The sequence below is a fragment of the Mesorhizobium sp. WSM1343 genome (assembly GCF_055901535.1).
Map to the genome: position 1 here is coordinate 5351697 of NZ_CM148370.1, position 230686 is coordinate 5582382.

General features: G+C 63.0%; 207 protein-coding genes and 1 riboswitch (2 of these 208 only partly in view). Of the genes, 92 read left to right on the top strand and 115 right to left on the bottom strand.

The window, feature by feature from the left end; genetic code table 11:
- The 4 genes from AC0NIL_RS26225 to AC0NIL_RS26240 all read right to left on the bottom strand — a co-directional run.
- On the bottom strand, positions 1-2279 hold the 5' portion of the coding sequence (locus AC0NIL_RS26225; protein ID WP_473572736.1) for a hypothetical protein. Its footprint begins 106 nt before the window's first position; the window shows 2279 of its 2385 coding nt (coding positions 1-2279); it begins with the start codon at positions 2277-2279; the stop codon falls past the left edge of the window.
- Between the two features lie 195 nt (positions 2280-2474).
- The gene (locus tag AC0NIL_RS26230; RefSeq protein WP_023808755.1) at positions 2475-3527 is read right to left on the bottom strand and encodes a substrate-binding domain-containing protein; all 1053 of its coding nucleotides are present in this window, start codon (positions 3525-3527) and stop codon (positions 2475-2477) included.
- 51 nt (positions 3528-3578) lie between these two features.
- On the bottom strand, positions 3579-4574 hold the full coding sequence (locus AC0NIL_RS26235; RefSeq protein ID WP_027163850.1) for an ABC transporter permease: 996 nt from the start codon (positions 4572-4574) through the stop codon (positions 3579-3581).
- A gap of 79 nt (positions 4575-4653) precedes the next feature.
- Positions 4654-6165 carry a sugar ABC transporter ATP-binding protein gene (locus AC0NIL_RS26240; RefSeq protein WP_013532922.1) on the bottom strand — a complete coding sequence of 504 codons (1512 nt, stop codon included), beginning with the start codon at positions 6163-6165 and terminating at the stop codon, positions 4654-4656.
- Between the two features lie 135 nt (positions 6166-6300).
- On the opposite strand from AC0NIL_RS26240, the gene mtnK reads away from it, so the two are divergent.
- Together mtnK and mtnA are read left to right on the top strand one after the other, a co-directional pair.
- Entirely contained in the window at positions 6301-7575 is a 1275-nt protein-coding gene (mtnK, locus tag AC0NIL_RS26245; protein WP_275953802.1) for an S-methyl-5-thioribose kinase, read from the top strand.
- Positions 7572-8666 carry an S-methyl-5-thioribose-1-phosphate isomerase gene (gene mtnA / locus AC0NIL_RS26250; RefSeq protein WP_063171610.1) on the top strand — a complete coding sequence of 365 codons (1095 nt, stop codon included), beginning with the start codon at positions 7572-7574 and terminating at the stop codon, positions 8664-8666. Before mtnK ends, mtnA begins: the two co-directional genes overlap by 4 nt.
- 10 nt (positions 8667-8676) lie before the next feature.
- On the opposite strand, the gene AC0NIL_RS26255 is transcribed toward mtnA, so the two are convergent.
- On the bottom strand, positions 8677-9216 hold the full coding sequence (locus tag AC0NIL_RS26255) for an Lrp/AsnC family transcriptional regulator (protein WP_275953803.1): 540 nt from the start codon (positions 9214-9216) through the stop codon (positions 8677-8679).
- Between the two features lie 49 nt (positions 9217-9265).
- On the opposite strand from AC0NIL_RS26255, the gene AC0NIL_RS26260 reads away from it, so the two are divergent.
- The 3 genes from AC0NIL_RS26260 (at position 9266) to fba (ending at position 12496) form a co-directional block, all read left to right on the top strand.
- Positions 9266-10435 carry an MFS transporter gene (locus AC0NIL_RS26260; protein ID WP_275953804.1) on the top strand — a complete coding sequence of 390 codons (1170 nt, stop codon included), beginning with the start codon at positions 9266-9268 and terminating at the stop codon, positions 10433-10435.
- A gap of 66 nt (positions 10436-10501) precedes the next feature.
- A riboswitch (FMN riboswitch) is annotated at positions 10502-10716 on the top strand.
- 77 nt (positions 10717-10793) lie between these two features.
- Positions 10794-11267 carry a 6,7-dimethyl-8-ribityllumazine synthase gene (locus tag AC0NIL_RS26265; RefSeq protein WP_275953805.1) on the top strand — a complete coding sequence of 158 codons (474 nt, stop codon included), beginning with the start codon at positions 10794-10796 and terminating at the stop codon, positions 11265-11267.
- Positions 11268-11431: 164 nt separating this feature from the next.
- A complete protein-coding gene (fba, locus tag AC0NIL_RS26270) occupies positions 11432-12496 on the top strand; it encodes a class II fructose-bisphosphate aldolase (RefSeq protein ID WP_224674009.1) in 1065 nt (354 codons plus the stop codon).
- A gap of 57 nt (positions 12497-12553) precedes the next feature.
- On the opposite strand, the gene ftsZ is transcribed toward fba, so the two are convergent.
- Complete coding sequence (gene ftsZ / locus AC0NIL_RS26275) at positions 12554-13588, bottom strand: cell division protein FtsZ (protein WP_013532929.1); 1035 nt, start codon at positions 13586-13588, stop codon at positions 12554-12556.
- A 483-nt stretch (positions 13589-14071) separates the two neighbouring features.
- Here ftsZ and AC0NIL_RS26280 point away from each other — a divergent pair, with 483 nt between their 5' ends.
- The gene (locus AC0NIL_RS26280) at positions 14072-15427 is read left to right on the top strand and encodes a glutamine synthetase family protein (RefSeq protein WP_013532930.1); all 1356 of its coding nucleotides are present in this window, start codon (positions 14072-14074) and stop codon (positions 15425-15427) included.
- Between the two features lie 6 nt (positions 15428-15433).
- Here AC0NIL_RS26280 and cuyB read toward each other — a convergent pair whose 3' ends face one another.
- The 4 genes from cuyB to AC0NIL_RS26300 form a co-directional block, all read right to left on the bottom strand.
- Positions 15434-16231, bottom strand: a complete 798-nt coding sequence (gene cuyB, locus AC0NIL_RS26285; RefSeq protein WP_275953806.1) for a cysteate racemase — start codon at positions 16229-16231, stop codon at positions 15434-15436.
- Complete coding sequence (locus AC0NIL_RS26290; RefSeq protein WP_275953807.1) at positions 16228-17499, bottom strand: dicarboxylate/amino acid:cation symporter; 1272 nt, start codon at positions 17497-17499, stop codon at positions 16228-16230. The genes cuyB and AC0NIL_RS26290 overlap by 4 nt, the downstream gene beginning before the upstream one ends.
- A 92-nt stretch (positions 17500-17591) precedes the next feature.
- Complete coding sequence (locus AC0NIL_RS26295; protein WP_275953808.1) at positions 17592-18431, bottom strand: substrate-binding periplasmic protein; 840 nt, start codon at positions 18429-18431, stop codon at positions 17592-17594.
- 205 nt (positions 18432-18636) lie between these two features.
- Positions 18637-19326: an SDR family NAD(P)-dependent oxidoreductase gene (locus AC0NIL_RS26300; RefSeq protein WP_127366292.1), complete on the bottom strand. Its 690-nt coding sequence runs from the start codon at positions 19324-19326 to the stop codon at positions 18637-18639.
- A 370-nt stretch (positions 19327-19696) separates the two neighbouring features.
- Here AC0NIL_RS26300 and AC0NIL_RS26305 point away from each other — a divergent pair, with 370 nt between their 5' ends.
- Complete coding sequence (locus AC0NIL_RS26305; protein ID WP_275953809.1) at positions 19697-20812, top strand: anhydro-N-acetylmuramic acid kinase; 1116 nt, start codon at positions 19697-19699, stop codon at positions 20810-20812.
- Here the strand turns inward: AC0NIL_RS26305 and AC0NIL_RS26310 are convergent.
- Genes AC0NIL_RS26310 through AC0NIL_RS26320 form a run of 3 tightly spaced genes read right to left on the bottom strand, consistent with a single transcriptional unit; the run spans position 20809 to position 24574 of the window.
- Positions 20809-21231, bottom strand: a complete 423-nt coding sequence (locus AC0NIL_RS26310) for a GNAT family N-acetyltransferase (protein WP_473572737.1) — start codon at positions 21229-21231, stop codon at positions 20809-20811. The two genes, AC0NIL_RS26305 and AC0NIL_RS26310, sit on opposite strands and share 4 nt — an antisense overlap.
- On the bottom strand, positions 21228-22619 hold the full coding sequence (locus AC0NIL_RS26315) for a sigma-54-dependent transcriptional regulator (RefSeq protein ID WP_275953811.1): 1392 nt from the start codon (positions 22617-22619) through the stop codon (positions 21228-21230). Before AC0NIL_RS26315 ends, AC0NIL_RS26310 begins: the two co-directional genes overlap by 4 nt.
- Positions 22616-24574, bottom strand: a complete 1959-nt coding sequence (locus tag AC0NIL_RS26320; protein WP_275953812.1) for a sensor histidine kinase — start codon at positions 24572-24574, stop codon at positions 22616-22618. The genes AC0NIL_RS26315 and AC0NIL_RS26320 overlap by 4 nt, the downstream gene beginning before the upstream one ends.
- Positions 24575-24743: 169 nt before the next feature.
- Between AC0NIL_RS26320 and AC0NIL_RS26325 the strand changes: the two genes are divergently transcribed.
- Positions 24744-26072 (top strand): dicarboxylate/amino acid:cation symporter, encoded by a 1329-nt coding sequence (locus AC0NIL_RS26325; protein ID WP_275953813.1) that lies wholly within the window; start codon positions 24744-24746, stop codon positions 26070-26072.
- Between the two features lie 67 nt (positions 26073-26139).
- On the opposite strand, the gene AC0NIL_RS26330 is transcribed toward AC0NIL_RS26325, so the two are convergent.
- The 12 genes from AC0NIL_RS26330 to AC0NIL_RS26385 form a co-directional block, all read right to left on the bottom strand.
- Positions 26140-27168 carry an ROK family protein gene (locus tag AC0NIL_RS26330; protein WP_024502565.1) on the bottom strand — a complete coding sequence of 343 codons (1029 nt, stop codon included), beginning with the start codon at positions 27166-27168 and terminating at the stop codon, positions 26140-26142.
- Positions 27165-27887, bottom strand: coding sequence for a ribulose-phosphate 3-epimerase (locus tag AC0NIL_RS26335; protein WP_127367811.1), 723 nt, complete (start codon positions 27885-27887; stop codon positions 27165-27167). The genes AC0NIL_RS26330 and AC0NIL_RS26335 overlap by 4 nt, the downstream gene beginning before the upstream one ends.
- Positions 27884-28717, bottom strand: a complete 834-nt coding sequence (locus AC0NIL_RS26340; RefSeq protein ID WP_473572738.1) for an alpha/beta fold hydrolase — start codon at positions 28715-28717, stop codon at positions 27884-27886. Before AC0NIL_RS26340 ends, AC0NIL_RS26335 begins: the two co-directional genes overlap by 4 nt.
- Positions 28717-29535 carry a sugar phosphate isomerase/epimerase family protein gene (locus AC0NIL_RS26345; RefSeq protein ID WP_024502562.1) on the bottom strand — a complete coding sequence of 273 codons (819 nt, stop codon included), beginning with the start codon at positions 29533-29535 and terminating at the stop codon, positions 28717-28719. The genes AC0NIL_RS26340 and AC0NIL_RS26345 overlap by 1 nt, the downstream gene beginning before the upstream one ends.
- Positions 29535-30611 carry a Gfo/Idh/MocA family protein gene (locus AC0NIL_RS26350; protein WP_473572739.1) on the bottom strand — a complete coding sequence of 359 codons (1077 nt, stop codon included), beginning with the start codon at positions 30609-30611 and terminating at the stop codon, positions 29535-29537. The genes AC0NIL_RS26345 and AC0NIL_RS26350 overlap by 1 nt, the downstream gene beginning before the upstream one ends.
- Positions 30612-30622: 11 nt before the next feature.
- Complete coding sequence (locus AC0NIL_RS26355) at positions 30623-31444, bottom strand: sugar phosphate isomerase/epimerase family protein (RefSeq protein WP_473572740.1); 822 nt, start codon at positions 31442-31444, stop codon at positions 30623-30625.
- A gap of 63 nt (positions 31445-31507) precedes the next feature.
- Positions 31508-32350, bottom strand: coding sequence for a carbohydrate ABC transporter permease (locus AC0NIL_RS26360; protein WP_473572741.1), 843 nt, complete (start codon positions 32348-32350; stop codon positions 31508-31510).
- A gap of 5 nt (positions 32351-32355) precedes the next feature.
- Positions 32356-33252, bottom strand: coding sequence for a carbohydrate ABC transporter permease (locus tag AC0NIL_RS26365; RefSeq protein ID WP_013532947.1), 897 nt, complete (start codon positions 33250-33252; stop codon positions 32356-32358).
- A gap of 138 nt (positions 33253-33390) precedes the next feature.
- Positions 33391-34638 (bottom strand): ABC transporter substrate-binding protein, encoded by a 1248-nt coding sequence (locus tag AC0NIL_RS26370; RefSeq protein ID WP_473572742.1) that lies wholly within the window; start codon positions 34636-34638, stop codon positions 33391-33393.
- 110 nt (positions 34639-34748) lie between these two features.
- Positions 34749-35894 (bottom strand): ABC transporter ATP-binding protein, encoded by a 1146-nt coding sequence (locus tag AC0NIL_RS26375; protein WP_063167588.1) that lies wholly within the window; start codon positions 35892-35894, stop codon positions 34749-34751.
- 89 nt (positions 35895-35983) lie between these two features.
- On the bottom strand, positions 35984-36934 hold the full coding sequence (locus tag AC0NIL_RS26380; protein ID WP_024502558.1) for a PfkB family carbohydrate kinase: 951 nt from the start codon (positions 36932-36934) through the stop codon (positions 35984-35986).
- Positions 36935-36937: 3 nt separating this feature from the next.
- Entirely contained in the window at positions 36938-37738 is an 801-nt protein-coding gene (locus AC0NIL_RS26385; RefSeq protein WP_063171597.1) for a beta/alpha barrel domain-containing protein, read from the bottom strand.
- Between the two features lie 162 nt (positions 37739-37900).
- On the opposite strand from AC0NIL_RS26385, the gene AC0NIL_RS26390 reads away from it, so the two are divergent.
- The 3 genes from AC0NIL_RS26390 (at position 37901) to AC0NIL_RS26400 (ending at position 41042) form a co-directional block, all read left to right on the top strand.
- The gene (locus tag AC0NIL_RS26390; protein ID WP_013532952.1) at positions 37901-38662 is read left to right on the top strand and encodes a DeoR/GlpR family DNA-binding transcription regulator; all 762 of its coding nucleotides are present in this window, start codon (positions 37901-37903) and stop codon (positions 38660-38662) included.
- A gap of 267 nt (positions 38663-38929) precedes the next feature.
- The gene (locus AC0NIL_RS26395) at positions 38930-40078 is read left to right on the top strand and encodes a Gfo/Idh/MocA family protein (protein ID WP_013532953.1); all 1149 of its coding nucleotides are present in this window, start codon (positions 38930-38932) and stop codon (positions 40076-40078) included.
- A gap of 10 nt (positions 40079-40088) precedes the next feature.
- A complete protein-coding gene (locus AC0NIL_RS26400) occupies positions 40089-41042 on the top strand; it encodes an alpha/beta hydrolase (RefSeq protein ID WP_473572743.1) in 954 nt (317 codons plus the stop codon).
- Here the strand turns inward: AC0NIL_RS26400 and AC0NIL_RS26405 are convergent.
- On the bottom strand, positions 41039-42073 hold the full coding sequence (locus AC0NIL_RS26405) for a LacI family DNA-binding transcriptional regulator (RefSeq protein WP_063173610.1): 1035 nt from the start codon (positions 42071-42073) through the stop codon (positions 41039-41041). The two genes, AC0NIL_RS26400 and AC0NIL_RS26405, sit on opposite strands and share 4 nt — an antisense overlap.
- A gap of 339 nt (positions 42074-42412) precedes the next feature.
- On the opposite strand from AC0NIL_RS26405, the gene rsgA reads away from it, so the two are divergent.
- The gene (gene rsgA, locus AC0NIL_RS26410; protein ID WP_473572744.1) at positions 42413-43453 is read left to right on the top strand and encodes a ribosome small subunit-dependent GTPase A; all 1041 of its coding nucleotides are present in this window, start codon (positions 42413-42415) and stop codon (positions 43451-43453) included.
- A 19-nt stretch (positions 43454-43472) separates the two neighbouring features.
- On the opposite strand, the gene AC0NIL_RS26415 is transcribed toward rsgA, so the two are convergent.
- Positions 43473-44006, bottom strand: a complete 534-nt coding sequence (locus tag AC0NIL_RS26415) for a sterol desaturase family protein (protein WP_027163878.1) — start codon at positions 44004-44006, stop codon at positions 43473-43475.
- Positions 44007-44179: 173 nt separating this feature from the next.
- On the opposite strand from AC0NIL_RS26415, the gene AC0NIL_RS26420 reads away from it, so the two are divergent.
- Entirely contained in the window at positions 44180-44650 is a 471-nt protein-coding gene (locus AC0NIL_RS26420) for an NUDIX hydrolase (RefSeq protein ID WP_224673993.1), read from the top strand.
- A 10-nt stretch (positions 44651-44660) separates the two neighbouring features.
- On the opposite strand, the gene pobA is transcribed toward AC0NIL_RS26420, so the two are convergent.
- The 6 genes from pobA to pcaD are packed head-to-tail and all read right to left on the bottom strand — an operon-like array spanning position 44661 to position 49473.
- The gene (gene pobA / locus AC0NIL_RS26425; RefSeq protein WP_275953822.1) at positions 44661-45833 is read right to left on the bottom strand and encodes a 4-hydroxybenzoate 3-monooxygenase; all 1173 of its coding nucleotides are present in this window, start codon (positions 45831-45833) and stop codon (positions 44661-44663) included.
- Positions 45833-46885: a 3-carboxy-cis,cis-muconate cycloisomerase gene (locus AC0NIL_RS26430; protein ID WP_275953823.1), complete on the bottom strand. Its 1053-nt coding sequence runs from the start codon at positions 46883-46885 to the stop codon at positions 45833-45835. The genes pobA and AC0NIL_RS26430 overlap by 1 nt, the downstream gene beginning before the upstream one ends.
- A gap of 19 nt (positions 46886-46904) precedes the next feature.
- A complete protein-coding gene (gene pcaG, locus AC0NIL_RS26435) occupies positions 46905-47519 on the bottom strand; it encodes a protocatechuate 3,4-dioxygenase subunit alpha (protein ID WP_275953824.1) in 615 nt (204 codons plus the stop codon).
- Positions 47519-48274 carry a protocatechuate 3,4-dioxygenase subunit beta gene (pcaH, locus tag AC0NIL_RS26440; protein WP_027163882.1) on the bottom strand — a complete coding sequence of 252 codons (756 nt, stop codon included), beginning with the start codon at positions 48272-48274 and terminating at the stop codon, positions 47519-47521. The genes pcaG and pcaH overlap by 1 nt, the downstream gene beginning before the upstream one ends.
- A complete protein-coding gene (gene pcaC / locus AC0NIL_RS26445; protein WP_027163883.1) occupies positions 48264-48671 on the bottom strand; it encodes a 4-carboxymuconolactone decarboxylase in 408 nt (135 codons plus the stop codon). The genes pcaH and pcaC overlap by 11 nt, the downstream gene beginning before the upstream one ends.
- Positions 48664-49473 carry a 3-oxoadipate enol-lactonase gene (gene pcaD / locus AC0NIL_RS26450; RefSeq protein WP_027163884.1) on the bottom strand — a complete coding sequence of 270 codons (810 nt, stop codon included), beginning with the start codon at positions 49471-49473 and terminating at the stop codon, positions 48664-48666. Before pcaD ends, pcaC begins: the two co-directional genes overlap by 8 nt.
- 93 nt (positions 49474-49566) lie before the next feature.
- Here pcaD and pcaQ point away from each other — a divergent pair, with 93 nt between their 5' ends.
- Positions 49567-50484, top strand: a complete 918-nt coding sequence (gene pcaQ / locus AC0NIL_RS26455) for a pca operon transcription factor PcaQ (RefSeq protein ID WP_473572745.1) — start codon at positions 49567-49569, stop codon at positions 50482-50484.
- A gap of 18 nt (positions 50485-50502) precedes the next feature.
- Here pcaQ and AC0NIL_RS26460 read toward each other — a convergent pair whose 3' ends face one another.
- A complete protein-coding gene (locus AC0NIL_RS26460; RefSeq protein ID WP_027163886.1) occupies positions 50503-51432 on the bottom strand; it encodes an aldose 1-epimerase in 930 nt (309 codons plus the stop codon).
- A gap of 109 nt (positions 51433-51541) precedes the next feature.
- Here AC0NIL_RS26460 and AC0NIL_RS26465 point away from each other — a divergent pair, with 109 nt between their 5' ends.
- From AC0NIL_RS26465 to AC0NIL_RS26500, 8 genes are all read left to right on the top strand, one after another.
- On the top strand, positions 51542-52285 hold the full coding sequence (locus tag AC0NIL_RS26465) for a FadR/GntR family transcriptional regulator (RefSeq protein ID WP_081714243.1): 744 nt from the start codon (positions 51542-51544) through the stop codon (positions 52283-52285).
- Positions 52282-54009 (top strand): IlvD/Edd family dehydratase, encoded by a 1728-nt coding sequence (locus AC0NIL_RS26470; RefSeq protein ID WP_027163887.1) that lies wholly within the window; start codon positions 52282-52284, stop codon positions 54007-54009. The genes AC0NIL_RS26465 and AC0NIL_RS26470 overlap by 4 nt, the downstream gene beginning before the upstream one ends.
- An 11-nt stretch (positions 54010-54020) precedes the next feature.
- Entirely contained in the window at positions 54021-54797 is a 777-nt protein-coding gene (locus AC0NIL_RS26475) for an SDR family NAD(P)-dependent oxidoreductase (protein ID WP_127369526.1), read from the top strand.
- A gap of 32 nt (positions 54798-54829) precedes the next feature.
- Positions 54830-55828, top strand: a complete 999-nt coding sequence (araD1, locus tag AC0NIL_RS26480) for an AraD1 family protein (RefSeq protein ID WP_275953825.1) — start codon at positions 54830-54832, stop codon at positions 55826-55828.
- 51 nt (positions 55829-55879) lie between these two features.
- Positions 55880-56905: an ABC transporter substrate-binding protein gene (locus AC0NIL_RS26485; protein WP_064995063.1), complete on the top strand. Its 1026-nt coding sequence runs from the start codon at positions 55880-55882 to the stop codon at positions 56903-56905.
- A gap of 75 nt (positions 56906-56980) precedes the next feature.
- On the top strand, positions 56981-58084 hold the full coding sequence (locus AC0NIL_RS26490; protein ID WP_063167573.1) for an ABC transporter ATP-binding protein: 1104 nt from the start codon (positions 56981-56983) through the stop codon (positions 58082-58084).
- Positions 58081-58953 (top strand): ABC transporter permease, encoded by an 873-nt coding sequence (locus AC0NIL_RS26495; protein ID WP_063167572.1) that lies wholly within the window; start codon positions 58081-58083, stop codon positions 58951-58953. The genes AC0NIL_RS26490 and AC0NIL_RS26495 overlap by 4 nt, the downstream gene beginning before the upstream one ends.
- The gene (locus AC0NIL_RS26500; protein ID WP_275953826.1) at positions 58950-59750 is read left to right on the top strand and encodes an ABC transporter permease; all 801 of its coding nucleotides are present in this window, start codon (positions 58950-58952) and stop codon (positions 59748-59750) included. Before AC0NIL_RS26495 ends, AC0NIL_RS26500 begins: the two co-directional genes overlap by 4 nt.
- 91 nt (positions 59751-59841) lie before the next feature.
- Here AC0NIL_RS26500 and AC0NIL_RS26505 read toward each other — a convergent pair whose 3' ends face one another.
- From AC0NIL_RS26505 to AC0NIL_RS26530, 6 genes are read right to left on the bottom strand one after another with little or no spacing between them, the layout of a single operon-like run.
- On the bottom strand, positions 59842-61101 hold the full coding sequence (locus AC0NIL_RS26505; protein WP_013532975.1) for an ABC transporter substrate-binding protein: 1260 nt from the start codon (positions 61099-61101) through the stop codon (positions 59842-59844).
- A 48-nt stretch (positions 61102-61149) separates the two neighbouring features.
- Positions 61150-61578, bottom strand: a complete 429-nt coding sequence (locus AC0NIL_RS26510) for a hypothetical protein (protein ID WP_275953827.1) — start codon at positions 61576-61578, stop codon at positions 61150-61152.
- Positions 61575-62630, bottom strand: coding sequence for an aldo/keto reductase (locus AC0NIL_RS26515; protein WP_275953828.1), 1056 nt, complete (start codon positions 62628-62630; stop codon positions 61575-61577). Before AC0NIL_RS26515 ends, AC0NIL_RS26510 begins: the two co-directional genes overlap by 4 nt.
- Positions 62627-62980: a TIGR04076 family protein gene (locus AC0NIL_RS26520; RefSeq protein WP_275953829.1), complete on the bottom strand. Its 354-nt coding sequence runs from the start codon at positions 62978-62980 to the stop codon at positions 62627-62629. The genes AC0NIL_RS26515 and AC0NIL_RS26520 overlap by 4 nt, the downstream gene beginning before the upstream one ends.
- 1 nt (position 62981) lies before the next feature.
- On the bottom strand, positions 62982-63464 hold the full coding sequence (locus AC0NIL_RS26525; protein WP_275953830.1) for a DUF3830 family protein: 483 nt from the start codon (positions 63462-63464) through the stop codon (positions 62982-62984).
- Positions 63461-64195: a GntR family transcriptional regulator gene (locus AC0NIL_RS26530; RefSeq protein ID WP_013532980.1), complete on the bottom strand. Its 735-nt coding sequence runs from the start codon at positions 64193-64195 to the stop codon at positions 63461-63463. The genes AC0NIL_RS26525 and AC0NIL_RS26530 overlap by 4 nt, the downstream gene beginning before the upstream one ends.
- A gap of 126 nt (positions 64196-64321) precedes the next feature.
- Here AC0NIL_RS26530 and AC0NIL_RS26535 point away from each other — a divergent pair, with 126 nt between their 5' ends.
- The 5 genes from AC0NIL_RS26535 to AC0NIL_RS26555 are packed head-to-tail and all read left to right on the top strand — an operon-like array spanning position 64322 to position 69051.
- Entirely contained in the window at positions 64322-65119 is a 798-nt protein-coding gene (locus tag AC0NIL_RS26535; protein WP_473572746.1) for an ABC transporter ATP-binding protein, read from the top strand.
- Positions 65116-65865 carry an ABC transporter ATP-binding protein gene (locus tag AC0NIL_RS26540; RefSeq protein WP_473572747.1) on the top strand — a complete coding sequence of 250 codons (750 nt, stop codon included), beginning with the start codon at positions 65116-65118 and terminating at the stop codon, positions 65863-65865. Before AC0NIL_RS26535 ends, AC0NIL_RS26540 begins: the two co-directional genes overlap by 4 nt.
- Entirely contained in the window at positions 65862-66770 is a 909-nt protein-coding gene (locus AC0NIL_RS26545; protein WP_473572748.1) for a branched-chain amino acid ABC transporter permease, read from the top strand. The genes AC0NIL_RS26540 and AC0NIL_RS26545 overlap by 4 nt, the downstream gene beginning before the upstream one ends.
- Positions 66767-67750, top strand: coding sequence for a branched-chain amino acid ABC transporter permease (locus AC0NIL_RS26550; protein ID WP_473572786.1), 984 nt, complete (start codon positions 66767-66769; stop codon positions 67748-67750). Before AC0NIL_RS26545 ends, AC0NIL_RS26550 begins: the two co-directional genes overlap by 4 nt.
- On the top strand, positions 67747-69051 hold the full coding sequence (locus tag AC0NIL_RS26555) for an NAD(P)/FAD-dependent oxidoreductase (protein ID WP_473572749.1): 1305 nt from the start codon (positions 67747-67749) through the stop codon (positions 69049-69051). Before AC0NIL_RS26550 ends, AC0NIL_RS26555 begins: the two co-directional genes overlap by 4 nt.
- Positions 69052-69059: 8 nt before the next feature.
- Here the strand turns inward: AC0NIL_RS26555 and AC0NIL_RS26560 are convergent, their stop codons facing one another.
- From AC0NIL_RS26560 to AC0NIL_RS26575, 4 genes are read right to left on the bottom strand one after another with little or no spacing between them, the layout of a single operon-like run.
- On the bottom strand, positions 69060-69716 hold the full coding sequence (locus tag AC0NIL_RS26560; RefSeq protein WP_473572750.1) for a GntR family transcriptional regulator: 657 nt from the start codon (positions 69714-69716) through the stop codon (positions 69060-69062).
- Between the two features lie 13 nt (positions 69717-69729).
- Positions 69730-71040 (bottom strand): aspartate aminotransferase family protein, encoded by a 1311-nt coding sequence (locus AC0NIL_RS26565; protein ID WP_473572751.1) that lies wholly within the window; start codon positions 71038-71040, stop codon positions 69730-69732.
- The gene (locus AC0NIL_RS26570; RefSeq protein WP_473572752.1) at positions 71041-72099 is read right to left on the bottom strand and encodes a phosphotransferase; all 1059 of its coding nucleotides are present in this window, start codon (positions 72097-72099) and stop codon (positions 71041-71043) included.
- Complete coding sequence (locus tag AC0NIL_RS26575; protein WP_473572753.1) at positions 72096-73391, bottom strand: ArgE/DapE family deacylase; 1296 nt, start codon at positions 73389-73391, stop codon at positions 72096-72098. Before AC0NIL_RS26575 ends, AC0NIL_RS26570 begins: the two co-directional genes overlap by 4 nt.
- 169 nt (positions 73392-73560) lie before the next feature.
- Here AC0NIL_RS26575 and AC0NIL_RS26580 point away from each other — a divergent pair, with 169 nt between their 5' ends.
- The 8 genes from AC0NIL_RS26580 to AC0NIL_RS26615 all read left to right on the top strand — a co-directional run bounded on the left by AC0NIL_RS26580 (position 73561) and on the right by AC0NIL_RS26615 (position 82693).
- The gene (locus AC0NIL_RS26580) at positions 73561-74259 is read left to right on the top strand and encodes a GNAT family N-acetyltransferase (protein WP_473572754.1); all 699 of its coding nucleotides are present in this window, start codon (positions 73561-73563) and stop codon (positions 74257-74259) included.
- Positions 74260-76986, top strand: coding sequence for a winged helix-turn-helix domain-containing protein (locus AC0NIL_RS26585; RefSeq protein WP_473572755.1), 2727 nt, complete (start codon positions 74260-74262; stop codon positions 76984-76986).
- A gap of 83 nt (positions 76987-77069) precedes the next feature.
- Positions 77070-78191: a class II histone deacetylase gene (locus AC0NIL_RS26590; protein WP_473572756.1), complete on the top strand. Its 1122-nt coding sequence runs from the start codon at positions 77070-77072 to the stop codon at positions 78189-78191.
- Positions 78192-78195: 4 nt separating this feature from the next.
- A complete protein-coding gene (urtB, locus tag AC0NIL_RS26595; RefSeq protein WP_027036158.1) occupies positions 78196-79053 on the top strand; it encodes an urea ABC transporter permease subunit UrtB in 858 nt (285 codons plus the stop codon).
- The gene (locus tag AC0NIL_RS26600) at positions 79050-80036 is read left to right on the top strand and encodes a branched-chain amino acid ABC transporter permease (protein WP_473572757.1); all 987 of its coding nucleotides are present in this window, start codon (positions 79050-79052) and stop codon (positions 80034-80036) included. Before urtB ends, AC0NIL_RS26600 begins: the two co-directional genes overlap by 4 nt.
- On the top strand, positions 80033-80737 hold the full coding sequence (locus AC0NIL_RS26605) for an ATP-binding cassette domain-containing protein (RefSeq protein WP_027036160.1): 705 nt from the start codon (positions 80033-80035) through the stop codon (positions 80735-80737). The genes AC0NIL_RS26600 and AC0NIL_RS26605 overlap by 4 nt, the downstream gene beginning before the upstream one ends.
- 2 nt (positions 80738-80739) lie before the next feature.
- Complete coding sequence (locus AC0NIL_RS26610; RefSeq protein WP_473572758.1) at positions 80740-81441, top strand: ABC transporter ATP-binding protein; 702 nt, start codon at positions 80740-80742, stop codon at positions 81439-81441.
- Between the two features lie 103 nt (positions 81442-81544).
- Positions 81545-82693, top strand: coding sequence for a substrate-binding protein (locus tag AC0NIL_RS26615; protein WP_411909240.1), 1149 nt, complete (start codon positions 81545-81547; stop codon positions 82691-82693).
- A 48-nt stretch (positions 82694-82741) separates the two neighbouring features.
- Here AC0NIL_RS26615 and AC0NIL_RS26620 read toward each other — a convergent pair whose 3' ends face one another.
- Together AC0NIL_RS26620 and AC0NIL_RS26625 are read right to left on the bottom strand one after the other, a co-directional pair.
- The gene (locus tag AC0NIL_RS26620; protein WP_224619847.1) at positions 82742-84388 is read right to left on the bottom strand and encodes an acetolactate synthase large subunit; all 1647 of its coding nucleotides are present in this window, start codon (positions 84386-84388) and stop codon (positions 82742-82744) included.
- A gap of 84 nt (positions 84389-84472) precedes the next feature.
- Complete coding sequence (locus AC0NIL_RS26625; protein WP_473572759.1) at positions 84473-85810, bottom strand: aromatic ring-hydroxylating oxygenase subunit alpha; 1338 nt, start codon at positions 85808-85810, stop codon at positions 84473-84475.
- A 128-nt stretch (positions 85811-85938) separates the two neighbouring features.
- On the opposite strand from AC0NIL_RS26625, the gene AC0NIL_RS26630 reads away from it, so the two are divergent.
- Positions 85939-86856, top strand: a complete 918-nt coding sequence (locus AC0NIL_RS26630; protein WP_024502515.1) for a LysR family transcriptional regulator — start codon at positions 85939-85941, stop codon at positions 86854-86856.
- Positions 86857-86859: 3 nt separating this feature from the next.
- On the opposite strand, the gene AC0NIL_RS26635 is transcribed toward AC0NIL_RS26630, so the two are convergent.
- A complete protein-coding gene (locus AC0NIL_RS26635) occupies positions 86860-88131 on the bottom strand; it encodes an NAD(P)/FAD-dependent oxidoreductase (RefSeq protein ID WP_127368422.1) in 1272 nt (423 codons plus the stop codon).
- Positions 88132-88326: 195 nt separating this feature from the next.
- On the opposite strand from AC0NIL_RS26635, the gene AC0NIL_RS26640 reads away from it, so the two are divergent.
- The 7 genes from AC0NIL_RS26640 to AC0NIL_RS26670 all read left to right on the top strand — a co-directional run bounded on the left by AC0NIL_RS26640 (position 88327) and on the right by AC0NIL_RS26670 (position 97086).
- A complete protein-coding gene (locus tag AC0NIL_RS26640; protein ID WP_082826414.1) occupies positions 88327-89319 on the top strand; it encodes a dipeptidase in 993 nt (330 codons plus the stop codon).
- Between the two features lie 312 nt (positions 89320-89631).
- The gene (locus AC0NIL_RS26645; RefSeq protein ID WP_024502512.1) at positions 89632-91191 is read left to right on the top strand and encodes an ABC transporter substrate-binding protein; all 1560 of its coding nucleotides are present in this window, start codon (positions 89632-89634) and stop codon (positions 91189-91191) included.
- A gap of 52 nt (positions 91192-91243) precedes the next feature.
- Complete coding sequence (locus tag AC0NIL_RS26650) at positions 91244-92191, top strand: ABC transporter permease (RefSeq protein WP_063171563.1); 948 nt, start codon at positions 91244-91246, stop codon at positions 92189-92191.
- A 22-nt stretch (positions 92192-92213) separates the two neighbouring features.
- On the top strand, positions 92214-93059 hold the full coding sequence (locus AC0NIL_RS26655; RefSeq protein WP_082826413.1) for an ABC transporter permease: 846 nt from the start codon (positions 92214-92216) through the stop codon (positions 93057-93059).
- Positions 93056-94039: an ABC transporter ATP-binding protein gene (locus tag AC0NIL_RS26660; RefSeq protein WP_275953843.1), complete on the top strand. Its 984-nt coding sequence runs from the start codon at positions 93056-93058 to the stop codon at positions 94037-94039. The genes AC0NIL_RS26655 and AC0NIL_RS26660 overlap by 4 nt, the downstream gene beginning before the upstream one ends.
- Positions 94036-95010, top strand: coding sequence for an ABC transporter ATP-binding protein (locus tag AC0NIL_RS26665; RefSeq protein ID WP_013533007.1), 975 nt, complete (start codon positions 94036-94038; stop codon positions 95008-95010). Before AC0NIL_RS26660 ends, AC0NIL_RS26665 begins: the two co-directional genes overlap by 4 nt.
- A 48-nt stretch (positions 95011-95058) precedes the next feature.
- Positions 95059-97086, top strand: a complete 2028-nt coding sequence (locus tag AC0NIL_RS26670; protein ID WP_275953844.1) for a CocE/NonD family hydrolase — start codon at positions 95059-95061, stop codon at positions 97084-97086.
- A 17-nt stretch (positions 97087-97103) separates the two neighbouring features.
- Here AC0NIL_RS26670 and AC0NIL_RS26675 read toward each other — a convergent pair whose 3' ends face one another.
- On the bottom strand, positions 97104-98006 hold the full coding sequence (locus AC0NIL_RS26675) for a LysR family transcriptional regulator (RefSeq protein ID WP_275953846.1): 903 nt from the start codon (positions 98004-98006) through the stop codon (positions 97104-97106).
- A gap of 102 nt (positions 98007-98108) precedes the next feature.
- Here AC0NIL_RS26675 and AC0NIL_RS26680 point away from each other — a divergent pair, with 102 nt between their 5' ends.
- The 3 genes from AC0NIL_RS26680 to AC0NIL_RS26690 all read left to right on the top strand — a co-directional run bounded on the left by AC0NIL_RS26680 (position 98109) and on the right by AC0NIL_RS26690 (position 100711).
- Positions 98109-99098, top strand: coding sequence for a zinc-dependent alcohol dehydrogenase family protein (locus AC0NIL_RS26680; RefSeq protein WP_473572760.1), 990 nt, complete (start codon positions 98109-98111; stop codon positions 99096-99098).
- 250 nt (positions 99099-99348) lie between these two features.
- Positions 99349-99651, top strand: coding sequence for a TFIIB-type zinc ribbon-containing protein (locus AC0NIL_RS26685; RefSeq protein WP_024502504.1), 303 nt, complete (start codon positions 99349-99351; stop codon positions 99649-99651).
- A gap of 73 nt (positions 99652-99724) precedes the next feature.
- A complete protein-coding gene (locus tag AC0NIL_RS26690; protein WP_275953847.1) occupies positions 99725-100711 on the top strand; it encodes a Tim44 domain-containing protein in 987 nt (328 codons plus the stop codon).
- Between the two features lie 40 nt (positions 100712-100751).
- Here AC0NIL_RS26690 and AC0NIL_RS26695 read toward each other — a convergent pair whose 3' ends face one another.
- Positions 100752-101849: a lactonase family protein gene (locus AC0NIL_RS26695; RefSeq protein WP_275953848.1), complete on the bottom strand. Its 1098-nt coding sequence runs from the start codon at positions 101847-101849 to the stop codon at positions 100752-100754.
- Positions 101850-102048: 199 nt separating this feature from the next.
- Here AC0NIL_RS26695 and AC0NIL_RS26700 point away from each other — a divergent pair, with 199 nt between their 5' ends.
- From AC0NIL_RS26700 to AC0NIL_RS26735, 8 genes are all read left to right on the top strand, one after another.
- Positions 102049-102600: a MaoC family dehydratase gene (locus tag AC0NIL_RS26700; RefSeq protein WP_473572761.1), complete on the top strand. Its 552-nt coding sequence runs from the start codon at positions 102049-102051 to the stop codon at positions 102598-102600.
- Position 102601: 1 nt separating this feature from the next.
- Complete coding sequence (locus AC0NIL_RS26705; RefSeq protein WP_024502501.1) at positions 102602-103762, top strand: CaiB/BaiF CoA transferase family protein; 1161 nt, start codon at positions 102602-102604, stop codon at positions 103760-103762.
- A complete protein-coding gene (locus AC0NIL_RS26710; RefSeq protein WP_224675839.1) occupies positions 103759-104928 on the top strand; it encodes an extracellular solute-binding protein in 1170 nt (389 codons plus the stop codon). The genes AC0NIL_RS26705 and AC0NIL_RS26710 overlap by 4 nt, the downstream gene beginning before the upstream one ends.
- Positions 104929-104953: 25 nt before the next feature.
- Positions 104954-106141: an ABC transporter substrate-binding protein gene (locus tag AC0NIL_RS26715; RefSeq protein ID WP_024502499.1), complete on the top strand. Its 1188-nt coding sequence runs from the start codon at positions 104954-104956 to the stop codon at positions 106139-106141.
- Positions 106142-106207: 66 nt separating this feature from the next.
- Positions 106208-106945 carry an ATP-binding cassette domain-containing protein gene (locus tag AC0NIL_RS26720; protein ID WP_013533018.1) on the top strand — a complete coding sequence of 246 codons (738 nt, stop codon included), beginning with the start codon at positions 106208-106210 and terminating at the stop codon, positions 106943-106945.
- Positions 106938-107696, top strand: coding sequence for an ATP-binding cassette domain-containing protein (locus tag AC0NIL_RS26725; RefSeq protein ID WP_063171555.1), 759 nt, complete (start codon positions 106938-106940; stop codon positions 107694-107696). The genes AC0NIL_RS26720 and AC0NIL_RS26725 overlap by 8 nt, the downstream gene beginning before the upstream one ends.
- Positions 107693-108643: an ABC transporter permease gene (locus AC0NIL_RS26730; protein ID WP_473541502.1), complete on the top strand. Its 951-nt coding sequence runs from the start codon at positions 107693-107695 to the stop codon at positions 108641-108643. The genes AC0NIL_RS26725 and AC0NIL_RS26730 overlap by 4 nt, the downstream gene beginning before the upstream one ends.
- 1 nt (position 108644) lies before the next feature.
- Complete coding sequence (locus tag AC0NIL_RS26735) at positions 108645-109616, top strand: ABC transporter permease (protein WP_013533021.1); 972 nt, start codon at positions 108645-108647, stop codon at positions 109614-109616.
- Positions 109617-109625: 9 nt separating this feature from the next.
- Here the strand turns inward: AC0NIL_RS26735 and AC0NIL_RS26740 are convergent, their stop codons facing one another.
- Positions 109626-110465, bottom strand: a complete 840-nt coding sequence (locus AC0NIL_RS26740; RefSeq protein WP_063167544.1) for an amidohydrolase family protein — start codon at positions 110463-110465, stop codon at positions 109626-109628.
- 65 nt (positions 110466-110530) lie between these two features.
- Positions 110531-111316: an IclR family transcriptional regulator gene (locus AC0NIL_RS26745; protein WP_013533023.1), complete on the bottom strand. Its 786-nt coding sequence runs from the start codon at positions 111314-111316 to the stop codon at positions 110531-110533.
- A 169-nt stretch (positions 111317-111485) separates the two neighbouring features.
- Here AC0NIL_RS26745 and AC0NIL_RS26750 point away from each other — a divergent pair, with 169 nt between their 5' ends.
- The 8 genes from AC0NIL_RS26750 to AC0NIL_RS26785 all read left to right on the top strand — a co-directional run bounded on the left by AC0NIL_RS26750 (position 111486) and on the right by AC0NIL_RS26785 (position 118787).
- Positions 111486-112805: an ABC transporter substrate-binding protein gene (locus AC0NIL_RS26750; RefSeq protein ID WP_063171552.1), complete on the top strand. Its 1320-nt coding sequence runs from the start codon at positions 111486-111488 to the stop codon at positions 112803-112805.
- A 135-nt stretch (positions 112806-112940) separates the two neighbouring features.
- On the top strand, positions 112941-113837 hold the full coding sequence (locus AC0NIL_RS26755) for a carbohydrate ABC transporter permease (RefSeq protein ID WP_013533025.1): 897 nt from the start codon (positions 112941-112943) through the stop codon (positions 113835-113837).
- 2 nt (positions 113838-113839) lie between these two features.
- The gene (locus AC0NIL_RS26760) at positions 113840-114706 is read left to right on the top strand and encodes a carbohydrate ABC transporter permease (protein ID WP_013533026.1); all 867 of its coding nucleotides are present in this window, start codon (positions 113840-113842) and stop codon (positions 114704-114706) included.
- Between the two features lie 4 nt (positions 114707-114710).
- Positions 114711-115808 carry an ABC transporter ATP-binding protein gene (locus AC0NIL_RS26765; RefSeq protein WP_473572762.1) on the top strand — a complete coding sequence of 366 codons (1098 nt, stop codon included), beginning with the start codon at positions 114711-114713 and terminating at the stop codon, positions 115806-115808.
- 5 nt (positions 115809-115813) lie between these two features.
- On the top strand, positions 115814-116926 hold the full coding sequence (locus AC0NIL_RS26770) for a mandelate racemase/muconate lactonizing enzyme family protein (protein WP_473572763.1): 1113 nt from the start codon (positions 115814-115816) through the stop codon (positions 116924-116926).
- Between the two features lie 10 nt (positions 116927-116936).
- Positions 116937-117266, top strand: coding sequence for an L-rhamnose mutarotase (locus tag AC0NIL_RS26775; RefSeq protein ID WP_473541505.1), 330 nt, complete (start codon positions 116937-116939; stop codon positions 117264-117266).
- Positions 117259-118335 carry a Gfo/Idh/MocA family protein gene (locus AC0NIL_RS26780; RefSeq protein ID WP_473572764.1) on the top strand — a complete coding sequence of 359 codons (1077 nt, stop codon included), beginning with the start codon at positions 117259-117261 and terminating at the stop codon, positions 118333-118335. The genes AC0NIL_RS26775 and AC0NIL_RS26780 overlap by 8 nt, the downstream gene beginning before the upstream one ends.
- The gene (locus tag AC0NIL_RS26785; RefSeq protein ID WP_027163926.1) at positions 118332-118787 is read left to right on the top strand and encodes a MaoC/PaaZ C-terminal domain-containing protein; all 456 of its coding nucleotides are present in this window, start codon (positions 118332-118334) and stop codon (positions 118785-118787) included. The genes AC0NIL_RS26780 and AC0NIL_RS26785 overlap by 4 nt, the downstream gene beginning before the upstream one ends.
- 14 nt (positions 118788-118801) lie before the next feature.
- Here the strand turns inward: AC0NIL_RS26785 and AC0NIL_RS26790 are convergent, their stop codons facing one another.
- The 10 genes from AC0NIL_RS26790 to AC0NIL_RS26835 all read right to left on the bottom strand — a co-directional run bounded on the left by AC0NIL_RS26790 (position 118802) and on the right by AC0NIL_RS26835 (position 131350).
- Positions 118802-119599 (bottom strand): ABC transporter permease subunit, encoded by a 798-nt coding sequence (locus AC0NIL_RS26790; RefSeq protein WP_013533032.1) that lies wholly within the window; start codon positions 119597-119599, stop codon positions 118802-118804.
- Between the two features lie 3 nt (positions 119600-119602).
- Complete coding sequence (locus tag AC0NIL_RS26795; protein WP_063167537.1) at positions 119603-120460, bottom strand: 2-aminoethylphosphonate ABC transporter permease subunit; 858 nt, start codon at positions 120458-120460, stop codon at positions 119603-119605.
- Entirely contained in the window at positions 120453-121598 is a 1146-nt protein-coding gene (locus tag AC0NIL_RS26800) for an ABC transporter ATP-binding protein (RefSeq protein WP_013533034.1), read from the bottom strand. The genes AC0NIL_RS26795 and AC0NIL_RS26800 overlap by 8 nt, the downstream gene beginning before the upstream one ends.
- Before the next feature lie 29 nt (positions 121599-121627).
- Positions 121628-122659, bottom strand: a complete 1032-nt coding sequence (locus AC0NIL_RS26805; protein ID WP_013533035.1) for a 2-aminoethylphosphonate ABC transporter substrate-binding protein — start codon at positions 122657-122659, stop codon at positions 121628-121630.
- A 255-nt stretch (positions 122660-122914) separates the two neighbouring features.
- A complete protein-coding gene (locus tag AC0NIL_RS26810) occupies positions 122915-123925 on the bottom strand; it encodes a C-terminal binding protein (RefSeq protein WP_473572765.1) in 1011 nt (336 codons plus the stop codon).
- A 2-nt stretch (positions 123926-123927) separates the two neighbouring features.
- Complete coding sequence (gene pbfA, locus AC0NIL_RS26815; RefSeq protein WP_473572766.1) at positions 123928-125286, bottom strand: (R)-1-hydroxy-2-aminoethylphosphonate ammonia-lyase; 1359 nt, start codon at positions 125284-125286, stop codon at positions 123928-123930.
- A gap of 72 nt (positions 125287-125358) precedes the next feature.
- Entirely contained in the window at positions 125359-126816 is a 1458-nt protein-coding gene (gene phnY, locus AC0NIL_RS26820; RefSeq protein WP_473572767.1) for a phosphonoacetaldehyde dehydrogenase, read from the bottom strand.
- 227 nt (positions 126817-127043) lie between these two features.
- On the bottom strand, positions 127044-128300 hold the full coding sequence (gene phnA / locus AC0NIL_RS26825; RefSeq protein WP_473572768.1) for a phosphonoacetate hydrolase: 1257 nt from the start codon (positions 128298-128300) through the stop codon (positions 127044-127046).
- Positions 128301-128324: 24 nt separating this feature from the next.
- Positions 128325-129524: a 2-aminoethylphosphonate--pyruvate transaminase gene (locus tag AC0NIL_RS26830; protein WP_027163932.1), complete on the bottom strand. Its 1200-nt coding sequence runs from the start codon at positions 129522-129524 to the stop codon at positions 128325-128327.
- A 125-nt stretch (positions 129525-129649) separates the two neighbouring features.
- Entirely contained in the window at positions 129650-131350 is a 1701-nt protein-coding gene (locus AC0NIL_RS26835; RefSeq protein WP_473572769.1) for a Na/Pi cotransporter family protein, read from the bottom strand.
- A 155-nt stretch (positions 131351-131505) separates the two neighbouring features.
- Between AC0NIL_RS26835 and AC0NIL_RS26840 the strand changes: the two genes are divergently transcribed.
- A complete protein-coding gene (locus AC0NIL_RS26840; protein ID WP_013533042.1) occupies positions 131506-132375 on the top strand; it encodes a LysR substrate-binding domain-containing protein in 870 nt (289 codons plus the stop codon).
- On the opposite strand, the gene AC0NIL_RS26845 is transcribed toward AC0NIL_RS26840, so the two are convergent.
- The 10 genes from AC0NIL_RS26845 to AC0NIL_RS26890 form a co-directional block, all read right to left on the bottom strand.
- A complete protein-coding gene (locus tag AC0NIL_RS26845; protein WP_473572770.1) occupies positions 132372-134849 on the bottom strand; it encodes a GcvT family protein in 2478 nt (825 codons plus the stop codon). The genes AC0NIL_RS26840 and AC0NIL_RS26845 overlap by 4 nt on opposite strands.
- 77 nt (positions 134850-134926) lie before the next feature.
- Positions 134927-135721: a DeoR/GlpR family DNA-binding transcription regulator gene (locus AC0NIL_RS26850; protein WP_024502478.1), complete on the bottom strand. Its 795-nt coding sequence runs from the start codon at positions 135719-135721 to the stop codon at positions 134927-134929.
- Between the two features lie 75 nt (positions 135722-135796).
- Complete coding sequence (locus AC0NIL_RS26855; protein ID WP_063167528.1) at positions 135797-136453, bottom strand: GntR family transcriptional regulator; 657 nt, start codon at positions 136451-136453, stop codon at positions 135797-135799.
- Positions 136454-136642: 189 nt separating this feature from the next.
- Positions 136643-137521 carry an SMP-30/gluconolactonase/LRE family protein gene (locus tag AC0NIL_RS26860; protein ID WP_013533046.1) on the bottom strand — a complete coding sequence of 293 codons (879 nt, stop codon included), beginning with the start codon at positions 137519-137521 and terminating at the stop codon, positions 136643-136645.
- A 46-nt stretch (positions 137522-137567) separates the two neighbouring features.
- Positions 137568-138530, bottom strand: coding sequence for a 3,5-dioxohexanoate:acetyl-CoA acetone transferase (gene kce, locus AC0NIL_RS26865; RefSeq protein ID WP_013533047.1), 963 nt, complete (start codon positions 138528-138530; stop codon positions 137568-137570).
- Positions 138527-139474, bottom strand: a complete 948-nt coding sequence (locus AC0NIL_RS26870; RefSeq protein WP_275953863.1) for a 3-hydroxyacyl-CoA dehydrogenase — start codon at positions 139472-139474, stop codon at positions 138527-138529. Before AC0NIL_RS26870 ends, kce begins: the two co-directional genes overlap by 4 nt.
- Before the next feature lie 10 nt (positions 139475-139484).
- On the bottom strand, positions 139485-140291 hold the full coding sequence (locus tag AC0NIL_RS26875; protein ID WP_024502463.1) for an SDR family oxidoreductase: 807 nt from the start codon (positions 140289-140291) through the stop codon (positions 139485-139487).
- 13 nt (positions 140292-140304) lie between these two features.
- Positions 140305-142392 (bottom strand): ABC transporter permease subunit, encoded by a 2088-nt coding sequence (locus AC0NIL_RS26880; protein ID WP_473572771.1) that lies wholly within the window; start codon positions 142390-142392, stop codon positions 140305-140307.
- On the bottom strand, positions 142389-143921 hold the full coding sequence (locus tag AC0NIL_RS26885; protein ID WP_275953865.1) for a sugar ABC transporter ATP-binding protein: 1533 nt from the start codon (positions 143919-143921) through the stop codon (positions 142389-142391). The genes AC0NIL_RS26880 and AC0NIL_RS26885 overlap by 4 nt, the downstream gene beginning before the upstream one ends.
- Positions 143922-144000: 79 nt before the next feature.
- Complete coding sequence (locus AC0NIL_RS26890) at positions 144001-145128, bottom strand: sugar ABC transporter substrate-binding protein (RefSeq protein WP_013533052.1); 1128 nt, start codon at positions 145126-145128, stop codon at positions 144001-144003.
- 226 nt (positions 145129-145354) lie between these two features.
- Here AC0NIL_RS26890 and AC0NIL_RS26895 point away from each other — a divergent pair, with 226 nt between their 5' ends.
- The 8 genes from AC0NIL_RS26895 to apnL all read left to right on the top strand — a co-directional run bounded on the left by AC0NIL_RS26895 (position 145355) and on the right by apnL (position 154648).
- Complete coding sequence (locus tag AC0NIL_RS26895; RefSeq protein WP_013533053.1) at positions 145355-146029, top strand: GntR family transcriptional regulator; 675 nt, start codon at positions 145355-145357, stop codon at positions 146027-146029.
- Positions 146030-146333: 304 nt separating this feature from the next.
- Positions 146334-147161, top strand: a complete 828-nt coding sequence (locus AC0NIL_RS26900; protein ID WP_063167523.1) for a phosphogluconate dehydrogenase C-terminal domain-containing protein — start codon at positions 146334-146336, stop codon at positions 147159-147161.
- Between the two features lie 325 nt (positions 147162-147486).
- A complete protein-coding gene (locus AC0NIL_RS26905; protein ID WP_064995023.1) occupies positions 147487-148428 on the top strand; it encodes a D-ribose ABC transporter substrate-binding protein in 942 nt (313 codons plus the stop codon).
- 93 nt (positions 148429-148521) lie between these two features.
- Positions 148522-149166 carry a DUF2291 family protein gene (locus AC0NIL_RS26910; RefSeq protein WP_027163941.1) on the top strand — a complete coding sequence of 215 codons (645 nt, stop codon included), beginning with the start codon at positions 148522-148524 and terminating at the stop codon, positions 149164-149166.
- Positions 149163-150719: a sugar ABC transporter ATP-binding protein gene (locus AC0NIL_RS26915; RefSeq protein ID WP_027163942.1), complete on the top strand. Its 1557-nt coding sequence runs from the start codon at positions 149163-149165 to the stop codon at positions 150717-150719. Before AC0NIL_RS26910 ends, AC0NIL_RS26915 begins: the two co-directional genes overlap by 4 nt.
- A complete protein-coding gene (locus AC0NIL_RS26920; protein ID WP_032809713.1) occupies positions 150712-151776 on the top strand; it encodes an ABC transporter permease in 1065 nt (354 codons plus the stop codon). Before AC0NIL_RS26915 ends, AC0NIL_RS26920 begins: the two co-directional genes overlap by 8 nt.
- A 2-nt stretch (positions 151777-151778) precedes the next feature.
- Positions 151779-152813 carry a Gfo/Idh/MocA family protein gene (locus tag AC0NIL_RS26925; RefSeq protein ID WP_063167522.1) on the top strand — a complete coding sequence of 345 codons (1035 nt, stop codon included), beginning with the start codon at positions 151779-151781 and terminating at the stop codon, positions 152811-152813.
- On the top strand, positions 152810-154648 hold the full coding sequence (gene apnL / locus AC0NIL_RS26930) for a D-apionate lactonase (protein ID WP_063167521.1): 1839 nt from the start codon (positions 152810-152812) through the stop codon (positions 154646-154648). The genes AC0NIL_RS26925 and apnL overlap by 4 nt, the downstream gene beginning before the upstream one ends.
- A 2-nt stretch (positions 154649-154650) precedes the next feature.
- Here the strand turns inward: apnL and AC0NIL_RS26935 are convergent, their stop codons facing one another.
- Entirely contained in the window at positions 154651-155364 is a 714-nt protein-coding gene (locus AC0NIL_RS26935; RefSeq protein WP_063167520.1) for a transcriptional regulator NanR, read from the bottom strand.
- Positions 155365-155538: 174 nt separating this feature from the next.
- Between AC0NIL_RS26935 and oiaX the strand changes: the two genes are divergently transcribed.
- The 4 genes from oiaX (at position 155539) to dhaL (ending at position 159933) form a co-directional block, all read left to right on the top strand.
- Positions 155539-156789, top strand: coding sequence for a 3-oxo-isoapionate-4-phosphate decarboxylase OiaX (oiaX, locus tag AC0NIL_RS26940; protein ID WP_063167519.1), 1251 nt, complete (start codon positions 155539-155541; stop codon positions 156787-156789).
- A 4-nt stretch (positions 156790-156793) separates the two neighbouring features.
- The gene (locus AC0NIL_RS26945) at positions 156794-158128 is read left to right on the top strand and encodes a four-carbon acid sugar kinase family protein (RefSeq protein WP_027163946.1); all 1335 of its coding nucleotides are present in this window, start codon (positions 156794-156796) and stop codon (positions 158126-158128) included.
- 129 nt (positions 158129-158257) lie between these two features.
- Positions 158258-159265 carry a dihydroxyacetone kinase subunit DhaK gene (locus AC0NIL_RS26950; protein ID WP_063167518.1) on the top strand — a complete coding sequence of 336 codons (1008 nt, stop codon included), beginning with the start codon at positions 158258-158260 and terminating at the stop codon, positions 159263-159265.
- Between the two features lie 26 nt (positions 159266-159291).
- Positions 159292-159933, top strand: a complete 642-nt coding sequence (gene dhaL, locus AC0NIL_RS26955) for a dihydroxyacetone kinase subunit DhaL (protein ID WP_027163948.1) — start codon at positions 159292-159294, stop codon at positions 159931-159933.
- Positions 159934-159957: 24 nt separating this feature from the next.
- Here the strand turns inward: dhaL and derI are convergent, their stop codons facing one another.
- From derI to AC0NIL_RS27125, 34 genes are all read right to left on the bottom strand, one after another.
- Positions 159958-160395 carry a D-erythrulose-4-phosphate isomerase gene (derI, locus tag AC0NIL_RS26960; RefSeq protein ID WP_024502451.1) on the bottom strand — a complete coding sequence of 146 codons (438 nt, stop codon included), beginning with the start codon at positions 160393-160395 and terminating at the stop codon, positions 159958-159960.
- Positions 160396-160490: 95 nt separating this feature from the next.
- Complete coding sequence (locus tag AC0NIL_RS26965) at positions 160491-161258, bottom strand: triose-phosphate isomerase (RefSeq protein WP_063167517.1); 768 nt, start codon at positions 161256-161258, stop codon at positions 160491-160493.
- Positions 161259-161315: 57 nt separating this feature from the next.
- On the bottom strand, positions 161316-162254 hold the full coding sequence (locus AC0NIL_RS26970; protein ID WP_013533069.1) for a sugar phosphate isomerase/epimerase family protein: 939 nt from the start codon (positions 162252-162254) through the stop codon (positions 161316-161318).
- Positions 162254-163771, bottom strand: a complete 1518-nt coding sequence (locus tag AC0NIL_RS26975; protein ID WP_063167516.1) for a glycerol-3-phosphate dehydrogenase — start codon at positions 163769-163771, stop codon at positions 162254-162256. Before AC0NIL_RS26975 ends, AC0NIL_RS26970 begins: the two co-directional genes overlap by 1 nt.
- A complete protein-coding gene (locus AC0NIL_RS26980; RefSeq protein ID WP_063167515.1) occupies positions 163768-165327 on the bottom strand; it encodes an FGGY-family carbohydrate kinase in 1560 nt (519 codons plus the stop codon). Before AC0NIL_RS26980 ends, AC0NIL_RS26975 begins: the two co-directional genes overlap by 4 nt.
- A gap of 96 nt (positions 165328-165423) precedes the next feature.
- On the bottom strand, positions 165424-166365 hold the full coding sequence (locus AC0NIL_RS26985; RefSeq protein ID WP_013533072.1) for a D-ribose ABC transporter substrate-binding protein: 942 nt from the start codon (positions 166363-166365) through the stop codon (positions 165424-165426).
- Between the two features lie 38 nt (positions 166366-166403).
- A complete protein-coding gene (locus AC0NIL_RS26990; RefSeq protein WP_013533073.1) occupies positions 166404-167534 on the bottom strand; it encodes an ABC transporter permease in 1131 nt (376 codons plus the stop codon).
- A 26-nt stretch (positions 167535-167560) separates the two neighbouring features.
- The gene (locus AC0NIL_RS26995) at positions 167561-169102 is read right to left on the bottom strand and encodes a sugar ABC transporter ATP-binding protein (protein ID WP_063167514.1); all 1542 of its coding nucleotides are present in this window, start codon (positions 169100-169102) and stop codon (positions 167561-167563) included.
- Positions 169099-169755 (bottom strand): DUF2291 domain-containing protein, encoded by a 657-nt coding sequence (locus tag AC0NIL_RS27000; protein ID WP_063167513.1) that lies wholly within the window; start codon positions 169753-169755, stop codon positions 169099-169101. Before AC0NIL_RS27000 ends, AC0NIL_RS26995 begins: the two co-directional genes overlap by 4 nt.
- 33 nt (positions 169756-169788) lie before the next feature.
- A complete protein-coding gene (locus AC0NIL_RS27005) occupies positions 169789-170799 on the bottom strand; it encodes a sugar-binding transcriptional regulator (RefSeq protein WP_027163951.1) in 1011 nt (336 codons plus the stop codon).
- A 423-nt stretch (positions 170800-171222) separates the two neighbouring features.
- Positions 171223-172935: a glycerol-3-phosphate dehydrogenase/oxidase gene (locus tag AC0NIL_RS27010; protein WP_063167512.1), complete on the bottom strand. Its 1713-nt coding sequence runs from the start codon at positions 172933-172935 to the stop codon at positions 171223-171225.
- Positions 172932-173708 carry a DeoR/GlpR family DNA-binding transcription regulator gene (locus AC0NIL_RS27015; protein ID WP_063167511.1) on the bottom strand — a complete coding sequence of 259 codons (777 nt, stop codon included), beginning with the start codon at positions 173706-173708 and terminating at the stop codon, positions 172932-172934. Before AC0NIL_RS27015 ends, AC0NIL_RS27010 begins: the two co-directional genes overlap by 4 nt.
- Entirely contained in the window at positions 173705-175240 is a 1536-nt protein-coding gene (locus AC0NIL_RS27020) for an FGGY-family carbohydrate kinase (protein ID WP_063167510.1), read from the bottom strand. The genes AC0NIL_RS27015 and AC0NIL_RS27020 overlap by 4 nt, the downstream gene beginning before the upstream one ends.
- 360 nt (positions 175241-175600) lie before the next feature.
- Positions 175601-176149 carry a flavin reductase family protein gene (locus AC0NIL_RS27025; RefSeq protein ID WP_013533080.1) on the bottom strand — a complete coding sequence of 183 codons (549 nt, stop codon included), beginning with the start codon at positions 176147-176149 and terminating at the stop codon, positions 175601-175603.
- A 61-nt stretch (positions 176150-176210) separates the two neighbouring features.
- Entirely contained in the window at positions 176211-177431 is a 1221-nt protein-coding gene (locus AC0NIL_RS27030) for an acyl-CoA dehydrogenase family protein (RefSeq protein ID WP_063167509.1), read from the bottom strand.
- A gap of 29 nt (positions 177432-177460) precedes the next feature.
- The gene (locus tag AC0NIL_RS27035; RefSeq protein WP_063167508.1) at positions 177461-178249 is read right to left on the bottom strand and encodes an alpha/beta fold hydrolase; all 789 of its coding nucleotides are present in this window, start codon (positions 178247-178249) and stop codon (positions 177461-177463) included.
- A 12-nt stretch (positions 178250-178261) separates the two neighbouring features.
- On the bottom strand, positions 178262-179278 hold the full coding sequence (locus tag AC0NIL_RS27040; protein WP_063167507.1) for a zinc-dependent alcohol dehydrogenase: 1017 nt from the start codon (positions 179276-179278) through the stop codon (positions 178262-178264).
- Complete coding sequence (locus AC0NIL_RS27045; RefSeq protein ID WP_063167506.1) at positions 179275-180321, bottom strand: branched-chain amino acid ABC transporter permease; 1047 nt, start codon at positions 180319-180321, stop codon at positions 179275-179277. Before AC0NIL_RS27045 ends, AC0NIL_RS27040 begins: the two co-directional genes overlap by 4 nt.
- Positions 180318-181181: a branched-chain amino acid ABC transporter permease gene (locus AC0NIL_RS27050; protein WP_013533085.1), complete on the bottom strand. Its 864-nt coding sequence runs from the start codon at positions 181179-181181 to the stop codon at positions 180318-180320. The genes AC0NIL_RS27045 and AC0NIL_RS27050 overlap by 4 nt, the downstream gene beginning before the upstream one ends.
- Positions 181168-181896: an ABC transporter ATP-binding protein gene (locus AC0NIL_RS27055; protein WP_473572772.1), complete on the bottom strand. Its 729-nt coding sequence runs from the start codon at positions 181894-181896 to the stop codon at positions 181168-181170. The genes AC0NIL_RS27050 and AC0NIL_RS27055 overlap by 14 nt, the downstream gene beginning before the upstream one ends.
- Positions 181893-182621 carry an ABC transporter ATP-binding protein gene (locus AC0NIL_RS27060; RefSeq protein WP_063167505.1) on the bottom strand — a complete coding sequence of 243 codons (729 nt, stop codon included), beginning with the start codon at positions 182619-182621 and terminating at the stop codon, positions 181893-181895. The genes AC0NIL_RS27055 and AC0NIL_RS27060 overlap by 4 nt, the downstream gene beginning before the upstream one ends.
- A 25-nt stretch (positions 182622-182646) precedes the next feature.
- Positions 182647-183954 carry an ABC transporter substrate-binding protein gene (locus tag AC0NIL_RS27065; RefSeq protein WP_063167504.1) on the bottom strand — a complete coding sequence of 436 codons (1308 nt, stop codon included), beginning with the start codon at positions 183952-183954 and terminating at the stop codon, positions 182647-182649.
- Between the two features lie 63 nt (positions 183955-184017).
- Positions 184018-184836, bottom strand: a complete 819-nt coding sequence (locus tag AC0NIL_RS27070) for an SDR family NAD(P)-dependent oxidoreductase (RefSeq protein WP_013533089.1) — start codon at positions 184834-184836, stop codon at positions 184018-184020.
- Complete coding sequence (locus tag AC0NIL_RS27075; RefSeq protein ID WP_473572773.1) at positions 184836-185726, bottom strand: intradiol ring-cleavage dioxygenase; 891 nt, start codon at positions 185724-185726, stop codon at positions 184836-184838. Before AC0NIL_RS27075 ends, AC0NIL_RS27070 begins: the two co-directional genes overlap by 1 nt.
- Before the next feature lie 10 nt (positions 185727-185736).
- Positions 185737-187491 carry an FAD-dependent oxidoreductase gene (locus AC0NIL_RS27080; RefSeq protein ID WP_063167502.1) on the bottom strand — a complete coding sequence of 585 codons (1755 nt, stop codon included), beginning with the start codon at positions 187489-187491 and terminating at the stop codon, positions 185737-185739.
- Positions 187491-188540 carry a branched-chain amino acid ABC transporter permease gene (locus AC0NIL_RS27085; RefSeq protein WP_063167501.1) on the bottom strand — a complete coding sequence of 350 codons (1050 nt, stop codon included), beginning with the start codon at positions 188538-188540 and terminating at the stop codon, positions 187491-187493. Before AC0NIL_RS27085 ends, AC0NIL_RS27080 begins: the two co-directional genes overlap by 1 nt.
- Positions 188541-188548: 8 nt before the next feature.
- Positions 188549-189412, bottom strand: coding sequence for a branched-chain amino acid ABC transporter permease (locus tag AC0NIL_RS27090; protein WP_013533093.1), 864 nt, complete (start codon positions 189410-189412; stop codon positions 188549-188551).
- A gap of 67 nt (positions 189413-189479) precedes the next feature.
- Positions 189480-190181, bottom strand: a complete 702-nt coding sequence (locus AC0NIL_RS27095) for an ABC transporter ATP-binding protein (protein WP_063171519.1) — start codon at positions 190179-190181, stop codon at positions 189480-189482.
- Positions 190181-190897 carry an ABC transporter ATP-binding protein gene (locus AC0NIL_RS27100; protein WP_473572774.1) on the bottom strand — a complete coding sequence of 239 codons (717 nt, stop codon included), beginning with the start codon at positions 190895-190897 and terminating at the stop codon, positions 190181-190183. Before AC0NIL_RS27100 ends, AC0NIL_RS27095 begins: the two co-directional genes overlap by 1 nt.
- A 55-nt stretch (positions 190898-190952) precedes the next feature.
- A complete protein-coding gene (locus tag AC0NIL_RS27105; protein WP_063171517.1) occupies positions 190953-192227 on the bottom strand; it encodes an ABC transporter substrate-binding protein in 1275 nt (424 codons plus the stop codon).
- 27 nt (positions 192228-192254) lie between these two features.
- Positions 192255-193319, bottom strand: a complete 1065-nt coding sequence (locus AC0NIL_RS27110; protein ID WP_013533097.1) for a maleylacetate reductase — start codon at positions 193317-193319, stop codon at positions 192255-192257.
- Complete coding sequence (locus AC0NIL_RS27115; RefSeq protein ID WP_244514269.1) at positions 193316-193876, bottom strand: dienelactone hydrolase family protein; 561 nt, start codon at positions 193874-193876, stop codon at positions 193316-193318. Before AC0NIL_RS27115 ends, AC0NIL_RS27110 begins: the two co-directional genes overlap by 4 nt.
- Positions 193877-193971: 95 nt before the next feature.
- A complete protein-coding gene (locus AC0NIL_RS27120; protein WP_013533099.1) occupies positions 193972-194931 on the bottom strand; it encodes a VOC family protein in 960 nt (319 codons plus the stop codon).
- 3 nt (positions 194932-194934) lie between these two features.
- Complete coding sequence (locus tag AC0NIL_RS27125) at positions 194935-195840, bottom strand: dioxygenase family protein (protein WP_275953871.1); 906 nt, start codon at positions 195838-195840, stop codon at positions 194935-194937.
- A gap of 93 nt (positions 195841-195933) precedes the next feature.
- On the opposite strand from AC0NIL_RS27125, the gene AC0NIL_RS27130 reads away from it, so the two are divergent.
- The gene (locus AC0NIL_RS27130) at positions 195934-196884 is read left to right on the top strand and encodes a LysR family transcriptional regulator (protein WP_013533101.1); all 951 of its coding nucleotides are present in this window, start codon (positions 195934-195936) and stop codon (positions 196882-196884) included.
- Positions 196885-197059: 175 nt separating this feature from the next.
- Here AC0NIL_RS27130 and AC0NIL_RS27135 read toward each other — a convergent pair whose 3' ends face one another.
- Together AC0NIL_RS27135 and AC0NIL_RS27140 are read right to left on the bottom strand one after the other, a co-directional pair.
- A complete protein-coding gene (locus AC0NIL_RS27135; protein ID WP_127367990.1) occupies positions 197060-198436 on the bottom strand; it encodes an HlyD family type I secretion periplasmic adaptor subunit in 1377 nt (458 codons plus the stop codon).
- Complete coding sequence (locus AC0NIL_RS27140) at positions 198429-200180, bottom strand: type I secretion system permease/ATPase (RefSeq protein ID WP_275953872.1); 1752 nt, start codon at positions 200178-200180, stop codon at positions 198429-198431. The genes AC0NIL_RS27135 and AC0NIL_RS27140 overlap by 8 nt, the downstream gene beginning before the upstream one ends.
- 714 nt (positions 200181-200894) lie before the next feature.
- Between AC0NIL_RS27140 and AC0NIL_RS27145 the strand changes: the two genes are divergently transcribed.
- From AC0NIL_RS27145 to AC0NIL_RS27180, 8 genes are all read left to right on the top strand, one after another.
- The gene (locus AC0NIL_RS27145) at positions 200895-201878 is read left to right on the top strand and encodes an ATP-grasp fold amidoligase family protein (RefSeq protein WP_275953873.1); all 984 of its coding nucleotides are present in this window, start codon (positions 200895-200897) and stop codon (positions 201876-201878) included.
- A gap of 326 nt (positions 201879-202204) precedes the next feature.
- Positions 202205-203974: a calcium-binding protein gene (locus AC0NIL_RS27150; RefSeq protein WP_275953874.1), complete on the top strand. Its 1770-nt coding sequence runs from the start codon at positions 202205-202207 to the stop codon at positions 203972-203974.
- Positions 203975-204391: 417 nt separating this feature from the next.
- Positions 204392-205600 (top strand): glycosyltransferase family 4 protein, encoded by a 1209-nt coding sequence (locus AC0NIL_RS27155; RefSeq protein ID WP_024502435.1) that lies wholly within the window; start codon positions 204392-204394, stop codon positions 205598-205600.
- Positions 205597-206856, top strand: a complete 1260-nt coding sequence (locus AC0NIL_RS27160) for an O-antigen ligase family protein (protein ID WP_024502434.1) — start codon at positions 205597-205599, stop codon at positions 206854-206856. Before AC0NIL_RS27155 ends, AC0NIL_RS27160 begins: the two co-directional genes overlap by 4 nt.
- Positions 206857-208854 carry an asparagine synthase (glutamine-hydrolyzing) gene (asnB, locus tag AC0NIL_RS27165; RefSeq protein WP_275953875.1) on the top strand — a complete coding sequence of 666 codons (1998 nt, stop codon included), beginning with the start codon at positions 206857-206859 and terminating at the stop codon, positions 208852-208854.
- Position 208855: 1 nt separating this feature from the next.
- On the top strand, positions 208856-211087 hold the full coding sequence (locus AC0NIL_RS27170; protein WP_024502432.1) for a GumC family protein: 2232 nt from the start codon (positions 208856-208858) through the stop codon (positions 211085-211087).
- A 184-nt stretch (positions 211088-211271) separates the two neighbouring features.
- Positions 211272-212639, top strand: coding sequence for an oligosaccharide flippase family protein (locus tag AC0NIL_RS27175; RefSeq protein WP_013533110.1), 1368 nt, complete (start codon positions 211272-211274; stop codon positions 212637-212639).
- The gene (locus AC0NIL_RS27180) at positions 212636-213676 is read left to right on the top strand and encodes a glycosyltransferase family 2 protein (protein ID WP_473572775.1); all 1041 of its coding nucleotides are present in this window, start codon (positions 212636-212638) and stop codon (positions 213674-213676) included. Before AC0NIL_RS27175 ends, AC0NIL_RS27180 begins: the two co-directional genes overlap by 4 nt.
- Before the next feature lie 81 nt (positions 213677-213757).
- Here AC0NIL_RS27180 and AC0NIL_RS27185 read toward each other — a convergent pair whose 3' ends face one another.
- Entirely contained in the window at positions 213758-214465 is a 708-nt protein-coding gene (locus tag AC0NIL_RS27185) for a helix-turn-helix transcriptional regulator (protein WP_024502429.1), read from the bottom strand.
- Positions 214466-214678: 213 nt separating this feature from the next.
- Here AC0NIL_RS27185 and AC0NIL_RS27190 point away from each other — a divergent pair, with 213 nt between their 5' ends.
- Positions 214679-216421, top strand: coding sequence for a PAS domain-containing protein (locus AC0NIL_RS27190; RefSeq protein ID WP_275953877.1), 1743 nt, complete (start codon positions 214679-214681; stop codon positions 216419-216421).
- Here AC0NIL_RS27190 and AC0NIL_RS27195 read toward each other — a convergent pair.
- Positions 216414-217088 (bottom strand): LuxR C-terminal-related transcriptional regulator, encoded by a 675-nt coding sequence (locus AC0NIL_RS27195; protein WP_013533114.1) that lies wholly within the window; start codon positions 217086-217088, stop codon positions 216414-216416. The genes AC0NIL_RS27190 and AC0NIL_RS27195 overlap by 8 nt on opposite strands.
- A 480-nt stretch (positions 217089-217568) precedes the next feature.
- Between AC0NIL_RS27195 and AC0NIL_RS27200 the strand changes: the two genes are divergently transcribed.
- From AC0NIL_RS27200 to AC0NIL_RS27230, 7 genes are all read left to right on the top strand, one after another.
- Positions 217569-218291 carry a nucleotidyltransferase family protein gene (locus tag AC0NIL_RS27200; RefSeq protein ID WP_013533115.1) on the top strand — a complete coding sequence of 241 codons (723 nt, stop codon included), beginning with the start codon at positions 217569-217571 and terminating at the stop codon, positions 218289-218291.
- Positions 218292-218330: 39 nt separating this feature from the next.
- Positions 218331-219467, top strand: coding sequence for a DegT/DnrJ/EryC1/StrS family aminotransferase (locus AC0NIL_RS27205; RefSeq protein WP_013533116.1), 1137 nt, complete (start codon positions 218331-218333; stop codon positions 219465-219467).
- Complete coding sequence (locus AC0NIL_RS27210) at positions 219464-220138, top strand: sugar transferase (RefSeq protein ID WP_027163966.1); 675 nt, start codon at positions 219464-219466, stop codon at positions 220136-220138. The genes AC0NIL_RS27205 and AC0NIL_RS27210 overlap by 4 nt, the downstream gene beginning before the upstream one ends.
- An 87-nt stretch (positions 220139-220225) precedes the next feature.
- Positions 220226-221230 (top strand): SDR family NAD(P)-dependent oxidoreductase, encoded by a 1005-nt coding sequence (locus AC0NIL_RS27215; protein ID WP_275953878.1) that lies wholly within the window; start codon positions 220226-220228, stop codon positions 221228-221230.
- Positions 221227-222456, top strand: a complete 1230-nt coding sequence (locus AC0NIL_RS27220) for a hypothetical protein (protein ID WP_027163967.1) — start codon at positions 221227-221229, stop codon at positions 222454-222456. The genes AC0NIL_RS27215 and AC0NIL_RS27220 overlap by 4 nt, the downstream gene beginning before the upstream one ends.
- Positions 222457-222472: 16 nt before the next feature.
- Positions 222473-223735 carry a polysaccharide biosynthesis/export family protein gene (locus tag AC0NIL_RS27225; protein WP_275953879.1) on the top strand — a complete coding sequence of 421 codons (1263 nt, stop codon included), beginning with the start codon at positions 222473-222475 and terminating at the stop codon, positions 223733-223735.
- A 109-nt stretch (positions 223736-223844) separates the two neighbouring features.
- Positions 223845-224537 carry a N5-glutamine methyltransferase family protein gene (locus AC0NIL_RS27230; RefSeq protein ID WP_032898951.1) on the top strand — a complete coding sequence of 231 codons (693 nt, stop codon included), beginning with the start codon at positions 223845-223847 and terminating at the stop codon, positions 224535-224537.
- A 59-nt stretch (positions 224538-224596) separates the two neighbouring features.
- Here the strand turns inward: AC0NIL_RS27230 and AC0NIL_RS27235 are convergent, their stop codons facing one another.
- The 5 genes in view from AC0NIL_RS27235 to AC0NIL_RS27255 are tightly spaced (at most 39 nt apart) and all read right to left on the bottom strand, a layout consistent with a single transcriptional unit that may run on beyond the window.
- Positions 224597-224863: an acyl carrier protein gene (locus tag AC0NIL_RS27235; protein ID WP_013533122.1), complete on the bottom strand. Its 267-nt coding sequence runs from the start codon at positions 224861-224863 to the stop codon at positions 224597-224599.
- Positions 224864-224902: 39 nt separating this feature from the next.
- Positions 224903-226456, bottom strand: a complete 1554-nt coding sequence (locus AC0NIL_RS27240; protein ID WP_164767669.1) for a class I adenylate-forming enzyme family protein — start codon at positions 226454-226456, stop codon at positions 224903-224905.
- The gene (gene asnB, locus AC0NIL_RS27245; protein ID WP_224620001.1) at positions 226453-228474 is read right to left on the bottom strand and encodes an asparagine synthase (glutamine-hydrolyzing); all 2022 of its coding nucleotides are present in this window, start codon (positions 228472-228474) and stop codon (positions 226453-226455) included. The genes AC0NIL_RS27240 and asnB (AC0NIL_RS27245) overlap by 4 nt, the downstream gene beginning before the upstream one ends.
- Positions 228475-228477: 3 nt before the next feature.
- Complete coding sequence (nadE, locus tag AC0NIL_RS27250; protein ID WP_474048257.1) at positions 228478-229437, bottom strand: NAD(+) synthase; 960 nt, start codon at positions 229435-229437, stop codon at positions 228478-228480.
- 20 nt (positions 229438-229457) lie between these two features.
- Positions 229458-230686 carry the 3' portion of a non-ribosomal peptide synthetase gene (locus AC0NIL_RS27255; RefSeq protein ID WP_275953880.1) on the bottom strand. The gene runs 1366 nt beyond the window's last position, so only the last 1229 of its 2595 coding nucleotides appear in the window; the start codon falls outside the window, past its right edge — the gene reads right to left on this strand; the stop codon is at positions 229458-229460.

The following is a 230686-nucleotide window of genomic DNA, read 5'->3' on the forward strand; positions in this document are numbered from 1 at the left end:
CCAGACAGCTGTTGTTGTACGGACCAGGGATGGACGCTCGCTTCCGTCATCGACTGAAGACACATACGCGCGCGTTCCGGCTGCTCCTGCTGGGCGATCTCGTTTTCAAGTTCGTAAATGTGCTCGGCCAGCGCGACAACATCATCAGCAACACGAGCGAGAAACCATGCTTCCTGTTCATGACCCTGAACGGCAATCTGGCTGCGTTTCTCAATCAGAAGTCTGATTTTAGCCTGAATCTCGTCAACTAGGGCACGGTGTAGCCGGTTGGTCGTTTCATCGAGAGATTTGAGCCAATTGCCTGAAACCAGACGGGTCACCTGCTGACGGGTCCAACGGGATCCCAGAATTGCTCCAGCTCCTCCGACGCCTCCAAAGACAAGCGCACCGGCGGGACCAAACAGCAACAAGCCGAGGATATTGCCGGAGAACCCGCCGGCCGCCGCAAGCCCACCTTTTACAGCGCCATCCAGCACAACTGAAAAAGGCAGATCGGCAAGAGGAACCCTTCCCTGCCACCAACCGAACAGATTTTTAGCGGCGGAGACTGCAATAGCGAAATAGGGAACATCCATCTCGCCAAGAGATGCACCTGCGTCCAGCGCTGCCTGCATGATGAAGTCGGTTATTTCTCGATCGAAGCCTTCGACGTAAAAAACCTTCCTGGCCCATTTTTCAGCGGTAGCGGCAACCGCCTCGGCAAGCTCGCTATTGGCGAATACTGGCATGTCCGGATATTTATCGAAGTGTTCCCGAAGACCCGAAATGCCCGCCAGGCATTTTACCTGAAAGGCATGCCCGTCGACCAATAGGTCGAAGCCGGGATTGTTAGATGTGTTCGGAAACGTGACGATGTGGCCTTGCTCGACAAGACGGGTTGCAACAATCTGCTCGGCCACATAGCCCCGCAAATTGTTCCCCGCACCGGCCCCGGATTCCTCTGCCATGGACCCGATGCGGTCCGCGAAGATGCCGAAATCAAAAATATTCGAGATATCTTCCGATCGCGAAAAATCAGCCGCGGCGAGCACCGTGGGATCGATCGCGGCAGCATCGTAGAGAATGTCGCCAGCGGTGAGACCACCCAGGATCAAAGCCTCGCCAGAGTTTCCTCCGTTTCTGGAGAACAGGATTTGGTGCAATGCACTGCCGGTATCGTCTTTCAGAGGCTTGGCTAGTATCCCCTCCGGCGGCCATGGCGTTGGCGGTAGGGGAGAGCCTACTCTTTTCCGGACATCGGAAAGTTTGGTGAGAATCCTGCTCCGGCGCTTTTCGGGCCATGTGTCAAAATCAGAGACCCACAGGTTCTTGAAATCATCAAGGGTTGTCCGCAGCCCGGCACGGCCGACAGCGACGCCTTTGAGGGCGAGCTGCACAGCTATGTTTGATGAGAGCCGCTTTGCATGTACGCCTTTGACGTGCCTACCTGCAATGTAGGCCCCTCCCAAAACAACTGGTCCGATAAAAAGCGGATTTGCGAGAACAAACAGCATGGAGACGGTGGTCGAGCCGCCGATAAACGGAATAATTGCTGCTGCCTGTGCCGCGAAGATATAAGCGCTGAAGCCAGCAAGCTTCACTGCGATCCCAACACTAACAAGGGACGTTCCTGATGCAAGCAGGCCGATAATTGCTGTGTCGCCCGATTTCAGGGCTCGTTCCATCGCCTCGCTACGGAGTTCGGGAGGCAACTCTTCAATCTGCTCCCGTACCCGCTTGACCAGTTCCGCTTTGTCGTTAGCAGCTAGGGTGCCGTTCTGTGCAGCCTCTGCAACGGCGCGCGCTATGATTTCAGCCTGCGCAACTACTATAGCGCTGAAATCTGGTTCTCCCTTGGAGAAGATGGCCATCAGACGCTTCCATACCTTCCCAGGCGATGAAAGGCTTTCGGCTTCCTTTTCAGACTTCAATTGGTCTGAGAGCGTCAGTGCTGCATGATGAGCCAGATCGGCGGATTTTACATTCGCAACGCGCGTTGAAAGCGGGAGGGACGCCTCGATCTCGAACGCGGACAGTAAGTGATCCCATAACCTGACGCGTAGGGCGCCGTCAGTTGCATTCGAGACCATAATCCGTTCGGAGGATTCTATTAGCCGCTGCTTGAAGGCGGCTTCAGTTTGAGCATCTGGAGCCCTGTCGAACTTAGCCCCAAGATCTCGGAATTTATCAGCCGCAATGTTCAGAAGGTTGGTCTCTTCAAAATGCGGAAGAAGCTGGCACAGCTCCTGGCGGGTGAGGGTTCCCAGTCCTGCGAGGATGGTCCATGGCGGTATGTACAAATTAGATCCTCGATACTGAAAAGCTATACCGATATATTGTCGCGAATATCCATTAAACCGACACTTTCGCGCCTGTTTCCTGCAACGCGCAAACTGTGTTTCTGCGACAATTGAAATCCGGCAAACCTGTAAAAATATATTCAGCAAAAAGGCCGCCTGCAGCAAGCGGCTGCAGGCGGCCTTCGATAGCGAAAGTTACTTGGCGTTCGGGTTCGGCATCCAGGCCGGCATCGCGACATCGGCGTGGGCGAACTGCGGCAGCTTGGCCGACAGGTCCTCCATGTTCTTGATGTCCTTGTCGATGAGGTCCTTCTGGGTGATCAGTGTCGGCGGCACGACGACGTTGTGGCCGGGGTCTTCACCGGCCAGCAGCTGTGCCAGCGCACGCACCGAGACCTGGCCGACGACGGCCGGGTTGGTCGCGGCGGTCGCGGCCCAGGCGCTGTCGGGCTCGCGCATCGCAGCGATGTCCGAGGTCGAAATGTCGGCCGAATAGATCTTGATGCCCTTGTTCAAGCCCGCTTCGTCGACAGCGATCTTCACGCCCTTGGCGAATTCGTCATAGGGAGCGAACATCACCTTGATGTCGGGATGCGCCGTCAGCACCGAACGCGCCTGGTTGGCGACGGAGTTGGCGATCGGATTGTCGAGCGTGCCGAACATCGCGACTTCCTTGATGCCGGCATATTTCTTCTTGACGTCAACCCAGGTCTCGTTGCGGCGGTCGAGCGGCGCGATGCCGGCGACATAGACATAGCCGGCATTCCAGCTTTCGCCATTGTCCTTGACCGCCTGCTCGAGCGCGAGGCGGGCCAGGTCGCGATCGGACTGTTCGATCTGCGGGATCTTGGGGTTTTCGACATTGACGTCGAAGGCCACAACCTTGATGCCGGCGTCGACCGCACGCTGCGCGGCGTCCTTCATCGATTCGGTCAGGCCGTGCTGGATGATGATACCCTGCACGCCGAGCGCGATGGCCTGATCGACCATGTCGGACTGAAGAGCCGCATCCTGGCGGCTGTCGAGGACGCGCAGGTCGATGCCGAGCGCCTTCGACTGCGCCTCGACGCCCGAGAGATAGGCCTGGAAGAAGTCGCCGGTCGAGAGATAGCGCACCAGCGCGATCTTGACGCCGGGCTTGTCGAAGGGCGCCGGCTTGTCCGCGGCAAAAGCCGGGACCTGCATCAGCATGGTTGCGCCGGCCAATCCGAGCGCCACCTTCCCCAGAAGTCTTCTTGTAATGCTCACTTTGTTTTCCTCCACTCTTGTTGAACTCGAAAATCCTGTTCCGGTCGAAAGCTATCTCCTGCCCCTGCCCGAAAGCGCAAAGGTGAAGACAAGGGCGACGACCAGAACCACGCCCTTGATGAAATCCTGCGTGTAGTAAGGCGCGTTCATCATCGTCAGGCCTTGCAGCAAGATGCCGACGAACAGCGCGCCGATGGCTGTGCCGAACGCATTCGGCTTGGCGGCACCCAGCACCGCGTAGCCGATCAGCGCCGCGGCAACCGCATCGAGCAGCAGATTATTACCCGAGGCGATGTCGCCGCGTCCAAGCCGGGCAGCGAGCAAAATGCCGCCGATCGAGGCAAAAACACCTGAAATGACGTAAGCCCAGATCTTGTATGCCTTGACAGGCGCACCGGCGAGTTCGGCGGCGCGCTCATTGCTGCCGACGGCATACATCATGCGGCCGAAACGTGTGTATTCGAGGAAGAACCAGATCAGCACGGCGAGCACGAGCAGCACCACCACCGACACTGGAATGAGGTTCGGGATGAAGAAGTCGAAGCGGTGGCGGCCGAGCGCCAGGAAGGCATCGGAGAATTTGCCGTTGGCGACCGAACCGTCCGGCATGGTCATGCCGGTGGCGATCGAGCGGCCTTCGGTTGGAATGCGCTGCAGGCCGACGAGCAGGAACATCATGCCGAGCGTCGCCAGCAGATCGGGCACACGCATGTAGACGATCAGCCAGCCATTGATCAGGCCGACGATGGCGCCAATGAGCAGGCAGACGACGACCGCGACAAGGGCGTTCTGCTCCAGCACCACCATGACATAGGCGGCCGCCATCATGGCTGAGGTGGCGACCGAGCCGATCGACAGATCAAAACCTCCGACGACCAGCGTGGCGGTGACGCCGAGCGCCAGCACGCCGGTGATGGCGACCGACTGGAAGATGAAAACCGCACTTTGCGGCGAAACGAAACCGTCGGCGGCGGTCGAGAAATAGGCGACGAGCCCGAACAAGAGCACGATGAATCCGTAGCGGATGGCGTGGTCGCGTAATGTCATTCGGCGCTCCCGCGCGCTGCTGCCGTTTTTAGCCAATCCGAACCCATGCTCTTTCCATTCCCATTCCTAACGCCCGTGCTCAGGCGGCACTGTGCAGCGGCCCGCCGGCGACCTCGGCCAACAGGCGGTCGAGATCGACATCGGCATTGCGGTGCTCGCCGACGATGGTCTGTTCCGACATGACCAGGATGCGATCGGCGGTCTCCAGCGCCTCGTCGAGTTCGGTGACGAACAGCAGCGTGGCGCGTCCGTTTGCACTGGCCCTGAGCTTGGCGGCGATGTCGCGCCGGGCGGAAATATCGACGCCCTGAAACGGCTCGTCCAGAATGAACAGTCTCGCATGCTGGGCCATCCAGCGGGCGACCATCACCTTCTGCTGGTTGCCGCCGGAGAGCTCCGACATCTCGTCCTTCTCGGAGCGGCAGACGATGCCCAGCTCCTCGATCTGTCGGCGCGCCGTGGCGCGTTCCAGACGGCGCTTGAGAACAGCGAAACGTGACATGCGCTTGTGAAACGGCAGGCTGATATTTTCCTGGATGTTGAAGCCGCCGACGATGCCGTTCTCGCCGCGGTCCTTGGCAACGAGGAACACGCCGGCGGCGATCGCCTCGCCGGCTGTTTCAGGCGCATAAGGCCTGCCGTTCAGCGTCATTGTGCCGGCCAGCGGCTGGCGCACGCCAAACAGCGTCTCGGCAAGCGCCGTCTTGCCGACGCCGACGAGGCCGGTGATGGCAACGACCTCACCGTCGCCGAGCGTCAGCGAGATCGGCCGTGCGCCTTGTGCGATGCGCAGACCGTCTATCTTGAAGACGGCATTGGCCGAATCCCTGACAACAATCCGGTCGAGATGGATCTTGCGGCCGAGCATGGCGTTGACCGCGCCTTCATAGTCGAGCGGTTTCTTGTCGAAAATGCCTGAGATGATCCCGTCCCGCATGGATACGATGCGGTCGGCCAGCCGCCTTATGTCCGACATACGGTGCGAGATGTAGAGGATGGCCACGCCTTGCTCGCGCAGCCTGTCGATCAGGGCAAACAGCCGATCAGCCTCGGCGCTGGAGAGCGATGAGGTCGGCTCGTCGAGGATCAGCACTTTCGGCTTGTGCGCCAGCGCGCGGGCAATCGCCACCATCTGACGATCGGCCAGCGAAAGATCACTCACCCGCGCCTTCAAATCGATGGCCAGCCCCATGCGGTCGGCAACCGCCTTGGCCTCTCGCCGCACGCGCATTGGATTGAACAGGGTCGGCGCACCGCTGCCGCTCAGCCGGTCCAGCGTCAGGTTGGTGGCGACGTCGAGATCGGCGACGACACCGTCGTTGATGTTCTGATGCACGGTGACGACGCCGGCGCGGATCGCCTCGGCCGGGGTTTTCGGCGCGAAATCCTGGTCGGCGAGCACCATCGTCCCCCCGCCGCGTTCGTAGACACCAGAGATGATCTTGACGAGAGTGGATTTGCCGGCGCCGTTGGCGCCCATCAGCACGGTCACTTCACCGGCATGCAGTTCCAGCGAGACGCCGCCAAGCACCTCGTTATGGCCAAAGGATTTCCTCAGTCCCTCTACGCGGAACACGGCATTGCCGACCATGCGTTCCTCCCTGACATGACGCTATGGGCTGCATCGGCAATTGTCAACACGATTGACAATTGCCAGATCGCTTCCTAGCTTGGCCCGGCCGCCACGCCTCCGTTATGTTGGAAGCGCATATGCGGGAGGATAACGATGACTGAAGAATTGCCGTTCGAAGCCCTGTCGGTCGAAACCCTGGCTGCACGCCTTGGCGGCAACGAGGCGCTGTGCGCGAAGATCGGCAAGGACACCGGCGCCTGGAAGGTCCGCGAGGTCGGCGACGGCAATCTCAACCTGGTGTTCATCGTCGAGGGCGCCAGCGGTGCGGCCGTGGTCAAGCAGGCCCTGCCCTATGTCCGCCTGGTCGGCGACAGCTGGCCGCTGCCGTTGAAGCGCTCCTTCTTCGAATATTACGCGCTGACCAGGCAAGAGGCGCGCGCGCCGGGCTCGGTGCCGGCGATCCATTATTTCGATGAAGGTCAGGCGCTGATCATCATGGAATATCTTGCGCCGCCGCATATCATCCTGCGCCGTGCCCTGATCGACGGCCGCCAACTGCCGAACATCGCCCGGGATATCGGCCTGTTCATGGCCCGCACGCTGTTTCGCGGCTCGGACCTGCATATGACCGCCAAGGACCGCAAGGCCGATCTGGCGCTGTTCGCCGACAATGCCGAGCTTTGCGACATCACCGAAAACCTGGTGTTCTCCGATCCCTATTTCGATGCCAAGATGAACCGGCACACCTCGCCGCAGCTCGACGGCCTGGTCGCCGAACTGCGCGCCGACCGCGACCTCAAGGTCGAGGCGCAGCGGCTGAAGCACATCTTCGCCGCCAATGCCGAAACGCTGCTGCATGGCGACCTGCATTCCGGTTCGATCATGGTCACCGACACGGAGACCCGGATGATCGATCCGGAGTTCGCCTTCTACGGCCCGATGGCTTTCGACGTCGGCATGCTGCTTGCCAATTTCTGGATGTCCTTCTTCTCGCAACGCGGCCACGAACAGAAGGGCAAGCGCGACGCCATGCGCGCCTATCTGCTCGGTGTGACGGTCGAGACCTGGTCGGTGTTCCGCGCCGAGTTTTCGCATCTATGGCGCAGCGAGCGCACCGGCATGCTCTACCAAAAGAGCCTGTTCGAGGACCAGGGCGACATCCTTGCCTCAGAGCAGGCGCTCGACCATGTGCTGCACCAGATCTGGACCGACCTGCTAGGCTTTGCCGGCGTCGAAGTGCACCGGCGCATCCTCGGTCTCGCTCACAATGCCGATTTCGAGACCATTGCCGACGAGGATCTGCGCGCCAGTTGTGAAGCAAAGGCGCTGAAATTCGGCCGCCACCTCGCCGTCAACCGGCGCCAGATCCATAGCATCGACGAGGTCAACCAACTGGCCGCGTTGATCGAACAGGAGAGCAGCATTTGAACGTCGGCGACCGCCACTATCGCACCATCTGGCTGAGCGACGACGGGCGTTCGGTCGATATCATCGACCAGCGCTGGCTGCCGCATGATTTCCGCATCGAGAGGATCGGCACGGTTGCCGGCATCGCCACCGCCATCCGCGACATGTGGGTGCGCGGCGCGCCGCTGATCGGCGTCACCGCTGCCTATGGCGTCGCCATGCAGATGGCCGACGATGCGTCGGATGCAGCGCTCGACGCCGTGTGGGAGACCCTGCACGAGACGCGGCCGACCGCGATCAATCTGCGCTGGGCGCTCGATGAGATGCGGCGCTTCCTGCGGCCGCTGCCAACGGAACAGCGCGCCGCAGCCGCCTATCGGCGGGCCAGTGAGATCGCCGACGAGGATGTCGGCCTCAATCGCGCCATCGGCGAGAACGGTCTCGCCATCATCAAGGCGATCGCGGCACGCAAGCAGAAGGGCGAGCCGGTCAACATCCTGACCCATTGCAATGCCGGCTGGCTGGCGACGGTCGATTACGGCACGGCGACCGCGCCGATCTACCTGGCCACAGAAGCCGGCATTCCGGTCCATGTCTATGTCGACGAGACGCGGCCGCGCAACCAGGGCGCCCAGCTGACCGCCTGGGAGATGGCCGGGCACGGCGTGCCGCACACGCTGATCGTCGACAATGCCGGCGGCCATCTGATGCAGCGCGGCGCAATCGACATGGTCATCGTCGGTACCGACCGCACCACCGCCGACGGCGACGTCTGCAACAAGATCGGCACCTATCTCAAGGCGCTCGCCGCCGCCGACAACGACGTGCCGTTCTATGTCGCGCTGCCGTCGCCGACCATCGACTGGACGGTGCATGACGGACTGGCCGAAATCCCGATCGAGCAACGCTCGGCCGACGAGGTCTCGCTGGTCTGGGGCAAGACCGCCGCCGGCGAGATTGCCCAGGTGCGCATTTCGCCTGAGACGACGCCGGCGGCCAACCCGGCCTTCGACGTGACGCCGGCGCGGCTGGTGACCGGCCTGATCACCGAGCGCGGTGTCGCCAAGGCCTCGCGCGAGGGCCTGAAGCAGATGTTTCCCGAGCGGGCGTAGCCGCTCGCTTCTAGTACAGAGGCTCGGCCATGTGCTTGGGTGTCGGCCAAGTCTCGGTGATACCCGGCTGCACCGGCCGCTCCAGATAGGTCGAGAGCACCACATAGCTGCGCGTCGAGGTGACGCCCGGCGTTTCGTAGAGGCGCGCCAAAAGGCCTTCGAGGGCCCTGGTGTCTTCGGTGCGGACCTTCAGCAGCATGCAGGTGTCGCCGGCGACGGTATGGATTTCCTCCACTTCGGGATATTGCGAGACCGCCATCAGTTCCGGCGTCTTTCCCCAGCCCCTGGTGTCGATATGGACAAAGGCAAGCAAAGGCTTTTTCACCGCCCGGGGATCGATGATGGTGACCGTGTTGCGGATGGCGCCGCTGCGCCGGAGCCGTTTGACCCGCTCATGCGCTGCCGGTGGCGACAAGCCGACGCGATCGCCGAGTTCGGCGTAGCTGATCGTGGCATCATCGACCAGGACACCTAATATTCTTCGGTCTATCGCGTCGAGATCGCGGGCCGCCAGCCTGTTCTGCAGAATGCCATCTGTTTCTTCATCCATGGCGAAATTCCTGGTTCTCCGCTGAATAGAATACGGCCATTATGCCGATATGTCGAACATTGATCAACTTGCACCATTGACTGCCCGAGCCCCGATCCCGGCGCTTGCCTATCTGTTGACGGGCTGCATCGCGGTCATCGGCTCGAACTCGCTTGTGCTGGGTCCGATTGCACCGGCTGTCGCCTCGTCGTTCGGGACCAGCGTGCCGGCCGTGATGATTGCGGCGGCCGCGTTCGGCCTCGGCACCTCTGCCAGCGCGCTGTTCCTGGCGCGCTACATCGACCGGCTCGGTGCTCGCAGAATGCTGCAGGGCGCACTGCTGCTGTTGGCACTGGCGCTGGTCGCCAGCGCCGCGGCACCCACGGTGATCATGCTGGTCGCCGCACAGCTGCTGGCCGGCATCGCCGCCGGCGTCGCCATGCCGGCGATCTATGCCAGCGCGGCGGCCATCGCCCCACCGGGCAGGGAGAGCGGCACGATCGGCGTCGTGCTGACCGGATGGACGCTCAGCATGGTCGCCGGCGTCTCGCTGTCGGCCGTGCTTGCCGATCTTGTGCATTGGCGCGCCGTTTTCGTGGCGGTCGCGGTGCTTGCGGCCCTTGCATGGATGGGACTGACAGTGACGTCGCTCAGCGACACCAGGAAGGCCGGACCGGCGCCCGCCCCGCTGGAAGCGCTCGGCATTCCCGGAATCTTGCCGCTGCTGGTCGCGTGCGCGGCCTTCATGACTTCGTTCTACGGCGTCTATGGCTATCTCGGCGACCATCTTCATGTCGGGCTTGGACAGCCGGTGAGTGCCAATGGCCTGGCGGCGCTTGCCTACGGCATAGGCTTCGGGACGGCTGCTCTGCTCGACGGCATCATCGACAGACTGGGTGCGCGGCGCGTCATGCCGTTTGCCTATCTTCTTGTCGCCGTCGTCTACGTCGCGATGGCGGCGACGAGCGACAGTTTCGGGCTGACCTTGACCATGGTGGCAATCTGGGGACTGGCCAATCATTTCGGCCTGAACGTCCTGGTGATGCGCCTGTCGGCGCTCGATCCGTCGCGGCGCGGCACGATCATGGGGCTGAACAGTGCGGTGACTTACCTCGCGGTCTTTGTCGGCACCACCAGCTTCGGGCCGCTCTACTCCAGCTTTGGTTTTGCCACCTGCGCAATGGTCGCAGCATTGCTGATGCTGATCGCCGCATCGGCGGCGGCGTGGCGCACGCGGTAGTCGAACGTGCTTGGCCCAACCTTCTCACGGTTGACAGCAGCGTCCTGCCCTTTCATACAAAGCCGTTAATGTTCTCAGGGCGGGGTGAAAGTCCCCACCGGCGGTAAGGGTTTCTACCCAAGCCCGCGAGCGCTTTCCGGTCCACGCATCAATGCGTGGATTCTTAAGTGCTAGAGCGTCCTTTACGCGTCCAAGGGACGCGTGGCGCTCTAGTGGAAAGGTCAGCAGATCCGGTGTGATTCCGGAGCCGACGGTTACAGTCCGGATGGAAGAGGACGAAACGGAAGCCGGCCCGCTTTTCGCGGGCTTAATCCGTATCGTGCGTCCTGATTCTGGTTCGAAACGGAAGGATGGACCCATGAATCAGCATTCCCATAAAGACTATGAAACGACCCGCATCGCCGTTATCCGCGCGCGCTGGCATGCCGACATCGTCGACCAGTGCGTACAGGCCTTCGAAGCTGAACTGGCCTCTCTGGGAGGCGAACGCTTCACCGTCGACATTTTCGACGTGCCGGGCGCCTATGAGATCCCCCTGCATGCCAAGACCCTGGCCGGGACCGGCCGTTATGCCGCGATCCTCGGCACAGCCTTTGTGGTCAATGGCGGCATCTACCGGCATGAGTTCGTCGCAAGTGCCGTCATCGACGGCATGATGAACGTGCAGCTGTCGACCGGCGTGCCGGTGCTGTCGGCGGTGCTCACCCCGCACAACTACCACGACAGCGCCGAGCACCACCGCTTCTTCTTCGAGCACTTCACCGCTAAGGGCAAGGAAGCGGCGAACGCCTGCGTGCAACTCCTGGCGGCGCGGGACCTGATCGCGGCCTGAGGTCGTCAAACTGGCCGGATTTCAACCCTGCAACAAGAATTGCGATCGAGAAGCGCTCCGAAGGTTGCGGTTCCCTTGAAATCCCGCCAGAAGCATCAAGGGCCGACCGGCAAACCGGCCGGCCCGCGACGTTGCGCTTGAAACCAGATACGGGAGACTATTGGGTGGCTCGCATAACACTGAGACAATTGCTCGACCACGCCGCCGAATACGGCTACGGCGTGCCCGCTTTCAACATGAACAACATGGAACAGGGCCTCGCCATCATGGAGGCCGCCGAGGAGACCAATTCGCCGGTCATCCTGCAGGCTAGCCGCGGCGCGCGCGCCTATGCCAATGACGTGGTGCTGGCCAAGCTGATCGACGCGCTGGTCGAAATCCATCCCGACATTCCGGTCTGCATGCATCTCGACCATGGCAACAACGAAGCCACCTGCGTCACCGCGATCCAGTACGGCTTCACCTCCGTCATGATGGACGGATCGCTGAAGGAAGACGGCAAGACGCCGGCCGACTACGCCTACAATTCCGGCATCACCAAGCGCGTCGTCGACATGGCGCATTGGGGCGGCGTGTCGGTCGAAGGCGAGATCGGCGTGCTCGGCTCGCTGGAAAGCGGCGGCGGCGAGCAGGAAGACGGCCACGGCGTCGAAGGCGCGATCAGCCACGACCAGCTTTTGACTGATCCCGAACAGGCGGTGGAATTCGTCAAGGACACCCATGTCGATGCGCTGGCGGTTGCCATGGGCACCAGCCATGGCGCCTACAAATTCTCGCGCAAGCCGGACGGCGCGGTGCTGGCCATGAACGTCATCGAAGAGATCCATCGCCGGCTGCCGAACATGCACCTGGTCATGCACGGCTCGTCCTCGGTGCCCGAGGACCTGCAGGAGATCATCAACAAATATGGCGGCCAGATGAAGCCGACCTGGGGCGTGCCGGTCGAGGAAATCCAGCGCGGCATCAAGCACGGCGTGCGCAAGATCAACATCGACACCGACAACCGCATGGCGCTGACCGGCGCCATCCGCAAGGTGCTGACCGAGAACCCGAGCGAGTTCGACCCGCGCAAGTATCTGACACCGGCCATGGCCGCCATGCGCAAGCTCTGCAAGGAGCGCTTCGAACAGTTCGGCACCGCCGGCAACGCGCAGAAGATCAAGCCGCTGCCGGTCGCCGAAATGGCCAAGCGCTACAAGTCGGGCAGTCTGGACCCGAAGTTCGGCTGAGCTGAACGCTGGTATCGAGGGCAGGAGCGCGGCAGCGCCCTGCCCGTTTACCGAACACTATTGAAGCGTCCGCGCCGGCTGACCGGCGTGGTCGCGCGCGATGCCGGCGTCGGCATCCTCGGCGCCAAAAGCACGGTCGAGGCCCGTCGCCACGACCGAGACCCTGAAGCGGCCTTCCATGCCCTTGTCGAAGATGGCGCCAACGATGATGTCGGCATCCTCGTAGACCTCTTCGCGAATGCGGGTGGCGGCCTCGTCGACTTCAAACAGGGTCATGTCCCTGCCGCCCGATATCGAGACCAGCACGCCCTTGGCGCCTTTCATCGACACTTCGTCGAGCAGCGGGTTGGCGATCGCGGCTTCGGCCGCCTTCATCGCGCGGCCTTCACCGGAAGCCTCACCGGTGCCCATCATGGCGCGGCCCATGTCGCGCATCACGGATTTGACATCGGCGAAGTCGAGATTGATCAGGCCTTCCTTGACGATGAGGTCGGTGATGCAGCTGACGCCGGCATAGAGCACCCGGTCGGCAATGACGAACGCATCGGCGAAGGTGGTCTTGGCATCGGCGATCCTGAACAGGTTCTGGTTCGGGATGACGATCACCGTGTCGGCGCTCTCGCGCAGCCGCTCGATGCCTTCTTCGGCCATCTGCATGCGGCGCCGGCCTTCAAAGGTGAACGGCTTCGTGACGACGCCAACCGTCAGGATGCCGGCTTTGCGCGCCGCCTGGGCGATGATTGGAGCCGCACCGGTTCCCGTGCCGCCGCCCATTCCGGCGGTGACGAAACACATATGCGTGCCGGCCAGATGATCCATGATCTCGTCGAGCGATTCCTCGGCCGCGGCGCGACCGATCTCGGGAAGCGATCCGGCGCCCAGCCCTTCGGTGACATGAGCGCCAAGCTGGATCAGCCGCGTCGCCTTGGACATGGTCAGCGCCTGCGCGTCGGTGTTGGCGGCGATGAATTCGGTACCCTGAAGCTGCTCGGCGATCATGTTGTTGACGGCATTGCCGCCGCCGCCGCCGACGCCGATAACGGTGATCTTGGGTCTCATCTCGGAGATTTCGGGCTTCTTGAACTCGGCCATGCCTGTTTCTCCTTCGTCAATTGCGCGCGCTTCACGACCCACCCGCAGACTGCCTTGGGCATATTGCAATCGAGCGGCATGACGCGAATCAGTCCGTTGCGATGGGTACCCCAAAAAGCCAGACAGCGGCCAGAGGTGCAAGTGCATGCGAGGTCAAGATTTGTGATGACCGTTTTGCACAGCGTGGCTCGGGCGCTGCGTGCGCCAGATCTTACCGCAGCGAGCTCGCCGCTCCCGCCGATAGCGGCTGCGCGCTGGTTTACCGGCTCGTGCTTGGCATTCCGCCCTCCAACCTCTATGTTGCGATCGCAGATCGCGCAATTGGTTTTGAAATGCCTCCCGACATACCAGCTAGTGACTTGAAAAAATAAGGAAAAGCGCTTGGCGACAGCCACGTCTGTTTTCCTAAAACTCACCAGCTATTTTTACCAGGGACGTGCGGCCGGTCAGGCTGCGGCACCTTCGAAAACCAGAGGTTTTAAATTGAGCGATGCAATTGCGGACGTTTTGAACTGGCTTGAAAGCAGAACCGACATCCAGAGCCTGAGGGCGGCGGTGTGCGACCTCAACGGCATCATGCGCGGCAAGCGCATTCCCGTCGAGCAGGCAAGAAAGGCGCTGGAAGGCAAGCTGCGCATGCCTTTTTCGCTGATCGGACTGGATGTCTGGGGCGAAGACATCGAAGGCAACAGCCTGGTTTTCTCGACCGGCGATGCCGATGGACTGTGCCAATGGACCGGGCGCGGCATTCTGCCGGTGGCCTGGACGGCGCATCCGACGGCACTTGTCCCGCTGTGGCTTGCCGACGAAAGCGGCGCGCCCTATCTCGGCGACCCGCGACGGGCGCTGGCCCGCATCCTCGATCGCTACAAGGCCCTGGGCCTGACCCCGGTCGCGGCAACGGAACTCGAATTCTACCTCGTCGATCCGCAATCGCAGCGGCCGGTCGGCCCTGTCTCGCCGGTGACCGGACGCCGGCTCGATTCCGACGCGGCGCTGTCGATCGACGAAATCGACGATTTCGAATCCTTCATCCATGACGTCTACGAGGCTTGCCGGACGCAAGGCATTCCCGTCGACACGGCCATCGCCGAAAACGGCGTCGGTCAGTTCGAGATCAATCTGAACCATGTCGCGGACGCGTTGCGGGCGGCTGACGATGCGGTGCTGTTCAAGCGCACGGTGAAGGGCATTGCCCGCAAGCACGGCTTTGCCGCCTGCTTCATGGCCAAGCCCTATGGCGACCGGGCGGGCAACGGCTTTCACGTTCATTTCAGCCTGGTCGACGGTGAAGGGCGCAACGTCTTCGACGACGGCACCGACCAGGGCTCGGAGACCATGCGCCATGCAGTCGGTGGCCTGCTTGCGGCAATGGCCGAGAGCACGCTGGTATTCGCGCCGCACTTCAATTCGTACCGCAGGCTGCGCCCAAGATCCTATGCGCCAACCGCGGTCGCCTGGGGCTATGAGAACCGCATGGTCGCGATCCGCATTCCGGGCGGACCGACCGCTGCTCGCCGTATCGAGCACCGCGTATCGGGAGCCGACGCCAACCCCTATCTGGTGCTCGCGGCCATATTGGGCGCCGCACTGACCGGCATCGAAAGACAGTTGTCGCCCGGTGATCCGATCGGCACAGACGGCCAGGGACTTCCGCCGGCAAAGCTTCCGCCGGACTGGGCATCCGCCATCGCCGCCTTCGAGAGCGGGACGCATGTGGCGGAGATTTTTCCAGCCATCCTGCGCGACTCCTTTGTGGCCTGCAAACGCCAGGAGCTGAACACATTCGCGCTCAATGTCAGCGACTTCGAGATCGAGACATACCTCGAGAGCGTCTAGATCGGGTTACGCCAGTACGGCCAAGCTGGCGCGCATCGGCCAATCATGTCCTGGCGGCCGCGATACGGTCGGCAGGCCTCGGGCTTCCTGCGTACCGAACCCTAATCGCGTCAGGCAGGCTCGCGCCAGGGCCGCATTGCTGTCGATGACGAGCAATCCATTCACGTCGTTGAGGCTGGCAGCCACCACCGACAGTTCGGTGCAGCCGAGCAGGGCGGCATCGGCGCCGGCCGCTTGCGCGATGTCGAGCGCGCGCTCGGTTTCAACCGCCGCATCCACGATCGAACCCGCCTTGACGAGGCTGATCGCGCTGTCGACGCACGCCTGAAATTCGGTGTTCGAGGGAAGGCAGAGCTCAAATCCCGCCGCCGACATCCTGTCCTGATAGAAGCCGGAGGCCAGCGTGCCTTGGGTGGCGAGAACAGCAACCCGGCCCCGCTCCAGGCTACGACGCGTCTCCGCCACCACGGCGTCGCCGATATGGATGATTTCCGCGCGCGAATTCGCCGCCAGTTGGTCGTACCAATGATGGGCGGTGTTGCACGGCATCGCGACGCAGGCGACGCCGAGCGCATTGAGCGTCGCGACCGCGGCTTTCAAAGGCGCCAGCGGGCCGTCATGGCCGGCAAGGATGGCTTCGGTCCTGTCGGGCAGCTGCGGTACGCTGAGGATCACGGCAGGCACATGTTCGTTGTCTCTGAACGCCTGGGTCATCCGGGTCAATTTGAAGTAGAAGTCAGCCGATGCAAGCGGCCCCAGGCCGCCGATAATGCCGAGCTGGGGACGGATGGTGTCGTCGATCATCTGGCAGGCTCGGCTTCGAGCTGTTCCGAGACGGTTTCAGGCTGTGTCGCCTCCCTGTGGCTGGGAGCGATCATTGCCGTACTCGCTGCGACGGTGCAGACGCTGGCCAGCGTCATGAACGTGTCCACGGCCGCATCCACCGCGACGAACAGGGCGAACGCCGCCTCGAAGGGAAGCTTTAGGTAGCCGCAGACGATGGACATCTGCGACAGGATGAGCAGGCTGCCCATGCCGCCGGTGGTGAGCGCGAGAAGCGCCGAGATGATGCCGACGAGCACGAGGTCGGGGACTGCAAGCGGATGGCCGTAGAGCTGGGCGATGAACAGCGCACCCGAAGTGTAGAGCAGCGCCGGGCCTGTACGCAGCAAAGCCGCCTGCAGCGGCACCAGCAGTTCCACGACCACCAGGCTGAACCGCAGGCGCTCGCTCAAAAGGTTGATGACCCATGGCAGCGAGGCGACCGTAGAGCGTGTGGTGATGGCCACCATGAGAAGGGGCTGGCAGGTCTTGATCGTCGTCCAGTAGCTTCGTCGCGACCGGATGGCGATAATGGCAAAGGCCCCGGCAACGAATATGAGGCAGGAAAGACCCATCACCAGCAGGTAACCGCCCATCAGCGTGAGCGGCTTGGTTCCGGTCGACGCGGTCTGGTCCGCGATCAGGATGAAGGTTGCAAAGGGCAACCCCCAGATGAACCAGTTGGTCAGCACCGTACAGGCCCTGTAGACCGCGTTGAGCGCCTGCGTCAGGCTCATGGACGAGGGCTGGGGAATCTTCCCCATCGCGAGCCCGAAAAGCAGGCAGAACAGCAGAACCTGGATGGTCTGTCCCGAGGCCAGCGCATTGAAGACGTTGTTCGGCACCAGGTCGAGCAGGATCGAATGCCCGCCGCTGGGATCCCCATTGGAGGGCGGCGGCTGGAACGGGAAGGCGAGATCGGTGGACACGCTGCCTTGCGAATTGATGAACTCGCCAAGCTCGATGCGCGACTGGGGATTCTCGATCTGGCCCGGCTGCAGGATCAGCGACAAGGTGCCGCTCACCAGCACGGCCAGGAACGACACGACCAGCACGGCCATACCCACCTTACCGAGGTAGCGGACCGATTTCGGGTCCTGGACCATCGCCGTGATGGAGAAGATGACCGACGAGACCAAATAGGGCAGGACGACCATCTTGAGGAAATTCAGGTAAAGTTGTGCGACAGGGCTGATCGCATGGGCAAAGTCTGGATAGTAGAGGCCGCACAGGATTCCTGCAGCAATCATCGCAATCGTCGTCACCGGCGATCGCAAGATACGCCTTGCCGCGAGACGCCAATCGAAAGGCAGGGGTCCGGCTACGTCGGAGATGGCCATTGTCAGGCTTTGCTCCCCAGGCGATAGCGGGCGATGATCTCGTCCGTGTTGAGAATCTGCTGACCCCGCGCGAGGTCGAGATACAGATCGACAAAGGCCGCGAGATGCGGATTGTCCGGCCGCACGCCGACTGCGATCGTATCGACCTTGTCGGTCAGCGTGATGGAGCGCGCTACGACTGTCATCGACGGATCGTCGACCATCAGCTTCTTGATCTCGAAATCATCGCGATAGGCCATGTCGATCGTCCCGTTTCGGATCGCATCGATGATCAGATCCCAGCTTGCCAAGCGATGGATTTGCGCATGTGGGAAAGTCGTGGCCGCATAAGTGGCGAAGGAAGAGCCCTCGATCACGCCGAGATCGCCTGAGAAATCACGGACAATCTGTTCTGGCGGCTTGCCTTGCGCGATACGCGCCAGGTTGAGGCGGTTGGCGATCAGCCCTTGCCGCAGCATGGCGTAGGGGCGGGAATAGATGATCGACCGGCCGCGCTGAAGCGTCCTGCTGAGCTTGCCAATCGCCATGTCGGCCTGTCCGGAACTGACCTGTCTGACGATATCGTCGAACGTTGCGGCGGATCGGTCGAACACCGGCTCGACCCCAAGCGCCGCGGCGATGCCGTGGGCCAGTTCCATGTCTATGCCATTGTCCCCCGATCCGTCGGCCGGGAAGAACGGATTGGAAGCGAAGACCGGCATTGCGATGCGCAAGGCATCGCCGCTCGCGATCGGCGTTGGGGCGTTCTCCGCCTGCTGTCCTGGAGTGTTGGCCGCCTGGGCTTGCGAGATCAGCAACCCGCCGCTCCCGGCCGCAAGCAGTGTACGACGTGTAACCGGCATACGCGTTCTCAATTAGACCGGGAAAGCCAGCAAGATGCACAACCGACGTTAAACAAACGTATATATTACACTGGGCTTTTTTATGTATCGGATAAGCAGCTCAGAGCCACAAAATATTAGTATCGCCTAATGTAAAAGGAATGGCGGAAGGACCGCGTTACTTCCCGCCAGGCGATCAGTTGGCCCTAGGCGATCAGCTGCACTGTCAAAACGTCTCTGCCCAGGGCCGCAGCTCAAGCTCCGAGCTCCAGGCGCTGCGATGCTGGCGATGGGTTGTAAGATAGGCCTCGGCGATGGCGTCCGGCGATAGACGGCGGTCCGGCCGGTCGGGATCGGCCACCTGTCCGGCCGGCTCGATCTGGCCGTCGATGATGAAGTGGGCGACGTGGATGTTCTGCGGAGCGAGTTCACGGGCCATGGATTGCGCCAGGCCGCGCAGGCCGAATTTCGGCATGGCGAAGCCGGCTGAGCCGGGAAATCCCTTCACACTGGCGGTGGCGCCGGTGAACAGGATCGATCCGGAACCCCGCGCCAGCAGCCGGCGCGCCGCCTGCTGGCCGACCAGGAAGCCGCCATAGGCGCCGACAAGCAATGCCTGTTTGACCGCTTCGGCATCGAGCTCGGCGATCGGTCCGCGGGTGCGCGCGCTGGCGTTGAACACTGCAAGCGCCAGCGGGCCGGCCTTGTCTGCGGTGTCGAACAGGCTGGCGACGGACGCAACGTCGGCAACATCCGTCTCGACGGCCAGCGCCCCGGTTTCGTCGGTCAGAGCGCTGAGCTTCTCGACATTGCGGGCGGCCAGAACCACGCGAAAGCCTTCCCGGGTGAGAAGGCGCGCAAGCGAGGCGCTCAGACCAGCGCCGGCGCCTGCAATGACGGCCACATCGGATGCCATGATTTTTCACTCCTTGCGGATTTCGGCGGAAGCGTTCGCCAGATCAGGCAAGGTCGCGCCTTCGGGGCTGACAGGCAAGAGGTGGCATCTCGGCGGTTGTTGAGCCAGACGGCTGCAGAACCAACGTTGCGCGGTCCAGCATCGCCTGTGGCGCTACGAAGGCCGCTCGGCCTTCAGCACCGAGACCGCCGCTTCGACAGTGGCAAGGCTTGGACCTTGCCCGCCAACCGGATTCATCTGACCAACGTTTTGTCGGTCGAACCGTTAGGCCTCGCAAAGCTGTCGGCGATCTCATCAATGGGACTGGAGCACGGTCCCGAAAAGTGGGAAACGGTTTTCGGAAGAGATCATGCTCAACAAGGAAACGACTATGGAACCAATCTGGGCCGTCGGCCTGATGACCGGCACGGTGCTGGACGGCAACATCGACGTCGCGCTGATCAAGACCGATGGCGAACGCATCGAGGATTTCGGCACCTACCGGCTGATGCCCTATCCTTCGTCGATCCGCTCCCTGCTGGAAGAGACGCTGACGCAGGCGCGGGCGTGGAATTTTGTCGGGCCGGAGCCGGCGATCTTCCGCACCGCGGAAGAAGCCCTGACGCGCGCGCAGTCGGCGGCGGTCAAGGAATTGGTCGAGAGCTATGGCATGACGATGGCCGACATCGGCGTCGTCGGTTTTCACGGCCAGACCGTGCTGCATCGTGCGCCGCAGGTCGGACGGCTTGGCCAGACAAGGCAGCTCGGCGACGGTGAACTGATGCACGCGTTATTGGGCACCAAGGTCGCTTACGATTTCCGTTCGGCCGACATGCGCGCCGGCGGACAAGGCGCGCCCTTGGCCGCGGCCTACCACACCGCGCTGATGCGCAGCGCCGGCGCCAGCGGCGAGGTGGCGGTGCTCAATCTCGGCGGCGTCGCCAACATCACCTGGTGGGACGGTGCCGACAATGTCGTTGCCTTCGATACCGGCCCCGCCAACGCACCGCTGAACGATTTCATCAAGTCGAAAGGGCTCGGCGAAATGGACCGCGACGGCGCGCTTGGCGGGGCGGGCAAGGTGGACGAGGAGCGCTTGGCAAAGCTGCTGCAGCACCCTTATCTCAGCAAAGCCTACCCAAAATCGCTGGACCGTTTCGACTTCGGCGCGGCGATGGCGGACGGCCTAAGCGCCGAGGATGGCGCGGCGCTGCTCACCGCCTTCACCGCTGCGGCCGTCGGAAAGGCGCTCGACCTCTTGCCGCACCGGCCGAAGAAACTCGTGGTCAGCGGCGGAGGTCGCCATAATCCGACCATGATGGCGATGCTGGCCAGCCGCGCCGGCGTCGAGGTGGTGCAGGCCGAGAGCCTGGGCTGGAGCGGCGACGCGGTGGAGGCGGAATGCTTTGCCTTCCTCGCGGTTCGCGTGCTGCGCGGGCTGCCGATCAGTTTTCCGAGCACGACCGGCGCACCGCGGCCGATGCAGGGCGGAAAACTCGCCGGTTAAGCCAGTTTCTTCTGCAGGAAGATGCGGCTGCGGCCGACGGGGAAGTCGGCAAGTGTTCCAAAGGGCTGATAACCCTGGCGCTGATAGGCCTTGGCGGCATTCGGATTGAAGGTGTCGATCCAGGCGTTTCGACAGCCGCGCGCCACCGCTTCATGTTCGGCTGCGTCCAGCATCTTGCCGGCCGTGTGCTGGCCGCGCAGCCGCTCATCCACCCAGAGCCATTGCACATAAAGCCAGCCCCAGGCGGTGTAACCGGAAATGCCGGCTACGACCGCGCCGGCGTCGTCGCGCACGAACACCGCAAGCGCTTGCCTTTCGGACGCGCCGACATCGCCGTCGTTGAACGCCGTCAGCCTTTCGCTGAGAAAAGTGAGGTCTTGCGGCGAGGGATTTGCCGTCGTTTCCAGTGTCGTGCTCATCGCTTTTCCGAGATGGGTTGCGTATCGGCATCGCCGCCATTGCGAAATTCGGACGCGGCAATGCCGTAGCGCTTGAGCTTGTCGTAAAAAGTCTTGCGCGGCACGCCGAGCGCGTCGATGGCGGCGCGCACGTCGCCGCCATGGTCGCGCAGCGCATCGCGGATCAGTTGCGCCTCATAGTGGCCGACCCGTTCGGGCAATGCTGCCGCAGGCTCCGGCGAATGCGCGCGAACCGTTTTCATCTCCTCGTCCGGGCCGAGACCGAGCGCGACGCGATCGGCGAAATGGGCGAGCTCGCGCACATTGCCCGGCCAGTCATGCGACTGGAGATGATCGCTGACGGCTGCATTCACCTTGGCGACAGGCCGGCCAAACCGTTCGGCCGCCTTGCCGAGGAAATGCCCGAACAGCATCGGGATATCGCCGCGGCGTTCACGTAGCGGCGGAATGCGCAGCGTCACCACGTTGAGGCGAAAATACAGATCCTCGCGAAAATCGCCGCGCTGGTCCGGCCGCCCGAGATCGACCTTGGTCGCCGCGACGACCCTGAGATCGATGCGCCGGATCTCGTTCGAGCCAAGCGGCGTGAGGCTGCGCGTTTCGAGCACCCGCAGCAGCTTGACCTGGAGCGCAGGCGGCATGGATTCGATCTCGTCGAGAAACAGCGTGCCGCCGCTGGAATGCTCGATGCTGCCAATCCGCCGCCGCTGCGCGCCGGTGAACGCGCCAGCCTCGTGGCCGAACAACTCGCTTTCGATGACCGTCTCCGGCAGGGCGCCGCAATTCAGCGCCACGAAGGGTTTTGCGCGCCGCCGCCCCCATCGGTGCAGGAGGTCCGCCACCACTTCCTTGCCGGTTCCCGTTTCTCCCTCGACCAGCACATCGACATCCATGTCGGCGATCTGGCGCAAGGTCTCGCGCAACCGCTTGATGGCAGGCGCCTCGCCGATCAGCGGCAGGCCGTCGGCGGCCAATGCCGCGGCTTCGCGCAGCCGCCGGTTTTCCATCACCAGCCGCCGCTTTTCCGATGCCCGTTTCAGCGCCTCGACAAGGCGTTCTCCGGCATAGGGTTTCGGGATGAAATCGTAAACGCCGTCCTTGAGCGCGGCCACAGCGAGATCGACATCGCCATGCCCGGTAACCAGGATCACCGGTATATCCGCGTCGATCGCTTTGATGCGATCGAACAGCTGCAGCCCGTTCATGCCCGGCATGCGGATATCGCTGACGACGACGCCCTCGAAATTCCTGTCGACGACGGCAAGTGCTGCCTCGGCGGCGTCGAGTGCGACCACCGTGAAGCCGGCAAGCTCGAGCAATTGCGTGGTGGCGTGAAGGAGGTCCGCATCGTCGTCGACGAGCGCGACCAGCCCTGATCCGTCTGTCATTCAATTCGCCTCAAATCGATGGTGAAGGATGCGCCGCTGCCATTGCCGGGATCGAGCCGCAGCGTGCCGCCCAATTCCTGGGCGATCTCCTGCGAGATCACCAGCCCCAGGCCAAGCCCCTTCTCCTTGGTGGTCTGGAACGGCATGAACAGATTGCCAGCCGCCTCCGGACCAAGGCCGGGTCCATTGTCGCGCACCGAAATCAGCACCCTGTCGTCGCGCTCGGCAAGTTCGATCTCGATGCGGGGATCGGGCTGGTCCTTCATCGCGTCCAATGCATTTTGCAAAAGATTGACCAGGATCTGCTCCAGCCGGATGCGGCTCGCCATGACCACCGGCGAGGCATTGCCGCGCGGCCTGACGATGGTGACGCCGGAATCGCGTATGCGGCCTGACAGCAGCGACAGCGCGCCGTCGATCGCCTCGCGCACCGGCAGCGGCGAAGCGGCGACGCCCGGCCGGCGGGCGAAAGTGCGCAAGGTGCCGGTGATCGCGCCGATGCGTTCGGTCATCGAAACGATCGATGTCAGATTGCCGCTGGCCGATCCGGTCTTGCCGCTGTCCAGAAAACGACCTGCATTCTCGGCATAGGTGCGGATGGCGGCGACCGGCTGGTTGATCTCATGCGCCACGCCGGCGGCGATCTGGCCGAGGATGGAAAGCCGGTTGGCCTGGGCGAGATCGTCGCGCAGTCGGCGGACCTTGGCTTCGGCATTCTCGCGCTCGGCGATTTCGCCGGCAAGTGCGGTGTTGGAGCGCGTCAGCTCGGCCGTTCGCGTGCTGACCCGGCTTTCGAGCTCGGCATTCATGCGCGCCAGCGCTTCCTGCCGCAGCCTGCGCGTTCGCCGGCGCCGGGTCAGCACGTAGGCAATCAAGCCTAGAAGCAGCAAGCCCAGGAGCGTGGTCAGGCGCGCCGTATTGGCGGCCGAGGAGAGAGCAGCGTCGGCGGGCGTCAGCAGCCACAGACGCCAGCCTGGGACTGCACCGGGCAAATCCTGCACCACCTCGACGAACTGGCGTGGTTTTCCGGCGTTGTCGATCGTCGCCAGGCCATCGCCGGCGCCGCGTCTGAACGGCAGCGGCTCGAAGGCAGCATCGGCCAATTGCAGTTGCTCATGGGCGGCGGCCACGTCCTCGGCCGACAGTGGTGCCAGCGCACGAAACCGCCAGTCGGGCTGGCTGGTGGCCAGCACGACGCCTCGTTCATCGGTGACAAAGACAAGGAAACCGCTGGAACGCCAATTTGCCTCGACGCCGTCGAGCTCGACCTTCAACACCGCAACGCCAAGCGGCTTGCCGTTATCGTCGACGCGGCTCGAAAGGTAGAGTCCCGGCCGTCCGCTGATCGTGCCGAGGCCATATTGGCTGGCAGCACCTTTCGCCATCGCCTCCTGAAAATAGTGCCGGAAATTATAGTCGATGCCGACAAAGCTGGTCGGTTCGCCGGCATTGCTGGCTGATATGGCGATGCCTGCCGTATCGATGACATAGATGGCGGAGGCCGAGGCATCGCCGGCAATCGCCTTGAGCTTGTCGTTGAGGGCCGCTTCTTGCATCTTCCCGGCCCGGCGCAGCGCGCCCCGCACAGCATCGTCGCGGGCCAGCACCAAGGGAACCAGGCGCTGCTTTTCGATTTCGCCGGTCAGCGTTCCCGCCGCCAGCGGCAGAGCGGCAAGTGCTGTGTCGCGCAGATTGTCGGCCGCCTGGCCGGAGGCGATGCGCCCGGCGATGGCGATCGCGCCGGCCAGGAAAGCCAGGGCTGCGACCACGACAAGCCAGCGGCCATCGCGCAGCCGGGCCACCGCCTCGCGCAGCAACTCACGGCCGGCAAACCCTTGGGATTCGCTATCGGTGCCTGCCTGCGGCGTCTGCCCTCTCCCTTTTCTTCGCGGCTTTCCGGTCAGTGTAATGCGAAAATCCGCCCAGGCAAACGCCACTTGTGCGGAAATCCGCACAAGTATTGTCCGCGCGACCTCTGACAAAGGCGGAAATCCGCGATTCCGGCCTTTCCCCGATCTGGCACGACGCTTGCAAAACTGCTTTCAGCGGCGTGCGACCGGAGCGCCGCGATGGGAGAAGTCACGCAGGCGATCCGTTTTCGCCCATCCGGCCAGGGAGAGTTCGATGCACATCGCAGACCAATCAGGCGCGCTTGCCGCGCAGCGCAAACCTTTCTATGCCCAACTATACGTGCAGGTGCTCGTCGCGATCACCGTCGGCATCCTGCTCGGCCATTTCTATCCGTCGGTCGGCGAGAGCATGAAGCCGCTCGGCGACGCCTTCATCAAGCTGGTCAAGATGATCATCGCCCCGGTCATCTTCCTGACCGTGACAACGGGCATTGCCGGCATGAGCGACCTGCAGAAGGTCGGGCGTGTTGCCGGCAAGGCGATGCTCTATTTCCTCACCTTTTCGACGTTGGCGCTGATCATCGGCCTTGTCGTCGCCAATGTCGTGCAGCCGGGCGCCGGCTTCAACATCGACCCGGCGACGCTCGACGCCTCGACCGTCAACACCTACGCCGCCAAGGCGCACGATCAGTCGGTCACCGGGTTCCTGATGAACATCATCCCGTCGACCATCGTCGGCGCCTTCGCCGACGGCGACATCCTGCAGGTGCTGTTCTTCTCGGTGCTGTTCGGCATCGCGCTGGCGCTGGTCGGCGACAAGGGCATGCCCGTGCTCAACTTCCTGCAGGCACTGACGACGCCGATCTTCAAGCTGGTCAGCGTGCTGATGAAGGCCGCCCCCATCGGTGCCTTCGGCGCCATGGCCTTCACCATCGGCAAATACGGCATCGGCGCGGTCATCAATCTCGCCATGCTGGTCGGCACCTTCTACGTGACGTCGTTCCTGTTCGTGTTCATCGTGCTGGGTGCGGTCTGCCGCTACAACGGATTCTCCATCCTGTCGCTGATCCGCTACATCAAGGAAGAGCTGCTTTTGGTGCTGGGCACCTCCTCGTCGGAGGCCGCCCTGCCCTCGCTGATGGAAAAGATGGAGAAGGCCGGCGCCAAGCGCTCGGTGGTCGGTCTGGTCATACCGACCGGCTATTCCTTCAACCTCGACGGCACCAACATCTACATGACCTTGGCGGCGCTGTTCATCGCACAGGCGACCAACATCCACCTGTCGATGGGTGACCAGATCCTGCTGCTGCTGGTGGCCATGCTCTCGTCCAAGGGTGCCGCCGGCATCACCGGAGCAGGCTTCATCACCCTTGCCGCCACGCTGTCGGTGGTTCCGGCGGTGCCGGTCGCCGGTATGGCGCTGATCCTCGGCGTCGACCGCTTCATGTCGGAATGCCGGGCGCTGACCAACTTCGTTGGCAATGCCGTCGCCACGCTGGTGGTGGCGCGCTGGGAAGGCGAACTCGACGAGGCCAAGCTGGCGAGGGCGCTGGCGGACACGGCTGATGACAGCCTGCCGGCGGATGTCGTCCCCGCCGAGTAACCACGCGTGGCTTATGCGTAAAAGGCCGGAGGCATGCTGCCTGCGGCCTTTGTCATGCAGTCGCACGTCAGACGGTGCCGATCTTGCTCAGTGGTGTGTCCGGATATGTGCTTGGGCCGACAGGCATGCGGGCTGCCAAAGTGCCCTCGTCGTCGAACAGCACAAGGCTGGCGGCGCCGACGAGCCCGGCATGGCGGCCGAGCTGTGCTGGAACGACCGGTACGTCGCGATAGGCGCGCATGGCCCGCTGCCTGATGGTTGCCTCGATGGTCGGCGCCATCAGGTCGAGCCCGTTGGCGATGCCGCCGCCGACGACCAGCACATCGGGCGAATAGAGATGTAACAGGTTGGTGAAGCCGACGCCCAGCCAGCGGGCTTCCTCGTCCAGCAAGGCCGAGGCAAGATCGTCGCGCAGCCGTGCCGCCTCGACGACATGGCGGCCGGTCACCTCCGCATCCGCTGACAGGCGCCGCAAGGCAGAGCCGTCGCCGGCGGCCGTGGCGGCGGTGGCGCGGCGGCCGAGCGCGGTTCCCGAAGCGATGGCCTCGAAGCAGCCGATGACGCCGCACACGCAACGCTCGCCCTCATTGGTGATGGTCATGTGACCGATCTCGGCGGCAAGGCCACGGCGGCCATGCAGGATGCGCCCATCGACGACGACACCGCCGCCGATGCCGGTCGACACCGTGACAAAGACCAGCGAGCGAGCGCCATGGCCGGCGCCGAAGCGCCATTCGCCGAGCGCCGCGGCATTGGCGTCGTTCTCCAGACGGACCGGCAGGCCGAGCCGCCGCTCGAGGATGTCGGCAAGCGGTACATCCAGCCAGCCGGTGAGTGTCGGCGGGCCGACGGCGATGCCGGCCAGCGGATCAAGCGGTCCCGGCGCACCGACACCGACGCCGACGACCGACAGTGCCGGGGCTTCGGCATGGACGGTCGCCGCCAGCGCCTCGATCTGGCCGATCACCACGTCTGGACCGGCCTGCGCCTGCGTCGGCACCGCCGCGAATGCCAGGATCTTGCCTTCGCGGTCGACCAAGGCGGCGCGAAGCTCCGTCCCGCCAAGATCGATCGCAAGGGCGGCTTCCGTTGTCATGCCGCGACCTTCAAGCCGTGCAGCCAGCCGATGCGGCCGGCGAGGTCCTTGTCACCGAAGGCGAGCGAACCGAGAACCACGGTTTCGGCGCCGGCGGCACGCAGCAACGGCACGGTCTCGTGGCGGATGCCGCCGTCGGCGGCCAGAACCACGTGCGCCTCGCGGCCGGCCTTTCTCAGGATGGCGCGGGTAGCGCCCAGCCTGTCGCAGGCCTTGTCCGACAGGCTCTGTCCCTTGACGCCGATTGCGGTTCCAAGAAGCGTTACGAAGGCGACCTCCGGGACGAAGGCCGTCACCGCTTCCACAGGCGTCTCCAGCCTGAGCACGACGCCCGCCTCGGCGCCGAGCTCCCGCGCCAGCCGCACGGCGCGCAATCCCGCTTCGCCATTCTCGGCATGGACGCTGATCATGTCGGCGCCGGCTTCGATGAACTGGCGCGTCTGCGCCTCGACGATTGCTTCATCGACCATCAGGTGGACGTGGATGGGTTTCGCCGTCAGCCCGGCGATGCGGGCAACGAGGTCGGGGAAGAACAGGAAGGACGGGGCGAAATGACCGTCCGCCACATCGATATGATGAAGATCGACATAGGGTTCGATGCGCTTCAAGTCGTTCTCGAAATTGGCAAGATTGGCAGACCAGAGCGAGAATTCGGCGATCATGCGATCGCGTGGCAGTTCGGCGATGGCGGCCGGGCCGGAGAGAGATTTCGAGATCATGATTGGTCCTGGTTGTCAAAATTTGTGTTGAGAAAGCTGCCGATGGCGGCGCGGATTTCGGCGAAATGGCGCTCCTTGTCGGTGGCCTTCGGCGTCACCTCGACAAAGGCGGCATTGGGGATGGTGTCTGCAAGGCTGCGCGCGGTGGCCAGCGGATGGACGAGATCGATGCCGCTGCCAATGACGAGTGTCGGGAGCGCGAGGCCGGCGGCCGCTGCCCGCGTCACGCCGGGCCCATCGTTTGCGATTGCTCGCATCACCTCGGCGAAAACATTCGCGTTGGCGCGCGCGAAGAAGCCGAGCAGGGAAGCAAGATTGTCCGGCGCTGCGGTTCGAAAGCGTGCGGCCGTCGCGGAGGCCGCGAAGATATCTCGCGCGTCATCCAGCGGACGGCTGAGGATGAGCTCCGCCACTTCCACGTAAGGGCGCATGTTTTGCGGTGCCGCGTCGAAAGCCCAGGCAGGGCGAACAAGCACCAGACCTGTGACCCTATCCGGGTGCCGGGCCGCAAGCCGCAAGGCGATTGCCGCGCCCATCGAGATGCCGCCGGCGACGAAACGGTCGAGGCCGGCGGCATCGGCGGCAGCCAACACGTCGTCGGCGAACATCTCGATCGAAAAAGGACGCTTGCTGCCGGCGCCGGAGCCGCCCTGAGCGCGACATTCGACGGTCAGTCGGCGGTATGAAGGACCATCGGGAAAGTTCTGCGCCACTTGTGCCGCATCACCGCCGAGGCCGTGCTGGAAGACGACGGGAGGCCTGCCCTGCCCCGTGTCGAAGACACGAAGCGATGCATCGTCGCGAAGCAGGATCGCCGGCGCGGCGCCCATCAGAGGAGTCCCCGCAGAAAGGCTGCGACGCCGGGGGCTTCATCGGCGGACAGCCCGTGGGTGACGAGCGATCCGTCGAAGCCCGCTGCCTTCAGCCGTGAAACAAAATGCGGAAAATCGACGATGCCTTGTCCGGCGGTGGCAAAGCGGCCGTCACCAGAGCGATCCTTGGCGTGCGCCATGGCGATATGGCCGGCAGCCTCGTCGATCGCGGCGGCGACGATGGCGCGCGCTTCGTGTGGCGTCGCGTGCTCGAACAGGTTCGCCGGATCGAGCACGATCTTCAGATGCTTCGATCCCATTTCGGCAATCAGCCTGGTCGCGTCCCTGGCCGAGGTAACGATGTTGGCCTGCTCGGGCTCGATGCCGAGATCGACGCCGGCGTCTTCGGCAACCGCCAGCGCTTTCTCCATCTCGGCGGCCATGTCGGACCAGGCCGCCGGCGTGCTATTGTCGGGATGATACGCCCACTGATCGGCGGCGTTGCGCGAGCCGGTGCAGAGCGTGACCAGCGGAATACCGAGGGCCGCCGCCGTCTCGATGACGACGGCAAGACGGCGAAGACCGTCGTCGCGCACAGCCTTGTCGGGATGCGCCATGTTGTAGGTGCCCGACAGTGCGGCGAGTGCAACCCCGGTCGATTGTGCTGCGGCGCGGGTGGAAGTGACTGCTTCCGCCGGCACGACATCCGGCATCGACGGCAGGCCGGCGCAGGCTAGATTGAACTGCGTCGTCTCATAGCCAGCCTGCTTAACCGCCGTCAGCACGGCAGCCGGCTCTGTGCCGGCAAATGTCTTGGCGAAAATGCCGAGACGCATCAGACCGCTCCCGAAACCGAGGCGAGTTCGACCCGTTCACCTGTCTCGACCGAACGCGCGATGGCGACCATGGCGCGGATCGAGGCGATGCCGTCCTCGACATTGGCGCCGCGCATCGGCGTGCCGTTCAGGACTGTATCCGCTAGGCCTTCCAGTTGGCGGCGGAAGAAGTGGCCGTCGGCGCCGAGCGGCTTGTGGGCGGTGGCGGTCTTCTCGTAAAAGATCTCGACCTCGCTGGCGCGGAAGTACCAGGGGTTGAAGGTTTTCGCGATGACGGAGCCGTTCTCGCCATAGAGCTGAAAACCTTCGTGCCAGTCCATGCGGACGGCAACCGTCAGGTCGAGATGGCCGAGCGCGCCGCTGGCGAATTCGGTCTCGACGAACCAGCAATAGGCGCCGAAGCGTTCGTTGAGGCGGGCGCGCACGGCAACGATTTCGCCGCACAGGAAACGCGCCGTATCGACGAGATGCGAGCCGTGCGCCAGCATGAAATATTGCCTGAGATCAGCCTTGGGATTGCCGGTCGGCTTCTTCGCCAGCTTGCTGGTGACCGGCAGCGGCTGAATGGCATCGGTGTTGGTGTAGCGATGGCTGGAATCGCAGTACCAGGCCTTCAGCGCCAGCACCTCGCCGATCTCGTCGCGCACGAAGTCGCGCGCCGCCTCCAGCGCCGGGTCGAAGCGCTTCATATGCCCGACCTGCAGCACCTTGCCCGAGCGCCTGACCGCCTGGGCCAGCGCCTCGCCTTCCTCCACCGAGGTGCCGATCGGCTTTTCGCACAGGACATGCTTTCCCGCATCGAGCGCCTTGATCGACATCGGCACGTGATAGGCGTCCGACGTGGCGACGATCACCGCTTCCAGTTCGGGATCGGCGAGCATGGCGTCGTAGTCGGCATACATCTTTTGCGGCTCGTAGGTGGCGCCCATGCGGGCGAGCAGATCGGGTGCCGCGTCGCAGATGGCGTAGAGGTCGGCATTCCCAGCCTTCCCGCAGGATTGCAGATGCGCGAACTGCGCGATGGGGCCGCAGCCGAGCACACCGACCCTGAGGCGTCTGTCTTGTTTCTTGATCATCGTCTCGTTCTTCAGGCGCCCAAGCTGCGCATTGTCTGGCGGTTGGTTTTTACCGCGCCGGCGGGATCGGCGGCGGCCGTTTCGGATTCCTCCTCCAGCACCAGCCAGCCATTGAAGCGCGGTGCGGTGTTGGCGATCTCGATCACCGCCGGCGTGTCGCAGACGCCCTTGCCGAGCATGGCCCAGGTGCCGTTGGCGTCGACGTCCTTGAGGTGGATGTAGCGGATGCGGTCGCGGTAGGTGCGCAGCGTATCGGACATGTCCTTGTGGCCGCGCAGTATATGGCCGGTATCCGGTACCCAGCCGATCAGGTCGGGGTCGAGCAAGGCAAAGATCGCATCGTAATCGGCGCGGTCGAACAGCAGCGTGTTGTGGTGCGAGCTTGGATGCACCGCGACCTGAACACCGGCCCTGCGGCCAAGCTCGCCGGCCTGGTTGTAGACCTCGGCCGCGATGGCGAACTTCTCGTCGCGCGGACCGTCGGACACGACGGTCGCCGAGCCCATCGAGACCAGCGCGCCCGGGAACGCAGCCGCGAAGCCGATCCAGCGTTTGGCGGTCTCGAGATCGTCGCCGATCTTCTCCTTCAGCGTAAAGCCACTGTTCGAGCCAAAGGCGAAGGAAACCAGCGTCAGCCCCGACGTCTTCAGCGCGGCGGCGAACTCCTCCGGCTTGTCGCCATAATGTCCGATCATGGTGTCGGTGATCTCGATGCCGGCATAGCCACCGTCAGAGATCGCCCTCAGCAGATCGTCGGGGCCGCCGGTGAACCGGTCTCCCAGCATTTCCCAGGTGAAGGTCTGGCAGCCGACTTTGAGGTCTTTCACGTTCATCCTTTCAATCCTTGATACCGCTTATTGATTGATGCCACCCTGCGTCGCCGTGGGATGAACATCCTACTTGACCGAGCCCGCGGTCATGCCGGCGAGGAAGTACCTCTGGGCAACGAGGTAGATGAGCAAGAGCGGTAGCGAGCCGAGCACGCTCATCGCCATCATCTGGTTCCATTCGAAGGCATGCTGCCCCATCAACAGCTGGATGCCGATCGGGACCGTGCGCATGGACGTCGACTTCGTCAGCGTCAGCGCAAAGAGAAATTCGTTCCAGCACAACAGGAAGGTGTAGACCGACGTCGCCACGATACCAGGCAGTGAAATCGGGACAATCACCCGCCAAAGCGCGGTCCAGCTGCTGCCGCCGTCGACAGCCACGGCTTCATCGAGATCGCGGGGCAAGGTGTTCAGATATCCCGTCATCAGCAGGATCGCGTAGGGCAGCGTAAACACCAGGTAGGTCAGGATCAGTGCGACGTAGGTGTCGAAGATACCGTATGAGACGACAAGCCCGAAGAAGGGGATCAAAAGTGTGATCGGCGGAATCGTCTGCGTGCTGATGATGATTGTGTTCAGGCTGCCCTTGCCGCGGAAGTTGAAGCGGCTGAACCCGTAGGCCGCCAGCAAGGCGACCAGCACCGTCAGCACGGTCACCGCTCCCGCCACGAAATAGCTGTTGAAGAAGAAGCGCAGCTTTACCGGGTCGCCAAGGATGGCTGCATACGCTTCCAGCGTGAACGCCTTTGGCAGGATGGTTGGTGGCAGGGCAAAGATTTCGGTATTCGATTTGAACGAGCTGCTCAGCATCCAGTAGATCGGGAATGCCGCGAAAAAGAGCCCTGCTGCAAGCGCTACATGGAGCGCGACGGTGATCAGCCTGTCTTTCGGCGTGTGCCTTTTCCTCATGGTGATTACCGAGCCTTTTGATAGCGAATATAGAACAGCGTCAGGCCGAGAGAGATCAGCAGGATGACCACGGCGCTGGCCGAAGCCTGCGACAGGTTGTAGCTCGAAAATGCCAGCTTGTACGTGTAGGTGCTGAGGACCTCGGTCGAGTAGATCGGGCCACCGCCCGTCGTTATCCAGATTAGCGGGAAGACCTGCATGGTCCAGATGAAGTCGAGCAGCGAGATGCTGATGATGATCGGCATCAGCTGCGGAATAGTGATGAAGATCAGCTTCTGGTAGGCTTTCGCCCCGTCGATATCGGCGGCCTCGTAGAAATCCTTGGGAATGCCCTGCAAACCCGCGAGCAAACTGACCATGAAGAGCGGGTAGCCCGCCCAGATATTGGCAAAAGTGACTGCATGCAGCGCGGTCTCAGGCGAGGAAAACCATTCGACCTTGGAACCGATGATGCCGATTTGCATGAGAATACTGTTCACGACACCGTTCGGCTCAAGCAGGAGGCGCCAGATCACGGCGATGATCACCGCGGTGAACAGCCAGGGCAGTATGTAGAGCACGCGCAGAATGTTGCGCAGCGCCGGATTGATGCGGTCGCTGTTCAGCATGAGCGCGAAGACCATGCCGATGGTCATGTGGAAAATGACACTCATGCATGTGAAGTAGAGCGTGTGCCACAGCGAAGCCCAGAACACGGGGTCGTCGAAGATCGCCTGGTAGTGCTTCAGTCCGGCAAAGGATGGGTCACGACGCAGCACCGCGCTGTTCTGGAACGAGTAGGCAATCACCGTCACCATCGGCAGCAGCATCAGGAGCCCGATTATGAGCAGCGAGGGCGACAGATAGAGGTAGGGTGCGACCGCTCGTTTGAGCTTGTGGTGGGAGCGCTTTTGCCGGGTCATGTGCCAACCTTGGGATACGCCTTCAAGGGAAGGTAAGCTTTCAAAAACAAGTCCACTCAGAATGCCGATCCGTTGTTGCCGGGTGGCCTGCCCGAAGTCAGGTCACCCGGTCGAAGACAGCAAACGGGAACAGGCCGATCAGAATTTCGCCATCCAGCCCTTCTGAGCGGCGGCGGCTGCTTGTTCCGGAGACTGCTCGCCGGCGAGCATCTTCTGGGCTTGCACGTCGAACTGGGTCATCAGGTCTTCAGCCACCGGCAGGCCCGTGAACTCATTGGCGAGATGACCGGTCTTGAAGATTTCAAAAGCCTTGCCGAAAGCCTTGTCCGAGGTCACGAAATCGGGCTTGGCGTTGACGTTGCCCGGGAAGGCGTTTGCAAGCGACACGAGCTTGGCGTTGACCTTTTCACTCATCAGATATTGGACGAGTTTCCAGGCCTCTTCCTGATGTTTCGAAGCCGCAGAGATGCCGATGCCCCAGGAGGCATAGGGAAGGCCGCGCTTGCCGGTATAGTTTTCCACGACAGGGACCGGGATGAGGTCGAAGTTCAGCTTGGGATTGCGCTCGCGGATGAGGTTCACATGCGCGAGCGAGTCGATCATCATCCCGACGCGGTTGTTGACGAACTCCTCGACCTTTTCCTGCTCGGTCTTGGTGGCGATGCCGGGCGAGATGGTGCCGGCGTCATTGAGTGATTTGACGAAAGTGAGCATATCCACCACCGGTTTGCCCTCAAGGTCCGGCTTGCCGCTCGCCATCATCGACTGGCCCGAAGCCCAAACCCACGACATCATGTCGTTCTGGACGCCGGATGGCGTTTGCAGCGACAGGGGCAGCACCCAGCCATACTGGTTCTGGTCGGCGTGCGTCATCTTCTTGGCGGCTTCGAGAAACTCCGCACGGGTCGACGGCAGCTTGGTCACGCCCGCCTTGGCGGCGAGGTCCAAATTCACGAAGACCGGATAGACGAACGAAGCCACGGGAAACATCACGGCCTTGCCGTCCACCTTGATGATATCCGCGACCTGGCTCTTGTCGAAACCGCTCGCATCCATCATCGGATTCATGTCGGCGAGTGCGCCCTGCGCATTCAGATTGTTCACCCAGGCGCCGTCGAGACCGACGACGTCGCTGAGCGTTCCGGTTGCAGCACCAACCGAGATCTGGTCTCGCGTGGTGGCGTAGGGGCCGCTGACCAGCGTCACCTTGATTCCGGGGTTTGCCGCCTCGAACTCGTCCATGATTGACCTGAGCGAGCCAGCCGGCAATTCGGGCTCCCACCATTGGGTGAATTCCAGCGTCGTATCCGCCATGGCGCCGGTTGCGCCAAGCAACCATGCGGCCGCGGCTATTTTCAGCATCGCGGATTTAATACGAAACGTCATTTTCTCCTCCTTCTTTATATTCGCCCGCACAATGCGGCCGATCGTCTGATTATTCAGAAGTCTTCTTACGCAGGCGCCTCACCCTCGCCCGCGGGTCTCATCGCTGATATTCAGATTGCCAGATGCGTCTCGGGGTCGAAGAAATGGAGCTTGGCATCATCCAGGGCCAAGCTGATTTCCGAGCCGGAGCGGACTGTGCTGACCGGTTCGAATTTCGCCACCGCATTCGACGCCAGGCCGAAATCCTGCACCGCGTCAGGGTCGCCGGAGTCCACCCGGACCGCATCGATGTTGAGATGGACGATTTGTTCGGATCCGAGTTCTTCGATCGAGGTCACCTTTGCCGGAATCGTCTGATACTTGCGGCCCGATTCGAGACTGCTGTCATAGAGATCCTCCGGTCGTATCCCGAACACGACCTTGCGCCCCGCATACGACCTCAAGCCCGGCCTGCGCACGAAGGCTGCATCCTGCAGCCGGATGGCCAAGGCGCCGGACATCAGTTCGTCGCCCGTCAGGGTTGCCTCGAAAAGATTCATCGAAGGAGACCCGATGAAGCCGGCAACGAAAGCGTTCACCGGCGATTCATAGAGCCTCTTGGGTGCGTCGACCTGCTGCAGCACGCCGCCTTTCAACACCGCGACCCTGTCGCCCATCGTCATGGCTTCGGTTTGGTCGTGGGTCACATATATGGTCGTTACGCCGAGCTGCTTTTGCAGACTGGTGATTTCGGCGCGCATTTGAACACGCAGTTTCGCGTCCAGATTGGAAAGGGGTTCGTCCATGAGAAAGGCTGCCGGCTCGCGCACCATGGCGCGGCCCATGGCAACCCTTTGACGCTGTCCGCCTGAAAGGTTCGCGGGTTTGCTGTCCAGCAGAGACGTCAGTTGAAGGGTTTTGGCGATCTCGTCCACGCGCTTTTTGCGCTCGGCCTTCGGCTTGCCTGCCAGCCGCATCGAAAAGCCGATGTTTTCGAACACGGTCATATGCGGGTAGAGAGCGTAGCTCTGGAAGACCATCGCGATGTCGCGGTCCTTGGGCGGCATGTCGACGACGTCGACCCCGCCGATCCGGAGGCTGCCGCTGGTGACGTCCTCCAATCCCGCGATCATCCGCAACGCGGTGGATTTGCCACAGCCGGACGGCCCCACGAGAATCAAGAACTCGCCGTCCTTGACCGACAGGTTCAATTGGTCGATTGCGTGAAAATTGTTCCCGTATGTCTTGCAGATATTCTCAAGAACGACTTCTGCCATATTCCTCCCTCCACAAGTCTAAGCCATTGATTCTTATGATTGTCCTCGGCTTACGCTCACCTGCGAAATTTTTCCTCGGATAGTTCAGGCTATGTTCCGGTATCAAGCCGCGCATATTTCAGTTCGACTGCCGACGGCGCGTTCGTCGATGCCAGGAGTTCCTTGACCTGGTCATCGGTCGGAAGCGCCTCGCGCCCGCCCCGCCCCGTTATCGAAAGGGCCGCCGCCGCGGCCGCGAATGCGACCCGGCCTGCGGTGTCGGCCCCGCGCGTCAATGCAAGGGCATAGGCGCCATGAAAGCAGTCACCGGCGCCGGTCGAGTCGACGACGGCAACCCGGTGCGGAGGCAGGTGCCAGAGCCCTGTCTCGTCGCGTCCGCGATAGAAGACGCCTCTGCCGCCATCCGTCAGAACCACGGCGGACCGCGACGGCAACCACAATGCATCGAGTATCTCGGCCGGAGCCTGGCGGCCGGTGGCGGTCCGCGCAAAGCCGAGCGGAAGAATGAGATGGTCGCAGAGCCCGATCAGTCTCTCGGTGGCCGGGCCGTGGCTCCATTCGACATCGCCGAGGATCGCAAGGCCGAGATCGCGAGCCCGAGCCACGACATCCAGCGACCCGATCCCGTAACTGTCGACGATCAGGACAGTCGCGCGGCTGAGAACCTCGTCCGGAAAGTCCGGCGCGGTGCCCAGCATCGCTTCGTCGTCATACGCGATGAACCGCTCCCCATCCGAACCGACGGTGATCCGCGAGCGCACCGGGCGCGCGTGCGGGTGGCGCGGCGCGAACGCGGTTTCAACGCCGCTCGCAACGAGATCGCACAACACGGCGTCGTCGGCGGCACTGCCCAGCCATCCGACGAACCCTGCGCTTCCGCCGAGCCGCGCGACGGCGGCAAGTGCCGTCGCGACGTTTCCCCCGAAAGCTCGGGCACTTTGCAAAACCTTCCCCTTGCCCGCCGACAACGGCTGATCGACATAGACGATGTCGTCGATCGCAATAGCTCCGAAGCCGAGGATTGAAGGGACGGCGGGCATCGTTCAGGCACCCGCCTTCGTCAAGGCGTCTTGCGCCGAAAGGCCGTCATGGATGACGCCCCGAAAGGCGATCGCTGCCTTTTCCGGATCGCCGTGCCCCCATAGATTGCGGCCCACCACGGCACCGCGCGCGCCTGCACGGATGGCGTCCGCCGTCTGTTGAAGGGCGCCGAGCAGCGTGTCGGTCTTCGGACCACCAGCGATCACAACCGGCACCGGGCAGGTCCGAACGGTCTCTCGGAACGACTCGAAATCGCCCGTGTAACCGATCTTGATCACATCGACGCCGGACTCGTAGCCGATGCGTGCCGCATAGGCGATCTCGTCGGGGGTGAAGACGATTTTTGCCCCGTCGGTGAAATCGCGAGGGTAGATATGCGCTACCACCGGCATGCCGTAACGAGCCGCCGCGTTCACCGAATCGGTCAGCCAGCGTATGTATTTTCCCTCGGTCGCGCCGCGCACCGGAATGGCCACGGCCAACGCATCGGCGCCGGCGCGCACCGCATCCTCGGGCGTTGCAATCAGTTCACTGATGCGATCGTCTGGGGTGAAGCAGCCGGCCTGGATCACCAGGGAAGCCTTGCCCGCATATTGCGGCCACAGATGGCGCGCGGTGCCAGGCTGGATGCTGACGTAGTCGGGTTTGCCTACCATGACGCGTGCAAGCGCACCCGGCAGGTCGGCAAGACCTCCTTTGCGCACGTCGCCATAGCCGACAAAGTGGTCGACCGCGCCGCCAAAAAGATTCCCCGATGGATGTGAGAAGAGGCGCGCCAGGCGCACCTTGGTTCCGAGGCTCATGAGTCCAAAACTCTCCAATTGATTGATTTCAAAATCCTGGACCCAATGTTTGCGAAAGAAATAACAAATGCAATCTTTCGAAAGCTTTCGAATTCGCCTATTTTCGGTAGAGTGAACCGAGGCCAGGGCGATCGCTTGGCGCATGGAGGCAAGGACAGGCCAATGTTGTCAGAGCAGAGACGCCAATCGATCCTGGGTGAAGTGCAACGCAGCGGACAGGTTCGCATCAAGGACCTGTCAGATGATTTTGGCGTGTCGGAAGTCACGGTGCGCTCCGACCTCGAGATACTGGATCGCAAGGGACTGCTGACCAAGACCCGCGGAGGCGCAGTGACCCGGACCACGGATTCGACCACGGCCGCGTTCGCCCGGCGGATGCAAACAAACCTCGATGCAAAGAAACGCATCGCCCGGGCAGCGATAGACCTGTTCGAGGACAACCAATCGGTCATCTTCGATGGCGGCTCGACATTGATGCAGGTTGCCATGCTGTTACCGCCGCTCAGCAATGTCGTGGTCGCGGCCACGGCGATGAATATCGTGCAGCATCTGATGCATCGGCCCGGGCTCGACGTTCACATGATCGGCGGCCGGGTCTACCCGGACACGGTAAGCACGCTGATCACCGATGCCGACACGGCTCTCGGCGGCTTGGTAGCGCATCAGGTCTTTGTTGGAGCGCATGCAATTGACTCGTCACTGGATGTGGTCGACGTGAACGAAGACATGGCGCGAACCAAGCGAAACCTCGTGCGCATGGCCCGGCGCGTTGTCCTCCTTGCGGATTCGAGCAAATGGGGCGTCAGCGGAACCTCCAAGGCCTTTTCGCTGTCGAGCGTCGATGTCGTGATCACCGACGATGGCCTGTCCGGCCCAATACGCAGCCAGCTTGATAGGACAGGGGCCAAGGTGATCTATGCCTGACCCCGTCGAGGTCCCTGGCCGCGGCGGAAATATCCGATGCGCGCATGACCCACGGCATCCGCATCGGCGGTCGGCCGTTTTTTCATGTCGGTCATTTTCTCCTCCCAGGACTGGCAGCCTCCCGATATCGCGCCAGCATTTTCGCATGTTGTATAAAAATTTTACGCGCGTCAATATTTAAAATGTTGTATAGCCCTTTGCGAAGGCGATCCGTTACTTCTGGGCGGATTCGGCAGACGGTGACCGCGTTGGGAGGTACGATCGAAAATGCACGGGATATCAACGACGAAACTCGGGATCGGCGTCATCGGATGCGGCAATATCTCGATGACCTATCTGCGCAATGCCGCTCTCTTCGGCGGCATCGAGTTGCGCGCCTGCGCCGATATCTCGGCCGACATGACGGCGCTGCGGGCGAAGGAATATGGCATACGGGCACTCGGCGTCGATGCACTGCTGGCCGATCCCGAGATCGATCTCGTCCTCAACCTGACCATTCCGGCGGCGCATTTCGACATTTCGTTTGCCGCCCTTTCGGCCGGCAAGCACGTCTTCACCGAAAAGCCGCTCGCCACCTCGGCGGCCGATGGACGGCGCCTGGTCGACGAGGCGCGGTCGCGCGGGCTGCTGCTCGGCTCGGCGCCCGACACCTTCCTTGGTGCAGCCGGACGCCGCGCCCGCCGGCTGATGGATGACGGCGCCATCGGCCGCCCGGTCACCGGCACCGCCTTCATGATGGGCCGCGGCATGGAGCACTGGCACCCCAACCCGCAGTTCTACTACCAGCCAGGCGGTGGCCCGGTGTTCGACATGGGCCCCTACTATCTGACCATGCTGGTCAATCTGCTCGGCCCGGTCGAACGCGTCATGGCGATGGCGACGCGCGGCCAGGAGGAGCGGCTGATCACTGCCGAAGGGCCATTCAAGAACACCACATTCAAGGTCGGCACGCCGACCAATGTGCTGTCGCTGCTGGAGTTCCGCTCCGGCGCAACCGTCACCTTCGGCGCCTCGTGGGATGTCTTTCGCCACTCCAACCATCCGATCGAACTGCACGGCACGGAAGGCTCGCTGCGCCTGCCCGACCCCGACACGTTCGGCGGCACCGTGTCGCTGTCGAAACGCGGCACCGACTGGAGGGATTTCGCCAGCGAAGGCGAACTCTATGGCGCCCGCAACTGGCCTTATGCGGCGCCCGATCGCGCCAATTACCGCATGCTCGGCGTCGCCGATCTGGTGCGCTCGCTTCAGACCGGCAACACGCCACGCGCCTCCGGCAATCTGGCGCTGCATGTGCTGGAGATCATGGAGGCTATCCTGCGCTCCGGTGAAACACAGGGCTCGGTCGCCATCGCGGGCGATGTCGTCCAGCCGGCCCTGCTGACCGAGGAAGAGGCGAGCGATCTGCTGGCCTGAGGGTATGATCATGACGCTCGATCCGGATGCGCTGCGCGTCCTCGACATGGCTCGTGCAGCCGGCGGCAAGCCATTCGAGACCGGCAGCGTGGCGGCGGCGCGAGCTGCCTACAACGCCTCGTTCCCGACGCTGCAAGGTGAGCATGAGCCGGTCGCGACGACCTTTGAACAGCAGATCGACGGGCCGAACGGCCCCATCACTGTCCGCATCCATCGCGGCATCGACGCACTGCCGAGCGGGGCGCCGGCGCTGCTCTATCTGCATGGCGGCGGCTGGGTCATCGGCAATCTCGATTCACATGACGAGATCTGCCGCCTGATGGCCAATCTCGGCAACGCCGTCATTGTCTGCCCCGACTATCGCCTGGCCCCGGAGCACAAATTTCCCGCCGGGCTCGAGGATTGCCTGGCGACACTTCGCTTCATGGCCGAGAATGCCGTCGACCTGGGCATCGACAAGGTGCGCATTGGTGTTGCCGGCGACAGCGCCGGCGGCAATCTTGCCGCAGTGCTGGCGCTGCTCGCACGCGATGGGCTCGCTCCACCACTTGCGACGCAGATCCTGATCTATCCCAACACCGACGCGCGGCAGACATCGGACAGCTACCGGCGTTTCGGCGACGGCTTCGGCCTTACCGCGACGACCATGGCATGGTTCCGCGACCATTATGTGCGAACGCCCGACGATATCATGGACTGGCGCGTCTCGCCCTTGCTGGCGCCTGATCTTGCCGGCGTCGCGCCAGCATTCGTGGCGCTTGCCGGCTGTGACATCCTGGCCGACGAAGGGGCAGCCTATGCGGCGCGCCTGCAGGCCGCGGGCGTGCCTGTGATCCTGCGGCAATGGCCGGGCCAGATCCATGGCTTCGTCTCGATGGGACGCCATATTCCCGCCGCCCGGCAAGCGGTGGTCGAGGCGGTGACGGCCTGGCGCCACTTCGAGGGATCGACGTCGACCGGTTAGGCCGACTGACGCATCACCAGGGTGGCACCGAGCTTGACGGTGCGCGCCATGCCCTGCTTCGGCGGATCGGCCTCGTCCAGCAGGGCCAGCAGGATCTCGACGCTGCGGCCGGCCATGGCGGTGAAATCCTGCGCCATGGTGGTCAGTGCCGGACAGGTGTAGCGGCTCAGCGGATGGTCGTCGTGGGCGGCAACGCGCAGATCGCAATCGGGCCTGCGGCCGACCTTCAGGCCGCGCGAGTACGCGGCCGCCATTACGCCAAAGGCGAGACGATCGTTGGCGCACAGGATGGTGCGGCCGGGCAAGGTCCCGGCCTCCAGCATTTTTTCCGTCTGCTCGTAGCCGATGCGTTCGAAGTCCCAGGTGTAATCGCGCGCGGCCTCGATGACGGCCGGCTTGAAGCCGGCGGTCTCCATCGCGACGATGTAGCTCTCCTGGCGTTCGCCGGAGTTGTGGTTGACATGCGGAATGTCGAGATAGACCGGCGGTTCGCCCGAGCGACAGAGATAGTCGACGATGGTCGACACGCTCTGCCGGTTGTCGTTGCCGACGAACGGCGTATCGCCCTCGATATAGGTGTCGAAATAGACGATCGGAATGTCCTGCCCGAGCTTGTCGAAGACGCTGCGGTCGGAGGCAAGGCCGAGCGGGGCGATGATCGCGCCGGCCACCTTCAGCGACAGCAGCGTCCTGACCGACTCCGCCTCCAGCTTCGGCGAGCCATGCGAGGAAATGACGATCGGCCAGTAGCCTTCGTCGCGGCAACGAAATTCGATGCGGCTGACCATCTCGGCGTAGAAAGGATCGGTGATCGTCGGCACGACGATGCCGATGTTGCGGGTGCGCTTACGGTTAAGATTGCGGGCGAAAAGGTTCGGCTGATAGTCCGAGGAACGCAGGGCGGCTTCGATGCGCGCCCGCGTCGCCGGCTTCACGCTCGCCGGATCGTCGAAATATTTGGACAGCGTCGGGCGCGACACGCCGCATGCCTGGGCGAAGTCGTCCATCGTGCGGTGCGTCTTCTCCGCCATCGATATATTCCTGATCCCCTGCCAACGATCGGCCCCGCCCACAGTCATGCGGCCGTTGACCGGATGCGACAATGCTTGACGGAACTTATTCAGTCAATTTTCACAGTTCCCAATAGAACGCAAAAATATTCCATGCGTCAAATTATTTGTTAACGCTTCAAAACTGATGGCGTCATGGACTTCATTGTCAGTTCGACGAAGGGCTGCAGAAGCTTGCCGCTCAGCCCTCAGCTACGGGCCTGCTTGCCAAATGTCGCCATGCCGCCCATACACGGCTTGGAAATCACCCTACCCGTTCGCCCCCACCTGCCAGGGATACCGTCCAATGTCCGTGACGCCGTGGTCAAAGCCGTGACGGATCACTCCACGCCATCGCTCGCCAGCCTGGGCTGGACCGAATTTTTCGGCGACCAGCTCGAACCCGGCGAAGCCAATCTTGTCCCGACGCGGATCGCCACCGTCCACCGCGATCGCCTGACCGGCCTGTCCCAGGCAGGGCCGGTCGATCTGACGCTGGCGGCGCAGGCGAACACCGGTGACTACGCCGTCGGCGACTGGGTGCTGGTCGATGGGCATGAACACCTTGTGAAGCGCCGCCTGACCCGCAAGACGGTGCTGGAACGCCGCACCCAGGGCGGTGGCAGGGTGCCGCAGCTTGCCGCGGCCAATGTCGACACGCTGTTCATCGTCACCTCGTGCAATGCCGACTTCAATCCCGCCCGGCTCGAGCGCTATCTGGCGCTGGCCAACGAGGCCGGAACGACGCCGGTGATCCTGCTGACCAAGGCCGATACCGCTGAAGGCGCCGAGACCTACCAGAAGCAAGCTGCGGCGTTGCAGCGTGGATTGCCGGTGGTGATGCTGAACCCCCGCACATCGGATGCGGCAACCGTCCTGGCTGCCTGGTGCGGTGTCGGCCAGACGGTGGCGCTGGTCGGCTCCTCCGGCGTCGGCAAATCGACGCTGGTCAACACGCTGGCCGGATCGGCGCAGCAATCGCCGCAACAGACCGGGGGCATCCGCGAGCACGATTCCAAGGGACGCCACACCACCACGTCGCGATCGCTGCATTCAATCGCCGGCGGTGGCTGGGTGATCGACACGCCGGGCATGCGGACGCTGCAGGTCAGCGATGTCGGCTACGGCATCGACACGCTGTTTGCCGAAATCACCGAGCTTGCACCGCTCTGCAAGTTCCGCGACTGCACGCATGTGCACGAGCCGGGTTGCGCGGTTCAGGCTGCCTTGAAGGCGGGGACGCTCGACCCGGAGCGCCTTGCCCGCTGGCGAAAACTGTCCGACGAGAACCAGAACAACACGCCGGTCCAGAGCGGACCTCGCGGAGCCAAGACTTCCGGCGGTCGCGGAAAGAGGCGCTGAACGGCGAGGACTGAGGACTTCAGAGCTGCGCCGTGCCGAAAACGCGATCCCAGAATGCCGAAGTCACACCGAAATTGGCCGTTTCGTCGATGTGGTGATGCACCGCATGACGGCGCTTGAGCGTGTAGAGATAGCTCGGATGCGCCGGGTGCCAGTGATGGATCATGTGGTGGATGCTGATGTACCACAGATATCCCAGCATCAACCCGCAGCTCACCGCGCTCGCGGTGGCGAAATCTGAGACCACCCAAACGGGCACAAACGCGACCAGCGCATGCACGCCGAGACTGAGCCAGGTTGGCGTGCCCACAGAACTGCGTTCCTCGACATGGTGACGGTCGTGCAGGTCCTTGACGTAAGGAATATGGTGAAGAGCGAACCTGTGCAGCACATACTCGATCAGCGTCCAGAGGCCGAGACAGGCGAGGACAGTGCCGATCCAGCCTGGCGCACTTTCTTCGCCAGCCTCGAGCAGCCCGGCCACTGCCAGCACGGCGATCACCAGCGGATACACCACGAAGTCGCTATAGTAGCCAATAAGACCGAGTTGCATCGTCACCTAGCCTTCGAGCCGCCAAATAAGCGATGGTATCAGATTGCCGGACTCGCGACCGAGGTGCAATGCAGACGCGCCTGACATAGCGTCGCAATCCCCTAGTGCAAGGTTCGCATCAACGATTCAAGGACCATCAGCAGGCTGCCGGCTTCGCAAATGGACGTACAAAAATGGCAAAACGCAGTGCGGGATTGCTGATCTATCGCCGCAGCGATGGCGATCTCAGGGTGTTGCTGGTTCACCCGGGCGGGCCGTTCTGGGCGAAGAAGGACGATGGCGCCTGGTCGATACCGAAGGGTCTCGTCGGCGAGGACGAGGATGAGTTGACGGCAGCGCAACGCGAGACCGAGGAAGAGCTCGGCGTCAGGGTCGACGGCACCTTCGCGCGGCTTGGCGACTACAAACAACCCGGTGGCAAGGTTGTCACGGCCTGGTCCGTCGAGGCGCGCATCGACATCGATGTGGCTGCCATCAAAAGCAACATGTTCACCATGGAATGGCCGCCAAGGTCGGGATCCCTGAAGGAGTTCCCGGAGGTCGACAGAGCGGGCTGGTTCACCTTGCCCGAGGCCGAGGTGAAAATCCTCAAGGGGCAGCGCCCGATGCTTTTGGATTTTGCCAGGCAGCAAGGCGCCGGATGATCCGCAGCCCTCAATAGGGCAGGCCGACATAGTTTTCCGCGAGCGCGGTCGATGCGGCACGCGACTGCACGAGATAGTCGAGCTCGGCCTCCTGGATGCGCTGGCCGAACTCGCCGGTGTCGGGAAAACGATGCAGCATCGTCGTCATCCACCAGGAAAAGCGAACCGCCTTCCAGACCCGTGCCAGCGCCTTGCCGGAATAGGCGTCGATGCCAACAGATGATTTCTCGATGTAGAAGTCGCGAAAACCGGCGAAGAGATAGCGCACGTCGCTGGCGGCGAGGTTGAGGCCCTTGGCGCCGGTCGGCGGCACGATGTGGGCGGCGTCCCCGACCAGGAACAGCCTGCCGAAACGCATCGGCTCGGCGACGAAAGAGCGCAGCGGCGCGATCGACTTTTCAAAGGATGGTCCAGTAACGACGCTTGCCGCGGTCTGCTCCGGCAAGCGGCGGCGCAACTCGTCCCAGAAGCGATCGTCCGGCCAGGCTTCGACGCGATCGTCCTGCGGACACTGCACATAATAGCGGCTGCGATGCGTCGAGCGCATCGAGCACAGGGCAAAACCCCGCTCGTGATTGGCGTAGACCAGTTCGTGATCGGCCGGCGGCACTTCGGCCAGCACGCCGAGCCAGCCGAACGGATACTGCCGCTCGAAGATTTTCAGCGCACGCTCGAGCACCGATTTGCGGCTGACGCCGTGATAGCCGTCACAGCCGGCAATGAAGTCGCAATCGATGCGATGCGTGACCCCGTCCTTGTCATAGGTCGCGAAAGGTGCGGCGCCGTCGAAATCGTGCAACGCGACATTTGCCGCCTCGTAGATCGTGGTCAGTCCGTCCGCATCGCGCTTGTCCATCAAATCGTGCGTCACCTCGGTCTGGCCATAGACGGTGACATGCCTGCCGCCGGTCAGTGCCTCGAGGTCGATGCGGTGCAGGCGTCCGTCGAAGGCGAGCGAGATGCCGGAATGCGGCAGTCCTTCGGCATGCAGCCTTGCCGCCGCGCCAGCCTGTTCCAGCAATTCGACGGTGCCCTGTTCGAGCACCCCTGCCCGCACACGGCCAAGCACGTGCTCGCGGCTCGCGCGTTCCAAAATGACCGTCTCGACGCCGATGCCGGCCAGAAGCTGCCCAAGCAGCAGGCCGGACGGTCCGGACCCGACGATGACGATTTGCGTGCGCATCAGTGGCCGAGACTTTCGACCTGTGCGGCCAGCTCAGCGGCAAGGCGGAGCGACGCGGCCGTCACGATGACCATTTGCGGCAGCAATAGCCATTCCAGCGTCCAGGCAGCGCCCGAGCGCTCCTGCTCATGCACGAGCGCGTGATGCATGCCCGCAAGCTGCGTGGCGTTGAAGCGGGCAAGCGCCACCAGCGCTTCGGCCTTCACCGGGTTCTGCTTGTGCGGCATGGCCGAAGAGCCGCCGCCGCCGGAAAGCTCGATCTCGGTTCCACCTTGCGCCATCAGCGCGATGTCCTGGCCGAATTTGCCGAGGCTGCCTGATAGCAGCGACATCAGGCCGGCGAAATCGGCGAGTGCGTCACGCTGGTTCTGCCAATGCGGTGCGTCGCCAAGGCCGAGCTTTGCGGCTAGTGCTGCGCGCACCGCCGGACCTTTGTCGCCTAGCTTTTCCAGCGTGCCGGCGGCACCGCCGAACTGCATCACCAGCAGACGCCTCGACTGTTCCGACAATCTTTCCTGATGCCGTTGCAGTGGCGCCCGCCACGTCCTGACGCGGTCGGCCGCTTTGATCGGAATGGCTGGCTGCATGCGCGTCATTCCCGTCAGCGCCCTGCCGCCAAACCGCTCTTCGAGCGAGACGAGCCGTATAATGGTCTCGGTCAGGAGCAGGCCGAGATGCTCGACGATGGACTTCAGCCGAAACACCAGGCCGGTATCGATGACATCGTGGCTGGTTGCGCCGAAATGCACTTTGTCGCCATGCGGTTCGCCGACCGCCGCCCTGATCTGGCGTACCAGTTCCGGCACAATGACGCCGTCTTTGGCGACGGCAGCCCGCAGCAAGGCGGTGTCGGGCCGGAATGTGGCAAGTGCGGCCACGATCGCGGCGGCATCATCCTTGGTGATAATCCCGTTTTCAGCTTCCGCTTGCGCCAGCGCCCGCTCGAAGGCAAGCATCGCCTCGATTTCCGCCTCGACGGAAAAATGCCGGTTCGCCTCCTCGTCGCCGAGAAGAGCGGAGAGCAGTGGATGGTCGAAGGGCGATACGGTCATATCCTGCTCCTCCTGACCATCAGCTGTCGAAGAAGACCGTTTCCTTCTCCCCCTGGAGATGGATGTCGAAAACATAAATATCGCCGTTGCGCTCGGCGATCAGCGTCGGCACGCGGACGCGGTGCTCGATGCGCGCCAGGATCGCATCCCCGGCATTGGCCTTTTCCTCATCGGAAAAATACAGGCGTGTGTGCAGGCCGAGATTGATACCGCGCGCGACGATCCAGAGGGTGATGTGCGGGGCCATCAGGCTTCCGTCCCTGAACGGCACGCGGCCCGGCTTGATCGTCTCGAACGTGCACAGACCGGTGTCCATGTCGGTCGGGCAACGGCCCCAGCCGAAAAAGTTCGGATCGGCCGCGCCGCGCAGTTCAGCCGGCGAATTGTAAAGCCCATCCGCATCTGCCTGCCAGATCTCGATCAGCGCATCCTTGAGCGGCGTGCCGGTACCGTCGAGCACCCGGATGCGCAGGCCGATGCGCTCCCCCTTGGTCCTGTCGTTGACCATGGTCGCACCAAGGTCGGTCGCATAGACGCCGCCGATGCCGCAGAAATTGGGCGTCAGCCCGATATGGACATAAGGTCCGGCGGTCTGCGAGGGGCTTTCCCTGAGCCGGTCGAGCGACTGGGCCATCAATTGCCCTCCAGCCTGTTTTCGAACAGCGACGCGCGGCGCCCGCGCAGCACGATGTCGAACTTGTAGGCGCGCGCGTCGAAGGGGATCGTCGCCTGCATGTCGAGCGTGGCGATCAGCGTTTCGACGGCGGCCTTGTCGGGGATGCCGCGCACGATCGGGCAGTGCCAGATCAGCGGATCACCCTCGAAATACATCTGCGTGATCAGCCGCTGCGCAAAGCCGTGGCCGAAGACCGAGAAATGGATGTGCGAGGGCCGCCAGTCGTTCGGCCCGTTCGGCCAGGGATAGGGGCCGGGCTTGACGGTGCGAAAGGCGTAGCCGCCATCCTCGCCTGTTATGGCGCGCCCGCAGCCGCCAAAGTTCGGGTCGAGCGGCGCCAGATAGCCGTCCTTCTTGTGGCGGTAGCGGCCGCCGGCATTGGCCTGCCAGAATTCGAGCAGCGCGCCGGGTACGCCAACGCCGCGTTCATCGAGCACCCGGCCATGGACGATGATGCGCTCGCCGAGCGCGCTCTCGCCGGGCCTGGCGAAATTGTGGATCAGGTCGGCGTCGAGTTTGCCGAGCATGGCGTGACCGAAGACCGGGCCTGCAATCTCCGACAGCGTGTTGTCGAACGGCAGCGGCGCCTTCTGCGGCGAGCGCAGCACGGAGCTCTTGTAATTCGGTGTCAGAACAGGCGGATGCCAGGTCCGGTCGCGCTGGAAGAAGGCGCCGGTCTCGGGCCTTCGGTTCGAGCCGGACTCAGCGGTCATTCTGGCTTCCGTCCATTTCCGAAAACACGTCCTTGGCAATTCTGAAGGCACGGTTGGCGGCCGGCACGCCGGCATAGATGGCGACATGCAGGAACGCCTCGCAGATATCGTCGCGCGAGGCACCGGTGTTGACGGTGGCGCGCACATGCATAGCAACCTCCTCATCATGGCCGAGTGCGGCCAGCAGCGCCAGCGTGACGATCGAACGCTCACGCCTGGTCAAGCCCGGCCGCGCCCACACGGTTCCCCAGGCGGCCTCGGTGATCAACTCCTGGAAAGGCTGGTCGAAATCGGTGGCGGCGACCTCGGCGCGGTCGACATGGCGGTCACCAAGCACCGAGCGCCGCACCGCGAGGCCGGTGCAATATCTGGTTGCGTTGCCGGGGACTTCATCCATGGGTTACTGCTCCAGGGGCAAGCGACGCGATAAAGCCGCGGATCAGGGCGGTGAGCGCTTCAGGCTGTTCGACGCAAGGAATGTGTCCAGCGTCGCGGATCATTTCGAAGCGCGCGCCGGGGATCAGCGCGGCCAGCGAGCGGACGAGATCGGGAGGTGTCGAGCCATCCTGGTCGCCGGCCACGCAGAGCGTCGGCACCGCGATGCGGCGTGCAGCATCGGTGAAATCGGCATCGCGAACGGCCGCGCAAGTCCCGACGTAACCTGCAAGCGCTTGCCTCGTCATCATGTTCCAGTAACCGTCGAGCTCGGCCTGACGCGCCGCGTGGAAGGCGGGGGTGAACCACACTTTGAGCACGCCATCGGCAATCGCCTGGATGCCCTTGCTTTCGACGGTCGCGATGCGTGTGTTCCAGCTGTCTGTCGTGCCGATCTTGTGTGCCGTATCGCAAAGGATCAGGCCTTCGACGATTTCAGGCCGCCTGGCATAGAGCCCCTGCGCGATCATGCCGCCGACCGACAGGCCGCACAGCACGACCTTGCTCAAGCCGAAATGATCGATGAGCGCCGAGAGGTCATCGACGTGATCGTCGATCGACCTGATGTCGCCGATGTCGGACAGTCCGTGGCCGCGCTTGTCATACACCAGCAGCGGCATTTCACCATCGAACGTCGAGACAATTTCGTCCCAGATCCGGAAGTCGGTGCCGAGCGAATTGATGAATATGATTGGGCGCGCATTGCCGGTCGCCTTGATGTGGCGATGGTGCAGCGTGATGCCGCCGATGGTGACGAATGGCACGGTTTCGATCCTCCGCCCTCACATTGCACAAGGCGTTTGGTTCGGTAAAATGATATTTTTTGGCGTTTCATTAACTCAGGGGTTATCAAATCCATGTCCGAGAGCCGTATCCGGTTCCGTCACCTGCAGGCATTCCTTGAAGTTGCGCGGCAGGGAAGCGTGGCGCGGGCGGCCGACTTCCTGCATGTCAGCCCGCCGGCGGTGACCAAGACATTGCGCGAACTGGAAGAGGCGCTGGGGGTGGCGGTCGTCGAACGCGACGGCCGCGGCATCAGACTGACGCGCATCCGCGAAATCTTCCTTCGCCATGCCGGTACGGCGATCACGGCGCTCAAGCAGGGTGTCGATTCCGTCCGGCAGGACGGGGCGGTCAACCGGCACCCGATCCGCATCGGCGCGCTGCCGACGGTGTCGGCGCGGGTGATGCCGCTTGCCATGAGCCTGTTCCTCAAAGAGAGCACCGGTGCGGCGATCAAGATCGTCACCGGCGAGAACGCGGTGCTGCTCGAACAGTTGCGCACCGGCGCGCTCGATCTCGTCGTCGGACGGTTGGCGGCGCCGGAGAACATGACCGGCTTCTTCTTCGAGCATCTCTACTCCGAACAGGTGCTGTTCGTGGTGCGGGCGCGACATCCGCTGCTTGAGCCCGGACAGGACGTGTTCGCGCGGCTCGACGAGTTCCCGGCGCTGATGCCGACACGGGAATCGGTCATCCGCCCTTTCGTCGACCGCCTGTTCATCACCAACGGCATGACGGCGCCGGCAACCGAGATCGAAACCGTCTCGGACTCCTTCGGCCGCGCCTTCCTGCGGCAGAGCGATGCGGTTTGGATCATTTCGGCAGGCGTCGTCGCCAATGAACTCGGCAGTGGCGCCTTCGTCGCCCTGCCGGTCGACACCGAGGAAACCAAAGGACCGGTCGGCCTGACGATGCGGACCGACACGGCGCCCTCGCCGGCCTTCTCCATCCTGCTGCAGACCATCCGCGAAGCGGCGAGGCAAAGCAGTTGATGCGGCTCAGACTGGCGATCAGATCTCCCGCGAAGGCGTGAAGCGAACGCTTGCGGACCTCATGTGCCCGGGCGCCAGTACGATGCAGCCGGTCTCGATGCCCGTGTCAGCCCTGCGGTTGAAGGCATCGGTGATGTTGCTGACCGGTTCGGCGCAAAAGAACGGCTCGCCGGGCGGCGTGTAGAGGACAAGGAAATCGAGTGGCGCCTCGGCCTCGATGTCCAGTTGCCGTCCATGCTCCGGCCAGGAGATCCGGGCGCGGCGCGACCATCCGGTGAAGACCGTGTCGAAGTCCGTCTCCGACACGTCGAAGCCCGTGGTCGGGTTGGCGCCCGGCGGCGGCGGTATGTGGATGGTGGGCAGGATTTCCGCATCGGTTTCCCACATGCCGGACACCCGCGCCTGGACATGTGTCCACGGCGTCGACGGAAAATAGGGATGTAGGCCAAAGCCTGCCGGCATCGGCGTGTCCGAAAGGTTGCGCAGCGAGAGGGCAATCGCCAGCCCGCCATCGATCAGCGAGATGGCCTGCCTTGCCTCATAGCTCCACGGCCAGGAATCGGCAGCATGGCGATAGGATAGGACCGTGCTGCTGGCTTCGTGCCGCACGACTGTCCATGATCGACGCCAGCCATGGCCGTGCTCATAGTGCGGATCGTCCGAGTTGGTCGGCAGTTCGACGGTGCGGCCGGCGAATGCGAAGCGACCGCCCCTTATGCGATTGGAATAGGGAACCAGCGGGAAGCAGGCCATGGCGCCGGCATCGCGGCGGCCGATCGCCGCCGGGTCAGCAGGGCGCAGCCAATCCACGACGGATCCGTTTTGCCGCCAGCGATACGACGCCAGGGCACCGCCGGCAGCAGGGACGATTTCCACGGTCGCAATGCCATCGCTGATCGAGATCAGCTCTTGGTGCTGCTCGGTAACGGCAGCGGAATTCTTTGTCATCGGCACACCCCCATCCCTTGACTCCAATCGCCATGCCTATAAGACATATCATATGAATAGTATGAAGAATAACAAATCTTTCAGTATGGCGCGTACGTCGAGAGTCGCGGTGGCGGTTTCCAGCGGCTCCACCGCTCTGCATGCGACCGTCGTCGAGCAAATCGGATTGCGCATCGTTCAAGGCGATTTCCTGCCCGGCGAGGCACTGCCCAATGCCGACGATTCAAGCGAGATGCTGGGGGTCAGCCGCACGGTGCTGCGCGAGGCGATCAAGGTGTTGGCGGGCAAGGGGCTGGTCGAATCGCGGCCGAAGACCGGCACACGGGTGCGTCCTCGTGCCGACTGGAATTTCCTCGACCCGGACGTCCTGTCATGGCGCTATGCCAGCGGTGTCAGCGCCGACGATGTCCGGGCGCTGTTCGAATTGCGCAGGGCCATCGAGCCGATGTCGGCAGCGCTTGCGGCCCAGCGCGCCACGCCAGCGCAGATCGCCGAGATCAATGCAGCTCTGGTCGAAATGGAGGCGGTGGTCGACGACGGCGACCGCTTCGCCAAGCCTGACCTTTTGTTCCACCAGACCATACTGCGCATGACCGGCAATGAGCTGATCGGCTCGCTGGCGGCACTGGTCGAAACCGCATTGGTGACGAGCTTTCGTCTTTCCAACGACAATCCGGAAGGGCAGCGCCCCTCATTGCCGCTGCACCGGGAAGTCGCCGAAAAGATCGCCGCCGGCGACGCGACCGGCGCACAAAAGGCGCTGCTGGTCCTCATCGACAATGCCGAGGAGGACGTGCGCCGCAGCGTCGAAAACCGCAACAAGCGCCGCCAGGAACGGGAACAGACATCGTGACCGACACCAAACGCAAACTGCGGTCCGAGGCCTGGTTCGGCGGTGAGGGCAAGAACGCCTTCATGCACCGCAGCTGGATGAAGAACCAGGGCATTCCCGCCGACGCTTTCGACGGCCGCCCGGTGATCGGCATCTGCAACACCTGGTCGGAATTGACCCCATGCAACGCGCATCTGCGGGCGCTGGCCGATCACGTCAAGCGCGGCGTCTATGAAGCCGGCGGCCTGCCGCTCGAATTTCCGGTGATGTCGCTGGGCGAGAGCAACATGCGCCCCACCGCCATGCTGTTTCGCAATCTGGTCAGCATGGATGTCGAAGAGTCCATCCGCGGCAATCCGATCGATGGCGTCATCCTGCTGGTCGGTTGCGACAAGACCACACCGGCGCTGCTGATGGGCGCCGCATCGTGCAACCTGCCGACCATCGCCGTTTCCGGCGGGCCGATGCTCAACGGCAAGTTCCGCGGACAGGATATCGGCTCGGGCACCCACGTCTGGAAATTCGCCGAGGAGGTTAAAGCCGGCCGCATGCCGGTTGCCGACTTCCTCGCCGCCGAGCAGGGCCAGAGCCGATCGGCGGGCAGCTGCATGACGATGGGCACGGCCTCGACCATGGCCAGCATGGTCGAAGCGCTCGGCATCGGCATGCCGGACAACGCCGCGATCCCGGCGGTGGATTCGCGCCGTGGCGTGCTCGCCCAGATGGCCGGACGCCAGATCGTCGATCTGGTGCGCAGGGACGTGACGATCGCGGAGATCCTCACCAGGCAAGCGTTCGAGAACGCCATTCGCGTCAACGGCGCGATCGGTGGCTCGACCAATGCGGTGCTGCATCTGATCGCCATCGCCAACCGGATCGGTGTCGATCTCAGCCTCGAAGACTGGGACCGCCTAGGTCGTGACGTTCCAACTATTGTCGATTTGATGCCGTCGGGCCGGTTCCTGATGGAAGATTTCTACTACGCCGGGGGGCTAGCTGCGGTCATGGCGTCGCTTGATGAAGTGGGGCTTCTTCATCGCGACGCCATGACCGTCAGCGCCAAGACCATCGGTGAATTGATCGACGGCGCGCCCAACTACAACAGCGAAGTGATCCGCCCAATGAGCGAGCCGCTGACCAAGGAAGGGGGCATCTCCATCCTGCGCGGCAATCTGGCGCCTGACGGCGCGGTCATCAAGCCGTCCGCGGCAACGCCCGAGCTGATGCAGCATCGCGGCAAGGCGGTGGTGTTCGAAAACATCGAGCATTACTACGCCCGCATCGACGATCCGGAGTTGGACATCGATGCCTCCTCGGTGATGGTGCTGAAGAACTGCGGGCCGCGCGGTTATCCCGGAATGGCCGAGGTCGGCAACATGCCGCTGCCGGCCAAACTGCTCAAGCAAGGCATCTCCGACATGGTGCGCATTTCGGACGCGCGCATGAGCGGCACCGCCTACGGCACCGTGGTTCTGCATGTGGCTCCAGAAGCTGCCGCAGGCGGCGCGCTGGCGCTGGTGCGCGACGGCGATCTTATCGAGCTCGATGTCGCCGGCCGCCGGTTGGAACTTTTGGTGTCGGAAGAGGAGCTCGCCATCCGCCGGCGTGACTGGAAGCCGCCGGCGTCGCCGGAGGGCGGCTACCAGAGCCTTTATGTCGAGCGCGTGCTGCAGGCCGACAAGGGCTGCGATTTCGACTTTCTCGTCGGCCGGCGCGATGCCGGCATTCCTCGGCATTCGCACTAGAGAGGCGCGCGATGACGGATGAAATCGGCTACGCGATCTATCCAAGCCTCAAGGGCCGCAGCGTCTTCATAACAGGCGGCGGCAGCGGCATCGGCGAAAGCCTGGTGCGCCATTTCTGCGCCCAGGGCAGCCGCGTCGCCTTCGTCGACATGGCCGAAGAACCATCCCAACGTCTGGTCGACGCGATTGCGGCCGACGGACATGCCGCGCCGCTGTTCATTCCATGCGACCTGCGCAACGTCGAAGAGTTGCAGGCGGCAACCGTGCAGGCAATGCAGCACAATGGCCCCATCCAGGCGCTGTGCAACAATGCCGGCAATGACGACCGCCACCAGACCAAGGATGTGACGGTTGCCTATTGGGACGACCGCATGGCGGTCAATCTGCGCCACCAGTTTTTCGCGGCGCAGGCAGTGCGTCCGCAGATGAGCGCGCAGGGCGGCGGCTCGATCATCAACTTCGGCTCCATCACCTGGATGGTCGGCGATCCGGATTGCCCAGCCTATGTCACCGCGAAAGCGGCTGTTTACGGCATGACGCGGGCGCTGGCCCGCGAGCTTGGCCCTGAGCGCATCCGCGTCAACTGCATGGTGCCGGGCTGGGTGATGACCGAGCGCCAGATTCGCCTGTGGCTGGACCCGGCCGGCGAACGCCAGATCGCGGAAAGGCAGTGCCTGCCCGACCGGCTGCAACCCTCCGATATCGCGCGCATGGCGCTGTTCCTCGCCGCCGACGACAGCCGCATGTGCACAAGCCAGCAGTTCATCGTCGATGCGGGCTGGGTGTGACCCGTACGGCTTCAAAGGAAGAAGGTTAGTTCATGCGTCTTGTTCAGTTCAGAATGGCCGACGGCAGCAGAGGGGTTGGCCGTGTCTGCGATGACGGCAATCATCTGCACCCTCTCGAGAAGACCAGCAGCGTGCTGGAGCTGGCCGAAGCGGCAATTGCCCAGGGCACGTCGATCGCAGCGCTGGTCGAGAAGCGGACCGGCACAGCGAAAATCGACTACGACCAACTGTTGCGCGATGGGCAGGTGCTCGCTCCGGTCGACCATCCCGAACCGGCGCGCTTCCTGGTCACCGGCACCGGCCTCACCCACACCGGAAGTGCCGCCGCGCGCAACCAGATGCATGTTCTGACCCATGGCGAAGGTGCCGACGAATCCGATTCCTTGAAAATCTTCCGCATGGGACTGGAGGGCGGCAAGCCTGGCGCCGGCAAGATCGGGATTCAGCCAGAGTGGTTCTTCAAGGGCGTCGGCACCTGCATTGTCCCGCCCGGCGCGCCGCTGCCGATGCCGGCATTCGCGAAAGCCGGTGCCGAGGAAGCCGAGATCGTCGGGCTTTATGTCAATGGACCCGATGGCCATCCCTATCGCATCGGCTATGCGCTCGGAAACGAATATTCCGACCACGTGACGGAGGGCGAGAACTACCTTTATCTCGCCCATTCCAAGCTGCGCTCCTGCTCGATCGGTCCGGAACTGCTGATCGGTGACCTGCCCGAAGAAGTGCGCGGCCATTCGCGCATCCTGCGCGACGGCACTGTTATCTGGGAGCAGGAATTCCTGTCGGGTGAAGCGCACATGTCGCACTCGATCGCCAATCTCGAACACTTCCATTTCCGCTACCCGATGCACCGCAGGGCGGGCGACCTGCACGCCTATTTCTTCGGCGCGGCGGTGATGAGCTACGCCTCCGGCGTCAAGACGGCTTCCGGCGACGAGTATGAAATCCAGGCACAGACGTTCGGCAAGCCACTGCGCAACCGGATGGTGTCGGTGCCGGACGAGGGACTGGTCGCTGTTACCCAGCTGTGACGGCGCAGGCCCGAAAATTACGGTCCACCAGAACGATAATGGGAGATTAAAATGGGACTGAGGAAAGCGTTTCTAAGACTAGCGACAATCGGGCTCAGCATCGGCCTGATGACATCGGCGGCGCTCGCCGCGAACCTTCGGGTACTGGCTTGGGACGGCTACGCCGATGCCGACTGGGTCAAGGACTTCACCGCCGCGACCGGCATCGGCGTCGATGTCGTCTTCATCGGCAGCGACGACGAGATCTGGGCCAAGATCAAGGGCAGCGAGGGCCAGGACTTCGACGTCTTTGCTGTCAACACCGCCCAGTTGCAGCGCTACATCAAGGCTGACCTGGTGTCGCCGATCGACGTCACCAAGCTCGCCAACCAGAAAGACGTGCTGCCGCGCTTCCGCGACCTGACGGCGGTCAGCGGCGTGACCAAGGACGGCAAGGTCTACGGCATTCCGTTCTGCTTCGACTCCATCGGCCTGATCTACGACACCGACAAGGTCAAGCCGGCGCCGACCTCGATGTCGGTTCTGTGGGACCCGGCCTACAAGGGCAAGGTGCTGGCGTATGATAATGGCGAGCACAATTTCTCGTTCACCGCACTGACGCTCGGCTACAAGGATCCGTTCAACCTCAACGAAGAGCAGATGGCTGCAGTCAAGGCCAAGCTGGTCGAACTCAAGCGCAACGTGCTCAGCTTCTACACCACCGCCGACGAGGCGCAGCAGATCTACCAGAACAATGATGTGGCCCTGATCTGGGCCAATTACGGCCAGCAGCAGGTCAAGGCGCTGCAGAAGATCGGCGCCCATGTCGCCTACGTCAATCCGAGCGAGGGCGCGCTTGCCTGGCTCGACAACTGGGTCATTTCCAAGGGTGTCCGTGATAATGCGGCAGCCGAGAAATGGATCGACTTCATGCTGAGCAAGAAGGTCGGCGGCGAGCTTTCCGAGCGTACCGGCTTCGGCAACACGGTGACGGAAACCGGCAGCGCCGGCGGCAACGACAAGCTGGTCTGGCTCAACAATGTCGAGGACCCACTCAAGCGTTCGGACATGTGGAACGAGGTCAAGGCAACGCCCTGATCTTTCCGCACCATGCCTTCGAAGGACCCGGCGGTCCGGAGTTCCGGACCGCCGAAGCGTATGCGAGAGTATTTCATGAACCAGAACACCGACCTCTTGACGCTGCGGTCCGTCTCGAAATCCTACGGCACGGTCCCCGTGCTGCACGACATCGACCTGTCGATCAAGGACGGTGAGTTCCTCACCGTTCTTGGACCCTCCGGCTCCGGCAAGACCACGGTGCTGCGGCTGATCGGCGGGCTGGAACCGCTGACGTCGGGCGAGATCCGCCTGGATGGGCAAGACATCAGCCGCATGCCGATCAACCGGCGGCCGTTCAACACCGTGTTTCAGGACTATGCGCTGTTCCCGCACCTGACCGTTTCCGGCAATGTCGGCTACGGGCTTTCGGTTCGCCATGTCCAGCGCAAGGAAATCGCGCGCCGAGTCGCGGAGGCGCTGGAACTGGTCCAGCTCGGGCGTTTCGCCGACCGCTTTCCGGCGCAGCTCTCCGGCGGCCAGCGCCAGCGCGTCGCACTCGCCCGTGCGCTGATCTGCCAGCCGCGCCTGATCCTGCTCGATGAGCCGCTCGCCGCACTCGACCTCGAACTGCGCCGGCAGATGCAGGTGTTCCTAAAGTCCATCCAGCGCGAAATCAGGACCACCTTCCTGTTCGTCACCCATGACCAGGAAGAAGCCATCGGCATGGCCGACCGGATCTGCGTCATGGAGGCCGGCCATATCCGCCAGCTCGGCACGCCGCACGACCTTTACTACAGACCGAATTGCGAATTCGTCGCGCGTTTCTTCGGCGAGAACAATCTGGTGGCCGGGAAACTCGGACCGGTCCAGGGCGAGCTGCGATCGATCGAGACGGCGCTCGGGCGCCTCATCTGTTCGATCAGCGACCAGCCGCATTTGAAAGCCGCAGCGGAAGGCGCCAGCGCTTACGCCGCGTTCCGTCCAGAAGCCTTGCACCTTGCGGATGCAAAGGACACCGACAACCGTTTTTCCGGCACGATCTCCGATCTGGCCTTTGCCGGCTCGTCGACCGTCGCCACCATCATGGCCGGCGCCGACAATGCCGCGCAGCGCTTGCGGCTGCGCGTGCCGAGCCGCGTCGACGGCAGCGCGCTCAAATCCGGCGAGGCTGTATCGCTTTCGTTTGCGCCGCATGAAGGCCATCTGGTGCTGGCATGAGCGAAGCCGGATCGACACTGCCTGCGGAAAGACGGCTGTCACTGCTGGTGACGGTGCTGGCGTTTGCCTTGCCGGTGGTCTTCGTCCTGGTGCCGCTGGCGATCTTCCTCGGCTACAGTTTCTTCAGCGTCGACCAGGGCACGATCGTCTACGGCTTGTCGCTGGGCAACTATGTCAGGTTCTTCACCGATCCGGTCTTTCTGCCGGTGTTCTGGAACACCATCGTGCTGTGCGTGTCGGTGGCCATCATCTGCATCCTGCTTGCCTATCCCGCCGCCTATTTCCTGACGACGCTGAAAGGCCGCTGGCGCTACGCCTTGCTGATGCTGCTGCTGGTGCCACTGTTGATGAGCTACGTCATCAAGATCTATGCGATCCGCAGCATCCTGGGCCTCAACGGCTTCCTCAACAAGGCGCTGGTGGCGCTTGGTATCCTGCAGGAACCGTCGACGCTTTTTGTGTTCAACATGAACGCCATCCTTTTGACGCTGACCCTGCTCCTGATCCCCTTCGCCATCCTGCCGATCTTCCTGTCGCTGGAGCGGATTCCGCAGGTGCTGCTGCGCGCATCCGACGATCTCGGCGCGAGCGGCTTGCAGACCTTCCTGCGCATCACCTTGCCGCTCAGCCTGCCCGGCGTCGCTTCGGCGGCGAGCTTCGTCTTCGTGCTGGCGATCGGCGATTTCCTGACGCCGCAAATGGTCGGCGGCATCAGCGGCTTCACCTTCGGCCGCATCCTCTACAGCCAGTTCGGCACGGCCTATAACTGGCCGTTCGGCGCGGCGCTGTCGGTGGCGCTGGCCGTCGTGGTGATCGCCGCAATCCTCGTCGGCGAACGCTTTGGCCGCAACCCGGGGACTTCGGTATGAGCGCCCTGCCCCGACTGTCCACGATCTTTCTGGCCGCGATCACGACACTGGTTGCGGTGCTGCTCTACAGCCCACTGTTCGTGCCGATCGTGTCGTCGTTCTTCACCATTTCGCATGGCTCCGTCGACTGGTCGTCGCCGACCCTGTCGACCTATGTGGCGCTGGCTGAAAACCACGACATATTGGTCGCTCTGCGCACGACGCTGATCGTCGGCGTCTGCACCGTCATCCTGTCGGTGGTCAGCGGAACGCTGCTGGCGCTCTATTATCATGGGCGCCGTTCCGGACGCTCGCTGCTGCAGTTCATCATCTTCCTGCCGTTCCTGATGCCGCCGATCATCAGCGGCCTGGCGCTGCTGATCTTCTTCCGCGAGATCGGCCTCGAACGCTCGCTGCTGACGGTCGTTATCGGCCATACGGTTTTCGTGTTGGCGATAGTCTACCGCACGGTACTGATGCGGCTGCAGTCGATGAGCCGCACGCTGGTTGAAGCGTCCTACGATCTCGGTGCCACGGGCTGGCAGACCTTCTGGCGCATCATCCTGCCGAACCTGTCGAGCGCCATGGTCGGCGGCGCCATCCTGGCCTTCGCCCTGTCATTCGACGAGACCATGATCACCATCCTGGTCACTGGCACGCAAAGCACGCTGCCGGTCAGGCTGTGGGCGATGATGCGGCTTGGCTTCTCACCCGATATCAATGCGCTGGTGGCGCTGATCCTGATGTTCACCGTGCTGCTCTGCGTGCTCGCCGCCCGCTTTCTCATCCCCAGGCAAGTTGCGACGGAACGGACGTGAGTGCCGGGCAAGAGCGCCGCAATGAGGCAGCCATATTCTTGGCCCGGCATCGATGCTGACATAATCGATGCCGGACCAAACGGAATGATGCTTACTGAAGCTTGGCCTGCAAGGCGTTGACATCGTCGGTGGTCATTTCACCGTCCGTCGCTACCTTGCCGTCGACGATCTTCCACAGCCGGAACGGGCCTGTGATGTCGCCATATTTATCGAAGGCGACCGGGCCGATGACGCCTTCGTAGCGGATCGGCTTGCCGTCCTTGATCAGGCCGAGCGCCTTGGCGAACTCTTCCTTGCCAGCAAAGATCGGCGTGCCGGCCGGATCGACCGCCTTGTACATCGCGTCCTTGATCTTGGCCGGGTCCTCAGAGCCGGCAATGGCGATGGCGAGGCCAACAATCGCGCCGGCGTCATAGGAACGGTCGGCTGCCGGATTGGTCGGTTCGATGCCGGAGAATTCCTTATAGTTCTTGGTGAAATACTCCGTCGAGGCCGTCGGGCTGGTGCCGGACGACGTGCCGTAGGCTTCCTTCAGATAATCGGCGCCGACGGATTCGATGAAGTCCGGGCTGTTCATGCCGTCATTGAGCAGGAATTTCTGCACGCCGCCCTGCGAGATCCAGGTGCGGGCGACCGTGGCGCCGTCGACCGGTGTGCTGACGAGGTAGAGACCGTCCGGTTCACCGGCCATTGCCGCGGTGACTTCGGAGGCATAGCTCGACTGCTTTTCATTGTAAGGCGTGTCGGAGACGATGGTGCCGCCGAGCGCTTTGTAGGCACGCGAGAATTCGGCCACCATGTTGACGCCGAAATCGTTGTTGACGTGGATGATCGACAGCTTCTTGAAACCCTTGTCGATGGCATATTTGGCGGCGGCGACACCCTGCAGCGCATCCGAGGTGATGGTGCGGAAGAAGATGCCGTTGGTCTTGCCGTCGCGGCCGAGCGCGGTCAGCGTCGGCGAGGACGATGCTGGCGAGACCTGGACGATCTTGGCTGGCGCGGTCACCGAGGTCAGGATCGGGATCGACACCGACGAGATGATGCCGCCGATGATGACCGGCACTTTCTTGACCTGCACAAGCTGAGTGGCGGCGTCGACCGCGATGTTGCCCTGGCTCTGGCTGTCGCGCGTGTCGGTGACGAGATCGCAGCCGCGCACCCCGCCGGCTCCGTTGATGTCGCGGAAGGCCATCTCGACCGACTTGGCGCCGGCCTGGCCGTATTCGCCGGCCGGGCCGGTCAGCTCCATGACGAGGCCGACGGTGATCTTGCAATCGGCGGCTTGCGCAGCACCCGCCATCGTGACGAGAGCGAGCGCTGTGGTGAGTTGGAGTATCGTCTTTGTCATTGTTGTTCCCCTTTCGTTACTCGACTGTATTTGAACTCTGGAGCTTGTTCAGCGTTCCGGCACCTGCAGCCAGGTTTCATGCAGATGTCGCCATTCGACGCCGTTGGGCGCCGATGAACTGGTCGTGAAGACGGCGCTCGATTGACGGCTGCTGTGCTTGCCTGCGCGCAGCTGCGCTTCGACATAGAGGACGACGATGGTATCCGCGTCCTGCCAGCCGGGCCGGATGTCCTCGATCGAAATGGCGAAACCATCGTCGCAGGAAGCACGGCTTGCGCGGACATGGTCGACGACCGCTTCGCGATCGAGGATCTGCCCGTCCGGCGCCACCATGCTGAGGTCCTTGCCCATGGCGCGTTCGAAGCGGCCGAAGTCCACCGTGTTGGCTCGCGCGGCGACGAACCAGTCGACGAAGAAGCGGTGCAGGTCGATGATTTCGGCGCTGGCGCGTGAAAACAGGGAGGGTTCGCCGCTCATTTCTTCCCCGCATTGAGGTTGTAATGCATGATCGAACCGTGGCGGCCGCGGCGGTCGCGTTCCAGCGTGTAGACGTCACCTTCGAGGCCGGTGCCTTGCGCGATGACGGCCGCAATCCGCTCCCGGTCCTCGGTGTCGAGCGCAACGTCCATGATTTTCGCATTGGCAATGGCGTGGGCCTGGTTGCGGGCGCCGACGATGACCGCCGCCACTTGCGGCTGCTCCAGCACCCAGGCGCTGGCGATGGTGGCGACGTCAACGCCGTGGCGGTCGCCAACGGCCTTCAACGCCTGCAGCAGGTGCTGGAACAGCTCCCAGCCGCCAAAATCGTCGATGATCAGCTTGTACTTGACCAGCGAGCGGTTTTCGAGCGGCGTGGCGGGCTCGGCCGCACCGAGCCATTTGTTGCTGAGGAAGCCGCCGGCGACTGAGCCATAGCAGAGGAAGCTGACGCCGTTCTGTTTTGCGAGCGCGGCCAGGCTGTTGCCCGGGCGCTGGTCGAGCACGGAATATTGCAGTTGCTGGCTGACCAGTGGGATGCCGGCAGCGAGTATCTCGGCGAGCCTTGGCGTGTCGAAATTGGTGGTGCCGAGATTGCGCACCTTGCCCTCCAACCGAAGCTCGTTGAGCCAGCCCATGGCATCGACATAGCGCGGCTGTTCATAGTCCCACCAATGGAACTGCACGAGATCGAGCCGCTCGGTCTTCAGCCGCCGCAATGACTGGTCGACGATGCCCCTGATGTAGTCGCGGCTGATACTGGCCAGCCGTTCGAGGTCGGGCACCAGCTTGGTGTGCACCTTCATCCTGGCCGCGACGTCGAGGCCGCGCTCGCTGGCCAGCCGCAGGCGCGCGGCACCGATCAGCTCCTCGACGCCGGTATAGATGTCGGCGCAATCATAGGTCCAGATGCCGGCATCGAAAGTGGCGATCAGATCGGCCACCGCCTGGCTGCGGTCAATGGCGCCGTGGCCGCCAGCCAGCTGCCAGCCGCCGCGAATGACGCGCGAGATGGTGTAGCCGGGGCCGAGTTCGAAGGTGTTTGCGGTCATCTCAGGTCATCCTCTTTCGGCAGCGGCACCGCCGTCGTCTCGGCGTGGCTGAACCGCCGCCTGGCCGCCCTGACGATCCGCAGCCGGCTGCCGCAATTGGGATCGGGACAAGCGATCTCGGCGTCCGAGGTCATCCAGTCGTTCGGGTGGGTCGGGCGCTGCTTGGCTGCCAGCAGCGGCAACACGGCGGCGATCGAATAGATCGAAAAACCCTGCCCTGCCGGCATCGACAGCATCTCGCCCTTGAGCTCGAAATAGTCGCCTTCCTTGGCGCCGCAATAGATAGGTTTGTCCTTGGGGATGATCGCCTCGACGCGAAGGTCGAACAGCTCGAAACCGTCGTCGGCCATGTCAGGCCTCCATCAGGCTGAAGGTGACATCGCAGGCGCCGTTGCGGCGGATGACACCGCACGCGGCGGCGAACCGGTCACGCTCTTCGACGCGCACCTGCGCCACCACACTGCCGGCCAGCCAGCCTATCGGGAACAAGAGCCGCGCGCCCTGCCCGTAGTAGAGGCCAATGTCGAAGATCGCATTGGGATTGCCGCCCCACATGCGTGACGGCACGTAGGACAGTACGATGTCGCCCGGCTGCGGGTTCAGCGTCGCGTTCTCGGCCGGCAACGGTTTTGCATAGGCCTGGCCCTCGAGGTCGGTTGATGGAACCGGACAGGAAATCTCAGGCCCCGTCCACATCGCATGGATGCCCGGAACAACGCGTGGCGTGCCGAGGTAGGCCAAGAGGAAGGCAGCGTTTTCCGGCGCCTTCTCGGGCAGCAGCAATGCCGTTACGGAAAGCTGCGAGCGCGGCTCGGTGATCCTGATGGCGGTCATGTCTGGTCTTTCGCGGCGGCGGCCTGCAACTTGCTGCGCAGGAAGGTGAAGGGTCGGCTGATGTCGGCGACCAGCGACTCGCGCGCCGCCTGCGCATCCTGCGTGGACAGCGCCGTGACGATGCGGCGGTGATATTGGGCGGTGTCGACCTCGCCGGCTTCCGAGAAGGCGTAGATGGCGACACGAATGCAGGGACCCGATTGCAGCCACAGGCTCTCGATCATCGGGATCAGCACGGCCGAACCGCAGGAGCGGTAAATCTCGAAATGAAAGCTCTGGTTGAGCGTCACTTCGCGGTCGACGTCCTTCTTGTGTTTCAAAGCCCGCATCTCGTCCCATTCGGCGAGGATGGTTTCGATGGTGGCGATCTGGCGCGGACCCATGCGGGCGGCGGCCAGCGCGATCGCCTCGCCCTCGATCAGGATGCGAGCCCGCAGGAGATCGTCGAGGCGTTCCAGCGTGATCGGCGGCACGCGCACCGAACGGTTGGGCAGCGCCTCCAGCGCCTTTTCCGTAATCAGCCGGCCGAGCGCCTCGCGCACCGGCATGGTCGAAGTGACCAGCGCATCGGCCAGGCCACGGATGGTCAGCACCTGGCTCGGCTCGAACAGACCGCCGATCAGGGCGCGACGCAATTCGGAATAGACGCGGTCCTGCACCGTTTCGCGACCGACCGGCGCAAGCTGGGCAGCGATTGCCTCGTTGTTCTTTTCGATGGCAGCCTTTTGCATGGAATTCCGTTCTTGGCCGGTTTTCGGCTTGCGGAGGAAATTAAAGCCGAATAGCGTGATCAAAGCAAGTGTGATCACAAATCATAATCAGGAGACGGCGACGATCGTCTTCGGCCAGAGGGTTTGATGAGCGAGGCAACCAAACGGCAAGGGGAAACCTGCGCGCCGGTTCTGACGGCAAGGAATGTCGTCAGGCGGTTCGGCGGCCTCATCGCAGTCAACGATGTCTCGTTCGACGTGAAAAAGGGAGAAATCCTCGGCCTGATCGGCCCCAACGGCGCCGGCAAGACGACGATGTTCGACCTGCTTGCCGGCAGCATATTGCCGACCAGCGGCGAGATCCTTCTCAACGGCACGCCTGTCTCGGGCGAAGCCGCACATCTGCGCATCGGTCGTGGCCTTGGCCGCACCTTCCAGATCCCGCGCCCGCTGCCCAATCTGACGTTGATCGAAAACATCATGCTGGCGGCACAGGGTCAGGCCGGCGAGAAGCTGCTCGCCAATTTCGTCACGCCATGGCGGGTGGCGGCGCAGGAAAGAGCGGCCAGGACCAAAGCGCTCGAACTTCTGGAACTCGTCACCCTCACCCACCTCGCGCGGGAGCCGGCGCGCGTGCTTTCCGGCGGCCAGCGCAAGTTGCTCGAACTTGCCCGGGTCATGATGGCCGACCCGGCGATCATCCTCCTCGACGAGCCGGCGGCCGGCGTCAATGCGACATTGCTGGAAGTGATCATCGATCGCATCCGCGACATCAACAGGCGCGGCATCACCTTCCTCTTGATCGAACACAACATCGACATGGTGACGCGGCTTTGCCACCGCGTCCTGGTCATGGCGAGCGGCCAGTTGCTCAGCGAAGGCACGGCTGAAGAAGTCGCCCGCGACCCGCGCGTCATCGAGGCCTATCTCGGAGGCACCGTATGAACGAGGCGGTTCTTGATGTCCGTAGTCTCGAAGCCGGCTACGAGCCCGGCGTGCCGATCGTGCGCGGCGCCTCGATCACGGTCGGCAAGGGCGAGATCGTTGTCGTGCTCGGCCCCAACGGCGCCGGCAAGTCGAGCTTCATCAAAGCGATCGCCGGCCTCGTCCCGATCACCGGCGGCACGGTGTTTCTGGACGGCAAGGACATCACCGCCGCGCCTGCCCACACTATGGTGCGGCTTGGGCTGGCCTTCGTGCCGCAGACCGAAAACATCTTTCCGCTGATGTCGGTCGAGGACAATCTCAAAGTCGCTTGTGGCATCCTCGAACGGCGCGAAATCCCCGGCCGCATCGAGGAGATGTATTCGGCTTTCCCCGATCTCGTCCGCCAGCGCCGCACCCCCGCCGGCAATTTGTCGGGCGGGCAGCGGCAGATGCTGGCCGTCGCGCGAGCGCTGATCGTACACCCCAAGGTGCTGGTGCTCGACGAGCCGTCGGCCGGCCTGTCGCCGAAATTCGTCTCGATGGTGTTCGAGATGCTGGCAAACATCCGCAAGTCCGGCGTCACCATCCTTTTGGTCGAGCAGAATGCCAAGGCGGCACTCGCCATCGGCGACCGCGCCTATGTGCTGGTCGAAGGCAAGGACCGGCACGAGGGCATCGCCTCCGAACTATGGAACGACCCGGTGGTCGCCGAACTCTATCTTGGCCAGCGCCCCCGTAAGGCCGACACAGGAGGTGCGGCATGAGCCTGCAATTTGTCGTCGACGGATTGCTGACGGGTTCGATGATCGGCCTCGGTGCCATCGGCGTGACGCTAACCTATTCGATCCTGCGCTTCTCGAACTTTGCCCATGGCGACTTCATGGCCTGGGGAACCTATGCGACGCTGGCCGTCGTCAGCGCCATCGGCGCGACATTCGGCAAGGTGGCGCCGATCGCACCGCTGTCCTTCGGCTGGCCGCTGATTGTCGCGCTGGTCGTCGGCATGGCGTTCACCGCTTTGCTGGCGCTGCTGCTCGACAGAGTGCTGTTTTCGCGGCTTCGCTCGCAAGGCCAGGCGATCATCGTGGTGATGGCGAGCTTCGGTGCCTCGATGGCGCTGAGAAGCCTGCTCGAATTCACTTTCACCTCGCGGCCGACCTATTTCAGCCGGGCAATCCAGATCGCCATGCCGGTCGGCTTCGGCATCCGCATCACGCCCGACCAGATCGCGCTTTTGCTGCTGACCGCGGTGCTGGTGCTCGGCGTGCATCTGTTGATGACGCGCACGCAGACGGGCCGCTCGATGCAGGCCTTGAGCCAGAACGCGGCACTGGCCCGAATCGTCGGCATCGATGTCGCCAGCGTGGTGCGCGTCACCTGGGTCATCGGCGGGGCGCTGGCCTGTGTCGCCGGCGTGATGATCGGCATTCTGGTGCAGATCCGCCCGTTCATGGGCTTCGACTTGCTGCTGCCGATGTTTGCCGCCGCCATTCTCGGCGGCATCGGCAGCATTCCCGGCGCCGTGCTCGGCGGCCTGATCATCGGGCTCGCCGAAGCCGGTGCCGTGCAGTTGATCGGCGCCGAGTGGCGCGCCGCCGTTTCCTTCATCATCCTGATGGCGGTGTTGTTCGTGCGGCCGATCGGCCTGTTTGGTGTGAGGGAACGCTGATGGACCTGCTCGGCTATGGCGCCTTCTTCCTGACCACCGCGCTGATCTTCTCGCTGGTCGCGCTGGGGCTCAATTTGCAATGGGGCCTGACCGGGCTGTTCAATGTCGGCCTTGCCGGCTTCGTCGCCATCGGCGCCTATACATCCGCGCTGCTGACAACACCGGACGATGCCGCGCGGCTTGGCGGCTTCGGCCTGCCGATCCTCGTCGGCTGGGCGGGCGCCATGGTCGTCGGCGGCATCGCCGCGGCCCTTACCGGCATGGCGACGCTGCGGCTCAGGTCCGACTACCTGGCGATCACCACCTTCGGCGTTGCCGTCGTCGTGCAACTGGTCGCGCTCAACGCGCAGAAACTGACCGGCGGCCCGTTCGGCATCGGCTTCATTCCGCGTCCCTTCGGCAGTCTTGCCGAGACGCCGCTGCTGTTCAACCTGTCAAATCTTGCCGTGGTCTCGGTCGTGACGCTGATCGCCTATCTCGCTTTGGAGCATCTGTCGCGCAGCCCATGGGGCCGCGTGCTGAAGGCGTTGCGGGAGGATGAGCGGGCGGCGGTTTCGCTTGGCAAGAGCGCGCGTTTCTATCGCGTCCAGGCCTTTGCCGTCGGCGGCGCCATCATGGCGCTGGCCGGCGCGCTGCAGGCGCATTTCACCGGCTTCATCGCGCCGGACAACTACCTGCCGATTCTGACCTTCCAGGTCTGGGTAATGCTGATCGTCGGCGGCTCGGGCAGCAATCTCGGCGCCGTCATCGGCAGCATCCTGGTGTGGGCGATATGGGCCGGATCTGGCACGCTGACAAGCATCCTGTTCCCGCCGGAACAGCAAGCGCGCGCCGCCGCGCTGCAGATCGCCGCGATCGGCGTCATGCTCTGCGTCATCCTGCTGATCCGGCCGAACGGCCTTTTCGGCGACAGGCCGCGGCGGCCGTGGTTTGGCAAGCGGGCGAAGGTAGCGACGGCCAAGAGCATCTCCCCGTCATGAATGCCGCGATCCGGCAGGAAGCGCGCGGCGCTACGCTCTGGCATGCCGTCAGCCGTAACCGTCGAGAGCGGCCGGCGCTGCAGAGCGGACTCGATGTCGACCTCGCCATCGTCGGCGGCGGCTTTTCCGGCCTTTCAACCGCGCTGCATGCGGCGGGCAAAGGCCTTTCCGTCGCCGTTCTCGAAGCCGAGTTCATCGCCTGGGGTGCGACCGGCAGGAATGCGGGCTTTGTCGTGCCGAACTTCGCCAAAATGGATCCAGTCGACATACTGGGCCATCTCGGACCGTCGCGCGGCGAAAGGCTGATCGATTTCGCCACCGGCAGCGCCGACCTGGTTTTCCGCCTGATCCGGCAGCATGGCATCGACTGCGACGCCGTGCAGAACGGATGGATCCAGCCGGCGCATTCGCCTGCCGCCTTCGAGAAGGTCAAATCACGTGCCGGGCAATGGGCGCAGCGTGGCCGGCCGGCAGTCACATTGGATCGGCAGGAAATCGAGAGACTGACCGGCGTGCCAGGCTATGTCGGCGGCTGGATGGATCGTTCCGGCGGCGTGCTCAATCCGGTCGTCTATGCGCGCGGGCTCGCCGATGCGGCGGAGAAAGCCGGTGCGAAGATCTTCGAGCAGACGCGCGTCACCTCGGTTGATCGGACAGCTGATGGCTGGATACTGAAAACGCCAGCGGGATCGGTACGCGCCGGCAAGGTGCTGATCGCCACCAACGCCTATGGCTGGTCCCTCAATCCGTCATTGCAGCGAACCTATTTCCCGCTGAAAGTCTTCCAGATCGCGACAGCACCATTGCCTCGTGAAGTACGCAGCCGGTTGCTTCCCGGCGGGCAAGGTGTCGGTGACACCAGACGCAATCTGTTCACCTTCCGCTTCGACGCCGAAAACCGGCTGATCAGCGGCGGCATGCATATCCTTGGCGCCGGTGCGGATACGCGCGTACCGCAGACGATCTGGCGAAGACTCGGCCGGCATCTCGATCTGCCCGATCTGCCGCCGCTTGCCTACAGCTGGTCGGGAATGGCAGCGGTCGAACCGGATTTCCTGCCGCACCTGATCGACCTTGGACCCAACCTGATCGCCGGCCGCGCCTGCAACGGCCGCGGCATCGCGATGATCACGGCGATGGGCAAGGTGCTGGCGGACTGGGCTGCTGGAACCGATGCCCGCGACCTGCCGCTGCCCTTCGCGGCGCCTGCGCCGATCCCGTTCCACGCCGTGCTGCGGCACGCGCCCAACATGCTGCTCGGCTGGAGCATGCTGCGCGACCGGCTGGACGGGACGAGCTAAGCCGACGGCTACCTGGCAGCGTCAAGGTTTGCAGATAGTACGGCGGCCGCCACGGCGATGTCCTCTTCTATGAAAATCCGCACGGTGGGACCGCTGCGCTGCTCCAGTGCGGCGACGATCTTGCGATGCGCGTCGTTGGACTGCGGAATGTAGCGATCGGCCTGCATCAGCAGCTTGAGATAAGGCCCAACCCGCCCCCAGAGGTCGCGGATCATGTTGAGCAGGATCGGTGCGCCGGCGTGTTGGTAGATGGCGAAGTGGAACGCCTCGTTCAACGAGAGATAGGCCCTGGCGTCGCCGGCCTCGATGGCACGCTGCATGCCGGCGAGCGTCGCCTGTATGTCAGCCAGCCCGCTTTCGCTCATCCTGGTCGCCGCCATCTCGCCCGCCAGTCCCTCGACGGCGATGCGGATGCGCGTCAATTCCTCGAAGGCAGGCGCGGACAGCAACGGCACGATGACCGAGCGGTTGTTCTGCATCTCGAGCAGCCGCTCGGCGACAAGCCTCTGCAGCGCCTCGCGGATCGGTGTCGTCGAGATGCCGAACATCTCGGCGAGCTTGCGGATGACCAGCGTCTGGCCCGGGCTGAAGCCGCCGGAAATCAACTCCTGCTTGAGCGCGCCATAGGCGCGGTCATTCAGGGTTTGATGTTCGAGCTTCAGCATGCGTTCGGCCCGCTCACCAGTTCGACAGCGCGCGATCGAGCGTCTCGGCCAGTTGCTCGGCATTGTCCCTGGCAAACGGCAGTGGCGGCCTGATCTTCAGCACATTGCCGCGCGGACCGCAGGACGAGATCAGCACGCCGTCCTCGCGCATGGCTTCGACGACCGCCGATGTCTTGGTGGCGGCCAGCGCCTCGTCGCCGTCCGCCATCAGCTCGACGCCGAAATAGAGGCCGTTGTGCCTGATGTCGGCGACCGCGCCATGCCGGCTCTGCAGGGCGCGCAGCAGCTCAGCCGTATAGGCGCCGACATTGCGCGCATTCTCGATGAGTCCTTCACCTTCGATCACCTCCAGAACGGCGAGGCCGACGGCGGCAGCGACCGGATTGCCGCCAAAAGTGTTGAAATAACCGGTGTTCGAGCCGAAGGAGGCGACAAGCTGCGGCCGCACAAGCACGGCGCCCATCGGATGCCCGTCGCCGATCGGCTTGCCCATCGTGACGATGTCGGGCTCGATGCCATAGTTGGCGAAGCCCCACATGCCCTGGCCGAGCCGGCCGAAGCCGGACTGGACTTCATCGGCAATGACGATGCCGCCGGCCTTTTTCACATGGTCGGCCGCCTCGCGCATCACCACCGCATCCGGAAAGAAGATGCCATCGCTGGAAAAGGCCGAGTCGAGAAGCAATGCGGCCGGCCGGATATTCTTTGCGCCCATGTCCTCGATGGCGGCCGCGACATTTTTGGCGAAATCATGCGCGGCCCGGCCATGGTCGCGGAACGTGTCCGGCGCTGCCACGGTGCGGTGGTGCGCGGGCACGCCCTTAGCCCCGACCGCGGCCGGCGACAGTTGCGCCGTCGCGATCGTGGCGCCGTGATAGGCGAAGTCGGTGATGATCACCCCGGTGCCGCCGCTGGAATGCTGGGCGATGCGGATGGCGAGATCGTTCGCCTCGCTGCCGGTGCAGGTGAACATGGCGTGGCCGAGATGGGCCGGGACGGTGCCGAGTAGTTTCTCCGCGTAGTCGAGGATGATCTCGCTGAGATAGCGCGTGTGGGTGTTGAGCGTGGCGGCCTGCCCCGACAGCGCCTCGACGACGCGCGGATGGCAGTGTCCGACCGACGCGACGTTGTTGTAGCCGTCGAGGAACTTGCGGCCCTGTGCATCGTAGAGCCACACACCGCTGCCACGCACCAGATGGATCGGGTTGCGGTAGAAGGCGCGGTAAGTCGGCCCAAGCAGCCTGGCGCGGCGTTCAAGCAGCGCGCGCTCCGATGCAGCCGCGTCGGCATTTGCAGGGTAAGGCGAGGACTGGGACACGAGCATCTACTCCGGATTGGAATGGTCGAGAAAATAGCGGCGGGCATCGGTGGATGACAGACCATCCAGCTTTTCGAGCGAAGCCCAGACCTCGGTGGCGAGGCGCAGCACATAGTCGCGCTTGGCCGGGAAGCGCTCGGCCTGCCAACTGGCGATGTTGACGATGAGCGCAAGGCGAGCACGGATCAGATCGAAGAGAATGCCGATCTCGTCCTCCTCGAGCGGCTGCACCGATTGATAGCCGGCGACAAAGCGCGCGGCCGGCGCCAGCGGATGACCTTGCGCCGGCCAGCGGTAGACAGCGCCGATGGCGAGGTCGCAGATCAGCGGCGAATGGATCATGTCGCCGAAATCAAGGATGCCGCTGACGATCTCCGGCCGCGACGCGTCCATCACCACATTGTAGGAGTTCATGTCGTTGTGGACGATCTGCGCGCGCAGCCTCGGAATGATCGGCGCAGCATGCTCCTCGAAGGAGTCGATCGCGCGTTCGACCATCGCCCGCCGGCTCGGGTCACTGATGTGCGCCATCATCGGCCGTGTCTTGGCGACCTTGCGGATGTCCCAGAGCAGGTCGCTGCCAGCAGCCGGGTGGAAGAAGCCGCGCAGCGCCCGGCCGAGGCGGGCGAGGAAGATGCCGAGATTGCGATCCTGCGCCTCGGAAGTCGGCGACCGCGAAAGCAACTGGCCCGGCAGATAGGTGACCAGCCGGATGATGCGCGGTGCCGATCCACCAACACTGGCCGCGAATTGCGCTTCGCCCTCAAGGCTTTTGCGCACCTTGGGAACCGGCAAGGTGGGGTCGACTGCAAGGATGTGGTCGAGTGCCTTGTTCTGGAAGTCTGTGAAGCCGGCCTCTTCCGCCGGATGGGAGATTTTCAGGACAAACTCGCCCTCGCCGTCCGTCTGGATGTGGAAATTGTGGTCGCGTTCGCCCGGCAACGGACGCGCGCTGCCGGTCAGCCGGTAGTGCCGGCGCAGGATGGCAAGCGCGTCGGCAGTCGAGACATCCGGCGCGTCCTCGGCGAGCGTTTCGCCGAAAGCATCGGGCACAGCCGCATTCATGGCCGGGCCTCGATGGGTTCGAGCCCGCACCAGTCGGCGATGAACAGCGCGATCGTCTGGGTGACCTTGCGCACCGAGTCGAGATCGACGGCCTCGTCATAGCCATGCGGCATGCGGCAGATCGGGCCGTAGACGATCGCCGGCGTGTCGGCGTAGAGGCCGAAGAAACGCGCATCGGTTGTCGCCGAAGTGACGTGTTCCGTCAGCGGCTCGCCCCACACGGCGGTATGGCTGCGGCGCAGCACCGCTTCCATCTCGTCGGCGCCCTCCAGCACATAGCCCTCGGCCATGAAGCCGTTGTAGGTCATCGTCGGTGGGCGATTGGCCAGGAACGGATCGGCACGCGCTGCGTCGGCAATGCAGGCTTCGAGCTCGGCCCTGGCGTCTTCGAGCCTCTGGCCGGGATAGGTGGCGACGCGCATCTCGAAGACACATCGCGCCGGAACGCTCGATGTCCACTCGCCGCCTTCGATCTTGCCTAGGTTGAAGCGGATCGGATGCGGATGATCATGGAAATGCTTGTCGTCGACCTTGCGCGCGTTCCAGACGATTTCGAGCTGCTTCAGCGCCTGGATGATGATGAAGGCTTTTTCGATGGCATTGGCGCCGGCCGAGAATGCACCCGAGGCATGCTGCGGGTCGCCGTCGACCTCGACCCGGAACCAGATCGGACCGACCTGTGCCCGCATCAATCTCGGCTCCAGCGGTTCGGGAATAAAGGCGGCGTCGGCGCGGTAGCCGCGCTGCAGGCAGGCGAGCGCGCCGTTGCCGGTGCATTCTTCCTCGACCACCGACTGCAGGTAAACGTTCGCGGCCGGCTGATAGCCAAGGCTGCGCAAGGCGGTCAGCGCATAGAGGCAGGCGGACAGGCCGGCCTTCATGTCGCCGGCGCCGCGGCCATGCATCCAGCCGTCCTCGATCACCGGATCGTAGGGATCGCGCACCCAGCGGTCGAGCGGTCCGGTCGGCACGACATCGATATGGCCGTTGAGGATCAGCGAGCGGCCGGTCGCGGTTCTCGGCGTGTGCGTGGCAACGACATTGAAGGCATCATCATAGGAAACCGCCACAGGCGAAAAACCGGGCAAGTCGCGAATCGCATCGACATCGACGCGCCACATGTCGACCGCGTAGCCGACAGCCTCATAGGCAGCCGCCATGAACGATTGTGCGGCATGTTCCTCGCCACGCTGGGATGGAAACCGCACGAGGTCTTGCAGAAACGCGACCTGTCGGGCGAAGCCGTCATCGACCGCGCTCAGAATGGCCTCATCCGCAATCCGCTCAGGCATCATATTTCACTTTCTTCTGGATGGTGTATCATATCTCATATGCCATTCCTGAGAAATGCAAGAGGCATACGCGCCAAACTTTCAGTCCAGGACTTGCCGTTCGATGCTGCCATGGTCTTGGGGAGTTGGCATCGGATGCAGCAAGCCGATACTGCTATCTCTGGAAGACATGACGAGGAATGCGTTGATCACCGAAGACACGATGCCCGCCGAAATCACCGATCTCGCCATTGGCTACCATCGCCTGCCGGTGGGCAAGCTCGCCAATGCGGTGACGTGGATGGAGGCGCGCGCGCCGCAACCCGATCTCGCGCACCCCTTGGCCATGACACGAATCACGACGCCTGACTGCGCTTCCTACCGAGCGATCTTCCTCGAGATCGGCGCGCCCTGGCTGTGGGACCGTGTTTCCGAAATGTCCGATGCCGAAATCACCGAGCATTTCACCGACCCGCGCCAGCATCTCTACTACGGCCATGACGAGACCGGCGCGCATCTCGGCATGGTCGAGTTCTTCGCCGCCGACAGCAGCGAGATCGAGATCACCTATTTCGGCCTGTTCCCCTCCCTGACCGGCCGAGGTTTCGGCAAGCGGCTGATGGCTGGCGCACTGGATCTCGCATGGCGCCTCAACCCGAACCGTATCTGGCTGCATACGAGCAGCTTCGACCATCACAGCGTCATCGGGTTCTACAGTGCCTGCGGGTTCGTGCCCTTCGCTACCGGATTTGAGATCGTCGACGATCCCCGGATCAAGGGGACCTTGCCGCGCAACGCCGCACCGCAGATTCCGCTGATCGAAACGGAGTGGAGCAATGGCAAGGGAGCCGCGCTTTCCCCGGAGAACCGACAGGTTGCGCGGACCTAGATGAGAGCAGCTCCGCAATCCGTCAGCCAAGCGTCGCCGCACCATCGCCGATGGGTTCGCCGCGAGACCATCCTGTCGACGCTGGAGCGCCATATCGACACGCGCATCGTGCTGTTCGCCGCGCCGGCCGGCTTCGGCAAGTCGACGACGATGGCGCAATGGGCCGCGGAAGTCGCGCGCCACGGCCGGCTGACGGCATGGCTGTCCTGCGAGGCGACGGACAATGACGAAGGTGCCTTCCTGTCGCATCTGGTGGGCGCGCTGCGCCATCTCGTCCAGAGCCCGGCGGAACTCGACCTCGCCTTCCAGTCGAGCCCGATCCCCCAGCTCGATGTCGTGCTCGCAGCACTTGTGGCGGGTCTTGCGGCGCGCGAGGCCGACATCACCGTGTTCTTCGACGACTACCACACCATCGAGGCGCCGGCGGTGAAGCGGTTCATGGAGCGCCTGACCCGGCAGGCGCCGGCAAACGTCGCCTTCGTCATCGGCTCGCGCAGCCTGCCCGATCTGCAGCTCGGCAAGCTCCGGGTGCTTGGCGACGTTTTCGAAATCGGCCCTGACGATCTCCGTTTCGCCTCGTCCGAAGCCGAAGCTTTCTTCAACGACAAGCTGGGCCTGAGCGTCAGCAGCGGCACGGTGGAGACCTTGTGCTCGCGCACCGAAGGATGGGCCGCCGGCCTGCAACTGGCCTCTTTGTCACTGAGTGCCGCGCATGCACCGGAAACCGTCATCGGCAATTTTACCGGCGCCAACCGAAACGTCGCCGACTTCCTGATGGGCGAAGTGTTCCTGGAACTGCCGCCGGCGATCGCAAAATTCCTGCTCTACAGCTCGATCTTCGAACGCTTCAGCGCCGAGGCCTGCCGGGCGGTGATGCGCGCGGCCGACGCCGAAGCGGCGATCACCGAGATCGAGACGCGCAACCTGTTCCTGGTGCCGCTCGACGAAGAGCGGCGCTGGTTCCGCTACCATCATCTGTTCCGTGACTTCCTCAGCCGCGAAATGGAACGGCGCGAACCGGAGATGATCGCGCCGCTGCATCTGGCGGCCGCCGAATGGTTCGGCGAACGCAAGATGCTGACCGAAGCGATCGGGCACGCGCTGGCCGCCGGCGACCAGGCACGCGCGGCGGTGTTCGTCGAAAACAACGCGCTCGACCTCATCGCCCAGTGCCAGCTTCTTTACGTACGCCAGTTGCTGGCACTGCTGCCGAGGAAGCTGATCGACCAGCGCATCCGGCTGCAACTGGTGGTGCTGTGGCTGGCGGTGCACAGCAGCCAACCCGAGATTGCCCAGCAGACGCTGAGCAATGCGCGCAAGCTGGTCGAGACCGGACCGACCGACAGCAATGACCCAGGCACCATGACCGGCACGACAATCGAGGCCGAACTGACGGTCCTTGCCGCCGCCGTCCACAGCACGCTGGAGCAGTTCGATCAGGCGCGCGACACAGCCCTTGCGGCCCTGCGCGTCATCGCGCCCGATGCCTGGTTCATGGAGGGTGCTACCGCCAACGTCATCGGCTACAACCTCTATGCGCTGGGCGACCTCGAAGGTGCGCGCGCCGCAATCGATGCGGCGCGGCGGGCACATGAGCGAAGCGGCAGTCTGCTCGGCGTCACCATCGCCAATTGCTACATGGCCGTTGTCGAGCGTTCGGCGGGACGCTTGCCCGCCGCCGAACGGCTGCTGCGCAACGCCATCATCGAGGCCAGGGCGCGGATCGGTGCAAACTCCTATGCCGAGGCCTTGGCCGGAACGCTGCTTGCCGAACTTGCCTACGAGACCAATGCGTCGGGCGAGGCGCTGACCCTGGTCGAGAATCTCGGACCGCAGATCGAAGGCGCGGCGGTCATCGTCTATCCCCTGGCCAGCGTACCGACCTATGCCCGCGTGCTGCAGCTGACCGGTCGCACCGAAGCGGCACTGGAAATGCTGGAGCGCGTCTATCAACGCGTACACGGCACGGTGTATCGCCGCCTGGCATCGATGATCGTGCATGACCGCATACGTGTGCTGCTCGACCAGAACCGTATTGCCGAGGCGCGCGCGCTGCTGACCGAGCATCGCGGCGAAGGGACCGAGGCTTCGATGGCCATCACCACCGCCAACGAGTTCGAGTTCTTCGCCGAAGGCCGCCTGCTGACGGCCGAGAAATCCTATACAGCTGCGGCGCAGGTTTTCGAGGCGCTGCTGGAGCGCACGAAAGACAGCGGGCGCATGCGCCGCCATATATTGGCGCTGATCCTGCACGCCAAAGCGGCCAGCGCTGCCCACGTCCAACGCGAGGCAGACCGCAATCTCCTCGATGCATTGCGCCTCGCCCAACCCTCCGGCTTCATCCGTTCCTTCGTCGACGAGGGGAGGTCCGTCGTCGAAGGGTTGATGCGGCTGCGTGCGGCCCAGGCGAAGACTGATCCCGCGCTGTCAGCCTATGCGACGCGCATCATCGATGCCGCGCAGACAATGCCTGTCGCGACACGCAAGCTGGCCGCACCAGCCGCTGAAAAGGAACAGCTCACCCAGCGCGAGGCCGAACTGCTGCGCTATCTCGCCGAGGGCATGTCCAATCGCGATATCGCCCTTGCGCTGTCGGTAAGCGAAACCACGGTGAAGTGGCATCTGAAGAACATTTTCGGCAAGCTCGCGGTGACCAACCGGGTCCAGGCCGTGCGCGCCGCGCAAGGGTCCGCAGGCGCCCATACCCCTCCGAAAGGAGGGGCATAGATAACAGGCGCGACCCCTCTTTCGGGTCGGGCCACATGATCGTTAGCCTGCTAGCGTCACCTGGTTTTCAGAGGACGCTGCGGATGGCGACAGGCTACGTTTTTCACGAACAGCTGATGTGGCATGACACCGGCTCCAGTGCCGACATGATGCCGCCCGGCCGTTTCGTGGAACCCGGCCGCCATCTGGAATCGCCTGGCTCGAAGCGCCGGCTGAACAATTTGATCCAGGTCAGCGGCCTGTCGCGCCATCTCGTCCCGATCATCCCCGAGCCGGTCTCGGTCGAAGACCTGCTGCGCGTCCATACGCAACGCCATGTCGACGATATCCGCATGCTCAGCGAGCGGGGCTCCGGTTTCGCCGGGCCACAGGCGCCGATCGGTCTCAACAGTTTCGATATCGCCCTGCTGTCGGCCGGCACCACCTATGCCGCCATGCGCGCCGTTCTGACTGGCCGCGTCGACAATGCCTACGCGCTGGCGCGGCCGCCGGGGCACCATGCCGAACCCGACCAGGCGATGGGCAACTGCCTGTTCTCCAACATCGGCGTCTCGGTGCGCCGGCTGCAGCATGAAGGCCTGCTTGGCCGGGCCGCAGTGGTCGACTGGGATGTGCACCATGGCAACGGCACCGAGACGGTGTTCTATTCCGACCCGTCGGTGCTGACCATTTCCCTGCATCAGCACAATCTCTACCCGACCGGGCGCGGTGCGCTGGCCGACAACGGGAAAGATGCCGGCGAAGGCTACAACATAAACATACCGCTGCCGGCCGGCAGCGGGACCGGCGCCTATGAAGCAGCTTTCGACCGTGTCGTCGCGCCGGCGCTGCGTGCCTACAGACCGGACCTCGTCATCGTCGCCTCCGGCTTCGATGCGTCCGGCTTCGATCCGCTCGGCCGCATGATGCTCAACAGCGAATGCTTCCGGCGCCTGGCCGCGCGAATGGTGGCGCTGGCCGCCGAAACGTCGAACGGTCGACTGATCATGACCCATGAAGGCGGCTATTCGGAAGGCTATGTGCCGTTCTGCGGCCACGCCGTCATCGAGACCCTGGCCAATCACCGCACCGAGGTGGTCGACCCGCTGTCGGAGCATATCGACGAATGGGCCGGGCAGGATCTGCAGCCGCACCAGGCCGCGGTGATCGATGCCGCAGAGGGGCTGCTCGCCGACCTGCGCCAACGCCTCGCCAGTGCGGCCTGACGCGATGGATTTTGTCGTCACCACGCTGCTCAATGCACTGACGCTGATCAGTATCCTGATGCTGGTCGGGCTCGGGCTGGCGATCAGCTTCGGGCTGATGAACGTGACCAATTTGGCGCATGGCGAGTTCGTCACCGTCGGCGCCTTTGCGGTCTATTTCGTGCAGAGCATGGGCGGCTCTTTCTGGCTGGGCCTGGCCGCGGCGCCCATCGCCGGCGCGGTGGTCGGCTGTATCCTCGAATTCGCCATCATCCGCCATCTCTATTCCAGACCTGTCTCTACCGTTCTCGCCACCTGGGGCGTCAGCCTGATCCTGCAGCAAGGGCTGGAACTGACCTTCGGCCTCGGCGCCAAGCCGGTGACGCCGCCGATCGAGGGCACGCTCGATCTCGTCTTCACCGTCTATCCGGCCTACCGGCTGATCCTGATCGGCATCGCCATGCTGACCTTGCTCGGCGTCATCCTGCTGATCAGCCGGACGTCCTTCGGCCTCGACATCCGCACCGTCATCCAGAACCGCGAGATGGCCGAGGGCGTCGGCATCAACACGCGGCGTACCTACGCTATCGCCTTCACCTTCGGCGCAGCCATCGCCGGGCTTGCCGGCGGACTGGTCGCGCCACTGGCGATCGTGCTGCCGCAGATGGGGGTGAACTATCTCGCCAACGCCTTCTTCGTCGTCATCGTCGGCGGCGTCGGCTCGATCGGCGGCCTCGTCGCCGGCAGCGTCTTTGTCGGCGGGCTGACCAGCATCCTCAATTATCAGATCTCGCCGTCGCTGGCGCAGGCGATCGTGCTGCTGGCGGCCATCGTCGCTGTCCGGCTGCGACCCAACGGCCTGTTCAACGGAGCGTCGCGATGATCGCCCGCGACCGCAACTGGCTGCTGATCTTCGCCATCTGCGTGGCGCTCGCGGTCGTCTATCCGCTCTTTGCCGGCGGCTATCAGCTGACGGTGATCCGCGACGCGCTGATCTTCGGCCTGTTCGCGGCGAGCCTCGACTTCTTCTGGGGCCGCACCGGAATCCTGTGTTTCGGCCACGCCGCCTTCTTCGGCATCGGCGGCTACATCATGGCGCTGGTTACGCTCAATGATGCCATCCCCTTCGGAAGCCTGCTCGGCATCATCGGTGCGGTGGCGGGTGCGGCCTTCGTCGCCGCTATCATCGGCTACTTCCTGTTCTTCGGCGGCATTCGTGGCAGCTATTTCACCATCGTCACGCTGGCGATGGGCGTCATCTGCCAGCAGGCCGCGGTTTCGTGGAGTTCGGTCACCGGCGGCGACAGCGGCCTGATCGGCATCCCGCCGATCGAGTTCGATCTTGGCGGCCTGCATGTCGATCTGAGCCAGGATCTGCCCTCCTATATCTTCGTCTCGGCCATCGTCGCCGTGACGGTGCTGGCGCTGTGGTCGATCAGCCGCGGCCGCTGGGGCACGGTGCTGACCGCCATTCAAGACAACGAAGTCCGGGCGGCCGCGCTCGGCCACAATGCGCCGTTGCGGCTGCTTGTCACCTTCGTCCTGTCGGCGGCGATCGCCGGCCTTGCCGGCGCGCTCTATGTCTGCATGGCGGGGTTGGTGGCGCCCGACCTGTCCGGACTGCTTCTGTCGACGGAAGTCATCGTCTGGGTGGCGGTCGGCGGGCGCGGCACGCTGCTTGGGCCGGTGCTCGGCGCCATCTTCATCCAACGCGCGCAGCAGACTATCAGCAGCTTCAACCCGAGCCTGTGGCCGCTATTGCTCGGCTGCGTCTTCGTCATCATCGTCTTCGTCCTGCCGGACGGCATCCTGTCAATCTACGCGCGGCTGAAAGCCCTGTTCAAAGGCGGGAGGCGCGCACAATGAGCGACATCCTGCTCCAGGCCGAAAATGTTGGCATCCGCTTTGGCGGGCTGCAGGCGCTGGAGGCCCTGAACCTCACTGTACGCGACAAGGAACTCTGCTGCATCATCGGCCCGAACGGCGCCGGCAAAAGCACCTTCCTCAATGTGCTGACCGGTACGCTGCGCCCGACCAGCGGCAGCGTGCGCTTCCTCGGTCACGACATAGCCGGCCTGCCGCTGCATCGCATCGCCCGGCTCGGCATCGCCCGCAAATTCCAGATTCCCTCGGTCTTCCCGAGCCTCTCGGTGGAGGACAATCTGAAGGTCGCGCGATGGGGCGCGCCTTCGCCTGTGCGCCCGGTTGGCGAACTGTTGGAACTGGTCGCGCTCGGTAACCGTGCCGCCACGCTCGCCGGTGAGCTCGCACACGGCCAGAAGCAATGGCTGGAGATCGGCATGGCGTTGGCGATAGAGCCGCGCCTGCTGTTGCTCGATGAACCCACTGCCGGCATGACGCCGCAAGAGACGCTGGCGACGGCCGACATGCTGCTGCGCCTCAAGGGCGAGTTCTCGATCGTTGCCGTCGAGCACGACATCCGCTTCGTGCGGGCGCTGAACTGCGAGACATTGGTGCTGCATCAGGGACGCCGGCTGCGCAGCGGTCCTTTCCATGACATCGAGACCGACGAGATGGTCCGCGACGTCTATCTGGGGAGGCGCTGACCATGCTGCGGACACTTGCGGTCTCGGCCGGCTACGGCCTGCTCCCGGTGCTGAACGGCATCGACCTCAGTGTCGCGCCCGGCGAAGTCGTCGGCCTGCTCGGCCGCAACGGCGCCGGCAAGACGACGCTGCTGCGCGTCATCGCCGGCGGCTTGCGGGCGAGCGGCGGCGCGGTGGTTCTCGGTGACAAGGACCTCACCAACGCGCCGGCCTTCCGCCGCGCGCGGGCAGGCATTGCGCATGTGCCGCAGGGGCGCGGGATCTTCAACCAGCTGACGGTGCGGCAAAACCTGGAGGTCGGCACCCGCGCTGCCAAGGACCGTGGCGACGGCGGCATTCCGGCCGACATCTTCGGCTATTTTCCAATCCTGCGCGAACGCGAAGCACAGATCGCAGGCACGCTTTCAGGCGGCCAGCAGCAGATGCTGGCGATCGGCCGCGCGCTGTGCGGCTTGCCCTCGGTGCTGCTGCTCGACGAGCCTTCGGAAGGCATACAGCCGAACATCGTGCAGTCGATCGCCGAGCTGGTGCCGCGCATCGCGCGCGAACGCGGCATCGCGATCGTGCTGGTCGAGCAGAATCTCGATCTCGTTCTCAAGTCATCGGACCGCTGCCTGGTGATGGAGAAGGGCAGGATCGTCCATGAAGGCGCGCCGGAGGCGTTCGCCGACGAGACCCTGCTGAAGGATCTGTTGGCCCTATAGGGCGCGCCTGAAGCGCGCCTGGGAGCTTGTTGACTTGTAAGGCGTGCATGGGGCGCGCCTGGGACTGGAAGGGAACACAACAATGATAAGCAGAAGAACTGTCTTGAAATCCGGCGGCGCCGCGGCCGCTTTCGCCATAATCGGTGCGCCGTCGATCCTGCGCGCCGCCGACACCGTCAAGGTCGGCCTGTCGATCCCGATCACCGGGCTGCAGGCGATCCTCGGCGAGACGCTGCTCAATTGCTACAAGCTCGCCGCCGCCGAACTGAACGCCGCCAATGGCATTGGCGGGCGCCAGGTCGAGTTGTTCATCGAGGACAACCAGACCACGACCAAGGGTTCCATCGACAAGGCGCGCAAGCTCATCAACGAAGACAAGGTCGACGTGGTCATGGGCACGATCATTTCGCCGGAGCGAAGTGCTACGCTGTCGGTGACCTCGAAGGCCAAGAAGCTGTTCTTCTACCCGACCAATTTCGAAGGCGGCGAATGCAACCGCTACTTCGTCGCCACCGGCCCGATCCCGATGCAGCAAGTCGACCCGATGATGCCATGGGTGGCCGAGACGCTCGGCAAGACCATCTACGTCATGGCCTCCGACTATGCCTGGCCGCAGAAGATGACCGAGGCGATCACGGCAGCCTATGAGAAGGCCGGCGGCAAGATCATCGGCGCCGACTATTATCCGTTCGGCACAACGGATTTCGGCCCTGCATTCCAGAAGATCAAGTCGCTGAAGCCCGACGTCGTGTGGTCGATGGTGGTCGGCAATGACGCGGTCACGCAGCTCAAGCAGTATCGCTCTTTCGACATCAAGCAGCCGCTGATCGCGCCGCTCGACGAGGTGTTCAACAAGGACGCGCTGCCGCCCGGCGTTGCGGCCGGCACCTACGCACCGCAGCCTTACTGGATGGCGCTCGACAATCCGGTCAACAAGAAGTTCATCGCGAGCTTCCGCGAGAAGTTCGGCCAGGAGAAGATGGTCAACGGCATCGGCGAGGCCGGCTACAACGGCCTGCATCTCTACGCCCTGGCCGCCGAGAAGGCCGGATCGCTGAATGACGATGATGTGCTCAAGGCGCTGCCGACGATCGAGTTCGACGCGCCGCAAGGCAAGATCCGGGTCGATGCCAGCAACAACCACACGCTCTGCCATTCCTATGTCGGCAAGGCGGCCGCAGACGGCATCAGCTATGAGATCGCCAAGGATTTCGGGACGATCGCGCCGGTCACCCCTTACTGCAAGCTGTAGGAGCTCCGGCAACGGCTCCAGGCAATCCTGACGGCGGCTTTGCCGCCGTCAGGGCGTCTGCGGCGCCGGCAGCCGCTCGCGCAGTTCGTCGACGAGCACCCTGGTGTTTTCGGAATAGTCGATGGGCACGACGACGAGGTGCACGCCGCCGCCGGTGAAGGCCTGTTCCAGCGCCGGCCGCAAGTCGGCGATCTCCGTAACCCTGGTCCCCCTGGCGCCATAGGCCTCGGCATATCTGACGAAATCGGGATTGCCGAAGGTCATGCCGAAATCCGGGAATTCGTCGACCGCCTGCTTCCAGCGGATCATGCCATAGGCATGGTCTTCGAGCAGCAGAACGACGAGGTTGAGCTTGAGCCTGACGGCGGTCTCCAGTTCCTGGCTGTTCATCATGAAGCCGCCGTCGCCACAGATGGCCATGACACGGCGCTGCGGATAGAGCAGTGCTGCCATCATCGCCGACGGCAGGCCCGCGCCCATGGTGGCCAGCGCATTGTCGAGCAGGATCGTGTTTGCCATGCGGGTGCGGTAGTTGCGCGCGAACCAGATCTTGTACATGCCATTGTCGAGGGCGAGGATCCCATCCGCCGGCATCACGGCGCGGACATCGTGCACGATGCGCTGCGGTGTGAAGCGATCTTCGGTGGCGCGCGCGGCGATTCGGCTCAGAATGCCTTCCCGCAGCGGCAACAAGGCCTGTGCATTGGGGATCTTGCCCTCGATGCGGTCGGCCAGCAGCGCCAGCGAAGGACCGAGGTCGCCGACGATTTCGGCTTGCGGGAAATAGACCTGCTCGACATCGGCTGAATGATAGCCGACATGAATGACCTTCGGCCCCTTCGCCCCCATGATGAAGGGCGGCTTCTCCACCGTGTCGTGACCGACGGTGATGATCAGATCGGCCTGTTCGATGGCCTCGTGCACATAGTCGCGCTCCGAAAGGGCTGCCGTTCCCATATAGAGCTCCGTGCCGCCAGGCACGGTGCCCTTGCCCATCTGCGTGGTGAAATAGGGAATTTGCGTCCGCAGCACGAACTGGGCGACATCGGGAGTCACGCGCGGTCGCGACGCCGCCGCACCAAACATCAGCAGCGGACGCCTGGCTTCCATGATCATACGGGCGGCGCGATCAAGCGCGCCCGGGCTGGCCAGCGGCAGTTCGACCGGATGCGTTGGCACGAGTGCTACCGGTTCACACTCGGCCGCCGCAATGTCTTCCGGCAATTCAAGATGTACGGGGCCGGGACGCTCTTCCTGGGCGACACGGAAAGCTTCGCGAACCAACGAGGGGATCATCTTCGGCGAGACGATCTGACGCGACAGCTTGGTCAGCGGCTTCATCGCCGCGACGATGTCGACGATCTGGAAGCGCGCCTGCCGGGATGACAGGATGCCTTTCTGGCCGGTGATCATGATCATCGGCATCGCGCCGAGCAGCGCATAGGCCGAACCGGTCGAAAGGTTGAGCGCGCCCGGGCCAAGCGTGGTGATGCACACACCCGGCTTGCCGGTAAGCCTGCCATAGGTGGCGGCCATGAAAGCGGCTGCCTGCTCGTGGCGGGTCAGGATCAGCTGGATCGAGGAGCGGCGGATGGATTCGACGATGTCGAGATTTTCTTCGCCCGGAATGCCGAAAATCCGCTCGACCCCTTCGTTCTCGAGGGCCGCGACGAACAGATCCGAACCTTTGGTCATGACCACCTCTCCCGCAACATTCCGTCGGCCACCTTCATATGGCATCGGAATGCGACGCCTCAAAGAGGCATCTTCGGCTGCGGGTCAGCGGCGCGTGTTGCAGCTCGCCGCTTTCGGCGAGGCGAAAAGTTCCTTCGGTGCAGACCACTGGCTGAGCGGTGCGCCGCGCGTGCCGGTGATCAGCGAACGCAGTTCTGACAGATAGGTCTGCACGAAGAACGAGGTCTGGCTTTCCAGCGGCGTATAGGGACCAGGCCGGTAGGCGCGCGACATGATGCCGTCGGCATTGTCCTCGGTGATCTTCTTGTCCTGCACCGTGGTGACGTCCCACATCCAGCTGATCGCATCGGCGTCGACGTCGTTATCGGCATCCTTGTCGACGAGCCATGTCAGGATGACGTCTGTTTCCATGGCGTTGCGCGGTATCATCTGGAACAGCGTGACATAATCATTGGCAGCACTTGCAAACGACAGGCGTCCGAGGCGGAAGCCGCTTTCGCCACCATCATAGGCGTGACGGCCGCCCATCAGGCATGAGACCCCCTCGCCCGTATTGGACAGCGTGTTGCGGCCAGATCCGATCGGCTTGCGGTGCATGGCAAACGGCATCGTGTCGAGGTCGCCAGCCTGCCACGCGCCCTTGTGGAACTCGGCATCGCCGATGACGCTGTGCCAGGCCTCGATTTCATTCTGCCACTCGACCGCCTTGTCGGCGTCGCGGGTCGCGGTCACTTTGACATGGCCGTTGACGCGGTAATATTCGGGGTGGGCCGGCCGGCAGTGATAGCATTCGAGGAAGTTCTCGAGCACCAGCTTCCAGTTCGCCTTGGTGAGATAGTTCTTGCGCGCGACGATGCGTGCACGGTCCAGGCCGTTTTCGCGCAAGCCGCCGGTCAGCCCGTCCGCGACAGGCTGGATGTCGGGCAGCGAATTGGCATCGAGGCCGCAGAACACGAGGCCGCCGAAATGCTTGCAGGGCACGCGGTGCAGTCCCAGCGCTTCCGGATTGACGCTTTCCGGTAGATCCTGCCGTGACTGCAACTCGCCGGTCAGCCTGAACGACCAGGCATGGTAGGGGCAGACCAGAAGCTTGCCGCGACCATCCTCGGCGCAGAGCCGCGAGCCGCGATGGGTGCAGATATTGTAGTAGGCCGCGATGTCCTCCTCGCCATCGCCGAAGCGCACGACGATGATCTCCTCGTCGAAAAGCTGGCGCACGATGTAGCGGCCCTTTTCTGGGACCTCGCTGGCATGGGCGACAAGCATCCATTGGCGCGGAAACCACAAATCCCGTTCCAGCGCGAAGATGGCAGGGTCCGCGTAGAAGGCCTGTTCCAGCGACCAGTCCGGACGTTGCCGGTCGATCAGCCTGACGGTCTCGCTTCTGTCGATAGGCTGGCTGTTCGATGTGTAGGCCTGCACGGCAAACACCTTTCTGCTCGCTGGCGTTCGAATGACGTTTCGATAGAGTGTGCGATGCGGAAAGGCTTGCAGCAAATACAGAAATGATAGACCTTCATATCGAAAAGGCATGAAAGCAGGTTTGGATCGTGAAAACCCTCAAGACATCGCTTCCCCTGCTGAACGCCATGGTCGTCTTCGAGGCTGCCGTCAGGCATGGCGGGCTGACGCTGGCCGCACAGGAGCTCAACATCGCACAATCGGCGGTCAGCAGGCATGTCGCCAATCTCGAGCGCCAGCTGTCGGTCGAGCTGTTCACGCGCAGAGGCAACCGCGTCGCCGTCACCGGGGCCGGCAACACGCTGGCCGAAGCGATCCGCGAGGGTCTCGGCACCATCAGGCAAGCGGTCGAGGATTTGACCGCGCACGACAGCGATACATTCGTGGTCGGCTGCAGCCACGACTTCGCGCAGGCATGGCTGATGCCGCGCTTCGGCCTCATCACATCGCAGGTTGCCGATGGCCGCGTGCTGCTGCAGACATCCACCGACTACAGGGATTTCGACCAGCCTGAAGTGGCATTGTCGATCCGTTTCGGCGAAGCCGGGCAATGGCCCGAATTCGTGACCGAAAAACTGCTCGAGGGTGAGTGGTTCCCGGTTTGCGCGCCGGCGTTCCTGGCGCGTTATCCGGCGCTCGCCTCGGAGGAGCCTGAGGCTTTCCTGGCAGTGCCGCTGCTGCATCAGGTGACGCCGCCGGGCGCGATCGACAGTTGGCAATCGTGGGTCGGAACCGACCGGAAACTCGACGGACCTCGGTTCACCGGCTACATGTCGATGATACACGAAACCATCGCCGGGCGCGGCGCGGCGCTCGCCTGGGCGGGATTTGCGGACGAGCATCTGCGCCGCGGCCAGCTCGTCCGGCTGACCAAGACCTCGCGGCGCCACGCCGGCTCCTTCCACATCGTCATGAGGAAGAACGCCGGCCCGGTTGTCAGGGCGGTGGCGCAGGCGCTGCTCGGCAGCGTCGGCGACAGCTTGCAGGCAAGCGCCGGGGGCAGCTGACGATCAGGCCTCGCGACCAAACCGCGACGCCTCGTGACGCGCGCCCCAGACCGGCATGGCGGCTTCGATTTCAGCTTCCGACTTGAAAGCATCGGATGCGTAGCGGTCGACACGGAACCGCTCGGCGGAAACGAACGGGGTCTGCCCGAGAACCAGTTCGCAAGAGAGCCGGCCAAGACCCGGCCCATGGGTGACGCCGCTCTCATTGTCGCCACCGACGACCACGATATTGTCGCTGCCGGGGACCTTGCCGACGATAAGGCCGTTGTCGGGCGTGTAGCACGGCACGCCTTGCGCCCAGCTCGCGATCGTCGAACCGCGCAGCGGCGGGAACACCGTCTGCAACTCGGCAAGCTCCTGCTCGGAGGTTTCCTGCATCAGCCCGATATTGTGCGGCTGGCCGGGTTCGATTTCGCTGTCGTTCGTCTTGTAGAGAGGTTTGTAGTGCCGGCCGGTTCCCCACATTATGGCGCCGAATGTCTCGCGCAGCCACAGCCGCAATTCGCGGCACTGGACGGTGGGAATGGTCGATGGCAGCCCACGGTCGTCGGTGACGATGCGCGTTGCAACGACGCGCAGCAGCGGCAACTGCCAGCCAAGGCCTGACAGGACCTGGTTGTTCCAGGCGCCGGCGGCAACAATCACGCCATCAGCCTCAAGACCGCCCTGGTCGGTCTCGATCGTCACCCGGTCGCCGGCATCATGGACGGCAGTCACGCGTGCGTTGCTGCGGAAGACGCCGCCGAGCTCGCTGATCTGGCCGGTCAGCACCCCCATCGCCAGCTTGGTGTCGAGCTGGATGCCATGCGGATTGTAGGCCGCCGAATGGACCCGGGCCGGATCGATGAGACCCTGCATCTTCTGCCCGATCTGCACGGCATCCAGGTCCTGCATTTCCGGCGGCGCATAGGGAGAATCCAGCACCGGGCGGACGAAGCGTTCGCGCCCGTCCTCGGTCAGCGCCATGATCAAGGTGCCGTTCGGCCGATAACCAATCTCGGCGCCGACCTCGTGCAGCCTGCGATAGAAATCGAGGCCATATTGCTGCAGCTGAAAGCCCTCTTCACCGAGCGGGATCATGCCGGCGGACCAATGGGAGACGAAGCCAGCACCGGCGCTTGTGGTTGCGGCACCCGGCTGGCCGGCATCGATGACCGTCACCCGGCGCACGCCGGACCGCAGCAGATGGAAAGCCGCGCTGCAGCCGATGATGCCGCCGCCAATCACCGCGATATGCCTGCTATCGCTGCCGCCATGGCTTCCGTTTGAACTCATCTTTGTTCTCTCTCTTGCCGATGTTCCGGTCGGAGCGACATACAGCGACGGCGACCATACAGGCTCGTCCCGGACTGTCTAGACACATGTGTCTGTGGCCTGATACTTGATGCGCACTGCATCTGGATCACACGTCCGGAACGCCGCTTGATCCGGCTTTCCGTTGTGTTGTGTCGCCGAGAGAGCGAGGAAAAAGTGAGCGTTTCGACAGCCGCCCAGGCCATTTTCGACAGTGAAATCATATGGGACGCGCATTCCGGCTTCATGCCGGACCCGGCGGCGGACCTGAACAATCTGCAGATCTGGCGCGACGCCGGCATCGACTATCTGTCGATCGATGTCGGCTTCGACCTGTTGCCCTGGGAGCAGACCGTGCGGACGCTCGCAAATTTCCGCCACTGGATCCTTGCCAATCCCGAGCACTACACGCTGGTCTCCTCCGTCGCGGAAATCCGCAAGGCCAAGCTTGAAGGCAAACTGGCGATCACCTTCGACATCGAGGGCATGAACGCGCTCGACGGCCGCGTCGAGATGGTCGAGTTCTATCACCATCTGGGCGTCCGCCAGATCCTGTTTGCGTACAACAGGAACAATCTGGCCGGCGGCGGTTGCCACGATGTCGAGACCAGCCTGACGGCGTTCGGCCGCGAGGTCATCGACGAGATGAACCGTCTCGGCATGTTCGTCGACGTCACCCATACCGGCTATCGCACCTCGATGGAGGTGATGGAATACTCCAACCGGCCGGTCATCTTCTCGCACTCCAACGCCAAGGCCTTGTGCGGCCATGGCCGCAATATCACCGACGAGCAGATCAAGGCCTGCGCGCGCACCGGCGGCATCGTCGCGATCGTCGGGCTCAATCGTTTCCTGGGAGAGGGACGCACGGACTCGGACAGGCTGGCTGACCACATCGAATATCTCGTCGACCTGGCTGGCCCAAATCATGTCGGCATCGGACTGGACTACGCCTTTCCGGTTGATGTCAAAGGCATCGACCGCATCATTTCCGACAATCCGCAATTCTGGCCCAAGAGCGAATATCCGGAGGGGGCGACGACCTACGCGGCTCCAGGTCAGATGCGCGAACTGACCGAGGTTCTTCTGCGCCGCGGCCAGTCCGAGCAGACCGTGCGCGATGTCCTGGGCGGCAATTTCATGCGCCTGGCGGCTGAAATCTGGAAGTGAGCGGCGGCCGAGAGGCCTATCTCTGCTACAGCTCTTGATCCAGGCCCCACCGAATGGCGGGCCAGGCCATATCGTCTGCGCGATCACATTCCGCCCGCGACTTGCCCAAGTCGACGCGCCGGCGGCGGTCGGAACAGATGTCGAGATTTTCCGCAAGATCGTCCGTATCCAAGATTCGGACGTGCCGGCAAAATTTTCGCTAGACATAGATGTCTATTATTAGCAGTTTTAGCGGACCGACACATTCGGCCCGGCTTGGAGAATGGCCTGCGGCCTGAAAACAAGACAACGAAAACAGCTGAGGGGTAGAGCATGTCCATTCTAGCCGACACCAGGGTTTCGCGCCGCAGCCTGCTCGCCGGAGCCGGCGCTTTCGGCCTCGCCTCAATGGTCAATCCAAAAGTTTCCTGGTCGAGCGACGGGCCGATCCTCAAGGTGCGCTCCTACGCCGACATCCAGACGCTCGACCCTTGCTTCCGGCTGGCGGCGCCTGAAGGCGACATCACCAGCGTCATCTTCGCCGGCCTCGTCGTCACCACGCCGGGCGACAGCTGGGGCTGGCGGCCGATGGCGGCGGAAACGATCAAGCAGCTCGATCCGCTGACCGTCGCCTTCCAGCTGCGCGACAATATCGGCTTCACCGATGGCTACGGCCAGATGACGGCCGAAGACGTGAAGTTTTCGATCGAACGCATCGCCGACCCAGCCAACAAGAGCCCCTATTCCGGCGACTGGGCAACGCTCAAGGAAGTCGAGGTCAAGGACAAGCTGTCGGGGCTGATCCACCTGAAACAAGCCTTCGCGCCGCTGTGGACGTCGACCTTGCCGACGCCGTCCGGCACCATCCTGTCAAAGCGCGCCATCACCGAGCTCGGTGGCAAGATGGGCGTCAAGCCGGTGGCTCAGTCAGGCCCCTACATCCTGAAGGAATGGCTGCCCAAGCAGCGCACGGTGCTGGTCCGCAATCCCGACTGGAAGTACGAGCAAGGCGCCTTCGCGGAAATCCACATTCATCCGATCGAGGACGAGAAGACCGCCGAACTCGGCTATGAGGCCGGCGACCTCGACTACACCTGGACCGCGGTCTCCTCGATCTCGCGCCTGAAGCAGACGCCGCCGCCGAAGACGACCGTGGTGGAGAAGCCTTCGCTGGCCTTTGTCTGGCTCGGCATGAACCAGGATGTCGCTCCCTTCAACAATCCCAACATGCGCCGCGCGGTTCAGTACGCCGTGGACCGCAAGGCGGTGGTCGATGCTGCCTATTTCGGCGCCGCCGCAACCGCCACCGGCATCATCGCGCCCGGCCTGCCCGGCCATCGCGAGAAGAACCTTTTCGATTTCGACCCGGACCGCGCCCGCGACATGATCACCAAGGAAGGATTGGCCGGCACGACGATCACGCTCGACATCCTCAACAAGACCGAGCGGCTGACCGCGGCGCAGGTCGTGCAGTCGAACCTGCAGGATGTCGGCCTCAATGTGGAGATCAAGCAGAACGACAGCGGCACCTTCTGGACGCTTGGCGCCAAGGAAGGCGACTACTGGAAGAAGCTGCAGATGATCATCAGCCGCTTCTCCATGCAGCCGGATCCGAGCTGGGCGACTGCCTGGTTCACCCGCGACCAGATCGGCGTCTGGAACTGGGAGCGGTTTTCCAGCGAGGAATTCGACAAGCTCAATGCCGAAGGCATGGTCGAGCTCGACCCGGCGAAACGTGATGTCATCTACAAGAAGCTGCAGGACCTGATGGAGGAGAACGGCAACTACGTTTTCCTGACGCATGAGGTCACCGGCATCATGAATCGAGACACGCTTGTGGCCGGCCTGAAGCCGAACGGCGAACCCGTGTTCACCGACTTCAAACCGGCATGATGTCGGCGGGCGGGGCTCGCCCCCACCAAAGACCGTCCGACAGGTACCGAAAATGATCCGCTACGCCCTCAAGCGTCTGTGGCTTGGCGCCATCATCATCAGCGTCGCTATGATGATGATGTTCGCCATGGTCTACCTCATTCCCGGCGACCCGGCCTCCGTCGCGCTGGGGCCACGCGCGACGCCGGAGATGATGGAGGCGCTGCGCGTACGCATGGGCCTCGACCAGCCGGTGTGGCGGCAGTTCCTGCACTTCTACGGATCGGTCCTGCGCGGTGACCTGGGCACCGAGGTTCTGTCGAACCGCCCGGTGCTGGACGTGGTGATCGAGCAGCTTCCGTTCACGCTGGCGCTGGTGGTCGGCGGCATCACCTGGTCGGTGGCGCTTGGCATCCCGCTTGGCTGTATCGCCGCGGTGCGCCGAGGCGGCTTTGTCGATCAGGTGATCGGGGTTCTTTCGGTGGCGATGATCGCCGTGCCGTCCTTCGTCGTCGCCATCTATTCGCTGCTGGTGTTCGCGGTCGCACTGCAATGGCTGCCGGCGATCGGCGCCGGCGAACCGGGCGACCTCGCCAGCCGGCTCCAGCACCTCATCCTGCCGTCGCTGGCGGTCGGACTTGGCTGGATCGGCTACATCTCGCGCATGGTGCGCGCCTCGATGCTGGAGACGCTGGAGGCCAGCCATATCCGCACGGCGCGCGCCTTCGGCCTGACAGAGCACCGGATCGTCTACACCTACGCGCTGCGCATTGCCGTGCTGCCAACGATCACCCTGCTCGGCGTCGGTATCGGCCACATGCTGTCGTCTTCCGTTTTCGCCGAAATCGTCTTCGCCCGCCCCGGCATCGGCAAGCTGGTCTATGAGGCGATCTCGGTGCGCAACTACCCCATCGTCTCCGGAGCCGTGCTGGTCACCACGGTCTTCTTCGTCCTCGTCAACGTAGCGGCCGACATTCTGGTCGGTGTATTGGATCCCCGTGTCAGATCAAGTTTCAACTGAGCTGTCTTCCGGCGGCAGCCGGTTGTCCGGATTGTGGCGCACCGTGCGCGGCATCATGCGCGAGCCGCTCGGCGCCGTCGGCCTGACGCTGGTGACGCTGGTGGTGCTGTCGGCTGTGTTTGCCAGCGCGCTGACCAGCTATGCGCCGAGCAAGATATCGCCGGCCGAACGCTTCGCTTCGCCGAGCCTGCTGCATCTGCTCGGCACCGACCACCTCGGCCGTGATCTTCTGACCCGGGTGCTCTATGGCGGGCGCGTCGCGCTCTTGATCGCGCTGGGCGCGACAGCGGTGTCGCTGGTCGTCGGCGTGGTGCTCGGGCTGATCGCCGGCTATGGGCCGCGCTGGCTCGACAATGTGCTGCTGCTGATCTTCGACGCCGTGAAGAGCTTTCCCACCGTCATGCTGGCGCTGACGCTGGTCACCCTGTTCGGCCCCTCGCTCTATGCGGTGGTGCTGGTGGTGATGCTGGTCAATGTGCCGGGCTATGCCCGCATCATCAGGACGCAGACGCTGGTGCTGAAGTCGGCCGAACATGTCATGGCGGCGCGCTCGATGGGCGCCAGTGCCGGCCGTATCCTGCGCGTCCATATCCTGCCCAACATCATCGGCCCGATCCTGATCCTGATATCGATGGACATTCCCGTGGTGGTGGCGATCGAGGCCGGCATGAGCTTCCTCGGGCTCGGCGTGCGGCCGCCAACGCCGAGCTGGGGCGCGATCCTCAATGACGGCTTTGCCAACATCCGCGATTCCTACTGGATCGTGATTGCCGGCGGCCTGCCCATCGTGCTGACCACACTCGGCTTCACCTTCTTCGGCGAGACGCTGCGCGACCTCTTCGATCCCCGGCTGAAGGGGCGGTCATGACGGTTCTCGCGATCAAGGATCTGAGCGTCGCCTTCCACACCGAGAGTGGGCGACTGGAGGCGCTGAAGCAGGTGAGTTTTTCCGTGGCGGCCAACCGCAGCGTTGGCGTGGTCGGCGAATCCGGCTGCGGGAAGTCGACGCTCATCAACGCCATTCTCGGCCTGCTCGCCGACAATGGCGAGATATTATCGGGCGAGATCATCTTCGAGGGCGACAAAGACCTCGCCCGGCTTGACCCCACGGCGATGCGCGGCTTGCGCGGCCAAAGGATAGCTACCGTTTTCCAGGACCCGATGGGTGCGCTCAACCCGGTGCTGTCGGTGGGGCGGCAGATGCGCGACATCCAGTATCGCTCGGGTCTGTCGAAGCGGGACAAGGATGCGCGCTCGGTCGCCATGCTGCGCAAGGTTCGCATTCCCGATCCGGAAAGCCGGCTGACACAGTTTCCGCACGAATTCTCCGGCGGCATGAAGCAGCGCATCGCCATCGCCATGGCGCTGATGATGGAGCCGGCGCTGCTGATCGCCGACGAGCCGACCACGGCGCTCGATGCGACGCTGGAGGTGGCCACCATCGAACTGCTCAAGGATCTGCAGCGCGACATCGGCTGCTCGGTGCTGTTCATCTCGCATCATCTGGGCGTGATCGCCGAACTCTGCGACGAGATGATCGTGATGTATGCCGGCGAGGTCGTGGAAAGCGGCACGACCCGCGAGATCTTCCACGACGCCCGCCATCCCTACACGCAGAAGCTGCTGGCCTGCGATCCCGCCCGGCTGTCGCAGCGTGTGCCCCGGCTGCCGACGATTGCCGGGACCTTGCCGGACCTGCGCCGCCGACCAAGCGGCTGCGTCTTCCAGCCGCGCTGCGATCGCGCCGACGCCCAATGCCTGACGACGCCTCCCAGCGCCCCTGTCGGCGGATCTCATATCGCCCATTGCTGGCACGCGGACGTTCCACTGGGGGCCATGAGCGCATGAACGAAGACCTGCTCCGTGTCAGCGACCTGCGCGTCTCGTTCCGGGTTGGCGGCCTGTCCGCCAGGCTCGCGGGGCGGGCCACCGAAATCGAAGCGGTCTCCGGCGTCAGCTTCACGCTTCAACGAGGCAGCACCTTCGCGCTGGTCGGCGAATCCGGCTCGGGCAAGACGACGCTGGCGCGCACCCTCAACGGTCTTCAGCCGGTGAAAGCAGGCACGATCGTGTTCGAAGGACAGGAACTGCAAGGCCTGTCCAACGCCGCGATGAAACCGGTGCGGCGGCGCATGCCGATGATGTTCCAGGATCCGGTCGGATCGCTGTCGCCGCGGCTCAGCGTGCGCTCGCTGCTGTCGGAGCCTTTCGTCATCCACGGTTTGTCGGATCGCGATCTCAACGCTGAAGTCACACGGCTTCTTGCGCTGGTCGGGCTGCCGCGCGATTTCGCCGACCGCTACCCGCACCAGCTATCTGGCGGCCAGGCGCGCCGCGTCGGCGTAGCGCGGGCGATTGCGCTGGACCCGGTGCTGGTCGTCGCCGACGAGCCGACCGCCGGCCTCGACGTCTCCGTGCAGGGAGAGGTGCTGAACCTGCTCAACGACCTGCGCGACCGCATGGGCCTGTCGATGCTGATCATCACCCACAATCTGCATGTCGTGCGCCAGATCGCCGACCGCATGGCGGTGATGTATCTCGGGCGCTTCGTCGAGCAGGGCGAAACCGAAGCGATCTTCCGCGCCCCGCATCATCCCTATACGGCGGCCCTTCTCTCCGCCAATCCCGAGCCTGATCCCGACAGGGTGCATCAGCGCATCACGCTGCCGGCTGACGTTCCGTCCTTGCTGGCGCGCCCCTCAGGCTGCGAGTTTCACACACGCTGCCCGCAGGCCGAGGGCCGTTGCGCGCTGGATGTCCCCGTCCCGGCCTCGGTCGGCGACAGCCGTCTGACCTGCCATTTCCCGCTGAACACATAAGGATCGCCACCGGCGCAAGTGTCGGCCGGGGCGTTGAGAGGAGCCGCCATGCAAGATATCCGCGTCGTCACCGATTTCCCGCGCAAAATCCGCGAGATCGAGAATTTGTGGATTCCGATGCCGGATGGCGTCAAGCTGGCGGCGCGTGTCTGGCTGCCGGAAGACGCGGAGAGCGATCCCGTGCCGGCGATCCTCGAATATTTGCCCTATCGCAAGCGTGACGGAACGGTGGAGCGCGATGCGCTGACGCATCCCTATTTCGCCGGTCACGGCTATGCCGGCGTGCGGGTCGACATGCGCGGCTCGGGCGACAGCGAAGGGCTGTGCAAGGGTGAGTATCTGAAGCAGGAGCAGGATGACTGCCTGGTGGTCATCGAATGGCTGGCGAGGCAATCCTGGTGCTCGGGAAGCGTCGGCATGATCGGCATCAGCTGGGGCGGCTTCAACGGGCTGCAGGTCGCGGCCCGCCGGCCGCCGGCGCTGAAAGCCCTCGTTTCGCTGTGCTCGACCGACGACCGCTATAACGACGACGTGCATTATCTCGGCGGCGCGATGATGTGCGACAATCTGATGTGGGGAACCACCGCCTGGGCCATCGCCATGACCCCGCCCGACCCGCTCATTGTCGGCGACCGCTGGCGCGATCTTTGGAAACAACGGCTGAATGGCAATGGCATCTGGATGCAGGACTGGTTTGAACACCAGCGCCGCGACGATTTCTACAAGCACGGTTCGATCTGCGAGGATTATTCCGATGTCGAAATCCCGGTCTACGCCGTGGGCGGCTGGGCCGACGGTTACCCCAATCCGATCTTCCGGATGCTGGAAAAGCTAAGCGGTCCCCGCAAAGGGCTGATTGGACCCTGGGGCCATAAATATCCGCACTTCGCCATGCCAGGACCGCGCATCGGCTTCCTGCAGGAGTGCCTGCGCTGGTGGGATCAATATCTCAAGGGCATAAACACCGGCATTGCCGACGAGCCGATGCTGCGCGCCTGGATTCAAGATCCCGCACGGCCGGCGGCGATCTATGACGAGCGGCCCGGCCGCTGGGTCGCCGAGCCGGCTTGGCCGGGGCCGGGGGTCGGCGAAAAGGTGCTGAACCTTGCGCCGCATGTGCTGAGCGAGGCCAGGGGCGAAGACACGATCCTGGAGATTTCATCGCCGCAGACGGCCGGCCTGTCGTCCGGCGCCTGGTGCGGTTATGGCGTCATGCCTACCTTGCCGGTCGACCAACGCACGGAAGAAGGCAATGCCCTGATCTTCGAGACGGCGCCGTTGACCGAAGCGGTCGAGATCCTCGGTTTTCCCGAATTCGAGGTCAAGCTCTCCTCCGACAAGCCGGTTGCGCTTCTGTCCGCCACGCTGTCGCAAGTGTTCCCGGAAGGTGCTGCCTCGCGCATCAGCTACGGCATCCTCAATCTGAGCCATCGCAACGATGATCTGGACATCGTACCCATGGTGCCGGGCCGGGCGGAGACCGTCCGCATCAAGCTGCGCTGTTGCGGGCAGCGTTTCGAGGCTGGCGAGCGTATCCGGCTGGCACTGGCGACATCGCATTGGCCGATCGTCTTTCCGACCGCCGAGCAGGCGACGCTGTCGATCCATTGCGGGGACAGCCGGCTGATCCTGCCGGTGCGCGCGCCGCAGAAGCTGGACGACACGCTGGGGGCCTTCCTGGCTCCGGAAAGCGCCGCGCCGATGGAGCAGGAGGTTCTGGCCAAGGGCGACGGTTTTCAGCGCTCGGTTTCGACAGACCAGGTCACCAGCGAGACCGTCTACCAAGTCGTCAATGATGGCGGCACGGTGCGGCATCCGCATACGGGAATCGTCCTTTCAGCGAAGCATGTCGACCGGTTCTCCATTCACCCCGACGACCCGACCTCGGCGGTCGGCACCTGCACCTGGGAAAAATCCTATGGCCGCGGCGACTGGCAGGCGCGCCTTTCAGTGACGGCGACGGTGCGCGCGCTGCGCGACGTCTGGCGGATCGAGACCCACATCACTGCCCATGACGGAGACGAGCGGATCGTCGACCGCAGCGAGGTCAAGGAGTATCGGCGCGATCTCAACTGAGCGGCGGCGATTGGCAATCAGGCCATCGATTTCGGCAAGGCGACGGCCAGCGCATCGACGGCCAGCCGCACCTTCAGCGGCAGATGCGGTGTCTGCAGCCAAAGCGCGTGGCAGTCGTAGAGATATCGCGGCTGGTCCGGCAACAGCGCCATCAGCGCGCCGGCCTGAATGCGGTCGCGTACCAGCCACCAGGGCAGCCAGGCCAGCCCCATGCCGTCGGCGGCCGCGTCAGCGATGGCATCGAGATCGTCGAGCCGCAGCCGTCCGGTTGGCGTGATCTCGAGCGTGGGTTGCCCCTCGCGCACAAACAACCACGGCTGAACGACCTGGCCGAGCCGGCGGTAGACAATCGCCTGATGGTCGGCGAGATCCTCGATCCGCTGCGGCTCGCCATGAATTCTGAGATAAGAGGGTGCCGCGCAGACGACCATGCCCTGACGCGCGACGCGACGCGCAATCACCCCCACCTTGTCGTCAAGAGTGCCGGTGCGGATTGCGAGATCGTAGCCGTCCTCGGCAATATCCGCGAAGCGGTCGGTGAGCGACAGGTCGAGTTCCAGCATCGGATATTGACGGGCCAGCTTTAGCAACACGGGGGTCACGCAATGGCGCCCGAAATGCGCCGGCATGGTGACCCGCAGTTTTCCACGTGGCTCCGAAAACTGTTCGGCGGCGAGCGCATCGGCGGCTTCGGCCTCGGCCAGCACCACCCGACAGCGTTCATAGTAAGCGCGGCCGAAGTCGGTCAGGCTCTGCCGTCGCGTGGTCCGGTTGAGCAGCCGCACGCCCAGCCGCTCCTCAAGAAACCGGACATGCTTGCCGACCATCGGTCCGGAGAGATCAAGCGCGACCGCCGCGGCCGCGAACGAGCCGAGATCGACCGCCTTGACGAACACGGCCATGCTCTCAAGCCGATCCATATTCAAAACTCCTGGTTTCTACTGTTCTTCTCTTACAGCCATTTATCCCTGGCAAGACCGGCTGCATAGCTCATTCGGTTCAGATGATTTGGAGTATCCCGAATGACACGCGTAGTTCGCTTTCACCAGCATGGTGGCCCCGAGGTTCTGCGCATCGAGCATGTCGCGCTTTCCCCACCGGGTTCGGGCGAAGTTCAAATCCGGGTCAAGGCACTCGGCCTCAATCGCGCCGAAGCGCTGCTGCGCGCGGGTTCCTATATCGAGACGCCGACGCTCCCCTCGGGGCTTGGCCTTGAGGCAGCGGGCGTCATCGAGGCTATTGGCGACGGTGTGAGGGATTTCGCGCCGGGCGACAGCGTCAGTGTCATCCCGCCGCAATCGATGATCCGCTGGCCGGCCTATGGCGAGTTTGCCACCTACCCCGCCGGACTTGTCGTCAAGCATCCGCCGTCGCTCGACTGGCAGACGGCAGCGGCCGTCTGGATGCAGTATCTCACCGCCTATGGCGCGCTGATCGATATCGCCGGGCTGCACAGCGGAGACCACGTGGTGATCACCGCGGCCTCGAGCAGCGTCGGGCTTGCGGCAATCCAGATCGCCAACAGGGTCGGTGCAACAGCGATTGCGGTGACGCGGACATCGGCGAAGAGGCAGGCCCTGCTCGACGCCGGCGCGGCTGAAGTCGTCACCTTGGCCGAGGAGGATTTGGCGGCACGGCTGAATGAGATCGCAGGGCCTGAAGGCGTGCGCGTCGTGTTCGATGCGGTCGGCGGCCCGATCTTCGAGCCACTCACAGCGGCCATGTCGCGTGGCGGCATCCTCATCGAATATGGCGGTCTCAGCCGCGAGCCGACGCCATTCCCGCTGCCAGCGGTGCTGAGCAAGACGCTGACACTGCGCGGCTACCTCGTCCACGAGATCACCGGCAACCCTGTGAAACTCGAGGCCGCCAAGGCGTTTATCGTCGAAGGTCTGGAGGACGGGACGCTGAGGCCGATCATCGACAGGACCTTCGCGTTCGACCAAATCGTCGAGGCGCACCGCTACCTGGAGTCGAACGAGCAGTTCGGCAAGATCGTGGTGACGATCTGAGATCGTAGTGACGATCTGAGATCGTGGTGACGATTTGAATCGTGGTGACTGCCTGAGCAACGCTGGCGAACAAATCATTCTTGCAGGGCAATATCGGCCTTGAAGCCGCGGCTTTGCATCCCTAACTGTTCGGTGCGGGCCGGGCCCCTCTGACTGTCGCTTTTGGCGATTGTGATGTCGGACCGCTTTAACGGGCCCGTTTCCACTCTTTCGGTCAAGCGGGCTCATTCCTTTCGGTTTGGAGCCCCGTATGACATCTACTTCCCTCCTCGGTATGGTTTGCCCCTCCTGCCGCGTCGCGCTCGTGATGAGCGAACGCCAGGGTATCGAAATCGATTACTGTCCGCAGTGCCGCGGCGTCTGGCTTGATAGAGGAGAACTCGACAAGATCATCGAGCGTTCCGGCAGGGAAGCGGCGCCCGCGCCGCAGCCACAGCCGGCAGCATTCTCCCAGCCACAACATGGCCAGAGCCGCGATGACGATTATTCCCGCTCGCACGGTCACCGCTATCCGAAGCGGAAGAAATCATTCTTCGAAGAGTTGTTCGACTGACCGCATGATGCCCGACATCCAGGCCGGCACTTGCTGAAACTTCCGAAACCACATCGACAAAGGTTCATCTCCGATGATTTCCCGCACCAGCCGATTTGCAGCCCTCTTTGCAGGACTGTTCCTTGCATTCTCCATGGTTGCGATGGACCATGCCGAGGCCCGTCGTGGCGGCAGTTTCGGCAGTCGTGGCATGCGTACGTTCCAATCGGCACCGCCGACCAGGACGGCCCCAGCACCGGCCGCTCCGGTCGAGCGGTCGATGACGCCCAACACCGGTGTGAACAACGCGGCCCGGCAGCCGCAGGCCGGCCTGCAGAGGCCCGGCTTCATGAGCGGTTTCGGTGGAACGATGATGCGCGGCCTGTTGCTCGGCGGCCTGTTCGGCCTGCTTCTGGGTCAGGGCTTCGGCGGCCTGGCCGGCATGTTCGGTTTCCTGCTTCAGGCCTTGCTGATCGGTGGCGCGATCATGCTGGCCATCAGGTTCTTCCGCTCGCAATCCGCGCGCGGCCCCGCGCCGGCGCTCGCCGGTGCCGGCAATGCCCAGGCTTCGCGATTTGAGAACCGCTCAACGGCAGGGCAGCAGACTGCAGGCTCCTTCACAATTCCCGGTTTCGGCGGCGGTTCAGGTGGAGGCTCTCCGGCCGCCGCCTCCGAGGAGATCACGCTGGCCCAGACGGATCTCGACGCATTCCAGCAGCTGCTGACCGATGTCCAGGAAGCATTCGGGCGCGAAGACCATGCCGCTCTGCGCCGGGCGGTTACACCCGAAATGGTATCCTATCTGTCGGAAGAGTTGGCCGACAATGCCCAGAAAGGTCTCAGGAACGAGGTGACTGATATCACCTTGCTGCAGGCCGACATCGCGGAAAGCTGGCGCGAGGATGAGCGCGACTACGCCACGGCCGCCTTGCGCTACGAATCTCGTGACGTGACGCGCGAACGGGCCAGCGGCAAAATCGTCGCGGGCGACGATGGTCATCCGACAGAGACGACCGAGCTGTGGACTTTCGTGCGTGAGAATGGATCGAACTGGAAGCTCTCGGCAATACAACAGGCTTGAGCCTCGGGCGATTTTTCCGAGGTTTCGCAGTTGTGGGCGTTCAGCGCACGATCTTGACGCACATCGGCGTGCCGACCTCGATGGCGCGCCCGGTGTCGGTCAGTATGCCGCTGTCGGCGTCGCGGGCGAAGATCGAAATGCGGTCGCCATTCTGGTTGGCGGAAAACAGATGGCCGCCTGACGGCGTCAGCGCCAGGTTACGCGGGGTCGCGCCGCCGCAAGGGATATAGCTGACGAGGCTGAGCGACCCTGTCTGCTGGTCGACCGCCATGATGACGACGCTGTCATGGCCGCGGTTGGAGCCGTAGACAAAACGGCCATCCGGTGAGATCTGGATATCGGCGCAGTGGTTGCTGTCGCGTGCCTCGGCCGGCACCGCCGGCTTTGCGTCGATGATCGAGAGCTTGCCGGTGGCTTCGTCCAGCGTCATCGACACGATGGTCGAATCCAGTTCGTTCATGACGAAGACGAAGCGTCCGTTCGGATGCAGTGCGAGGTGGCGTGGACCGGCGCCGGATGGCAAAGCGGATTCGGTTAGCTTGGCCAGATTGCCCTCGCGCTCGATCCGGTAAGACACCAGCCGGTCGATGCCGAGGTCGGCGACGATGGCTGTTCCCCCGCCGATGGTTTCGGTGACGCTGTGCGCATGCGAGCGTTCCTGCCGCGCCACATTCGGGCCGCTGCCCTCATGCGAAACGCTGGCAAGCGGCGCCGACAAGGCGCCGTTCTCTTCGAAGCCATAGACAGCCACCGCGCGATCCGGGCCGCCCTCGCCCATGCCGTAATTGGCGACCAGCAGTTTTGTCCCGTCGCGGGTGATGGTGTTGTGGGCGGCTATGCTGCCGAGCGACGGTTGCTTGTTCAGATAAATGAGCGTCCCCGAAGCTCGATCGAAGCTGTAAGCTGAGACGGTGCCCTCGCGCCAGGTGAACACTTCCGAGTTGGCGTAGATCCGCGAGCCGTCCGGTGTCACCGAGAGGAAGGTCGGATTGTCGACGTCGTTGGTCTCGGCCAGTTTTCGTGTTTCCAGCGTCGTCTCGTCAAAGCTGTAGACGCTGAGGCCGACGCCCCGAGCGCCCTGAAAATACGGCGCCTCGCGGTTCAGGCTGCCGACAAAGACCAGACAATTCTCGCGCATGATTTCCTCCCCTACCCGCCTGCGCTTTGGCGCGCGGGAGCAGCCAAAATTTCGCCTGTTCACGCTTGCAACGCAACCCCATATGTGAAAATACTATTTACAAAAGAAGATTGATGGGAGGAGACGTCTTGCATTTCGACGCCTTGATGCGTTTTCCGATAGCTGTGACGTGCCCCATGCAGGTCTGGCGGTGCCGACCATGAACGATTTCGCACCTACCGTCGGTGTCGCCTCGACGCATCCCAAGAACATGCCGGCGGATCACGCCGCGCTGCCGGTGTGGAACGCCGAGAACTGGTTCTACGAGGACTGGCCCGTCGGCCAGAAGATCCGCTCGTTGCGGCGCACAATGGCCGAAGGCGACAGCCATTTGTTCAACACGCTGGTGCTCGACATCCACCCCTATGTGCAGGACCAGATGTTTGCCGAGAACGAAGGCATTTTCGGCAAGCGGCTGATCGCCGGCGCCTTTGTCTTTTCGGCTGGCCTGGGGCTGGTCGCCACCAACTGCGTCAATGCCTTCTCCTATGGCTACGACAAGCTCCGCTTCATAAAACCCGTCTTCATTGACGACACGATCTATTCGATCCGCTCCAACCTCGACAAGAAGCCCCGCTACAAGGAAATGGGGCTGATCCGCGCCAGCTATGAGGTGTTCAAGGGCGAAGGCGAGTTGGTTCTCTATTGCGAGCATCTGCAGACGGTGAAGTACCGCAACCCGGCCGACTTCGTCGGCAAGACGGAGAAATAGCATGCCGGCAGCAGCCGAATTGCCGCTCGCCGGTCTCGTCGTCGTCGACATGAGCCAGTTCCTGTCCGGGCCCTATTGCTCACTCAGGCTGCTCGATCTCGGCGCCCGCGTCATCAAGATCGAGCGTCCGGATGGCGGCGACCTGTCGCGCCGGCTCTATCTCAGCGACACCGAGATCGGCGGCGATTCCACCATCTTCCATGCCATCAACCGGGCCAAGGAAAGTCTTGCCATCGACCTCAAGAACGAGGCCGATCTCGAGGCGTTGCGCGGCCTTCTGGCCAAGGCCGATGTGCTGATCCAGAATTTCCGGCCGGGCGTCATCGAGCGGCTCGGCTTGGACTATGAGGCGGTCCGCAAGATCAATCCGCGGCTGGTCTATGCCTCGATCAGCGGCTATGGCGAAGACGGACCATGGGTCAAGAGACCCGGCCAAGACCTGCTGGCGCAGGCGCGCTCCGGCGTGATGTGGCTGAACGGCGATGAGGACCAAGGGCCGGTGCCGTTCGGTCTTGCCATCGGCGACATGCTGGCCGGTGCCGCCTGCGCGCAGGGCATTCTGGCCGCACTCGTGCGGCGCGGCATCACCGGCCAGGGCAGCCATATCGAAACCAGTCTCCTGGAAGCGCTGGTCGATTTCCAGTTCGAGGTGCTGACGACGCATCTCAATGACGGCCGCCGGCTGCCCAGGCGCTCCAGCTTCCGCAGCGCGCATGCCTATCTGTCGGCGCCTTACGGTGTTTACCCGGCCAAGGACGGATACCTCGCCATCGCCATGACGCCGATTCCCAAGCTGGCCGATCTCCTGTCGCTCAGCGAACTCGCACCCTATCGCGACAAGCCTGCGTCGTGGTTCACCGCGCGTGACGACATCAAGGCGATCATCGCACAGCGGATCGCCACCAAGACGATCGACGAGTGGCTTGATATCCTCGAGCCGGCCGACATCTGGTGCGCCAAAGTGCTGACCTGGCCGGAGATGCTGGCGAGCGAAGGGTTCCATTCCCTCGGCATGCTGCAGACTGTGACGCGCGAGGACGATGTCTCGATCCTCACCACCAGTTCGCCGCTCCGGGTCGATGGCATAAGAGCCAAGGCCGATCGGGCGGCGCCCCGCATCGGCGAGCACAGTGCCGCCATCCGCGCGGAGTTCGGCCTGTGAGTTCGCCCAAGCTCAAAGGCATGACCTGGAGCCATCCGCGTGGCTATGATCCGATGGTCGCCTGCTCGGCGCTGTGGCAGCAGAAGACCGGTATTGCCATCGAATGGGACAAGCGCTCGCTGCAGGACTTCGAATCCTTCCCGGTCGAAGAACTGGCGCGCGCCTATGACCTCATCGTCATCGACCATCCGCATGTCGGCCAGATCACGGCCGAAGGCTGCCTGGAGCCGCTGGATGTCGCCGGACGCGAGGCGGAACGCACGGCCCTTGCCTCGGGCAGCATCGGCCAGTCCTATCCGAGCTACAACTGGCAAGGACGGCAATGGGCTTTCCCGATCGATGCGGCAACGCAGGTCCAGGCATGGCGTCCGGATGCTATCGGTGCGCCACCGGCGCGCTGGAGCGAGCTGCTCGATCTCGCCCGGCAAGGCCGCGTGCTGCTGCCGCTGCGGCCGCCTCACGTGTTGATGGTGTTCTACACGCTTGCCGGGAATCTCGGGCATGCCTGCACGACCGATCCATCCGACGATCTGATCGATGTGGAGATCGGTAGCCAAGTCTTCGAGGCAATGCGCGAGATCGCAGCGCTGGTCGATCCCGCGTGTTTCGAGATGGACCCGATTGCCGTCTCCGAACGTATGGCGGAGGCCGGTTCCAGGTTCGTCTGCGCGCCACTGATCTATGGTTACGTTTCCTATGCGACGGCTGGCTTTCGGGCGAACCGGCTGGCCTTTGCCGATGTTCCGGTCATCGGTTCCGGCGGCCCGGTCGGTTCGGCGCTTGGCGGCACCGGCATAGCCGTATCAGCCTTTTCCAAAGCCAGGGATGCCGCGATCGACTTCGCCTATTGGGTCGCGAGCGGCGATGTCCAGCGAGGCGCCTATGCCGCCGCCGGCGGCCAGCCCGGCCATGCAGCGGCCTGGGAGGACCAGGCTGTCAATGAAGCGACCGGCGACTTCTATCGGGATACGCGCGCGACGCTGGAGGGTGCATGGGTGCGGCCGCGCCACGACGGCTACATGACTTTCCAGCAAGCAGCATCCGAACGCATCCTTTCCGGCATGACCTCCCGGCATCAAGCCCGACAGGTTGTTGCCGATCTCAATCGCCTGTTTCGGGAGAGTTCCCCGGTGCAGGTGTCCGGCGCTGCCGGTGGAGGAGCCTGAACCAAACCGAACGGAGGAGAACGAGATGACAGGAATGATCCGCGGCCTGCTGGCCGCAACCGCGCTTGCCTCGCTTGCAACGACCGCCTTTGCGCAGGATGTGCAAGGCGTCATCGGCGGGCTGCCGACCGAACTCAAGGCGCAATATGACGGCGCGCCGCAGAAGGTGCTGCCTTCGGCCTGGGACAATTTCACAGCGCCGCCGAAACCGTGGAAATGGTGCCACTCGGAATCCTACCAGGGCAATCCGTGGCGGGTCACGGTGACCAAGGAATTGAAGCGTCTCGTCGACGGGCTGATCGCCGACGGAACGGTGTCCAGCTTCGAGGTGTCTGATTCCAACAACGACGCCAGCCAGCAGATCAACCAGATCCGCGCCTTCATCGACAAGAAGTGCTCGATCATCACCTCGATCCCGGGCTCGGCGACGGCACTCGATGATGCGATCGACGCTGCCGCCAAAGCCGGCATTCCGTTCATCACCGCTGCCGGTTCGGTGACCAGCCCGAACGCCATCAATGTCGATTCCAACTATGCGCGCTGGGGCTACGACATGATGGCGGCGATCGGCAAGGCGCAGCCGGACGGCGCCAGCATCCTTCTGGTCGAAGGCATCGCCGGACACCCGATCGTGGTGCAGGAGCGCCAGGGCGCGGACAAGGCGCTGACTGAAAATCCGAAGCTGAAGATCTCGCGCAATGTCAATGGCAACTGGACAGCCAACGTCACCAAGACCGTGGTGCTGCAGGCGATCGCCACCAACCCGGCGCCGATCGATGCAGTGTGGACGACAGGCAGCGAAAGCCGCGTCGTCGCCGAAGCCTTCGCAGAAGCCGGCCGGCCCGCACCATTGATCACCGGCTCGATCACCGGCGATGCGCTGGGCTACTGGAAGGCCAACCCCGACAAGTACCGCTTCGAAGGCCATGCGGTGCTGCCGCACTGGACCGCGCAGACGCTGTTCCGCGTCGGCGAGCGCATGCTCGACGGGCAGAAGCCGAAGCTGAACACGCTGCTGATCCCGATCCCGCCTGTCCACACCGCCGATCTCGGTGCCTGGTACAAGGACTGCATGACGACGGACGCCGTGTCTATCTTCCCGATCCCGCCGAAAGATCCGATGCCGGAGGAATGGCTCGACGCCTATTTCTCGAACCCGGCGCCAACCAAGGGCTGGGACTATTCGAAGGTGCCCGATGCCTGTGCAAAGTGACGCCTGCTAATCTCTCAACAGGCCGGCTCCTTTCGGGGAGCCGGCCTGCCAGCATCGAAATGCGACATGCTTGAAGTCAAAACCATATCCAAACGCTATGGCGAGACGATCGCGCTCGCGGACGCATCGATCGCGTTTCGGGCGGGAACCATCCACACCATCCTGGGCGAGAACGGTTCGGGCAAGAGCACGATGGTCAAGCTGTTGTCCGGCATCGTCCAGCCGGACAGCGGCGCGATCCTCCTGCACGGCAAGCCGTTCTCGGGCGCCAACCCCTCGGCCTTCCAGGCGCAAGGCTTCGCCACGGTGTTCCAGGAGGTGCTGATCGCGCCGGATCGCAGCGTGACCGACAACATCCTGCTCGGCCTCGACGGGCTGGTCCGGCGCGCTGTGCCCCGCAACGAGCGCCGTGACCGGGCGAAAGCTGCGCTTAAGCGCTTCGCGGTCACCGACGTCCCTCTCGACATGCCAGCCGGCCTGCTGCCGCTCGCCGCGCAGCAATTGGTCGTCCTTGCTCGCGCGATCGTGCGCAACCCAAAGATCCTGATCCTCGACGAGGTCACCGCCGCGCTCGACTTCGCCGATCGCGAATCCGTTTTTTCGTTGATGCGTGCGCTTGCCGGCGAGGGCTGCCTGATCCTGTTCATCACCCACCGCATGGACGAGGTGATGTCGCTTTCGGATCGCATCTCGATCCTGCGGGGCGGCAGCGTGGTGCGCACCGAAGAGCGCGGCGCTTCGACGCCGGCTGAGCTTCTCAAGACAATGGCGCCACGTACCGCCGCGGAGCTTGCGCATGGCTGATCGCACCGCTCTCGATTTTGGTGGTCTTGCCGTTCGCGAACTCGTCATCGCGCCCGGCGCCAGCCCGATCACGCAGGCAATCGCTCCGGGTGAGATCGTCGGGCTTGCCGGCCTCGATGGTCATGGCCAGGAGCTGTTTCTCAAGATGCTTGCTGGCCTGGAACCGCCGCATGGCGGCTCGATCGAACTCGGTGCATCGGATGCGTCCCGTAAGATCACCGGGTTTCGCAAGGCTGTCGCCAGCGGCATCGCCTATTTGCCGCGCGACCGACGCGCCAACGGCATTTTCCCGACGCAGTCGGTGCTCGACAACTTCGCCGTTTCGACTCTGTCGCGCGACACACGGCTCGGCCTGATCAGCCCGGCGGCGCGCAAGGCGCGCTACGACATCTACCGCGAAAAACTGTCAATCGCCGCACCCCGGCCCGATGCGCCGATCACCACTTTGTCGGGCGGCAACCAGCAGAAGGTGCTGCTGGCGCGGGCCTTGGCGCTGGAGCCCGCGATCCTGCTCCTCAACGATCCGACGCGTGGCGTCGACGTGGCGACGCGGCATGTTCTCTACGACGTGTTTCGCGGGCTGGCGGCCGACGGCATGGGGCTCGTCATCCTGTCCAGCGAAATCGAGGAGATTCTTCTCCTGTGCCAGCGCGTGCTGGTGTTCCGTGAGAATGAAGTCGCGGCCGAGATCGCCGGCAACGCCCTCACCACCGACGGCGTGATATCAGCCATGTTCGGACGTGCGGCATGAGCCCTGTTGCGCGCCTCCTGTTCCTTGGGCGAAATTTCGGCTTCGCCGTCGTGCTGCTGGTCGTGCTGCTTGCGGTCAATCTCATCCTCAGCCCGGGACGGTTCCAGCCGGGTTCCTGGGGGGCGCTGGTCGGATTGGCGGCGCCCTTGATCGGTGCTGCCATCGCCTCAACGCCTGTCATCCTCGCCGGGCGTGGCGGAATCGACATCTCGGTCGGGCCATTGATGGGCTTTGTCAACGCTTTGACGATCCAGGTGCTGTTCCTCGGCACCGGCATCTCGTCGCCCTTGGTGCTCGTTCCGGCGGCGTTGCTCGTCGGCGCGCTGGTGGGCGCGGCGAACGGCTTCCTGGCGACAATCGTGCGCATTCAGCCGATCGTCGCCACGCTCGGCACCTATCTGATCCTGACCGGCGTGACGCTGACAATCCTGCCGGCGCCGATCGGCCCAGCGCCGGCCTGGCTCAAGGCACTGTCCGGCCCGCTGTCGATGCTGCCGCTGGCGGCGATGCTCGTCGCCTGGTGGCTGGTGCGGCGCACGCCATACTACGACCAGCTTATGGCGGTCGGCAGCGACGACCGCGCCGCCTACACCGCCGGTGTCGATGTCACGCGCGTGCGCTTCATCGCCTATGTCATGACCGGCATCCTCGGCGGATGCGCCGGGCTGATGCTGACCGCGCTGATCGGCTCGGCTGATCCCAATATCGGGCCGACCTACACACTGATCGCCATCGCCGCCGTAGCACTTGGCGGCGTCAGCCTGGCCGGCGGCCGTGGTGGCGTGGCGGGTGCCGCCATCGGTGCCATCGACATCTTCCTGTTGCAGAGCGTGCTGACGACGTTCAACGTCTCGACCTTCGTGCTGCAGATCGCCTACGGCGCGATCCTGGTGCTGGCGGTGATGCTGACAGCGCTGCAGGAACGTCTTGCCATGGGGAGACGCTGACATGGTTTTGCGCCAAAACCTCTTCGCGACAACCAACGCCCGCGTCGTCGGCGCCTTCTGCGTCGCCGCCCTTCTGCACCTTGCCGGCACAATTCTCATTCCCGGCTACTCGGCGCCGTTTGCGATACGTGCCATGCTGGTGCTCGCCTCGCTGCTCGCCGTGGCCTCGATTGGCCAGACGCTGGTCGTCATCATGGGCGGCATTGACCTTTCGATCCCCTTCGTCATCGGCTTTGCCAATGTCGTGGCGGCGCAGCTTTATGGCGATGGCTGGAACTTTTTTCTCGTCTGCGGCCTGGTCGGCGCGCTGGCGCTCGTCATCGGCGGGCTGAACGGGCTGATCTCGCGCAGCCTCGACATCCAGCCGCTCATCGTCACGCTCGGAATCGGCATGGTCGTGCAAGGGCTGGTGCTGCTGTGGACAGCCGGCTTCCCGTCAGGCTCCGCGCCACAAGCGGTTTCCAGCTTCGTCTCGATCGGCGGATCGGCCGGCCCGCTGCCGGTGCCGTGGCTGGTGCCGAGCCTGGTCGTGCTGGCGGCGCTGGTCGTGCTGGTGCTGGAGCGGACGCCCTATGGCCGCCGGCTCTATGCGTTGGGCAGCAATCCGGGAGCGGCGCCGCTGGCGCTGATCGACCCGGTTCGCATGTGGGTCATCACCTATGCAGCAAGCGCCTTCTTCGCCGCTGTCGCGGGCGTGCTGCTGCTCGGCTTCACCGGCTCGGCCTATGGCGATGTCGGCCAGCCCTATCTGTTCCAGACCATCGCAGCGGTCGTCGTCGGCGGCGCAGCACTGGTCGGCGGCCGGGGCAGCTATCTCGGCACGATCGCCGGCGTGCTGGTGCTGACCGAGATCAACACGCTGCTCATCGGCCTCGGCTTCCAGCCCGCGGCAGTGCAGGCCGCGCTCGGCTTCGTCATCGTGCTGCTGGTTTCGCTCTATGGCCGCGAACGGCACGTCTCGGCAACCATCTGAAAGGACCTGTCAGTCGAGCCGCCACAGCTTGCGGGCATTGCCGGACAACAGCCTGTCGCGCTCGGCAATGCTGCAGCCCGAGAGCAATGCATGGGTCGCCGCCACCCAGGTCGACAGGCCGCCGCCTAGCGTGCAGACCGGCCAGTCGCTGCCCCAGACGACGCGGTCCCAGCCGAATGAATTGATGGTGTGCTCGACGTACGGCCGCAACGTCTCGACCGTCCAGCTGCCGGCATCGGCATAGGCGACGACACCGGAAATCTTGGCCATGACATTCGGGCGCCGGGCGATCTCGCTCATATGCTCGCGCCATGGATGTTCCCTGTTGCCCTTGATGTCGGGCACGCCGCAATGGTCGAGGACGAACGTCACATCGGGTGCCAGGTCGGCAAGCACGATAGCCTTGGGAATCTGGTGCGGCAGCACGACGAGATCGAAGGTCAGGCCGGTGCCGCCAAGCCGCTTGATGCTGTCGCGGAACACCGCACCTTCCGAGAGCTCGTCGGGCGCGACATGAAGGACGCGGCGAAAGCCCTTTACGAACGGGTTTGCCCGCTGCCGTTCGAGATAGGCCGCGAAGTCTCCTTCCTCAGGACGGCAGGACGCGATCACCCCGGCCAGCATGCTGCCGGGCTGCCGTGACAGTCCTTCCACACGAGCCGTCTCGGCTTCGATGTCGGCCGGATCGACATCGACCTCCATATGCAGCACGCGCTCGACGCCGACACGCTGCGCCTCCGTCGCGTAGTCTTCATAAGAGAAATCGCGGTTGAGCGCCGGCACGCCGGCGAGCCAGGGATAGCGCAGGGCCGAGCGATCGATGAGGTGAAGATGGGTGTCGATGATCATGGCGAGGCTCCTCCCTCTGGCTTTTCAAATCATCTCACGAGAGAATTCTTCATTCAAATAAGAATTCACACCGATGAGCCGACTGCTGATCCAGCAAGGTGCGACAGCTTTTCACACGTTGCCAGCAACAGTTCGATTGTCCTGGTGATATCGGGTGCGGAAGGCGCGTTGACCACCGTGATGTAGGGAATCGACAGCGCGGCGATCGCCTTGCCGTCGGAACTGCGCACCGGGGCCGACAGGTTGAAGACGCCGGCTGTCTGCATCGAAGCCATCATCTCGTAGCCACGGTCGCGGATCTGGTCGAGACGGGTGAAGAACTCGCTCGATTGCGCCGTCTTGTCGGTGCTGCGGACGTGTTCGGAAATCATCATCTGGCGCTCTTCCGGTGAGCGGAAGGCGAGCAGCACATGTCCCGAGCCGGTATCGAATAGACTGATATGGGAGCCGACCCGGATCGATATGCCCCAGTAGTTCGGTGCTTCCTGCTGACCGATGACGACGGCAGAACCACGATCAAAAACAACGAGTTGGTTGGCCTGCTGCGATGTCTCGGCAAGCTCACGCATCAGCGGCGTCGCATAGGAGACCAGCCGCCGTACCGGCGCGTGCAGCTGTGCCAGGCCGAACAGCTTGAGCGTCAGCGAATAGCGGTCGCCGTCGAGGCGCGTGACGTAGCCACGCCGCACCAGCCGGTCCAGCATGCGATAGAATTCGTTGGGACTGCGGTCGAGTTTCTTGGCGATTTCGGCCTGGGTCAGGCCACCGTCGACGCCCGCCAGCAGTTCAAGGATATCGAGCCCCTTGTCGAGCGCCGGCGCGCGATAGCGCTCGTCTTCGCTGTCGTCCATGGGCTCATCCTCCAGTGAATTTCGCCCTTCATATACGCAGGAACGTGCGCGGCGGAAACAAATTTCGCCTTGACGTGTCTATGAATGTTTTGTTTGTATATGAATGTAGCACTTCTTGTCATCAGACGAGTTGCGGTCGCCGCGAAGGCGGCACCAAGGGAGGATACCAATGAACAGACTGCTTTCCGGCGTGTGCGCCGGCGCATTGTTGCTCGCGTCAGGTGCAGGCGCTGCTCTTGCCGGCGACCTGCCCGGCAAGTTCGAAGGCGTGACCGTCGACGTGAAGCTGATCGGCGGCCAGCAATATGAAAAGCTCTACGAACGCATTCCCGAATGGGAGAAAGCGACTGGCGCCAAGGTCAACATCCTGACCAAGAAGAACGGCTTCGACATCGACAAGGAGCTCAAGTCGGACATCGCCTCGGGCAGCACCAACTGGTGCGTCGGCTGGAACCACTCGTCGTTCGCGCCGCAATATACGGGCCTCTACACCGACCTCAGCAAATTGCTGCCCAAGGAAGAGATCGACGCCTTCGTGCCGTCGACCATCAAGTCGGCTACCATCGACGGCAAGCTGGAGATGCTGCCGCGCGCGCAGTTCGACGTTTCGGCGCTCTACTACCAGAAGAGCCTGTACGAGAACGCCGACAACAAGACCAAGTTCAAGGCGAAATACGGCTATGATCTGGTGCCGCCGGACACCTGGAAGGAAGTCACCGACCAGGCCGAGTTCTTCGCCAACCCGCCCAATTTCTACGGCACCCAGTTCGCCGGCAAGGAAGAGGCGATCAACGGCCGCTTCTACGAGATGGTCGTCGCCGAGGGCGGCGAATATCTCGACAAGGACGGCAAGCCGGTCTTCAACTCCGAGGCCGGCATCCGGGCGCTCGACTGGTTCGTCAACCTCTACAAGGCCAAGGCTGTGCCGGCCGGCACCACCAACTATCTCTGGGACGATCTCGGCCAGGGCTTTGCGTCCGGCACTGTCGCCATCAACCTGGATTGGCCGGGCTGGGCCGGCTTCTTCAACGATCCGAAGTCGTCGAAGGTCGCCGGCAATGTCGGCGTCAAAGTCGCGCCGAAGGGTTCGTCCGGCAAGCGCACCGGCTGGTCCGGCTTCCATGGCTTCTCGGTGACCGAGAACTGCCCGAACAAGGAGGCCGCGGCTTCCCTGGTTTGGTGGCTGACCAACGAGGACAGCCAGAAGCTCGAGGCCGCCGCCGGTCCGCTGCCGACCCGCACCGCGGTCTGGGACTGGGACCTGAAGCAAGCCGAAAACGATCCTTACAAGAAGGAGGTTCTTACCGCTTTCCAGGAAGAGGCCAAGCACGCCTTCGCCGTGCCGCAGACGCCTGAATGGATCGAGATCTCGAACGCCGTCTATCCCGAGCTGCAGGCGGCGATCCTCGGCGACAAGACCTCGAAACAGGCACTGGATGAAGCCGCCGCCAAGGCGACACAAATCCTCCAGGACGCCGGCAAGCTCTAGCAACGGCTCCCAGGGCTGCCTCCCCCATCAGCAATGGGGGAGGCGATCGCGTTGCGCGGGATGCCAGCGGTTTACGCTAACCCTTCGCGCCCAGCCAACGCACCGCCGTCCAAATACAAACACTCAAGGATTCTGATGAAGGGCTTCAAGCCATCCGCGCCATTCCTGCTGCTGCTTCCGGCCATGATCGTGCTGGCGGCGGTGGTGGTGGTGCCGCTGCTTCTGTCGCTCTATTCGAGCTTCACCCCGTTCCGCCTGACGCGGCCCGAAACGTTCTACGTCTTCATCGGCATCCGGAACTATCTTTCGATCCTGTCCAACACCGACTTCTGGTGGGCCTTCGGTCGCACGGTTCTGCTGCTGACCATCGCGCTCAATCTCGAAATGCTGCTCGGGCTCGGCCTCGCCATGCTCGTCGAGAAGGCGACGCGCGGCCAGCGCATCCTGCGCACGCTGATGATGTTTCCGATGATGTTCTCGCCGATCCTGGTCGGCTTCCAATTCAAGTTCATGTTCAACGACAATATCGGCCTGGTGAACAATGCGCTGCAGTCGCTCGGCATCACGCGAGACGCCATACCGTGGCTGATCGAGGGCCATCTCGCCTTCATCGCCATCTCGATCGCCGAGATCTGGTCGTCGACGGCGATCTTCGCCATCCTGATCCTCGCCGGCCTGCTCGCCATGCCCAAGGAGCCGATCGAGGCGGCGCGGGTCGACGGCTGCACGCCGTGGCAGACATTCCGCTATGTGACGTGGCCATTCGTCATGCCCTTCGCCTACATCGCCATGACCATCCGTTCGCTCGACGTGGCGCGCGCCTATGACATCGTCAAGATCATGACCGATGGCGGACCGGCGGGCCGCACCGAACTGCTATGGACCTTGGTGGCCCGCACCGCCTACAGCGACGGGCGCATGGGCATGGCCAACGCCATGGCCTATTTTTCGATCCTGCTGTCGATCGCCTTCACCGTCTACTTCTTCAACAAGCTCGCCGCGGCGCGCACGCAGATCGGTGCGGAGTGGTGAGGATGGATGAGAATTCTTCCGCTCGCCTGAAGCGCCGGCTGCTCGGCATCATCTATCGCATCGGCCTGTTCCTGGCGATGCTGACTATCTGCCTGCCGGGCCTGTGGATCGTGCTGTCGTCGCTGCGGCCGACGGTCGAGATCATGGCAAAGCCGCCAGTCTGGATCCCGCAGGAGATCTCGTTCGACGCTTATGTCGCGATGTTCTCAGGCATCGGCAAGGGCGGCATCCCGGTGATTGAATATTTCCGCAACTCGCTGATCATCTCGGTGACCTCGACGGTGATTGCGGTGGCCATCGGCATGGCCGGCGGCTATGCGTTCGCGCGTTATCGATTTCGCGGCAAATCGAGCGTCTTCCTCGGCCTGATGCTGACGCGCACCGTGCCGGGCATCGCGCTCTCGCTGCCGCTGTTCTTCCTCTATGTGCGGCTCGGCATCATCGACACCCATTTCGGGCTGATCCTCGCCTATGTCGCGCTCAACGTGCCGTTCACCATCTGGCTGATCGACGGCTTCTTCCGCCAGGTGCCCAAGGACCTCGCGGAAGCAGCGCAGATCGATGGCTGCACCCGCTGGCAGGCGTTCTGGCAGGTCGAGTTTCCGCTCGCCGGACCGGGCATTGCGTCGGCCGCGATCTTCGCCTTCCTGACCTGCTGGAACGAGTTCGCGCTGGCCTCGCAGCTGACCCGCTCGGTGAGCGCCAAGACGCTGCCGGTCGGCCTGCTCGACTACACGGCCGAGTTCACCATCGATTGGCGCGGCATGTGCGCGCTGGCCGTGGTGATGATCATCCCGGCGCTCACCCTCACCTACATAGTCCAGAAACACCTTGTCGGCGGCCTGACCTCCGGCGCGGTGAAAGGCTGATCCCATGGCAACCGTTACCCTCACCAAGCTGACCAAGCGCTACGGCACTATTGGGATCGTGCACGGCATCGATCTCGACATTGCCGACCGCGAGTTCATTGCGCTGGTCGGCCCGTCCGGCTGCGGCAAGTCGACGACGCTGCGCATGATCGCCGGGCTGGAGGAAATCAGCGCCGGCTCGATCGAGATCGGCGGACGCATCGTCAACGATTTGCCGCCACGCTCGCGCAACATCTCGATGGTGTTCCAATCCTACGCGCTCTATCCGCACATGACGGTGCGCGAGAATCTCGGCTTCTCCCTGAAGATCGCCGGCGCCGCCAAAGAAGACATGGACCGCCGCGTCGCCGAGGCCTCGGCCATCCTCGGCCTCGACACGTTGCTCGACCGCCGCCCGTCGCAACTGTCCGGCGGTCAGCGCCAGCGCGTCGCGATGGGCCGCGCCATCGTGCGCGACCCCGATGTGTTTCTGTTCGACGAACCGCTTTCCAATCTCGACGCCAAATTGCGCACGCAGATGCGCACCGAGATCAAGAAGCTGCATGCAAAGGTGCAGTCGACGGTGATCTACGTCACCCATGACCAGGTCGAGGCGATGACGCTTGCCGACCGCATCGTCATCATGCGCGACGGCCATATCGAACAGGTCGGCACGCCCGACGAGGTCTTCCGGCGGCCGGCGACGCGCTTCGTCGCCGGCTTCATCGGCTCGCCGCCGATGAACCTGCACGAGGCGACGGTCGACGGTGGCCAGATGGTTTTCGCCAGCGGCGAGAAGCTGCCGCTGCCCGGCCAGTTCAAGGCCAATGTCGCGACCGGCGACAAGGTCGTGTTCGGGCTGCGGCCGGACGACATCTACCCGACCGGCCATGGCATCAGTTCCGGTGGCGCGGCCGATGTCCACCAGATCGAACTGCCGATCACGGTCACCGAGCCGCTCGGCAACGAGACGCTGGTGTTCGTCGAATTCAACGGTACGGACTGGGTGTCGCGCATGCTGAACCCGAGGCCACTGCGGCCGGGCGAGCGGGTCGCCATGAGCCTCGACATGTCGCAGTCGCATCTGTTTGCCACTGAGACCGGAAAGACATTGCGGAGCTGATCGGCATGGCCAGAATCGAGAAAGTCGACCTTTGCATGGTGGACCTTGTGCCCAAGGTCAAGCGCACCGACGCGATCCAGAGCTTCGTCAGCCAGGAAACGCCGATCGTCACGATCACCGATTCCGACGGTGCGGTCGGCACCGGTTACAGCTACACGATCGGCACCGGCGGTTCGTCGGTGATGCGGCTGCTCTCGGACCATCTGGTGCCGCGCCTGATCGGCCGCGATCCCGACACGATCGAGGCGATCTGGCACGATCTCGAATTCGCCACCCATGCCACGACCATCGGGGCGATCACCGCGATCGCCATCGCGGCGATCGATACAGCACTCTGGGATCTGCGGGCCAAGAAGCAAAACCTGCCTTTGTGGAAACTGGCCGGCGGCGCCAAGGATCGTTGTCCGCTTTACACCACCGAAGGCGGTTGGCTGCACATCGAGACGCAGGCGCTGGTCGACGATGCGCTGGCCGCCAAGGCGAAGGGATTTCGCGGCTCGAAAGTCAAGATCGGCAGGCCGCACGGGTCGGAGGATCTTGCCCGCCTGTCGGCGGTGCGCAAGGCGGTCGGCGACGGCTACGAGATCATGACCGACGCCAATCAGAGGTTTTCGGTCGACGAAGCGATCCGGCGCGCTGCGAGGCTGCGTGAGCTCGACCTCGCCTGGATCGAGGAACCGCTGCCGGCAGACGACACCGACGGGCATGTGCGATTGTCGAACTCGACGCCGACGCCGATCGCCATCGGCGAATCGCTCTACTCCCTCCGCCATTTTCGCGAGTACATGCAGAAAGGCGCCTGCTCGATCGTGCAGGTCGATGTCGGCCGTATCGGCGGCATCACGCCCTGGCTCAAGATTGCGCACGCGGCAGAGGCCTTCGACATTCCGGTCTGCCCGCATTTCCTGATGGAACTGCATGTCAGCCTGACCTGCGCTGTTCAGAACGGCCGATATGTCGAGTACATTCCACAGCTCGACCAGTTGACCGGCAAGCGCATGCGCATCGAAGATGGCCAGGCGCTGGCGCCCGACGAACCGGGCATCGGCATCGATTGGGACTGGGACGCGGTCAAGGCCATGAGCATCGCCGAATTCACCACGGCGATCACCAAATAGGGGAACTGATATGCAGCGGATGGGTATGGTTTTGGGGCTGAAGCCGGAAAAGGTCGAGGAGTATGTCCGCCTCCATGCCGCCGTCTGGCCCGGCGTGCTGACCATGATCTCGGCCTGCAACATCAAGAATTATTCGATCTACCTGAAGCGGCCGGAGAACCTGCTGTTTTCCTATTTTGAATACCACGGCACCGACTATGCCGCCGACATGGCCAAGATGGCGGCCGACCCGAAGACGCAGGAATGGTGGGCCGTCTGCATGCCCTGCCAGGAGCCGCTGGCGACCCGCAAGGAGGGCGAGTGGTGGGCCGAGATGGATGAGGTCTTCCATCATGACTGAAGGCGGCTTCGACCCTGCCTTGCTCGTTCAATCCTGGCCAAAACCCTCAAGACCCCGGCCGATCGTCACCTTCGGCGCGGGATCGATCGTCGGCGACGCGCATTTCCCAGCCTACCGGAAGGCCGGCTTTCCGGTTGCCGGGCTTTATGATCCTGATCATGTCAGGGCTGAAAAGCTGGCCAGCCAATGGGGCGTGACGGCCTTTGGCTCGGTCGAAGAAGCGACTGCTGTCGAGGGCGCGATCTTCGACCTTGCCACCCCGCCGTCGCATCATGCCGATGTGCTGAAGTCCTTGCCTGACGGCGCGGTGGCGCTGATCCAGAAGCCGATGGGCAGCAATCTTGCCGAGGCGACCGCGATCCTCGAAATCTGCCGCGCCAGGAGGCTGCACGCGGCGGTGAACTTCCAATTGCGCTTCGCGCCAATGATGCTGGCGCTGAAGGATGCCATCGGCAAGGGCTGGCTCGGCGAGATCGTCGACTTCGACGCCTGGCTGGCGCTGGCGACACCATGGGAGCTTTGGGAATTCCTGCTCAAGGCGCCGCGCGTCGAGATCGCCATGCATTCGATCCACTATCTCGACCTGATCCGGCAGTTGCTCGGCGACCCCAGAGGCGTGCACGCCAAGACGCTCGGCCATCCCAACCAAAAGGTGGCGCAGACGCGCACCAGCGCCATTCTCGACTATGGCGACACCGTGCGTTGCGCGCTGTCGATCAACCACGACCACAAATTCGGTCGCCGGCATCAGGCCTGCGAGTTCCGCATCTGCGGCACAGAGGGTGCCGCCTATCTCAAGCTGGGTCTCAACCTCGATTATCCCACAGGCGAACCGGATGTATTGGAGATCTATCCGAAGGGCGGAACGGGCTGGATCGCCGTGCCTTTGGCCGGCGAGTGGTTTCCCGATGCCTTCGTCGGCCGCATGGCCAATGTCCAGCGCTTTGCGACCGGAGAAGATGATACGCTGATAAGCCCCGTCGAAGATGCCTGGAGCACGATGGCGCTGGTCGAGGCGGCGTATCAGTCGAGCGCGGCACCGGCGACGCCGATTGCGGAAAGACCCTGATGGAACAGATCCAGTATTTCGAGGATTACGAGATTGGCGCGTCGCGCCTAACAAGCGGCCGCACCATCACCGAGACCGACTTCATCGTCCATGCCGGCCACACCGGCGATTTCTTTCCGCACCACATGGACGCCGAGTACATGAAGACGACGCCATTCGGCCAGCGCATCGCGCATGGCACGCTGGTGTTCTCGGTCGGCATCGGGCTGACCGCGAGCGTCGTTAACCCTGTCGCCTTTTCCTACGGCTACGACCGGCTGCGCTTCATCAAGCCGGTGTTCATCGGCGACACAATCCGCACGCGCACCACCATCGCGGTCAAGGAAGACGATCCCAAGCGGCCGGGTTCAGGACGGGTGATCGAGCGGTGCGAAGTGATCAACCAGCGCGGCGACGTGGTGCTGGCGGCAGACCACATCTACATCGTCGAACGCAGGCCGGCGCAGGGCTGAGACTCGGGAAAGTCCTACGAGCCGGTAGCGCGCTTGGTAATGCGCTCCAGCCCGAGCAAGAGAACCAGCGTCGCCACGACCAGGATCATTGTCAGTGCCGCGCCGGCAAAGATGTCGCCGCGATCGGTAAGGCTGAAGATCGAGACCGGCAGCGTCACCCAACCCGGCGGGTAGACCATGACGGTGGCGCCGAGTTCCCCCATCGACAGCGCGAAACTGAGACCGAAGGCGGCGACCAGATAGGGTGCGAGCAAGGGCAGTGTGACGTGCCAAAGCCGGTAGGCCGGGCGAGCGCCGAGGCTCGATGCCACCTGCTCGAAGTCGGGCGACAGCCGCGCCAGTCCAGCCGAGACATTGCCGAAGGTGAAAGCCGAGATCAGCACGAAATGCGCGATCATGACGATCGCGATCGTGCCGTTGAGCAGCAGCGGCGGATGGCTGAAGGCAACCAGCAGGCCAAGGCCGACAGACACCGAAGGGACCGCGCTTGGGATGAAGAACAAAAGGCCGAGCAGCCGCCGCAAGGCATGGCCCTGGAGGCGCAGCGACAGGGCCGCCCAGGTGCCGCTGACCAGCGCCAGCGCGCTGGCCAGGAAGCCGGTGACCAGGCTGGCCTTGACCGCTCTGCCGGCGGCACCGGAAATGACATCAGTGTAGTGCTCCGTCGTCAGGCCGTTGGGCAGCACGCCGTTCCACTGGTCGGCGAGGCTGGACAGGAGGATGACCGCGAGCGGCGCCAGGAACAGCACGCCGAAGATCAGTGCGAAGAGCACCCACAGGACAAGACGACCGGAGCGTGACCAGACCAGCATGGGCTAAGCTCCCAACCGGCCGGCGGCGAAACGGTAGAGGCCGAACAGGCCGAGCGACAGCGCGATGTTGACGACGGCGATGATACAGGCGACCTGATAGGCCGATTCCTGGATCGCCTTGCCGTAGATCAGCAGCGGCAGGGTGATGACGCCCTTGGCGCCGATGAACAGCACGATGCCGAATTCGTTGACAGTCAACAGCAGGCACAGGCTGCCGCCGGCGATGAGTGCGGGGATTGCCGCCGGCAGGATGACCTGGCGAACGATGCGAAACGGCCGCGCGCCGAGCACGCTCGCCGCTTCGATCTGGCCTCGGTCGACCAGCGAAAAGGCGGCGAGCAGCGGCCGCAGGATGAAGGGTGTGTAGACAGTGACCTCGGCCAGGATCACACCCCACGCGGAATAGAGGAAATCGACGGGCGGCAGCGGCAGCGAAAAGGTCTCCATCAGCCCGGCATTGAGCATGCCGGCGGAGCCGTAGAGGAAGGTGAAGGCAAGCGTCACCAGGAATGTCGGCAGCGCGATGAAGGTATCGATCAGCCGGGCGATGAAGCCGCTGCCGGGGAACGGCACGAAGGCCAGAATCAGCGCCAGCACGAGGCCGACGACCAGGCATCCGGCTGTCGCCGCGACCGAGATCGACACCGTGTTGATCAGCGCGTTGAGGAAGAAGCGCGAATGCAGCACGCGGATGACTTCGGCGACATTGGCGACGCCACTGTCGTCGAGGAAGGCCTGGCGGGCAATCAGTGCCAACGGATAGAAGAACAGCAGCGCCAGCAGGGCCGCCGGTGGCACTATCCACAATTTACCCGACGAGAGCTTCATCGCCGGCGCAGGGATGGCGACCGCCTCAGACACCGGCGTCTTCCGGGAGAAGCGAGGTGTCGGCGGGCGCGAAGAACAGCGGCACCTTGGCGCCGGGTTCGGGCAAGGCGATCGGCAGCCTGGTCGCCGAGACACGCACCGGCGTGCCGTCGACGTCGAGCACGAGATGGGTCAGTTCGCCCTGCCAGTGCACTTCCTGGAGCGTGCCCACGATGCGGTTGGTATGGTCGCTGTCGGCGGTCAGGCTGAGATGCTGCGGCCTGATACAGAGCAGGCTCTTGTCGCCGGCCTTCTCGTTGCGGCCGGCGCCGGTCAGCAGCGCGTCACCATGCCTTGCCGTGGCAAAGCCCTTCGGCCCGACGGCCTCGGCAACCGTTACCGGCAAAAGGTTGGCGCGGCCGAGGAACTCGGCCGTAAAACGGTTTGGCGGGCGGCGGTAGAGTTCGGTCGTCGGTCCATGCGAACAGACCCTGCCGTCGCGCATGATGGCGATCTTGTCGGCAAGCGTCAGCGCCTCGGTCTGGTCGTGGGTGACATAGAGGATCGTCAGGCCGGGCAGGCTGCGGTGCAGCCGCGCAATCTCCTCGACCATGTTGCGGCGGATCTGGGCGTCGAGCGCCGAGAGCGGCTCGTCGAGCAGGAGCACACGCGGCCGCACGGCCAAGGCACGCGCAATCGCCACGCGCTGCTGCTGGCCGCCCGAAAGCTCGCGCGGATAGCGCCGGGCATAGGCCGACATGCCGACAGTGCCCAGCGCATCCTTAATCCGCTCGCCGATCAGCGCCTTGTCGGCGCCCTGTGCTCTGAGGCCGAAGGCAACGTTGTCCTCGACCCGCATATGTGGAAACAGCGCGTAGTTCTGCACCACCATGCCGAGGCCGCGCTCGTAGGGCGGCAGATCGGTCACATCGGTGGCGCCGATGCGGATCCGCCCGCTGGCGGGTCGCACGAAGCCGGCCACGGCGCGCAAGGCCGTCGTCTTGCCGGAGCCGGATGGGCCGATCATCGCCAGGATCTCGCCAGGTGCGATATCCAGGGTCAGCGGATGCAGGACGACATGCGCGCCATAGGCAACGCTGACCTTGTCGAAATGGACATTGGAGCCGGCGCCGCGAACCTTCGCGGCGTCGATGTCCATGACACTGGTACCAGTAAAGGCTGCGGCAGACATGGCGTGGTCCTCCGGGTTTCCCTTGCGGATCAACTTCCGGTCGCTTCGTTCCAGCGCTTGACATAATCGGGCAGCTTGCTCAGCGCGTCGTCCCAGTTCGGCGACCAGATGGTCACGCCTTTCATCGCCTCCTGCGCCTTGGCGAAGTTGGCGTCATCCGGCTTGACGTCCTTGCGAGCCGGCATGCCGAGCGCAACGGAACTGATGCTCGACTGGGCTTCCTTGGAGAGCAGGAAGTCGATCAGTTTCTTGCCGTTGTCTGCGTTGGGTGCGCCGGTGACCAGGCCGATTTCATAGGGCAGCGCGAAGGTGGAGCGCACACCGTCAGGTCCAGCCGGCCAGAACACCTTGATATTGGGATTGTCGGCCATCTGCGACATGTTCATCTGCAGATCGCCATTGGCGACATGCAGCTCACCCTTGTTGACCAGCGCGGTCAGCTTGCCGGTCGAAGCGGAGGGGCCGACATTGTTGTCCTGCAGCTTCTTCATGAACTCGAAGCCGGCATCCTCGCTGCCGAAGGCGTGGATGATCTGCAGCATGACGGCGGTGCCGTCACCGGCCTGGCCGGGGGTAGAATACTGGATCTTGCCCTTGAACTTCGGGTCGAGCAGGTCGTTGTAGGCCTTTGGCGCTTCAGGCAGGACGGCACTGTTGTAGATGAAGTTCATATAGTTGTTGACCAGCGGCCGGTACTTGTCTGTGCCGCCATCGATCTGGTCGGCGGCTTCCGGCTTGTAGTCCTGCAGCAGGCCGTCAGCCGCGGCCCGCTGGACGAAGGGCGGCAAGGTCACCAGCACGTCGGCCTGCGGATTCGACTTTTCCTTGGCGACACGCTCGACGACGCCGCCGGAACCTGCCTCGATATACTGCACGGTGATGCCGGTGGCCTTGGTGAAGGCGGCGAATTCGGTCTCGAACCAGCTGCCATTGCCGTCATGCAGGCCGTCGGCGGAATAGATGGTGACGACGCCATCGGCGAGTGCCGGTCCGACAAGAGCCGACGACGCCAACAGCGACGCGGCGAAGGCCATAGCTATGGTTGCCTTTTGCGATTTCATGCTCAGTTCCCCTGTGATTGATGGCACATTCTGCGATGCACTGTGACGATCTCGCCTGTAGGCCGGAGCCCTATGCGGCACCGTTCGATCTCGTCGTTGTGCCGACTTTGGGGACTGACGATCGATAAGTAAAATCTATTTATTTTATGAGAGGCAAATTTTACCTGATAGTTGTCATGGAACTGTCGCAACGCTGGCCTGGCTTCGATTCCGGCCTCGCGGAAGGCCCGCGATTGGCTGCAGAGATGGTGATGGTCAGCCGAATGAAACCCCAGATGTCTGCGCCCGCAGCCGCGGGTCGAACGAACGAACGGTAACCGGCCGGCCTTCGAGAATTTCGAAGCAGCGCGCGAGCGTGTCGTCTTCGAGCCGGCGCATGGCCCCCTGCGTGAAGAAGGTGAGATGCGGAAACAGGATGACGTTGTCGCGGCCGAACAGCGCGCTCATCGGATGGCCCGATTTGGCCAGCGGCTCGACCGAATAGACGTCGAGCCCGGCGCCGCCGATGCGCCCCGAGATGATCGCCTCGACAAGGGCGGCCTCGTCGATCAGCGCGCCGCGCGAGACGTTGACGATGATAGCGGAAGGCTTCAGGCAAGCGAGCTCGGCTTCACCAATCAAGCCGCGCGTCCTGTCGTTCAGCAGGCAGTGGAGGGAAACGAAATCGCAGGCGCGCAGCATGACGTGGAGGTCTTCTACCTTCTCGATGCCGGCGGTGCGCATGGTTGCGACATCGACACCGGGATCGAAGCCGAGAACGCGCGCATGAAATCCTTGGCCTGCCATGCGCGCCATGCTGCGGCCGATCTTGCCGCAGCCGACGAGCCCAAGCGTGGCGCCGGACATGTCGCGCCCCAGCCAGCGTTGCTCGGGCCAGATCCAACCATCACGTGACACCGCCGCGGTGATGGAGGGCAGCCGCTTGGCCAGCGCGATCATCAGCGCGAAGGCGCCTTCGGCGACGGTTTCCTCAGCATAATCCGGCACGTTGACAACGGGAATGCCACGCCGCATCGCGGCGGGGATGTCGATGGCATCGACGCCGACGCCATATTTGACAATGCCGTTCAATCTGGGAGCCGCCTCGATCACCCGTGCGGTGATCGGCGTGTAGCACATCAGCAAAAGATCGGCGTCCGCAACGGCCTGCATGAGATCAGCTTCGGGGATGCCGTCCGGCAGCGTCACCAGTTCGACCCCCCTCGCCCGCAAGCCGGCGTCGATGCCGGGACATTCGAGTTCGCGGTCGGTGCGCACGGCCTTCACGGTCAGGCCGCCAGCACCGTGCGCTCGACAATGTCGAGCGCGCCGTCGAGGTCGGTTTTCGAAATGACCAGCGGCGGCGACAGCGTCAACACGTTGCCTTGGCTGATCTTGAAGCTCAGCCCCTGTTCAAGGCAAGCATAGAAGACGCGCTCGGCGAGATCGCGTGCCGGCTGGCGCGTATCGCGATCCTCGACGAGCTCGACGCCGACCATCAGTCCCCTGCCCCTGACGTCGCCGACATGGGGCGAGCGCGCCATCAGGTGCTGCATGCGCCCTAGCATGTGCCGACCGAGTTCGGCCGCGCGCTCGACCAGCCCTTCCTCCAGGATGATGTCGATCGTCGTCAATGCGGCGCGGGTCGTCACCGGGTTCTTCTCGTGGGTGTAGTGGCCGATCGCGAAGCCACCGGTGACGTCGAGATCGCGGCGCGCGATGATGGCGGCGATCGGCAGGACGCCGCCGCCGAGCGACTTGCCGAGGACGACGATGTCAGGCGTCACATCATCATGCTCGTGCGCGAAGAATTTGCCGGTCTTGCCAAGGCCGGTCGGGATCTCGTCGAAGATCAAGAGCGTGCCGTGCCGGTCGCAGGCCTCGCGCACCCGCTTCCAGAAGCCTGGCGGCGGCGGGTTTGGCGTCGCCCGCATCGGTTCGGCGACGACCGCCGCCACGTCCTGCTCGCGGCCAAGGACGTAGGCAATCATGTTGGCGCAGGCGAGGCCCGATGCTTCCAGGGAATCGTGGCCATAGGGGCAGCGATAGCCGTCCCAAGGCGCGACGTGCTCGGTGCCGGTCATCATCGGGCCTGATATGTGCGAGCGGAAGGTCGCCTCGCCACCAACGCTTGCTGCGCCGAAGCCGGCGCCATGGAACGCGTCCCAGAACGACACCGTCTTGAAGCGGCCGGTCGCGGCGCGGGCGATCTTCAGCGCGACCTCGATGGCGTCCGAGCCGCCGGTGGTGAACAGCACTTTGCCGAGATTGCCGGGCGCCAATGCCGCCAGCTTCTCGGCCAGTTCGACGGCGGGCTCACAGGTGAAGCGGCGCGGCGCAAAGCAGAGCTCATCGAGCTGCTTCTTGATGGCGGCCACAAGCCTCGGGTGGCCATAGCCGAGGTGATGGACGCTGTTGCCGTGGAAATCCATGAAGCGGCGACCGGCGGTGTCCTCGATCCAGATGCCTTGCGCCTTGGCGATCGTCGACAAACAGGGGCTGGACAGGCTCTGGTGCATGAAGGCGGCCGCGTCGCGATCGACCAGGCCGCGGATCCGCGGATCGCCCTGCCCGGCATCCCAGCGACCGCGAGCCGCTGTGGTGTTGGAATCGCCTTCGGTGTGCACAAGTTCAGATATCGCGGCCATCATGGTCTCCGAAATGCGAATGAGGGAGCGGCGAACGCTCCCTCGATTGTTCTATCCGTCAATGCCGTCCGGTCAGGACCAGGGCAGCGAAAATGTCTTCACATTGGTGTAGCTCTTCATCGCTTCGATGACGCCTTCCTTGTAGCCGTTGCCCGAATCCTTGATGCCGCCGAAGGGCGACATCTCGATGCGATAGCCCGGCACTTCCCAGATGTTGACGGTGCCGACCTGAAGGCCGGCGATGTATTTCTGCATGCGCGGAAAAGAGTTGGTGCAGACGCCCGACGACAGGCCGAAGGCGGTCGAGTTGGAGAGCGCAATCAACGCCTCGTCATCGTCCGGCGCACGCACGATCGGGATGATCGGCCCGAAGGTTTCTTCCATGACCAGCTCGGATGTATGCGGCACGCGATCGACGACGATTGGCGGCAGCAACGCGCCCTGGCGGCCCGGATTGTAGAGAATGTCGGCGCCTTGCTCGGCAGCCATGTGGACGCGGGCTTCGAACAGCGCCGCCGCCTTCTCGTGCACAACGGTGCCAAGGTCGGTCGCGCGGTCCATCGGATCGCCGAAGCGGATCTTCTTCGCCCGCTCCAGCACCAGTGGCACGAAGCGGTCGGCGACGCTTTCCTGGACCAGGATGCGCTTGACCGCCGTGCAGCGCTGGCCGGAGTTTTTCGTCGCTCCGGCCACTGCTAGGTCCGCCGCCTTTGCCAGATCCTCGTCCGACAAATCGTTGAGGATGATCAGCGGGTCGTTGCCGCCGAGCTCCAGCACCTGGCGCTTGTAGCCGGCGGTGCGGGCGATCATCTTGCCGACCGGCACGCCGCCGGTGAAGGTGATCAGGTCGATGTTTTCATTGGTGATCATCTCGTTGCCGATATCGGCCGGCCAGCCGGTCACCACCGACAGCATTTCAGGCGGCAAACCGGCTTCATAGAGAATGTCGGCCAAGAGAAGCGCCGTCATCGGCGTCAGTTCGGTCGGCTTGACCACCACGCAATTGTTGGTGGCGATCGCCGGCGCCACCTTGTGCGAGACCATGTTGAGCGGATGATTGAACGGCGTGATCGCCGAGATCGCCTTCAACGGCTCGCGAGTGGTGAAGATCTTGCGCGCCTTCCCGTGCGGGGTGAGGTCGCAGGAGAAGATCTGGCCGTCATCCTGGATGCACATCTGCGCCGACAGCGTGAACACGTCATAGGCACGGCCGACCTCATAGAGCGAGTCCGTCTTGGAGATGCCGAGCTCGAGCGTGATGAGATCGGAGATTTCTTCACGGCGCGAGGCCAATGCCTCGGCGGTGCGGAACAGGATCTGCTGACGCTCGTAGCGGGTCAGCTTCGATTTGTAGCCGGCGGCGATCTCGAACGCCTGGCGGGCGTGATCGGCGCGGCCGGCCGGAACGGTGCCGATGACGGTGTCGTTCCAGGGGTAGCGCACCTCGACGACGCCGTCGGCATCGACTCGTCTGCCGGCGATGCGCATCGGCTCGTTGCGAACTTTAATGGCAGGGTCGATCTTGGTCATGTGCTCTGCTCCGGCAGATTCTTGTTGCGCGGAGGATCGACCCCCACTCCGGCCCTTCGGGCCACCTCTCCCCCGATCGACGGGGGAGAGGAAATCAGGCGAGGTCAGTGCCTCAACGTTTCCAGGCTAAGCCGCGGCTAACCCTGGCGCCTTTCCTCTCCCCCGTCGATCGGTGGAGAGGTGCCGAGCGAAGCTCGGCGGAGTGGGGGTCGACAATCACGCTCGACTCAAGCCAGCGCCGCCGCCATGGTGGCGTAGTAGAAGGCGTCGAAGTTTCTCAACACAGGTTCGTTCGGCAATTCCGGCAGCACACGATTGACGATGAACGGCACCTCCTGCTCGGTCAGCCCGCCATGCGACCGTAGCGGCTCGTTCAGAGCCGCCAGGTCATGGCGATGTTCCGAGGTGCCGATCGTCTTGTTCTCGGTCGAGATCAGCACGATGTCGCCGATGCGATCGGCCGGCAGTTCGAAGCGCTCGCAGGCGGTCGGGCTGTCGACGACCAGCATGATGCCATCGATCTTGGCCAACCGCGCCATGATGCCGGCCTGGTCTGCGCCATCAGGCAGATAGGCGGTGGCGAAGGAACCCAGCGCGCCATGATGCACGACATAGGGGTCGGTGATCGGCAGGATGACGCGGGCGGCGTCCTTGCCCAGCCACTCGTCGAGCAGGTCCTGGACATAGACGACGTCGGGCGAACCGTCGGCCTTGTGCTTGGGCTTCATGCCGTGGTCGGCGGTGACGACGATGGCAGCACCCAGCGCATCGAGCTCGGTCAGGTATTTGTCGAACATCTCGTAGAAGGCGTTGGCCTGCGGCACGCCCGGCGCATATTTGTGCTGCACATAGTCGGTGGTCGTCAGGTACATGATATCCGGGCGGAATTCCTTCAGCAGCTGGACGCCGGCGGCGAAGACGAATTCCGACAGTTCGGCCGAATAGACCTCCGGCACCGGCAGCCCGAAATGCTTCGAGGCATTGTCGATGCCGTGCTCGGCCTTGCTGGTGGTGTCGGATTTTTCAGCCGAGAAGCACAGCGCGCGGCCTTCATCGAAGGCGAGGCCCTTGCCAAGCAAGGCACGCAGCTTGTCCTTGGCGGTGACCACGGCGACCTTGGCGCCGGCATCGTAGAAGGCCTGGAAGATGGTCGGCGCGCGCAGGAAGCGCGGGTCGTTCATCATCACTTCCTTGCCGGTCTCGCGCTCATAGAGATAGTTGCCGCAGATGCCATGCACCGACGGCGGCCGGCCGGTGGCGATCGACAGATTGTTGGGGTTGGTGAAGCTCGGAATGACAGAGTGCGCAAAGCGCACCGTGCCCTTCTCCTTGATCCTGGCCAGAGCCGGCATCAGCCCGGCCTTTATCGCTTCGTCGAGATAGGCGGGCTCGCAGCCATCAAGGCAGATGGCGATGGCCGGCACGCGCGGCCAGGCATAGGTGCGGCCGTTGACCGCGACGTTGATGGGAGACATCTGGTTCATCTGATATCCTCGAAGTCGGCCGCTTCAGGCGGCGAGTTTGGCGCGTTCGGCAAGTGCCGCGGCGGGTGGGGCGGCGGTGTCGACGCCCATTTCATGAAGCGAGAACGCCGCCGCCTCGACGACGCGGCGCATGACATGTTCGTCCATCTGGCCGATGCAGCCGACGCGGAACGAATCCACGGCGGTCAGCTTGCCCGGATAGATGATAAAGCCTTTGTCCTTCATCAGGTCGTAGAAACGGTCGAACGCGAAACTGGCATGAGCCGGGTTGAAGAAGGTGACGATGATCGGCGACAGCCAGCGATCCCGGAGCAGTGTCTCGAAACCGAGGTCGCGCATGCCGGCCACCATAACGTCGCGGTTCCTCGTATAGCGGGCGCCACGGCCGGCGACGCCGCCTTCGGCCTCATGCTGGCGCAGTGCTTCGAGGAAGGCGGCCACGACATGCGTCGGCGGCGTGTAGCGCCACTGGCCGGTCTTGTTCAGGTGCGCCCACTGAGCGTGGACATCGAGCGACAGCGAATGGCTCCTGCCTTTGGCGGCGTCCAGTTCGCTCTTGCGGGCGATGATGAAGCCAAAACCCGGAACGCCCTCGATGCACTTGTTGGCGGACGAGACCATCGCCTCATAGCGGATTTCGTTGACGTCGAGCGCCACGGCGCCGAACGCACTCATGGAATCGACCAGCAGCTTGCGACCCTTGGCATGGACGGCTTCGGCAATTTCAGCGACCGGGTTGAGGATGCCGGAACTGGTCTCGCAATGGATGGCGATGACATGGGTGATATCAGGGTCGGCCGCGAGGGCCGCTGCCACCTCGTCGCCGCGCGGGGGCAGATAGTCGCCCTTGTCGATCAGCGTATAGGCGCGGCCGAGATACTGCATGGTCTGCGCGGCGCGCAGGCCGTAGGCGCCGTTGGCCAGCACAAGAACCTTGCCGTCCCTGGGCACGAACGACCCCAGCATCGCTTCGACGCAGAAAGAACCGCTGCCTTGCATCGGCACGCAGTCGAACTCATCGTTCCTGTCCCCGGTCAGCGCCAGCAGCCGGCGACGCATATCCGATGTCATGGCGCGGAAGTCGCCGTCCCACGATCCCCAGTCGCGCAACATCGCCTGCTTGACCGAATAGGCCGTGGTGAGCGGCCCCGGGGTCAGAAGATACGGCTCGCCCAGCGCCGGGCTGGCCAGCGGCTCCGCGGCAAATTTCGTCTCGGCGAGCATGTTGTCCTCCGCTCGATCTGCGTTCGATGTGGCCTTATTCTTGGCCTGAATGATCTATTTGTAAAATCGTTATTTTGTATCGATGTATCGATTTTAGTAATGACCTGCCGGGCGGGAATCCGTCCTCAGGCCAGTGCAGGAGCCCTCACTTCCGCAACCCCTCTCGCCAGCCGGCTTTCCAGCAGATCACCGCTCTGCGTCAGCAAGGGATAAGCGACCGAGGCCATCAGCGAGTTGATCTCCTTCAGCGCCCGCACGACCTCCAGGTGGATGTCGCTGGTGTCGATGCTCTGCGGCATTCCCGATTGCAGGCGCTTGAGGTGACGGTCGTGGCTCGTGCGTTCCAGTCTGCGCATCCGCTCCTTCTCGACGACGAGTTGCCGCGCCGAATCGAGATCGCTCGACACCAGCACATTGAGTGCAAGCTGCATGTTGGCCATGACACGGTTGTGAAGCCCGGCCAGTTCGCTCCAGCCGTCGCGTGAGAAGCGCAGGTTCTTGTCACGCAGCTCCTGGGTGAGCACGAGCAGGTTCTTGGCGACGATGTCGCCGGCGCGTTCGAGATTGATGGCGAAGTCGGTGAGCTCGATGCCGCGCTGCGCTTCGGCCACGCTCATGCTGCCGCGATTGACTTCGGCAATGTAGAGCTTGATTTCGGTATGGGCGCGGTTGACCTCCTCATCGAGTTTTTGGGCCTGGCGTATCTGGTCGCCGGTGCCGGCGTCGAAGAAATCCATCACTGGGCGCAGCATCACCTCGACGACTTCGCCCATGCGCAGCAGCTCGCGGGTGGCACTGGCTAGCGCAAGACCGGGTGTGCGCATGACGGTGCGGTCGAGCGCGCTGGTGCGGCGCGACATCAGGTCTCCACCCTCTCCGGCCTTTGCCACCGGCCTGTCTGCGATCAACAAGGCGACCAGCCGCTCCATCATGCCGGTGAACGGCAAGCAGCAGATGACCAGCACCAGATTGAAGGCAAGGTGCAGGTTGACCAGCTGGCGGCCTTCGGTTGCGCCGAACAGATGCGCCGGGAAGGTCACGGCCTGAAGCGCGAACAAAGCCGTCAGCGCCGCCGTGCCGCGAAAGATCAGATTGCCGAGCGGGATACGGCGCGCCTCGACGGCTTCGCCGCGCGTCAGCCAAACCGCGATCAGCGCGCCGCCGCAATTGGCGCCGAGGATGAAGAACAGACCGACTTCGACCGGCAAGACGCCTTGCGCGGCAAGCGTGACGAACAGCAGGATCGCCGCGACGCTGGAGTGGATCAGCCATGTGAACAGGGCAGCGGCGGCAAAGGCGGTGAAATAGTCCGCGCGCAGATAGGAAATCACCAGTGGCAGCAAGGTGCTCTGCCGCATCGGTGCGGTCGCCTCGCCGATCATATGCAGCGACAACAGGACGAAGGCGACCCCCATCAGGATTCGCCCGCTATGCCTGATGCCAGCCACTTCGAACTTCAGGGCCATCGCGCCGCCGACCAGGATCAGCGCCGGCACAAGCCAGCTGAGGTCGAACGACAGCACCTGCACGACCAGGGCGGAACCGAGATCGGCGCCCAGCAGGATCGCCAGCCCGGCCGACATCGAAACCATGCCGCTGGCGGCAAACCCGGCCGCCAGGATAGCGACGGCGGTCGAGCTCTGCAGCAGCACGGCAAGCACGGTGCCGACGCCGGCCGATCTGATCCGCTCACCCCGGGCTTGCCTCAGGGCATCACGCAAAGCGGGCCCGCAGGCCCGCTCGACACCCGTGCGCACCATATGCACGGCCCAGAGCAGCAGCATGACCGCACCCGCCAGATGCAGCAGGATGATGGAAAATTGCATGGCGACGCCTCCGGTGCCAACGGCCGGCAGGGATGTCGACCCATGCTCAGGCTGAGGGTCGGCAAAACATAAGTCAAATCGTTCCTTTCGATCTTTTCCTAAGCAATCCTTATGATAAGATGTCGGTGATTTCAGAAGTGTCGGAGGCACGGGAGATGCGCTACGTCCAGTTGCGAGCCTTTCACCAGGTGGCCATCTGCGGTGGCTTTTCTCGCGCCGCCGAGGCGCTCTTCCTGACCCAGCCGGCGATCTCGGACCAGGTGCGCAAGCTCGAGGAAGAGTATGATGTGCTGCTGTTCAACCGGAACAAGAAGCAGGTCACGCTGACCCATTCGGGCCAGAAATTGCTCGAAATAACCCACCGCATGTTCGATACGGAGCAACAGGCGCTCGAACTCCTGACGGAGTCCCGCGCCCTGCGTTCCGGCACGCTGCGCATCGTCGCCGATGCCGCACATCATCTGCTTCATATTCTCGGCAGCTTCCGGGCCCGCTACCCCGGCGTGCAGGTTTCGGTGCGCGCCGGCAACACCGAGACGGTGATCAGCAGCCTCTACAGCTACGATGCCGATATAGGCGTGCTGGGCGAGGTGCCGACGGGGCGCGATTTCGAGGTGCTGAAACTCAACTCGACGCCGATCATCGCGTTTGCATCCGTCGACCACCCGCTGGCCGCGAAAAAGTCGCTCACCCTCAAGCAGCTCGCGCAGGAATCACTGGTCATGCGCGAGCGTGGATCGAAGACGCGTCAGAAACTCGAAGATCTCGCAGCCGCCTCGAAAATCGAATTGAGGCCGGCGATCGAAGCCGAGGGCCGCGAAGCCGTCCGCGAGATCGTCGCCTCGGGCGCCGGCATCGGCTTTGTCTCGGCGGCCGAATTCGGCCAGGATTCGCGGCTGGTGCCGATCACCATCGATGCTCCCGAGACCCTGATGGACGAGGCGTTGATCTGCCTGCGTGAACGCAGCGGCGGCAAACTGGTGCGGGCTTTCCTGGATATGGCGCGCTCGATGTCGGCGGATTAAGCGGCGGCCCTGATCTCCACCGCATCAGCCTTCACCCGCTCCGACTTCGGATCGTAGGGGCTGCGCAGATGTGCTGTCGCGGCATGGCGAACGCCGGCAAGGTCGATCTCGAAACGACCACCGGTGAGAAATGCAGCGTCGACGCCCGCCTCGTTCTCGATCAGGCCGAGCGCCACCGAGCGGCCAAGCGTGTGGCCGTAGGCGGCCGAGCGGACTTCGCCGACCGGCTTGCCGTCGCGCAGGATCAGTTCGCCGCCCCACAGCATCGGCTCGGCATCATCGAGCGTGAACAGCACGATGCGTCTTGCCGGTGCTGCCGATGGCTTCGTCTCAACCAGCGCGTCGCGGCCGATAAAGTCACCTGGCTTGTCCATCGCCACGGCGAAGCCAAGCCCGGCCTGCCAGGGGTCGATATCAGGCGTCAACTCCCTGCCCCAGGCGCGAAAACCCTTTTCGATGCGCAAGGCATCGAGCGCGTAGTAACCGGCGTCCAGCAGACCGAATTCACGGCCCGCCTCATGCAACGCCTCATAGACGCCGACGGCGAATTCTGTCGGCACGATCAGTTCCCAGCCCAGTTCGCCGACATAGGTCATACGGTTGGCATAGGCGGTGGCATAGCCGATATCGATCTCGCGGATGGTGGCGAAGGGAAAGCCGGCGTTGGAAAGATCGGCCGAGGAGAGTTTGCCCAGCAGATCGCGTGATCGCGGTCCCATCAACGCCAGCACCGCGTAGGACGAGGTGACGTCGGTCACGATTGCATGTGCATCGGACGGAATGTTTTTGACGATCCAGTCGGCATCGTGGACAGCTTGTGCGGACCCGGTGACGATGAGGAATTTCTCCGCGCCGAGTCGCATAACGGTGAGATCGCTCTCATAGCCACCGCGTGCATTGAGCACGCCCGTGTAAACAGACGTACTGTCCGGTACGTCGATATTTCCGGCGCAGATCCAGTTGAGCACGGCGCAGGCATCGCGGCCCTGCACGAGGAGGTTGGCGAAAGAGGTCTGGTCGAAGACGGCGACGGCTTCGCGTGTCGCCTTCATTTCGCGCTTGACCGCCTCGTGCCAGTTCTGGCGGCCGAAGGCATAGTCGTTCTCGGTCTTCTCTCCCGGTGCCGCGAACCAGTTGGCGCGCTCCCAGCCCATCTTGGAACCGAAGCAGGCACCTTTGGCGGCGAGCCGGTCGTAGAGCGGCGAGCGGCGGAACGGCCGCGCCGTGTCCAGTTCACGGTTCGGCCACGGCATGGCGTAATGCAAGCCGAGCGTTTCCTTGACACGGTCATGCAGCCAGCGCGGATTGTTGTTGAAGGAGGCGAAACGCCTGATGTCGACCGGCCACAAATCCATGGTCGGCGCGCTGTTGACGATCCATTCCGCCAGCGCCCTGCCCGCGCCGCCGGCGCTGGCGATGCCCATGGAGTTGAAGCCGGCGCCGACATAGAAATTCTTCAGTTCCGGCGCCTCGCCGAGGAGAAAATTGTTGTCCGGCGTGAAGCTTTCGGGACCGTTGTAGAATTTCTTGACCTCGGCCTCGGCCAATTGCGGCACGCGGACCAGCGCGTTTTCCATCAAAATCTCGAACTGATCCCAATCGTCCGGCAACAGCGCGAACTCGAAATTTTCGGGAATGCCATTCATGCCCCACGGCTTGGCGTGCGGCTCAAAGCCACCCATGACCAGGCCGCCGACCTCTTCCTTGAAATAGATGAACCCGTCGGGGTCGCGCATGACCGGCAGGTCCGGATGCACGCCCTCGATCCTGCCGGTAACGATGTACATGTGCTCGGCCGAATGCAGCGGCACCGAGACGCCGCACATCAGCCCGACCTTGCGCGCCCACTGGCCGGCGCAATTGACGACGATCTCGGCGGCAATGTTGCCGCGGTCCGTCTCGATACCGCAGGCGACGCCGTTCTTCACGCTGATGCCGGCGACCTTGACCCGCTCGAAAATTTTCGCGCCGCGATTGCGCGCACCCTTGGCCAGCGATTGCGTGAGATCGGTCGGATTGGCCTTGCCGTCGCCCGGCAGCCAGACGGCGCCGACCAGATCGTCGGTCGCCATGACCGGCCATAGATCGGCCGCCTCCTTCGGCGAAATCACGTCGATCTCGACGCCTTGGGCGCGTGCCGATGCGGCCGTGCGCTTCAGCACCGTCATGCGGTCGGCGGTCCGCGCCACCGACAGCGAGCCACAATTCTTCCAACCGGTGGCGAGCCCGGTCTCGGCCTCCAGCTCGCCATAGAGCTGCGTGGAGTATTTGATCAGGCTGGTCATGTTGGAATGACTGCGCAACTGGCCGACAAGCCCTGCGGCGTGCCAGGTGGTGCCACCGCTGAGTTGCCCCTGTTCGAGCAGCACGACATCGGTCCAACCGAGCTTCGTCAGATGATAGGCGACCGAGCAGCCAATGATACCGCCGCCGACGATGACGACGCGCGCTTGCGTGGGGAATTCGTTTGCCATGGGACATCCTGCCGTTTTGACACCGGTTGGATCATAGCAGCCGAATTCCAAATATCAACACAAAATACCACAAAATATCACATCAAAGAGGCAATCATCAGCTCAGGCCCTTTGCGCGCAAGCGCTTCAGCGATGTCAGCCTGCGGTTTCGCGTCGACGATCACGCCGGCGGCGCGTTGAAAATTCGGAATCCTGAGCGGCGTCAGCTTTGCGAACTTGCTGCTGTCGAGAACGAAGTAGGTTTTGGCGGCAAGCGCGATCATGCGGCTGCGCTGTTCGGCGCCGGCGCGGGTGAAATCGGTCACTTCGCCGTCGGGCGACAGCGCGCCACCACCGAGGAACGCGATGTCGACGCGAAAGCGCGACATGGCTTCGAGCATGTCGATGCCGGAGGCTGCTTCCTCGCCGGGATCGACTTCGCCACCCAGCACATGCACGCGCATGCCTGAGACGTGGCACAGCAGAAGCGCGATCTTCAGGCTCGCCGTGCAGATGGTGAGATCGCGCAGGTCGGCCATGGCTTGTGCGACGGCCAATGTGGTGGTGCCGGAATCGAGGAACACCACCATGCCGTCCTTTACAAGACCGGCGGCCAGCCTGCCGATCGCGGCCTTGCCTCCGGCATTTTCGTGGCTGCGCAAGCTCATTGCCGGTTCGCTCGGCTCGAAGCGGGCGGCGCCGCCATGGACGATGCCGAGCCGTCCCTTATCCGACAGCAGCTTCAAATCACGGCGGATGGTTTCGCGCGAGACATCGAAGAACCCGGCCAGTTCGGCGACACTGACAGACCCCTGGGCGCCCAGCCGCCGCAGGATCTCTTCGTGGCGACGTGGAGCAAGGGCGCGCGCCGGCAGGCTGCTGTCGGGGGACATGATGATCCTCGGATCGAGTAGCGATGTTGCAATATGTGGCAGTGATCGTGCGCAGAGGCAACTCAAGCCATGTCGTCAGGATTTTCGCGACAGGCCATCTTCCCTGATCGCGCTGACCAGCGTCTCGCTTCCCTCGCGAAGATGCTGCCTCAGAATGCCTATGGCCCTGTCGCCGTCGCGCCGCCGGCAGGCGGCCAGCAGATCGCGGTGCTCCGTCTGCGAGCGGCTGCGATAGTCCAGGTTCGACAGCAGGATGCGGACGTAGCGATCGGCGGCATTGTGGTGCGCCTCGATTAAGGCCAGCAATCGATTGTTGCCGCAGGCATCGTAGAGAGCCAGATGAAAGGCACGGTTCAGCGCGCCCCATCGGCCGACATTGCGCTCCGCGTCGATCTGATCGAGAACCTGTTCCGCCTCGTCGAGCCTGTCACCGGCGAGATTGGGAAGCGAAAGCCGCAACGCCTCGCATTCGAGCAATTCGCGCAGTGCATAGATTTCACTGATCTCGGCGCTGTCCATCCGGGCGACCTGCGCGCCTTTTGTCGGATGGATGGAAACAATGCCTTCGGCTTCCAATTGGCGAAGGGCGTCACGAATTGGCATGCGGCTGAAGCCAAACTGCTCGGCCAATTCGTCCTGGCGCAGCGAAGTGCCCGCCTTGATGGTGCCACTGGCAATCGCTTCGCGCAGGACATTGGCGACCTGTTCGGCCACGGTTCGCGGCCCCTGCATCACGCTTTCCGCAAATCCTGGCAATCGATGCTCCCGTTTGACGCGGGGCGCTCAGCCTAACGGAAACCCCTCTGCATGGATATATGTATGCCTGTATATGCACACGTTCGGCATCAATTGCCAGACTTGCCCGAATTCCTGCGCCAAGGCCTGATCTGCGTATTTTACCGGCGCTTCGCTTGCCTGGCGTCAGCCGCCGAAGCGCGGTTCCGCGACGCCCCTAACGCCAAGGCCTGATATGGCGAACAGGCTGCCGCGCAAAACGCCGTCGCCGGGAAAACGCGGCAGCGGCGGCTTGGCCATCGAGGTGACGTAGAGGGTGTCGAGCTTCGGTCCGCCGAACATGACGCTGGTGATCTTCTTGACCGGCATGTCGATGATGCGATCGATGCTGCCATCGGGCGCGTAGCGCACCAGCCTTCCGTCATAGACCAGCGCATTCCAGAGATAGCCCTCGGCATCGACGGTCGAGCCGTCCGCCGCACCGCCTCGGCTGGTGTCGACGCGCACGAAGGTACGCCTGTTGGTGGCGGCACCGGTGGCGATATCGTAGTCGTAGGCCCATATCTCGCCGGTCCAGGTATCGGCGAAATAGAAGGTGCGGTCGTCGGGGCTCCAGCATGGACCGTTGGAGCAGATGATGCCGGAATCGATCCGGGTGACGGAAAAATCCGGATCGAGCCTGTAGAGACCGCCGGACGGCCCCTCTTCCATCGTATCCATGGAGCCGGCGAAGAAACGGCCGCGCCGGTCGACCTTGCCGTCGTTGAGCCGGTTCATCGGCTTGTCCGGCTCGGGATCGTGGATCAGCGTCACCTCGCCGGTGGCGAAATCGAGCAGATGGAAGCCGCGCTGCAGCGAGACGACAGCGCCGCCGCCATCCTTGCGCAGCGCCATTGAGCCGATCTTCATCGGCACGTCCCATGACCGGATCTCGCGCCCGTCGGCGGTCGCCCGAAACACGCGCCCGTCGAAGCTGTCGATCCAGTAGAGTCGTTCCTGTTCGACGTCCCACAGCGGTCCTTCGCCCAGTGTGGTCTTCACGTCCACCACGACTTCGATCTTCATGCCGTCCTCCTCCGTTTTGCGTCTCGCGGCGATTGCTCGGGCCGCCTCAGAAAGCGACCTTGTCCCCGCCTTTCAATGACAGGATTTCGCGTGCCTCGTCGGGCGTCGCCACCTCCATGCCGAGCCCTTCGATGATCTTGCGGGCCAGCAAGACCTGCTCGGCGTTCGATTTGGCAAGCTTTCCCTTGCCCGCCCACAGACTGTCCTCCAGCCCGACGCGGATGTTGCCGCCAAGGGCCGCCGATTGCGCGGCGATGCGCAGTTGGCTGGCGCCGGCGCCCAGCACCGACCACCGGAACTGGTCGCCGAACAGCCGGTCGGCAGTGCGCTTCATATGGGCGACGTCTTCTGGATGCGTGCCGATGCCGCCGAGCAGCCCGAACACCGACTGCACGAAGAAAGGCGGCTTCACCAGCCCACGGTCGGCGAAGTGGGAAAGGTTGTACAGATGGGCGATGTCGTAGCACTCGAACTCGAAGCGCGTGCCGTTGTCGTAGCAGGTCGCCAGAATGTACTCGATGTCCTTGAATGAGTTGCGGAAGACGAGGTCGCGCGTCGCTTCCAGATGCGGCTTTTCCCAATCGAACTTGAAGGTCTCGTATTTGTCGGCCAGGTGATAGAGCCCGAAATTGATCGAGCCCATGTTGAGCGAGGCGACTTCCGGCTTGAACTGGGCGGCCGGGCGCACGCGCTCCTCGACCTTCATGTAGGGACTGCCACCGGTGGTGATGTTGATGGCGGCGTTGGTGCCTTGCTTGACGCGCGGCAGGAAGCGGGCGAAGGCCTCCGGCGTCTGGTCGGGCTTGCCGGTTTCCGGATCGCGGGCATGCAGATGCAGGATCGCGGCACCGGCTTCCGCCGCCGCGATCGCCTCCGAAGCGATCTGGTCGGGCGTGATCGGCAGATAGGGCGACATGGTCGGCGTGTGGATGGCGCCCGTCACCGCGCAGGTGATGATGACCTTGCCCCTGGTCCGTGCAGGTCCCGGCTTGCGACTGGTTTGCGTCATTCTCCAAACTCCTGATCCGATTTTCTCTTGTGGGCGGCGAGCGCCATGAGCCGGCGGTCACGCCACACCTGCCGGTCGCCTAGGCTTTGCTGTGGCAGTCGCTTGCGGCGATCAGCCTCGACCGTGTCGATGACCTTGCCGGCCCAGTCGACGCGCCGCTGCGTCTGGGGAAAGATGTTGGAATAGATGCCCTGATAGCGCTCGACATAGTCGCGCACGCCGCCGGGTGCATTGAGATCGATGGTCTCGAACGGCCCCATGAACGACCAGCGCAGCGCCAGCCCGTCGCGGATGCCGACGTCGACATCCTCGACACTGGCGTAGCCATCGGCGACAAGCCGGAAAGCTTCCTCAAGCAATGCGCCTTGCAGGCGATTCATGATGAAGCCGTCAAGCTCGTGCTGCATGACCAGTGGCGCGTGGCCGGCGTCGACGAGGAAGGCGCGGGTTCTCTCGACCGTCTCGGCCGAGGTCCACGGCGCCGGCACGATTTCGGCCGCCGGAATGAGATAGGGCGGGTTGATCGGATGCACGACCAGGCAGCGCTGCCGCCCTTGCAGATGGTCGGTGAATTTCGACGGCAACAGCGCCGAGGTGGAACTGGCGATGACTGTTCGCGGATCGGCAAGCGTGTCGATCAAGGAGAACACCTTGCGCTTCACCTCGAGATTCTCGGGCGTGTTCTCCTGGATATGCACGGCACCTGCCAACGCCTCTTCAAGCTCGGCGACAACGGAGATACGGTCAAGAACCTCACCGGCTTGCTGTCCCCGCAGAAGATCGTTCGCGGCGAGATCGCCGAGCACGCCGGCAATGTAGTCGCGGGCTCCACCTGTGGCAGTGGGCGACTGGTCCCACATCCGCACGTCATGGCCGGCGCGGGCGAAGCTGATCGCCCAGGCCCGCCCGATGAACCCGCTTCCGACGATCGCGACATTGGCCATGGTTTGTTCCTCAAAGTGTTTCGACGTTGCCGTCGACGCCGAGCGACTGGCCGGAAATGTTGATCCCCGCATCGGAGAGCAGGAAGGCGACCATCGACGCGACATCATAGGGGCTGGTCATGCGACGCAGCGAGATGTTCTGGAGATAGCGCCCGGTCATCTCCTCGTGGCTGATACCGACCTGCTTGGCGCGCGCCGAGATAACACCTTCGATGCGGGGGCCCTCGATGATGCCGGGCAGGATGGCGTTGACCCTGATGGCGTGCGGCCCGAGCTCTTTGGCCAAGCTTTGCGTGAAACCGATGACACCGAACTTGGCCGCCGAATAGGGTGTGCGGAAGGCGTAGCCATGGCGGCCGGCGGCCGACGACATCGAGACGATCGAACCGCCGCCCGCCGCCTTGATCAGCGGCACCGCGCGCCGGGCGCACAGGAACTGGCCGGTCAGGCAGATGTCGATGCAGCGCCGCCAGTCCGCCGGATCGATCTCGTCGACACCGCCGGTCGGCCCGGCAATGCCGGCATTGTTGATCAGCGCATCGAGCCCGCCGAGTTTTTTCTCGACCGCCTCGAACAGACGGTCGACGTCCTCGTCGCGCGAGACGTCGGCCTTGACCGCCGCGACCAGGTCGATCTTGCTGGGAGCAGCGGCCAGCGCCTCGTCGGAAACGTCGCAGACGACGATGCGGGCGCCGAGGCGTGACAGCGTGTCGGCTATGGCAAACCCGATGCCGCCTGCGCCCGCCGTCACCAGCACGCGCTGGCCTTTCAGCCCGGTCAAAAATTCGTCCGCCGATGCCGGCGCCCTTGTGCTCATGGTCCTGTCCTTCTCATTGCAGCCGCCGTTCGCGCAGCGCCATGACGGCGCCCAGAACGACCAGTCCGTAAAGAATTGCCCTCGTGGCATAGGGAAGCGTGGTGCCGGCGAGCAGCATCTGCAGTGCCGTCAGCAACAACACGCCGCCGAGCATGCCGAGATAGTGGCCGCGCCCGCCGGTGATCAGCGCGCCGCCGACCACCACCACGGCGATCGACGGCAATAGATAGTCGTCGCCCATGCCGAGGCTCGCCTGACCCGAAAAGCCGGTCAGCATGACGCCGACAACAGCCGCGCAGACGGCCGAAAGCATGTAGACCAGGATCAGCGTGCGCTCGACGCCGATGCCCGACAAGCGCGCCGCGCGCAGCCCGTTGCCGATGCCGTAGACGCGCCTTCCGAACGGGGTGCGGCCAAGCAGGAGTACCGCTGCGACGACAAAGACGACCATCAGCAGCACGATTGGAGTCAGCAGGCCGGCGAGCTTGGCCGTCATGACCCAGCGCAGCATCGGCGAGGAAAACCCGGCCGGCGTTCCCTGCGAATAGAGCAGCGCACAGCCTTGCAGAATGCCGTTGGTGGCGAGCGTCATGACGATCGGCGAGATGCCGAGATAGACGATGCCGAAACCATTGGCGAAGCCGATGGCGCAGGCCATCACCAAGACGACCGGCAAGGCGTAGACAAGGGCGGCGTCGGAGCCGTTGACCATGCCCGCTAGGATGATGCCGGAGATGCCGATCGTCCACGGCACGGAGAGATCGAGGCCTCCGGTCAGGATGACGGTTCCCTGCCCGAGCGCCAGGACGGCTAGGAAGGACGATAGCACCAGCAGCGAATTCCAGTACCCCGGATTGAGGATGGCGCGGCCGAGCCAGATCTGGGTGACAAGCACGATGAGCAGCAGGCAGACATAGGCCGGCAGCGCATAGCGCAGCGTTTCCGCATTGCGCAGATGGAAGGCAGGGCGCGGCGATGCCGGACTGCGCTGGGCATGGGCTGGCTCGGCGATCTTGAGACGCCGGTCCACGCGCTCGAGTTGCGAGGGCAATATGCCGGCGCGCCAGGCGGCAAACCGGGCACGCGCGGCGCGCAATTGCACGGCAAGCACCGATGCATGCGAGATCGAGCCGGCAAGTGCCGCCAGCACCAGAATGGTGCCTTCGGCAATGGTCGAATAATAGGCCGATACGTTGAGCACCAGCAGGATGTTCACCACGATCATCAGGATGTAGGCGCCGAAGACAGAGCCCACCGGGCCGCCCTGCCCGCCACCGAGGCGCGTGCCGCCGACGACGACCGCCGCGAACATCGACAAGAGCAGCGGATTGCCGACCAGCGGATCGCCGCTGCCGGTCTGGGCGCTGATGAACACGCCGGCAAGGCCATAGCAGCCGCCGGCGATGACATAGACGGCAAAGCGCACCAGAACGACATTGATGCCGACGGAAGCGGCCGACTCCGGATCGCTGCCAAGCGCGTAGAGTGCTGTGCCGAAGCGGGTTCCCTTCAGCCAGAACCAGGCGAGCAGGACGACACCGATCACCACCAGCGGCATCGGCAGCCAGCCGGCGATCGCGTCGCCGAGATAGAAGGTGCCGAGATCGGGCGACACGAAGCCGCCGGGCTTGTCCATCACCAGCAGCGTGACGCCTTGCAGGATGAACATGGTGGACAGCGTCACCACGATCGGCTGCATGCGCAGCACCGCGATGAAGAAGCCGTTGAAGGCGCCCACCGCCATGCCGACGCCGATGCCGATGGCCGTCCACAGGAGGATGCTTGCGCCTGGCGCCATCGGATCCATGCTCGATGCCAGCACGGCATTGACCAGCGATATCACCGCGCCGGCGGACAGGTCGAAGCCGCCCGACAGGATCACGATCGTCTGGCCGATCGCCGCGAGCGCCGAGGTGGCGCCGCCGCTCGACAGGAACGACACATCGAAATAGGTCAGCGGCCCGGCGCTGATCCAGTCGACGACGAAGAGCAGGATCGCCAGGACGGCCGCGGCGATCAGCGCGCCGCGATTGCGCACCAGCGCACGGCGCAGTCCGAAGCCGCCGGGAACAGGGGATGATGAGGCTGCTGCGCTGCTCATGCGGCGGCTTCCCCGGCATGGCCGAGCGCCGGGCGCATGATGGCCGGTTCGGTGATGGCGTCGCCTTCGAGTTCGGCGGCGATGCGCCCGTCATAGAGGACCAGCACCCTGTTGCATTGGTGAACGAGTTCGGGGATCTCCGTCGAGTGCAGCAGGATCGAACCGCCCGAAGCCACGTAGTTTCGCATCATCACATAAAGCTCGTGCTTGGTACCGACGTCGATGCCTCGGGTGGGATCGAACAACAGCAGGATGCGGCTCTGCGCCACCAGCCACTTGGCGATGGCGATCTTCTGCTGGTTGCCGCCGGAAAACGCACCGGCCCGCGTCCACAGCGCGCGGCGGTCGACCTCGACAGTGGCGAATGCCGCCTCGACGGAGCGGGTCTCGGCTTGCGCGTCGACAAGGCCTAGCCGTGTGAAGCGCGATATCACCGGCAGCGTGGCGTTCTGGCTGCCCGACAATTTCAGGAACAGGCCTTCGGATTTGCGGTCTTCCGGCACCAGGCCGATGGCCATGTTGGGGCGCAAGGCATCGGCCGGCGAACCGAGCCAGACCTTGCGGCCGTCGACGAGGATGTGGCCGCGCTCGATCTCGGCCATGCCAAAGCAGGCCAGGAACAGGTCCTGCTGGCCCATGCCTTGCAACCCGGCGACGCCGAGGATTTCGCCCTTGCGCAGATCGAAGCCGGCGCCGTCGAGCTTGCGTCCGACCTTGAGGTCGCGCACGCCCAGAACCGGCGGACCGAAGGCCTGGGCGCTGTCCGGCTTGGGCGGAAAGGTCTGCTCGATGCTGCGGCCGATGATCTTTTCGATGACGTCGGCATCCGAGACATCGGCGACCGGCGCGGTGACGATGTGGCGGCCGTTTCTCAGGATCGTCAGCGTGTCGCACAAAGCGCGGACCTCGCGCATGCGGTGGGTGATGAAGACGATGGTGGTGCCTGCCGCCTTCAGCCTGGCGATGATGTCGCCCAGCCAGTCGACGTCGCGTCCGGCGAGCGTCGAGGTCGGTTCGTCGAGCAAAAGGATGCGCGGCTTGCGGTAGACGGCGCGCGCGATCTCGATCTTCTGGCGCACCGAAAGCTCGAGCTCGCTCACCTCGGCATCGAGATCGACGGAAAAACCGAGATCTTCGATATGGCGGCGGACGGCCTTGCGGGCGGCACCGCGGCGGATCAGGCCGGAGATGCCGACGGGGGCGTAAGGCAGCAGCATGTTGTCGAGCACGGAGAGATCGCGCACCAGGGTCATCTCCTGGAATGCTGTCTGCATGCCGAGCGCATGTGCTGCGCGCGGTGCGCCGTAAGCGATCTCCTTGCCGAAGACACGGACATGGCCTTGGCTCGGCCGGACCAGCCCGGACAGCAGCTTCACCAGTGTCGACTTGCCGGCTCCGTTTTCACCGAGCAGGGCATGGACGCTGCCGGGCGCGATCGCAAACGACACGCCGTCCAGCGCGACGGTCGGGCCGAACGCCTTGCTGATGCCGTCGATCTCGACGGCGGGGAGCTCGGAGTGTTCTGTCATTGTCCTCGATCGCCGGCTTGGCATGGATTGACGACGCACGGACAGTTGTCCGTGCATCGTCACACGGGCCTTGGGAGGCTTAGTTCTCCGGTTGTCCGACGAGGGCAGCATTAAGGCCGACCTCGGGTGTCTGGTCCGAGAAGATCGAGGCAAACCAGCCCGGATTGGAGACCAGCGACGGCTTGAAGGCGTTGCAGCCGGCCTTCATCTCCGCCCATGTGCCTTCGTCGCACAGCTTGATCGTCTCATTGGTAACGACCGGCAGCGGCAGGATGGTGGTCTTCGGCACGTCCTTGCCTTCGATCGCCTCGACGGCAAGCTTCAGCGCCAGCGCACCCGAATAAGGCGGCGAGGCATAGGAAATGCGTTGTGCGCCCGCCGGTGCATAAGGAGGAGCGGCACCTTCGACTTCGGTGCCCTCCGGCAGCATCTGGATGCGGCCGCCATTGGAACCTTCGCCGGCGCAAGGCAGGAGTTCGCTGGTCTTCTTGCCAGCCTCGAGCTGCATCGAGTTGGCGGTGAAGCAGCCGACCTGCATCCACAGTCCGTTGATGTCGTCCCAATTGCGGGTGGCCAGGATTTTCGAAAGTTCGGTGCGGGCGACCGCCTGGCTCCACATGCCGACAGCCTCGCCGACGATCTTGATATCAGGATACTTGGCGAAGACTTCCTTGGCGGCCTTTGTCCGCTGATCGTCAACGGATGTTCCCGGGACGCCCGTGATGGCGATGATGTTGCCCTTGCCATTGAGCTTCTTGACCAGCCATTCGGCGGTCACCCTGCCCGCTTCCAGCTGGTCTATGTGGACGTTGTAGGCGCAAGGCTCGGTGATCTCGGCGTCGTACGCAAAGACCTTCACACCCTTGTCGCAGGCATTCTTGACGACCTGGTTGAGCGCGGTCGGCGAGATCGGATACACGACGATAGCTTCGGCGCCGCTTTGCACCATTGCGTTGATCTGCTGAATCTGGCGTTGCGCGTTGGGGCCAGCGACCTGGACCTGCAGGTCGACCTTGTCGGCCAGGCTCTTATGAGCGGCCATGGCCTTGACCATGTTGGCCGCCTCCGCCTGCCAATCATTGCCGATGTAGCTCATGCTGAGAAAGATCTTGTGCTTCTCGGCGGCCTGCGCGGCGGACAGGCCGAAGGCGCACGCAGCCATGCCGGCCAGCAGCGCGAGCCGCCGGACTTTCGATCCGATACCCATGTGGAACTCCTCCCAAACAGAACGACCGAATGCCTCCCAAGGGCACAAAACGTAAACCCTTGTCATTCGATGCCAGCGACCGTATCATGATTTGATCAAATATCAATGATGAAATCGTTTATATCAAAACCGGCCGTGTCAGCCGCTTGACGTGGCACCACGAACCTTGCATTCCGACACGACCACACAAGCAGGTGTCGCCCTCAGGCGGGAAGGTTGACAGGAGATGGCTGGATCGGCGTTCAGGAAGCCTGGTGTCGAGATCATTCCACTGTCCAAGGAAACTCTGCAGGACCGGGTCTACAATCAGGTCACCGAGTTGATCCTCGACGGCAGCATCGTGCCGGGCGAGATGGTCACGGTTCAGAGCCTCGCCGACGCCTTTGGCGTCAGTCCGATGCCGGTCAGGGAAGCGCTGCGGCGCCTGACGGCAGCCAACGCGCTGACGGTAGTATCCGGGCGCTCCATTGGTATTCCGGCGCTCAGCCGCGAGCGGCTCACCGATTTGCGCAATGTACGTTTTGAGATAGAGGCCATCGCCGCCGGCTGGGCCTCACAGAACCGCAGTGATGCGGATCTTGCGATTTTCGCGCGCGATCTGGACTCACTGGAACGCGCGAATGGCGCGGACGACGTAAAGGCCTATCTCAGGGCGAATTATACCTTCCACTTCGCAATCTACCGAGCAGCGGGATCCGAAACCCTGCTCAAGATCATCAAGGATCTATGGCTGCAGATCAGCCCCTATTTCAATATGCTGCATGGATCCTACTCGACCGCGAACACATACCATCAACAGATGTTTGCGGCCCTGCGCGACCGGGACGAGCAGGCAGTTCAGGCGGCGGTTCGCGGCGATATCGATGCGGCTTTCGACATGCTGGTCGATCTTTTGAAGTAGCGCCCGGCCCGACCTCCGACCCCTATCACATGCCTCCTATTTCTGGGGATGGCAGAGCAGCGCTCATGCGCACTCAGCGGGCAAGCGCGGGCTTCTTCTGGTGATCTAGAGATCATGTCCCGAGCGCGTCATCCATGGTTCTCGTGCTTGAGCTTGCGAGGGCGGCAGCCGATGACGCGGCGAAGCACATGACCCGCATCCTCATTGTCATTATCGGATTGCCAAAATCTGGTAGCGTGATTATACCAGTTGATCAGTTGACGACGGGCGATACCGTCCGCTGAGATCAGGAGTAATGACCCAAATGACAACGATTGCGCTGTTCGGTGCCGGTGGGAAAATGGGCTACCGCCTGTCGACCAATTTTCGCGGGTCGCCCTACACAATACGCCATGTCGAGGTCAGCGATGCCGGCCGCGAACGGCTGAAGACCGGACTGGGTTTCGATACGGTCAGTGCCGACGAGGCGCTCAAGGGCGCCGATGTGGTGATCCTGGCCGTTCCCGACACGCATATCGGCAAGGTGGCGACCAGCATCGAGAGCAAGCTGGCGCCGGGCACCATGGTGGTGGTGCTCGACGCGGCGGCACCCTTCGCCGGCCACCTGCCGAATCGACCGGACCTCACCTATTTCGTCACCCACCCCTGCCATCCGCCGATCTTCAACGACGAAACAGATATGGCGGCAAAGAAGGACTATTTCGGCGGCGTCAAGGCCAAGCAGCATATGGTCAGCGCCTTGATGCAGGGGCCGGAAGAGGATTACGCCAAGGGCGAGGCGATCGCGAAGATCATCTGGGCGCCGGTCATGCGTTCGCACCGCGTCAGCGTCGAACAGATGGCGCTGCTGGAACCCGGGCTTTCGGAGACGGTGTGCGCCTCGCTGCTGGTGGTCATGAAGGAAGCCGTCGACGAGGTCGTGGCACGCGGCGTCGACCAGCAGGCGGCGCTCGACTTCCTGCTCGGCCATATGAACGTGCTGGGCGCCGTCATTTTCGGCGAGACCAAGGGCGTTTTCTCGGATGCCTGCAACAAGGCGATCGAGTTCGGCAAGCCGGTGCTGATGCGGGACGACTGGAAGCGCGTGTTCGAGCCGGAAGAGATCGCCGCCAGCATTCAGCGTATCACCTGAAGAGGAGAGGCGCTGCCGCAGCGCCGCGACGTCGCCGTACCGTTCGACGCTCGGCATCGTAGCTCATCAGGTACATATCACCTGAATTCGTGGTTGACTCATCATACCAGTTGGCTTAGCTGTTCATGGCTCGGATCGACAGGGTTTTCGCAGGAGTACGATGCCTGGGCGAGTGGAGGATGGCTGGGGAGCAACGATCCGTGGAGGGGAAGCCGGCAAACGGCTCTTTAGCCCAAAAGCGATCCGCCGCCCGCGCCGCCTGACGAATTCGGATGCCGACAGATGCTTTGGGTAACCAAGGCAATTTTTCAAACGGGAGGACTTCATGAAACTTACACGCAGAATGACGCTTGCGGCTTTCGCCGGCATGCTGGCGCTTGGCACGACCGTGCCCGCCTACGCGGCGGATCTCATCGCCATCATCACGCCCTCGCACGACAATCCGTTCTTCAAGGCGGAAGCCGTCGGCGCCGAAGCCAAGGCCAAGGAACTCGGCTACGAGGCGCTGGTGCTGGTCCATGACGACGACGCCAACAAGCAGTCCGAGCTGATCGACACCGCGATCGGCCGCGGCGCCAAGGCGATCATCCTCGACAATGCCGGCGCCGACGCCACCGTCGCCGCGGTACAGAAAGCCAAGGACGCAGGCATTCCGTCCTTCCTGATCGACCGCGAGATCAACGCCACCGGCGTCGCCGTCGCGCAGATCGTCTCCAACAACTACCAGGGCGCCCAGCTCGGCGCGCAGGAATTCGTCAAGCTGATGGGCGAGAAGGGCAATTTCGTCGAGCTGGTCGGCAAGGAATCCGACACCAATGCCGGCATTCGTTCCAAGGGTTATCACGACGTCATCGACGACTATCCGGACCTGAAGATGGTCGCCCAGCAGTCGGCCAACTGGAGCCAGACTGAAGCCTATTCCAAGATGGAATCGATCCTGCAGGCCAACCCCGACATCAAGGGCGTGATCTCCGGCAACGATACGATGGCGATGGGCGCCTATGCGGCACTTGCCGCGGCGAACCGCAAGGATGTCATCGTCGTCGGCTTCGACGGATCGAACGATGTTCGCGACTCCATCACCTCGGGCGGCATCAAGGCAACGGTGCTGCAGCCCGCTTTCGCGCAGGCGCAGATGGCGGTCGAGCAGGCCAACGACTTCATCAAGAACAAGAAGTCGCCGGCCAAGGAAAAGCAATTGATGGACTGCGTTCTGGTCAATGGCGACAATGCCGCCAAGCTGGAGACCTTCGCGCTGACGAACTGAGCCAGCGTGATTTGAATAGCGAGGGGCGAACCCAGGATCGCCCCTCGCCGCCATTTTCCCTGGGCCGCCCACGATGCTGAACGACAGGCCGCCATGCTGAACACCAAGCCGAACTGGCCGATCCTTACCGTGATGGTCGGCATCAGCCTGACCGCCTGCAAGATCCTGCCGACGAAATCGGACGACGGCAACAACGCTGCCACCTTCAATCCAGACAAGATGGTCGAAGAGATATGGGCGGCAAAGGTCGTGCCCTATCTCCAGCAGAAAGCCGGACCGTTTGCGCAGGTTCACACACTGGCGACAACCGACCCAGCGGCTGCCGGCGCCAAATACGGCAATCCGAACAAGCAGGCGAATTCGCCTTGGACTTTCGCGGTTCGGCTGGAAGGCAAGATTATCGCGGCCAACACACAGTCGCGTGCGGCAACGGTCGACGTCGATGTCGACGGCGACGGCAAAGCCGATGCACGGGTGCAGATCGGACCGGCGGTGCGCGGTACCGCGCTGCGCGACAGCCTGGACTTCATCCAGTTCAACGACTTCACCAACCAGATCGACTTCGCCCAGTTCGGCAAGGCTTTCAACGCTTATGCCGACAAGACGGTGCTTTCCAAGCTGCCGCGCGAGGCGCTGGAAGGCCGCAGTGCCAAGGTGCTCGGCGCCTATACGCTGGGGAGCGGCCAGGACCTGCCGCTGGTGACGCCGGCGGAGGCAGAGATCGGGCCGAAGCCATGAGCGCGATCGCGGAGCGCGAAATCATTCTGAAGCTCGAGGACGTCTCCAAGGTCTATTCCGGCACCGTTGCGGTCAAGCGCGCCAATTTCGAGGTGCGCAAGGGCGCGGTCAACGTGCTGGTCGGCGAAAACGGCGCCGGCAAGTCGACGCTGATGAAGATCATCGCCGGCGTCGAACGGCCGACCGCCGGCCGCATCCTGCTGGAAGGCGAAGAGGTTTCCTTCTCGTCATCCGGTGATGCGGTGAACCGTGGCATCGGCATGGTGTTCCAGGAGCTGAACCTGTTCGGCAATATGAGCGTCGCCGAGAATATTTTCGCCACCCGAGAAATCACCAACCGCTTCGGCAAAATCGACCACGCGCAACAGGAAAACCGCGCTGCGGAATTTCTGGAACGCCTACAGGCCGGCATCCGGCCCGACATGCTGGTCGAGGATCTGCGCATCGGCCAGCAGCAGCTGGTCGAGATCGCCAAGGCGGTTTCGCTCGATGCACGCATCCTGATCATGGACGAGCCGACCTCGGCGCTGAGTGCAGCGGAAGTCGAGATCCTGTTCAAGGTGATCGCCGACCTCAAGGCGCGCGGCGTGGCCATCGTCTACATTTCGCACCGGCTCGAAGAGCTGATCCGCATCGGCGACTACATCACCGTGCTGCGTGACGGCCGCATCACCGGCCAGGAAGAGATGAAGAACGTCGACACGCAGTGGATCGTTCGCCAGATGATCGGCTCCGACGCCAAGGACTTCGCCAAGGCCGACGGCCATCTTCCGGGCGAAGAGATTTTTCGTGCCGAGGAGATCTGCCTGCCTCGTGCCACCGGCGGACTTGCCGTCGACCATGTCTCGTTGTCGCTGCGTGCCGGCGAGATCCTCGGCATATACGGCTTGATGGGCGCCGGGCGCAGCGAACTGTTCGACTGCATCATGGGCCGCCACGGCCATTCGACCGGCGACATCTTCATTGGCGGTAGAAAGGTCAAGGAGCGCGATACGACGCGGCGCATCCGGCGCGGGCTGGCGCTGATCCCCGAGGATCGCCAGCGCGAAGGGCTTGTCTCGATCCTTTCGGTCGCCAGCAATTTGACGCTGGCCAGCCTGTCGCGCTTTGCCCGCCTGTTCCACATCCGTGGCGCTGACGAAAGGCAGGCGGTGACGCAGGTGGTGCGGGAGTTGGCGATCAGGGTCGCCGACCCGGCGCAAGAGGTGTCGTCGCTGTCGGGCGGCAACCAGCAGAAGGTGGTGATCGGCAAGGCGCTGCTCACCGGGCCCAAGGTGCTGCTGATGGACGAGCCCAGCCGAGGCATCGATGTCGGCGCCAAGGCCGACGTCTTCCGCACCATGCGCAAACTGTCGCGCGATGGATTGGGCATTCTCTTCGCCACCTCGGATCTCGATGAGGTGATGGCGCTGTCAGACCGCATTGCGGTGATGAGCAACGGAAAACTGACGGGCATGTTCGATCGCTCCGAGGCGACGGAGGCAGCCCTTGTCTCCGCCTCGGCACTTGGCCACGGGCCGACCCCGCACACGGAGAAAACCGCCCATGACTGACATCCCGGCCAAGGCGGCTGTCCCCTCCGTCTCGAGCGGCTCGCTGCTGCTGACGCTGATGAAGGCGAGAACCTTCATCGCGCTCATCGCCGTCTTGATCTTCTTTTCGATCGCGGCGCCTAATTTCCTGTCGACCGCCAATCTGATCCTGATGTCGAAGCACGTGGCGCTGAATGCGTTCCTGGCGATGGGCATGACCTTCGTCATCATCACCGGCGGCATCGACCTTTCGGTCGGTTCGATCGTCGGCCTGTGCGGTATGGTGGCCGGGTATCTCGTGCTCAACGGCATCGACCTGCAGATCGGCTACACCATCTATTTCAACGTCTTTGAGATCGCGCTGATCACGCTTGCCGTCGGCATATTGATCGGCGCCGTCAACGGCTTGCTGATCACCAGGCTAAACGTCGCGCCGTTCATCGCCACGCTCGGCGTGCTCTATGTCGCGCGCGGCCTGGCGCTGCTGTCGTCGGATGGCCGCACCTTTCCCAACCTCGTCGGCAAGCCGGAGCTTGGCACCACCGGCTTCGGCTTCCTCGGGGCCGGTCGGCTGCTTGGCCTGCCGGTGGCGATCTGGATCCTCATCGTCGTTGCACTGGGAGCCGCCTATCTCGCCAAGTACACGCCACTCGGTCGCCATATCTTCGCCGTCGGCGGCAATGAACGGGCGTCGCGGATTTCGGGCGTCCGGGTCAACATGGTCAAGATGTTCGTCTATATGTTCTCCGGTTTCTGCGCGGCGATCGTCGGCCTGATCATCTCGTCCGAGCTGATGGCCTCGCATCCGGCGACGGGCGAAAGCTTCGAGCTCAACGCCATTGCGGCGGCAGTGCTCGGCGGCACCTCGATGTCGGGCGGCCGCGGCACGATCGGCGGCACCATCGTCGGCGCCTTCGTCATCGGCATTCTTTCGGACGGGTTGGTGATGATGGGCGTGAGTTCGTTCTGGCAGATGGTGATCAAGGGCCTCGTCATCATCGTCGCCGTCGTCGTCGACCAGGCACAGCGCCGGCTTCAGCAACGTGTCACCTTGATGCAGATGGCAAAGGCAGGCTGAGCATGGCGGAACTGCGGGGAGCGCTGATCGGCTGCGGCTTCTTTGCCGTCAACCAGATGCATGCCTGGCGCGACATAGCGGGCGCCTCGATCATCGCCATCTGCGACCGTGACCCGGAACGGTTGCGGATCGTCGGTGACCAGTTCGGCATTGCGAAGCGCTATACCGATGCGGCGGAACTATTTGCCGGCGAAAGCCTGGACTTCGTCGATATCGCCACCACCGCGCCCAGCCATCGTCCGCTTGTCGAAATGGCGGCCGCCCACCGCGTTCCGGTGATCTGCCAAAAGCCGTTCGCGCCGACGCTTGCCGACGCAAAGGCGATGGTCAAGGCATGCGCGGAAGCCGGCGTTCCGCTGATGGTGCATGAGAATTTTCGCTGGCAGTCACCTATCCAGGCGGTGCGGACCGTGCTCGATAGCGGCGAGATCGGCACGCCCTTCTTCGGGCGTATCTCCTTCCGCTCGGCCTATGACGTGTTTTCCGGTCAGCCCTATCTGGCGACGGGAAAGCGCTTCATCATCGAGGACCTCGGTATCCATATCCTCGATATCGCCCGTTTCCTGCTCGGCGACGTCTCGACCATCACGACACGAATCGCCCGCATCAATCCCGCCATTGCGGGCGAGGATGTGGCGACCATGCTGATGGACCACAAGAGCGGCGCAACCTCCGTGGTCGACTGCAGCTACGCGACCAAGCTCGCCACCGAGCCGTTTCCCGAAACGCTGATCGAGATCGATGGCAGCGACGGCACGATCCGGCTGGCGCAGGGATACCGGCTGACCGTCACCGGCAAGAGCGGCACGGCCGTCACCGACGTCTCGCCGCCGCTGCTGGCCTGGGCGTCGCGGCCCTGGCACAACATCCAGGAAAGCGTCGTAGCCATCCAGCAGCACTGGGTCGACTGCCTGGCAAAGGGGACCGAGCCGGCGACCTCGGGCGCCGACAATCTTAGGACATTCGCGCTGGTCGAGGCCGCCTATGCTGGGGCCGCGAGCCGGCAACCGGTGCAACTCGACGCCTTGCCGAAATGACCGCCGGCACTTTCCTGCTCTACGGCACGCGCGTGGTCGAGGCCGAGCCGGTCAGGCTCAGCGCAGGCTCGCTCAGCGCCGACTTCGTCAACGGCAATCTGCGCACCATCCGCCATGGCGGCACCGAAGTGCTGCGCGCCATCGCCTATATCGTGCGTGACCGCGACTGGGGCACCTATGAGCCAAATTTGACGGACCTGGTGATCGAGCAGGGTGCCGACGCTTTTTCGGTCAGCTATTCGGCAAGCTGCCTGGCCCCCGATGGAAACCGGCTCGGCTTCCGCGCCACCATCAAAGGCTCTGCCGACGGCCGTCTGGTCTTCGACGTCAGCGCCCTTCCCGAAAACGATTTCGAAACCAACCGCTGCGGCTTCTGTATCCTGCACCCGATCGCCGACCTCGCCGGTAGCCCGGTCATGGTCGAGCACACAGACGGCAGCGTGGTGGCGACGAAACTTCCCCAGCTGATCGACCCCTGGCAGCCTTTCAAGGATATCCGCGCCATCTCCCATCAGGTTCGGCCTGGTGTCATCGCTGAGTGCCGGATGGAAGGCGATACTTTCGAAATGGAGGACCAGCGCAACTGGTCGGACGCCTCCTACAAGACCTATGTGCGGCCGCTGGTGCTGCCGTGGCCGTATGTGCTGCCTGCCGGCCAGCCCCTGAGCCAGACGATCAGCCTGCGCATCGCAGGTGAAGGCAAAGCGCCGGCTGCCGCAGTGGCCAGCGAACCGGTCAGGGTCGAACTCGGCGAGGCGGGAGCAAGGCTGCCCGATGTCGGCGTGGTCATCTATCCCGAGGATGTCGAGACGGCGCTGGCGAACCTCTCCACGCTGGCGGCACTCGGCCCACAACAGCTGCTGTTTCACCACGATCCGACGCGCGGCCACGGGCTCGATGCCTTGCGCGCTTTCGCCCGGCTCGCAACTGCCTACGCAGCCGAAACAACCCTCGAATGCGTCGTTGCCTGCGCTGGTGATCTTGACGCCGAGTTGTCCGGCGTCGCCGACCTGGTTCGCCGGGCCGGGCTAAAACTCTCGGCCATTGCCGTGTCGCCGTCGGTCGACCGGCAGTCGACACCGCCGGGCAGCGCGTGGCCGGAATGCCCGCCGCTCGACGACATTTATGCCGCAGCGCGGCGGGCATTCCCCGATATCCGCCTCGGCGGCGGCATGTTCAGCTATTTCACCGAACTCAACCGCAAGCGCGTTCCGGCAGACCAGCTCGATTTCGTCACCCATTGCACCTGCCCGATCGTGCACGCCGCCGACGATCTCAGCGTCATGCAGTCGCTGGAGGCGCTGCCTTTCATCACCCAATCGGCACGGGCTATCTTCGGGGCAAAGCCCTACCGGATCGGACCGTCGACGATTGCCATGCGCCAGAACCCTTATGGCGGAGCGACCAAACCCAATCCCGGGGGACAGCGCATTGCCATGGCCGACAGCGATCCGCGCCATGCCGGCCAGTTCGCGGCGGCTTGGACGGTCGGCTATGCCGCGCGCGTCGCAGCCGCTGGGCTGGAACAGCTCACGCTCTCCAGCTTCACCGGACCGTTCGGCGTGCTGGCGTCATCCGGAGAACCCGTCGCGGAAGGATCGCCCCGGCCGCTCTTCAGAGCCATCAAGGGGCTTTGCGAACTGGCCGGCCTTGCGCATGTGGCCGCAGGGACGAGCGATGAGACCAAGGTGCTGGCGCTGGCTGGACGCTCGGCCTCGGGCGACACTGTCGTGTGGCTGGCGAACCTGACGGCGGACGACGTGCAAGTCGACATTTCAGCTTTTGGCCGAGGCCATCTCGTGATGACGCCTTACGAGATCGTCCGGATCGACTGACGTTATTTTTCGGAGTTCATCACATAGAGCGCGCGCGAGCGTTCGAGATGCTTGATCATCGCCTTCTCGGCGCCATCGGCATCCTTCTTCTCGATGCGGCCGATGATCTCTTCGTGCTCGGTGAGCGTGAACTTTTCCTTGCCGGTCCAGATCAGCATTTCGGTGTGGTATTCCTTCAGCCAGCCGAGCATCGCCTCGCTGACGGCGACATAGATCGGGTTGCCGGAGATCGCGGCGATCTGTGTATGGAACTTCATGTCGGCGGAGATGAAGGCTTCGGAATCGCCGCGAAAGCCGCGCTGTTCGGCAACGGTGGCCCGCAGCCGCAGCACATCCTCGGCGGTGGCCTTTTCGGCGGCTTCCCTGACCATGCCACGCTCGAAGAAGATGCGCGCGGTCTTCAGGTGCTCCAGCGTGTCTTTCGATGACGACAGGATGATCTTGGCGGCGCCGTCGACCTGCTTGATGATCGACTTGGCGGTGAGTTGCAGCACCTTGGCGCGTTCGCCATGCGAGATCGCAACCAGCCCCATATTGCTCAGCGCCTGCATCGCCTCGCGGATCGCGGGGCGGCCGACCTCGAAGCGCTCCATCAGCTCGCGCTCCGAGGGCATGTCGTCGCCTGGCATCAGCTCGCCGCTGGTGATCAGGCGCTTCAGCCGCAAGAAGACCTCATCGGAAAGCTTGCGCCGGACAATCGGTTCCGAACGGTTCATCGCCGCGAATCACTCCCTTGACCCGGCCCTATCTAACACTGCCGCCACAATTCCCGGAATTGCCGTCTGTCGATCCCGCTGCCGGATATGACTTGCAATACTTATGTACTCATTATACCAGATTTGAAACACCAGTGAACCTTTTTCGAACGCCTCGGCTTGAGACAGCGGACCATGATCACCCTCACCTACCGCATCGAAACGCCTGGAAGCATCGAAGCGCTGGCGGCCAAGATCGCCAGCGATCAGTCGACCGGCACCTTCGTAGCGCTGCCCGGCGAGACCGAGGAACTGAAGGCCCGGGTGGCGGCACGTGTGCTGGCGATTCGGCCTCTGCCCGATGCCGAGCGGCCGTCGCTTCCCAATGACGGTAAGGGGCCGTTCAGGCGCGCCGATGTCGACATCGCCTTTCCGTTCGATGCCATCGGCACCGACCTTTCGGCGCTGATGACGATTGCCATCGGCGGCACCTATTCGATCAAGGGCCTTACCGGGATTCGCGTCGTCGACATGAAATTGCCGGAGGAGTATCGCGGGGCACATCCCGGCCCACAGTTCGGTGTCGCCGGCAGCCGCCGGCTGACCAATGTGACTGACCGCCCGATCATCGGCACGATCGTCAAGCCGGCGCTAGGATTGCGGCCGCACGAGACGGCGGCAATGGTGGCGGAACTGATCGCCGCCGGCGTCGACTTCATCAAGGATGACGAGAAGCTGATGAGCCCGGCCTATTCGCCCCTGTCGGAACGGGTGAAGGCAATCATGCCGCTGATCCTCGATCACGAGCAGAAGACCGGCAAGAAGGTGATGTATGCCTTCGGCATTTCGCACGCCGATCCCGACGAGATGATGCGCAACCACGATCTGGTGGCGAAGGCCGGCGGCAATTGTGCTGTTATCAACATCAATTCGATCGGCTTTGGCGGCATGGCATTCCTGAGAAAACGCTCCGGCCTGGTGCTGCATGCTCATCGCAACGGCTGGGACATCCTCACCCGTCACCCCGGCCTCGGCATGGACTTCAAGGTCTGGCAGCAATTCTGGCGACTGCTCGGCGTCGACCAGTTCCAGATCAACGGCATCGCCTCGAAATACTGGGAACCGGATGACTCTTTCGTCGAATCCTTCAAGGCGGTGACGACGCCGATCTTTTCGGCTGGGGACTGCGCATTACCGGTGGCAGGTTCCGGCCAGTGGGGCGGTCAGGCGCCCGAGACATATGCACGAACCGGCCGGACCGTGGATCTTCTCTATCTCTGCGGCGGCGGCATCGTCAGCCATCCGGACGGACCGGGCGCCGGCGTACGTGCCGTGCAGCAAGCCTGGCAATCGGCGGTCGACGGCATTCCGCTGGCCGACTTCGCCTTGAACCATCCCGAACTGGCGCGGTCGATCGAAAAATTCGGCGACGGCAAGGCAGCCTGAGACGATGCAGGACCTGCTTCTCAGCTATTATGGCGACGACCTGACCGGCTCGACCGATGTCATGGAGGCGCTCGAGCTCGGTGGCGTGCCGACCGTGCTGTTCATGCGCCAGCCGGACGCGGCCCTGCTGTCCCGGTTTGGCCATTGCCGGGCGATAGGGCTGGCCGGCACCAGCCGCAGTGAGACGCCGCAATGGATGGACACGCATCTGCGCGATGCCTTCGCCTGGCTGAAGACGCTTAACGCCGAGATTTGCCACTACAAGGTCTGCTCGACCTTCGATTCCAGCCCGACGATCGGCAGCATCGGCCGAGCCATCGAGGTCGGCCGCTCGGTGTTCGCGCAGGATAGCGTGCCGCTGCTGGTCGGCGCGCCGCAGCTCAAGCGCTATACCGCTTTCGGCCATCTGTTCGCGGCCTATCGCGACCAATATTTCCGCATTGATCGCCACCCGGTGATGAGCCGTCACCCGACGACGCCAATGGATGAGTCCGATCTGCTGATCCATCTGTCGCGGCAGACGGCGCTGAGCTCCGGGCTGGTCGATCTTGCGACGCTGCAGTCGGCATCGCGGTCGGCGGCGTTCGATCGCCTGACCGGAAACGGCACCGCCATCGTGCTTGTCGATGTCGACAGTCTGGAGACGCAGGTTTTGGCCGGCAAGGAACTGTGGCGCGTTCGCAAGCCCGGCGGTTCTTTTGTCGTCGGCTCGTCCGGTGTCGAATATGCGCTGCTGGCCGAATGGACGTCGAATGGCGTCGTCAGCGCTGGGCCAGGCTTCACACCGCCGGGCGCTGCCGAGCGGATAGCCGTCGTGTCGGGCAGTTGCTCGCCGACCACCGAACGACAGATCCGGCATGCCCTGACCGACGGTTTCGACGGCATCGAGGTCGATCCGGTCGAACTGGTTTCGGAGGCCTCGCAGCAGGCGATCACGCGCGCAACGGCAAGCGGCCGTGCCAGTCTGCAAGCCGGGCGCAGCGTCATCCTCTACACCGCGCTTGGCCCCACTGCCGACAGGGGCGCCGAAATCGACCGGGAGGAAGGCGCCCGCCACAGGCTTGGCCGCGGCCTCGGAGAAATCCTTCGCAACCTGACGGTGGAACAGAGCCTGCGTCGCGTGGTCATTGCAGGCGGCGACACGTCGAGCCACGCACTCGGCGAGACGGGCGTCGATGCCCTGACAATTCGCATGCCGCTGCCCGCTTCGCCGGGTTCCCCGCTTTGCGTTGCCCACTCGCGCGTCAAGGCGATCGACGGACTGGAGGTCGCGCTCAAGGGCGGCCAGGTCGGGACCGATCGCTATTTCTCAGCCATCCGCGACGGCCTCGGCGGTTGAAACAGCCAGCGCCTGCGTCCAGGTGTTGGCCGTGGGAACATCTCAGCGCGCGAAATACGCCTTGCCGGGTGGAAATCCCGGTAACACCCGGTATTATCTGCGAAAATGCCGAAGTCGGGAGGATGCCGGGTGCAGACCAAGAAGATCATCAACGATGGCAACCGCGCCGTCGACGAGATGCTGGAAGGCATCCTGGCAGCGCATCCCCGCCATCTCAAAAGCGTGGACGGCAGTCCACGCTCCATCGTCGCCCGCGACGGGCCGCGCCAGGGCAAGGTGGGCCTGGTCATCGGCGGCGGCTCGGGCCACGAGCCGAGCTTTCTCGGCTTTGTCGGCAAGGGCTTGGCTGACGCTGCGGCCATCGGCAATGTCTTTGCCTCGCCGCCGCCGGACCCGATCCTCGAATGCGCCAAGGCGGTCAGCGGCGGCGCCGGCGTGCTGTTCATGTACGGCAATTATGCCGGCGACGTGATGAATTTCGACATGGCGGCCGAGATGGCGGCGATGGACGACATCGAGGTGCGCACGGTGCTGAGCACCGACGACGTCGCCTCGGCACCGCGCGACCAGCGGCACAAGAGGCGCGGCGTCGCCGGCAATTTCTTCATCTTCAAGGCGGCCGGCGCCGCCTGCGACCGGATGTTGTCGTTCGACGAATGCGAGCGCATCGCCGGCAAGGCCAACGACCACACCTTCACCATGGGCGTGGCGCTGTCGCCCTGTTCGCTGCCGCAGACCCGCCGGCCAAATTTCGAGATCGGGCCGGACGAGATGGAGATCGGCATGGGCATCCACGGCGAGCCCGGCATCGCACGCGAAAAGTTGAAAACAGCCGATGAGATCACCGACGAGATGCTGGACAGGATCCTCGACGAGATGGCGCCGGCGCGCGGCGACAAGGTCGCGGTGCTCGTCAATTCGCTGGGCTCAACGCCGCTGATGGAACTCTACATCATGAACCTGCGCGTGAAGCAGAGGCTTGATGAGATCGGTGTGTCCATCCACGCAAGCTGGGTCGGCAATTACTGCACCTCGCTCGAAATGGCCGGGGCCTCGATCACGCTGCATCGGCTGGACGGCGAGTTGCAGACGATGCTGGACCACCCCTGCGACTGCGCCATGTTTCGCGCCGGCTAAACCCACTCTGTGGCAAGGACTAAGACATGACGACAATCGATACTGCCCGCCTTGTCACGATGTTCGCGGCGATCGCAAACTCCATGTCAGCAGACAGGGACAGGCTGTGCGCGCTTGACGGGGTTATCGGTGACGCCGACCACGGCATCGCGATGGAGCTTGGATTTTCCGCTGCGCGCGATGCGGTGGCCGGACTGGACACCGCGGCGACCGATCCGACCACCTTGCTGAACACGGCGGCAAAGTCGTTCCTGAATGCGGTCGGCGCCTCCTCCGGTCCGCTCTATGCGACCGCGCTCATGCGCGCCGCGGCAGCCGTCAAGGGCAAGACGGCGCTCGACGACGCGGATGTGGTCGCCCTGTTCCAGGCCATGGCCAAGGGCATTCAGGATCGCGGCAAGGCAGAGCTTGGCGAAAAGACGATGATCGATGCATGGGCGCCGGCGGGGCAAGCGGCGGGCGAAGCGCTGGCCTCAGGCAAGGATCTGGCCGCCAGTCTCAAGGCCGCCGCCCAGGCGGCAGAGACAGGCGCGGAAGCGACCAAAGCGATGGTGGCCACCAAGGGCCGGGCATCACGCCTCGGCGAACGTTCGCTTGGCCATATGGATCCGGGCGCTGCGTCCGCCGTCACCGTGATCGAGGCGATGCGGACCGCCTTGACCGACTGATCATCAGCGGACTTGCCGCGTCTTTCAGCGCTTGGCGTCGAGCTTGTCGACGGCCTGCACGTTCGCGGCAGATGGGCCATTCGGATCAAACTCGGAGGCAAGCCATGCGTCGGCGATCGATTTCGCCAGTTCGGGACCGATGACGCGGGCGCCCATGGTGATGATCTGGGCGTTGTTGGACTTGGCGGCGCGCTCCGCGGAATAGGTATCGTGGGTCAACGCGGCGCGAATGCCCGGCACCTTGTTGGCAGAGATGCTGACGCCGATGCCGGTGCCACAAAACAGGATGGCCCGGTCGTAGTTGCCGTCGAGAATTTCGTGGCCGACCGAGGCGGCGATATCGGCGTAGAAGCCGGCCTGGCTCAGGTCGACGACCTGCAACTCCGGCTTGGTGGCGAGATGCTTGGCGATGACATCGAGCAGCGGCTTGCCGGCGCTGTCGGCTCCGAGTGCGATCTTCATGATGATGAACTCCTTTGCTTTTGTCTCTGTCTCTTTGATTTGACGCAATTCCGGACGGAAAACCGCTTCACACTTTCCCGGAATTGCTCGCGCGGTTAGCGCGCGATGGCGGCCGACGCCTTTCTCAGAATGTCGATATAGCCTTCCGCTTGCCACGCCGAGCGGCCGATGAACAGGCCATCAATATGCGGCTGGCCGATAAGTTCGGCCGCGTTGCCGGGGTTGACGCTGCCGCCGTAAAGCACAGGCGGGGCAGCCGGCAGCCGGTCAGCGGCTACCTGCTTGATCAGCGCTTGCTGCTTGTCGGCATAGTCGGCGCTTGCGGGAATGCCCTTCTCCCCGATCGCCCAGACAGGCTCGTAGGCAAAGAGGATTTCCGCCTTCGGTTGATCGCCGCTCAGCTCCTGCAGCGCGCCGAGAACTTGTGCCGTCAGCACCGCCTCGGCGCGGCCTGATTCACGCTCGTCCAGCGTCTCGCCGACGCAGATCAGTGGCACGAAACCGTGCCTGACAGCAGCTGCCGTTTTCAGTCCGACAGTCGCATCCGTCTCGCCGAAATGCTCCCGGCGCTCGCTATGGCCGAGTTCGATTACATCCAGCCCGCAGTCTTTCAACATCACTGGCGAAATCTCTCCCGTCCACGCGCCGGCATCGGCCCAATGCATGTTCTGGGCACCTACCTTCACGCGGGTGTTGGCTAGTGCCGCCTTGACCTGGCGCGCGGCGGTGAACGGCGGAATGACGAAAGGCTGTATCGCCTGATCGAAACCAGGCACGAAGGCGGCCAACGCATCGGCGAACAGCAACGCCTCGGCAAGCGTCTTGTTCATCTTCCAGCTCGTGCCGACCCAATATGGGGCCATTGTTTTTCTCCTTCGATACTTTTGCGGCCGAAGCCGGCTTCCGGGCGACGTATTCGCTCAAGTCCGAGGCTTGAGACTGTCCCGGCCACTGTCGACGTAAGGCGCCCAGAAATCCACCGACTCGCGGATCATCTCGATAACCTGATGGTCGACTGGTTCCCTCTCCCTGAAGGAAAGTTCAAGGCAAATTTCATTGTCGGTTCCACCACCCTGCCGAACCGCGTCCAGCAACTTCTGCGGCACTATGCGGCCATCCTTGTTGTAGGCGGCCGTGAACGGCCAATGGCCGCCCTTGTTCATGGAAGACTGCTTGATGTGGATGATCGGAGATTGCAATGGAAACGCTTTCGCCCAGGCGTAGGGATCGGTGTCGGCAGGGTTGGGTGAGGTCACGTCGCCATGGTCGATATCGACCATCATCTTCATCGGTATGGGCAGCTTCGCTGCGTCGATGGCGCCTTGCAGCGTGACGCAGCTTTCGATCGTGTGGCCGAACTCGCGGCCGACCGACATCGGCTCCCAGAACAGGTATGTCAGCCCCGCCGCCCTGGCGTGTTCGGCAACCTCGCGCCAGCATTCGAGCGCGATATCGAGAAGTGCTGCCCGCCGTTGCGGATCGTCAAAGTCCTTGTAGGTGAAGATGGCGAACTGCGTGCCCATGCCTGGCGCGCCGAGTTCGGCGGAAATGTCGGCGAAGGTCTTGAACCAGTCGACATAGTAGCGCCGGACGTCGGCGTCCGGGTGGCCGAAATGGTTGAGCCGGCCATAAGGTCCGGTCATGCCGGAGGTGATCCTGACACCGGTCCGCGAAAGCGCGCTGTTGAACAGGCGCAGGAATTTGGCAATCGTGGCCGCCGGCCAGCCCGGATTGACGAATTCATGCGTCAACTGCACGTCGCGAATGCCGATGCCATAAGCAATCGCGTCGATCAAATCGTCTGGATCGGCGAAGCGATTGACCAGAGGATTGGTGTTGAGGGAAAGCGTGAAGGCCATCAGTCCGCCGTCGCCATGATGTTACCGAACCAATCTTCGAACGCTTTCCGCTCGGCCGCATTGATATGCAGGCCATGCTTTGTGCGGCGTTCCAGTATATCGGCTGATGTGCCAGCCCATTCGGTCTCGACCAGGAACTTTGCCTCCCGTTCATACAGATCGGGACCGAAGCGTCGGCCGAGATCAGCCTCGCTTTGCGCGCCGGCGAGCAATTGCCTGGCGCGGGTGCCGTAGCTTCGAGCGTAGTGCTTCACCAACGACGGGCTGAGCCATGAAAATTCGACATGCAGATCGCTCAGAAACTGCTCGAAGTCCGCATTGGGCAGGTCGCCCCCCGGCAAGGGAATTTTGGCCGTCCAGGCTTTCTTCATCGTCGGAAAGAATGGCTGGATCTTTTCCAGCGCGTGTTCCGACAGCTTGCGGAAGGTGGTGATCTTGCCGCCGAACACCGAAAGCAGCGGTGCGTTGCCGTTGGAGGCGTCGAGTTCGAAAATATAGTCGCGCGTCACCGCGCTTGGATTGTCGGCATTGTCGTCATAGAGCGGACGCACACCGGAGAAGCTGTAGACCACGTCCTGTGGCGTCAGCTGCCGCTTGAAATAGCGATTGACCACCTTGATCAGGTAGTCGACTTCGCTGGCCTCGGCGACCACTTCCTCGGGCCTGCCTTCGTAGGGAATGTCGGTCGTGCCGATCAGCGCCAGATCGTTCTCGTACGGGTTGACGAAGATCACCCGCTTGTCGTTGTTCTGGATGAGATAGGCCTGCCGCCCCTCCCAGAATTTGGGCACGACGATATGGCTGCCTTTTACAAGCCGGACATTGCGCGTCGAATTCTGCCCGGCGACGCGGCTGACAATGTCGTTGACCCAGGGACCTGCTGCGTTGATCAGAGCGCGCGCGCGGACTTTCGTGACGGCGCCCGTGCGACCATCCTGCATGTCGATCGACCACAGTCCGCCTTCACGGCGCGCCGCGACACAGGCGGTGCGCGTGAGCACTCTGGCGCCTCGCTGCCTTGCATCGAGCGCATTGAGCAGCACCAGGCGCGCATCGTCGACCCAGCAGTCGGAATATTCGAAACCGCGCTTGAATTCGTCCTTGATCGGCGCGCCTTCAGGCGAGGTCCTCAGGTTCAGCGTTCTTGTCCCAGGCAGCCGTTTGCGGCCGCCAAGGTGGTCGTAGAGAAACAGCCCGAGCCGGACCAGCCATGCCGGCCTATCCTGCGGGCTGTGCGGTAGAACGAAGCGCATCGGCCAGATGATATGCGGCGCCGCCTCGAGCAGCACCTCGCGTTCGATCAGCGCTTCGCGAACCAGCCTGAATTCATAATATTCGAGGTAGCGCAGGCCGCCATGCACCAGCTTGCCGGAACGCGAACTGGTGCCTTGCGCGAGATCGTCTTTTTCGCACAGGATGACGGACAGGCCACGACCTGCAGCATCACGCGCTATGCCGGCTCCATTGACGCCGCCGCCGATCACGAAGAGATCGACGACATCTGTTGTATTGCTCAAGATCTTGCTCCTGTGCGGTGCGCCATGCCCTTCCACACCGGCCGAAGCGCCTGGCGCGCCGCAACGAAGGAAGGGAAGAGCGCATCGTATGTTTGCGAAAGCGCCTCGTCATAGGCATCGCAGTCGCCGAGAAGCGGCGTCACCCATTCGGCGGCGCAGTCTTCCATGGAGCCGTAGACGCCGAGCCCGACCGCGGCCATCATCGCGGCACCCGCCGCGCCGGCTTCCTGGCGGCTGCTGGTGCGCACCTGCGCCCTTGTCGCCGCCGCGATGATGCGACGTAGAGACGGACTGCGCGCTGCGCCGCCCGACAGGCGGATCTCACTCGGCACGGCGCCCATCGCCTGGTAGCAATCGCGAGCGGCGAAGGCCAACCCCTCGAGCACGCCGCGTGCCAGATCGCCAAAGCCATGCTTGACCGAAAGGCCGATGAAGCCGGCGCGTGCGTCAGGGTCGACGAACGGCCCTCTTTCGCCGGCTAGCGATATGTAAGGCTGGTAGATCAGCGATCCCGGCTCCGATGCTTCCATCCAAGCGTCGAGCGCCTTCAGCAACTCGTCATGAGAAGGTTTGCCGCCAGCCGTGGCGAGCACGTCGCGCGCAAGGCCAAGCACCCAGTCTATGTTGAGCGTCGCCGCCATGTTGGATTGCAATTGTGCAAAGGCGCCCGGAATAGGCATGGCGATCGTGTAGCCGGAGCCATCTGCGTTCAGCACGACATCGTCGGGAGTGGCTGCGAAGCGCGTGTGTATGCCGGTCGAGCCGATGACCGTGCAGCCGACATTGCCCGAGGGATCATAGAGGCCGGCTCCGAGCGCCGTCATGACCATGTCGACGTAGCCCAGCACCACCGGCGTGCCTTCGAGCAGGCCGGTCTCCGCCGCCGCCGATCGCGATAGCGGATGATGGTCGGTGGTGCCTTCGAGCATGGGAGGCAACAGGCGGCGATGCGTCGTCAGATCCAGGATGTCGAGGGCTTCGTCGGAATAGGTGCGCGACCGAAAATCGCCGAAGGTGAAGGTTCCCTCGGAGGGATCGGTGGCGCGTTCGCCCGTCATCTTGAAGTAGAGCCAATCCTTGCAATGCAGTGCGGTGGCCGCCCGCTCCAGCATGTCGGGATGGTTCTTTTTCATGAAGGCAAGCTGGGCGCCTTGCTGGCAGGAATTCAGCCCCGTGCCGGTCAGTTCGAACCGCCTGCGATCCCGGGGATCGGCGCGCATCTCGTCCACCAAACGTCCGGCGCGGGCATCGAGCCACAGCCAGGCGCGCGAGACAGGCATGCCGTCGCTATCGATCAGCCAGGTTCCGTCGCCTTGCCCGGTGATGGCCACCGCCGCGATTCGTTGCGCGAGGTCGGGAATCTTGGCCGCGAGATCGCGAACGGTCCGCGCCATGTCGCGCCAGGTCTGGTCGAGGTCCTGCTCGGCGCCGCCGCCTTCCAGCGTGACGAAGCTATTGGGCACCGACGTCATGGCGAGCTGCCGCCCGGACAGATCGAAAGCGATCGATTTGATCACCGACGTTCCCGCGTCGATGCCGATCAGCAGGTCTTTCATGCCGCAAATTCCGATTGGTTGCGAAGGCAGTTCACGAGGGCAGTCATCTCGTAGAAGAGACAGGGGGTGTCCGCAAGGACACCCCCTGTGCAGGTATTACTCAGACAGCACGAAGGGTGCGGTGTACTTGTCGACATTGTCCTTGGTGATGAGAAGGCAATCGAACAGCTGCTTCTCGGTCGCCGCACCGGTGGCACCCGTCTTGATAAACGAGTCCGCCTGCTGCACGGCCTTGGCCGAGAAGATGGCGACCGGCTGCAGCACGGTGTACTGCAGTTCACCGGACTTGATCGCCGCAACCGCGTCCGGGGAGCCGTCGAAGCCACCGACCTTGATGCCGGCGAGCTTGCCAGCTTCCTTCAGCGCCGCAACCGCGCCGAGAGCCATTTCGTCATTGCCGCTGATCACGGCGATGATGTCGGGATTGGCTTGCAGCATGCTCTGCATCTTGTCGTGGCCCTGGGTACGATCCCAGTTGGCGACCTGCGAAGCAGCCTTTTCGAGATCCGGGTACTGGCTCAGCACAGTCGCGTAACCGTTCGAGCGCGTGGCGGCATTGTTGTCCGACGGGGCGCCGAGCAGTTCGACATATTTGCCCTTTTCACCGACGGCCTGCACCCACTGCTGGGCACCGAGAGCAGCGCCCTGCGCGTTGTTGGAAACGAGCTGCCCCTTGGCGAGGCCTTCCTGGTTGATCTCGGCATTGACAAGGAACACCGGGATGTTGGCTGCAATCGCCTTCTTCACCGCACCGACAGAGCCGTCGGCGTTGGCCGGATCGAGAATGATCGCCACCGACTTGTTGGTGATGGCGGTGTCGATCAAATTGCTTTCGGTATTGGTATCGCCCTTGTGGGCGCCGACATTGGCCGTATAGCCAAGCTTCTCGGCCTCGGCCTTGGCGACGTTGCCCTCGGTCAGCCAGTAGGGATTGGCCGGATCGTTGACGATGATCGAGATCAGGCCCGCGGCTGACGCGGCGGCCGTGAACCCAACGACCATCGCGGCCGCGAGCAGACTTTTCAGCATGGTTTTCATGTACATTCCTCCAATGATTACGCGGTGTTGCTGCCAGTTCACCTGGCAGTCTTCCCTTGGGCAGGATTGGCCGGTTCGGCCTTCCCCCGTTTCTGAGAAGTCGGTTGGCCACCTGTCGCGCTTGGGAGCTTGCTGCGGCGGCGATACTGAACGGCATTGAGGAGCACGGCGAGCACGATGACCGCGCCGGTGAACACTGTCTGCCAGTAGGATGAGATGCCGATGATCACCAGACCGTCGGACAGGAAGCCGATGACGAAGGCCCCGAGCAGGGTTCCGCGGATGTTGCCGCGGCCGCCGGTCAGTGCCGCGCCGCCGATGACGACGGCCGCAATGGCCGTCAGTTCGTAGGTGGTGCCGGCGGTCGGTCCCGCCGATGTAAGCTGCGAGGACAGGATCAGGCCGGCAATGGCGGCGCAGATGCCCGACAGCACATAGACGGAAATCTGCACTGTCTTGACCGGAACGCCGGAGAGTTCGGCCGCGCGTTCATTGCCGCCCGAGGCGTAGAGCCAGCGCCCGAAAGCGGTGCGGTTCAGGACGATGCTGCCAATGAGCGCGATGACCACGAGAACCACGACGCCCGTCGGCACGCCGAACAAGCGGTTGAAGCCAAGCGCATCGAAGCCGGTGTTTCCGAGCTCCGGCTTGCCGCCGAGATTGTTGTAGGTCAGGCCGCTGGTCATCAGCAGCGCCAGGCCGCGCGCCATGTACATGACGCCGAGGGTGGCGACGAAAGCTGGAACCTTGAAGCGCGCGATGAGCACGCCGTTGATCAGCCCGACGACGGCGCCCAGCATGCAGGCCAGCACCGCGACCACCCACACCGGCGGATAGAGAACGACGCCCAGCCAACTCAGCGTCACCCCTTGCATCAGGAAGCCGGCAACGACGCCGGCCAAGCCCAGCGTCGACCCCACCGACAGATCGATGCCGCCATTGAGGATGACAAGCAGCATGCCGATCGCGAGGATTCCGAAGATGGCGACATGCGAGGCCATGGTCAGGAAATTCGCCACCGAGAGGTAGTAGGGCGACAGGATCGAAAAGACGACGATGATGACGATCAGGGCAAAGAAAGCGCGGCCCTCGAGCAGCAGCTTGGCGAGATCGAAGCCTTCGCTCGCGCTTGGACTGGACTGTTTTCTGGCCTGGCTGACATCGGTCATGGTGTGGGCTCCGAAATTCCTGGTGATCAGGCGACCACGGCTTCGCCCGAGGCGGCCATGATCTGCTCTTTGGTGGCATTGGCGCCGAATTCGGCTGAAATCCTGCCGCGGCGCATGACGACGATGCGGTGGGCAATGCTGAGGCATTCGTTGACCTCAGAGGTCGAGAAGACGACGGCAAGGCCCTGCGCAGCGCGTTCGCTCAGCAAGCGGAAGACTTCGGCCTTGGCGCCGACATCGATGCCGCGGCTCGGCTCGTCGAGAAGGATAACCTTGGGATTGGTCGTCAGCATCTTGCCGATGACGACCTTCTGCTGATTGCCGCCCGACAGCGATCCGATCATGGCGTTGCCGCCAGCGGTCTTGACGGTCACCTTGCGGATCGAGTCTTCGACCAGCTCTCGCTCTCTGGAACGAGACAGAAACAGGCCCCTGGCGAACGCTTCGATGCTGGCGAGCGAAAGATTACGACCGACGGTCATCGTCTGCACCAGCCCGTCGCGCTGCCGGTCCTCGGGGACCAGCACAAGCCCTCTGGAGATACGCTGGGCAATGCTCAGCCCCGAGACGTCCTCGCCTTCCAGCAGCGCCCGCCCGCCCGCCATCGGCACTCGTCCGGCGACGGCCTCCAGCAATTCCGTGCGCCCGGCACCCATCAGCCCGTAGATGCAGACGATCTCGCCTGCTCGCACGTCCAGCGACAGGTGATCGACGACGGAATAACCTGAGCCCGAAGTGTCGACGACGCTGACATCCTCGATCGATAGGGCGACTTCGCCGAATTCATGGCCGGTCGGCGGCGAGCCGAGATCGAAATTCTCGCCGACCATGTTGCGCACGATCCATTCGAGATCGATATCCCGGGCTTCGGCCGTCGCGGTAATCGCGCCATCGCGCAGGACAACGGCATAGTCGGTGATCTGCAGCGCCTCTTCGAGGTGATGCGATATGTAGACGATGGAGACGCCGCGGCTGGTCAGATCGCGGATCACCTTGAACAGAACTTCCACCTCGGTTGCGCTGAGCGCGGAGGTCGGCTCGTCCATGATGAGGATGCGCGAATCGACCGACAGTGCCCGGGCGATCTCGACGATCTGCTGTTGGCCGAGGCGCAGATCCTCGACCAGGGTCATCGGATCGATGTCCTCCTCGAGATCAGCCATCAGAGCGCGCGCCTGGCGTTGCTCCTCGGCGAAGTCGAGGCCGGTCCTGGTGCGCAGTTCGCGGCCCATGAAGATGTTGTCGCGAACGCTGAGGTTGGGCGCCAGGCTGAGTTCCTGGTGGATGATCGAGATGCCGCGATCGCGCGCGTCCGAGGACGAAGAAAAGCTGACGAGATTGCCGTCGAGCACGATGTCGCCGGATGTCGGCGTGACCACGCCGGAGAGGATCTTCATCAGCGTCGACTTGCCGGCGCCATTCTCTCCGAACAGCGTGGTGACCTTGCCGCGATGGATGTCGAAATTGACGCCCTTGAGCGCATGGACGCCGCCATACGACATGACGATGTTGCGCGCCGAAAGCACGGCGTCGCCAGTCGCGGGTCCGGTGTCGGCAGTCGGTTTCATTTGACGTCCAGCCTCACGGGGGTGACGAGCCAGCTCTTCGGGTTGACCAGCTTGAATGCGCCGACCACCGATATGGTCTTGCCGGTCAAGGTGCTCGTATCGACCTTGGCCAGGACTTCCTTCTTCATCTCATTGTTCAGCGCCGAACCGGCGTCCTGGTACTCAATCTGGTTGGTGAACTGGCCGAATGTGATCTTGCCCGTGGCGTCACGCAGTTCCGTCCCGTTGATTGCCGGTCCCGTCTGCACGCGGATCATCAACGTATCTGGCACGCCGTCGACGGCGACCTTGTAGATGCCAGATTTTCCTTCGCCGACGACGCCGGTGAACTTGACTGAAATGACCGGTCCGACGCCCGCAGGCACACCGTATTCCTTTTCCGCCGTTGCCCTGTCCTTGGCAATCGCCGTCGCCACCGTCACCGCGTCGGCGGCGCGTGCCTCGACATCGGCCTGCACCTTGGGAAATTCCGACTTGCCGTAGTCAGCGGCGGAAAACACGGCGCTGCGAACGTCGCCTGCCGACCCTATCCTGACCACGTTGGTATCGAGCGCCATGGCGCCGAGCAGGACGACAACCGCGGCGCTGGCAAGTGCCCGACGCAGGGCGGGCGAGGCAGGCCTGGTCGATGCAGTGGCGGCTTTCGCGCTCATGACGCAACCGCCAGCAAGGCTGATCCGCGCTTGTCACGCATTTGGCGATCCTCCGTTCATATGGCGCTTCGCGCCATTGGGTTTGTTCTGTTCGACAAGGGCACGAGCGGTGGATTCGTCGGTGATCAGGCCGCTCAGATAGCGGCTTTCGAGCACCGCTTTGATAGCGCGTATTTTCACTTTGCCGCCGGCGACGGCGACGATCCGGCGGCCCTTCAACTGGTCCCGCGGGAGTGCCAGGATTCTTTCCGACAGCGCCGTTTCCACTGGGCGTCCCTGGTCGTCGAAGAAGTGGGCGAGCAGCTCGCCGACGCCGCCATCGCGTTTGACCTCATCGATTTCGGAATGTTCGATCATGCCGGTGGCGACCAGCGAAGCTTCCCGCTCGGCGGTCCCTATGCCGACGAACATCAGGTCGGACCGGCTTGCGAGGTCGAAGACATCGCTGATGCCGCGCTGCCCAAGCAGCACCTCACGGTCCTCCGCGGTGTTGGCGACAAAAGGCACCGGCATCACATAGGCCTGCGCGCCGGTCCGCTCGGCCAGCCGATGCATGACGTCGTGCGGGTTGGCCGCGAACTTGCGCGTCACACCGCCAAGCAGCGAGACGAAACGGATATGGGCGGCGGCGGTGCGCGTCAGATACTCGACGCTTGCGGCAAGGGTACGGCCGTGGCCGACGCCGATCAGCATGTCCTCGCCGCGATCGATCTCCCGCTTCAGAAACTGAGCGCCGGCGATGCCAAGCGCCTTCAGCGGCAGCTCGTCCTGATCGAGATCCGGAACGACCTCGCAGTAATCGAGCCCGTAAGCATTGATCAGCTGCTGCTCGAGGTCGATGCATTCGCCGACGTCGCCGTCGATGATCACCCTGACCAGGCCATCCTGGGTGGCCCGCGTGATGAGCCGATGCGCCTTGAGGCTGGTCAGGCCGAGCCGCTTGGCCACCTGGGCCTGCGTCAGACCCCCGGCATAGTGAAGCCAGGCCGCGCGGGTGGCGAGGCTGGACTCATGATCGCGGTTAGCGGTTCCGCCGGATTTCAAGCCATCTCCTCCCTGAGATGATATTATTATCTTTGTGTGCAAAAATTTTCACATCCCTGCATCGCTGTCAATCCCCCGCCGGGTTGGGCGCATGCACATGCGGGCAATTCACAGGTCTCGCCCTTCCCGAAACGCCGGTCTGCCGGCATTCGGCGGGCAACATCGACCTATTAGGAGGTGAGCATGTTACTCGATCATACAGTTGTGTTAATTTAACGTCAATCTATGTTACCTCACGCCTAAGCCAGCAGAATTGCATGGCCATCGGCTATCCAGATTTTCTTCTAACTAGCTGTTTTTCAGGGATAATATCTAATATCGGCAAAATCCCAATCCGCCTGTGAGTTGGGCGATTTGCGGATGCGGCGCATCCATGGGCAAACCAACCGGATTGCCTTGTGAAGAGCATCGGTGACGGACTGATCAACCCAGCCGCATCAGGTTCCGGTCCTCGAGTTCCACAATTGCGGCCTCGACTTCCCTTGCAAGGCGCCCGGCGCTCCAGCCCAGCGCCTGTCCGGCAATCGCCGCAATCGCCTGCAGGTCGCGGCCTGTCAGGGAGCCTGATATCGCCAAGGTGCTGCGGCGCATGACGATGTCGGCCAGATGTTCGACGAACTCGTTGCGGACGATGTAGTCGATTTCCGATTTGCTGTAGCTTTCTGAATCCGGCAGCCGACCCTCATCGCCCGACCCATGCGTGGCGATCTGCGTGGCTCTGGTGCCGTATCGCGACAGCAGCGCATCGAGACGCCGTTCCTCAGCGCCCGTCTTCGAGCGAGCCAGAGCCAGCCAACTTGCTCGCGCTGCGGCATTGGTCGGGAAATCCCTGCCGCCGCCGATCGGCATGGCTTGCGTCGTCACCTTGCGGCTGTGCTGCAGGCGGCCGAGCACGGTGTCGGCGACTTCCTCGGCAAAGCCGCGAAAGGTCGTCCACTTGCCGCCGACCAGCGAGATGACCGCGAAAGGTCTGTTCCGATCCGGCTCGGCGACCGGCGCGGAGTGGTCACGGCTGATCAGCCCGGGCAGCGATGCATCGGAGGCCGGCAGCGGCCTGATGCCGCTATAGGCGTAGACGATCTGGTCGCGCTCGAACGCCATTCCCGGCAGCAGAGTCCGCACGCTGTCGAGCAGGTACTCGACTTCGTCGGGCTCGCAGCGCACCGCGTCGGGATTGTCGGCCTTGATGTCGGTGGAGCCGACCAGCGCCAGGCCGAGATAATCGTAGATGAGGCAGATGCGGCCGTCATCGGCTTCGAAATAGAGCATGCGCCCGGCCAGGCTTTTGACCAGTTCGTCATGCTTGAGCAGGACGTGCGAGCCCTTGGTGCCGCCGATCATCTTCGACGGCGCGCCAAGCAATTCGTTGACATCGTCGATCCACGGACCGGCGGCGTTGACCACCAGCTTCGGCCGCACCGAAAAGGCCGCGCCGTTTTCCGGCTGGAAGGTCAGTACCCCATCGGCGGACTTGACCAGCGCCGTATAGTTCGCGCTGGCCGAGGCCGCGTTTGCCTGCCGCCCATCGAGGATCAGTTCAAGCACGAGCCTTTCGGGGTGGCTTATCTTGGCGTCGTAGTAGGTGCCGGTGGCGACGATCGAAGGATTGAGCGCCGGCATCCCGCTGAGCGCCTGGCGCCGCCCGACCATGCGGTGGCGCGGCATGACCTGGTTTCGCGAGCCGTAGAAATCATAGATCATCAGGCCGATCTTGATCAGGATGGCGCCGCGGCTGCGCGGTGCGCTGGTCGAGCCGAACAGCGTCCGCAAGGCCGCCAACATGCCCTTGCTCCAGGAAAAGATCGGGATGACGGTCGGCAGCGGGCTGACATAGTGCGGCGCGTTCTTCAAAAGCAGATTGCGTTCAAGTGTCGACTGTGCGACCAGCCCGAACTCGCCGGTTTCGAGATATTTCAGGCCACCGTGAATGAGCCGCGACGGCGCGGCACTGGTGCCCGAGCCGAAATCCGCCTTGTCGACGATCAGACAGCTGACGCCTTGCGCGCACAGGTCGCGAAACAGCCCTGCCCCGTTAATGCCGGCGCCAAGAATGACGACGTCGACCTCGCCGGTTCCGGCCATGGCGGCCAAACGCCCGGCGGGATTTTCCGTAAATGTTGCTTCGCTTGAGCTCATGACGCTCTCGTCTTGACGATGCGCAGCTTCACGCCGGCCCGTTCGAGAGCTTGCGCCCGCGCATCGCCCAGGCCTTCGGTCGCCAGCACGACATCGAAGCTGGTCAGATCGTCGAAGACATGCAGCGCGATCCTGTCGAACTTGGCATGGTCGATCAGAAGGATACGCTTGGCCGATGCGGCCATCATCGCCTGCTTGACCCGCACGACATTGGGATCCTGGATGAAGGCCGTGGTTCCGGTGATGGCCGAAGCCGAACAGATCAGCACATTGGCGCGCAGCTGCGCCACGGCGTTCTCGCAGACGATACCGATATAGGCGTTGTAGGTGCCGTGGTACTGGCCGCCGAGACAGATGAAGTCGAGTTCGTCGACATTGATCAGCAGTGATGCCGTCGCTACGGAGTTGGTGATGACGGTCAGCGGCTTGACGTCGAGCAGCAGTGCCGCGACGGCGTTTGCCGTCGAGGAATCGTCCAGCATCACCACCTGGCCGGCTTCGACATAATCGAGTGCTGCCCGCGCCAGCGCATCCTTCTCGGCCCGGTTGACCGTCACACGGTAGCGGAAGGCGCTTTCGTAGAGGCCGGAAGGCTGAACCGTCACCGCACCGTGCAGCTTGCGCAGCACGCCCTGCTGCGCCAGCCGGTCGATATGCCGGTGGACGGTCATGCGCGACACGCCGAAATGCTCGACCAGATCGTCGATGCGCACCTGGCCGAGCTTGATCACATAGTCGGCGATCTCTTCGCGTCGTTCGTCGGCCTTGATCATGCGGTTCCCCCAGTGTCTGGCCGGCCCAGCTTCTCGATGTCGGGCCAATGCGGTTCGAGCGCACCGGCTATGCGGCCATAGAGGGAAAAGCGCTCGTTGAACACAGCACTCGAGGCTTGGTCAGGCTCGTATTGGCGCGCCGTCATCCCGACCTGCCTGGCGCCCTGTTGCGGCGTCGCGAAGATGCCAACCGCCGCCCCCGCGCAAAGGGCAGCGCCAAAGGCCGCGGCCTCGTCGGTCGAGGTGACGATGACCGGGGCGTTCAGCACGTCGGCAAACATCTGAACGAAGGCCGGATTGCGCGAACCGCCGCCGGTCAGGCGGATCTCGCTGATGGCAAAGCCGTCGCGCAAGGCTTCGACATGGGTGCGGTGATTGAAGGCAATGCCCTCCAGAACCGCCTTCAGCATATCGCCGCGATTGTGCCAGCCGTGCAGGCCGACAAAGCCGCCGCTGGCAACATCGCCATAAGGAGAGCCGAACAGATAGGGATGAAACAGGATGGTCGAGGGCTTCTTCAGCGCCGCGTCGATCTCTGCTGCCAGAAGCTCGTGGATCGAGTCGCCATCGATCGATGCCTTTTCCTGCTCCGAGCGGCAGAACGTGTCGAGAAACCAGTCGTAGTTCGCGGTCGAGGCCGGCGAGATCGCCATGTTGTTCCAGCGGCCTGCGTCGATGGCGTTGCGACAGAGCCAACGCGGGTCGACGCGTGGTTGCGAAGAGACGACTTCGTTGATGGAATAGGTTCCGGCGACGATGGCGAGCACGCCCTCCTCATGGCCGCCCATGCCAAGTGCGGAGGCAGTCACGTCATGCAGTCCGCACGCGACCGGTGTTCCCTTGGCAAGGCCGGTCATTTCGGCTGCCTCGGCGGTGACATGGCCGACGATCGCGGCGGAGTGCGCCATCGGCGGCAGCGCGTCGAAAACATCGTCCAATCCGAAGATTCGCAACGCTTCCGGCGCGAAGGCTTGCGTGCGGAAATCCGTGAATGAGGTGCTGGCCTCGGTACGGTCGGTGCCGATCTTGCCGGTCAGGCAAAAGCGCAGCCAGTCCTTGCAGGCCAGTATATGCCCGATACGCCCATAGCGGGCCGGTTCGTGCTCCCTGATCCAGGCGAGCAGCGCCGACGGCGCCGAGACGTGGGGCGCCTGGCCTGTTCGCGCTAGCGCCTCTTCGAAGACCCGGTCCGCCGACCATCGCTCGACAATCTTGCCGGCGCGGCTATCGAGCGACAGGATTCCAGGCCCCAGCGGCCGACGATCCTTGTCGAGCAAATAGAGACCGTCGCCATGCGCGGTTGCCGCCACCGCCCTGATGTCGTCCGCCGGGCGGCCACATAGCGCGATCGCCTCCTTGATTGCGTCGGCGGTCGCTTGCCAGAGGCCGGCCATGTCGCGCTCCACCCAGCGCGCATGGGGCATCGATTGCGGAACCCGCCGACGCGCCACCGACAACTGCGTGCCATCGGCATCGAAGATCACCGCCTTGGTGACCGTGAGACCGTTATCGATTCCGAGCAAACTGGGCATGGGCGCCGCCGTTTTCAGCAACTGGTGAAGGGCGCTGCAAGGCAATCCTGCAGGTTGGGATAAGGATGACGGACATGACGACAATCAACGAGCAACGGTGATACCAAAGCGCCGCATCCGATGCGGTAAACAGACCATAGTAGCCTGTTAAATTAACGTCAACATGTGATATATTTTGTAGAAATGTCTAACGTAAGCTGAGACATGCATCCGATGCGGGACGAAGCTCCGACCAGTGCCCAACTGGCTGGATGGCCCTCAACCCTGCACGGCGGGCCAGGGGGACGGTGCGACTGACGCTCGAACGCGTTTGACTGGCTTAGCGAATTCCGTGCGCAGCGGCCGGACAGCCGGCACCGTTCAAAGAAAACGCGACGACTCAAGAAGTTCAGCCACGCCGTCCAGTTCCTTGTGCAGGCGATGCCAGCGACGGTCGAGGTAGACCAGCGAATGCGCCTCAGGGGGGATCTCGTCCGGCTGCACCTCGCCGTCAAGGAGTTCGGCCGCCACCAGTGTCGCGCCCTCGATCGGCAGGACGCCGAGCCGGCGGGCGCGGAACCAGGTCGAGACGCCGGTATAGCGCGGTTCGCCCGTGGGCAGCCGAGCCCAGGCGCCTCCCGGCGGGAAGCGTTCCGCGCCGCTCGACGCGCAGAGCTGCGCCAGGTCGATATCGGTGTAGCGCAGCAGGTGGATCACCATGGTCTGCGCCCGCAGCAAGGGTTCGGACGAGGTCGATTTCATCGACAGCGAGAAGGCGACGACCGGTGGCGCAGCACTTACAGAGATCAGCGAGGACACGGTCATCGCCACCGGTCTGTCGCCGGGATCGGCCGTGATCACGGCAACACCGGCCGGATGGTGGCGAAAGGCTTCGCGGAAGGCGTTGGTCATCGGATGCGGGAAGCTCATCGACGTCTCTCTTCTGCAGCATGAAATGGGGCCGGATGGGTCCGCCGTCCGGCCCTTGCGACTACTTCTTCTCGATCAGATCGTAGAACTGCCAGGTGCGATCGCTCCACACCCCGCCGATGTCGCGGCCGGCCGAGGTGACGATCGATGGCGCGATCGTGAAATGGTTGGCCGCCACCATCATCTCGCGGAAGGTGCGCTGGATCACACCGGCGCGCAGCGACGCACCGCCGCCCGCGCGGTAGGCGAAGTTGCAGATGTCGACGCCAACCTCGTGAATCTCGGATTTGGCCAGATGGACAAGGCTGATCTGACGCGTCGACATGCTGTTGCCGGCTTCGACCGTCATCTCGATGTCGCGCCAGACTTCGAAGATGAAGGCGCGGGCAGCGCGATAGCGGGCTTCGGCGCGGCCATAGTCGTGCCAGAATTTCTCGCTCTCGCCGATCAACCCGGCGCGGCCTGACTTGCTGCGGGCGAACTTGGCGATCTCGTCCAGCATCCGCCGCCCGGTGCCGAGTGCCCAGCCGGTATGACCGATGGCGGCGAGGCCGACGACACCGAGACTGAAGAACTCCTTCTGGCGCAGCGGCGGTGCGGTCAGGATCGGGAAGACGAGATCGTCGGCGATGAAGACGTCCTCGGCCGCATAGTCGATGCTGCCGGTGCCTCCGAGGCCCAGAACGTCCCAATTGCCGAGCTGCTTGTGCTGGGAGATCGGCGCATGGGCGCACATGATGATCACATTGCCCCTATCGTCCTTGGCGGGCTTGCCGGTGCCGTCGTCGACGAAGGCGGCACTGTGGCTATAGGTGGCGTGGCTGAAGCCGCTGCCATAGCTCCACTTGCCGTTCAGCCGGTAGCCACCGTCGACCTTCTTCAGCATGCCGAGCGGCGCCCCCTGTCCCGAGAAACGGTTGTCGGAGCCCGGCGCGAACAGCCGCTCGACCGCGCTGTCCGGCAGAAAGGCAGCCGACATCGCGCCGATGCAGCAATGCACCATGGAAACCCAGCCGGCCGCCCCGGAATGCCAGGTGATCGCCGCCAGCAGTTCGAGACCCTCGGTGGGTCGCAACTGCGCACCGCCGAGGCTCTCCGCGGCAAAGATATGCGACATGCGCAGCGGCTTCAGCAGCTCGAACGTGGCCGCAGTCAGTTCGCCATTCTCCTCATCGGCGGTGGCGTTGGCTTCCAGGGCCGGTCCGATCTCCGCGATCTTCCTGAGCAAGTCGCGATAGTCGGTGGTCGTCCCCCACGAGCTGTGCTTGATGGGTTTGTTCATCGTGTTCTCCTCCTCCTTTTCAAATGCGATCAGCCGGCGAAGAAATCGCCGATCTTCCTGAGCGTTTCGGGTTTCTCCTGCATGACGAAATGGCCGGCGTCCTCGACGAGGATCAGGCGTGCGTCGGGCAGCGCCTCGACGAAGAGCGGAGCCTGTCCCGCCGGCAGCATACGGTCCCTGGTGCCCCAGACGACCAGTGTCGGATTGGCGATGCGCGCCAGAAAGCGCCGCAGGTTCGGATGACCCATGCCGAACGGCGCCAGCAGCCGGCCGAGCGTCTCGCCTTCGCGGGCGCGATCGGCGCCGAAGGCCTCGGCAAAGGCGGCGTCGGAACCATCCGGGAAGTAGCGCAGCGCCACCGAGACGTCTTGCGCCAGATAGGCCGGCAACTCCTGCGGCGCGACCGCGCCGAGATCAGTGGCCGGATATGCGGGGTCGTTGAGCCCTGCCGGCGCGATCAGCACCACCTTGTCGAAACGCTCGCGCGCAAGGCCAGCGAGTTCGGTCGCCATCCAGCCGCCCATGGAAAAGCCGATGAGATGAGGCTTCTCCGGCAGACGGAGAACATCGAGCAGATTCAGATAGTGTAAAACCATGTCGGACATCGTAGCGACATGCGGCGCCGGGCCAGAAAAGCCGAAGCCCGGATGGCTCGGGCAGAGCACGCGGAAACGGTCCGCGAGGCCCTCGGCAAAGTCGAAGCCTTCAAGCGTCGAGGCGCCGTGCAGGAACAGCACGGGCTTGCCTCTACCGATGGCCATCACCACCGTTTTCGTGCCATCGATATCGTATTCGAGCGTTTCGAATTGAACGGCCATTTTTCACTCTCCTCAAACAAGGTCCGGCTGGATCAGCACTTTGCATTGCGTGGTGCGGCGGCGAAGGCTCTCGAATATCTGCGGAACCGGCGAGAGGTCGATCCGGTCGGTGACCAGAGTTTGCGGTGCGAAAGGTCCGCCTCGAAGCGCATCGAGGGCGACGCCGAATTCGTTGCGCTGATGGAAGAAGACCGAAAACAGCAGGTTCACTTCCTTCGTCAGCGCAACGAACGGGTCCCACTGGTCTCCACCAATGCAGAGGCCGACCCCGACCACCGTGCCCTGCAGCCGGACCGCCTCGACCGCCGCGCCGATGAGGCCACGCTTGCCAACGCATTCGAAGACGATGTCGGGCGCTCCGCCGCAGAGATCGGTGAGGTTCTCGCTCAGCTTTTCGCCGGAAAGCGCGAAGCCGGTCGCGCCGAGAGCAAGCGCACGCTCGCGCTGATGGCCGTGGATGTCGGCCACCACGACACGCGATGCCCCCATGCGCCGCGCCCAGAAGGCGACGAGCAGTCCGATCGGCCCGGCACCCAGTATGGCGACCCGATCCCCCGGCTTCATGCCCGAACGGACGATGCAATGCAGGGCGACGGACAGTGGCTCGGCCAACGCACCATCCTCGAGTGCTACATCGTCGGACAGGATGTGACATTGGCGTGCGGCCACGGTCGCGTATTGCGCATAGCCGCCGCCGATCAGCTCCATCTCGTGACAGCGCGCCGGATCGCCGCGCTCGCAGGCCTCGCAGTGTCCGCAACCGCGCATCGGCACGACAGCGACCCGGTCACCGATCCGAAGGCCCTTTGCCTCCGATCCGACCGCGACGATGTCACCGGAGAATTCATGGCCGAGCACAAAGCCTGCCTCGATGCCGAAAGGCACCGGATCCTCGGTGATGTGCAGATCGCTGCCGCAGATGCCGCAAGCGGCGACACGCAAGACGACCTCGTCCGGGGCTGGCGTCGGGTCCGGCACCGTGCCGATCCGCAGTGGGACGCCGACCTTATCGAAGATGGCGGCTTTCATGAAATCCTCCTCGTCAGCGGTTCGGGGTCGACGAGCTTGCGTCGGATCGGGAACCATGGTGCATCCCACCGCTTCGAGATCAGGCCCCAGATGCCCGTCCGGGCGTAGAGCGCCACCAGAAGCGTCATCAGGCCGAGGACGACGAAATAGGTTGCGCCATATTCGCCGAACCAGCGGTCCGCGATGAAGAAGATCAGCGATCCGATCAGAACGCCCTCGATGGACCCGATCCCGCCGACCATGACGATGAAGATCGCGACGTTCGCCCACATCGGATCAAAGGCCGAACCCGGGGTGATGCGCAGCTGCGCCATGAAATAGATCGCGCCCGCGAGGCCGCAGCCGACCGCTGACGCGACATAGATCAGGAAGCGTAGCTTCACGACATTCACGCCCTGGCTGGCAGCCGCAACCGGATTGTCGCGTATGGCGATCAGCGCAAGGCCGAAGCGCGAGCGAAGCAGCCAATAGCTGCCGCCCAGCGTGACGAGCAGCATCCCCGCGCAGAGCAGCGACATAGCGACATTCCGCTCGAAGGCCGAATAGTCCTTCATCACGCGAAGCGACATGCCCGCGCCGGAATTGACGAGCGGCAGGTTCGAGGCGGTCAGCCGGAAGACCTCGGCCACCACCCATGTGCCGATCGAAAAATAGGGGCCATCCAGGCGATGCAGCAGCAGGTAGATCGGCACGGCCAGCGCGGCCGGCACCAGGAGCGACAGGAAGACCGCCACAAACGGATTGATGCCGTAGGTCTGCGCCAGCACGAAAAGCGCATAGCCGGCGGCGCCCATGAAGGCGTGCTGGCCTACGGAGACGAGGCCGGCATAGCCGGCGAGCAGGTTCCACATCTGCGCGACGGCGATATAGCAGCACAGCACCAGAACCGACCGGATCGTGCCGGTCGAAGCCCACCACGGCATGACAGCGACAGCGATCATGGCCAGCACCGCCAGCGTCATCGCGATGCGACCGGACCGGGTCTGGCGCTGGACCACGACCTCGGGCACCTCGGTTGTTGCCACATAGGGAATCGCACTCATGACAATGCCTTTCCGAACAGGCCCTGTGGGCGGGTCGCCAGCACGACCAGGAAGACGATATGTCCGGCAAGCACGCCGAAGCCCGGATCGATGCGGAAGCCGATGGCCTGCGAGATGCCGAGCACCATCGAGCCGACGAAGGCGCCCCATACCGTCCCCATGCCGCCGATGATCACCGCTTCGAACGCGTAGATCAGCTGGGCAGGTCCGTCGGCCGGAGCAACAGTCGACCGCAGCGCCTGGAAGACGGCTGCAAAACCGAGAATGCCGACCGCCGCCGCTGTCGCCATCGCATAGACGGCGCGCGGGTTGATGCCGGTCATCGCCGCCGCCTCGACATCGGCCGACGCGGCGCGGAGCGCGCGACCGAAGCGCGTGCGCTTCAGCGTCAGGTCGAGGCCTCCTGTCAGGCCCGTGGCAACGGCCAGCACGATCAGCGGCAGGAGACCGACATAGATGCCGCCGATCTCGATGGACTGGCTCTCGATCCCATGGCCGGGCAGCGATCGGCTGTTCGCGGACCATATCTGGAGCATCAGGTTCTGCAGCGCGATCGACAGTCCGAAGGTCGCGATCAGCGAGGGCAGCGGATCGCTGCCCACCACGCGGTTCAGCACGGCCTTCTGCAGCACCCAGCCCATCAGCACCGCGAGCGGCACCAGCACGATCAGCACCGGCAGCGGTCCCAGACCCCAAGCCGTGGCGATCGAGATGCCGATCAGCGACAAAAGGATCACCAGATCGCCATGGCTGATGTTGACGATCCGCATGACGCCGAACATCAGCGCCATGCCGAGTGCATACTGGGCATACATGCCGCCCAGCAGGACCCCCTGCACCAAGGCGTCAAACCACTCCATGGCCCGCTCCAAAATAGGCTTTGCCGATCTGCTCGCGCGTGATTTCGGCGGACCTGCCGGTCAGGGTCACGCGGCCCTCCAGCATGCAGTAGAGGCGGTCCGTGGCGGTCCGGGCGAGGCCGACATCCTGCTCGACCACGATCATCGCCGTTCCGGTGGCGCGGATTTCGGGCAAGGCGGCATAGATTTCGCGGATCACCTTGGGCGCGAGACCAAGGCTGATCTCATCGCAGAGCAGCACGCGCGGCTGGCAGAGCAGCGCGCGGCCGATCGCCACCATCTGCTGCTGCCCGCCCGAGAGGCTTTGCACCTGGGTGCGAGCCTTCTCCTTGAGGATCGGGAACAGCTGGTGCAGACGCGGCAGCGTCCATCCGCCCTTGGCGCCCATGCGCGCGGCCTGGTCGATGGCGACGCGCAGATTGTCCTCGACCGACATGCCGGTGAAGAGGCGGCGGCCCTCCGGCACGATGGCGACGCCCTTCTGCACCATGCGGTCGGTGGCGGTGCCGCCGACCGGCTCACCGTGCAGCAGCACCATCTCGCGCCCGACCGGAAGCAGGCCCATGATCGAACGCAGGAGGGTGGATTTTCCGGCCCCGTTGGCGCCGATCAAGGCCACGGCCTCACGCTGGTGCAGCTCGATGTCGACGCCGTAGAGCGCCTGGAAGTCGCCATAGCGGGCCAACAGCCCGTGGGTGGAAAGAACGGCCGTCATCCCTCGATCCCCATGTAGACGCGCTGGACCTCAGGCAGCGCGATCACGTCGGCGGGCACGCCTTCCGCGATCTTCTCGCCGAAATTCAGAACCAAGAGCCGGTCGGCTACCGCCAGCAATGCGTGCAGCACATGCTCGATCCACACGATGGTGATGCCGCGGTCGCGGATGCGGCGCACCAGCGCCACCAGCGCCTTCGATTCATCGTCGGTCAGCCCGCCCGCGATCTCGTCCAGCAGCAGCAGCTTCGGATCCGACGCCAGCGCGCGCGCCAGCTCCAGCCGCTTGCGGTCGAGCAGAGTGAGAGCGCCGGCCGAGACATTGGCCTTGTCGGAGAGTTCGCACTCGCGCAGGACCTGGGCGCAGAAAGCATAGCTCTGCTTCTCGGACCGGCCGCCGCCGAAAGCGGCGGCGACCAGCAGGTTTTCGAAGGTGGTCATGCCGGAATAGGGACGCGGGATCTGATAGGTCCGCCCGATCCCCATCTGGCAGCGCCGGAAGGGCGGCTCGCCGCGGAGTGCGGTGTCGCCGAGCTGGATCTCGCCGCCGGACGTCTTCAAGTCGCCGCTGATCATGTTGAACAGCGTCGTTTTGCCCGCCCCATTCGGGCCGAGGATGCCCAGCACCTCGCCCCGATGCACGTCGAAAGTCACGTCATGCAGGACGCGGACAGCGCCGAAGGACTTCGACACCCCGTGCGCTTTCAGCAGGATTTCCCTACCCATGACTCTGCCCGCGTCCCCGCTCATGTCACCAGGCGATCGGCTGAATAGCCTGTTGCGGCGCGAAGAGCTGATTGACCGTGTTGTCGACGATCTTCAGGTCATAAGGCCATTTCTCGCCCTTCACCCACTGGCCGCCGAAGATCGGCGTCTTGCAGATGTTCTTGTGGGGCGAGCCGTCGAACTTGATATGACCGACCAGCGTCTGCAGATCGGTAGCGACCAGGGCGTCTCGGTTGGCTGTGCGATCGAGCGGATTGGAAGAGCGCTTCAGGATGTCGAGCGCGACCTCGAGCAAGGCATGCGAATAGCCCAGCGGCTGCGTCCACTGCCGCTTCGAATCGACTTCCCATTGGCTGGCGATGTCGCTGCTGACCTGCCCGGTCAGCGACGACTTGAACGGGAACGCCGGTGTCCACCAGACCTCCGAGGACATGCCGTTGCCTAGAGGACCCATGGCCTCGACACCCCCCGGGAACAGGAGTGCCGCCGCCACCGTGACCGCCTTCGGCTTGAAGCCCTGCTGGTTGCACTGGGTGACGAAGGTCTTCAGATCGTCCGGATAGGTAATGCCGCCGATGATCTCGCAGCCCTGCTTCTTGAACTCGGCGATCTGTGCGGAAAAATCATTGGTGCGGGGCTGGAAATAGCCGGGCACCACGACCTCGTAGCCGGCCTTGCGGGTCGGCGCTGGCAAGCCATATTCGTCGTTGCCCCAGGTCTCGCCGTCGATGTTCTGCGGAAACAGCATGCCGACCTTCTTGTTGGTCTCCAGATGGCTCCAGAGTCCGACGAAGGTGTTCAGCGCCTCGTCGAGGCCCCAGAAGAAATGATAGGTCCAGCCGAAGGTCTGCTTGCCGCCGCCGCGCGGCATGATCACCGCTTGCCAGGGAGCACCGGAGGAAATGCAGGGGGTCTCATAAAGCTCGGCCTGCTCGGCCGCGGGCAGGATCGTGTCGGTGGTCGAGGCCGGTACGAGCAGATGCACCTCGTCGTTCAGGATGAGGTTGCCGGCGATTTCCGATGCCTTGTTCGGATTGGACTGGCTGTCGCGATCGAGGATCTCGATCTCGTAAGTATTGCCGTCGGCACATTGCAGCTGGCCGCCGAGCAGGGCGCGGATTTTCTGCAAGGTGTAGCCATCCGTTTCACCAAACAGGGCGAGCGGCCCGGTCGTGGGGCTGAGATAGCCGAGCTTGATCTTCCCCGCCGTCGCGGCGCGCAGATAGGTCGGCATGCCCAGCGTGCTGGCGGCAACGCCGGCTCCAATCCCCTTCAGGACGCTTCGGCGGCTGGGCCGCAAGCCCGATTTCACCAGTTTGTTGTAGTAGGTCATTGTCGGTTCCTCCCTGGGTTAAGTTTCTCCGGCCCACGGGACCGGTCTCAGTTCAAAGCTTGTTCAGGTCATCCTCAGCAGCGAGCCGCCATCGATGACGATCAGCGAGCCCGTCACGTAGGACGCGGCCGGCGACGCCAGATAGAGCGCCAGGCCCTTGATCTCTTCAGGGTCACCGATCCGGCCGATGAGCGACTGGGCCTCGAAGGCCTTGCGGTCCGCCGGATTGCGCAGCCGGCCGCCGGCGATGTTGGTGATGAACGGCCCGGGCAGGATTGCGTTGATGCGGATGTTGTAGGCGCCGAGCTCCATCGCCATGTGGCGAACGAGATGGTTCACCGCGGCCTTGGCGGGCATGTAGGGTGTACCCACGATGCTCTCGTTGATCAGCGAGGCGATGGACGACGTGACGATGATCTGGCCGCCGCCATTCGGCTTCATGTGCCGCACGGCATGCTTGATCGTGGTGTAGACCGAGGTCAGGTTTATCTCGATCACCTTGTCCCAGTGCTCGTCGGGCAGGTTCTCGATGGCGCCCTCGGGGTTCCTTTCGCCCGTCGGGGTGTTGAAGCCCGGCCCGGCGTCGATCCCGGCATTGGCGAACACGACGTCGATCGAGCCGGCCTTCTCGGCCACCTTGTCGAAGGCGGCCGCCATGGCCGCACGGTCGCCGACATCGACGACCTGGCCCCAGACATCGCCACCCGCCGCCCTGATCGCCGCCACGGTCTTCTCCAGCCCGGCAGGGTTCAGGTCGAAGATGCAGACCTTCGCCCCGTGCTCGGCCATGATCTCGGAATAGGCCTGCCCGATGCCGCTGGCGCCGCCGGTGACGATCACCGACTTGCCTCTGACATCGAACATCTTCTCAAGTGCGGCCATCAGTTTCCTCCCTTGCGCGACAGCACGAAATCGAACTCCACGTCGTAGAACGGCGCCGCGACCTCGACCCTGGCCGCGGCTTCGGCGTCCTCGACCTTGCGGAATTCGGCGAGCAGGCTTTTCTTCACGCCGAAGACGGCATCTGAATCGATGTACGGATCGTCCGGATCGAAGATGTGCGTGGTCAGCGCGTCGAAGCCCTCGGCCTCGACGATGTAGTGGAGATGCGCCGGACGATTGGGGTGGCGGCCTAGCGCGCCCAGCAGCCTGCCGACCGGACCGTCATCCGGGATCGGGTAGTATTTGGGCTTCACGCCGCGGAACCAGTAACGTCCGTCCGCACCGGTGCGGAACACCCCGCGCAGATTGAAGTCGGGCTGGATGCCCTTCTGCTGCACGTCGTAGAAACCGTCGTCATTGGCCTGCCAGACGTCGATCTTGGCGCCTGCGATCGGGTTACCCTCGGTATTGAGGATGCGGCCATGCACGAACATCGGCTCGCCCTTCTGGTCGAGGCAGATGTTCGATCCCATTGGCAATTCGGGCGCGTCGGCGACGTGGAAAGGCCCCAGCACCGTGGATTCCGAGGCACCCGACGGCTTGCGGTTGTTGATCGCATCGACCAGCATCGAGACGCCGAGAACATCCGACAGCAGGATGTACTCCTGCCGCCATTCGTTGCAGATCTGGCCCGTCTGCGTCAGGAACATGATCGCGCCGAACCATTCCTCCTGCGTCGGCTCGATCTCCTTCACCGCCTCGTGCAGCTTTCGGGTGATGACCTCCATCACCTCTTTGAGCCGCTCGTCTTTGGCGTTCCTGTTGCGCGCCACGACGACCTCGGCCGAGTTCGCCTCGGTGAAATAGCCGGATTCGTGTTCGTCAATCATGCGATCCTCCTCAGCGCGCCAGAACGGATTTGAAGACCCGGCGCAGTTCGGCCGCCGGATCGGCCGCGAGCGTTTCGGAACGCCAGGCGACGTGGTGGTCGGGACGGACGATCAGGCAGCCGGTGTCGCGGATCTCCCGCGCGCCGGCCCAGTCGCCGGCATGATCCTCGATCGTGCGGCGCGGGCCGATCACATGGCTGCGGATCGGCAGACCGAGCTCCGCGCCCACCGTCTCCGCCGCGGCGACCCACGCCTCGCCGCCAATACCGGTCAAAAGCGTGAACTCGCCATGCCCGCAAAGATCGAGCGTCGAGACCTTCCTGCCCGAGCGCTCGAACACCCAGACATGCGGCAAGCGCGCGCCCGGCCACGTCGTTGGCGCATAGTGCAGCTCGCGATCCTTCTCGAATGCCGGCTCGCGCTGGCCGTCGGTCACCACCGCGCCGGACGCATAGCGCTGGTTCATCTCGACGCCATGGGCGTCGAACTCGTACTTCTTGAAGGCGATAGCCTTGCGGAGCGCCTCGCGCTGCGCTTCGGCCGCGGGCGTCGCGTCGGCGCGGGCCTCCATGTTCCTCTGGATCTTGTCGTGATCGACGCCGCCATCCATGCCGAGCGCCTCGAAGATCGGTCCGAATTCGGCAATGGACTGGTTCGCCCGCGTCACGATCTGGCGCGCGATCGGTGCGCGCTCGGCAGAGTAGCTATCCAGAAGCCCGATGCCCGCCTGCCCCTTGACGACCTTGGCAAGCTTCCAGGCGAGATTGAACCCATCCTGGATCGATGTGTTCGAGCCGAGCCCGTTCGAGGGCGGATGCCGGTGCGCGGCGTCGCCCATGATGAACACCCGCCCCTTCTGCATGTGCGTGGCGAAGCAGTTGTTCACCGTCCAGGTGTTGGCGCCCAGGAGCTCGATCTCGAGCGCGGAATCTCCGACCAATTGACGCGCGACCTCGGTGGCCAGTTCCGGCGTTACCTCCGGCGGCGGCTGGTTGATGTCGTAGCCCCAGACGATCAGCCACTCATCCCACGGCCGCACCATGCGAACCAGACCCATGCCGATGCCGCCGACGTCGGCGCCGGGCTGCATGACCCAGTAGAGGACGCTCGGCCGGTGCGCGACGTATTTCGACAGATCGGCCCTGAACAGGATGTTCATCGAGCCGCCGACGCCCATCTTACCGTCGAGCGGCAGGCCCAGATGCTCGGCCACCAGCGAGTTGCCGCCGTCGGCGCCGACGAGGAACTTCGACCGCACGGTGAAATCCTTACCCGACAGCCGATCGCGGCAGGTCGTGGTCACGCCGTCCGCATCCTGGACATGGCTGACATATTCCGTGCTCATGCGTGCCTGCGTCCCGCGGGTGCAGGCCGACTTGAACAGGATCGGCTCCATGAAGGTCTGGGGCAAATCGTTCATGAAACAGGGAGACGACAGCAGATGTTCGGCCTTGGAGAGCGGCGCTGTACCCCAGCTCTTCATGCGGCCGATCTCCTCGCCGGCCAGGCTTTCGCAGAACACGTTCTCGCCCATCAGTTCCTGCGGCGAGGCGTGCATCATGGCCTCTGCCTCGACATCCGGACCGAGGTCGCGCAGCACTTCCATGGTGCGCTGGTTGGTGATGTGGGCACGCGGCGTGTTCGACAACCAGCGATAGCGATTGACGATCATGTTGGCCACGCCGTAGCTCGACAGCAGCGCGGCGGTGGCCGAGCCGGCCGGGCCAGTGCCGACGATCAGCACGTCGGTTTCGATATCCGCCATCAAATTCCTCCCTCGATCTTCGGACCGGTCAGCCTGCGGCGGACCGGAAACAGGTGCAGGCCATTGCGGGACGCGATCAGGCCCCAGAGCCCCTTTGGCGCAAAAAGCATCACGACAACGGCGATGAGGCCGAGCGTCATCAAGTACCAACTGCCGTAGTCGGCCAGCGCCGAGCGCAGCGCAAAGAAGACCAGCACACCGAGGATCGGCCCCTCGATGGTGCCGATGCCGCCGATGACGACAATAAAGATGACGTTGGCGGTCCAGTCGGTGACGGCAAAGGCCGCGCTCGGCGAGATGCGGGCCGTCTGCAGGAAAATCAGCGCGCCGGTCAGCCCGGTGGCAGCCGCGGCGATCAGAAAGACCGCCCATCTGAGCCGGGCGGTATCGACGCCCACCGATTGCGCCGCGTCGACATTGTCGCGCACGGCCGCCAGCGCCAGCCCGAGGCGGCTGCGCAGCAGCCAGTAGATGCCGCCCGTCACGGCCACGACCAGCGCCAAAGCCAGCCAGTAGGCCATGACATCGCGTGCCGCGGCCTCGCGGACGCCGAACAGCGCCCGGACCGCATCGGTGCCCAGGATGCTGCTCGTCGCCTCGCGCGGCAGCGACGTGCCGGTGCCGCCGCCAAGTGCCTTCCACTGCGCAACCAGCAGGCGCGTCACTTCGGCGATCACCCAGGTGCCGATGGCGAAATACGCGCCCTGCAAGCGGAACGCGAAAAAGGCCGTCGGAACCGCCAGCACCAGTGCCGCAAGGGCGCCCAGCGGGATCGCCAGGACCGGATTCCAGCCGAGCAGGATCACGCCGGCGAACATCGCGTAGGCGCCGATGCCGACGAAAGCCTGCTGGCCCACCGAGACCAGGCCGCCATAGCCCGCCAGCAGGTTCCAGATCTGCGCCAGCGTCAGCATGGTGAGGATGAAGAACAGATCCTGTATGACACCACGCGAGGCCACGGCAGGCAGCGCGAGCGCGGCGACGAGGAAGATCGGCACGATGATCGCGGTCACGGTTCCGGCGCGGGTGCGGGTTGTCAGTCGATACATGCCGGCCCTCAATCCACTGCGCGCGGAAAAAGCCCGCGCGGCCTGAGCAGCATCACGGCCAGGAAGGCGATGTGGCCGGCCAGGATCTGCCATTCCGGATTGAGCGCGGCGCCAAACGTTTGCGCCACCCCGATGATGATCCCGCCGGCAAGCGTCCCCCACAGGCTGCCGAGGCCGCCGATGATCACCGCCTCGAAGGCATAGATCAGCCGCGCCGGTCCGATCGAAGGATCGAAGTTCGCGCGCATGCCGAGATAGAGCGCCGCCAGCGTCACCACGACCATGGCGATCCCGGTGGCGATCGCGAAAATCCGCTTCGGCTCTATCCCCATCAGCCCCGCCGTCACGGCGTCGTCCGAGGTGGCGCGGAAGGCACGGCCGAGGGCGGTGTGGTAAAAGAGCGCGTTGAGCGCAATGATCGTCACGATCGCCGAGGCAAAGGTCATCAACGGCATGATCCCAACCGTGACCAGCCCTAGATCGAGCGATGCCCCTTCCAACGCGCCCACCGGAATGCGGCGGCTGTCGGCGGAGAAGGCCTCGAGCAGGCCGTTCTGCAAGGCGACCGACAGGCCGAACGTGACCAGAAGCGGCGGCAGGATGTCCTTGCCCAGCACGCGGTTCAGGACGGCGGCCTGCAGCAGCCAGCCGAGCCCGAACATCACGGGCATGGCAATCAGGGCAGCGATCCAGGGCGACAAGCCGAGCAGCGTGACGCCCATCAAAACCAGATAAGCGGCAAGAATGATGAGGTCGCCATGGGCTAGGTTCACCAGCCGCATGATGCCGAAGACGAGGCTCAACCCTGCTGCAAACAGGGCATAGAGCCCGCCCAGCAGAATCCCTTGCACGAGGGTGTCCAGCCAGATCATCGCCGCGCCACCTCGATCAGGCCACAAGGGTGCTGTGCGAGCAGACGACCGAGCCTTGGTTCCCGCGTCATGCCGCCACTCCGAAATAGGCAGAGTGGATATCTTCGCGCGTGACCTCGGCCGCCCTGGCGGCCAGCGTGACGCGACCCTCCATCATGCAGTAGACGCGGTCGGCCACTGCCAGCGCCTTGCCGATATCCTGCTCCACCAGCACGATCGCGGCGCCGCCTTGGCGGATCCTGGGAAGTGCTGCGTAGATATCGCGGATGACGACGGGCGCGAGGCCGAGGCTGATCTCGTCGCAAAGCAGCAATTCGGGGTTCGACATCAGCGCCCGGCCGATCGCCACCATCTGCTGCTGGCCACCCGAGAGCGCGGTACCGGGGCTCTTGCGCCGCTCGCCCAGGATCGGGAAAAGGTCATAGACCGCGTCGAGGCTCCACGGCCCCTGCACCTTACGCGCCTGCCCGCCGACCAGCAGATTTTCCTCGACGGTGAGCGAAGGGAACAGCCGGCGCCCCTCCGGCACCATGGCGATGCCGCGCTTCATGATCTCGGCCGAAGACAGCGCGCCGATCGGCTCGCCCCTGTGCAGCACCATGCCGGGCGCGTTGCCGATCACGCCGGTGATCGAGCGCATCAGCGTGGATTTGCCGGCGCCGTTGGCGCCGATGATCGCCACGCATTCGCCCGCGGCCACGGTGATATCCACACCGAACAGTGCCCGGAACTGGCCGTAATTCGCGGTGAGGCCGCGCGTTTCCAGCATCAGACCTCGAGCCCCAGATAGATTTCGCGAACCGCCTTCGAGGCCATGATCTCATCAGGCGCGCCGATCCCGATCACGCGCCCGAAATCCAGCACGAGGAGCCGCTCGACCACCGAATTCAGGGCATGCAGCACATGCTCGATCCAGATGATGGTGGTCCCCCTCGCGTGGATGGCTCTGATCGTCGCGACCAGGGCCTTGCATTCGCCCTCCGTCAGACCGCCCGCGATCTCGTCCAGAAGCAGAAGTTCGGGGCCTGTCGCCAAGGCGCGGGCGAGTTCCAGGCGCTTGCGGTCGAGAAGGCTCAACGAGCCGGCCACGAAATTGGCTTTCCTGAGGAGCTCCGTCGCCTCGAGGATACCAGCGCAATTCTCGACCATCTCGGCCTCGCGTCCGCCGCGGCCGAAGGCGGCGGCGGTCAAGAGATTCTCGAACACGGTCAGCCCCTCGAAAGGCTGCGGAATCTGGAAGCTGCGGCCGACGCCCATGCGCACCCGCTCCATGGCCGGAGCGCGGGTCACGTCGCGGCCGAGGAATTCGATGCGGCCCTCATTTGCAAACAAGTTTCCGGTGATCAGGTTGAAGAGCGTCGATTTTCCCGCGCCGTTCGGGCCTATAATGCCCAGCGCTTCGCCGCGCGGCACGCTGACGGTCACGGAATCCGCAACCTTCAGGGCGCCGAAGGACTTCGAAACGTTTTCCAGCCTGAGTATCATCACAGTCATCCTTGGGTCGCGCCGAACGAGGGCGGCGCAGCCGCCCCCGGCAGCGTCAGGCCAGGGCTTCCATCTTGCCAGCGGTGGGAATCTCGGTAGCGCCGGCGTTCTCGACGATCACCAGATCGAAGCCGCCACCGGCCTTCTTCCGCCACTGGCCGCCAACGAGCGGCGTCTTGCAGACGTTCTTCGCGGCGAAAGGCGGCAGTCCCGCACCGCTCCATGCCACTTTCCCCACCACCGTCGTCATGTCGGTGGCGGCTATGGCCGCCGCGATCGCCTCGGCATTGGTCGGATCCGAAACGCGCCCCATGACATTGGCCGCCACCTCGAACAGCGAATGGACAAAACCGATCGGCTGCGTCCAGGGGCGCCCGGTCTTGGCGGTGAAATCCGCCGCGATTTCCGCCGAGCTCTCGCCCGTCACGGACGATTTGAACGGATGCGAGGCCGACCACCAGACCTCGGATGAGAGGTTGTGGCCAGCATCGCCCAGCGTCTCGACCGATTGCGGAAAGAGGATCGCTTTGGCCACCGTTATCGCCTTGGGCTTGAAGCCCTGCTGGCGGGCCTGGTTCCAGAAGGTGGTGAAGTCCGGCGGAATGACCACACCGGTGACGATCTCGGCATTGGCCGCCTTGAAGGCGTTGACCTGCGCGGTGAAATCGTCCGACAGGTTCTGATAGCGGCCGGGATCGGCAAGGCTGAAACCGGCGGCATCGAGGCCCGGCTTCAAGCCGTTCTTCGGATCACCCCAGGCATTGCCGTCGGCATCGTTGGGGAACAGCCCTCCCACCTTGCCGTTGGTGGAAAGCTGCTTCCACATGCCGGTGTAGACGGCGATGATGTCCTCGAGACCCCAGAAATAGTGATAGGCGAAGTTGAAAGGCTTCCACGAGGACGGATCGGCCGGATTGCCCTGCTGGCCGATGAACCAGGGCTGCCACGGCGCCATCGTCGAGATCACCGGCACGCCCTCCGCCTCGCAGGTGGTGGCCACCGGATTGGTGTTCTCGGGCGTCGAGCCGACGAGCATCAGGTTGATCTCGTCATCGACGATCAGGCTCTTGGCTACCTCGGCCGCGCGGTTGGGGTTCGACTGGCTGTCCTTGACGATGACCTCGAAGTTCTTGCCCGCCTCGGAAGCGAGGAAGGCCTTGATGTTGTAGGCGTCGCTTTCCGCGAAGCCGGCGAGCGGCCCCGTCTGCGGCGAAACATAGCCCAGGCGGATCTTGGCGCCTTGCGCGATGGCCGGCGTCGCCAGGCGCGAACCGGCGAGCGCCAGGCCTGTCGCCGCCGAGGCTTTCAGTAGGCTGCGTCTTGTGATCATGTTTGGTTCCTCCCTCTTGTTTTGTTCTCAGTCCCCCGGACGGCGTCCCTCCCACGCCGCCTGAAGGAGTTCCCTTATCGATCCCGGATCAATCGGCCTTGGATTCGCATAGGCATTCTTCACCGCGATTGCCGCCGCGCGGTCGAGATCGGCCTCCTCGATGCCGATCGCCTTCAGGCTCAGCGGAGAGCCGACCGACTGTGCGAAATCCCAGAGCCCGCCGCCCGCCGAACCACCACCGAATGCCTCAGCGATCGGGCGCAGCAGATCGGGCACCGCCGCTTCGTTGAAGGCGGTCGTGTAGGGCAGCAGGATGGCGTGGGTTTCGGCGTGCGGCGTGTCGAACGAGCCGCCGAAGACGTGCGCCAGCTTGTGATGCAGCGCCATCGAGACATAGCCGAGTGCGGTCGAGCAGCACCACGCCGCATAGAGCGCCTGCGTCCGCGCCGCGCGATCCTGCGGATTGCCGATCAACCTTGGAATGCCTTCCCGAAAGGCAACCATGGCATCCCTGCACATCAGCACGATGACCGGATTGCGATCGGGGGCATACAAGGCTTCCATCGCATGAGCGATCGCGTTCATCGCCGAGGTTACGGTGAGATTTACCGGCAAGCTCAGTGTCAGATCGACGTCGTAGATCACCGTCTCTGGGCGAATGTCCGGCGAGCGGCGGGTGGTCTTCTCGCCGGCTGCCGTCTCGCCGAGTATGTCGGTCATTTCCGAGCCGGCATAGGTGGTGGGAATGACCACCTGGTCGGCGCCCGTGCGCACGGCAATGGCCTTGCCGAGCCCAGTGGTCGAGCCGCCGCCGAGGCTGACGACCGCCGAAGCGCCACTGCCGCGGAAGGTATCGATGGCCTTTTCCGTGACCTCGACAGGGGTATGCATGACCGCGCCGGCAAAGATCCCGGCGGCGAGGCCACCAAGGCTTGCGGCCAGCCTTTCCGCATCGCCCTTCTGATGCGGCGTCGAAAGCACCATCACCTTTTCATGGCCGAGCCGCCGGACTTCCTCCTCGACGCGAGCCATGGTGCCGGCACCGAAGACCACCCGTGTCGTCAGGCCCGGAAAGGTGAAGCTGTCCATCATCGCGCCGCCTCCATGCGCGGGCCACGCCCGGCCGCGAGGTCGTCGAGGATAGTGCCCAGCATGGCAATCTCGGCGTCCGAGACCTCATGGCCGCGGCCCGGGAACAGATCGGCCCGCAGGCTCGCGCCAATCCGGCCCAGCGATTGCGCGGCATCGGCAAACGCCGAGACCGGTATCCACGGATCGGCATCACCACCGGAAAGATAAATCGGCATTCCGGCCGGCGCCGCCTCGGATCTTTCGTCCGCCGGAACGCCGACACGGCAGCCCGTGAAGGCCGCCAAAGCGTCCGGCGGCGGCAGCCCCGCACAGAGATATTCGATCGAGAGACACGCCCCTTGCGAGAAGCCCGCGAGAAGCAGCGGCAGTCCGGGCAGTTCGGCACGCGCCGCAACCATTGCGGCCGCAAGGTGGTCGAGCGCGTCAGAGAGCTGCGCGCGGGCGACCGACGTCAACGGGTCGACGGCACGCGCCTCCCACCACATGCCGTGCGGCGCGCGCGGCAGGATGAAGGCCACGGCCGACGCGGAAAGCCGCGACAGCACATGGGACTGCATCTCTTCGGGCGATTGGCCGCGGCCGTGGACGAAGACGCAAATCGCCTTAGCCTCCGGGCCTCTTGGCCCAAGCCGGAGCGGACCGCTGCCTGAACTCACGCGAAATCCGCCTGTTCCAGGCCGGCCTGCAATTCGCTCTCGCGGTCCTTGAACCAAGGCGGGAAGACCAGCGTCTTGCCGATCTGGCCCGGAGGCTCGTCCTTGGCCCAGCCTTCCGGCGTGGTCCAGGCAATTTCGAACAGCGCGCCGCCGGGCGAGCGGACATAACAGGACTTGAAGTAGTTGCGGTCCTTCTGCTCCGATATGTCCGTGAAGCCGAGGCCCTCGATATGAGCGCGCAGCTTCAACTGGTTCTCTTCGTCGCCGGTGTTGAGGGCGAGGTGGTGGATCGTGCCTCCCGCCAGAGTCCAGGTGCCCTGCGGGCTGTCGCGGTCGACAATGACCTCCACGCGCTGTGCGACGCCGGCCGCATCCGGCACGCGGAACACGAGCCCCTCGTGGTCGTCGGCCTCTTTCTCCATCGGCAATGCGATGGTCAGGAAGTCGTCCATGGCGGTGCGGTCCATCACCGCCACCACGGCGCCGTAGATTCCCTTGATGCCGTGGGCCTTGCCGATGCCCTGCGCCTCGTTGGTGATGGGCGCGCGGGGATCCCTGTCGCTTTCCACCAGCTCATGCGGGATACCGCAGGGATGTGCGAAAGCCGCACGGTCGGCGCCAAAACGGGTGATCTTGATGGCCTCGATGCCGCGCGCATTCAACCGGTCGACCCAGAAATCCGCGGCGCCCCTGGGGATCGACTGCATGATGGTGCGCGACTGATTGGACCCGCGGCGGCCATAGACGCCCGGCTTGCGGAACGGGAAGGTGGTGATGATCGTCGACGCATCGCCATTGGGCGAGCCGTAATAGAGGTGGTAGACCGGGATGACGCCGTCGAACAAGACGGTGCGCTTCACCGAATGCAGGCCGAGCGCCTTGGTATAGAAATCAAAATCTTCCTGAGCGCTGTCGGTCGAGAGCGTCAAATGGTGGTAGCCGCTGATACGTGCCATCGGTCATCTCCTCCCAGAGGTTTCGGTATCGCTCCGCCGCTGCGGGCAGAGCACGAGGTTGAGGTCGAGCGCGTGCTTGCGTTTTCCTCCATTGGGCGGCAGCGCGCGGAACTCGGCCATGAGTTCGGGTTTGACCCCGAAGATGGCATCCCGGCCGATCGCAGGGTCCGACCGGTCGAAGATGTGGGTCGTCAGCGTCTCGAAGCCCTCCGCCGAGACGCGAAAATGGATATGGGCCGGCCGCTCGAGGCCAAGGCCGAGCGCTGACATCAATTGACCGACCGGTCCGTCCGACGGCAGCGTATAGCCCTTCGGCTTCACCGTCGTGAAGCGGAACCGTCCCTGCGGATCGGTACGGAAGCGTCCGCGCAGATTGAATTCCGGCTGCCGGTCGGGTTCCTGGTTCTCGTAGAGACCCTCGGCATTGGCCTGCCAGATCTCGACCGTCGCATCGCTGACCCCCGCGCCGTCGAGCGCGACGATGCGGCCCGCGACCTCCAGCGGCTCGCCCTTGTGATCGCGCGAGATGTTCGCGCCGGGTGGCATCTCCGGCACGTCGGCCCGGTAGAAGGGCCCGGCCAGGGTGTTTGGTGTCGCTCCGGCGGGGCGCGGGCTGTTCTGATCCTCGATCAGCGAAGACACGCCCAGGACGTCGGCGAACAGCACCCATTCCTGGCGCCGCGCATCGGCGTAGTGACCAACCTCGGTCAGAAAATCGATCGCCTGGCGGAATTCCTCGCCGGAGGGCCGCAACTCCACGATCAGCGCGTGCAAACCATCCACGGCTGCCTGCGCCGCCGCCGCCAAGCGGGACTGGCCCATTGCCGTCAGGCGCCGCGAGAATTCCTCGGCCTGCGTCGATATCGCCTTGGGGGACTCATCCCGCTTCGGGTCGTGCTGGCCGTGCATTCCGCCGGGGCCTCCCTTCCCCTTGCCAAGCGGGATAGCACGGCCCGACGCGATGCTTGATGAGATGTGACGTCCCTTGTATAGCGTTTTGCTATGAAGCTGAACGAGCGCCACCTCATGCAGCTCGCCGCGGTGCTGGATGCCGGCGGCGTGTCGGAAGGAGCCGCCATGCTGGGCTTGACCCAGCCGGCGGTCAGCCGATCACTGGCCATGCTGGAGGCGCGGGTGGGTGAGCCGCTGTTCCTCAAGGGCCGCCGGCCGCTGCAGGCGACGCCGCTCGGCTTCCAGCTGGCGGCGCAGGGCCGCACGATCATCACCGCGTCGCGCAAGGCGTCGGATGCGGTGCAGGGCTTCATGAAAGGCACCAAAGGTGTCGTCCGTGTCGGCGGCGTGCCGTTCTTCATGGACGCGATGATCAGCCGGATGATCGGAGAATTCCAGAAGCTCGAACCCGAGGTCACCGTTCAGCAGAGCTATATGAACCTGCCCGAGATGGTCGCGGCGCTGGACAGCAACCAGATCGACCTCGGCATCGTGCCGATCGGCGTGCTCGACCTTGGTCCCGGCTTCGAATTCACCGAAATCCTGCCCGGACGCAATGTCGTGGCTTGCCGGCCCGATCATCCCCTGCTGCGAAATCGCCGCCTCAGGGCGCATGACCTGACCAGCTTTCCCTGGGTGGCTCCCCTGCCCGGCTCTCCGCTGATGTCGGACCTGCAGATGATCCTGATGAGCATCGGCATGTCGGACCTGAACATCCGCTATTCGGGAGGCTCGCTGATGAGCGTGATCAACTTCCTTGCCGAAACCGATGCGTTGGCCGTGCTGCCATTCTCCGTAGTCTTCGCGCAGCGCAAGGAGAGCCGGGTTACGGTGCTGCCCTATGAAATCCCGCAGCCCAGCCGCTCACTCGGTATCCTTCGCCGGGTCAGCGGACCACGCTCACCGGCGGCAGAGCGCTTCGCCGGCCACGTCACGACCGCCTTCGAAAACCTGAAGCACATCATCAAACGGCATGAGAATGCCGTTGTCTGGGGACGGTAAACCAGCCTCGCTATTCGAATGATGCGGTAGCGTCACACAACGCGCATGTTTCCTCCAGCCGGAGGCGCTTCATCCCCGCGTCGCCGGTTAGGCTCGACGGCCGCCCGCCCCCAAAAGCCGTCGGGCCGCCAGAAATCCCGATATCCTATTGGTCACGCCCTCCTCCACCTCGCCATCACTGCGTAAACGCTTTGGACATCTGATCCGCAAAGGGTTTCAACAGATAAGACCAGACATTGCGTTCGTCGGTGCGGATATGAACCTCGGCGGGCATACCTGGCCTCAGCACCTTCGCTTCGGTCAGGCAGCTTGATTTGCTTTCAACCTTGATACGCGCCGAAAAATAGGAAAGCTGACGTTGCGGGTCTTTAATCAGATCTGCCGAGATGTGTTTCACTGACCCTTGGCAGACCGGAGTGGTTCCCACGTCGAACGCCGGAAAACGGATTGATACCGGCTGCCCAGGCCGGACATCGTCGACCCGCGACGGAGGGATCAGCGCGTCCACCACAAGATCGTCGGTATCAGGTACGATGGTCATAAGCATCTCGCCAGGCGCGATAACGCCGCCGACGGTATGGACAGCCGATTCCTGTATCGTTCCGGACTGTGGCGCGCGGATCGTTGTCTTGGTCAGTTCATCCTGCGCCACAATCCTCCGTTCGTTGAGTTCGGTCTGCTTGGCTTCCGTCTCGCGGAGTTCGGTCGTCACGTCAGTGCGCCTTTGGTCATCCAGCTGCAGCATCTGCAACCCCGTTTCGCTGATGCGCGCCTGGGCTTCAGCTACTGCTGCAGCGAGGCGACCCGATTCTCCCCTGGCCCGGGTGGCATCCAACTTGATGTTGCTTACCCTCTCCTTGGAGACGAGTTTTTTGGCGTAGAGGGAATCAACGTCGGCGAAATCCTTGCTCAGCAGGGCAACCGATTCATCCACCGCGCTCTGTTGCGCTTTAAGACCGTCGATCTGACGTTCAAGTTGCTGGGATTGGCTTCTCAACTGCGCCTTCTGTCCAGCCAAAGCCGAAGCGCGCGTTTCAAAGAGAGCGCGTTCGCCGTTGACGAGCGCCGCCAGCTCCGGTTGGTTCATTCGCGCCTTCAGGTCGACCGGCAGCTGCATTTCCGCCAAGCCCGTGCGCTCGGCCTCCAGCCGGGCGAGGCGAACGGTCGCGCGATCGAGATCCTCGCTGATGATTTGCAGGTTCGCGCGTGTCAGCGTGTCATCCAGCCTGACCAGCACGTCGCCGGCTCGTACATGATCTCCGTCCTGCGCGAAGATTCCGCCCACTGTGCCTCCGGTTTGATGCTGGACCTTCTTGACGTTGCTTTCTACCACCACGGTGGCCGGTGCAACCACGGCGCCGGCGATCTTGGTCAATCCCAGCCACAGGCCGCCGCCAAGGACCAGCAGACCTGTAATCACCAAGCCGAATATCAGGTTGGCCCGAATACCGTCCGGCAGATCTGGCGAGCTCACGGCAGGCCCTTTGCTGCCACGAAGGGTCCGGGCATAGGACGAGAAGGTGACGAATGTTTCGAGCAGAGCCTCATGCATGCCCGGCAACCCCCGGTATCGGCGCCAAAGAAGATGGCCGAGGTGAAACAGGCGGTGAAGGTCGGAGCACGTTCGCCAAGACCTCCTCGCGCGAGCCAAAGGCATGAACCGTCCCGTTCGACATAACCAGCACCTGATCGATGTTGGCGAGTGCCGAGGGACGATGCGCAACGACAATGACGATGCCCCCGCGCTGACGCACTGCCCGTATGGCGCCGGCCAGGGCAGCGTCCCCATCCACGTCGAGGTTCGAGTTCGGTTCGTCGAGCACGACAAGGAACGGCTCGCCATAAAGTGCTCGGGCGAGACCCACGAGTTGCCTCTGCCCTGCCGACAGGGCTGCTCCCCCCTCCCCGATGCGGGTCTGAAATCCCTGAGGGAGTTGCATGATCATTTTCTCGACGCCGGCGGCTCTTGCCGCCGCAAGGACGCCTTTTGGATCCGTCTTGCCTCGGAACCTCGAAATGTTGTCTGCTACCGTGCCGTCAAACAACTCCACATCCTGCGGCATGTAGCCGATATGGGCGCCGAGATGTTCCGAGTTCCATTGATCGAGAGAGGCGCCGTCCAATCTCACCGAGCCATGGAGCGGCTTCCACACCCCGACCAACGAACGGGCCAGCGTCGTCTTGCCGGAGCCGCTCGGGCCGACGACGGCCATTCCAGCCCCCCTCGACAGGTGGAAACTTACATTTACAACGGTCGGTCTTGTCAGGCCGGGCGGCGCGACTGTCAGTTGCTCGACGGCAAATCGTGCCTGTGGACGAGGCAATTCCATCGGATCGTCCTGACTGCCAAATGCAGCCATGACAGCTGCCAGCTCGCTATAGCTGCGCCGGGTCGATAGAAAACCTCTCCAGTTTGCAATCGCCGCGTCAACTGGGGCCAAGGCCCGGCCGAGCAATATGGAAGATGCGATAATCACCCCAGGAGAAGCTTCACCGCCGATGACCAGGTAGGCACCGAGCCCCAGAACGCCGGATTGCAGACCCATGCGAAGCGCCTTCGAGAAGGAACTGGCGCCACCGACGACATCCGAGAGGCGCTCCTGCTGACCAAGATATGCACGGCTGACGTCGCTCCAGCGTCGAGCCAGTCGACCAGCAAGCCCCATTGCATGAACAACCTCGGCGTTGCGCCGGGCGGAGTCGGCAAGCGCCCGTTGCGACGACAAGCCTTCGGAGGCGCGCGCGGCCGGACCACGGCTAAAGACTTCCGCAACCGCCGTCAGGAGGACCACGGCGATCGCGCCGACGGTTGCCAACAAGCCGAGCAAAGGATGGAGCAAATAAATGATCACCAGATAAAAAGGGATCCACGGAGCGTCGAAGATGACCGTCGGTCCCGTTCCGGAAAGAAAGCCGCGCAGTCGGTCAAGATCGTGCAAAGGCTGCAGACGGCCCGCATCACGTCCTGCCTTGAGCGGCAAGGACAGGGAGATGGAGAACACCTTTTCCTGCAAATTTCTATAGAGAAGACTGCCGATGCGGACCAGCACGCGAAGCCGCACGAAATCCAGGAGCCCGTAGACCGCATACAAGCCCAGCATGCCGATCGTGAACCCCACCAGGGTGGGAACGCTCTGCGACGGCAGAACGCGATCGTAGATCTGCAACATATAAACCGAACCGGTCAGGGCGAGAATGTTTATCACTGCCGAAAACAGCGCCACGCCAAGCAGCCCAGGCATGCAGGCGAGAATGGCGGAACGCAGCTCGGGAGAACCGGCCCCCGATGTTTTCATGACCAGCGGTCGTTCGCGCGACACTGCCGCGCCGTTACTTCCGTAAATTGTGATGGCTCAAACCTTTCTTGGTGCGCATAGCAGCCGCGATCCGTCGCCCCCCTTATTACGCTCTGCTTACATACGTCGACTTTGAGGAAAATGCAGCGGATTCGTGGCGCAGGACCAACGAAACGCGACCCACAGCGTGCACAGGCTGGGGATAACTCCCCCAAAAAATGGCAATTCACGCTAGTAACGCAGTCCAGAATGGAACACGCAAAAGGGGCTTATGTCCTTGCTTCCACACACTTTCAAAGACGCCACGGTCGTTCGCACAAAATACCTGATGCGGAGCAACAACTTAGATCAATCAAACCTTTTGTCGTTCTGTATTCTGTATTTGATCTCGTCCCGATACACCAATCACCCGAGCAGACCATCAGTCTCCCAGACTTTCAGGGGCGGCAAATTGACGACCGTCAGGCCGGCACGCCGGATCGTCATTCAAACGGAGGAGGACGGTGATCGAGCCTGACGTATTGTGGTTTAACGCATGCGCAGGGATGGCGACTGGAGGGCTCGTTCACCTCGGGGCGCTGGCCGACGGGTTCGACCCGCCCCATCTGTGACGGCTGCCAACCTGCCCAAGGAGGCGGATCGCGCCTTCGCCATCGTTGTTATCAGAGCGGACGCCGCGTTAGCCGGTGCGTTATCCGCGTAGTGGGGTGTTGCGTGGAAAAGAAGTATCGGAAATTAAGAAGAGCTGTCTGGGAAACGATATATAGGGTCAGCTTGATAACCCCGAATTTCTACGTTCTGAACTACCCCATAGCAGCAGCGGGATTCTTTAACGGGAACAATAGGTTCCCAAGACGGGTTTCCAGTCAATCGGCTACGATAAATGATTTTATATTTGACAGAATGATACGAAATAGATGGGGATACCTGGAGAAGATTTTCGTTGATAAGCATTATGCTAAGTACATAGCTAGTGGAATCGCAGGCCTTAAAATCCCAAAGACGATCTCTGTATTCAAGATAGATAGAAATACGACGCCAGATGACATTTTACTTTGGATCCAGCCTTTCCTCGGACGTCATTTCGTGATGAAGCCGACCCATTCCTCTGGAAAAATTATATTCCTCGACAAACCGCTCAATAGGAAAACCGTAGAGGAATTCTTAAATTTCTCTAAGAGGTCGTACTTCAATATTGGACGAGAGACACAATATTATAAAATGGAAAAGAAATTAATTGTCGAAGACAACATTTCTACTGGCGGTGAATTAAGTGACTACAAATTCTTTTGCGTTCGCGGCAAGGCAATTTATCTTCAGGTCGACGTCGGTAGATTTGTTGATCATAAAAGGGCTGTCTTTTCTCTTCCGGATTTTAAGCAGATTGATGTCATGTATGGTTATGACCTGCCAGAAAACGTAGAAAGGCCGGAAAATCTCGAAAAAATGATCGAGATCGCGGAAACGATATCTAGGGATGTTGAGTTTGTCAGGGTTGATTTGTACAGCATTAACGGTGACATATATTTTGGAGAGATGACTTTTTCTCCATGCGCTGGGTCGGATCATATTTCAAACGAGAGTTGGGCCATCGATTTTTTAAATAGGATCAAAGCAGAAAGTGCTCCTAAAGCAGCGATAGGTGGCCGCTTCACGCCGCAAGCGGCACGATCTTTCGACCATCAAGTTGGCGGGTGAGCCGCGAGGGCGTCAGCGCAAGCCTCGGTTCATGTGCCGAGGCACCCCAATTGGCTTTCCCCTAGTTGGGGATAACCCGGTCGGGAAAGGCGGATATTTCCCAATCACGCGGCTCAACAATGAGCCGGATGAGAGGGGCTTATGTTGTTGTTGCGGCACTGTTTTAAAAGACTTCGGTTGACCGAAGAGGAACATCTCCTGCTGTGCAGCAATCCTGTCGGCGATCAAAGATTCTATCCAGCGGGTGTCGTATTTGATTTGGGCCTAATATGCGCCGTCAACTAAGCAGACGTGGGGCATAACCGAATCAACCAAAGGATTTTTGGATGACACTCCACTACGCGTCCGGTGGATCAGCCGCCGAGATCGCAACCGCCGGATTCAATCTGGCTGATGTTCAGTACGTTTCGCAAGTCAATGCCTTGCCGGAAGGCATGAAAGGCTTGGTTTATCTCGGTGAGCACGACGGAGTAACTTCGTCTTTCATTGATAAAGTCACTCCCTTCATAGGTAATCCAAATGTGTTCGGGTTTTACCTTAGCGACGAGCCTGATCCGACAGGCAAGTGGGGCAGCTACGCAACCGCTGCAAACCTAAAGGCGGAATCCGACTGGATTCATTCTCATGTTCCCGGCGCCAAGACCTTCATCACGATGATGAACTTGGGCACGGATGGCTCCCCGAGCTACATGAACCCGAACGACCCGGCCCACGCCGCTTACAATCCGGCGAATACGGGCATCGATTTCTACGGTATCGGCTATTACCCCATCAACAACACTTCGGCTCCCGACTACACCCATATCGACAAGATGGTTGCGGCTGCCGGTGAAGCGGGCATCCCGATTGACAAGATCGTCCCGCTTTACCAGGCGTTCGGTGGTGGCAACTGGGAAACCAGCGCTGGCGGCAAGTTTGTCATGCCCACCGCTGCCCAGGAGCAGGCCATGATTGATCGTTGGGCCGCACTGGTTCCGTCGCCGGCCTTTGACTATACCTATAAATGGGGAACGCAGAATGGCGACACCGCGCTTGAAAGCGCCTCGGAACTGAAAGCCTTTTTCCTCCAGCACAATCTCGAGGGCACCCATGCCCCGGTCTCGCCCCCGGTTAGTGATCCTGTCACGCCCCCGGTCAGTGATCCGGTCGGCACACCGACCACACCTCCTACTCACGTCGGCACCCCTGCTCCCACCGCGCCGGCCCCGTCGGGCAGCGATCATGTCTTCCATGGCACGCGCGGCGCAGACGTTTTCCACGCAACCGGGGGCAATGACAAATATCTCGTCAACAATGCTCATGACAAGGTCATGGAAGCGCCAAACGGGGGCTTCGACAAGGTCGCGGCCTCGGTGAGTTACGCTCTTACGGCGGGATCACATGTCGAGCAGCTCTCCACCGCCAATTCGGGTGGCAGGGCGTCCATCAACCTGACCGGCAACGAATTCGGTCAAGCCATCTATGGAAATGGCGGTGCCAACAAGATCAATGGCGGCGGTGGCGCCGACAAGATGACCGGCTATGGCGGCAATGACACCTATTACGTCGACAATGCCCACGACAAGGTGGTGGAGCAGAGAGGAAGCGGCCTCGACAAGGTTCTTGCCTCGGTGAGCTTCGCTCTTTCGGCTGGCTCGCACATCGAGCAACTCGCAACCACCAAGACGTCCGGCAAGGCCGCCATCAATCTGACCGGCAACGAATTCGGACAGACCATTCACGGCAATGCCGGTAACAACAAGATCGACGGTGGCGGCGGGGCCGATACGTTGACCGGGCACGGGGGCAGAGATGCCTTCGTGTTCAGTACCGCCCTTGGTTCTGGAAACGTCGACAGGATCACTGATTTCAACAAAGCCCAGGACAAGATCCACCTCGACCATTCCATCTTTGCCGGTCTCGATCAGGGGGGCCTCTCGTCGGACGCTTTCTTTGCCGGCAAAGCGGCGCATGACAGTTCCGATCACATTATCTACAACAGTTCGACCGGAGCTCTTTCTTTCGACAGCGACGGCGTCGGAGGCGCAAACCAGATCCATTTCGCGAGCCTCTCTCCGCATCTGTCGATTACCGCATCGTCTTTCCTGGTCACCTGACGCTCCAGCGACGAATGCCTTAAAAGGTCGGCGAGGTCTTGGGGCCTCGCCGACAGTCGTTTGGGCCGAGCGTCCGAACTTCGCGCCCATCAGCGAGCCGCGGAGCTCAGGTCCGCCACGCCTTACTCCAGCCACTCATCGTGCCCACTTCAGGCAATGCCGTGGGGGCGTCCCGGTGAGACTGCGTCGGCAAGACAGGAGGGACATTAGCGCTCCCCCACCGCGAGGGAATCTCGCCTCACTGGTCCTACCCCTTTCCAAACATCATGGTGTCATTCAAACGGACGAGGACAGGAACCCGGCCTCCCCATAGCGTGCACTCGGGCGGGATGCGCTCATAGGTGATGAAACCGGGCCGTGGCAGCATCGAGAGCGTCAGTTACTCGATTGCCCGCCGTGTGCGCTGGGGAGAGGCAGATGAACCCACATCTGGTCTGCGTGGGAGGCGAGGATCACGCCTTGAGAGTTCCCTTCCTCATCGCGCTGCGAGAGAAAGGCTTTCGCGTTACGGCGGTCTCGAGCGGTTCTCCCGTACCGTTTTTAAGGCATGACATTTCGCATCACAGGTTCTCCTTCGACCGGTTTGCATCTGGCGGCGGGGAATGGCGTGCTCTCGGAACGATGCGCCGATTGATGCGGGAGCTTCGGCCCGACATCATCCAGAGTTTCGACACCAAGCCAAATCTGTTGACGCCCCTTTCCATGCGGGGAACAGTTCCGGTTATTCGCACCATCAACGGGCTGGGCTGGACGTTCTCATCTCTGGCGCCTCGCGCTTTGGCCCTGCGTCCGGTCTATTGCGCGCTGCAATGGCTCGCGTCTTCGTGGACGGCGGCGACCGTTTTCCAAAATCGTGATGACCAACTGTTCTTCGAGCGCTTTCGGCTGACCGGTCGCGGAAGCTCGCGACTGATACGCAGTTCCGGAATCGATGTCGATGCGTTCGCAACGGTGCGCCACCTCGGGTCCTCGGCAACGAAGATGCGTAGGGAACTCGGCCTCCAGTCCGCCGAAGTGGTGATCTTTGTCGGCCGCTTGACCCGTCAGAAGGGTGTGGGAACCCTCCTCGAGGCGGTTCCTCGCGTCGTGGCCGAAAGACCAGCAGCACGATTTGTGCTTGTCGGCCCGCGAGAATCCGAAGGCTCATTCGCAATCGACAAGTCCGAGATCGACCGGCACGCATCTCATGTGCTGGCCTTGGGTCCACGACGCGATGTCGCTGATCTCCTTGGCATGGCCGATGTATTCGCCTTTCCCACCCAGTATCGCGAAGGAGTACCGCGTGTGTTGCTGGAAGCGGGGCTTTCGGGACTGCCAATCGTGGCTTCCAGGATGCCAGGCTGCAGAGACGTCGTCGAAGACGGGTGGAATGGCTACCTGGTTGCACCGCATGACGCCGATGCCCTTGCCTCGCGAACAATAGACTTGCTGTCCGACCGCGCTGGGGCAAAGGCAATGGGCGCCCGTTCCGCTGAACTTGTGCGGGAGCGATTTGCCCTGCCGTTGGTGGTCGATCAGTACTGCGATCTGTACGAAAACACACTCCGCGCGGGGCTTCCGCGACCGCTCCCTGCTGTCGCACTTGAGGGCAGCCTCGCAGATCACCGGGGCGGAGCACGTCAATGATCCGGGACGCCTTGCTCGCCCTGGGAGTTGCGATGTCCTACGCGACGCAACTGGCCGTTCCGGGATTGTCGCTCGGCTATGGCGAATTGTTCATCGCGATCTGGATCGCTCTGGCGATTGGACGAATATTCGCCGGGGGTCGTCTCCAGGTCACACCCGCTTTTGTCCAACTGGCGAGCTTCTGGCTGATCTTGTCGCTGGCTTTGGGAATCGGCACGATCGTCGGCTACCTGACCACCGTCCTTTACTTGACCGGGCTGGTACATGACGTGATGGCCTACATGCTGCTGGCCGGCTTCACATGCCTGGCGGCCGCGGAGCCCGACGCCGATCGTCACCTTCGCCGCAGTGCCTGGTGGGTGATCGCCATCGCCAATGGAAGCTTCGTAATTCAGCTGGGATTGGCATTTGGGGTGGCCCACCAGCCCGGCGTCGACCCCTGGTTCTGGGACAGATTCCGTGGCTGGTCCGAGAACCCGAACCAACTTGCGCTCTATTGCGCGCTTTTTGGCCCCCTGGCTTTGCACCTTGCCACGACCACCCGCAACCCATGGCGCCGTTTGCTCGCATTCTCCAGCCTGATCCTGACCTTTTATGTCGGCCGGCTGACGAAGAGCGACACCTATCTCTACACCAGTATCCTGAGCTGCCTCGTCTTTCTCGGATTGCGGCTTCGTGCATGGATCGCAACAAGCGGTCGCGCCAGCCTGCCCCGCTTGGCAGCAATTGTGCTGTTGGCGGGTTCCTTGCCTTTAGCGCTGGCGATGACGCCGTACGCGCTCACCGAAGAGGCCAGCGTCGCCCATTTTGCCAAGAGCCTTACCAAGGACCAGGGTGGGGAAGCGACACTCGAAACATTCGAACTCCGGCTCTATCTGTGGCAGGATGCGGTGGAAACGGGGTTGAAATCCGGGTCCCTGGGATTAGGCCCTGGGCCTCACCTCGAGCGCCCGCCCGTCGCCGACCGTCAATTTCTACAGCGCCCTTTCGAGGCCCATAACACCGTTCTTGACCTTTACCTGCAGGGCGGATTGCTTGCGGTGATGGCATTGGTCTGGATCGTGGGAGCCGCAATGTCGGTTGCCTGGCGAGCGGGCTTCGACGCGCTGCTGGTGCTCGGTGCGTCGACGATAATCTTCAGCATGCCTCACCTGATCATCCGCCATCCGATCGTGTGGTTTTCGCTGGCTTTCTGCCTCGTTGCCGGAAATCCGACCGCACTTCGGCCGCAACTTGCCGAGCCCAGGGTGCCCTAAATGTGTGGGATCGCCGGAATTCTATTGGCTTCCGATGCCACAGACATAAAGCCGCTCCAAGCGATCGGGCGGATGACCGCATCGCTGCGTCACCGGGGCCCGGATGGCGAAGGGCTCTGGGCCGATCGCGAGGCTGGAATCGCATTGGGCCACAGGCGATTGGCAATTGTCGACCTGTCAGCCGCCGGGCACCAGCCGATGCATTCTGCCAGCGGCCGGTACGTGATCACCTTCAACGGTGAGATATACAATTTTCGCGATTTGCGTCGCGAACTCGAGAGTGCGGGCCAAACCTTTCAAGGCGCCAGCGACACCGAAGTGATGCTCAGCGCAATCGAGCATTGGGGGCTTGAAACCGCCCTCAAACGCTTTGCCGGAATGTTCGTGTTCGCATTGTGGGATCTGAAGACAAGAAGCCTTTATCTGGCCCGTGACAGGATGGGCAAAAAGCCCCTCTATGTTGCTTCGACCCGAGACGCATTGGTCTTCGCCTCTGAGCTGAAGGCGATCAACACCTTTCCGGGCTTCTCTCCCGACCTTGATCTTGATGCCGCGGCGGCAATGCTTTCAACGGGATGGGTGCCGGACCATCTCTGTATCTGGCGAGGCGTGTTCAAACTGCCGCCTGGTTCCGTCCTTTCCGTCACCGCGGCGAATTATGCCGAAGACCGCAGCGCGGACCGTCTTTCCCAACGCGTTCACCGCTGGTGGTCACTGGCTGACGTTGCAGCCGATGGGCGACGGAACCCCGCTACCGGCACCGACGAAGATCTGGTTGACGAACTGGACAACCGGCTTCGGCTGGCCGTGCGGGAACGCATGATCGCCGACGTCCCTCTGGGCGGCTTCCTGTCGGGCGGGATCGACAGCTCAGCCGTGATCGCCCTGATGCAGGCTCAATCCTGCAAGCCGGTTCGCAGCTTCACGATCTCGTTCGCAGAGGGCGGCTTTGATGAAGCTCCATACGCAGCGGCCGTTGCCCGTCATCTGGGCACCGACCACTCCGAACTTCACCTCTCGCCCAGCGCCGCACGTGACGTCATTCCCGAGTTGCCGCAGGTCTGGGATGAACCCTTCGCCGATGAATCGCAGATACCGACCTTGCTCGTTGCCAGGCTCGCCCGTCAGCACGTCACCGTAGCGCTGTCGGGCGACGGCGGTGACGAATGCTTCGCAGGATACGGCCGCCACTTCATGGCGGAGCGGTTGAAACGACACCTGCGCCTGCCCCGACAACTGCGCCGAACCTTGGCGGCAGGGGCAGGTTTTTTCGCACGCGCCGGACGCGACGATGTCATCGGCAAACTGCCACTCTCTGCGAGCGCGAGGCATTTTATCCGGAGCGACCGGATGGAACGTCTCGCCCGGCTGCTCACGGCATCGAATGAAGACGAATTGTTTCAGCGGCTGGCGCGGCCACAGGCTGAAAACCTGGGACGTCAGCGGCCCACCGAACCAATCTACGGCCACGGCGGTCCGCCGCTTGACGACCTGCTCTCCCGTCTTCTGTACGATGACATGGCGGGGTACTTGCCTGGCGATATCTTGGTGAAGCTGGACCGTGCCACTATGGCCAACAGCCTTGAGGGCCGGTGTCCTCTGCTTGACCACCGCGTTGTCGAATTCTCCTGGCGGCTGCCATCCAACATGAAAGTTCGTGATGGCGCCGGCAAATGGATTCTTCGTCAATTGCTACGCCGCTATCTCCCGCAGCACCTGATCGAGCGTCCGAAACAGGGCTTCGATGTCCCTATCGCAGCATGGCTGCGGGGTCCGCTGCGCAACTGGGCCAGCGATCTTCTCGCCGACATGCGAGCAGAAAGCAGTGACGTATTGGACGCTGCGAAGATCGACGCCTGCTGGCGCGATCACATTGATGGCCAGAACCGCTCGCGCGAATTGTGGTCCGCATTGATGTTCCAGGCCTGGCGGAGCCGAGCCAACCGGCAAGCACAGCAAACCGGCCCAATTCATGAACCCGATCTGGCAGGAGTATAAAATGGTAGGTTCCGCAATCAGCCCGATCCAGCTGCCACGGATCAATCAACCACCAGCACCGGTTCTCGAAGGCAGAGTGCACGTGCGGTCATTGCGCGAATATGTCGAGCCGGCCACCGCGTCGCACCAACTCTTCGTGATTCTGGCAAGGCGAAAATGGTCTATTGTTGCCTTCGCTGTGTTGGGCGGGCTGCTGGCGGGGTTGCTTGGAAGTCTTCGCCCGGTTCTCTACGAAGCAACTACTCAGCTTATCATCGACGCCCCATCGCGCGGTTCACTGCCCGTCGGCGCCCCGTCTTCGCAGGACCTCGTCGATTCAAGCATAGATGACCACATCACGATGCTATCGTCGCAAGACCATCTGCGCCGCGTCATGGCGGCACTGCGCAAGACAGGTGCGGCTGAAACCGGACAGGACAATTCCGCTAGCGGGAATTCCCGGCTTGAGCCGTCTGCCATCCCTCCCCCGAGGACACGCTCGCTTGCCGGTGGTCTACTGGACCGACTGTGGCCAGGAGCGGACAAAACAATCAGCGATTCACAGGCCGAGGATGCCTCCGAATTGAGAGCCTTGCGGCAAGGAATGCGGGTCGGGCAGGAGCTGCGATCGAGAGTAGTCTCCGTCGCTTTCGCCGATGACAGTCCCGCGCGGGCGGCGCTCGTGGCCAACACATTCGCTCAGGTCTATGTCGACAATCTGATAAGGAGAAGGCAGGCATCCGACCAGCAAGAACTCGATGCGATCACCACCAGCCTGCCCAGGCTGCAAAACGATCTGCAGGCAGCGGCCGACCGCCTTGAGAAATATCGGTTGAGCCACGGAGCCATCGACCAAGGCTCGGCGGACAATGCAGCCAGGGAACGGGCCGACCTCAGCCAGCAATTGTCGATGTCAAACGCAGATCTCGCCGCTGTGGAAACTCGGCTGCGACATGTTCAGGAGCTTCGAGCGCAGGGGGCTTCTTTCGTCTCCGTGGCCGAAGCCATTGGCGGGCCTGAACTTGCCGATCTCGCGGCTCGACAGGCTCGCGCGCCTGCGGACCAAGAACTCAGAAACATGACCGAAAGCAAGGTCGAACAAGGCATCGACAAGATTGCTGCGGACGCAAACATTTTCCGTGCCCAGATCGCCACTCTTGAGAGCCGGAAGGCCATTTTGGATGCGGTCATGGCCGACACCGCCAGCCGGCTTTCCGGGTTGCGGGTTCTCGAGCCGCAGGTCAGTTTGCTGACCCAGCGATACAACGAACTTCTTGGCCGGCAACAGGATTTGACGCGGCGTATCGGAGTTCCCTCGGCTGGAATTTCCATCCTATCGGCGGCATGGCCGCCGACCATCCCGCAGACCTTGCCCGCCATCTTCCTTGTTCCGCCCGGGATGATTGTGTTCGCTATACTGGGCGCGATTTTCGTCACGATGCGCAATCACTTCGATCGGACTTTCCGCGGTGAGACCGAGGCGGAAGCGGTGCTCAAGGTTCCATGTATGGGGCAGATTCCCGAAGCAGGCAGGGTGCATGCCAAACGACTGCGAACCCTTGTCCTGGGCGAGCGCAGCTCCGCCTATAGCCGCGCCGTGACGTCGTTGCTGATTGCTGCGGCGCCCAATGCGCTGAGGGCTCGTTCGTCGTACACGGCGCTTGTCACCTCCAGCGTCCCGGAGGATGGGGGGACCGAGCTCGCATGGAGTCTGGCGCTGGCCGGCACGCGGATGGGCGGTCGTGTTCTCTTGATCGATCTTGAACGCAAGGGCGTTCAACTCACGCTCGAGTTCCTGCATCAGTTCAGCGAGCGCAAGAGCCGCCATTCCTTCGCTGACTATGTCTGCAATCGCAGCAACCTGGAAAACGCCGTGGCCAGTCTGCATGAAATCGGCATCGACGTGATGACCGCTGCTCCGTCGGACGATCTGCTGGCGGTGTTGTCCTGCGAGGATGGGGGCAAAGTGATGGCGGATCTGCACTTGACCTATCGCATCGTCATCATAAACCTGCCGTCGGCGCTCGGGCGGCCGGAAGCCAAATTTCTGGCTGGATGGGCTGATGCGGTGCTTTTTGCCGTCCGATGGAGGAAAACGCCACGTACCCTCGCTCGCGGGGTGCTGGAACTCCTTCAGGGCAACGGTTCTCTTGCGGTACCCGTCGGCAGCGTCCTCACGCAAGTGAACTTGAAAAAACATGCCGGATATCGGCTCGAGGATAGCGCCGACCTCTTGCGCGAGCAGATAGCATGACCAAGCACAGGCTCGTCCTTGGGCCGCGGACCATCCGGGGGCGGTTCATCCAGGGAGCGGCCCGGACGATTCAGGGTGCAGCCTGTCCGCAGAGCGCGTCATTCAGGTGAATGATGGCAAGGTTCGGTGTGCATCGTAGGCTGCGGCAATCCCCGATATTTGCCTCCCTCGGAAGCGCGAACCGATGGCACTGAGCGACCTTCTGAGACCCAAGATGGTTCCCGCGGCCGACACAGCCATCATCGCTGTTCGGCCGAGCACGATCGGTTCGATCATTCGTGCAGCTGGTGAAGTGTCGGCGATGGCAATTGTCGGCCAACTCACCCTTCTTGCTGCGATTCCGGTCTTGGCGCGGCTCTATTCGCCTGCGGATTTCGGCATCTTTACGATTTATCTGTCGATTGTGAACATACTCGCCGGGGTCGCAGCATTGCGCTTCGAGGCGTCACTCTATGGGGTTAAGGGGAGCGCCCAGGCCTATGTGACGGTCAAGCTTATCCTTTTGGCTGTGTTCGTGACCACCGTCCTGGCCTTTTCGGCCGGACAGATGCTGTCGAACCTTGCTCCCAACCGCCTCGGCTCGCTTGCCTGGCTCATTCCGATCGGAATGGGAGGCGCAGGTCTGGTCGAAGCCATGAACTGCTGGAGCCTGCGTGCTGGGCTTTTGCGCGACTTTGCCCTTGGGCGGCTGATCCTGCCGGCGAGCATGGCTGCACTGCAATTGGTTTTCGGCATTGCCAACCTTGGCGGCGAAGCGATGATCCATGCCCATATTTTGAGCCAGTTCGTCTTTATCGGGTATATCGGTTATCGGGTGACGAGCTGGGAGGATTTGCGCGGCATCGCCCGGGCACCTTGGCGTGCGGTGTTCGAAAAGGCCCGGCGGGAATACAAATTTCCTCTGTTCGATATCCCCGCAACACTCGCGAGCATAGCGATCAACAATCTTCCGGCAGTTCTTGTCGGTGGGCTGTTCGGCACCGCATTTGCCGGATATTTGGGCGTAGCAACGCGCCTGGTTACCGGTCCAGTGACGCTGATCGCTTCACCGCTCAGCAATGTTTTTGTCGCCGAAGCAAACCAGAACAACAATCGTGGACACCTGCTTGGCGTGGCACGCGGGCTTCTCCTGCTGGCTGCCGGCTTTACCGCGGTGCCGATATTGCTGCTTGGACTCGCCGCGCCCTATGTGGTCGTTCCGCTCCTGGGCGAGCCTTGGATGCCCACCGCGGAAATCATGACCGCACTGGCGCTGATGGGCGCGGCACAAGCGTTGTCGACTCCGCTTAGCGACGTTCCCGCTCTGCTACGTCGGCAAGGAACAAGACTGGTCATCGACCTCGCACGAGCGGTTCTCGTGTTTGGCCCGCTGCTCGCCGGCGCCCAGGCGGGCTGGCAGCCAGTCACCGTCATCTATTTCATGGCCGCCGGCGGCGCGTCGGGTTTCGCTCTGAAAATGGCAGCATCGCTGTATTTGTTGACCCACGACCCTCAACCAGCAGGCGCTGCAACGTGCATCCAACATGAATGTCTCGAGGAAAAAACACCATGAATTCGTCGTCGGTTGACAATCTTCAAGCGGCAGTTGCGGTCACCCAGCATGATCGTGCCAATGTCTCATGGTCACGCCCTTTTATCTCTGTCGGGATACCAACCTTTCGCCGGCCCGATACGATCCGCAGAGCGATCGACAGCGTCCTGGGCCAGGATTACTCCGACTGGGAGTTGGTCGTGAGCGACGACGAGGGAGCGCAGGGCGAGACCTGGGCTATCGTGACCGACTATGCACGAAGCGAACCTCGCATCCGCATCATCGAGAACAGCCGAGGTCGCGGTCAGGTGGAGAACACCAACAACGCTATGCTGGCTTGCTCTGGACGGTGGATCAAGTTGCTGCACGACGATGACTGGCTTGCGCCAGGTGCACTCAGGACATTCGCCGAAGTTGCCAAACAGCACCCGTCGGTCGCCTTCATGACGTCTGCCGCAAACATAATCGAGGACAAGCGAGTGAGATTTCGCCAAGTCCCCAAGGAGCAGGAAGCGATCTCCCTTTATTCCAGCCAGCAGTGCCTGATGGACCTCTATCTGGTGCGCGCGACACGCTGCCTGGGGATCATTCCATCCACATTGCTGATCAACAGCGACGTCATTCGTGCCGGCTGCTTGATGCGCACGCACAAAGAGATTCCGGCCGGAGTGGATCAACTGTTCTTCGTCGATCTAGCCAGCCATGGGGACATGGTGGCGATAAGCGATCCGCTTACCTTTTATGATGCAACGAGCCATCCAAGCATTACCACGTCAAAGAGTTTCCGCGAGGTCGACGAAGTGACCCTCGCCGTCAAGCAGCTTAACTGGAATCTCATCAAAGACCGCAACCATCTCCCGCCTCCCGAGACATTGCTGCGGGCGCTGCGGGTTGCTCGTATTCCCATGCGGTTCCACCAGCAGTCCTGGTTGACCACATTCCTGGATGGGATACAGATCTTCCGGCCTTCGGTCATGAAGGTGGCGGGCTGGCACGTGCTTAATCACGTGTTTGCAATCCGCCCAAGATTGGGACGGGTGCGCACGCGACGGCGGTAAGGTGAGGCTGGCCGACAAGCACATCAGCGACAGATTGCGCGCACAAGCCTGTTGTGCGCGCGCATGGTAAAGGCGTTTGCCTCACGGCAAAACGCATATGCGCCCAAGAAGAGCTACCAGTTCCGCCTGTCGCCGTGTTTCGGTCTTGGCGAACAGCGACGCCAGCTGCGACCTTATCGTGGTCCGGCTCAAGCGCCGCTTGCGGGCTATTTCCAAAGGGGCATCGCCCTGCGCCAAGCGCAGTGCGAGCTGCGTTTCGGCACTCGTCAGACCAAACATTCTTTGCAGCGTCTGGGGATTTGGCCCGGACCTGTTTTCACGATCCAGCAGCGCCACGATGCTTGTCGCGTCAGGCGTTGCTATGCCCTTCTCGTTCAATATCAGGGGCCTGTCGCCCATGCCTCGGATCACCACCCATGAAAGCGTGCCAGGAGAAAAATTGCCCGGCACGTTTGCGATCAGCCGTCTCAGCGCAGCAAATACCTTGCTGGCCGTATCGGCTGCCTCGCCTTCGCGCTCCAAGGTGTTTTGAGCGGCTGAATTCCACTCCATGACCTTCCTGTCGCTGTTCAGGATCAGGTAGCCACAACCGATGCGATCAAGCATTCTCACAACAGATGCAAGGCTGCTCTGCCGTGGCTCGACAGCAACGCTGTCGAACCGTTGTGGTGCTTGATGCCAAGCGGAAGCATGGTCACCTTGCGTTCTCAAGGCGGAGACAGGCTTTCCCCCGAAACTTCCATATTGGCGACCAAGAATTCCATCATCTTGCCTACCAACCAGTGCCATTTTCTTACCTCCCGCAAAACGGCAACGCCTCCCAGTCAAAAGGAGGTGCCTTAAACATGTCAGTCAGGTCGCTTGGAGAGTAGCGGTCCGATCCGCCCCCGACATCGGACAAAATGCGCGCTACAATCCCGGGGAACAATCCTGCGGTCGGACTAGTCTGTACGCTTTTCGGTCTAATCTCGACGGACTAGTCAGAAGGTTATAGTCTGGCACATGCGTTTGCATTCGCTCAGTTTGCATCCGAACAGCTCAGGCAAGTTGCTGACCCGCCTTGCCTCGATGTCGCTCCTGATAGCGACACTTGCAGTCGAGACAGCGCTGCCGACCTCTGTGGCATACGACATCGGCTTTTTTGAGTTTGTTCCCGCCATTATTGCCATCTCATATCTCGAAGATCGCATGATCGCTCTTGCGGCAACATTTGTGATGGTTGCCGTCGGCTTGTTGACGCGGGATGTCCTGCACCATCCAATGCATGTCGGCCTATGGGTTCAAGCCATTCTGCTGCTGGTTGCAGGGGGGATGATCGCCCTGACTTTCCACCGGCAGAGGCAGGACTACCGCACCCTTTTGCAGGTTGCGGAGGCTAGACTCGCGGCCTTGGAAGCAACCGAAAACAGGTATCGCTGGGCATTCGAACGTGCCGCCATTGGCTTTGCCAACATGAATGAGAACGGAGAGTTGCAACGGTCCAACAAGCGTCTTTGTGAGATGACAGGGTATGTCGAGGAGGAGCTTTCAAGTCTGCCGCTCAGCGCACTCGTCCACCCCGACGACAACCACACCTTGGCGGAAGCGTTGACTCGCCTGAAAGACACGACTTCGTTCGGCTCGGAGATCCGTCTCCTGAGAAGAGACGGCACGATTTTGTGGACAAGATTGGCCCTGTCTTTGGCCGTGCCAGCCGATGCTCTCCCTCAAAGCATTTTTGTAGTGGTGGACGACATATCGGGAGAGCGAACCGCCCGCGAGGCACTCCGGGCTCAGAAGGAATGGTTGGACCTGGCGCTATCGTCAAGCCGGTTGGGAACATGGCGCATAGATTTCGAGAGCGGGTCCGTGAAGGGCTCAGCCGCGTTCTGGGAAATGATGGGGCTGGCACCCGCGCCGAGCCGTCCATTGCAGGAATTGACTGCGGTCGTTCACCCGGCCGACTTGCCTAATCTGATGGCCCCGGGAGAGCTTGCATCAGGCGCCGACTATGACGCTGAGATCCGCATCAGGCGAACTGGCGGACATATCCGCTGGATTGCTCTTCGGGGACGGGACGAATTGCGCGACGGTCGTGCACAGCGAATAGGAGTCGCCGCGGATCTCACCGATCGGCGCATAACCATTCTGCTGCGGGCTGCGGCGAAGAAGCGAGAGCGGGCTATGCTTGAACAGCGCCATAGGCTCAACAATCTGTTTCCGGTGATCACGGCGCTTGTGAATATGGTTGGTGCCCCCGACAATGATATCGCCAGCTATAAGCAGACACTGATCGAAAAGATCGGCGCACTCCAGGCGACGCATTTGCTTCTTTCACGCGATGGCAGCCTGTCGGCTTCCCTGCGTGACCTCATCGTTCAGGAGTTGCAGCCCTATATGGGGACGCATGACATTTCGATCAGTGGACCCGAAATAAAAATGGCTGAGGGTTCGGCTGAGAGCTTCGCAATGATCGTTCACGAGCTTACGACCAATTCCGTGAAGCATGGGGCTCTCGGCACTCCGGCAGGACGGATCGAGGTGGTGTGGCAATTCGTGGCCCAGGAGCCCGGCGCCGACATAGTGTTTGAATGGTCGGAATCGGGAGAGCGCCGGGTCTCCACCTCGGCTCGGCGTGGCTTTGGGTCGTTGATTATCGGAGCCGACGGTGAGCCTATCGTGGGCCACTCTTCCAAGCTTGAGATGCTGGATCACGGACTGAAATATTCGGTCCGGCTGCCGCCAAAAGCAATCGGCGCTAGTTGATGTCCCTGGCGGCCCATGTCTTCAGCAAAACCGCGGCTTCCGTCCGATTTCGTGCCCCAAGTTCGCGCAGGACGGCAGCCGCATGAATCTTCGTCGTCGCTTCTGCAATTTCAAGAGAGCGGGCAATCTCTTTGTTCGAGTAACCTTCAGCCATCAACCTGAGGACTTCCTTCTGTCTGGACGTAAGCCTGCCCAGATTGTTGACGCTGATGGTCCTGTGGGGCATTTGCGTGGGAGCCTCGGATGGAAGGCGCACCGACTCCTTGGACCTTTGTGAAAGAAGTGCCGGAACGTAAATGCGGCCAGCCAGGATTTCGTTCACCGCCAGGACCACCTCCTCGTCCGTTTGGGACTTTACGATATAGCCATGAAGTCCAATCGAGAGGGCAGTTAGAATCTCGGCGCGTGAATCGGTCCCTGAGACAATTGCAAACCGTGTGTCGGGATGAGCCGGTAAGACGTCGCGAAGGTCGTCCTGACCGGACAGTCCCGGCATGTTCAGGTCGATGATGGCGAGATCAACAGGCGCCTGATCTTCAAGCAAGCTTATGACGGTATCAAAACACGCCGCTTCGAATATTTCCAAGTCTGGAATGCCGGCCATCAAAGCCAGTCGCAGCCCACGACGATACAAGCCGTGATCATCGGCGATGATAATACGATACATGAACCACCCACCTTTTGGCAGCCCGCATGTGTCCCTAGCTGCCGAAACCTCCCTTTGGATGGACTGTACGGTGACCCAACACAGATCAGCCGCCCGCTGATCCCCCGTATGTCGACGCTCGCCGCCGCCCATCGGCACATTTCAACCTTCTAATATAGCTTACAATCGCACACATTTCAGGGCCAGATGTTGAAGTGTTTTTTTCGTACGAACGGTAGCGATGCCCTTCCGAGAAGGTCGTTGCCGGCGCCGGACATGTGAACAGTTCCCAGCTCTGATCGCCCTGCCGCGCCCATGCGCTGCCAACTGGAATATTGAATCAAAAGGCCGGGAAAGTGCCATTCAAATGCACGACGACGCCTTCACAAGCGCCACTTACCATCGCTGCACTCCGGAGAGGCAAAACCAACACTGGCGTACCTTCCGGCCGGGTGGGTTGGACCCATCACACCGCGACAGTCGTATCAATAGGAGGACGAGATGAAAGCGGTCATTCAGTGCGGTGGAATGGGAACACGCCTTCGGCCTTTCACATCCATATTGCCCAAGCCTCTCATGCCGATCGGTGCTCGACCGGTTCTTGAATTGCTTTTGAAGTGGCTGCGGCGGAACGGCATTCAGGAAGTCTACGTCACGACCGGCTATCTGGGGCACTTGATCCGCACCGTATGCGGGGACGGATCCCAGTGGAATCTAAGGATACGCTACACCCAGGAACTGGAACCTCTCGGCACCATTGGCCCGCTCTCCCTGATCAGGGAGGAACTGGACGAGCCGTTCATTGTTCTCAATGGGGACGTACTTACCGATCTCAGTCTCAGCCGGTTTGTGGCATCACACCGCACACACACGGATCCAGTCACCATAGCCACCGCATCCCGCGTCATCAAGATGGACTTCGGCGTCATCGACGAGGTCGACAATACCGTTCAAGTATTTCGTGAAAAACCGACGCTATCCCATTTGGTAAGCATGGGGATATATTGCATGAATCCAGACGTTTTTCGTTTTATACCTGACGGCATCGCCTTCGGATTCGACGATCTCATGCTGCAGATGATGCAAAACGGCACGAATGTGCACGTCTACAAACATGACGGGCTTTGGCTGGATATCGGACGCGTTGAAGATTTTCAAAACGCACAAACCATTGCCTGGGAAGAGCAGTCCGCATCGATCGAGGTCTCGGCAGCGGCCGCTTGAGGGCTGAACGCTCGACCACGCCAACATGAGGAGGTCGTAATGCTCTTGGTCAGCGCTCCTATTCTTGGCTTTCCGGAAAAGGCGGCCTTGGCCAAAGTTGTCGACAGTGGCTGGCTGACGATGGGGGACCAGGTACGAGCCTTTGAAGAGGCCTTCGCGGCCGTGCATGATGCGGTCGATTGCGTTGCCGTCAGCTCTTGCACCGCCGCCCTGCATCTCATTCTCCATGCACTTGGGATCGGTCCCGGAGACGAAGTTCTGGTTCCCTCGCTGACCTTCGTGGCGACCGCGAATGCAGTGCTCTACGTAGGAGCAACACCGGTATTCGTCGACATAGAGTCGGCCGAAGTGCCACTGATGTCCCTAAGCGACGCGGAAGCCAAGTGCACCGGACGCACCAAGGCCGTCATTCTCGTCCACTTTGCCGGCTACCTCGCCGACCGGGAAGAATGGCAGAGATTTGCCCGTGTGCGAGGACTGCATATCGTCGAGGATGCCGCGCATGCTCCCGGCCTTAAGGAGGTGGGGACTTACGGTGCGGCCGCGGCCTTTAGCTTCTACGGCAACAAGAACATGACCACCGCGGAAGGTGGGGCCGTAATCGCCCGGGATGCACAGCTCCGTGAAGCGATCCGCCAGGCGCGCGGACATGGCATGACCAGCGGCACACATCAGCGGCTGAACAGCCGCACGCCGCAATACGATGTGACGATGCTCGGTTTCAATTACCGCATGGATGAATTGCGCGCCGCTATTGGCTTGGTCCAGCTTCAGAACCTGCAGGAATGGAATGAAATCCGGCGCATATTGGTCGTCCTCTATCGACGTCTGATCGCAGACTATTGCTCGGCTGTGACAGTTCCGTTCTGCAAACCACGGACCTCGGCCTATCACATCATGCCTGTCCTCCTGCCACATGACGTCGACCGGCAAACGGTGATCGACCATCTGCGAACGAAGGGAATACAGACCACAATCCACTATACGCCCGTGCACCAGATGACACTCTATCGCCAAATGTTCACTGAAATCCATCTGCCGAAGACCGAGGATTTCGCGCAGCGGGAGTTGACGATTCCACTACATCCGCAAATTACGGCAAGTGCGATCGAGTCGGTGGTTGTTGCGTTGGCCACCGCGATTGAAAGCAGCGGGCGCGCGGGAGCCGCGGCATGAACGCACTCGACGTGACGATGCATCGGCCCGCCGTAGCTGGCACCAGCCACGGAATTGCCAGGCGCGCGATGGATATCATCCTCGCCGCAGCAGCGGGAATGGCACTCGCTCCGCTGATGCTACTGATTGCTGTCGCACTCTTTGTCGAGGGTGGTTGGCCCGTGCTTTTCGCACAGACGCGCCTGGGTGCCGGCGCAAAACCGTTTCGCATGTACAAGTTCCGCAAATTCAAGACAACAGCCGATCCTTTCGGCCTTGCGCTGACCATGAACGATGACAGCCGGATGACGCGGTTAGGCCGTTTTCTCGCGGCAACGAAACTTGATGAGTTGCCGCAACTGTGGAACGTTTTTACGGGAGACATGGCAATTGTCGGCCCGCGGCCGGAAAGCCTTGCCTTCGCCGATTGTTTCCGCGGCGGCAATGAAGCCGTCCTGCAGTGGAAGCCCGGCCTGCTCGGCCCGACCCAGGTTCTATTCCGTCACGAAGCCTGTTTTTACCCGCCTTCCCTTGATCCGCTCCTGTTTTATCGAGAGGTCCTGTTCCCGGCCAAGGCAACGATCGACCTCGCCTACTATCCGCGGCGCACGATTGCATCGGACCTCGTCTGGATAATGCGAGGCTTCAGGGCGGTTTTCGGCGTGTCCCTGCCTCCCGCGGCGAGTGGGTAGAGTTGGAAGGTGAGGAGAGTTTGGCATGAATGGATTGTTGTTCGTTCGCCAGTTTGACAGCTCACACGATCAAAGGAGTGCACAGTCGTGAGCTATCGCGGCAGGAAGGTCCTGGTCACGGGTGCGGATGGATTTATCGGATCCCACCTCACGGAAGCGCTGGTGCACGAAGGCGCCGATGTCACAGCACTGGCCCTATACAACTCGTTCGACAGCCATGGCTGGCTGGACGATTTACCCGACCACGTTCGAAGCCAGTTGCAATGCATTCGTGGGGATGTTCGTGACAGCGCGTTCATCAACCGGATCGTGCGCGGCCAGGCGGCGGTGTTTCATCTGGCTGCGCTGATTGCGATTCCCTACTCCTACGCGGCTGCCCAATCCTATGTGGAAACCAATGTGCTGGGCACCGTGAATGTCCTCGAAGCGGCACGCCACTGGGAAACCGAACGCATTGTGCATACGTCCACGAGCGAGGTTTATGGCACCGCTCTGACCATGCCGATCGACGAATCCCACCCGCTGCAGGGACAGTCCCCCTACTCTGCATCCAAGATCGGCGCAGACATGATGGCGGCGTCCTATGCCAGGTCCTTCGATGTGCCGGTGGTCATCCTGCGACCGTTCAATACATACGGGCCGCGCCAGAGCGAGCGGGCCATCGTGCCGACCATCATAAGGCAGGCTCTGGACGAGAACTGTCCGGCGATCATGGTCGGCGACACCAGCCCAATCCGCGACCTTACCTTTGTGGAGGACACTGCGGCGGCATTTGTGGCGGCAGGGGCGGCCGAGCTTGAATTTGGCCATGCCTACAATGCAGGCAGCCAGCGCGCCGTCAGTGTCTCGGACGTTTTGGAGTTGGTGCTCGAGTTGAGTAGCACCAGGAAACCAGTTCGTCGAGATGAAAGCCGGATGCGGCCGCAAAACTCCGAGGTTCGCGCGTTGCTCGCCGATTCCTCGAACCTTGAAAGTAAAGTCGGATGGCGGGCACACACGAGCTTGCGTGATGGTCTGGAAAAGACCATCGAGTGGTGGCGCTCGCGCCTCAGCGAAGGCCGCGTCCGACGCGAAATGAGCTACATGACATGACCTTTCCGCGGCTCATACCAGCTTTGCTGTTGATGGCCGCTCTGCTGGCGCTGCACACAGCCGGAAACCGGCCGAGCGGTGCGGCAGGCACGGAGCCGGCAATGGATCTGCCCGCTTATCTGAAACCTGCAACTGATCCGGCGACAGGGATCCGCTTTACTCGGATCACTCAGCCCGGAGCGCTTGGCAGCGGAATTGTCTGCGGCAAAATATATTGCAGTCATCGCTACTCGAGCGCGCAAGCCTGGAATGCGGATCAGAGCCTCCTCGTCCTCATGAACGGCTGCAACGGCATGTGTTTCCTCGACGGGAAAACCTACCTCCCTTTGTTTCATCGCAACAAGTCGGGTGAGTGCGAATGGCGCCCTCGAAACGCGGAGATGATGATCTGTGTCGATGGTCAAAAGATATCGACCTGGGCGCCCCGCACCAATCGTGAGGACATAGTGTATGCCGCAACGAAATATCGGGATCTCGAATTCGGCCCGTCCAAGGGAAATCCTAGTCGTGACGGCAACCGCATTGCCGTACGCGCGACCCGCAATGATGGAGCTGCTGTCGTCTTCGCATACGACATCGACCGGCGTCTGAAATACCCGGACATCGATCTCGCCCAGGTTGCCGGAACGACCAGTTCCTGCACCATTTCTCCGCTCGGAGAGAACATCCTGTGTTTCCAAAATCTGGTCGACGGCACCGAACAGCGAGCCATTTTCGCAGTCGACGGCACCCTGCGCCAAACGTGGAAGGATCATCATCGGCCCGGCCATGGCGATTTGACTCTCGATGCGGATGGCAGCGAAATTTACGTCGGAACCAGCAAATCCGCTCCGGACAAATATCAGGTGATCAAGCGTCGGCTGTCCGATGGAAAGGTCACGTCGCTCACGAAGTACGGTGAGGCCGAGCATACGTCGCTGCGTGCTTTGGACAGGCCCGAATGGGCATTTATAAGTTACGGGGGCAATCCCGATGAGGTTCGGAGCCACCCGGACTGGGCGCCATACACGCGCGAAGTGATCGCGCTGCGTGTCGACGGTCGTCAGGAGGTCCGACGCATCGTGCAGACGCGAAACGCTCCGTTCGACTATTGGAGCGAGACACATGCCTCACCCTCCCCTGATGGGTCGCAAGTGATCTGGTCGAGCAATTGGGGGGTGCCTGGTGGGCCGGTCTACGAATTCGTCGCCCATCTCGATTGGCCGCAGCAGCCGGGCCTGAATTAAAGGGAGATTGCCATCGATGGCCTTCGTTAGCCGAATTCTCTTTGCAGCCCTTGCCGGCTGCCTGGCCCTGGATATCGCAGCCGCGGCTGAAGCGCCGGTGGCCTATAAGCTGTCGCCCGGCGATACGGTGGAGATAGGAATAGCCTCCATAGCGGAGCGAACGCAACGCGCGATCGTCCAGATGGATGGCTCGATCGCGCTGCCCGAGTTCGGGATGATCCCGGTTGGCGGGCTGACGCCGGCCGAATTGCAGACGCGCATGGAGGCGGTGCTGCCAACCAAGATAGTCCATCAGCGCCTGCCTGATGGACGGGAGCAAATGATCGTCATCAAGCCGAGCGACGTCACGGCCGTGATCGCGGAGTACCGTCCGATCTATGTGACTGGCGATGTGCTGACACCAGGGCAGCAGAGTTACCGGCCACTCATGACTGTCCGACAGGCAATTGCCGTCGCCGGCGGTTTTAGTCTCCTGCGGTCTCGGGCAAGCCAAAGCGGACCTGATCCCGTTGATCTGCGACGCGACTACGAGTCGATCTGGGGGGACTACATCAGAGACTACTTTCATGGCGCGCGCATCCGCGCCGAACTTCAGAACCAGGCAGAATTTGACATGCAACCGCCGCAAGGCTCGCCCCTGTCGAATGCATTGATATCGGCGGTCGCGCAGGCGGAAGCGGAGGGCCTCAAGATTTCGCTGAACAATTTTCAGCAGGAGCAAAGCTATCTCGACAAGACCGCCAAGGATGCCGAGGCTCAGGTCGAGGTTCTGCTCAAGCGCGAGCAGACGGAAGCGGCCGCGGTGAAACAGGATGAAGACGATCTTGCGCGGGTCACCAAATCGTTCGAATCGGGCAACCTGACCAACAGCAGGCTCGCCGACGTCAGACGTGCCGTGCTGATGTCGTCGAGCCGGGCGCTCGAGACCTCGGTCGAACTGATGAGAACGCGGCGCCAGCAGGAAGACTCCGTCAGGCAGCAGGAACGCAATGAAAATCAAAGAAGGATCGGCCTTCTGAACGAATTGAGGGACACCGACCTTCGCCTCGCCGAGACCACTGCAAGGCTCCACGCAGCCAGCCAGAAGCTTCAGCCATCAGGGGCGTCCGCGCTTCCACTGCCCGTCGCCGGCGAAACCTTTCAGGCGCGGATCACAATAACCGGCGGGGCCGGCGACGCGTCGAGAGGTCGACCGGTCGACCAGGACACCGAGGTTGCGCCTGGAGACACCATCGAGGTGAGGTTCAGCAGCGAACTGCAGAGCGCGGCGATCCAGTAGTTGCGCGGACGTGAACCGAGCCGGGAACGACGTTGCTGATGGCTCGCCCACGGCATGAAGACCGGGCGCCTGAGAAATCAACATAGGGAATCAAGAAAGCGGGTTTGCCGTGATTGGTGAAATAGATGTCGCCAGCGCCTACAGTACCGGCCGCACCGACTTCATGGGGCTGAAGTTGGTTGTCGCGCCCGGCGTGCTAGTCCCTCGCCCGGAGACGGAACTGCTCGGCAGCACCGCCCTCAATGTCCTTCGCGAACTTAAAAGGCCGGTACCGCGTGTCGTGGACATGTGCTGCGGGGCGGGCAATCTCGCCTGCGCCATTGGATACAAGGTCCCCACCGCGCGCGTCTGGGCGAGCGATCTTACCGACAGCTGCGTCGAAACCACCTGCCGGAACGTTGCCCATCTTGGCCTGGCCGGACGTATTTCGGTGCTACAGGGCGACCTCTTCAATTCCTTCTCGGGTCTGGAGCTCGAAGGTACGATCGATCTGGTCGTCTGCAACCCGCCTTACATCTCGGAGAAGCGGCTCGAAAACGACCGCGCGCATCTGATGGAACTTGAACCCCGTGAGGCGTTCGCTGCCGGGCCTTACGGCCTGAGCATTCATATGCGGGTGATCAAGGAGGCGCAGCACTATCTGCGGCAAGGTGGCATGCTGCTTTTCGAGGTCGGGCTTGGCCAGGACCGGCAGGTCATGAGTTTGGTTGAGCGTTCCAAAGCCTATGAGAGCATTCGCACGGTTGCGAACAAAGCCGGTGAAGCCAGGGTGGTTTGTGCACGGGCCAAAGCGTCAGCGTGAGCCGCGCCATGGGTTTGCGCGCTCGGTTGGGACGACGCCCTCAAGCCGTAGCCCGGCGATCAGTTTTCCTTGCTGACCACGTAACGTGCAATTCCCTGGATGGAATCGAAATTCTCCGGCAGAAGTTCACTGTCCTCGACAGTGATGCCGAATGTCTCCTCGACGAAGCCGATAACTTCAAGCACTCCAGTCGAGTCTATGATGCCCTGGTCGAGCAACGACGTTTCAACTTCCAGCGCACGCGGGTCGGCTACGTAGAAGTTTGACGCCAGAAAGGCGCGGATTTGATCGCTGTAGGTGTCAATTCTGTTGTTCGTGCTCAGCATTGAATTGGCCTCCGATCCAAATAATTTCCGTAAATTGCTTTATGACAGCGCCATTTTCTTGAGCTTGCCCGTGTCCGTCATCGGCAGACTGGACACAATTTGGATGGACTTCGGAATCATGAAGTTTTCCAATCGCTTTTGACATTCCATCCGCAGCTGCTTTTCGCCCATGATCGTTCCTTGCTCCATGACGACAAACGCTTTCACTGCTTGCCCCAGCAGGTCGTCAGGTACTCCGACAACCGCGGCTTCCCGTACTCCCGGGATTTCCATCAGCACGTTTTCGACTTCCCTAGGCGCCACCTTTTCTCCCCGCGACTTTATGATCTCATCGCTGCGGCCGACAAAATAGAGGTAGCCTTCCTCGTCCATTCGGCAGTAGTCGCCGGTGTACAGAACCTGCTCGCCGGGCAAAGGACCTGGTTTGAGCTTCTTCGCGGTAGCCTCCGGCTTACCCCAGTAGCCCTTCATGACCGTTGCCCCGCGGATGACCAACTGACCGACGACATTGGGACCAACCCTTCGGTCATCCTCATCGACAATCCACATTTCGGTGTTCGGGATGGCGATCCCCACGCTCAACGGTTTTCGGGCAAGATCGTCCGGCGGAAGATAGGTGCAGCGTTTGCATTCGGTCAGGCCGTACATCGAATAGATGCGGGCGGCGGCAAACAGTTCCTGGAGCAGGCGAATGTGCTTAAGCGGCAGGGCTGCCGCCGTGTTCGTGACATACCTTATGCTTGCAAAATCATTTGCCTTCAGCGTCCTGAGATCCGACAGCGCGGCAAAGATGGTCGGCACGCCGGGAAAGCCTGTAACTCTCTCCCTTTCGATGATCGCAAGTATCTGTGCGGGGAAGGCAAACGAGCGCTCGAGGACCAACCGCGCCCCGGTACGGAATGCCATTATCATCTGATAGAGGCCGTAGTCGAAGGCCAGGGGCAAGACATTGAGGATCACGTCGTCTTCGCCAAGCTCAAGGTACGAGGCGATAGACGTGCAGGCTGTCATCATGTTCCTGTGTGTCAGCATCACGCCTTTGGGTTCGCCGGTCGAGCCCGACGTGTAGATGATGGCTGCGAGATCGATATCGATGCGGCGGCGGGCCGGCGCTTTGCCGTGGCCGGCAGCCGCCTCATCCCAGCGCACGGCATGCGGCAATCCCCGGAGCTCGGCGTCGTCCACCTGACCGGAGACGATGAGCCGCCGCAGCGACGGACAGTTACGCGCCGGCTCAGCAAAGACCGGCTGCAAATGTTTGTCGGTGATCAATGCTGCCGGAAGGCAATCGTTGAGCAAATACCCCAGCTTGTCGCTCTTGGTGAGCGGATTGACGACGCACACAACGGCGCTCGCCTTGAGAACCGCCCAGAAGCTGACCACGGTCTCGACGGTGTTGTCGGCGAAGATCATAACGCGGTCACCGGGAGCGACCCCGGACGTGACGAGATGACGGGCGACCGCGCTGGAGCGTGTCTCAAGCTCGTCATAGGTGAGCCGGTGCTCGCCGCACACCAGCGCTATCTTGTCGCCGAGCCGTTCGGCCGAATGGCTGAGGTAATCGTCCAGCAGAGGTACGGCGCCATGCATCATACCAGCACCTCTTCCCTGTGCAGGTGATCGACGTCTATCCTGAGGTCGACCGCATGCGCGCTCGATGGGCGGCTTGCGACAAACTGCTGATGGAGGAGCTGCGTCGACAGCACGCCGACCAATGCCATGTTGTCCGAGTTGGACAGATCCCCATCGCCGGTCTTGGCAGCGCATTTGTCCAGCAGGCGCGCGACCGAGTTCGGATCAAAGACATTCGCCGCGCGCAGAGCAGTCTCGGAGAGTGCTTCGCGGACATAGGCGGGTGCGCCATCGCCCGTGAAGCAAAGTGCGTTGGGCGCCCGGTAGGGTTGCTTCTTGCGGGCCACGACTTCCACGGGCACGATCGATTTCGCCACACGCTTCAGCACGTGTTTCTCATCCAGAATGCGCAGCTTGTAGTCGGGCGGGAGCGAATTCGCCAACGCCACGAGCCTGTCGTCCAGGAACGGGAAGCGCCCCTCGACAGAATGGGCCATCAGCATCCTGTCACCCTGCGAGGAGAGCAGGTAGCCCGACATCAGTGTCCTGATCTCAAGGTACTGGTCCTGCGCGAGAGGACCCCATCGTGGAAACTCTTCGGGCAGGCGGCCAAGCAGGTCCGCCACCACGTCGTGACGCGCCGCTTCGGCATGCATGCCGGCCGAGAACAGCCGTTTGATGGCGCTGGTGGTGCGCCAGCGGGTGTCATGCGCGAAGCCGGGCGCGCCAAATGCATGGATATCGTGTCCAAAGAACTGGCGCGCCATCGCCTGCTGCTTGACCGGCGACCGGCTCAGATAGGGGTAGAGGCGTTCCAGCAGTCGCGCGCGTCGGGCGGATGCGGGCTGCCGCCCCCAGAAACGGCGGACCTTGCCTTCACGGAACAGGTCGTAGCCGGCAAACATCTCGTCGGCGCCCTCGCCGGTCAGGACGACCTTGATGCCATGTTCGCGCACCAGTCTCGAGAGAAGGAACAACGGCGCCGGCGCGGTCCTGAGAATCGGACGCTCGGCGTGACGGATCACATCTGGGAAAACCTCGGCAATATCACCGCGCGAAACCATCACCTCGTGGTGCTCGCCGCCGCTCGCACTTGCAACCAGCCGCTGGTAACGGGTTTCATCATATTCGGCGTCAGCAAAACGCAACGAGAAGGTCTGGAATGGCGCGCCGGCGAAGCGCCTCCCGAGCATGGCGACAAGTGAGCTGTCGAGCCCGCCGGAAAGGTAGCAGCCAACCGGCACATCCGCCTTGACCATTCTAAGCGCCGTCGCGGCCTGCAAGGCGCTACGCACTTCGTCCACCGCATCGTCCAGTGAGCCGGTGAAGGTGCCGTGGGCCTGGTCCGCGATCTCGGGATAACAAGGTTTCCAGAAAGCGTGCTCACGAACGCTGCCATTGTCGTAGATGCGTACATGGCCGGGGGTAAGTTCCTTCACTCCCTGAAATACGCCTTGCGGCGGTACGACCGTCCACAGCGTGAAAGTCTGGTCTATCCCCGCCGGATCGAAGGCCCGCGGTATCGCCGGGTCGGCTGCGAAAATGGCCTTCACTTCGCTGGCGAAGTGAAGGCGGCCAGCATGTTCGCACAAATGCAGCGGGCAGATGCCGAACCGGTCGCGCGACAGGACGAGACGGCCTGTCAGCGAATCCCAGATGGCGAGTGCCCACTGCCCGTTTAGCCTCTCGAACGCGGCCACGCCCCAGGCGCGGTAGGCGTGCACGATGACCTCGGTATCGCTGCGGGTGCGGAAACGATGCCCCAGCGCCATGAGTTGTTCACGCAGCTCGACGTAGTTGAAGATCTCGCCGTTGAACACGATCCAGGTGGTATCGCCGGTGTCCGCGAGGGGCTGCTGTCCGGTCGAGAGATCGATGACCGACAGACGGGTATGCGCCAGCCCCGCCCGCCTGTCGCGGTAAACGCCGCTCTCGTCCGGGCCTCGATGGGAGAGCGCGGCTGCCATTCGTAGAAGCGCGGCTCGTGAAGGAGGCTCCGCAGCCGCGTTCAGCGCCACAATTCCGGCGATGCCGCACATGGGTCAATCCCTGTCCATCGCAGCGGACAGCTGCGGCCGTGCGTGAAGGTAGCGGGCGGCGCGGCGTTTGCTGACGATATCCTTATAGACCTTCTCGACCTGCTCGGCCGTCAGGCCGGCGGCGGCGGCAACCACGCCGGCCGAAATTCCGTGATTCATGCCGTAGAGGCACAAATCCATCAGCTGATAGGGCAAGGCGAAGTAGAACTCCTCCTGGGTTTGCGCCATGGAAAACGTGTCCGTGGTCGGCGGCCTCATTCGGACCTCCTCGTCAATCCCGAGATATTCCGCCAGCTGATAAACCTGGGTCTTGTAGAGATGGACGATCGGCATCACGTCGGCGACGCCGTCGCCCTGCTTGACGAAGAAGCCTTGGTCATATTCGAGCCGGTTTGGCGTGCCTGCCACTGCATAGTTGAGGCGGTCCGCATGATAGTATTCAGTCATCTTGCGAACCCGCTGCTTGTAGTTGGTTGCAGCGACGATCTGCAGGTAAGCCGCCGGCGAAAGACGCACGGTGTCGATCTTTCCGTCCGGATCCTCGACGGTGAGGCGCGTGATACTAAGGCCGCTGCTCTCCAGCACCGATGCCATGACCAGCTTGCATTTCCAGCCTTCGCCATATCCAGGGACGGCAGTTCGGATGGCCTCCATCTGTCGGGCGTAGGCACCGATGCCCTCGAGCGCCGGCTGGATATCTTCAAGGATTGTGTCGATGCCAAGCTGCCCGGCGACGCTGCGGCCAAGCCTCAACGAGTCGCCGGATGAATCGCGCTCCGGCATGAACAGGCCCAGTACCTTGTCCCTGCCGAACGCGCGTGCGCAGACCGTTGCGACGACCGAACTGTCGATGCCTCCGGAGAGCCCGACAACCACTCCGCGGCGCCGTTGTGTGCCGAGAACCTGTTCGCGCAAGGTCTCGACGATGCGATCGATCTCCAGCCGGGCATCGAGCGCCAGCACATCGCTGCTGAATTCCCCGATCAGGTCGATGACACTGCCTCCCGTTTCTGTGACTCGATTGAAGAGTAGGTCTCAGTCACAGCGTTTTCGATGAGCGGGCGATTGATGGTCAGATGAGGCTCCACGACCATGTCGATGTGAGTGCCGGCGATCGGAATGACGTCCAGATGGACGAATGCCCGATCCCACCCAAGTGCAAGCGGCATTCCGGGCCGCGCGCAACGGAACAAGGTGCCGGTGATCGGCAGTATCGGCCTGGGTTCTGTGAGCCACTGGAAGAAGGCGCGCGCGCGCAGAACTTCCTGCAGTTCCAGTTTGGTTCTGAAGCTCGTCGGGTTGAACTGACCCTCGGCATAGCGGTCGAGGAAGCTGGCAAGCCGGGATTCGCAGTGCATTTTGACCGCGACCTTGGCAAGCGCGCGGCATGCCACTCGACTAGCCGATATACGATTGGTTCGGATCCGGTGAAATGTCCGGGTAATCGTCTCCCAACGCTTGCTGCGTTCGCCAACCAGGCTGGTATCCAGAATGCCCGTGAACGCTACCGCTCGCCCTTGATCAAGCAGACGCGCGGCAACCTCAAAAGCAACCGCTCCTCCGAGCGAGTGACCAAGCAGGCGAACACAGCCGGTCGGCTGCACGCGGTTGATATGATCGATTGCAGCTTCGACCATTGCGGCGACGGTGTTCTGACCTTGCAGGATCATGCCCAGGGCCGGATATCTGATGGGAGACACCCTGGCGACCTTGCTTATTGCCGATGCGAACGAAGCAAGGCTCGGACCATAGCCGACCGACCCGGGGAAAAGGAAAAGCAGCGGAGGCTCGTGTTTCCAAGCGGGCGCGTGCTCGCCGCCTCCTTGAGCAGAAATGACCGCTGCAACCATCTCATCGAAGCTCATTCCAACCGTGAAGGCTTCCAATCCGAGCTCCTGCCCGATCGCGCTTTCGATCTCCATGACGCAGTGCAGCAGCTTCAGCGAATCTCCCCCCGCTTCATCCCAACAGCCCAGGGCGACCCGCGTCTTGAGGACCTTGGTCCAGGCACGCCGTACGATCTGATGAGCAGGAACTTCATGTCCCGCATGGAGTATTTGCGGTGGGGGCGTGGTTTCCCGAACCGAAAGGTCAATTGCAGCCAGCGTTGTCATGTCGATCTTTCCGCTGGGCAGTCGCGGTATCTCGGCGCTTGCATGGAGTCGCAACGGGCAAAGCGCCGGCGGCAATTTTGTCCTGGCAAGTTGGCGCA

Excerpts from the sequence above, each read along its gene's own strand:
- AC0NIL_RS26935 (WP_063167520.1), bottom strand. The coding sequence starts at position 155,364 with ATGAACCGTTCGGAACCGATTGTCCGGCGCAAGCTTTCCGATGAGGTC.
- AC0NIL_RS26565 (WP_473572751.1), bottom strand. The coding sequence starts at position 71,040 with ATGCTCGTGTCCCAGTCCTCGCCTTACCCTGCAAATGCCGACGCGGCT.
- AC0NIL_RS26530 (WP_013532980.1), bottom strand. The coding sequence starts at position 64,195 with ATGCAAAAGGCTGCCATCGAAAAGAACAACGAGGCAATCGCTGCCCAG.
- AC0NIL_RS27055 (WP_473572772.1), bottom strand. The coding sequence starts at position 181,896 with ATGACGGCCGTTCTTTCCACCCACGGGCTGTTGGCCCGCTATGGCGAC.
- AC0NIL_RS26720 (WP_013533018.1), top strand. The coding sequence starts at position 106,208 with ATGCTTGAAGTCAAAACCATATCCAAACGCTATGGCGAGACGATCGCG.
- AC0NIL_RS27140 (WP_275953872.1), bottom strand. The coding sequence starts at position 200,180 with ATGAAAACATCGGGGGCCGGTTCTCCCGAGCTGCGTTCCGCCATTCTC.
- AC0NIL_RS26535 (WP_473572746.1), top strand. The coding sequence starts at position 64,322 with ATGAGCGAGGCAACCAAACGGCAAGGGGAAACCTGCGCGCCGGTTCTG.
- AC0NIL_RS26895 (WP_013533053.1), top strand. The coding sequence starts at position 145,355 with ATGGCTGGATCGGCGTTCAGGAAGCCTGGTGTCGAGATCATTCCACTG.
- oiaX (WP_063167519.1), top strand. The coding sequence starts at position 155,539 with ATGATCACCCTCACCTACCGCATCGAAACGCCTGGAAGCATCGAAGCG.
- pbfA (WP_473572766.1), bottom strand. The coding sequence starts at position 125,286 with ATGGCCGCGATATCTGAACTTGTGCACACCGAAGGCGATTCCAACACC.
- cuyB (WP_275953806.1), bottom strand. The coding sequence starts at position 16,231 with ATGATCGACGACACCATCCGTCCCCAGCTCGGCATTATCGGCGGCCTG.
- AC0NIL_RS27090 (WP_013533093.1), bottom strand. The coding sequence starts at position 189,412 with ATGATCTGGCTGGACACCCTCGTGCAAGGGATTCTGCTGGGCGGGCTC.
- AC0NIL_RS27220 (WP_027163967.1), top strand. The coding sequence starts at position 221,227 with ATGACCTTTCCGCGGCTCATACCAGCTTTGCTGTTGATGGCCGCTCTG.
- AC0NIL_RS27115 (WP_244514269.1), bottom strand. The coding sequence starts at position 193,876 with ATGCAGTCCCATGTGCTGTCGCGGCTTTCCGCGTCGGCCGTGGCCTTC.
- AC0NIL_RS27200 (WP_013533115.1), top strand. The coding sequence starts at position 217,569 with ATGAAAGCGGTCATTCAGTGCGGTGGAATGGGAACACGCCTTCGGCCT.
- dhaL (WP_027163948.1), top strand. The coding sequence starts at position 159,292 with ATGACGACAATCGATACTGCCCGCCTTGTCACGATGTTCGCGGCGATC.
- AC0NIL_RS26350 (WP_473572739.1), bottom strand. The coding sequence starts at position 30,611 with ATGATCAAGAAACAAGACAGACGCCTCAGGGTCGGTGTGCTCGGCTGC.
- AC0NIL_RS26845 (WP_473572770.1), bottom strand. The coding sequence starts at position 134,849 with ATGGCAAACGAATTCCCCACGCAAGCGCGCGTCGTCATCGTCGGCGGC.
- AC0NIL_RS26265 (WP_275953805.1), top strand. The coding sequence starts at position 10,794 with ATGAATCAGCATTCCCATAAAGACTATGAAACGACCCGCATCGCCGTT.
- AC0NIL_RS26970 (WP_013533069.1), bottom strand. The coding sequence starts at position 162,254 with ATGGCCTTCACGCTTTCCCTCAACACCAATCCTCTGGTCAATCGCTTC.
- AC0NIL_RS26870 (WP_275953863.1), bottom strand. The coding sequence starts at position 139,474 with ATGGCCAATGTCGCGATCGTCGGAAGCGGGTTCATCGGGCGGGCCTGG.
- AC0NIL_RS26260 (WP_275953804.1), top strand. The coding sequence starts at position 9,266 with ATGTCGAACATTGATCAACTTGCACCATTGACTGCCCGAGCCCCGATC.
- AC0NIL_RS26775 (WP_473541505.1), top strand. The coding sequence starts at position 116,937 with ATGCAGCGGATGGGTATGGTTTTGGGGCTGAAGCCGGAAAAGGTCGAG.
- AC0NIL_RS27135 (WP_127367990.1), bottom strand. The coding sequence starts at position 198,436 with ATGCATGAGGCTCTGCTCGAAACATTCGTCACCTTCTCGTCCTATGCC.
- AC0NIL_RS26475 (WP_127369526.1), top strand. The coding sequence starts at position 54,021 with ATGACGGATGAAATCGGCTACGCGATCTATCCAAGCCTCAAGGGCCGC.
- AC0NIL_RS26790 (WP_013533032.1), bottom strand. The coding sequence starts at position 119,599 with ATGCTGGTCTGGTCACGCTCCGGTCGTCTTGTCCTGTGGGTGCTCTTC.
- AC0NIL_RS26505 (WP_013532975.1), bottom strand. The coding sequence starts at position 61,101 with ATGACAAAGACGATACTCCAACTCACCACAGCGCTCGCTCTCGTCACG.
- AC0NIL_RS26765 (WP_473572762.1), top strand. The coding sequence starts at position 114,711 with ATGGCAACCGTTACCCTCACCAAGCTGACCAAGCGCTACGGCACTATT.
- AC0NIL_RS26900 (WP_063167523.1), top strand. The coding sequence starts at position 146,334 with ATGACAACGATTGCGCTGTTCGGTGCCGGTGGGAAAATGGGCTACCGC.
- AC0NIL_RS26340 (WP_473572738.1), bottom strand. The coding sequence starts at position 28,717 with ATGGGCGCCGCGCCGGCGATCCTGCTTCGCGACGATGCATCGCTTCGT.
- AC0NIL_RS26690 (WP_275953847.1), top strand. The coding sequence starts at position 99,725 with ATGATTTCCCGCACCAGCCGATTTGCAGCCCTCTTTGCAGGACTGTTC.
- ftsZ (WP_013532929.1), bottom strand. The coding sequence starts at position 13,588 with ATGGCCGAGTTCAAGAAGCCCGAAATCTCCGAGATGAGACCCAAGATC.
- AC0NIL_RS26695 (WP_275953848.1), bottom strand. The coding sequence starts at position 101,849 with ATGCGCGAGAATTGTCTGGTCTTTGTCGGCAGCCTGAACCGCGAGGCG.
- AC0NIL_RS26380 (WP_024502558.1), bottom strand. The coding sequence starts at position 36,934 with ATGCCCGCCGTCCCTTCAATCCTCGGCTTCGGAGCTATTGCGATCGAC.
- AC0NIL_RS26740 (WP_063167544.1), bottom strand. The coding sequence starts at position 110,465 with ATGATCATCGACACCCATCTTCACCTCATCGATCGCTCGGCCCTGCGC.
- AC0NIL_RS26240 (WP_013532922.1), bottom strand. The coding sequence starts at position 6,165 with ATGGTCGGCAATGCCGTGTTCCGCGTAGAGGGACTGAGGAAATCCTTT.
- AC0NIL_RS27050 (WP_013533085.1), bottom strand. The coding sequence starts at position 181,181 with ATGGAGTGGTTTGACGCCTTGGTGCAGGGGGTCCTGCTGGGCGGCATG.
- AC0NIL_RS26890 (WP_013533052.1), bottom strand. The coding sequence starts at position 145,128 with ATGGGTATCGGATCGAAAGTCCGGCGGCTCGCGCTGCTGGCCGGCATG.
- AC0NIL_RS26800 (WP_013533034.1), bottom strand. The coding sequence starts at position 121,598 with ATGTCTGCCGCAGCCTTTACTGGTACCAGTGTCATGGACATCGACGCC.
- AC0NIL_RS26235 (WP_027163850.1), bottom strand. The coding sequence starts at position 4,574 with ATGACATTACGCGACCACGCCATCCGCTACGGATTCATCGTGCTCTTG.
- pobA (WP_275953822.1), bottom strand. The coding sequence starts at position 45,833 with ATGCGCACGCAAATCGTCATCGTCGGGTCCGGACCGTCCGGCCTGCTG.
- AC0NIL_RS26510 (WP_275953827.1), bottom strand. The coding sequence starts at position 61,578 with ATGAGCGGCGAACCCTCCCTGTTTTCACGCGCCAGCGCCGAAATCATC.
- AC0NIL_RS27065 (WP_063167504.1), bottom strand. The coding sequence starts at position 183,954 with ATGACCTACTACAACAAACTGGTGAAATCGGGCTTGCGGCCCAGCCGC.
- AC0NIL_RS27150 (WP_275953874.1), top strand. The coding sequence starts at position 202,205 with ATGACACTCCACTACGCGTCCGGTGGATCAGCCGCCGAGATCGCAACC.
- AC0NIL_RS26715 (WP_024502499.1), top strand. The coding sequence starts at position 104,954 with ATGACAGGAATGATCCGCGGCCTGCTGGCCGCAACCGCGCTTGCCTCG.
- AC0NIL_RS26315 (WP_275953811.1), bottom strand. The coding sequence starts at position 22,619 with ATGACAGACGGATCAGGGCTGGTCGCGCTCGTCGACGACGATGCGGAC.
- AC0NIL_RS26875 (WP_024502463.1), bottom strand. The coding sequence starts at position 140,291 with ATGAGCACAAGGGCGCCGGCATCGGCGGACGAATTTTTGACCGGGCTG.
- mtnK (WP_275953802.1), top strand. The coding sequence starts at position 6,301 with ATGACTGAAGAATTGCCGTTCGAAGCCCTGTCGGTCGAAACCCTGGCT.
- AC0NIL_RS26395 (WP_013532953.1), top strand. The coding sequence starts at position 38,930 with ATGCACGGGATATCAACGACGAAACTCGGGATCGGCGTCATCGGATGC.
- AC0NIL_RS26310 (WP_473572737.1), bottom strand. The coding sequence starts at position 21,231 with ATGAGCACGACACTGGAAACGACGGCAAATCCCTCGCCGCAAGACCTC.
- AC0NIL_RS27000 (WP_063167513.1), bottom strand. The coding sequence starts at position 169,755 with ATGAGCGCGAAAGCCGCCACTGCATCGACCAGGCCTGCCTCGCCCGCC.
- AC0NIL_RS27155 (WP_024502435.1), top strand. The coding sequence starts at position 204,392 with ATGAACCCACATCTGGTCTGCGTGGGAGGCGAGGATCACGCCTTGAGA.
- AC0NIL_RS26830 (WP_027163932.1), bottom strand. The coding sequence starts at position 129,524 with ATGCTCGCCGAGACGAAATTTGCCGCGGAGCCGCTGGCCAGCCCGGCG.
- AC0NIL_RS26325 (WP_275953813.1), top strand. The coding sequence starts at position 24,744 with ATGCACATCGCAGACCAATCAGGCGCGCTTGCCGCGCAGCGCAAACCT.
- AC0NIL_RS26945 (WP_027163946.1), top strand. The coding sequence starts at position 156,794 with ATGCAGGACCTGCTTCTCAGCTATTATGGCGACGACCTGACCGGCTCG.
- AC0NIL_RS26915 (WP_027163942.1), top strand. The coding sequence starts at position 149,163 with ATGAGCGCGATCGCGGAGCGCGAAATCATTCTGAAGCTCGAGGACGTC.
- AC0NIL_RS26705 (WP_024502501.1), top strand. The coding sequence starts at position 102,602 with ATGCCGGCAGCAGCCGAATTGCCGCTCGCCGGTCTCGTCGTCGTCGAC.
- AC0NIL_RS26430 (WP_275953823.1), bottom strand. The coding sequence starts at position 46,885 with ATGACCGTATCGCCCTTCGACCATCCACTGCTCTCCGCTCTTCTCGGC.
- AC0NIL_RS26770 (WP_473572763.1), top strand. The coding sequence starts at position 115,814 with ATGGCCAGAATCGAGAAAGTCGACCTTTGCATGGTGGACCTTGTGCCC.
- pcaC (WP_027163883.1), bottom strand. The coding sequence starts at position 48,671 with ATGGATGAAGTCCCCGGCAACGCAACCAGATATTGCACCGGCCTCGCG.
- AC0NIL_RS26985 (WP_013533072.1), bottom strand. The coding sequence starts at position 166,365 with ATGAAAACCATGCTGAAAAGTCTGCTCGCGGCCGCGATGGTCGTTGGG.
- AC0NIL_RS27190 (WP_275953877.1), top strand. The coding sequence starts at position 214,679 with ATGCGTTTGCATTCGCTCAGTTTGCATCCGAACAGCTCAGGCAAGTTG.
- AC0NIL_RS26580 (WP_473572754.1), top strand. The coding sequence starts at position 73,561 with ATGACGAGGAATGCGTTGATCACCGAAGACACGATGCCCGCCGAAATC.
- AC0NIL_RS26860 (WP_013533046.1), bottom strand. The coding sequence starts at position 137,521 with ATGAAGATCGAAGTCGTGGTGGACGTGAAGACCACACTGGGCGAAGGA.
- AC0NIL_RS26390 (WP_013532952.1), top strand. The coding sequence starts at position 37,901 with ATGTTGTCAGAGCAGAGACGCCAATCGATCCTGGGTGAAGTGCAACGC.
- AC0NIL_RS26685 (WP_024502504.1), top strand. The coding sequence starts at position 99,349 with ATGACATCTACTTCCCTCCTCGGTATGGTTTGCCCCTCCTGCCGCGTC.
- AC0NIL_RS26650 (WP_063171563.1), top strand. The coding sequence starts at position 91,244 with ATGATCCGCTACGCCCTCAAGCGTCTGTGGCTTGGCGCCATCATCATC.
- AC0NIL_RS26520 (WP_275953829.1), bottom strand. The coding sequence starts at position 62,980 with ATGGCCGACGACGGTTTCGAGCTGTTCGACCTTCGCGTCGAGGCGATC.
- phnA (WP_473572768.1), bottom strand. The coding sequence starts at position 128,300 with ATGAACCAGATGTCTCCCATCAACGTCGCGGTCAACGGCCGCACCTAT.
- AC0NIL_RS27085 (WP_063167501.1), bottom strand. The coding sequence starts at position 188,540 with ATGTATCGACTGACAACCCGCACCCGCGCCGGAACCGTGACCGCGATC.
- AC0NIL_RS26575 (WP_473572753.1), bottom strand. The coding sequence starts at position 73,391 with ATGCCTGAGCGGATTGCGGATGAGGCCATTCTGAGCGCGGTCGATGAC.
- AC0NIL_RS26745 (WP_013533023.1), bottom strand. The coding sequence starts at position 111,316 with ATGGACGACAGCGAAGACGAGCGCTATCGCGCGCCGGCGCTCGACAAG.
- AC0NIL_RS27060 (WP_063167505.1), bottom strand. The coding sequence starts at position 182,621 with ATGGGTAGGGAAATCCTGCTGAAAGCGCACGGGGTGTCGAAGTCCTTC.
- AC0NIL_RS26570 (WP_473572752.1), bottom strand. The coding sequence starts at position 72,099 with ATGAATGCGGCTGTGCCCGATGCTTTCGGCGAAACGCTCGCCGAGGAC.
- AC0NIL_RS26645 (WP_024502512.1), top strand. The coding sequence starts at position 89,632 with ATGTCCATTCTAGCCGACACCAGGGTTTCGCGCCGCAGCCTGCTCGCC.
- AC0NIL_RS27185 (WP_024502429.1), bottom strand. The coding sequence starts at position 214,465 with ATGGCACTGGTTGGTAGGCAAGATGATGGAATTCTTGGTCGCCAATAT.
- AC0NIL_RS26850 (WP_024502478.1), bottom strand. The coding sequence starts at position 135,721 with ATGTCCCCCGACAGCAGCCTGCCGGCGCGCGCCCTTGCTCCACGTCGC.
- AC0NIL_RS27030 (WP_063167509.1), bottom strand. The coding sequence starts at position 177,431 with ATGAACAAACCCATCAAGCACAGCTCGTGGGGGACGACCACCGACTAT.
- AC0NIL_RS26330 (WP_024502565.1), bottom strand. The coding sequence starts at position 27,168 with ATGACAACGGAAGCCGCCCTTGCGATCGATCTTGGCGGGACGGAGCTT.
- AC0NIL_RS27205 (WP_013533116.1), top strand. The coding sequence starts at position 218,331 with ATGCTCTTGGTCAGCGCTCCTATTCTTGGCTTTCCGGAAAAGGCGGCC.
- AC0NIL_RS26610 (WP_473572758.1), top strand. The coding sequence starts at position 80,740 with ATGCTGCGGACACTTGCGGTCTCGGCCGGCTACGGCCTGCTCCCGGTG.
- AC0NIL_RS26635 (WP_127368422.1), bottom strand. The coding sequence starts at position 88,131 with ATGAGTTCAAACGGAAGCCATGGCGGCAGCGATAGCAGGCATATCGCG.
- AC0NIL_RS26255 (WP_275953803.1), bottom strand. The coding sequence starts at position 9,216 with ATGGATGAAGAAACAGATGGCATTCTGCAGAACAGGCTGGCGGCCCGC.
- AC0NIL_RS27070 (WP_013533089.1), bottom strand. The coding sequence starts at position 184,836 with ATGGCCGCACTTGAGAAGATGTTCGATGTCAGAGGCAAGTCGGTGATC.
- AC0NIL_RS27160 (WP_024502434.1), top strand. The coding sequence starts at position 205,597 with ATGATCCGGGACGCCTTGCTCGCCCTGGGAGTTGCGATGTCCTACGCG.
- AC0NIL_RS26400 (WP_473572743.1), top strand. The coding sequence starts at position 40,089 with ATGACGCTCGATCCGGATGCGCTGCGCGTCCTCGACATGGCTCGTGCA.
- AC0NIL_RS27095 (WP_063171519.1), bottom strand. The coding sequence starts at position 190,181 with ATGCTGGAAACGCGCGGCCTCACCGCGAATTACGGCCAGTTCCGGGCA.
- araD1 (WP_275953825.1), top strand. The coding sequence starts at position 54,830 with ATGCGTCTTGTTCAGTTCAGAATGGCCGACGGCAGCAGAGGGGTTGGC.
- AC0NIL_RS26500 (WP_275953826.1), top strand. The coding sequence starts at position 58,950 with ATGAGCGCCCTGCCCCGACTGTCCACGATCTTTCTGGCCGCGATCACG.
- AC0NIL_RS26460 (WP_027163886.1), bottom strand. The coding sequence starts at position 51,432 with ATGACAAAGAATTCCGCTGCCGTTACCGAGCAGCACCAAGAGCTGATC.
- AC0NIL_RS26920 (WP_032809713.1), top strand. The coding sequence starts at position 150,712 with ATGACTGACATCCCGGCCAAGGCGGCTGTCCCCTCCGTCTCGAGCGGC.
- AC0NIL_RS26335 (WP_127367811.1), bottom strand. The coding sequence starts at position 27,887 with ATGATCTCGAAATCTCTCTCCGGCCCGGCCGCCATCGCCGAACTGCCA.
- AC0NIL_RS26495 (WP_063167572.1), top strand. The coding sequence starts at position 58,081 with ATGAGCGAAGCCGGATCGACACTGCCTGCGGAAAGACGGCTGTCACTG.
- AC0NIL_RS27010 (WP_063167512.1), bottom strand. The coding sequence starts at position 172,935 with ATGAGCTCAAGCGAAGCAACATTTACGGAAAATCCCGCCGGGCGTTTG.
- AC0NIL_RS26385 (WP_063171597.1), bottom strand. The coding sequence starts at position 37,738 with ATGAGCCTCGGAACCAAGGTGCGCCTGGCGCGCCTCTTCTCACATCCA.
- AC0NIL_RS26345 (WP_024502562.1), bottom strand. The coding sequence starts at position 29,535 with ATGCGTCTCGGCATTTTCGCCAAGACATTTGCCGGCACAGAGCCGGCT.
- AC0NIL_RS26735 (WP_013533021.1), top strand. The coding sequence starts at position 108,645 with ATGGTTTTGCGCCAAAACCTCTTCGCGACAACCAACGCCCGCGTCGTC.
- AC0NIL_RS27235 (WP_013533122.1), bottom strand. The coding sequence starts at position 224,863 with ATGCTGAGCACGAACAACAGAATTGACACCTACAGCGATCAAATCCGC.
- AC0NIL_RS26780 (WP_473572764.1), top strand. The coding sequence starts at position 117,259 with ATGACTGAAGGCGGCTTCGACCCTGCCTTGCTCGTTCAATCCTGGCCA.
- AC0NIL_RS26540 (WP_473572747.1), top strand. The coding sequence starts at position 65,116 with ATGAACGAGGCGGTTCTTGATGTCCGTAGTCTCGAAGCCGGCTACGAG.
- AC0NIL_RS26555 (WP_473572749.1), top strand. The coding sequence starts at position 67,747 with ATGAATGCCGCGATCCGGCAGGAAGCGCGCGGCGCTACGCTCTGGCAT.
- AC0NIL_RS26700 (WP_473572761.1), top strand. The coding sequence starts at position 102,049 with ATGAACGATTTCGCACCTACCGTCGGTGTCGCCTCGACGCATCCCAAG.
- pcaH (WP_027163882.1), bottom strand. The coding sequence starts at position 48,274 with ATGACCGCTGAGTCCGGCTCGAACCGAAGGCCCGAGACCGGCGCCTTC.
- AC0NIL_RS26300 (WP_127366292.1), bottom strand. The coding sequence starts at position 19,326 with ATGGCATCCGATGTGGCCGTCATTGCAGGCGCCGGCGCTGGTCTGAGC.
- AC0NIL_RS26590 (WP_473572756.1), top strand. The coding sequence starts at position 77,070 with ATGGCGACAGGCTACGTTTTTCACGAACAGCTGATGTGGCATGACACC.
- AC0NIL_RS26405 (WP_063173610.1), bottom strand. The coding sequence starts at position 42,073 with ATGGCGGAGAAGACGCACCGCACGATGGACGACTTCGCCCAGGCATGC.
- AC0NIL_RS26305 (WP_275953809.1), top strand. The coding sequence starts at position 19,697 with ATGGAACCAATCTGGGCCGTCGGCCTGATGACCGGCACGGTGCTGGAC.
- AC0NIL_RS26670 (WP_275953844.1), top strand. The coding sequence starts at position 95,059 with ATGCAAGATATCCGCGTCGTCACCGATTTCCCGCGCAAAATCCGCGAG.
- AC0NIL_RS26885 (WP_275953865.1), bottom strand. The coding sequence starts at position 143,921 with ATGACAGAACACTCCGAGCTCCCCGCCGTCGAGATCGACGGCATCAGC.
- AC0NIL_RS27175 (WP_013533110.1), top strand. The coding sequence starts at position 211,272 with ATGGCACTGAGCGACCTTCTGAGACCCAAGATGGTTCCCGCGGCCGAC.
- asnB (WP_275953875.1), top strand. The coding sequence starts at position 206,857 with ATGTGTGGGATCGCCGGAATTCTATTGGCTTCCGATGCCACAGACATA.
- AC0NIL_RS26725 (WP_063171555.1), top strand. The coding sequence starts at position 106,938 with ATGGCTGATCGCACCGCTCTCGATTTTGGTGGTCTTGCCGTTCGCGAA.
- AC0NIL_RS26880 (WP_473572771.1), bottom strand. The coding sequence starts at position 142,392 with ATGAGCAGCGCAGCAGCCTCATCATCCCCTGTTCCCGGCGGCTTCGGA.
- AC0NIL_RS26905 (WP_064995023.1), top strand. The coding sequence starts at position 147,487 with ATGAAACTTACACGCAGAATGACGCTTGCGGCTTTCGCCGGCATGCTG.
- AC0NIL_RS27025 (WP_013533080.1), bottom strand. The coding sequence starts at position 176,149 with ATGAGCTTCCCGCATCCGATGACCAACGCCTTCCGCGAAGCCTTTCGC.
- apnL (WP_063167521.1), top strand. The coding sequence starts at position 152,810 with ATGACCGCCGGCACTTTCCTGCTCTACGGCACGCGCGTGGTCGAGGCC.
- AC0NIL_RS26415 (WP_027163878.1), bottom strand. The coding sequence starts at position 44,006 with ATGCAACTCGGTCTTATTGGCTACTATAGCGACTTCGTGGTGTATCCG.
- AC0NIL_RS26485 (WP_064995063.1), top strand. The coding sequence starts at position 55,880 with ATGGGACTGAGGAAAGCGTTTCTAAGACTAGCGACAATCGGGCTCAGC.
- AC0NIL_RS27110 (WP_013533097.1), bottom strand. The coding sequence starts at position 193,319 with ATGATGGACAGCTTCACCTTTCCGGGCCTGACGACACGGGTGGTCTTC.
- AC0NIL_RS27125 (WP_275953871.1), bottom strand. The coding sequence starts at position 195,840 with ATGCACGGCCAGCACGACCCGAAGCGGGATGAGTCCCCCAAGGCGATA.
- AC0NIL_RS26980 (WP_063167515.1), bottom strand. The coding sequence starts at position 165,327 with ATGAAAGACCTGCTGATCGGCATCGACGCGGGAACGTCGGTGATCAAA.
- AC0NIL_RS26730 (WP_473541502.1), top strand. The coding sequence starts at position 107,693 with ATGAGCCCTGTTGCGCGCCTCCTGTTCCTTGGGCGAAATTTCGGCTTC.
- AC0NIL_RS26990 (WP_013533073.1), bottom strand. The coding sequence starts at position 167,534 with ATGACCGATGTCAGCCAGGCCAGAAAACAGTCCAGTCCAAGCGCGAGC.
- AC0NIL_RS26375 (WP_063167588.1), bottom strand. The coding sequence starts at position 35,894 with ATGGCAGAAGTCGTTCTTGAGAATATCTGCAAGACATACGGGAACAAT.
- pcaQ (WP_473572745.1), top strand. The coding sequence starts at position 49,567 with ATGTCCGAGAGCCGTATCCGGTTCCGTCACCTGCAGGCATTCCTTGAA.
- pcaG (WP_275953824.1), bottom strand. The coding sequence starts at position 47,519 with ATGGCCCAGTCGCTCGACCGGCTCAGGGAAAGCCCCTCGCAGACCGCC.
- AC0NIL_RS27120 (WP_013533099.1), bottom strand. The coding sequence starts at position 194,931 with ATGGCACGTATCAGCGGCTACCACCATTTGACGCTCTCGACCGACAGC.
- AC0NIL_RS27075 (WP_473572773.1), bottom strand. The coding sequence starts at position 185,726 with ATGATTGACGAACACGAATCCGGCTATTTCACCGAGGCGAACTCGGCC.
- AC0NIL_RS27240 (WP_164767669.1), bottom strand. The coding sequence starts at position 226,456 with ATGATGCATGGCGCCGTACCTCTGCTGGACGATTACCTCAGCCATTCG.
- AC0NIL_RS26490 (WP_063167573.1), top strand. The coding sequence starts at position 56,981 with ATGAACCAGAACACCGACCTCTTGACGCTGCGGTCCGTCTCGAAATCC.
- AC0NIL_RS26755 (WP_013533025.1), top strand. The coding sequence starts at position 112,941 with ATGAAGGGCTTCAAGCCATCCGCGCCATTCCTGCTGCTGCTTCCGGCC.
- AC0NIL_RS26680 (WP_473572760.1), top strand. The coding sequence starts at position 98,109 with ATGACACGCGTAGTTCGCTTTCACCAGCATGGTGGCCCCGAGGTTCTG.
- AC0NIL_RS27080 (WP_063167502.1), bottom strand. The coding sequence starts at position 187,491 with ATGGCGGATATCGAAACCGACGTGCTGATCGTCGGCACTGGCCCGGCC.
- AC0NIL_RS27020 (WP_063167510.1), bottom strand. The coding sequence starts at position 175,240 with ATGCCCAGTTTGCTCGGAATCGATAACGGTCTCACGGTCACCAAGGCG.
- AC0NIL_RS26295 (WP_275953808.1), bottom strand. The coding sequence starts at position 18,431 with ATGCCGGTTACACGTCGTACACTGCTTGCGGCCGGGAGCGGCGGGTTG.
- AC0NIL_RS26910 (WP_027163941.1), top strand. The coding sequence starts at position 148,522 with ATGCTGAACACCAAGCCGAACTGGCCGATCCTTACCGTGATGGTCGGC.
- AC0NIL_RS26525 (WP_275953830.1), bottom strand. The coding sequence starts at position 63,464 with ATGACCGCCATCAGGATCACCGAGCCGCGCTCGCAGCTTTCCGTAACG.
- AC0NIL_RS26840 (WP_013533042.1), top strand. The coding sequence starts at position 131,506 with ATGCGCTACGTCCAGTTGCGAGCCTTTCACCAGGTGGCCATCTGCGGT.
- AC0NIL_RS27045 (WP_063167506.1), bottom strand. The coding sequence starts at position 180,321 with ATGAGTGCGATTCCCTATGTGGCAACAACCGAGGTGCCCGAGGTCGTG.
- AC0NIL_RS26290 (WP_275953807.1), bottom strand. The coding sequence starts at position 17,499 with ATGATTGCTGCAGGAATCCTGTGCGGCCTCTACTATCCAGACTTTGCC.
- AC0NIL_RS26665 (WP_013533007.1), top strand. The coding sequence starts at position 94,036 with ATGAACGAAGACCTGCTCCGTGTCAGCGACCTGCGCGTCTCGTTCCGG.
- AC0NIL_RS27195 (WP_013533114.1), bottom strand. The coding sequence starts at position 217,088 with ATGTATCGTATTATCATCGCCGATGATCACGGCTTGTATCGTCGTGGG.
- AC0NIL_RS26585 (WP_473572755.1), top strand. The coding sequence starts at position 74,260 with ATGAGAGCAGCTCCGCAATCCGTCAGCCAAGCGTCGCCGCACCATCGC.
- AC0NIL_RS26925 (WP_063167522.1), top strand. The coding sequence starts at position 151,779 with ATGGCGGAACTGCGGGGAGCGCTGATCGGCTGCGGCTTCTTTGCCGTC.
- AC0NIL_RS26995 (WP_063167514.1), bottom strand. The coding sequence starts at position 169,102 with ATGAAACCGACTGCCGACACCGGACCCGCGACTGGCGACGCCGTGCTT.
- AC0NIL_RS26805 (WP_013533035.1), bottom strand. The coding sequence starts at position 122,659 with ATGAAATCGCAAAAGGCAACCATAGCTATGGCCTTCGCCGCGTCGCTG.
- derI (WP_024502451.1), bottom strand. The coding sequence starts at position 160,395 with ATGAAGATCGCACTCGGAGCCGACAGCGCCGGCAAGCCGCTGCTCGAT.
- AC0NIL_RS27130 (WP_013533101.1), top strand. The coding sequence starts at position 195,934 with ATGAAGCTGAACGAGCGCCACCTCATGCAGCTCGCCGCGGTGCTGGAT.
- AC0NIL_RS26365 (WP_013532947.1), bottom strand. The coding sequence starts at position 33,252 with ATGACCCGGCAAAAGCGCTCCCACCACAAGCTCAAACGAGCGGTCGCA.
- AC0NIL_RS27180 (WP_473572775.1), top strand. The coding sequence starts at position 212,636 with ATGAATTCGTCGTCGGTTGACAATCTTCAAGCGGCAGTTGCGGTCACC.
- AC0NIL_RS26620 (WP_224619847.1), bottom strand. The coding sequence starts at position 84,388 with ATGACCAAAGGTTCGGATCTGTTCGTCGCGGCCCTCGAGAACGAAGGG.
- AC0NIL_RS27015 (WP_063167511.1), bottom strand. The coding sequence starts at position 173,708 with ATGATCAAGGCCGACGAACGACGCGAAGAGATCGCCGACTATGTGATC.
- AC0NIL_RS26750 (WP_063171552.1), top strand. The coding sequence starts at position 111,486 with ATGAACAGACTGCTTTCCGGCGTGTGCGCCGGCGCATTGTTGCTCGCG.
- AC0NIL_RS26675 (WP_275953846.1), bottom strand. The coding sequence starts at position 98,006 with ATGGATCGGCTTGAGAGCATGGCCGTGTTCGTCAAGGCGGTCGATCTC.
- AC0NIL_RS26605 (WP_027036160.1), top strand. The coding sequence starts at position 80,033 with ATGAGCGACATCCTGCTCCAGGCCGAAAATGTTGGCATCCGCTTTGGC.
- AC0NIL_RS26355 (WP_473572740.1), bottom strand. The coding sequence starts at position 31,444 with ATGAACGTGAAAGACCTCAAAGTCGGCTGCCAGACCTTCACCTGGGAA.
- kce (WP_013533047.1), bottom strand. The coding sequence starts at position 138,530 with ATGACGCAAACCAGTCGCAAGCCGGGACCTGCACGGACCAGGGGCAAG.
- AC0NIL_RS26760 (WP_013533026.1), top strand. The coding sequence starts at position 113,840 with ATGGATGAGAATTCTTCCGCTCGCCTGAAGCGCCGGCTGCTCGGCATC.
- AC0NIL_RS26545 (WP_473572748.1), top strand. The coding sequence starts at position 65,862 with ATGAGCCTGCAATTTGTCGTCGACGGATTGCTGACGGGTTCGATGATC.
- AC0NIL_RS27210 (WP_027163966.1), top strand. The coding sequence starts at position 219,464 with ATGAACGCACTCGACGTGACGATGCATCGGCCCGCCGTAGCTGGCACC.
- AC0NIL_RS26855 (WP_063167528.1), bottom strand. The coding sequence starts at position 136,453 with ATGCAGGGGCCGCGAACCGTGGCCGAACAGGTCGCCAATGTCCTGCGC.
- AC0NIL_RS26965 (WP_063167517.1), bottom strand. The coding sequence starts at position 161,258 with ATGGCCCCATATTGGGTCGGCACGAGCTGGAAGATGAACAAGACGCTT.
- AC0NIL_RS26600 (WP_473572757.1), top strand. The coding sequence starts at position 79,050 with ATGATCGCCCGCGACCGCAACTGGCTGCTGATCTTCGCCATCTGCGTG.
- AC0NIL_RS27100 (WP_473572774.1), bottom strand. The coding sequence starts at position 190,897 with ATGATACTCAGGCTGGAAAACGTTTCGAAGTCCTTCGGCGCCCTGAAG.
- phnY (WP_473572767.1), bottom strand. The coding sequence starts at position 126,816 with ATGACCAAGATCGACCCTGCCATTAAAGTTCGCAACGAGCCGATGCGC.
- urtB (WP_027036158.1), top strand. The coding sequence starts at position 78,196 with ATGGATTTTGTCGTCACCACGCTGCTCAATGCACTGACGCTGATCAGT.
- AC0NIL_RS27170 (WP_024502432.1), top strand. The coding sequence starts at position 208,856 with ATGGTAGGTTCCGCAATCAGCCCGATCCAGCTGCCACGGATCAATCAA.
- AC0NIL_RS27105 (WP_063171517.1), bottom strand. The coding sequence starts at position 192,227 with ATGATCACAAGACGCAGCCTACTGAAAGCCTCGGCGGCGACAGGCCTG.
- AC0NIL_RS26370 (WP_473572742.1), bottom strand. The coding sequence starts at position 34,638 with ATGACGTTTCGTATTAAATCCGCGATGCTGAAAATAGCCGCGGCCGCA.
- AC0NIL_RS27035 (WP_063167508.1), bottom strand. The coding sequence starts at position 178,249 with ATGGCCGTTCAATTCGAAACGCTCGAATACGATATCGATGGCACGAAA.
- AC0NIL_RS27225 (WP_275953879.1), top strand. The coding sequence starts at position 222,473 with ATGGCCTTCGTTAGCCGAATTCTCTTTGCAGCCCTTGCCGGCTGCCTG.
- AC0NIL_RS26360 (WP_473572741.1), bottom strand. The coding sequence starts at position 32,350 with ATGAGGAAAAGGCACACGCCGAAAGACAGGCTGATCACCGTCGCGCTC.
- asnB (WP_224620001.1), bottom strand. The coding sequence starts at position 228,474 with ATGTGCGGCATCGCCGGAATTGTGGCGCTGAACGCGGCTGCGGAGCCT.
- AC0NIL_RS26835 (WP_473572769.1), bottom strand. The coding sequence starts at position 131,350 with ATGCAATTTTCCATCATCCTGCTGCATCTGGCGGGTGCGGTCATGCTG.
- AC0NIL_RS26420 (WP_224673993.1), top strand. The coding sequence starts at position 44,180 with ATGGCAAAACGCAGTGCGGGATTGCTGATCTATCGCCGCAGCGATGGC.
- AC0NIL_RS26560 (WP_473572750.1), bottom strand. The coding sequence starts at position 69,716 with ATGCTGAAGCTCGAACATCAAACCCTGAATGACCGCGCCTATGGCGCG.
- AC0NIL_RS26515 (WP_275953828.1), bottom strand. The coding sequence starts at position 62,630 with ATGACCGCAAACACCTTCGAACTCGGCCCCGGCTACACCATCTCGCGC.
- AC0NIL_RS27040 (WP_063167507.1), bottom strand. The coding sequence starts at position 179,278 with ATGAAAGCCGCCATCTTCGATAAGGTCGGCGTCCCACTGCGGATCGGC.
- AC0NIL_RS26660 (WP_275953843.1), top strand. The coding sequence starts at position 93,056 with ATGACGGTTCTCGCGATCAAGGATCTGAGCGTCGCCTTCCACACCGAG.